Below are 230686 nucleotides of genomic sequence, written 5' to 3' on the forward strand. Positions count from 1 at the left end.
CCGGAACGCGAACGGCGGGTAGCGGTCGACCGTCAGCAGCAGGTAGGCGTTCACCCGGGTCTCGTACGGCACGTACGAGGAGAGGTAGTCGGAGGCGAAGACCGGCAGCCGGCCCAGCACCAGTGCGCCGAACCAGCCGACCACCGCGACCAGGAACGCCACCACGGACAGCACCCAGACCACGATGAACTGCGGGATCAGCAGCAGGATGCGGACCAGGACGGTGAGCCGGTTCTGCGGTCCCGGCGCCGGAATGTCCAGGGCCGGCAGCCATTCGCTCGGATAGGGGGCGGGGGCGGGGGGAGCCTGCCACATCCGGGCCTCCAGGGATCGACAAGCACGTCCACACGGCGAAGCCGTCGTGTGCTCCGAAGATCGCAGCCGACCGCCGTCCGCGCGCGCTGCGCTGCTCCGCTCGGGCGACGCGGGTGACCGGTCGTCGCCGCACGGGCCCGGCCCGGCGCAGGGGCCCGGCCCGGCGCGGGTCGGGTCGGGTCGAGTCGGGTCGAGTCGGGGGCTCGGGACGCGCGGGCGGGGCCGGGCGGGGGTCCTCCGTACCCGACGGCGCCGGGCGGCACGCTGTCCGGCGCCTCTCGTTCGTCGGTGCCGCCGTCCGTGCCGTCCCCGGGCCGGTCGGTTCAGCACACGATCGGGTCGAATGATGGTCGTGATCGGTGCTGATTGGTCGGTGGATCGATCGGATGCGGTTGGTTTCGATCAGACCGTTCGGGAGCGCAGCTCGACGAGGCAGCATCGCCATGACAGCGCCGGGCCGTTCGGCCCGGTCTGCTGTCATGTCCAGGACGCAGAGTCCTCGCCGTGGGGGTGCCGGTTTGCCAGCGATCGACGACCACGACCATGTCTCAGACCTCTCCGACTCATCGCACTCAGCGGGTTCGTCGGGTTCGTCGGGATCCGCGGACGACTCCCCGGGCCCACCGGAGGTATCGGGCCCACCGGGGCCGCCCGAGCCGCCCGACGGGACCGGCCTCGCCGACCTCACGGACTTCGCCGAATTCCTCCGCGTCTCCGCCGAGCTGACCGGCTTCGACGAGACGGAACTGCGCGCCACCGGGATGGCGCGCGAACACCACCGCACGCTCCTCGCCCACCGGGCTCGCGACGAACACGCCCTCCTCCGCCTCTGGTACGTGGGCGCCTGGCCGGACGAACCGCCCTCCTCGCCCCGCGCCTACGACCGGGGGCTGATGTGGCGGACCTTCCGGGGCGCACCGCCCGGCTCCACCGCCCCCGGCCACGGCAGCTGGTCCGAAGCCCCGGACGGCGGTGACGACCGGTGAACCGCCCACCCGCGGACCACGGCAGGGGCGACCGGCGCACGACCGAACGGACCCCCGCCGACCACCGGACGGCGGGACCGCACTGGGACGTCGTGGTGGTCGGCGCGGGCTTCGCCGGCTCACTGGTCGCCCACCGCCTCGGTGCCCGGGGACACCGGGTCCTGGTCCTGGAAGCCGGCCACCCCGTCCCGGACGCCGCGGCGACCACCACCGCGTACCGGGCCGCCGGCGGCGGCGCCCCCACCTCCCCGTACCCGCTCAGCGAGGACGCGCCGTCCCCCGACGTCACCGACCTCGTGGGACTGCCCGGCGGCGGGTTCGCCGCCACCGGGTACCTGGTCCAGCACGGCCCGCTGCCATACGCCAGCGGCTACCTGCGCGCCAACGGCGGCACCGGACTGCTCTGGACCGGACTCACCCCGCGCATGCACCCCGAGGACTTCCGCACCGCCGACCTCGGCCACGGCCGCAACTGGCCGATCGGCTACCACGACCTCGAACCGCACTACCGCGAAGCCGAACGGGAACTCGGCGTCGCCGCCGACGCCGAGGAGCAACGCCGCGCGGTCGGACTCCCCCTCCCGGCCGACTACGCCTTCCCGATGCGCGCCATCCCCGCCAGCCACCTCGACCGGACGGTCGCCCGCGCCGTCGACGGCCGGACCGTGCGCGACCCGGCGATGGCCGACGGCGCCCGCCTCGCCGTCACCACCACCCCGCACGCCCGCAACGGCCGGCCCACCCGCCCGGGCGGCACGGCGACCGACCCGGCGAACCGGCCGCACGGTCCGCTCTGCCAGGGCAGCGCCGGGTGCGTCCCGGTCTGCCCGACCGGCGCCAAGTACACACCACTGCGGACCCAGGCCGACTGGTCCTCCACCGTCCGGCTGCGCACCGACGCGGTGGTGAGCCGCGTCCTCGTCGACGCCACCGGCCGGGCCACCGGCGTCGAGTACCTCGCCGACGGAACGGCCCACACCGTGGCGGCCGACCTCGTCGTCCTCGCCGCCCACGCCATCGAGAACGCCCGGCTGCTCCTCCTCTCCGGCCTCGCCCGCCGGAGCGGCCAGGTCGGCCGCAACCTGATGGACCATCCGGCACTGCTCACCTGGGGACTCATGCCCGAGCCCGTGGGCCCCTACCGGGGACCGGGTTCGACCAGCGGACTGGAGTCCTTCCGCTTCGGCCCCGCCCGCACCCGCCGGGCGCCGTTCCGGGTCGAGATCGGCAACTGGGGCTGGTCCTGGGCCGCCGGTCCGCCGCAGGTCGAGGTGGACGGACTGCTCGGTGCCGGCCTGCGCGGCAAGGAGCTGCGCCACCGGCTCGGCGACCGGCTCGGCCGCCAGTTCTGCCTCCAGTTCGAACTGGAGCAACCCGCCGACCCGGCCAACCGGGTCACCCTGGACCCCGACCGCCGGGACCGCCTGGGACTGCCCCGCCCGGCCATCCACTACGACCTCTCCCCGTACGTCCGCGCCGGCATGGCCTCCGCCCGGGCGGTCTCCGACCAGCTCTTCGCACTGCTCGGTGCCGAGGACCACACCCGCTACGAGGCGGGTCCGGGCTGGCCCGGCCGGCTCGAACACGAGGGCGCGGCCTACGCCTACCGGGGCGCCGGCCACGCCGGCGGCACCCACGTCATGGGCGACTCGCCGGCCACCTCCGTGGTCGACCAGTGGCAGCGCTGCTGGGAGCACCCCAACCTCTACGCCGTCGGCTGCGGCTCCATGCCCTCGCTCGGCACCTCCAACCCCTCGCTGACCATGGCCGCGCTCGCGCTGCGCAGCGCCGACCGGATGCACCGGGACCTCCTGGCGCTGCGCGCCCCGGCCGCGCCCACCCTGCCGACCACGACCGCGACCGCGACGGCGACTGCTACCGCGACGGCGACTGCTACCGCGGTCGTCGGCACCGGCCCGGGCACCGCGCCGCCCGGTGCCGGTGCGCCGCCCGCCGCACCGACCGGTATCCCGGGACCGTCCGCCGTCCCTCCGCCCGCCACCGCCTCTCCGGCCCGCCCCGCGGCCGCACCCCTCCGGGAGTCCCTGTGACCGGTCTGACCCTGCCGCCCGTGCCGGAGCCCTACCACCTGCCGTTCCACTACGGAGCGCTGCACAACATCGGCGTGGACTACCTCGTCGACCCGGGGCCGGTCCAGGAGCTGCTCGCCGAGCGCCACCCCGCGCTGGCCGCCGCCGACTTCGACGGCCGGGCCTGTGTCTCGCTCAACTACCAGCTGTACTTCGCGCAGTACCCGAACGGCGGCGGCATCACCGAGGAGGTGGAGATCAACGTCATCGCCCACCCCCGGAACGCCGCCGACCGGCTCCCGGACGTCGGCTACGGCCAGTACGCCCGCGGCCACGACCGGACCGGACTGCTCGGCATCGCCCGCCTCCACGTGCTCTGCGACAACCCGCTCGCCATCGACGCCGGCTCCCGGCTCTACGCCGAACCCAAGTACCCCGGGTGGTTCGTGACACAGCTCCCTTCGCTCAACGCGGCCGCCGTCCGGGACCACTGGTCGTTCTCCTGCCGCCGGGCCGCCCTGGAGACGGTCGGCGCGGTCGGCGCGGAGCGGGCGGGCGCGGGCGACCCGCCGACCGGGCTGCGGCGGTACGAGGAGGAGCTCCTCGCCGTCGAGGCCGACCTGGCCGGACTCGACGGCGAGCCGGTGGTCAACACCCCGATCACCGGCTACGGCACCGAGAAGGAGGGCCGACTGCTGGCCGGACCGCTCATCGTCCACCAGCCGTACCGCTTCCACCCGCTCGACGACCGCACCGCCGGACGGGTCCGGCTCACGCTCGGCGACCGGACGGCGGAGGCCGTCGGCGACCTCGCCAGGCTGGTCGGCGACGCGCCCGCCGCCGGGGTCTGGACCTACCAGTCGGCCCCGGTCGCCGCCCACCACCGCCCGTACTACCTGCCCTGACGTCCGGACGCGGGGCTCCGGACCGGTTCGCCGGCGCGGCAGGCCCGGAGCCCCGCCTCAGGCGGCTTCGGGCGAGGCGCGGGCGGTGCCCGTCGCGCCCTCCCCGGCGGCCGGGGCCGTGGGGCCGCTCACCGCCCGCGCCCAGCGGCCGGCGAGCAGTGTGCCCGCCACCAACTGCACCTGGTGGTACATCATCAGCGGCAGGACGAGGAGACCGGCCTGCGGGCCGAACAGCACGGTCGCCATCGGCAGGCCGCTCGCGAGGCTCTTCTGCGAACCGCAGAGGACCGCGGCGATGCCGGAGGGCCGGTCCAGCCCGAGCAGGCGCGCGCCGAGCCGGGCGAGCGCGAGGGAGGCCCCGAGCAGCGCCAGCAGGACCGCCGCCAGCCCGAGCAGGGCGGCGGGCGTGACCGTCTGCCAGACGCCCTGCTCCACCGCGCCGCTGAACGCCGTGTAGACGACCAGCAGGATCGAGCCCCGGTCGACCGGGGTGAGCACACGCCGGTGGCGGCTCAGGAACCCGCCGATCCACGGCCGCAGCAGCTGCCCGGCCACGAACGGGGCGAGCAGCTGGGCGCAGATCCGCACCAGGCCGTCGGCCGACAGCGCGGTGCGGGTGCCGAGCAGCCAGGCGGCCAGCAAGGGGGTCAGCACCAGCCCGGCCAGGCTTGAGTACGTCCCGGCGCAGATCGCGGCGGGGACGTTCCCCCGGGCGGCGCCGGTGAGCGCCACCGAGGACTGCACCGTCGACGGGACCAGGCAGAGGAACAGCACCCCCGCCCGCACCTGCTCGGTGAGCGGGAAGGGGGTCAGCACCGCCGTGGCAACCCCGAACAGCGGGAACACCACGAAGGTGCAGACGAGCACCAGCCCGTGCAGCCGCAGGTGCCGGAGGCCCGCGAGGGTCTCACGGGCCGACAGCCGGGCACCGTAGAGGAAGAAGAGCAGCCCGACCGCGAGGTCGCAGGCCAGGTCGGCGCCGCGCGCGGCCCGTCCGCCGACGGGCAGCAGCGCGGCGAGCAGGACCGCGCCGGCCAGTGCCGCCACGTACGGGTCCAGGGCGCGCCACCACGGTCGCGGCGGGTCGGCGCCGCCGGGCGCCGGGCCACCCGGCTGGTCCGGCTGGCCCGGCGGCGGCCGGTGCCGCCGGACCGCGTTCACGTCTCCCCCTCCGTCTGCGGGCCCGCCGGGCCGTCGCCCAGCAGGCCGGTCACCAGCGCGGTCGCCCCGTCGTGGTCGCTGCCGGCCGTGCCGTGGCCGGTCTGGACGTTGGCCGTCCGGTCCACTTCGACGATCGAGTCGATCCGGGGGTTGTCGATCACCGTGATCAGGCTCCGCTCCGCCTCCGCCGGGACGGCGCAGCCCAGGACCGCCCAGGCGCCGGCCAGCCCGGCGGCGGCCACCTGGCGTCGAACCCGGCGCGGCCGGGCGACCGGGCCGGCTGCACGGTCCGTCACACGCCCACCTCCTCCAGGGCCTTCGGCCGGGCGATGTTCCGCTCCAGCAGCTCCGTCGACTCGCGCACGCCGATCTCGCGGGACTGCCCGACCGGGGCCGGGAGGCGTCCGTCCGCCACCTTGAGGCCGGCGAGCGCCTCGTCCATCGCCCGGTGGGCGGCGAACAGGCAGGGGGTGCTGTAGATCGCGACGTCGACGCCCAGGTCGCCGAGCTCGGAGAGCGACAGCCGGGGGGACTTCCCGCCGGCGATCTGGTTGAACAGCAGCGGCTTGTCGCCCACGACCCGCCGGATCCGCCGGATCCAGTCCTCGCTGCGCACGCCGTCGACCAGGACGACGTCCGCGTCGGTGGCGGCGAGTGCCGCGGCCCGCCGCAGGATGTCGTCCTCCTCGGTGGCGTCCGTGCGGGCCACCACGACGAGGTCGGTGCGGGTGGCGAGCACCTGGTCCAGCTTCTCCAGGTACTCGTCGAGCGGGAGGACCTGCTTGCCGTCGGCGTGTCCGCAGCGGCGCGGGCGCTTCTGGTCCTCCAGGATGACGCCCGACGCGCCGATCCGCTCCAGCCTGCGCACCACGTGGCAGGCCACCTCGGGATCGACGTAGCCGTCGTCGATGTCGACCAGCAGGTGGTGCCGGGGGAAGGCGCCGCGCAGCCGCTCGACGAAGGCGACCATGTCGGGCCAGGCGATGAAGCCGATGTCGGGCAGGCCGTAGTAGGACGCCGCGAATCCGAAACCGGAGACGAACATGCCGTCGTAGTGTTCGGCTGCGATCGACGCGGAGTACATGTCGTGGACGCCGATGAGCGGGGTCGTCCCCGGGGTGGCGATCCGCTCCCGCAGTCGCTGCCCGGGGCTCGCGGCCGCGATGCCGTTCTCGTGGAGGTTCTCGTGACGCAACGCCGTCTCCTCACTTGCCGGGGTCCGCACGCGACACGCGCGGGACTTTGCCATAAATTGGCCATCCCTAGGGCCAACTGAGGCGTCATCACTATGCGCTCTTTAATGTTCCGTGGGCAAATCTTTAGGGAGATTTCCCTCGTGAGAGTGATGCGCTGTCATATTGGTCCGAGGAATATGACAATTCCTGAGCGGGTGGGAGGTACAGCCCCGGGCGTCTCAGAGCGCCAGCCGTCCGCCGACCACGTACCAGTGCCCGCCCGCGCTCAGGTGGTCGATCAGTGCGCGCTGCACGGCGGTGTCGCGGGGGAGGGACTCCAGGGGGAGTGCGGGGTCGCCGAAGACGAAGCGGAGCGGATTGGCGTCCTCGGGCTCCGGCGGGGCGCCGGGGCGCCGGAGCGGGGCGAACCGGCGCTGGAACCTCATGATGTTCGAGCCCTCGGGGAGGTAGCGGCCGAGCTGCGGGTCCAGCAGCCAGGAGAACACGCACGCCGTCCGGTACGGCTCGGCGGGGAAGTGCGCGGGGAAGAACGCCCGGGCCCGGTCCAGCGAGCGGTCGCAGGCCCCGGGGGAGAGCGGGCCGGAGCTGTCCGGGATGTGCAGCTGGAGGACCCGCTCGCCGATCCCCGCCGCCCGGGCCGCCTCGGCGTCCCGGCCGGTCAGCCGCTTGCGCTGGAACTGGAGCCGGCCGAGCTGGAACAGCTCGCCCCGGAAGTGCAGCGTCAGCCAGGACGGGTTGCCCAGGCCCGCGGACCGGCCGCGCCACCGGCTCACCGCGAGCTGCCGCCCCAGGTCGGCCAGGGTCGTCCGGGTGACCTCCGGCGGCACGCCCAGCGCCCGGTGGTGCGCCCGGGTGTGCGGCGCCAGCGCGACGAACAGCAGCGTCGAGAGCGGTTCGGCGCCGTCGGTACCGGCCGGCCAGTCGCGGGTGAGCCCGGACGGCCCCCCGAGCGTCCCGACCGCTGCGGCCTGGGTGCGCAGCGCCTCCTCGAAGACCGTTCTCAGCCCGCGGTCGCGCGCCAGCCGGGACCGCGCGGCCAGGATCCCGTTCACGGCGTCGAACGGCACCGCCAGCTCCAGCAGCGCGTCGACGAGTTCCTCGTCCGCCGGAAGACACTGCTCCACGGTCCCTCCTCGGTGCGCTGCTCGTTCGGCCGCCCGACCCTACCGACCGGCGGCCCGCACGGGCACGGGGGAACCGGGGCGGCGGGGTCAGCGCAGCAGCGCGAACACCAGCGCGGAGACACCGCCGAGCGCCGTCCCGGCCAGCACCTGCGCCGGGGTGTGGGCCTTCAGCACCAGCCGCGACCACCCCACCGCCACGGGGACCGCCACCGCCACCGGGAGCAGCCCCGCCGGGAGCGCCGCCGGCAGGCCCGCGGCGGCCGGAGCCGGGCCGAACGCCAGCAGCAGGATCATCGCGGTGCCGCCGGCCACCGCGTTGTGCAGCGATATCTGCCACCAGACGGTCACGACCAGCGCCGACACCAGTCCGACCAGCATCGCCACCACCAGCGCGCCGACCGGCGCCGGTGCGTGCAGCAGGTGGAGCAGCGCCACCCCGGTGACCACCGAGAGCAGGCCGACCGCCATCGGCACCACCCGCTGGCGGCGGATCCGGATGTGCCGGTCGGTCAGCGCGCCGCGCCGTACGCCGAGCGCGACGACGCCGATCGGGACCGCCCCGCAGAACAGCGCCGCGAACAGGCCCCAGCCGACACCGGCCCAGCCCCCGTTCGAGTGCGCGCCGACGAGCAGCAGCAGGGCGGTCACCAGGTGGGCGGGCGCCAGCACCTCGGTGACGATCCGGGCGGTCCGCTCGCGCCGCGAGGCGGTGCTGAAGGCCGGGGGCTCGGGCGGGACGAAGGTGCTCGCCGGGAGAGCGGACCGGCGGCGCCGGGCGGGGCGGCTCCCCGGAGCGGTGGGGCCCGTTGCGGTGGGGGCCGGTGTGGTGGGGCCCGACGCCGTCCGGTCGGATCCGGTGCGGTCCCCCGCGGCTGTCGTTCGGGTCACGGCGGACAGCGTAACGGCCGGGCCGTTCGCGCCCGGACCGGGCCGGACGCGGGGCCGGTCCAGGGCGAACCGCGGCGGTCGGCCCGGCCCGGTCAGCGCCCCCGGCCGCCCGCGCGGCGGTCGCGCAGCAGCCGGAGGACCCGGAGCAGCCGCCGGACCGCCCGGGTGGCCGCCGGAGGCAGCACGTCCAGCAGCAGCGCGCGCGGGGCCGACCGCGTCGCCGCGCCCGGGTGCACGGCGTTGTTCAGCCGCAGGACCGGCATGCCGGCGATGGTGTCCTCGTCCACCGTGAAGCCCTCGGCCCGCCAGTCCCGGTCCAGCAGGACCCGCCGCACGGCCTCGGTGTCGCCCCAGGTCCCGTAGAACTTCATCGGGGTGAGCAGCACCGGCCGCAGCCCGGCCGTGAACACCGCCTGCCAGACGGCCGCCGAGACCCCGGGGGTGTGCTCGGAGCGGTAGTCGTCCAGCACCACCAGGCCGTCCTCGGCCAGCGCGGCCCGTGCCACCTCGATGTCCCCGGCCACGTGCTCGAACAGGTGGGAGGCGTCGACGTGGACGAAGCGGCAGCTGCCGGCCGGGATCCGGCCGTCGGCCAGCACCGAGGTCGGCGCCTGCACGATCACCGGCAGCCGCGGGTGGAAGGCCAGGTAGTTGGCCTCGAAGGCGCTCCTGGTGAGCGACGCCCGGTAGGACATCGTCATCTCGGCGGCATTGTCGTCGTCTCCCGCCTCGGAGTCGAACAGGTCGCAGACCGTCAGGTGCTCGCCCGGCCGCAGGTGGTCGCCGAGCAGGACGGCGCTGCGGCCGAGGTACGTCCCGAGTTCGAGGATGTCGCCGGTGCGGCCGGCCGCGGTCTGGGCGGAGAGCAGGTGGCGGAAGGCCTCCTGGTCGAGCCGGAAGAACCAGCCGGGGATGTCGTCCCGGTTCGGGGCCGGTCGGGAGGCGGCCGTCCCGGGGGCGGTCCCGGGGGCGGTCACGGGCGGGGCGGCGGCCGCCGGGGCGGCGGCGCCGGTGGAACCGGTGGCGGTGGCGGCGGTGTCGGCACTGGGCACGGCGGTCTCCCTGCGGACGGGGTGGAGCGTGCGCGGGTGGGGACCCGGCGGACGGATCACGCGCGGCGGTGCCGTGGTACGGGACGAACGGGTCGGCCGTGCTGTGGGGGGCGTTCATCATAACGACGGCGGGGTGCGGCGGGCAGCCGTCGGTGCCGAACGGAGGGCCGCCGTCCGTGTGACTGCCCGGGCCGTCAGTCACGGGAGGCCGTCCGGGGCCCCTGCCCGCCGGGCCGCGGGCGGTCCCGGTCACGCGTCCCGGTCATGTCGCCCGGTCACGCGTCCCGGCCAGGTCTCCCGGTCACGTCGCCCGGTCGCGCGTCGCGGCCGGTGTCCTCCAGCTCGGCGATCGTCTCCGCCAGCCAGGCCCGTTCGGCCGCCCCGGAGGCCCGGGCGACCAGCAGCATGCCGCGCCGGAACGGGTTGCGCTCCTGCTCGGCGGCGACCGGTCGGCCGTCGGCGTCGTAGAAGAAGCTGCTCGGCGCCTCCAGGAAGGCCAGCCGCCGCCGGAGCACCGCGGCCTGCAGCGCAGGGTCGGCGAGGCGGTCGAGGAACGCGGCGACGGTGAAGAAGCGGATCTGGTCGGAGATCTCGACCTCCTCCGGTTCGGCCAGCCGCCGCTCCAGCTCGGCGCGGCCGTCGGCGGTGAGCTCCAGGACCTGCCGCGGGACGGCCCCGGTGCCCGGCCGGCTCCGGCGCACCAGCATCCCGGCCTTCTCCAGGCGGGTGATCGCGGGGTAGAGCGCGCCGTCGCTGACCGGTCGGACGTGGCCGGTCAGGCCGGTGATGCGGGACTTCAGCTCGTACCCGTGGAGCGGCTCGCCGTGGAGGAAACCGAGGATCGCGAGGGTCAGCACCGTGGAACACCCTTCCGTCGTCGTGACGCTCCGCGGGGCGCACCGTCCGCTCGTCCGCGTTCCGTCGGGGCGTCATGCTACCTCTTGCCGATGTGCCTCGATAAGAGGTATCTCTTTTCGAGGCAAGGTGCTCGATGGGGGCGCGGCCGACGGACGGGGGAGCGACCATGCGGGGGCATCTGCCACGCCTGATCACACTGGCGGGACCGGTCTACGGAGAGCTGCTGTCGGGGGTGGCCGCCTCCGTCGTCGGCACCTTCTGGGTGGCGGGGCTCGGCGGGGCGGCCGTCGCCGCCGTCACACTGGCCGGCACCGTGGAGAACCTGCTGCTCGGCCTGGTCCTGGTGGTGAGCTCGGGGACGACCGTGCGGCTCTCGCACGCCCGCGGCGCGGGCGACCGGGCCGAGGCCGGCCGGGTCGCCCGCGCCGCCTGGCGGCTCTGCGCCCTCGGCAGCCTCGTGCTCGCCGTGCCCGGCTTCCTGCTCCGCGAGCCGGTCGCCGAAGCCTTCCTGGACGGCGAGGCCGCCGGACTGGCCGCCGACTACTTCGCCGTCGCCTTCCCCGCGTTCGCGCTGTTCTTCGGCCAGCGCGTCGCCGACGAGCTGTTCAAGGGCGCCGGCGACACCCGGACGCCGATGCGGACGGCCCTGCTCTCGAACGCCCTGCTGCTGGTGCTGGACCCGCTGCTGATCCTCGGCCCGGGCCCGCTGCCCGCGCTCGGTGTGACCGGCGCGGCCCTCGCGCTGACCGCCTCCCGGGCCGCCGCGTTCGCGCTCACCCTGCTGCTCAGGCGCCGCCGCCGGCTGCCCGCACCGCCGGACGGACTGCTGCGGACGGCGCGCGGGATCACCGCCGCCGGCGCGCCGTTCGGCCTCGACTTCACCGCCCGGATGGGAGCGGGGGCGGTCCAGCTCGGCCTGGTCGCCTCCTTCGGCGTGCCCGCCGTGGCCGGGTACGGGGTCGGCTACCGGGTGCTGCTGGTCGTCACGATGGCGTTCTACGCCGTCCGGCAGGCCGCCGCGATCGAGGCGGCGCGGCTCGTCGGGTCCGGGGCGGCCACCGCCGTGCGGGCCCTCGGCCGCGACACCGCCCGGCTGGCCGCCGTGCTCGGCACCGGTGCGGCCGTCCTCTGCGCGGCGTTCGCCGGGCCGGTGGCCGGGCTGTTCACCGACGACCCGGCGGTGGCCGCCGAGGCGGTCCGCTTCCTGCGGACGGCCGGGCTCCACCTGCCGGCGTACGCGCTGGTGGTCGCCCTCGGCGGGGTCCTCCAGGCGGTCGGCGCCGGCCGCCCGCTGGTGGTCTCCGTGCTGCTCGGCCTCGCGGCGCAACTCGGCTCCGGCGTCCTGCTGTCGGGCCCGTTCGGCGTGGCCGGGCTCTGGGCCGGGTCGGCGGTCGGCGCGTTCGTCCAGCTGGCACTGCTCGGCCTCCTGGTGATCCGCGGACCGGTCCGGCCCGCGGCCCCGCCCGCCGACGCCACCGGCCCGGCCGGACCGGCGAGGCCGCCGGCGACGGCCGCGCGCGAGTGAGCCGGCGTGCGGCCGGGCGAAGGACCGGGCGAGTGGCTCGACGGAGGGCGGGAACGCCCGGTCGCACGGCACCTGGAAGACCGGTTGCCCGGGTGGACCCCCCGCCTGCACCGCCGAAAGTCGATCCTTCCCAGGTCGGAGGCACCGTCACGGGGCCGAGCAGTCGTCACGCGGCCCTGACCGGTGCCGCCGCCGCGGGGGTCGGCGCCGCGGCGCTCGCGGGGGTCGGCGCCGCCGAGCGGCCCGCCACCGCTCCCGGCATCGTGGTCGAGGCCCGCCAGGGCATGCTCCTCCGGCCCTCCGGCGGCTGCGGCGACACCGGCGGCGCCGCCGACGGCCTGGCCGTCCAGGACCACAGGGCGATGTGACGGACCGCCTGGCCCCGCGGGGTGCCCGGGCGTACTCGGTCGCGCGGGAACCCCGCCGGCACTCCGCCGTACGGGGCGGGCCGTCAGGCGGTCCCGGGCGATCGACCGGTGCGGAGCTCCGTGAAGGACAGGACGAGTTCGGCGGTCCGTGCCGGCTCCTCCAGGATCGGCGTGTGCCCGGCACCGGGCAGCAGATCGACCTTCGCGCCCGGAACGACCAGGTAGTCGGCCGCCGACGAGGGCTGCCACCTGCGGTCCTGGTCACCGAAGACCACCTGCAACGGCTTGCCGAGGTCCGTCAGCCGGTCCGGGAGCGTGCGCCGGCTCAGGTAGCCGACGGACGCCTGCATCGCGGCGGTGACCGCGTGGTAGGACATGCCGCGCAGCTCGTCGACGAGTTCCTGCGGGACCTCGTACCCCGCGCGGAACGCGGTGCCCGCGAGCAGGCGGATCCGCTCGTCGGTCGGCGGCCACTGCTCGGGCTGGAACGCGGTGGGCCCCGGCGCGATGAAGGCGTCCATACCGGGGCCGGTGTTGATCAGCACGAGCCCGGTCACCAGGTCGGGCCGCCGCTCGGTGAGGGCGGTGGCGGCATAGCCGCCGCTGGAGTGGCCGACGGCCACGGCGCGCCCGACGCCGAGCCGGTCGAGCACCGTGCCGATCCTGCGTCCCAGCTCCGGGACCGCGTAGTCGCCGTCGGCCGGTTCGGCGGAGCGGCCGTGCCCCGGGAGGTCGATCCGGATGACGCGGTGGTGTGCGGTCAGGAACGGAACCATCGCGTCCCACGAGCGGCTCGACGCGGCGGACCCGTGGATGAGCAGGAGCACGGGGGCCCGGTGAGGGCCGTCCTGGCGGACGTACACGTCACCGTGCTCCAGGCGGAGGAGCGAATCCCCTGAGGCGGCGTCGCCGTTCGGAGGGGAATGCCTGTCGGGAGGAGTCATGGGCCCACTGTCGCCGCCGGTGGGCGCCGGCGGCTTGGACGAATGTTCCCTCCGCCGTTCCGACCGCCGGCCGCCCTCGCGTCCCCTCCCCGGCGCGCGTAGCATCCGCTGAGGGGGTCCACCGTGAAGCACCGTGACGATCCCGCTGCGTGGGACGTCGCGCGTCCGCAGCGGCCGAGCCGGGTGGCCGGCGTCGACATGGCCGGGTTCCGGGTCCCGGGCCGGCTCGTCGAGGGCCTGCGGGTGGTGCCGCACCCGGCGGTGATGCTGATTCTGGAGTTCGGGGCGGGCACGTCCACCATCGAGGACGGCGCCGGGCGGCCGCACGCGGGAAGCCTCGTCGCCGGGCCCGGGTTCGGCTCCGGAGGCGGTGTCCGGGCCCGGGGCGAGCACGTCGAGTGCGTGCAGGTGCGGCTGTCCCCGGTGGTCGCCGGAACGGTCCTCGGCGTTCCCCCGGCCGACCTGGCCGGTTCCCCGGTGACCCTCGACGAGATGTGGGGCAGGGAGGCGGCACGGATCCGCGAGCAGCTGGACGCGATCCCCTCCTGGGAGGAGCGCTTCGCGTTCACCGACGCGCTGCTCGCCCGCCGGTTCGAGGCGCGGCGGCCCCCGGACCGGGAGACCGCCTGGGCCTGGCACCGGATCGTCGCCGACCGGGGCCTCGTCCGGGTCGACGACCTGGCGGCCGAGCTCGGATGGAGCCGCAAGCGCCTGTGGTCGCGCTTCCACGCGCACCTCGGCCTCCCGCCGAAGAGCGCCGCCAAGCTGGTCCGCTTCGACCACGCGGTGCACCGACTGGTCGCGGGTGAAGGCCCGGCCCGGGTGGCGGCGGACGGCGGCTACTACGACCAGTCCCATCTGCACCGGGACGTCATGGAGTTCACCGGCTCCACCCCGGCGGCCGTGCTCGGCGAGCCGTTCCTGACGGTGGACGACCGCGCATGGCCGACCGCGTGACCCCCGGCCCACGCCACCCGGCCCACATGCCCGGCCCACGCCACGCACCCCACGTGACCGGGCTGCTGCCCGACACCGGCGACGGAGCCTGTCGGTGGCGGCGCCTACGATGCCCGAACAGCCGCCTGACCGCAGGGAGTCCGCCGATGCAGAGGTCAACGGGCCTCGTCTCCGTCGAACGTTCGCAGTTCGGCCTCTGGGAGGACGACCCCCTCGGTGAGTCGGACGTCCACTGGCTGCAACTGCCGATGAGTGCGGAGTCCCCGGGCGTCACGGTCGGGCACGGGGCCGTCGGCGTCCTGAGCTCCGCGCAGCACCACTACGCGAGGGTCACCCTCGAACGGTCCGGGGCGGCGGTCCCCCCGGAGGGGTACCGTCCGCTGGCGCGGGTGCCGTACCGGTCGCGAAGCGGCCGGGTCGAAGCGTGGACCCTCTTCTCCGGTCCCGCCGGCGTCACGCTCGACCTCGGGGCCGAGGACGAGGACTTCGTCCTCCACGTGTTCTGGGCCGCGGACCCTGCGCGCCTCGGCCCGGGTGCGGGCTTCGGCGTTCCCGAGGATGCGGAGAGGTTCCACTTCGTGTTCGTCCCGGACGCGGACTGATCCCCTTCCGCCACCGGGGCGCTGCGGGGTCCGGGCGCGATCCGGTCTCAGGCGGCCCGGCCGTGCGGGAGGCGTGCCGCGAGCAGCACGCCCGCGGCCGCGGTGGCCGCCAGGGCCCAGAGGGCCGGGCCGAGGGTGGTGGCCAACGGCTGACCGGCGGTCAGGGTGGCCGCGGCGGCGACGCCGACGGCCGGTCCGACGTTCATCGCGGTCTGCTGCAGACCGCCCGCCACCCCGGCGTCGGCCACCGAGGCGTCGCGGACGATCGCCGCCGTCGCGGTGACCATCACCGTGCCGAACCCGGCGCCCAGCAGCAGGAACGCGCAGCCGATGGCGAGGGCGCCGGTGTCCGGCCCGAACCCGGCGACCCCCAGGGCGCCGGCCACGATCGCCGACATCCCCGCCATGACGGTGCGGCGCGGTCCGTGACGGCGGGCCAGCACCGCGGAGGCGGGTGCGGCCACCACCATCGCCGCCGCCAGCGGCAGGGACCGCACCGCGCTGGCGAGCGGGTCGAGGGCGAGCACGTCCTGGAGGAAGTAGGTGCCGAGGAAGACCGTGCCGAAGAGCGCCGCCGAGGCGGTCAGCAGCACGCCGAGCGCCGCCGTCACCGTCGACGAGCCGAGGACGGCCGGTGGCAGCAGCGGACGAGGGGTGCGCCGCTCGTGCCGGAGGAGGACGAGGCCCAGCGCGGCGGCCGCCACGAGGCCGAGCCAGGTGCCGGCCGTCCAGCCCCGGTCGGGGACGCCGGTCAGGGCGAACACCAGGCAGGACAGCGCGGAGCCGAGCAGGGCGGCACCCGGCAGGTCCAGTCCGGCGGTGCGGTCGGCGGTCGGCTGCGGGAGCCGGACGAACAGCGCGGCGGCGCCGGCCGCGACGGCGGGTGCGACGGTGAGGAAGAAGACCGACCGCCAGCCGAAGTGGGTGGTCAGCGCGCCGCCGACGACCGGACCGGCGGCCGCGGCCAGGCCGATCGCGCTGGTGCGCAGGGCGATCGGCGGTCCGAGCCGGTCGGCGGGGTAGGCGGCCCGCAGCAGGCCGAGGGTGGCGGGCTGGAGGAGCGCGCCGCCGACGCCCTGGGCGACCCGCAGGGCGATCACCCAGCCGATCCCGGGTGCCAGCGCGATCGCGGCGGAACTGGCGGCGAAGCCGAGGACGCCGACGGCGAAGACCCGCTGGTGCCCGTAGCGGTCGCCGAGCCGCCCGGCGAAGACCAGCAGGCTGGCCACCGTGATGAGGTACGCGGTGCTGGTCCACTGCACGGCGGCGAGCGAGGCGTCCAGGTCGCGCTGGAGGCTGGGCTGGGCGACGGTGAGCACCGTCCCGTCGAGGGCGACGACGGCCGCGCCGGTGACGCTGCCGGCCAGGGTGAGGCGCTGCCGTGCCGTGGGGGTCACCGGGGCTCCGGGCCGAGGTGGGCGTCGAGGACGGCGCGCAGCAGCGGTTCGACGGTGCCGCCGCCGGTGACGAGCCCGAGGCTGCCCCAGGCGCGGAGCTGGGCGAGGCCGTGCAGGTTGGCCCAGAACGCGGCGGCGACGGTCGCGGGGTCGTGCGCGGCGGCCGGGCCCCGGCGTCGGCCGCGCCGGACGGGCGGACCTCGGCTGGGCGGGCCTCGGCCGGGCGGATCTCGGCGACGAGGCGGACGAGGGTCTCGAAGAGCGGCAGTGTGGTCTTCCGCAGGTCCGATCCGCTGCCTTCGAGGACGTCGTGGCGGAACATCAGCTCGAACATGCCGGGCTGGGCGGCCGCGAAGTCGAGGTAGCCGCGGGCGAGCCGGTCGAGCCGGACCCGCGCCGCTGCGGGGTCCGCGGCCGGGGCGGGGCCCGCGGCGGCGGCGGGATCCGGTCCGGCCAGGTCGAGGGAGGCAGCCAGGTTCTCGAAGCCGCGCCGGGCGATGGCCGCGAGCAACTCGACGTGGGTGCTGAAGTAGCGGCGCGGGGCGCCGTGCGAGACGCCGGCCTGGCGGGCGATCTCGCGCAGGGTGAGCGCGTGCACGCCCTCGTGGGTCACCAGCTGGACACCGGCCGCCACGAGGCGGGCGCGCAGGCCGGTACTGGGGTCCTGATCGGTCATAGACACTGTCTACCAAGATCGAGTAGACATTGTCTACTCGCGACTCCGCCGGGTCGGCCCGACTTGGCGGGACGCGTCAGGACCCGGCAGGGCCGGCAGGGCCGGTGGGGACCGGACGGCGGGAGGGCTCGGGCAGAATCGGGGGATGGACGAAGGCGGAGAAGCGGCCTGCTGGCTGGACCGGGTGTGCGAGGAGTGCGGGCGCCTGCGTGAGCGTCCCGGCGCGGGCCCGTGCGAGAACTGCGGTGCCGGGGCCGGCAGCGATCCCGCGGGCTGTGCGGGCGGTGCGGGCGGTGCGGGCACGGGCCCGGAGGGCTCCCCGGACGAGGCGACGCGCCCCTGAGCGGGGCGGAACGGGAGAGCCCTGGGGCGGGTCACCGACGGTGACCCGCCCCAGGGCCCGGAAGCGGAGAAGGGTGGGGCGTCAGCGCGCCAGCCCGTCGAGCGTGTGGCCGGACTCGGCCGCCGCAGGATCCGGTCCGGCCGGTGCGGCGGGTGCGGAGCCCGGTGCGCCCGGCGCGGATTCGGGAGCCTTCGCCCCGGCTTCCGCCGCAGGTGCCTCCGGCTGCCCGGGGAGCAGCGCCGGTTCCGTGCCGGCCGTGCGCGCGGGCACCCACCGCTGCCGACCCAGCACCTTGCCCAGGCGCTCGACGGCCGGCTGGGTGTACCGCGCGGCCAGCGGCCCGGTGACCACCAGGATGAGCACGTACGCGGTCGCCAGCGGACCGAGACCGGGCTCGATGCCGGCGGTCACGGCCAGGCCGGCGATGACGATCGAGAACTCCCCGCGGGACACCAGCGCCCCGCCGGCCCGCCACCGCCCGCGCGTGGCGATGCCCGCGCGCCGGGCCGCCCAGTAGCCGGTCGCGACCTTGGTCAGTGCGGTGACCAAGGCCAGCAGCAGGGCCGGCAGCAGGACCGGCGGGATGCTGGTCGGATCGGTGCTGAGGCCGAAGAAGACGAAGAACACCGCGGCGAAGAGGTCCCGCAGCGGGCTGAGCAGGGTGTGCGCGCCCTCGGCGGCCTCGCCGGACAGGGCGATGCCGACCAGGAACGCGCCGACCGCCGCCGACACCTGGAGCTGCTGGGCGATGCCCGCCACCAGCAGGGTCAGCCCGAGCACCACCAGCAGGAGCTTCTCCGGGTCGTCGTGCGAGACGAAGCGGGAGATCAGCCGCCCGTAGCGGAGCGCGACGAAGAGCACCGCGCCGGCCGTGGCCAGGGCGATGGCGAGGGTGATCGAGCCCGCGAGCAGACCGGCCCCGGCCAGCAGGGCGGTCAGGATCGGCAGGTAGACCGCCATCGCGAGGTCCTCCAGCACCAGGATGCTGAGGATCACCGGGGTCTCCCGGTTGCCGAGCCGCCCGAGGTCGCCGAGCACCTTGGCGATGACCCCCGAGGACGATATCCAGGTCACTCCGGCGAGCACCACCGCCGCCACCGGTCCCCAGCCGAGCAGGAGGGCGGCCGCCGCCCCGGGGGTCGCGTTGAACAGGAAGTCCACCGCGCCGGCCGGGTACTGGGCCTTGAGGTTGGTCACCAGGTCGGCGGCGGTGTACTCCAGGCCCAGCATCAGGAGCAGCAGGACCACGCCGATCTCGGCGCCGGTGGCCACGAACTCCTCGCTGGCGCTCAGCGGCAGCAGCCCGCCCGTGCCGAACGCCAGTCCGCCGAGCAGGTAGAGCGGGATGGGTGAGAACCCGTACCGCCCGGCGATCCGGCCCAGCAGGCCGAGCACCAGGATGACCGAGCCGAGCTCGATGAAGACGGTGGCGGTGTGCATCCGATCACTCCCGGTCCAGGATCGTGGCCGCCGCGTCGACGCCCTCGCGGGTGCCGATGACGATCAGGATGTCGCCGCCGGCCAGTCGGAAGTCGGGGGCGGGGGAGGGCACGGCGCCGGTGCGCCGCAGCACGGCGACGATCGAGGCGCCGGTCTCGGTGCGCATCCGGGTGTCGCCGAGCAGCCGCCCGTTCCAGTACGAGGTGCCCTCGACCGGGAGCCGCTCGGCGACCAGGCCGAGGTCGGTGGTGTGCAGCAGGCCCGGGCTGTGGTGAGCGGGGGTCAGGGCGTCGACCAGTGCGGCGGACTCCTCGGCGGTGAGCCGGAACGCCTGGGAGCAGGCGTCGGGGTCGTCCGAGCGGTACACGTTGAGGCTGCGGGCGCCGTCCCGGTGGGCGATCACGGACAGGTGCCGTTGTTCTCGGGTGGTGAGGTCGTACTGGACGCCGACACCGGGCAGCGGGGTGGTCCGGACACGGGGGATCGACACGGCGGCTGTCCTCTCGTCAAAGGTGCTCCACGGGCGCGCGTGGCACCGGCGCGCCGGAGCACGAGGGGGACGCCGGTGCCTGACCGCGTGTGACACGCGAACGCGCAACCGGATCAATAGTAATGAGTATGTAAAGTCCGAAAATGACACCCCGGTTCGAGGGGCCGAAAACGGCCCCTCGAACCGGGGGAGGACGACCGGCCGGGGACGGCCCGCCGGTGCGGAGGGGGGACTGCCGGGGCGGCGGCCTACTGGGGAGGCTGGTCGCGCAGCTGGTCCTTCAGCTTCTCCTGGGCCGTGTCGACGTGGTTGCTGTACTTGCCCTGCGTCCGGTCGTCGACCATGTCACCGCCCTTGTCGACGGCTTTCTCGGCCTGGCTCTCGTGGCCTTTCAGCATCTGCTTGAGCTTGTCCATCATGGACATGTGGTCACACTCCTGGATGAGACGGCCCCACTCACTCCAGCATCACCGTGCACCGGGGTGTCCGCATCCGGTCAGCTTGCGCGCCGGGGTTGGCAAGGCGTCTCCGAACATGTCAAATCGGGAGTCCCACGGACCGTCGGAAGGACTCGCCTTGAACGCTCGGACCGGTCGCCCGGCCGCTGCACCCCGCCCCGGGGCCGCCACCGCCCGCCGCACGGCGGGCGCCGCGCTGGCGGTCGCGGCGCTGGTGACCCCGCTGCTCCTGGTCGGGACCGGCAGCGCCGCCGCCGACTCGGACCCCGCCCGCAAGGGGGCCAAACTGGCCGCCCGGTTGGTGGACGACAGCAGCGCCGACGAGGCCTTCGAGACCCTGGAAGCGCTCCAGCGCATCGCCGACCGCAACGGCGGCAACCGGGTGGCGGGCTCCCGCGGCCACGACCAGTCGGCCTCCTACATCTACGAGCAGGCCCGCCGGGCCGGGCTGAAGGTGTCGAAGCAGGAGTTCGAGTACACGTTCTTCCAGGCGCTGTCCGAGCGGCTCGCCCAGGTCTCCCCGCAGGGCGCGGACGTACCGGTGAAGGCCATGACGTACTCGGTCGGCGGCCCGGCCGGCGGCCTGACCGCCCAGGTCGCGGTCGCCCCCGCCGACGCCACCCCCGGGTGCGAGGCGGCCGACTACGCGCCCGGCGCGTTCACCGGCAAGCTCGCCCTGATCCGGCGCGGCGGCTGCAGCTTCGCGGTCAAGCAGGCCGCGGCGGCCGACGCCGGCGCCGTCGGCGCGATCATCTACAACAACATCGACGGCGACCTCAACGGCACCCTCGTCGACCCGACGGCCGGCCGGATCCCGACCGGCGGCATCTCCAAGGCCGCCGGCGAGGCGCTCGCCGCCACGGCCGCGGCCGGCCCGCTGACCCTCACCCTCGACGTCCGCACCTTCATGGAGAAGCGCAAGACCTGGAACGTCTTCGCCGAGACCCGCGGCGGCGACGAGAACAACACCGTCGTCATCGGGTCCCACCTCGACTCCGTGGTGGCCGGCCCGGGCATCAACGACAACGGCTCCGGCTCGGCGGGCATCCTGGAGGTCGCCAAGAACCTCGGCACCCGGCCCGTCGGGAACAAGGTGAGGTTCGCCTGGTGGTCCGCCGAGGAGTTCGGCCTCAAGGGCTCCGAGGCCTACGTGAACTCGCTCTCCGACGCCGAGAAGCAGAAGATCAAGCTCTACCTGAACTTCGACATGATCGCCTCGCCCAACTCCGCCCAGTTCATCTACGACGGCGACGACTCCGACCACGTCGGCGCGGGACCGGGCCCGGACGGCTCCGCCCAGCTGGAGCGCCGCATCGCCGCCTTCCTCGACGACTGGGACGTCCCGCACGAGGGCACCGACTTCACCGGCCGCTCCGACTACGGGCCGTTCATCGAGGCCGGCATCCCGGCCGGCGGCACGGACACCGGCGCCGAGGTGGTCAAGACCGCCGCCCAGGCCGCCCGGTACGGCGGCACCGCGGGGGTCGCCTTCGACAAGTGCTACCACCAGGCCTGCGACGACATCGAGAACCTCGACCTCGCCGCCTTCGACGTCAACATCGCCGTCATCGCCGACTCCGTCGGCACCTACGCGTGGGACCTCTCGTCGCTCCACGCGCCCGTCCCGCCCCAGCACACCGACGGCCAGGCGGGCAGCGGCGGCGGCCTCCACGAGGGCCACACCCACGAGGTCGACGCCTGACCCGCCCCGCGCGGCCGCAGGCCCCGGACCGGCCCCCTCCGCGTGCGGACGGGGGCCGGACCCGCGAGGAGCGGCCCCGCGGGCGGTCCGGCCGCGGGCGTCCGGGAGGCCGGGGCCCGATGGGTGCGCCGCCCGGGCGCCTGACACCATGGCACCGAGATCACGTCACCGTGACACCCTCGGAGGAGTCAGCACCATGAGCAGCACGCACTACGACGTCGTCGTCCTCGGCGCGGGCCCCGGCGGCTACACCGCGGCCGTCCGTTCGGCCCAGCTCGGCCTGAAGACCGCCGTCATCGAGTCGAAGTACTGGGGCGGCGTCTGTCTGAACGTCGGCTGCGTCCCCTCCAAGGCACTGCTGCGCAACGCCGAGCTCGCGCACATCGTCACCAAGGAGGCCAAGACCTTCGGCATCCGGATCGAGGGCCAGGTCACCTTCGACTACAGCGAGGCCTTCAAGCGCAGCCGCACCGTCGCCGACGGCCGCGTCAAGGGCGTCCACTACCTGATGAAGAAGAACGGCATCACCGAGTACGACGGCCGCGGCACCTTCGTCGACGACCGCACCCTCCAGGTCGCGCTCAACGGCGGCGGCTTCGAGCTCGTCACCTTCGACCACTGCATCATCGCCGCCGGCGCCTCCACCCGGCTGCTCCCCGGCACCGCCCTCAGCGACCGCGTGGTCACCTACGAGGAGCAGATCCTCACCGAGGACCTGCCCGGCAGCATCGTCATCGCGGGTGCGGGCGCGATCGGCGTCGAGTTCGCCTACGTGCTCCACAACTACGGCGTGAAGGTCACCATCGTCGAGTTCCTGGACCGGATGGTGCCGCTGGAGGACGCCGAGGTCTCCGCCGAACTCGCCAAGCAGTACCGCAAGCTCGGCATCGAGGTGCTCACCTCCACCCGCGTCGACTCGATCGACGACAAGGACCCGGCCGCCAAGGTCCGCGTCACCGTCACCACCAAGGACGGGCGGCAGCAGGTCCTGGAGGCCGACAAGGTGCTCCAGGCGATCGGCTTCGCGCCGCGCGTCAACGGCTACGGCCTGGAGAACACCGGCGTCAAGCTCACCGAGCGCGGCGCGATCGCCGTCGACGGCCGCGGCCGGACCAACGTCGAGCACATCTTCGCCATCGGCGACGTCACCGCCAAGCTGATGCTGGCCCACGCCGCCGAGTCGATGGCCGTCATCGCGGCCGAGACCATCGCGGGCGCGGAGACCATGGAGCTGGACTTCGTGATGATCCCGCGCGCCACCTACTGCCAGCCGCAGATCGCCAGCTTCGGCTACACCGAGGCGCAGGCCCGCGAACTCGGCCACGACGTCAAGGTCGCCAAGTTCCCGTTCACCGCCAACGGCAAGGCGCACGGCCTCGGCCACCCGATCGGCTTCGTCAAGGTCATCAGCGACGGCAGGCACGGCGAACTGCTCGGCGCCCACCTGATCGGCCCCGAGGTCACCGAACTGCTGCCGGAGCTGACCCTGGCCCAGCAGTGGGACCTCACGGTGCACGAGGTGGCCCGCAACGTCCACGCCCACCCGACCCTCGGCGAGGCCGTCAAGGAGGCGATCCACGGGCTGGCCGGGCACATGATCAACATGTGATTCCCGGGTCCGGACCGGGGCCCGCCCGCCGCGTGCCGCCCACCCCCGCCGGGTGGGCCCCGCCGAACCTCGCCCCCCGCCCCCGCCGCCCCCGCCGCCGCTCCCGGTGGCCGCCGTGCTGCCGGACGGGGCACCGGGACTCGCCCGCGTGCCCCGCCCGTCCGGGTCGCCCGTGCGGGCCGCCCGTCCTCCGGCCTCAGTTCGGCCGGACGACCCCGGGGCGCTCGTCCGCGCCGCACGCGCCCACAGCACCGGCACCGACAGCGGCGTCGGCCGTGACCGTGGTGAGGCGCTTGGTGGCCCGGGTGAGCGCGACGTAGAGGTCCCGCTCCCCACCGGGGTGCGCCCCCGTGATCTCCGCCGGGTCGACGACCACGACGCCGTCGAACTCCAGCCCCCGCGCCTGCGAAGCGGGCACCAGCTGGACGCCGCCGGGCAGCAGCGCCGCCAGCTCCGCGACCCGCGCGTCCGCGCAGACCACGCCGACCAGGTCCCCCGGGTGCTCCCGCAGCTGCTCCTCCGCCTCCCCGACGACCGCGGCGGCGAGTCCCCCGGCCGCCGCGGTGACGGTGCGCGGCACCTCGCCGTGGCGGATCGAGCGGCTCGGCCGCTGGCCCGGGGCGATCCGGGCCAGCAGATCGCGGGTGGTGGCGAGGATCTCCTCGGTGGTGCGGTAGCTGACGGTCAGCGTGTCGAGGGCGAACCGCGGACCGAGCTGCGGGGTCAGCGCCTCCTCCCAGCCGCGCGCGGTCGTCGCCGGGCCCGCCTGCGCGAAGTCGCCGACCAGCGTCATCGACCTGGCCGGGCACCGCCGGGCCACCATCCGCCACTGCATCGCGGTGAACTCCTGCGCCTCGTCGACCACCACGTGCCCGTACGTGCGCTGCGGCGGCCCCTCCAGCAGACACGCCGCCTCGTCCAGCAGCGGCACGTCGGCCGCCGTCCACGGGGCACCCCGGTCCCGCAGCAGCAGGGCCCGCTCCCCGTCGGAGAGCTGCGGCAGGTACCGGGCCGCGAGACCGGCCGAGCCCAGCAGGTCCCGGACGAGGTCCTCGGCCCGCAGACGGGGCCAGAGCGCCTCCACCGCCCGCTCGACCCCGAGGTCGTCCATCAGGGCGGCCCGGACGGCGTCCGCGTCGAACGCGTCGGCCGTGTCGAACGACGGCCCGCCGTCGAGGCCGAGGTGACGCAGGTCCGCCGCCGCGGTCCGGTCCAGGTCGATGCCCGTGAGCTGCGCCACCTGGGCGTCGATGAGCTCCAGCACCGCCCCGGTGCCCCGCTCCAGCGCGTCCGTGGCGGCGTCGACCAGCTGTTCCTTGAAGAACTGCCGGGCCGGGTTGTGCCCCAGGCCGCTGCGCGCCGCCGAGTCCCTGGCCCAGCCGACCTCCTGCTCCGTCAGCTCCACCCACTCCTGGCCCGAGCGCACGGTGAAGCCGCCCTCCGGCGCCTGCCGGGAGCGCACCAGTTCCGCCAGCGCGTCGGCCAGCACCGCACCGCCCTTCAGCCGCGCCACGTCCGCCCCGTCCGCGGCCGCCGGCTCGACACCGGCCAGGTCGGCGCAGGTGGCCAGCACGACGTCGTTCTCCCCGAGCGAGGGCAGCACCTGCGAGATGTAGTCGAGGAACCGCGTGTTCGGCCCGAGCACCAGCACACCGCGCTCGGCGGCCTTCGGGAACGCGTAGAGCACGTAGGCGGCCCGGTGCAGCGCGACCACCGTCTTGCCGGTGCCGGGACCGCCCTGGACCACCGTCACCCCCCGGTGCGCCGAGCGGACGATCGCGTCCTGCTCCGCCTGGAGGGTGGCGACCGCAGCGCCCATCCGGCCCGTGCGCCGGGCCTGCAGCGTCTCGGTCAGCGGGCTGTCGCCGATCACGTCGTCCTCGGTGGGCGCGGAGCCGTCGAGCAGTTCGTCGCTGACCCCGACGACCGTGCGGTCGGCCGTCCGCAGGTGGCGGCGCCGGCGCAGCCCCATCGGATGGACCGCCGTCGCCTCGTAGAAGGGCCGCGCGGCGTCCGCCCGCCAGTCCACCAGGACCGGGAGGTCGGCGTCCTCGACGTGCAGGCCGATCCGTCCGATCCGCAGCACGAGGCCGTCCCCGGCGTCGATCCGGCCGAAGACGAGGCCTTCCCCCGCACCCTCCAGGCGGCGCACCTCGGTCGCCAACCGCCCAGCGGTGAGCTCCCGTTCGTGCATCTCACCCGCACCCCCGGGCACCGTCGCCAGCACCTGCGCCAACCGCACCCGCACATCGGCCAGGCGTTCGTCGAGCAGCCCGTACACGGCGGACACCTCGGCTCGCTCGGCTTCCACCACACGCACGGCACTGTCACTGACCTGCGACAAGACAGGTCCTCCTCTCGGTCCGGCGCACCACTATGCGGTGGATCGCCGCCGAACGTAACCCTTGACTTCCACGGGTTCCTGAGTCCTCGGCGACCAGGTCCCGGCCGGTCGGGGAACACCGGGGCCCTTGCCGCGCCGCCCGACTGACGGTCCGTCGACCACCACGCCCCGCGGGGCGGTGCGCCCGCCCCGGCCGCCGCGGTCCGACCGGCACCAGGCGGCGGCAGACCCAGTGGACCTCCCGGACGACCCGCCCACGACCACGCCGGCCGCCGACGACCAGGCCATGGTGCGGGCCGGCACCGCCGCCGTGCTCGACGCCGAGCCGGACCTCACCGTGGTCGGCGAGAGCGCCGATAGCATCCGCCCGGGGCGGCACCCGTCCGCCCGCACCGCACCGCACCGCGCCGGGCCCCGCCGCACCCACCCGGTGCACCGCCCCACCCGCGTGCACGGGAGAATGGCCGGGTGACCGACACCACGCTCAACCTCTGGCGGCAGCACCTCGGCACCGTCCCCGCGGAGGTCTGGGACCGCACCGATCTGACGGTCCTGATCCTGGCCGAGACCGGAATCGCCGAACTCCCGCCCGCCGTGCGCCGACTGAGCCGGCTGCGCACCTTCGACGTCGGCCACAACCGGCTCACGGCCGTGCCCGAGGAGATCGGCGACCTCGTGGGGCTCACGGACTTCCTCTACCTGCACGACAACGCGCTCACCGGCCTCCCGGCGGCGCTCGGCCGGCTCACCGCCCTGCGCTACCTCAACGTCGGCGAGAACCGGATCGTCCGCCTCCCGGACGAGATCGGCTCCCTCACCGGCCTGGTCGAGCTCCGCGCCCAGCACAACCGGCTCACCTCGCTGCCCGACTCGCTGGGCGCCCTCCGCTCGCTGCGCGAACTCTGGCTCCGCGGAAACGCGCTGACCGCCCTGCCGCAGTCCTTCGCCGGCCTCCGCGAACTGCGCGAACTCGACCTGCGGGAGAACGCCCTCGCCGCCGTGCCGGCGGCACTGGCCGGCCTCCCGCTGCTGCGCCGGCTCGACCTGCGCGCCAATCTGATCACCGAACTCCCCAACTGGCTCGCCGAGTTGCCCGCCCTGGAGAAGCTCGACCTGCGGTGGAACGACCTCAAGCCCGCGCCCCGGCTGCTTGCCGCCCTGGCCTCGCGCGGCTGCGTGGTCCTCCGGTGAGGGACGGTGCGGGCGGCGGGCGGTAATCCCTTCGCGGAGCTGCGGAGCCCCTGTTACCGTGGGTTTCATGAAGCGCGCTGCTGCCGTCCTGACGACGACGCCGGAGAGAGTCCCGGTGCGCTGACTGCTGAACTGGTCCGAAGCCCCGGGGCGAGTGCCCCGGGGCTTCGTCGTGCCGGTCCACTCGCCCGCTGATCCGAGCAGACCCGAGTGGAGACCGCCATGAACCGCCCCGCCGTGAACCGTCCCGCCGTGAAGCACCCTGCCGTGAAGCACCCTGCCGTGAGCCGCACCTCCGTGGACGCCCCCGCCGTGGACGATCCCGCCGTGAACGGTGACGCCGTGGACGACCGCCCCGCCGGGTGCGGCGACCCCGCGCACGCAGGCCGCCCGCACGCCGGCAGCCCGCACCCCGACCATCCGCACGCCGACCCGTCCGGCGGTCGACGCGCCGCCGACCACCGCCGGCTGGGCCGCGAGCTCGACCTCTTCGGCACCGATCCGCTGATCGGCGCCGGCCTGCCGTACTGGCTGCCCGACGGCGCCGAGATCCGGCACGCCCTGGAGGAGTTCATCCGCGACCGGGAGCGGCGCGCCGGCTACCGCCACGTGTACTCGCCGGTGCTCGGCAAACGCGAGCTCTACGAGATCTCCGGCCACTGGCAGCACTACCGCGACGACATGTTCGCGCCGATGGACCTCGGCGCCGAGCAGGTCGTGCTCCGGCCCAGCCTCTGCCCGCACCATGCGCTGATCTACCGTTCCCGGGCCCGAAGCTACCGAGAACTCCCCCTCAGGATCGCCGAGTTGGGCGGCATGTTCCGATCCGAGCCGTCCGGGGTGCTGGGCGGGCTGACCAGGGTCCGGGCGATCCAGCTGAACGACGCGCACGTCTTCTGCACCCCCGGGCAGGCGGGGGACGAGGCGCTCGCCGCGCTGGAGCTGATCGGCGAGGCGCACCGGGCGCTCGGGATCCGGCCGGTCCGCCACCGCCTCTCGCTGCCGGGCGCGGGCGGCAAGTACGTGGCCGACCCGGCGCTCTGGGAGCGGGCCACCGCGCTGCTGACCGAGGTGCTGCAGCGCTCGGGCGTGCCGTTCGAGGCGGTGGAGGGGGAGGCCGCGTTCTACGGTCCGAAGATCGACGTCCAGATCGCCGACGCCGCCGGGCGCGAGTCGACCCTCTCCACCGTGCAGATCGACTTCCACCAGCCGGAGCGGTTCGGGCTCCGGTACACCGGACCGGACGGGTCCGCGCACCGGCCGGTGATGGTCCACCGCAGCGTGATCGGCAGCGTCGAACGGGTCGTCGCCCACCTGATCGAGCTGTACGGCGGGGCCTTCCCGGCCTGGCTGGCCCCGACCCAGCTGGTCCTGCTGCCGCTCTCCGAGGCCGAGCGGGCGCAGGCCGGGCGACTCCGCGAGCGCTGCCTGGACCTGGGGCTGCGGGCCGAGGTCGCCGGGCCCGACCGGGGGAGCCTGGGCGCCCGGATCCGCGAGTCCCGGCTGGTCCCGTACCAGGCGGTCATCGGGCGCCGGGAGGCCGCGGACGGCCTGGTCGCGCTGCGGCTGCGGGACGGACGGCGGCTCGACCCGCTGCCCGCCGCCGAGGCACTGGCCCGGATCGTGGCACGGGTGGACGCGTGCGCCCCCGAACTCTGGGACGAGCCGTCCGCCGACCGGGCATCGGACGGCGGACGGCTGACGGCTGACGGCTGGCGGCGGGGCGGCGGACCGGCGGACCGGCGGACCGGGTGGCGGGGCCGTTGCGGAGGGGGTGGGCGGAGACGCGCCCCCGCCCCCGCCCCCGGCCCGCCGGTCCGGGCGTCAGCCGAGCGGCAGCGGGCGGCGGGCACCGGCGAACTCGCCGGCCCAGCGCGGCAGGTCGAGGACGTTCTCGACCCGGGCGACGAGCGTGCCGGTGCGTTCGGCGTGGATCATCGCGCCCTCTCCCACCCAGAGGCCCACGTGGTGCAGCGGCGCGTCCGGCCGGGAGAAGAACAGCAGGTCGCCGGGGAGCAGGTCGGCCCGCGCCACCGGGGCGGACCGGTGGTACTGCGCGACGGTGTAGTGCGCCAGCTCCACCCCGCCACCGCTCGCCCGGTACCAGCAGTACAGCGTCAGGCCGCTGCAGTCGAAGCCGACGGTGCTCTCGCCCAGGCACCGGCCGTCGAGGTAGCCGTTCTCCTCGTCGCAGAAGCCGAGGCCGGCGCCCAGCCGGTCGCCGCCGCCCCAGGCGTAGGGCACGCCGATCTGGGCGGCGGCCTCGGCGGCCACCCGGCGGCCCAGGGCCTGCTCCGGGGAGTCGGCCCGGGCGGGAGCGGACCGGGTGGTGGCTGCGGCGGCTGCGGTGCCCGCCGCCCCGGCGCCCAGGGCGGGGGCGACGCCGGCCCCCAGGGCCAGCTCCAGGATCCGGCGGCGGCCCATCTCCTGGGCGGGTGGCGGGAACGGCACGGGAACTCCTCGGTCGTCGGCGGGCCACCAGGATCCCGGCCGCGGTCCGCGAGCCGCCATCACCCGGAACGGTGAATTCGTGGGTGGCCGGGCCGCTGCCGCCCGGCCCGCCGCCGTAAAGCGTTTGACCCTCCGCCGACGGCGCGCCAACGATGGCGGCGGAACCGCCCGCCGCCACCTCGGAGGACCTCATGAGCAGTGCCGTCAAGCTGATCCGCAACCACCGGCTCACCCAGGCCGTGGACTACGCGTACGCGGCCGCCGTCGACGCGCCGGTCCGCTCACTCTGGCTCGCCGGCGCCTGCCCCCTCGACACCGAGGGCCGCACCGTGGCGGTCGGGGACTACGCGGGCCAGGCCCACCAGGTGATGCGGAACCTGATAACCGTGCTGGAGGACGAGGGCGCGGCGCTGACCGACCTGGTCCGCACCACGGTCTACGTCGCCTCGGCCCGGCAGAGCGATCTGGTGACCGCCTGGGAGGTCTACCGGGAGTACCTCGGTGACCACGACGTGCCGAGCACCCTGGTCGGGGTGAGCGTCCTCGGCTACCACGACCAGCTTGTCGAGGTCGAGGCGGTCGCGGTGCTGCGCTGACGGGCGCGGGCCGCCCCGGTCCCGATCCCGGTGCCGCTTCCGGCCCCGTCCCCGGTCGCACTGCGGCGGCCGGGGCGGTCCGGCTCGCGGGGAGTTCACCCCGTGGCCGACTGGAGGAGGTCTCCCTACTGGTACCAGACCGCATGGTCGGTATTCTCTGACGCTGAGTGCACAGTCACCGCCGCCCGCCGCCCTGTCGGCGGACCTGGGGGACGACCGGTGCCGCGTACGATACGGACTGTTTGGTTTTGTTTCGGTGGGGGGTGGTCGTGATGGCGCGACAGGAGCGGGCGCTGCGGACGCGGCGGCTGATTCTGGAGGCGGCGGCCTCGGTGTTCGACGAGTTCGGGTACGAGGGGGCGACCATCGGAGAGGTGGTGGCCCGCGCGGGAGTGACCCGGGGAGCCGTCTACTTCCACTTCGCCTCGAAGCGGGAGCTGGCCCAGGGCGTCATAGAGGCGCAGTACGCCAGTGAGGCCGTTCCCGAGCGGGCGTGCAAGCTCCAGGAGTTCGTGGACACCGGGATGGTCGTCACGCACCTGATCCCCACCGACCCGATGCTCAGCGCCGGTGTGCGGCTCTCGGTGGACCAGGGCGCGGACGGCAGCCTCGGCGTCGACGCCGCCCCGGGCTGGATCGCCCGGCTGGAACGGCTGCTGGTGGCCGCGGGGGAGCGGGGCGAGCTGTTGCCGCACGTCGTGCCGGCCGACACGGCCGCGCTGATGACGGCGTCCTGGGTGGGTGTGCAGCTCCAGTCGCAGCGGTTCACGGGCCGTGCGGACCTCGCCGTGCGGGTCGCCACGCTGTACCGGCACCTGATGCCGAGCGTCGCCGTCCCCGGCGTACTGGCCTGCCTCGACCTGGCGGCGGACCGCGGCGCACGGGTGGTCGCGGAGATGGCGGCCGCAGCCGGCGGCGATGGAACCGCGGAAAACGACAGCACGTCCGGTTTTCGGAGGGAGCCCTGACCGCAGCCCTGGTGGTTCCGCGCGACTCCGGAGCGTAGTCGGCCCTCGACCGGAGAGTACTATTTCGCTTGCCAACGGATCTGCGCGGTGATGGGGTGTGCCGCTATGGATCATGAAGAACTTCTCGCCCTGGTCGACGAACGCATGCGGCGCGGGGCACGCCCCGAGTCCCCGGCGGCACGCGTCGAGCACATCGGCGGCGTGGTGCGGCAGAGCGGCCCGGACAGCGTCTGGAACGGCGTGCTCTGGTCGGACCTCGGCACCGACACCGACACCGACACCGACACCGACACCGGCCCTGACACCGGCCCCGACACCCGTACCGACGGCGGCGCCCGGCCCGCCGACCGCGTCATCGCCGAACAGATCGCGTACTTCACCGCGCTCGGCCAGGACTTCGAGTGGACGCTGTACGGCCACGACCGCCCCGCCGACCTCGGCGACCGCCTGCTCGCCGCCGGCTTCACCCCGGACGAACCCGAGACGCTGATGGTCGCGGAGGTCGCCGCACTGCTGGCCGGTCCGGCCGGGACGGCCGCTCCGGGGGACGCCGGCATCACGCTGCGCGAGGTCACCGACGAGGCCGGGGTCGACGAGGTCGTGGACGTCCACGAGCAGGCCTTCGGCACGGACGGCTCGCGGCTGCGCCGCCGCATCCTGGCCCACCTCGCCGAATCCCCCGACACCCTGCGGGTCCACCTCGCCCTGGCCGAGGTGGACGGGCGCGAGGTGCCGGTGAGCGCGGCGCGGATGGAACTGCACCCGGGGACGGGCTTCGCGGGCCTGTGGGGCGGCGGCACGGTCGAGGCGTGGCGGGGCCGGGGCGTCTACCGCGCCCTCGTCGCGCACCGGGCCCGGCTGGCGGACGAACTGGGCTACGAGTACCTGCGGGTGGACGCCTCGCCGCAGAGCCGCCCGATCCTGGAGCGCCTGGGCTTCGCGGCCCTGACCACGGCGACGCCGTACCACTACGGCGGCTGAGGGCGCTGCCCACGGTCGCCGCGGGCCCGGCACGGGGCCCGGGCCGGTCCGGTGCACCGGCCCGGCGACCGCCGCCGTGGTGGCACGGCGGTTCAGCGGATGACCGGCAGTACCGCGGCGCGGGTCCGTCCCGTCGCGGCCTCGATGAACTCCACCGGATCGGCGACCTCGGCCAGCAGGGCGCGGGTGGCGTGCAGCGCGCTGTCCGGGGGCGGTGGACCGCCGACCGCCGCCGTGAGGTCGAGCAGGTGGACGGTCGCCTCCATCACCGCGACCTCGGCGAGCGCGCCCAGGGTGACCGTGCCGAGCAACGGGTGGGCGATCACGGTCGTCGGCGCCAGGTCCGCGATCGCGGCCAGCGCCTCCGGTCCCCCGGTGGCGAACCGGGACACCAGCGCCTCGGCGCCGACCGCCGCGGCGAGCGTGCGGGCGTCGTCGGCGACCAGGTCGGCGGCGGTGTGCGCCACGCCGTCGGGCCTGTTGTAGGCGCGCAGGACGGCGGAGCCGCGCGTCACCGCGGCCGGACGGTCGACCACGGCCTCCCGCATCCGGGTGAACAGCCCGGCGGTGGGCGCCACGTGGGCGTACAGGTCGCGCACCGACCAGCCGGGAAGCCGGGTGCTCCGGTCCCACTGCTCCGCGTCCAGCCCCGCCCCCCGGTCGGCCCAGCTCGCCCACAGCACGGCCAACAGCGCCCGGTCCCGGTCGTTCCGGTGGTCCGCCGGCTGCTCCGCCGGCTGCTCCGCCGGGTCTTGCGACCTGTGCTCCATCGCCCCGCTCCTCCCGCCTCGCCGTACGGATCCGGGCCCACCGTAGCCCGCGGCGTGGGCGGGAGCCGGCTGTCCGGCGGGTCTCAGCCCAGCGCGCGGAGGGCGTCCAGCACGTCCAGGCCCAGCTCCGGCGCGGCGTCCTCCGGCAGGCTGACCGAGATCCGGGTGGCCAGGCCCGCGTACCGCCGGTGGATCTCGCGCGCGACCTGCCCGACCTCGCCGGCGACGGCGAAGGTGTCGAAGACCCGGTCGTCGATCAGCGCCGCCATCTCCTGCCAGCGCCCGCGCAGCGACATCCGGTGCAGTTCCTCGTGCAGCTCCTCCCAGCCGTGCCGGGCGAGCACCGGGCGGTAGGCGGGCGTCGAGGCGTAGAACGCGAGCCGTTCGCGGACGCCGGCCACGTTGGCGCGCAGCTCCTCCTCGGTCCGGCCGGTCGCGGTGAGCACGTTGCCGACGACCTCGAACGGCCGGTCGGTCCATGCCGCGCCCTCGGCCTCGGCCCGGCCGCGCTCCTCCGCGAGGGCGGGCAGCACCTGCCCGGCGAGGTAGTCGACCGAGGTGAACGGATGGCTGAGGAAGCCGTCCGCGACCGCCCCGGCGGTGCGGACCATCAGCGGTCCGACGCCGGCCAGCAGGATCCGGGGCACCCCGGCCGGGACGGGGTCGGGGGAGAAGACCGGTGTCATCACGGTGTGCCGGTAGAAGTCGCCGCGGAAGCGCAGCCGTTCACCGGTCTGCCAGCTCCGCCAGATCGCCCGCACGGCGTGGACGTACTCGCCCATCCGTGCGGCGGGGCGGTCCCAGGGCATCCCGAAGCGCTTCTCGATGTGCGGCTTGACCTGGGAGCCGAGGCCGATGACGGCCCGTCCGCCGGAGGCCGCGTGCAGGCCCCAGGCCTGGTAGGCGAGGGTCATCGGGGTCCGGGCGAGTGCGACGGCGACGCCGGTGGCCAGTTCGATGGTGCTGGTGCGGTCGGCCGCGCGGGCCAGCTGGAGGAACGGGTCGTAGGCGGTCTCGGAGACCACCAGCCGGTCCACGCCCCGCCGTTCGGCCTGCTCGGCGGCGTCGAGGATGCCCGCCGGGTGCCCGGAGGCGGTGGCGTCGAGACGGAAGGCGGCGGCCTGCGGGCGGTCCATGGTGTCGGCTCCTGGTCGGACGGGGTGCTCTGCACCGGTAGCCTCCCACGCCGCGTGCATCCCGCATGCCCCGGCCGCCGTCCGCCACCCGCCGGGCGTCGCACGCCACTCGCCGGGCGTCGCACGCCGCACGCCACCCGCTTCCCGTGCCGCACGCCGTCCGCCGCCGGCCTCGTGGCGTCCCGGAGCGGGGCGGCCCCCTACGGCCTGGGCCAGGGGTGTCCGTCGAGCTGTTCGATGCCGGTGTTGAAGCGCCGCAGGTAGGCGGCGAAGGCGGCGACGTCCTCGGCGGGCCAGTCGGCCATCACGAGGTCGAGGGCGTTCGCGTGGGCCGCGCGGTCCTCGTCGAGCCGGCGGTCGCCCTCCTCGGTGACGCGGAACTTGCGGGCCATCCCGCCGTCGGGGTCGGGGATCCGTTCGACCAGTCCGGCGCGGGTCATGGCGGCGGTCTGCCGGTTGAGGGTGGAGGCGTCGAGTCCGAACGCGTCGCTCAGCTCGCCGATCGACATCGGGCCCTGCACGCGGATCCGGCTGAGCAGGATGTACGCGGAGCGGTCCAGCCGGCTCCCCTGCGGGCGGGCGCCGGAGGGGCTCAGGTAGTGGTGCCGGCTGAGCACCATGTACTCGAACGCGACCTCGTCCGTGGGGCCGCCCATGTCGTCGTCCTTCCCGTCCGTTCCCTCGCAGCTCTGACCTGCGGTGTCCGCCCAGTATCGCAGGGGTGATCCCGGGGCAAGGGATATGTATCATGCATACGATGTGCATCGTGCACATCTTCCGCACCGTGCACCCCGCGTTCCCGCCCCACCGGAACCGCACCGGAAACCGCACGGACGACAGAGGAGCAACCCCATGGACGGCCCACAGGCCACCGCCCGGACCGGCGGCGTGGTCGCCACGCTCGCCTTCACCGGCACCGTCGCCGCGATCATGCAGACGCTGGTCACCCCGCTGATCGGCGAGCTGCCCCGGCTGCTGGACACCTCCCCGTCCAACGCCTCCTGGGTGATCACCGCGACCCTGCTGTCCGCGGCCGTGTTCGTACCGGTCAGCGGGCGGCTCGGTGACCTGCTCGGCAAGCGGCGGATGCTGCTGGCCTGCTGCGTGCCGCTGTTCGTCGGATCGGTGATCTGCGCGCTCACCTCCTCCGTCCTGCCGATGATCGTCGGCCGCGGACTCCAGGGCATCGGCATGGGCGTGGTCCCGCTCGGCATCAGCCTGCTCCGCGAAGTCCTCCCGCCCGAACGCCTCGGCTCCGCGATAGCCCTGGTCAGTGCCTCCATGGGCATCGGCGGCGGCCTCGGCCTGCCGATCTCGGCGGCGGTCGCCGAGTACGCGAGCTGGCGCGTGCTGTTCTGGGGCGCGGCCGCCCTCACCGCGGTGATCACCGCGATGATCTGGTTCCTCGTCCCCGCCCCCGCCGTCCGCCCCGCCGGCGGCCGGTTCGACCCGGTCGGCGCCGTCGGACTCGGAGCCGGACTGGTCTGCCTGCTGCTCCCGGTGTCCAAGGGCGGCGACTGGGGCTGGACGGACGGACTCACGCTGGGCCTGTTCGGCGCGGCCGTCGTCCTGCTGCTCGCCTGGGGCGTCTGGGAACTGCGCATCGCCGAACCGCTGGTGGACCTCCGGGTGACGGCCCGCCCGCGCGTGCTGCTGACCAACGCGGCCTCGGTCCTGGTCGGATTCGGCATGTACGCGCAGGCGCTGATCGTCCCGCAGCTGCTCCAGCTGCCCGCGGCCACCGGGTACGGCCTGGGCCAGTCCATGCTGGCCATGGGCCTGTGGATGGCCCCCTCGGGCCTGATGATGATGGCGGTCTCACCGCTCGGCGGGCGGCTCTCCGCCGCGCGCGGCCCGAAGTTCACCCTGGTCGTCGGCGCCCTCGCGATCGCCACCGGCTACGGGCTCTCGATGGCGCTGATCGGCTCCACCTGGGGCGTCCTGGTGGTCACGCTGGTCTGCAACGCCGGCGTGGGCCTCGCCTACGGCGCGATGCCGGCACTCATCATGAGCGCCGTGCCGCTGTCGGAGACCGCCTCGGCGAACAGCTTCAACACCTTGATGCGCTCGCTCGGCACCTCGGTCTCCGCCGCGGTGGTGGGCGTGGTCCTGGCCCAGCTGAACATCACCCTGGGCGGGCACACCCTGCCGTCGGAGACCGGCTTCCGGGTGGGGCTGCTGATCGGCTGCGGCGTCGCGCTGGCCGCCGCCGCGGTGGCCGCCACCATCCCCGTGCCGCGCGCCGACACGGTCGGCACGGCGGTCGGCGGTGCGGCCGGCAAGGAGCTGACGGAGGCGCAGGAGGGCGCGGCGCGCGCCTGACCGGCGCACGGCACCCCTGGTGCGCCGCGGTTGCCCGTCCGCGCTGTTCCCCGGCCCTGGCCCACACCCTCCCCGCGTCCCCGAGTCCCCGCGGCCGCCCCGCCCGTCGTCCGCTGTCCGCACGCCCGCCGTCCGTTCCGGAGGGCGGGCGTGCGGACGGGTGACGGGATGGGGCGGTCTGCGTAGACTCGGTCGCCCTGTGCCCGGACGAGTCCAGGAGCCCCGCCATGACCTCACCGTCTCCCAGCACCAGCACCAGCACCAGCGCCGGCAGCACCTCCGTTCCGCTGCTGGAGCACACGATCGGGGTCGCCCTCGACCTCGCCGTGCGCGCCTTCCCGGAGCGGGAGGCCCTGGTCGACCTGCCCAGCGGGCGGCGGTGGACGTACCGGGAACTCGCGGCGGAGGTGGACCTGGTCGCGCTCGGGCTGCTGGAACTGGGGGTGGCGCCGGGCGACCGGGTCGGGATCTGGGCGCCGAACTGCCCGGAGTGGGTCCTGGTGCAGTACGCCACCGCGCGGATCGGGGCCGTCCTGGTGACCGTCAACCCCGGCTACCGGGCGCACGAGGTCGAGTACGTGCTGCGGCAGTCGGGGATCCGGACGGTCGTCGCGGCGCCGAGCTTCAAGACCTCCGACTACGCGGCGATGCTGGCCGAGGCCGGCCCGCGATGTCCGGAGCTGGCGGACGTGCTGCTGATCGGATCCGCGGGCTGGGAGGGACTGCTGGAGGCGGGCGCGCGCGGCGACCGGTCCCGGCTCGCGGAGGCCGGGGCGGCGCTCGGGCCGCACGACCCGATCAACATCCAGTACACCTCGGGCACGACGGGCTTCCCCAAGGGCGCCACGCTGTCGCACCACAACATCCTCAACAACGGCTACTTCGTCGGCGAGCTGTGCGGCTACTCGGAGGCCGACCGGATCTGCGTGCCCGTCCCCTTCTACCACTGCTTCGGCATGGTGATGGCCAATCTGGCGGCGCTCTCGCACGGCTCCTGCGTGGTGATCCCCGCCCCGGCCTTCGACGCCGCGGCCACCCTGCGCGCGGTGGCCGCCGAGCGGTGCACCTCGCTCTACGGCGTGCCGACGATGTTCATCGCCGAACTCAGCGACCCCGGCTTCGACGACCACGACCTGTCCAGCCTGCGCACCGGGATCATGGCGGGGTCGCCCTGCCCGATCGAGGTGATGAAGCAGGTCGTCGACCGGATGGGCATGCGCGACGTCTCCATCTGCTACGGCATGACCGAGACCTCGCCGGTCTCCACCCAGACCCGCGCCGACGACCCGCTGGAGCGGCGGGTCTCCACCGTCGGCCGGGTCGGCCCGCACCTGGAGGTCAAGGTGGTCGACCCGGACACCGGCACGACCGTCCCGCGCGGCACCCCGGGTGAACTCTGCACCCGCGGCTACTCGGTGATGCTCGGCTACTGGGAACAGCCGGACCGGACGGCGGAGGCGGTCGACGGCGACGGCTGGATGCACACCGGCGACCTCGCGGTGATGGACGAGGAGGGCTACCTCAACATCACCGGCCGGCTCAAGGACATGGTGATCCGCGGCGGCGAGAACGTCTACCCGCGCGAGATCGAGGAGTTCCTGCACACCCACCCCGACATCCTGGACGTCCAGGTCATCGGCGTGCCCGACGCCAAGTACGGGGAGGAGCTGATGGCCTGGGTCCGACCGCGCCCGGGGGCACCGGAACTGACGGCCGATGCCCTGCGGGAGTTCTGCGCGGGCCGCATCGCGCACTACAAGGTGCCGCGCTACGTGCACCTGGTGGACGAGTTCCCGATGACCGTCACCGGGAAGATCCGCAAGGTCGAGATGCGCGAACGGGCCGTCGGCCTGCTGGGCCTCGGGGACGCGGCCCGCGCCGACCACGCCTGAGCGCCCCCGCCCGGGAGGGCGGTGCACCGTCCGGGAGGGCGGCGCCCGACTGTGCCGCTCGTCCGGGCAGTCGGACCGCGCAGCCCGTCCATGCCGCGAGGGCCGCGCCGCCCGTCCGTGCCGCGAGGGCCGCGCCGCGAGGGCCGGGCCGCGGCCGCGCCGAACCGGACCCTCCGTAGTCGGAGGACCGTCTCCGGATGCGGGCTCCTGGGTTCCGTGCTGGTCTGGAAGAGCGCTATGGCGGCGGCGATCCCAAGCCCGCGAGCAGGCCCCGGCACCCACACCTCGGCCTCGGGCACCCGCCGTTCGTGCATCATCCACGGCACCGAAGGAAGCCCCCTGGGATCGGCGCTGCCAGGCGGCAGGATCGCGAGGTGGAACCCATGACCCTCTGGAAGAAGCTGTCCGCCGCGACAATCGCGGCGATCACGTCAGGAACGCTGATCCTCGGCTCCGCGGGTGTGGCCATGGCCGGTGACTCCGGCCGTGACTCGCGGGCGACGGTGGAGCACTCGGACTCGCACGCGGTCGACCCGGCGGCGGTCGAGGACGCCCTCCGGGCCCTGCTGGCGGCGAACCCGCAGCTGATCGGCAGCCCGCTGTGCCCGGAGGTGCACACCGGCGACGACGCCACGGCGTGCCTCGAACACCTGGAGGGCTTCGCACCCGCCATCGCGGCGATCCTCGGCCGGCTCGACGCCGCCGACCCCGGTCAGCTGCTCCAGGAACTCGTCGCGCCCGTCATCGCGTGCGTGGAGGCGGGGAACAGCCCCGAGCTGTGCGTGATCACAGCGCTGAAAGGCCTCGTGACCACCGGATAGGACGGCACCTGCACACGGGGCCCACGACGGCCGGGCCCGCCGAACCGAACCGGTTCGGCGGGCCCGGCCGTCGCGCGGGCGGCGTCACTGGAGTTCCCGCACCCCCGTGCCGTCGTGCACGAAGACGGTACGGGTGTCGGCAGCCCGGTACTTCTCCCGCAGGGTGAAGGCGGCGGGCGTGCCACCGTCCGGGCTGTCCGGAGCCTCGTAGTAGATGACGTAGGTCTTCGAGGTGTCCGTCTCGCTCTCCAACTGGAGCCAGCCCGTGAAGCCCGCGGCGGGGAACGTCCCGGTCGCCTTGACGGTCACGGCCGAGGACGTCCGGGCGAGGGTGAAGTCCGCCGTGCCGATCTGCAGGCGCTTGAACCCGCTCTCCTTCCAGCGGCGGAGCAGGGCGATCCACTCATCGGGCCAGGGCCCGCCGCTGTCGTCCGGCGGCATCCCGTCGTGGTCGACGCGGCCGATGACGGCGTCGATGTTGGCGACCACGGAGTCGTAGTCCCAGAGATCGAGGGAGAAGAGCATGTGGTCCCGGTCCGTGGCCCGGAACAGGGGCTTGATGTGGAGTTCGAACACAGGGGTGCGCATGTCAGCCGTATACCTCCATCATGACGTCCTTCAGGGCGACCTCGCGGACCAGGCCGGCCGGTTCCCCGTGCTCCCCGGTGACCGGGGGAGAGGGGCGGTACTGGAGCGTCAGGACGTACGTGTCCGACGCCTCGGGCGAGCGGGCCAGCACCGGCGTCACGTCGAACCGGACGGTGCAGTGGGCCGGGTGGTGGGGATGGGACTGCGCGCCGCCGTGACCGCCGTGACCGCCGTGACCGCCGTGCTCGTCACCCCCGGCGGGGCCCGCGTGCGCCCGCCAGATGGTGGCGTAGCCGACGCCGTAGCGCTCGGCGAAGTCCGGGTCGTCGGCACGGAACGGCACGTCGGCCGGGTGGAGGTAGGCGCGCAGCATGTAGCTGCCGGTCAGGGGGACCTTCAGCTCGTCGAGCCGGACGACCACCTTCCGTCCGTCCGGCGGCGGGGCCGCGAGGCCGAACTGGGCCCGGGAGGTCTCCCGCATCTGGGTCGCGAAGTCCGGCGCCGCGACCAGGCCGAGCGGCTCGACGGCCAGCAGGTGGCGTTCGACCGGTACGGGCGTCGGCACGGCGAAGGCGCTCCTCAGCTGTTCCGTGTACGCGTAGTCGTAGCCCAGCGCCACCGTGTCGGCGAAGTCCGCGACCTTGTGCCTCTCCTGCGGGAGGAAGCCGCGCAGGTCCTCGTCGGCCGAGGTGGGCGGGGGCGAGCCGTTGCGCCGCTGCCACTCGGCCCAGAGCAGGTCGATGAAGGCGTGGAAGCTGAAGTAGATCGGGTCCTCGGCGGCCGTGCCCGGGCTGCCCATCGCGCCGCCGATGTAGTCGCTGTGCATGGTGTTGTGGGGCCCGAGCTCCAGCCGACCGGAGTCGGCGTCCGGGTGGGCGGTCGGGAAACCGCCGAACTCGCCCTGGTCGGTCTCCAGCGTCACGATCGCCAGGGTGTCGGGCGGGAGGTCCGCCGGCGTGTCGTCCCGTTCGGCGGCGAGGCCCGGCCAGGTGAAGGCGGGTGGGAACTTCCCGACCGCCTGCGGGTGCAGCCAGTCCCAGTACGGCAGCGTGACGTCGGCGGTCCGCGGCGGGTCGGACTCCTGGAGCAGCTTCTCGAAGTGGTACAGGTGCGAGCGGTGCCACGGCAGGAAGAGGTCACTGCCGTGTTCGCACGGACCGACGAACGTGTCGTTGTGCAGCGCCGCCTGGAAGGCGTACCCGGTGGGGTCGTCCGGATCCGCGGCCGACCGCGCCCGCAGGATCCCCAGCGCGTGCACGTAGTCGTCCAGCTGGGTCTGGGTGAGGGAGTTTCTGGCGGGCGCACGCGGGCCCCGCCGGGGGTGACGAGCACGGCGGTCACGGCGGTCACGGCGGTCACGGCGGCGCGCAGTCCCATCCCCACCACCCGGCCCACTGCACCGTCCGGTTCGACGTGACGCCGGTGCTGGCCCGCTCGCCCGAGGCGTCGGACACGTACGTCCTGACGCTCCAGTACCGCCCCTCTCCCCCGGTCACCGGGGAGCACGGGGAACCGGCCGGCCTGGTCCGCGAGGTCGCCCTGAAGGACGTCATGATGGAGGTATACGGCTGACATGCGCACCCCTGTGTTCGAACTCCACATCAAGCCCCTGTTCCGGGCCACGGACCGGGACCACATGCTCTTCTCCCTCGATCTCTGGGACTACGACTCCGTGGTCGCCAACATCGACGCCGTCATCGGCCGCGTCGACCACGACGGGATGCCGCCGGACGACAGCGGCGGGCCCTGGCCCGATGAGTGGATCGCCCTGCTCCGCCGCTGGAAGGAGAGCGGGTTCAAGCGCCTGCAGATCGGCACGGCGGACTTCACCCTCGCCCGGACGTCCTCGGCCGTGACCGTCAAGGCGACCGGGACGTTCCCCGCCGCGGGCTTCACGGGCTGGCTCCAGTTGGAGAGCGAGACGGACACCTCGAAGACCTACGTCATCTACTACGAGGCTCCGGACAGCCCGGACGGTGGCACGCCCGCCGCCTTCACCCTGCGGGAGAAGTACCGGGCTGCCGACACCCGTACCGTCTTCGTGCACGACGGCACGGGGGTGCGGGAACTCCAGTGACGCCGCCCGCGCGACGGCCGGGCCCGCCGAACCGGTTCGGTTCGGCGGGCCCGGCCGTCGTGGGCCCCGTGTGCAGGTGCCGTCCTATCCGGTGGTCACGAGGCCTTTCAGCGCTGTGATCACGCACAGCTCGGGGCTGTTCCCCGCCTCCACGCACGCGATGACGGGCGCGACGAGTTCCTGGAGCAGCTGACCGGGGTCGGCGGCGTCGAGCCGGCCGAGGATCGCCGCGATGGCGGGTGCGAAGCCCTCCAGGTGTTCGAGGCACGCCGTGGCGTCGTCGCCGGTGTGCACCTCCGGGCACAGCGGGCTGCCGATCAGCTGCGGGTTCGCCGCCAGCAGGGCCCGGAGGGCGTCCTCGACCGCCGCCGGGTCGACCGCGTGCGAGTCCGAGTGCTCCACCGTCGCCCGCGAGTCACGGCCGGAGTCACCGGCCATGGCCACACCCGCGGAGCCGAGGATCAGCGTTCCTGACGTGATCGCCGCGATTGTCGCGGCGGACAGCTTCTTCCAGAGGGTCATGGGTTCCACCTCGCGATCCTGCCGCCTGGCAGCGCCGATCCCAGGGGGCTTCCTTCGGTGCCGTGGATGATGCACGAACGGCGGGTGCCCGAGGCCGAGGTGTGGGTGCCGGGGCCTGCTCGCGGGCTTGGGATCGCCGCCGCCATAGCGCTCTTCCAGACCAGCACGGAACCCAGGAGCCCGCATCCGGAGACGGTCCTCCGACTACGGAGGGTCCGGTTCGGCGCGGCCGCGGCCCGGCCCTCGCGGCGCGGCCCTCGCGGCACGGACGGGCGGCGCGGCCCTCGCGGCATGGACGGGCTGCGCGGTCCGACTGCCCGGACGAGCGGCACAGTCGGGCGCCGCCCTCCCGGACGGTGCACCGCCCTCCCGGGCGGGGGCGCTCAGGCGTGGTCGGCGCGGGCCGCGTCCCCGAGGCCCAGCAGGCCGACGGCCCGTTCGCGCATCTCGACCTTGCGGATCTTCCCGGTGACGGTCATCGGGAACTCGTCCACCAGGTGCACGTAGCGCGGCACCTTGTAGTGCGCGATGCGGCCCGCGCAGAACTCCCGCAGGGCATCGGCCGTCAGTTCCGGTGCCCCCGGGCGCGGTCGGACCCAGGCCATCAGCTCCTCCCCGTACTTGGCGTCGGGCACGCCGATGACCTGGACGTCCAGGATGTCGGGGTGGGTGTGCAGGAACTCCTCGATCTCGCGCGGGTAGACGTTCTCGCCGCCGCGGATCACCATGTCCTTGAGCCGGCCGGTGATGTTGAGGTAGCCCTCCTCGTCCATCACCGCGAGGTCGCCGGTGTGCATCCAGCCGTCGCCGTCGACCGCCTCCGCCGTCCGGTCCGGCTGTTCCCAGTAGCCGAGCATCACCGAGTAGCCGCGGGTGCAGAGTTCACCCGGGGTGCCGCGCGGGACGGTCGTGCCGGTGTCCGGGTCGACCACCTTGACCTCCAGGTGCGGGCCGACCCGGCCGACGGTGGAGACCCGCCGCTCCAGCGGGTCGTCGGCGCGGGTCTGGGTGGAGACCGGCGAGGTCTCGGTCATGCCGTAGCAGATGGAGACGTCGCGCATGCCCATCCGGTCGACGACCTGCTTCATCACCTCGATCGGGCAGGGCGACCCCGCCATGATCCCGGTGCGCAGGCTGGACAGGTCGTGGTCGTCGAAGCCGGGGTCGCTGAGTTCGGCGATGAACATCGTCGGCACGCCGTAGAGCGAGGTGCACCGCTCGGCGGCCACCGCGCGCAGGGTGGCCGCGGCGTCGAAGGCCGGGGCGGGGATCACCACGCAGGAGCCGTGCGAGAGCGCCGCCAGATTGGCCATCACCATGCCGAAGCAGTGGTAGAAGGGGACGGGCACGCAGATCCGGTCGGCCTCCGAGTAGCCGCACAGCTCGCCGACGAAGTAGCCGTTGTTGAGGATGTTGTGGTGCGACAGCGTGGCGCCCTTGGGGAAGCCCGTCGTGCCCGAGGTGTACTGGATGTTGATCGGGTCGTGCGGCCCGAGCGCCGCCCCGGCCTCCGCGAGCCGGGACCGGTCGCCGCGCGCGCCCGCCTCCAGCAGTCCCTCCCAGCCCGCGGATCCGATCAGCAGCACGTCCGCCAGCTCCGGACATCGCGGGCCGGCCTCGGCCAGCATCGCCGCGTAGTCGGAGGTCTTGAAGCTCGGCGCCGCGACGACCGTCCGGATCCCCGACTGCCGCAGCACGTACTCGACCTCGTGCGCCCGGTAGCCGGGGTTGACGGTCACCAGGACGGCCCCGATCCGCGCGGTGGCGTACTGCACCAGGACCCACTCCGGGCAGTTCGGCGCCCAGATCCCGACCCGGTCGCCCGGCGCCACCCCCAGTTCCAGCAGCCCGAGCGCGACCAGGTCCACCTCCGCCGCGAGTTCCCGGTACGTCCACCGCCGCCCGCTGGGCAGGTCGACCAGGGCCTCCCGCTCCGGGAAGGCGCGCACGGCGAGGTCGAGGGCGACCCCGATCGTGTGCTCCAGCAGCGGAACGGAGGTGCTGCCGGCGCTGGTGCTGGTGCTGGTGCTGGGAGACGGTGAGGTCATGGCGGGGCTCCTGGACTCGTCCGGGCACAGGGCGACCGAGTCTACGCAGACCGCCCCATCCCGTCACCCGTCCGCACGCCCGCCCTCCGGAACGGACGGCGGGCGTGCGGACAGCGGACGACGGGCGGGGCGGCCGCGGGGACTCGGGGACGCGGGGAGGGTGTGGGCCAGGGCCGGGGAACAGCGCGGACGGGCAACCGCGGCGCACCAGGGGTGCCGTGCGCCGGTCAGGCGCGCGCCGCGCCCTCCTGCGCCTCCGTCAGCTCCTTGCCGGCCGCACCGCCGACCGCCGTGCCGACCGTGTCGGCGCGCGGCACGGGGATGGTGGCGGCCACCGCGGCGGCGGCCAGCGCGACGCCGCAGCCGATCAGCAGCCCCACCCGGAAGCCGGTCTCCGACGGCAGGGTGTGCCCGCCCAGGGTGATGTTCAGCTGGGCCAGGACCACGCCCACCACCGCGGCGGAGACCGAGGTGCCGAGCGAGCGCATCAAGGTGTTGAAGCTGTTCGCCGAGGCGGTCTCCGACAGCGGCACGGCGCTCATGATGAGTGCCGGCATCGCGCCGTAGGCGAGGCCCACGCCGGCGTTGCAGACCAGCGTGACCACCAGGACGCCCCAGGTGGAGCCGATCAGCGCCATCGAGAGCCCGTAGCCGGTGGCGATCGCGAGGGCGCCGACGACCAGGGTGAACTTCGGGCCGCGCGCGGCGGAGAGCCGCCCGCCGAGCGGTGAGACCGCCATCATCATCAGGCCCGAGGGGGCCATCCACAGGCCCATGGCCAGCATGGACTGGCCCAGGCCGTACCCGGTGGCCGCGGGCAGCTGGAGCAGCTGCGGGACGATCAGCGCCTGCGCGTACATGCCGAATCCGACCAGGACCGAGGCCGCGTTGGTCAGCAGCACGCGCGGGCGGGCCGTCACCCGGAGGTCCACCAGCGGTTCGGCGATGCGCAGTTCCCAGACGCCCCAGGCGAGCAGCAGGACGACGGCCGCGCCGAACAGGCCCAGCGTGAGTCCGTCCGTCCAGCCCCAGTCGCCGCCCTTGGACACCGGGAGCAGCAGGCAGACCAGTCCGGCTCCGAGTCCGACGGCGCCGACCGGGTCGAACCGGCCGCCGGCGGGGCGGACGGCGGGGGCGGGGACGAGGAACCAGATCATCGCGGTGATCACCGCGGTGAGGGCGGCCGCGCCCCAGAACAGCACGCGCCAGCTCGCGTACTCGGCGACCGCCGCCGAGATCGGCAGGCCGAGGCCGCCGCCGATGCCCATGGAGGCACTGACCAGGGCTATCGCGGAGCCGAGGCGTTCGGGCGGGAGGACTTCGCGGAGCAGGCTGATGCCGAGCGGGACCACGCCCATGCCGATGCCCTGGAGTCCGCGGCCGACGATCATCGGCAGGACGGAGGAGGTGAGCGCGCAGATCACCGATCCGACGAACAGCGGCACGCAGCAGGCCAGCAGCATCCGCCGCTTGCCGAGCAGGTCACCGAGCCGCCCGCTGACCGGTACGAACACGGCCGCGGACAGCAGGGTCGCGGTGATCACCCAGGAGGCGTTGGACGGGGAGGTGTCCAGCAGCCGGGGCAGCTCGCCGATCAGCGGGGTGACCAGCGTCTGCATGATCGCGGCGACGGTGCCGGTGAAGGCGAGCGTGGCGACCACGCCGCCGGTCCGGGCGGTGGCCTGTGGGCCGTCCATGGGGTTGCTCCTCTGTCGTCCGTGCGGTTTCCGGTGCGGTTCCGGTGGGGCGGGAACGCGGGGTGCACGGTGCGGAAGATGTGCACGATGCACATCGTATGCATGATACATATCCCTTGCCCCGGGATCACCCCTGCGATACTGGGCGGACACCGCAGGTCAGAGCTGCGAGGGAACGGACGGGAAGGACGACGACATGGGCGGCCCCACGGACGAGGTCGCGTTCGAGTACATGGTGCTCAGCCGGCACCACTACCTGAGCCCCTCCGGCGCCCGCCCGCAGGGGAGCCGGCTGGACCGCTCCGCGTACATCCTGCTCAGCCGGATCCGCGTGCAGGGCCCGATGTCGATCGGCGAGCTGAGCGACGCGTTCGGACTCGACGCCTCCACCCTCAACCGGCAGACCGCCGCCATGACCCGCGCCGGACTGGTCGAACGGATCCCCGACCCCGACGGCGGGATGGCCCGCAAGTTCCGCGTCACCGAGGAGGGCGACCGCCGGCTCGACGAGGACCGCGCGGCCCACGCGAACGCCCTCGACCTCGTGATGGCCGACTGGCCCGCCGAGGACGTCGCCGCCTTCGCCGCCTACCTGCGGCGCTTCAACACCGGCATCGAACAGCTCGACGGACACCCCTGGCCCAGGCCGTAGGGGGCCGCCCCGCTCCGGGACGCCACGAGGCCGGCGGCGGACGGCGTGCGGCACGGGAAGCGGGTGGCGTGCGGCGTGCGACGCCCGGCGAGTGGCGTGCGACGCCCGGCGGGTGGCGGACGGCGGCCGGGGCATGCGGGATGCACGCGGCGTGGGAGGCTACCGGTGCAGAGCACCCCGTCCGACCAGGAGCCGACACCATGGACCGCCCGCAGGCCGCCGCCTTCCGTCTCGACGCCACCGCCTCCGGGCACCCGGCGGGCATCCTCGACGCCGCCGAGCAGGCCGAACGGCGGGGCGTGGACCGGCTGGTGGTCTCCGAGACCGCCTACGACCCGTTCCTCCAGCTGGCCCGCGCGGCCGACCGCACCAGCACCATCGAACTGGCCACCGGCGTCGCCGTCGCACTCGCCCGGACCCCGATGACCCTCGCCTACCAGGCCTGGGGCCTGCACGCGGCCTCCGGCGGACGGGCCGTCATCGGCCTCGGCTCCCAGGTCAAGCCGCACATCGAGAAGCGCTTCGGGATGCCCTGGGACCGCCCCGCCGCACGGATGGGCGAGTACGTCCACGCCGTGCGGGCGATCTGGCGGAGCTGGCAGACCGGTGAACGGCTGCGCTTCCGCGGCGACTTCTACCGGCACACCGTGATGACACCGGTCTTCTCCCCCGACCCCGTCCCGGCCGGGGTGCCCCGGATCCTGCTGGCCGGCGTCGGACCGCTGATGGTCCGCACCGCCGGGGCGGTCGCGGACGGCTTCCTCAGCCATCCGTTCACCTCGGTCGACTACCTCGCCGGGCAGGTGCTGCCCGCCCTCGCGGAGGAGCGCGGCCGGGCCGAGGCCGAGGGCGCGGCATGGACCGACCGGCCGTTCGAGGTCGTCGGCAACGTGCTCACCGCGACCGGCCGGACCGAGGAGGAGCTGCGCGCCAACGTGGCCGGCGTCCGCGAACGGCTCGCGTTCTACGCCTCGACGCCCGCCTACCGCCCGGTGCTCGCCCGGCACGGCTGGGAGGAGCTGCACGAGGAACTGCACCGGATGTCGCTGCGCGGGCGCTGGCAGGAGATGGCGGCGCTGATCGACGACCGGGTCTTCGACACCTTCGCCGTCGCCGGCGAGGTCGGGCAGGTCGCGCGCGAGATCCACCGGCGGTACGCGGGCCTGGCCACCCGGATCTCGGTCAGCCTGCCGGAGGACGCCGCGCCGGAGCTGGGCCTGGACGTGCTGGACGCCCTCCGCGCGCTGGGCTGAGACCCGCCGGACAGCCGGCTCCCGCCCACGCCGCGGGCTACGGTGGGCCCGGATCCGTACGGCGAGGCGGGAGGAGCGGGGCGATGGAGCACAGGTCGCAAGACCCGGCGGAGCAGCCGGCGGAGCAGCCGGCGGACCACCGGAACGACCGGGACCGGGCGCTGTTGGCCGTGCTGTGGGCGAGCTGGGCCGACCGGGGGGCGGGGCTGGACGCGGAGCAGTGGGACCGGAGCACCCGGCTTCCCGGCTGGTCGGTGCGCGACCTGTACGCCCACGTGGCGCCCACCGCCGGGCTGTTCACCCGGATGCGGGAGGCCGTGGTCGACCGTCCGGCCGCGGTGACGCGCGGCTCCGCCGTCCTGCGCGCCTACAACAGGCCCGACGGCGTGGCGCACACCGCCGCCGACCTGGTCGCCGACGACGCCCGCACGCTCGCCGCGGCGGTCGGCGCCGAGGCGCTGGTGTCCCGGTTCGCCACCGGGGGACCGGAGGCGCTGGCCGCGATCGCGGACCTGGCGCCGACGACCGTGATCGCCCACCCGTTGCTCGGCACGGTCACCCTGGGCGCGCTCGCCGAGGTCGCGGTGATGGAGGCGACCGTCCACCTGCTCGACCTCACGGCGGCGGTCGGCGGTCCACCGCCCCCGGACAGCGCGCTGCACGCCACCCGCGCCCTGCTGGCCGAGGTCGCCGATCCGGTGGAGTTCATCGAGGCCGCGACGGGACGGACCCGCGCCGCGGTACTGCCGGTCATCCGCTGAACCGCCGTGCCACCACGGCGGCGGTCGCCGGGCCGGTGCACCGGACCGGCCCGGGCCCCGTGCCGGGCCCGCGGCGACCGTGGGCAGCGCCCTCAGCCGCCGTAGTGGTACGGCGTCGCCGTGGTCAGGGCCGCGAAGCCCAGGCGCTCCAGGATCGGGCGGCTCTGCGGCGAGGCGTCCACCCGCAGGTACTCGTAGCCCAGTTCGTCCGCCAGCCGGGCCCGGTGCGCGACGAGGGCGCGGTAGACGCCCCGGCCCCGCCACGCCTCGACCGTGCCGCCGCCCCACAGGCCCGCGAAGCCCGTCCCCGGGTGCAGTTCCATCCGCGCCGCGCTCACCGGCACCTCGCGCCCGTCCACCTCGGCCAGGGCGAGGTGGACCCGCAGGGTGTCGGGGGATTCGGCGAGGTGGGCCAGGATGCGGCGGCGCAGCCGCGAGCCGTCCGTGCCGAAGGCCTGCTCGTGGACGTCCACGACCTCGTCGACCCCGGCCTCGTCGGTGACCTCGCGCAGCGTGATGCCGGCGTCCCCCGGAGCGGCCGTCCCGGCCGGACCGGCCAGCAGTGCGGCGACCTCCGCGACCATCAGCGTCTCGGGTTCGTCCGGGGTGAAGCCGGCGGCGAGCAGGCGGTCGCCGAGGTCGGCGGGGCGGTCGTGGCCGTACAGCGTCCACTCGAAGTCCTGGCCGAGCGCGGTGAAGTACGCGATCTGTTCGGCGATGACGCGGTCGGCGGGCCGGGCGCCGCCGTCGGTACGGGTGTCGGGGCCGGTGTCAGGGCCGGTGTCGGTGTCGGTGTCGGTGTCGGTGTCGGTGCCGAGGTCCGACCAGAGCACGCCGTTCCAGACGCTGTCCGGGCCGCTCTGCCGCACCACGCCGCCGATGTGCTCGACGCGTGCCGCCGGGGACTCGGGGCGTGCCCCGCGCCGCATGCGTTCGTCGACCAGGGCGAGAAGTTCTTCATGATCCATAGCGGCACACCCCATCACCGCGCAGATCCGTTGGCAAGCGAAATAGTACTCTCCGGTCGAGGGCCGACTACGCTCCGGAGTCGCGCGGAACCACCAGGGCTGCGGTCAGGGCTCCCTCCGAAAACCGGACGTGCTGTCGTTTTCCGCGGTTCCATCGCCGCCGGCTGCGGCCGCCATCTCCGCGACCACCCGTGCGCCGCGGTCCGCCGCCAGGTCGAGGCAGGCCAGTACGCCGGGGACGGCGACGCTCGGCATCAGGTGCCGGTACAGCGTGGCGACCCGCACGGCGAGGTCCGCACGGCCCGTGAACCGCTGCGACTGGAGCTGCACACCCACCCAGGACGCCGTCATCAGCGCGGCCGTGTCGGCCGGCACGACGTGCGGCAACAGCTCGCCCCGCTCCCCCGCGGCCACCAGCAGCCGTTCCAGCCGGGCGATCCAGCCCGGGGCGGCGTCGACGCCGAGGCTGCCGTCCGCGCCCTGGTCCACCGAGAGCCGCACACCGGCGCTGAGCATCGGGTCGGTGGGGATCAGGTGCGTGACGACCATCCCGGTGTCCACGAACTCCTGGAGCTTGCACGCCCGCTCGGGAACGGCCTCACTGGCGTACTGCGCCTCTATGACGCCCTGGGCCAGCTCCCGCTTCGAGGCGAAGTGGAAGTAGACGGCTCCCCGGGTCACTCCCGCGCGGGCCACCACCTCTCCGATGGTCGCCCCCTCGTACCCGAACTCGTCGAACACCGAGGCCGCCGCCTCCAGAATCAGCCGCCGCGTCCGCAGCGCCCGCTCCTGTCGCGCCATCACGACCACCCCCCACCGAAACAAAACCAAACAGTCCGTATCGTACGCGGCACCGGTCGTCCCCCAGGTCCGCCGACAGGGCGGCGGGCGGCGGTGACTGTGCACTCAGCGTCAGAGAATACCGACCATGCGGTCTGGTACCAGTAGGGAGACCTCCTCCAGTCGGCCACGGGGTGAACTCCCCGCGAGCCGGACCGCCCCGGCCGCCGCAGTGCGACCGGGGACGGGGCCGGAAGCGGCACCGGGATCGGGACCGGGGCGGCCCGCGCCCGTCAGCGCAGCACCGCGACCGCCTCGACCTCGACAAGCTGGTCGTGGTAGCCGAGGACGCTCACCCCGACCAGGGTGCTCGGCACGTCGTGGTCACCGAGGTACTCCCGGTAGACCTCCCAGGCGGTCACCAGATCGCTCTGCCGGGCCGAGGCGACGTAGACCGTGGTGCGGACCAGGTCGGTCAGCGCCGCGCCCTCGTCCTCCAGCACGGTTATCAGGTTCCGCATCACCTGGTGGGCCTGGCCCGCGTAGTCCCCGACCGCCACGGTGCGGCCCTCGGTGTCGAGGGGGCAGGCGCCGGCGAGCCAGAGTGAGCGGACCGGCGCGTCGACGGCGGCCGCGTACGCGTAGTCCACGGCCTGGGTGAGCCGGTGGTTGCGGATCAGCTTGACGGCACTGCTCATGAGGTCCTCCGAGGTGGCGGCGGGCGGTTCCGCCGCCATCGTTGGCGCGCCGTCGGCGGAGGGTCAAACGCTTTACGGCGGCGGGCCGGGCGGCAGCGGCCCGGCCACCCACGAATTCACCGTTCCGGGTGATGGCGGCTCGCGGACCGCGGCCGGGATCCTGGTGGCCCGCCGACGACCGAGGAGTTCCCGTGCCGTTCCCGCCACCCGCCCAGGAGATGGGCCGCCGCCGGATCCTGGAGCTGGCCCTGGGGGCCGGCGTCGCCCCCGCCCTGGGCGCCGGGGCGGCGGGCACCGCAGCCGCCGCAGCCACCACCCGGTCCGCTCCCGCCCGGGCCGACTCCCCGGAGCAGGCCCTGGGCCGCCGGGTGGCCGCCGAGGCCGCCGCCCAGATCGGCGTGCCCTACGCCTGGGGCGGCGGCGACCGGCTGGGCGCCGGCCTCGGCTTCTGCGACGAGGAGAACGGCTACCTCGACGGCCGGTGCCTGGGCGAGAGCACCGTCGGCTTCGACTGCAGCGGCCTGACGCTGTACTGCTGGTACCGGGCGAGCGGTGGCGGGGTGGAGCTGGCGCACTACACCGTCGCGCAGTACCACCGGTCCGCCCCGGTGGCGCGGGCCGACCTGCTCCCCGGCGACCTGCTGTTCTTCTCCCGGCCGGACGCGCCGCTGCACCACGTGGGCCTCTGGGTGGGAGAGGGCGCGATGATCCACGCCGAACGCACCGGCACGCTCGTCGCCCGGGTCGAGAACGTCCTCGACCTGCCGCGCTGGGCCGGCGAGTTCGCCGGTGCCCGCCGCCCGCTGCCGCTCGGCTGACGCCCGGACCGGCGGGCCGGGGGCGGGGGCGGGGGCGCGTCTCCGCCCACCCCCTCCGCAACGGCCCCGCCACCCGGTCCGCCGGTCCGCCGGTCCGCCGCCCCGCCGCCAGCCGTCAGCCGTCAGCCGTCCGCCGTCCGATGCCCGGTCGGCGGACGGCTCGTCCCAGAGTTCGGGGGCGCACGCGTCCACCCGTGCCACGATCCGGGCCAGTGCCTCGGCGGCGGGCAGCGGGTCGAGCCGCCGTCCGTCCCGCAGCCGCAGCGCGACCAGGCCGTCCGCGGCCTCCCGGCGCCCGATGACCGCCTGGTACGGGACCAGCCGGGACTCGCGGATCCGGGCGCCCAGGCTCCCCCGGTCGGGCCCGGCGACCTCGGCCCGCAGCCCCAGGTCCAGGCAGCGCTCGCGGAGTCGCCCGGCCTGCGCCCGCTCGGCCTCGGAGAGCGGCAGCAGGACCAGCTGGGTCGGGGCCAGCCAGGCCGGGAAGGCCCCGCCGTACAGCTCGATCAGGTGGGCGACGACCCGTTCGACGCTGCCGATCACGCTGCGGTGGACCATCACCGGCCGGTGCGCGGACCCGTCCGGTCCGGTGTACCGGAGCCCGAACCGCTCCGGCTGGTGGAAGTCGATCTGCACGGTGGAGAGGGTCGACTCGCGCCCGGCGGCGTCGGCGATCTGGACGTCGATCTTCGGACCGTAGAACGCGGCCTCCCCCTCCACCGCCTCGAACGGCACGCCCGAGCGCTGCAGCACCTCGGTCAGCAGCGCGGTGGCCCGCTCCCAGAGCGCCGGGTCGGCCACGTACTTGCCGCCCGCGCCCGGCAGCGAGAGGCGGTGGCGGACCGGCCGGATCCCGAGCGCCCGGTGCGCCTCGCCGATCAGCTCCAGCGCGGCGAGCGCCTCGTCCCCCGCCTGCCCGGGGGTGCAGAAGACGTGCGCGTCGTTCAGCTGGATCGCCCGGACCCTGGTCAGCCCGCCCAGCACCCCGGACGGCTCGGATCGGAACATGCCGCCCAACTCGGCGATCCTGAGGGGGAGTTCTCGGTAGCTTCGGGCCCGGGAACGGTAGATCAGCGCATGGTGCGGGCAGAGGCTGGGCCGGAGCACGACCTGCTCGGCGCCGAGGTCCATCGGCGCGAACATGTCGTCGCGGTAGTGCTGCCAGTGGCCGGAGATCTCGTAGAGCTCGCGTTTGCCGAGCACCGGCGAGTACACGTGGCGGTAGCCGGCGCGCCGCTCCCGGTCGCGGATGAACTCCTCCAGGGCGTGCCGGATCTCGGCGCCGTCGGGCAGCCAGTACGGCAGGCCGGCGCCGATCAGCGGATCGGTGCCGAAGAGGTCGAGCTCGCGGCCCAGCCGGCGGTGGTCGGCGGCGCGTCGACCGCCGGACGGGTCGGCGTGCGGATGGTCGGGGTGCGGGCTGCCGGCGTGCGGGCGGCCTGCGTGCGCGGGGTCGCCGCACCCGGCGGGGCGGTCGTCCACGGCGTCACCGTTCACGGCGGGATCGTCCACGGCGGGGGCGTCCACGGAGGTGCGGCTCACGGCAGGGTGCTTCACGGCAGGGTGCTTCACGGCGGGACGGTTCACGGCGGGGCGGTTCATGGCGGTCTCCACTCGGGTCTGCTCGGATCAGCGGGCGAGTGGACCGGCACGACGAAGCCCCGGGGCACTCGCCCCGGGGCTTCGGACCAGTTCAGCAGTCAGCGCACCGGGACTCTCTCCGGCGTCGTCGTCAGGACGGCAGCAGCGCGCTTCATGAAACCCACGGTAACAGGGGCTCCGCAGCTCCGCGAAGGGATTACCGCCCGCCGCCCGCACCGTCCCTCACCGGAGGACCACGCAGCCGCGCGAGGCCAGGGCGGCAAGCAGCCGGGGCGCGGGCTTGAGGTCGTTCCACCGCAGGTCGAGCTTCTCCAGGGCGGGCAACTCGGCGAGCCAGTTGGGGAGTTCGGTGATCAGATTGGCGCGCAGGTCGAGCCGGCGCAGCAGCGGGAGGCCGGCCAGTGCCGCCGGCACGGCGGCGAGGGCGTTCTCCCGCAGGTCGAGTTCGCGCAGTTCGCGGAGGCCGGCGAAGGACTGCGGCAGGGCGGTCAGCGCGTTTCCGCGGAGCCAGAGTTCGCGCAGCGAGCGGAGGGCGCCCAGCGAGTCGGGCAGCGAGGTGAGCCGGTTGTGCTGGGCGCGGAGCTCGACCAGGCCGGTGAGGGAGCCGATCTCGTCCGGGAGGCGGACGATCCGGTTCTCGCCGACGTTGAGGTAGCGCAGGGCGGTGAGCCGGCCGAGCGCCGCCGGGAGGCCGGTGAGCGCGTTGTCGTGCAGGTAGAGGAAGTCCGTGAGCCCCACGAGGTCGCCGATCTCCTCGGGCACGGCCGTGAGCCGGTTGTGGCCGACGTCGAAGGTGCGCAGCCGGCTCAGTCGGCGCACGGCGGGCGGGAGTTCGGCGATTCCGGTCTCGGCCAGGATCAGGACCGTCAGATCGGTGCGGTCCCAGACCTCCGCGGGGACGGTGCCGAGGTGCTGCCGCCAGAGGTTGAGCGTGGTGTCGGTCACCCGGCCATTCTCCCGTGCACGCGGGTGGGGCGGTGCACCGGGTGGGTGCGGCGGGGCCCGGCGCGGTGCGGTGCGGTGCGGGCGGACGGGTGCCGCCCCGGGCGGATGCTATCGGCGCTCTCGCCGACCACGGTGAGGTCCGGCTCGGCGTCGAGCACGGCGGCGGTGCCGGCCCGCACCATGGCCTGGTCGTCGGCGGCCGGCGTGGTCGTGGGCGGGTCGTCCGGGAGGTCCACTGGGTCTGCCGCCGCCTGGTGCCGGTCGGACCGCGGCGGCCGGGGCGGGCGCACCGCCCCGCGGGGCGTGGTGGTCGACGGACCGTCAGTCGGGCGGCGCGGCAAGGGCCCCGGTGTTCCCCGACCGGCCGGGACCTGGTCGCCGAGGACTCAGGAACCCGTGGAAGTCAAGGGTTACGTTCGGCGGCGATCCACCGCATAGTGGTGCGCCGGACCGAGAGGAGGACCTGTCTTGTCGCAGGTCAGTGACAGTGCCGTGCGTGTGGTGGAAGCCGAGCGAGCCGAGGTGTCCGCCGTGTACGGGCTGCTCGACGAACGCCTGGCCGATGTGCGGGTGCGGTTGGCGCAGGTGCTGGCGACGGTGCCCGGGGGTGCGGGTGAGATGCACGAACGGGAGCTCACCGCTGGGCGGTTGGCGACCGAGGTGCGCCGCCTGGAGGGTGCGGGGGAAGGCCTCGTCTTCGGCCGGATCGACGCCGGGGACGGCCTCGTGCTGCGGATCGGACGGATCGGCCTGCACGTCGAGGACGCCGACCTCCCGGTCCTGGTGGACTGGCGGGCGGACGCCGCGCGGCCCTTCTACGAGGCGACGGCGGTCCATCCGATGGGGCTGCGCCGGCGCCGCCACCTGCGGACGGCCGACCGCACGGTCGTCGGGGTCAGCGACGAACTGCTCGACGGCTCCGCGCCCACCGAGGACGACGTGATCGGCGACAGCCCGCTGACCGAGACGCTGCAGGCCCGGCGCACGGGCCGGATGGGCGCTGCGGTCGCCACCCTCCAGGCGGAGCAGGACGCGATCGTCCGCTCGGCGCACCGGGGGGTGACGGTGGTCCAGGGCGGTCCCGGCACCGGCAAGACGGTGGTCGCGCTGCACCGGGCCGCCTACGTGCTCTACGCGTTCCCGAAGGCCGCCGAGCGCGGTGTGCTGGTGCTCGGGCCGAACACGCGGTTCCTCGACTACATCTCGCAGGTGCTGCCCTCGCTCGGGGAGAACGACGTCGTGCTGGCCACCTGCGCCGACCTGGCCGGTGTCGAGCCGGCGGCCGCGGACGGGGCGGACGTGGCGCGGCTGAAGGGCGGTGCGGTGCTGGCCGACGCGCTGGCGGAACTGGTGCGCTCCCGGCAGGCGCCGGAGGGCGGCTTCACCGTGCGCTCGGGCCAGGAGTGGGTGGAGCTGACGGAGCAGGAGGTCGGCTGGGCCAGGGACTCGGCGGCGCGCAGCGGCCTGGGGCACAACCCGGCCCGGCAGTTCTTCAAGGAACAGCTGGTCGACGCCGCCACGGACGCGCTGGAGCGGGGCACCGGGGCGGTGCTGGAGCTCATCGACGCCCAGGTGGCGCAGCTCACGGGCATCGACCTGGACCGGACCGCGGCGGCGGACCTGCGTCACCTCGGCCTCGACGGCGGGCCGTCGTTCGACACGGCCGACGCGTTCGACGCGGACGCCGTCCGGGCCGCCCTGATGGACGACCTCGGGGTCGAGCGGGCGGTGGAGGCGCTCTGGCCCCGTCTGCGGGCCGAGGACCTCGTCCGGGACCTGCTGGGCTCGGCCGGTCTCGCGGCCCGGTACCTGCCGCAGCTCTCCGACGGGGAGCGGGCCCTGCTGCTGCGGGACCGGGGTGCCCCGTGGACGGCGGCCGACGTGCCGCTGCTGGACGAGGCGGCGTGTCTGCTGGAGGGGCCGCCGCAGCGCACGTACGGGCACGTGGTGGTCGACGAGGCGCAGGAGTTCACCGCGATGCAGTGGCGGATGGTGGCCCGGCGGTGCCCGGCCAGGTCGATGACGCTGGTCGGCGACTTCGCGCAGGCGGGCCCGGCGACGACCGCGCGCGGCTGGGAGGAGGCGCTGACCCCGCAGCTCGGTCCGCGGTTCGCCCTCGACACGCTGACCGTCAGCTACCGCACCACCGAGGAGATCCTCGCCACCACCCGCGATCTGCTGGCCCGGATCGCCCCGGGCCAGCGGCCGAGCCGCTCGATCCGCCACGGCGAGGTGCCGCGCACCGTCACCGCGGCGGCCGGGGGACTCGCCGCCGCGGTCGTCGGGGAGGCGGAGGAGCAGCTGCGGGAGCACCCGGGGGACCTGGTCGGCGTGGTCTGCGCGGACGCGCGGGTCGCGGAGCTGGCGGCGCTGCTGCCCGGCGGCGTCCAGCTGGTGCCCGCTTCGCAGGCGCGGGGGCTGGAGTTCGACGGCGTCGTGGTCGTCGACCCGGCGGAGATCACGGGGGCGCACCCCGGTGGGGAGCGGGACCTCTACGTCGCGCTCACCCGGGCCACCAAGCGCCTCACCACGGTCACGGCCGACGCCGCTGTCGGTGCCGGTGCTGTGGGCGCGTGCGGCGCGGACGAGCGCCCCGGGGTCGTCCGGCCGAACTGAGGCCGGAGGACGGGCGGCCCGCACGGGCGACCCGGACGGGCGGGGCACGCGGGCGAGTCCCGGTGCCCCGTCCGGCAGCACGGCGGCCACCGGGAGCGGCGGCGGGGGCGGCGGGGGCGGGGGGCGAGGTTCGGCGGGGCCCACCCGGCGGGGGTGGGCGGCACGCGGCGGGCGGGCCCCGGTCCGGACCCGGGAATCACATGTTGATCATGTGCCCGGCCAGCCCGTGGATCGCCTCCTTGACGGCCTCGCCGAGGGTCGGGTGGGCGTGGACGTTGCGGGCCACCTCGTGCACCGTGAGGTCCCACTGCTGGGCCAGGGTCAGCTCCGGCAGCAGTTCGGTGACCTCGGGGCCGATCAGGTGGGCGCCGAGCAGTTCGCCGTGCCTGCCGTCGCTGATGACCTTGACGAAGCCGATCGGGTGGCCGAGGCCGTGCGCCTTGCCGTTGGCGGTGAACGGGAACTTGGCGACCTTGACGTCGTGGCCGAGTTCGCGGGCCTGCGCCTCGGTGTAGCCGAAGCTGGCGATCTGCGGCTGGCAGTAGGTGGCGCGCGGGATCATCACGAAGTCCAGCTCCATGGTCTCCGCGCCCGCGATGGTCTCGGCCGCGATGACGGCCATCGACTCGGCGGCGTGGGCCAGCATCAGCTTGGCGGTGACGTCGCCGATGGCGAAGATGTGCTCGACGTTGGTCCGGCCGCGGCCGTCGACGGCGATCGCGCCGCGCTCGGTGAGCTTGACGCCGGTGTTCTCCAGGCCGTAGCCGTTGACGCGCGGCGCGAAGCCGATCGCCTGGAGCACCTTGTCGGCCTCCAGGACCTGCTGCCGCCCGTCCTTGGTGGTGACGGTGACGCGGACCTTGGCGGCCGGGTCCTTGTCGTCGATCGAGTCGACGCGGGTGGAGGTGAGCACCTCGATGCCGAGCTTGCGGTACTGCTTGGCGAGTTCGGCGGAGACCTCGGCGTCCTCCAGCGGCACCATCCGGTCCAGGAACTCGACGATGGTGACCTTCACGCCGTAGTTGTGGAGCACGTAGGCGAACTCGACGCCGATCGCGCCCGCACCCGCGATGACGATGCTGCCGGGCAGGTCCTCGGTGAGGATCTGCTCCTCGTAGGTGACCACGCGGTCGCTGAGGGCGGTGCCGGGGAGCAGCCGGGTGGAGGCGCCGGCGGCGATGATGCAGTGGTCGAAGGTGACGAGCTCGAAGCCGCCGCCGTTGAGCGCGACCTGGAGGGTGCGGTCGTCGACGAAGGTGCCGCGGCCGTCGTACTCGGTGATGCCGTTCTTCTTCATCAGGTAGTGGACGCCCTTGACGCGGCCGTCGGCGACGGTGCGGCTGCGCTTGAAGGCCTCGCTGTAGTCGAAGGTGACCTGGCCCTCGATCCGGATGCCGAAGGTCTTGGCCTCCTTGGTGACGATGTGCGCGAGCTCGGCGTTGCGCAGCAGTGCCTTGGAGGGGACGCAGCCGACGTTCAGACAGACGCCGCCCCAGTACTTCGACTCGATGACGGCGGTCTTCAGGCCGAGCTGGGCCGAACGGACGGCCGCGGTGTAGCCGCCGGGGCCCGCGCCGAGGACGACGACGTCGTAGTGCGTGCTGCTCATGGTGCTGACTCCTCCGAGGGTGTCACGGTGACGTGATCTCGGTGCCATGGTGTCAGGCGCCCGGGCGGCGCACCCATCGGGCCCCGGCCTCCCGGACGCCCGCGGCCGGACCGCCCGCGGGGCCGCTCCTCGCGGGTCCGGCCCCCGTCCGCACGCGGAGGGGGCCGGTCCGGGGCCTGCGGCCGCGCGGGGCGGGTCAGGCGTCGACCTCGTGGGTGTGGCCCTCGTGGAGGCCGCCGCCGCTGCCCGCCTGGCCGTCGGTGTGCTGGGGCGGGACGGGCGCGTGGAGCGACGAGAGGTCCCACGCGTAGGTGCCGACGGAGTCGGCGATGACGGCGATGTTGACGTCGAAGGCGGCGAGGTCGAGGTTCTCGATGTCGTCGCAGGCCTGGTGGTAGCACTTGTCGAAGGCGACCCCCGCGGTGCCGCCGTACCGGGCGGCCTGGGCGGCGGTCTTGACCACCTCGGCGCCGGTGTCCGTGCCGCCGGCCGGGATGCCGGCCTCGATGAACGGCCCGTAGTCGGAGCGGCCGGTGAAGTCGGTGCCCTCGTGCGGGACGTCCCAGTCGTCGAGGAAGGCGGCGATGCGGCGCTCCAGCTGGGCGGAGCCGTCCGGGCCCGGTCCCGCGCCGACGTGGTCGGAGTCGTCGCCGTCGTAGATGAACTGGGCGGAGTTGGGCGAGGCGATCATGTCGAAGTTCAGGTAGAGCTTGATCTTCTGCTTCTCGGCGTCGGAGAGCGAGTTCACGTAGGCCTCGGAGCCCTTGAGGCCGAACTCCTCGGCGGACCACCAGGCGAACCTCACCTTGTTCCCGACGGGCCGGGTGCCGAGGTTCTTGGCGACCTCCAGGATGCCCGCCGAGCCGGAGCCGTTGTCGTTGATGCCCGGGCCGGCCACCACGGAGTCGAGGTGGGACCCGATGACGACGGTGTTGTTCTCGTCGCCGCCGCGGGTCTCGGCGAAGACGTTCCAGGTCTTGCGCTTCTCCATGAAGGTGCGGACGTCGAGGGTGAGGGTCAGCGGGCCGGCCGCGGCCGTGGCGGCGAGCGCCTCGCCGGCGGCCTTGGAGATGCCGCCGGTCGGGATCCGGCCGGCCGTCGGGTCGACGAGGGTGCCGTTGAGGTCGCCGTCGATGTTGTTGTAGATGATCGCGCCGACGGCGCCGGCGTCGGCCGCCGCGGCCTGCTTGACCGCGAAGCTGCAGCCGCCGCGCCGGATCAGGGCGAGCTTGCCGGTGAACGCGCCGGGCGCGTAGTCGGCCGCCTCGCACCCGGGGGTGGCGTCGGCGGGGGCGACCGCGACCTGGGCGGTCAGGCCGCCGGCCGGGCCGCCGACCGAGTACGTCATGGCCTTCACCGGTACGTCCGCGCCCTGCGGGGAGACCTGGGCGAGCCGCTCGGACAGCGCCTGGAAGAACGTGTACTCGAACTCCTGCTTCGACACCTTCAGCCCGGCCCGGCGGGCCTGCTCGTAGATGTAGGAGGCCGACTGGTCGTGGCCGCGGGAGCCCGCCACCCGGTTGCCGCCGTTGCGGTCGGCGATGCGCTGGAGCGCTTCCAGGGTCTCGAAGGCCTCGTCGGCGCTGCTGTCGTCCACCAACCGGGCGGCCAGTTTGGCCCCCTTGCGGGCGGGGTCCGAGTCGGCGGCGGCGCTGCCGGTCCCGACCAGGAGCAGCGGGGTCACCAGCGCCGCGACCGCCAGCGCGGCGCCCGCCGTGCGGCGGGCGGTGGCGGCCCCGGGGCGGGGTGCAGCGGCCGGGCGACCGGTCCGAGCGTTCAAGGCGAGTCCTTCCGACGGTCCGTGGGACTCCCGATTTGACATGTTCGGAGACGCCTTGCCAACCCCGGCGCGCAAGCTGACCGGATGCGGACACCCCGGTGCACGGTGATGCTGGAGTGAGTGGGGCCGTCTCATCCAGGAGTGTGACCACATGTCCATGATGGACAAGCTCAAGCAGATGCTGAAAGGCCACGAGAGCCAGGCCGAGAAAGCCGTCGACAAGGGCGGTGACATGGTCGACGACCGGACGCAGGGCAAGTACAGCAACCACGTCGACACGGCCCAGGAGAAGCTGAAGGACCAGCTGCGCGACCAGCCTCCCCAGTAGGCCGCCGCCCCGGCAGTCCCCCCTCCGCACCGGCGGGCCGTCCCCGGCCGGTCGTCCTCCCCCGGTTCGAGGGGCCGTTTTCGGCCCCTCGAACCGGGGTGTCATTTTCGGACTTTACATACTCATTACTATTGATCCGGTTGCGCGTTCGCGTGTCACACGCGGTCAGGCACCGGCGTCCCCCTCGTGCTCCGGCGCGCCGGTGCCACGCGCGCCCGTGGAGCACCTTTGACGAGAGGACAGCCGCCGTGTCGATCCCCCGTGTCCGGACCACCCCGCTGCCCGGTGTCGGCGTCCAGTACGACCTCACCACCCGAGAACAACGGCACCTGTCCGTGATCGCCCACCGGGACGGCGCCCGCAGCCTCAACGTGTACCGCTCGGACGACCCCGACGCCTGCTCCCAGGCGTTCCGGCTCACCGCCGAGGAGTCCGCCGCACTGGTCGACGCCCTGACCCCCGCTCACCACAGCCCGGGCCTGCTGCACACCACCGACCTCGGCCTGGTCGCCGAGCGGCTCCCGGTCGAGGGCACCTCGTACTGGAACGGGCGGCTGCTCGGCGACACCCGGATGCGCACCGAGACCGGCGCCTCGATCGTCGCCGTGCTGCGGCGCACCGGCGCCGTGCCCTCCCCCGCCCCCGACTTCCGACTGGCCGGCGGCGACATCCTGATCGTCATCGGCACCCGCGAGGGCGTCGACGCGGCGGCCACGATCCTGGACCGGGAGTGATCGGATGCACACCGCCACCGTCTTCATCGAGCTCGGCTCGGTCATCCTGGTGCTCGGCCTGCTGGGCCGGATCGCCGGGCGGTACGGGTTCTCACCCATCCCGCTCTACCTGCTCGGCGGACTGGCGTTCGGCACGGGCGGGCTGCTGCCGCTGAGCGCCAGCGAGGAGTTCGTGGCCACCGGCGCCGAGATCGGCGTGGTCCTGCTGCTCCTGATGCTGGGCCTGGAGTACACCGCCGCCGACCTGGTGACCAACCTCAAGGCCCAGTACCCGGCCGGCGCGGTGGACTTCCTGTTCAACGCGACCCCCGGGGCGGCGGCCGCCCTCCTGCTCGGCTGGGGACCGGTGGCGGCGGTGGTGCTCGCCGGAGTGACCTGGATATCGTCCTCGGGGGTCATCGCCAAGGTGCTCGGCGACCTCGGGCGGCTCGGCAACCGGGAGACCCCGGTGATCCTCAGCATCCTGGTGCTGGAGGACCTCGCGATGGCGGTCTACCTGCCGATCCTGACCGCCCTGCTGGCCGGGGCCGGTCTGCTCGCGGGCTCGATCACCCTCGCCATCGCCCTGGCCACGGCCGGCGCGGTGCTCTTCGTCGCGCTCCGCTACGGGCGGCTGATCTCCCGCTTCGTCTCGCACGACGACCCGGAGAAGCTCCTGCTGGTGGTGCTCGGGCTGACCCTGCTGGTGGCGGGCATCGCCCAGCAGCTCCAGGTGTCGGCGGCGGTCGGCGCGTTCCTGGTCGGCATCGCCCTGTCCGGCGAGGCCGCCGAGGGCGCGCACACCCTGCTCAGCCCGCTGCGGGACCTCTTCGCCGCGGTGTTCTTCGTCTTCTTCGGCCTCAGCACCGATCCGACCAGCATCCCGCCGGTCCTGCTGCCGGCCCTGCTGCTGGCCTTGGTCACCGCACTGACCAAGGTCGCGACCGGCTACTGGGCGGCCCGGCGCGCGGGCATCGCCACGCGCGGGCGGTGGCGGGCCGGCGGGGCGCTGGTGTCCCGCGGGGAGTTCTCGATCGTCATCGCCGGCCTGGCCGTGACCGCCGGCATCGAGCCCGGTCTCGGTCCGCTGGCGACCGCGTACGTGCTCATCCTGGTGGTCACCGGGCCGCTGGCCGCGCGGTACACCCAGCCGGCCGTCGAGCGCCTGGGCAAGGTGCTGGGTCGGCAGCGGTGGGTGCCCGCGCGCACGGCCGGCACGGAACCGGCGCTGCTCCCCGGGCAGCCGGAGGCACCTGCGGCGGAAGCCGGGGCGAAGGCTCCCGAATCCGCGCCGGGCGCACCGGGCTCCGCACCCGCCGCACCGGCCGGACCGGATCCTGCGGCGGCCGAGTCCGGCCACACGCTCGACGGGCTGGCGCGCTGACGCCCCACCCTTCTCCGCTTCCGGGCCCTGGGGCGGGTCACCGTCGGTGACCCGCCCCAGGGCTCTCCCGTTCCGCCCCGCTCAGGGGCGCGTCGCCTCGTCCGGGGAGCCCTCCGGGCCCGTGCCCGCACCGCCCGCACCGCCCGCACAGCCCGCGGGATCGCTGCCGGCCCCGGCACCGCAGTTCTCGCACGGGCCCGCGCCGGGACGCTCACGCAGGCGCCCGCACTCCTCGCACACCCGGTCCAGCCAGCAGGCCGCTTCTCCGCCTTCGTCCATCCCCCGATTCTGCCCGAGCCCTCCCGCCGTCCGGTCCCCACCGGCCCTGCCGGCCCTGCCGGGTCCTGACGCGTCCCGCCAAGTCGGGCCGACCCGGCGGAGTCGCGAGTAGACAATGTCTACTCGATCTTGGTAGACAGTGTCTATGACCGATCAGGACCCCAGTACCGGCCTGCGCGCCCGCCTCGTGGCGGCCGGTGTCCAGCTGGTGACCCACGAGGGCGTGCACGCGCTCACCCTGCGCGAGATCGCCCGCCAGGCCGGCGTCTCGCACGGCGCCCCGCGCCGCTACTTCAGCACCCACGTCGAGTTGCTCGCGGCCATCGCCCGGCGCGGCTTCGAGAACCTGGCTGCCTCCCTCGACCTGGCCGGACCGGATCCCGCCGCCGCCGCGGGCCCCGCCCCGGCCGCGGACCCCGCAGCGGCGCGGGTCCGGCTCGACCGGCTCGCCCGCGGCTACCTCGACTTCGCGGCCGCCCAGCCCGGCATGTTCGAGCTGATGTTCCGCCACGACGTCCTCGAAGGCAGCGGATCGGACCTGCGGAAGACCACACTGCCGCTCTTCGAGACCCTCGTCCGCCTCGTCGCCGAGATCCGCCCGGCCGAGGCCCGCCCAGCCGAGGTCCGCCCGTCCGGCGCGGCCGACGCCGGGGCCCCGGCCGCCGCGCACGACCCCGCGACCGTCGCCGCCGCGTTCTGGGCCAACCTGCACGGCCTCGCCCAGCTCCGCGCCTGGGGCAGCCTCGGGCTCGTCACCGGCGGCGGCACCGTCGAACCGCTGCTGCGCGCCGTCCTCGACGCCCACCTCGGCCCGGAGCCCCGGTGACCCCCACGGCACGGCAGCGCCTCACCCTGGCCGGCAGCGTCACCGGCGCGGCCGTCGTCGCCCTCGACGGGACGGTGCTCACCGTCGCCCAGCCCAGCCTCCAGCGCGACCTGGACGCCTCGCTCGCCGCCGTGCAGTGGACCAGCACCGCGTACCTCATCACGGTGGCCAGCCTGCTGGTCTTCGCCGGGCGGCTCGGCGACCGCTACGGGCACCAGCGGGTCTTCGCCGTCGGCGTCCTCGGCTTCGCCGCCAGTTCCGCCGCGATCGCGCTGGCACCCGGGATCGGCTGGGTGATCGCCCTGCGGGTCGCCCAGGGCGTCGGCGGCGCGCTCCTCCAGCCCGCCACCCTCGGCCTGCTGCGGGCCGCCTACCCCGCCGACCGGCTCGGACCGCCGATCGCCCTGCGCACCAGCGCGATCGGCCTGGCCGCGGCCGCCGGTCCGGTCGTCGGCGGCGCGCTGACCACCCACTTCGGCTGGCGGTCGGTCTTCTTCCTCACCGTCGCACCCGCCGTCGCGGCCGGCGCCGCCGCGCTGTTCGTCCGGCTCCCGCAGCCGACCGCCGACCGCACCGCCGGACTGGACCTGCCGGGTGCCGCCCTGCTCGGCTCCGCGCTGTCCTGCCTGGTGTTCGCCCTGACCGGCGTCCCCGACCGGGGCTGGACGGCCGGCACCTGGCTCGGCCTCGTGGCGGCCGCCGCGCTGGGCCTCGTCCTCCTCCGGCACGAGCGGCGCACCCCTCGTCCGCTGCTGCCACCGGCCGTCCTCGGCTCGTCGACGGTGACGGCGGCGCTCGGCGTGCTGCTGACCGCCTCGGCGGCGCTCTTCGGCACGGTCTTCCTCGGCACCTACTTCCTCCAGGACGTGCTCGCCCTCGACCCGCTCGCCAGCGCGGTGCGGTCCCTGCCGCTGGCGGCGGCGATGGTGGTGGCCGCACCCGCCTCCGCGGTGCTGGCCCGCCGTCACGGACCGCGCCGCACCGTCATGGCGGGGATGTCGGCGATCGTGGCCGGCGCCCTGGGGGTCGCCGGGTTCGGGCCGGACACCGGCGCCCTCGCCATCGGCTGCGCGTTCCTGCTGCTGGGCGCCGGGTTCGGCACGGTGATGGTCACCGCGACGGCGGCGATCGTCCGCGACGCCTCGGTGGCCGACGCCGGGGTGGCGGGCGGTCTGCAGCAGACCGCGATGAACGTCGGACCGGCCGTCGGCGTCGCCGCCGCGGCCACCCTGACCGCCGGTCAGCCGTTGGCCACCACCCTCGGCCCGGCCCTCTGGGCCCTGGCGGCCACCGCGGCCGCGGGCGTGCTGCTCGCGGCACGCCTCCCGCACGGCCGGGCCGCCTGAGACCGGATCGCGCCCGGACCCCGCAGCGCCCCGGTGGCGGAAGGGGATCAGTCCGCGTCCGGGACGAACACGAAGTGGAACCTCTCCGCATCCTCGGGAACGCCGAAGCCCGCACCCGGGCCGAGGCGCGCAGGGTCCGCGGCCCAGAACACGTGGAGGACGAAGTCCTCGTCCTCGGCCCCGAGGTCGAGCGTGACGCCGGCGGGACCGGAGAAGAGGGTCCACGCTTCGACCCGGCCGCTTCGCGACCGGTACGGCACCCGCGCCAGCGGACGGTACCCCTCCGGGGGGACCGCCGCCCCGGACCGTTCGAGGGTGACCCTCGCGTAGTGGTGCTGCGCGGAGCTCAGGACGCCGACGGCCCCGTGCCCGACCGTGACGCCCGGGGACTCCGCACTCATCGGCAGTTGCAGCCAGTGGACGTCCGACTCACCGAGGGGGTCGTCCTCCCAGAGGCCGAACTGCGAACGTTCGACGGAGACGAGGCCCGTTGACCTCTGCATCGGCGGACTCCCTGCGGTCAGGCGGCTGTTCGGGCATCGTAGGCGCCGCCACCGACAGGCTCCGTCGCCGGTGTCGGGCAGCAGCCCGGTCACGTGGGGTGCGTGGCGTGGGCCGGGCATGTGGGCCGGGTGGCGTGGGCCGGGGGTCACGCGGTCGGCCATGCGCGGTCGTCCACCGTCAGGAACGGCTCGCCGAGCACGGCCGCCGGGGTGGAGCCGGTGAACTCCATGACGTCCCGGTGCAGATGGGACTGGTCGTAGTAGCCGCCGTCCGCCGCCACCCGGGCCGGGCCTTCACCCGCGACCAGTCGGTGCACCGCGTGGTCGAAGCGGACCAGCTTGGCGGCGCTCTTCGGCGGGAGGCCGAGGTGCGCGTGGAAGCGCGACCACAGGCGCTTGCGGCTCCATCCGAGCTCGGCCGCCAGGTCGTCGACCCGGACGAGGCCCCGGTCGGCGACGATCCGGTGCCAGGCCCAGGCGGTCTCCCGGTCCGGGGGCCGCCGCGCCTCGAACCGGCGGGCGAGCAGCGCGTCGGTGAACGCGAAGCGCTCCTCCCAGGAGGGGATCGCGTCCAGCTGCTCGCGGATCCGTGCCGCCTCCCTGCCCCACATCTCGTCGAGGGTCACCGGGGAACCGGCCAGGTCGGCCGGGGGAACGCCGAGGACCGTTCCGGCGACCACCGGGGACAGCCGCACCTGCACGCACTCGACGTGCTCGCCCCGGGCCCGGACACCGCCTCCGGAGCCGAACCCGGGCCCGGCGACGAGGCTTCCCGCGTGCGGCCGCCCGGCGCCGTCCTCGATGGTGGACGTGCCCGCCCCGAACTCCAGAATCAGCATCACCGCCGGGTGCGGCACCACCCGCAGGCCCTCGACGAGCCGGCCCGGGACCCGGAACCCGGCCATGTCGACGCCGGCCACCCGGCTCGGCCGCTGCGGACGCGCGACGTCCCACGCAGCGGGATCGTCACGGTGCTTCACGGTGGACCCCCTCAGCGGATGCTACGCGCGCCGGGGAGGGGACGCGAGGGCGGCCGGCGGTCGGAACGGCGGAGGGAACATTCGTCCAAGCCGCCGGCGCCCACCGGCGGCGACAGTGGGCCCATGACTCCTCCCGACAGGCATTCCCCTCCGAACGGCGACGCCGCCTCAGGGGATTCGCTCCTCCGCCTGGAGCACGGTGACGTGTACGTCCGCCAGGACGGCCCTCACCGGGCCCCCGTGCTCCTGCTCATCCACGGGTCCGCCGCGTCGAGCCGCTCGTGGGACGCGATGGTTCCGTTCCTGACCGCACACCACCGCGTCATCCGGATCGACCTCCCGGGGCACGGCCGCTCCGCCGAACCGGCCGACGGCGACTACGCGGTCCCGGAGCTGGGACGCAGGATCGGCACGGTGCTCGACCGGCTCGGCGTCGGGCGCGCCGTGGCCGTCGGCCACTCCAGCGGCGGCTATGCCGCCACCGCCCTCACCGAGCGGCGGCCCGACCTGGTGACCGGGCTCGTGCTGATCAACACCGGCCCCGGTATGGACGCCTTCATCGCGCCGGGGCCCACCGCGTTCCAGCCCGAGCAGTGGCCGCCGACCGACGAGCGGATCCGCCTGCTCGCGGGCACCGCGTTCCGCGCGGGGTACGAGGTCCCGCAGGAACTCGTCGACGAGCTGCGCGGCATGTCCTACCACGCGGTCACCGCCGCGATGCAGGCGTCCGTCGGCTACCTGAGCCGGCGCACGCTCCCGGACCGGCTGACGGACCTCGGCAAGCCGTTGCAGGTGGTCTTCGGTGACCAGGACCGCAGGTGGCAGCCCTCGTCGGCGGCCGACTACCTGGTCGTTCCGGGCGCGAAGGTCGATCTGCTGCCCGGTGCCGGGCACACGCCGATCCTGGAGGAGCCGGCACGGACCGCCGAACTCGTCCTGTCCTTCACGGAGCTCCGCACCGGTCGATCGCCCGGGACCGCCTGACGGCCCGCCCCGTACGGCGGAGTGCCGGCGGGGTTCCCGCGCGACCGAGTACGCCCGGGCACCCCGCGGGGCCAGGCGGTCCGTCACATCGCCCTGTGGTCCTGGACGGCCAGGCCGTCGGCGGCGCCGCCGGTGTCGCCGCAGCCGCCGGAGGGCCGGAGGAGCATGCCCTGGCGGGCCTCGACCACGATGCCGGGAGCGGTGGCGGGCCGCTCGGCGGCGCCGACCCCCGCGAGCGCCGCGGCGCCGACCCCCGCGGCGGCGGCACCGGTCAGGGCCGCGTGACGACTGCTCGGCCCCGTGACGGTGCCTCCGACCTGGGAAGGATCGACTTTCGGCGGTGCAGGCGGGGGGTCCACCCGGGCAACCGGTCTTCCAGGTGCCGTGCGACCGGGCGTTCCCGCCCTCCGTCGAGCCACTCGCCCGGTCCTTCGCCCGGCCGCACGCCGGCTCACTCGCGCGCGGCCGTCGCCGGCGGCCTCGCCGGTCCGGCCGGGCCGGTGGCGTCGGCGGGCGGGGCCGCGGGCCGGACCGGTCCGCGGATCACCAGGAGGCCGAGCAGTGCCAGCTGGACGAACGCGCCGACCGCCGACCCGGCCCAGAGCCCGGCCACGCCGAACGGGCCCGACAGCAGGACGCCGGAGCCGAGTTGCGCCGCGAGGCCGAGCAGCACGGAGACCACCAGCGGGCGGCCGGCGCCGACCGCCTGGAGGACCCCGCCGAGGGCGACCACCAGCGCGTACGCCGGCAGGTGGAGCCCGGCCGTCCGCAGGAAGCGGACCGCCTCGGCGGCCACCGCCGGGTCGTCGGTGAACAGCCCGGCCACCGGCCCGGCGAACGCCGCGCAGAGGACGGCCGCACCGGTGCCGAGCACGGCGGCCAGCCGGGCGGTGTCGCGGCCGAGGGCCCGCACGGCGGTGGCCGCCCCGGACCCGACGAGCCGCGCCGCCTCGATCGCGGCGGCCTGCCGGACGGCGTAGAACGCCATCGTGACGACCAGCAGCACCCGGTAGCCGACCCCGTACCCGGCCACGGCGGGCACGCCGAAGGAGGCGACCAGGCCGAGCTGGACCGCCCCCGCTCCCATCCGGGCGGTGAAGTCGAGGCCGAACGGCGCGCCGGCGGCGGTGATCCCGCGCGCCGTCCGCAGCAGTCCGTCCGGCGGTGCGGGCAGCCGGCGGCGGCGCCTGAGCAGCAGGGTGAGCGCGAACGCGGCGGCCCGGGAGGCGGTCAGCGCGAGGGCCGCGCCGGTCACACCGAGCGCGGGCAGCGGGCCCGGGCCGAGGATCAGCAGCGGGTCCAGCACCAGCAGCAGGGCGTTCGAGAGCAGGGCCGTCCGCATCGGCGTCCGGGTGTCGCCGGCGCCCTTGAACAGCTCGTCGGCGACGCGCTGGCCGAAGAACAGCGCGAACGCGGGGAAGGCGACGGCGAAGTAGTCGGCGGCCAGTCCGGCGGCCTCGCCGTCCAGGAAGGCTTCGGCGACCGGCTCGCGGAGCAGGAAGCCGGGCACGGCGAGCACGAGGCTGCCGAGGGCGCAGAGCCGCCAGGCGGCGCGGGCGACCCGGCCGGCCTCGGCCCGGTCGCCCGCGCCGCGGGCGTGCGAGAGCCGCACGGTCGTCCCCGAGCTCACCACCAGGACCAGGCCGAGCAGCAGGTTCTCCACGGTGCCGGCCAGTGTGACGGCGGCGACGGCCGCCCCGCCGAGCCCCGCCACCCAGAAGGTGCCGACGACGGAGGCGGCCACCCCCGACAGCAGCTCTCCGTAGACCGGTCCCGCCAGTGTGATCAGGCGTGGCAGATGCCCCCGCATGGTCGCTCCCCCGTCCGTCGGCCGCGCCCCCATCGAGCACCTTGCCTCGAAAAGAGATACCTCTTATCGAGGCACATCGGCAAGAGGTAGCATGACGCCCCGACGGAACGCGGACGAGCGGACGGTGCGCCCCGCGGAGCGTCACGACGACGGAAGGGTGTTCCACGGTGCTGACCCTCGCGATCCTCGGTTTCCTCCACGGCGAGCCGCTCCACGGGTACGAGCTGAAGTCCCGCATCACCGGCCTGACCGGCCACGTCCGACCGGTCAGCGACGGCGCGCTCTACCCCGCGATCACCCGCCTGGAGAAGGCCGGGATGCTGGTGCGCCGGAGCCGGCCGGGCACCGGGGCCGTCCCGCGGCAGGTCCTGGAGCTCACCGCCGACGGCCGCGCCGAGCTGGAGCGGCGGCTGGCCGAACCGGAGGAGGTCGAGATCTCCGACCAGATCCGCTTCTTCACCGTCGCCGCGTTCCTCGACCGCCTCGCCGACCCTGCGCTGCAGGCCGCGGTGCTCCGGCGGCGGCTGGCCTTCCTGGAGGCGCCGAGCAGCTTCTTCTACGACGCCGACGGCCGACCGGTCGCCGCCGAGCAGGAGCGCAACCCGTTCCGGCGCGGCATGCTGCTGGTCGCCCGGGCCTCCGGGGCGGCCGAACGGGCCTGGCTGGCGGAGACGATCGCCGAGCTGGAGGACACCGGCCGCGACGCGCGACCGGGCGACGTGACCGGGAGACCTGGCCGGGACGCGTGACCGGGCGACATGACCGGGACGCGTGACCGGGACCGCCCGCGGCCCGGCGGGCAGGGGCCCCGGACGGCCTCCCGTGACTGACGGCCCGGGCAGTCACACGGACGGCGGCCCTCCGTTCGGCACCGACGGCTGCCCGCCGCACCCCGCCGTCGTTATGATGAACGCCCCCCACAGCACGGCCGACCCGTTCGTCCCGTACCACGGCACCGCCGCGCGTGATCCGTCCGCCGGGTCCCCACCCGCGCACGCTCCACCCCGTCCGCAGGGAGACCGCCGTGCCCAGTGCCGACACCGCCGCCACCGCCACCGGTTCCACCGGCGCCGCCGCCCCGGCGGCCGCCGCCCCGCCCGTGACCGCCCCCGGGACCGCCCCCGGGACGGCCGCCTCCCGACCGGCCCCGAACCGGGACGACATCCCCGGCTGGTTCTTCCGGCTCGACCAGGAGGCCTTCCGCCACCTGCTCTCCGCCCAGACCGCGGCCGGCCGCACCGGCGACATCCTCGAACTCGGGACGTACCTCGGCCGCAGCGCCGTCCTGCTCGGCGACCACCTGCGGCCGGGCGAGCACCTGACGGTCTGCGACCTGTTCGACTCCGAGGCGGGAGACGACGACAATGCCGCCGAGATGACGATGTCCTACCGGGCGTCGCTCACCAGGAGCGCCTTCGAGGCCAACTACCTGGCCTTCCACCCGCGGCTGCCGGTGATCGTGCAGGCGCCGACCTCGGTGCTGGCCGACGGCCGGATCCCGGCCGGCAGCTGCCGCTTCGTCCACGTCGACGCCTCCCACCTGTTCGAGCACGTGGCCGGGGACATCGAGGTGGCACGGGCCGCGCTGGCCGAGGACGGCCTGGTGGTGCTGGACGACTACCGCTCCGAGCACACCCCCGGGGTCTCGGCGGCCGTCTGGCAGGCGGTGTTCACGGCCGGGCTGCGGCCGGTGCTGCTCACCCCGATGAAGTTCTACGGGACCTGGGGCGACACCGAGGCCGTGCGGCGGGTCCTGCTGGACCGGGACTGGCGGGCCGAGGGCTTCACGGTGGACGAGGACACCATCGCCGGCATGCCGGTCCTGCGGCTGAACAACGCCGTGCACCCGGGCGCGGCGACGCGGTCGGCCCCGCGCGCGCTGCTGCTGGACGTGCTGCCTCCGGCGGCCACCCGGGCGGTCCGGCGGCTGCTCCGGGTCCTCCGGCTGCTGCGCGACCGCCGCGCGGGCGGCCGGGGGCGCTGACCGGGCCGGGCCGACCGCCGCGGTTCGCCCTGGACCGGCCCCGCGTCCGGCCCGGTCCGGGCGCGAACGGCCCGGCCGTTACGCTGTCCGCCGTGACCCGAACGACAGCCGCGGGGGACCGCACCGGATCCGACCGGACGGCGTCGGGCCCCACCACACCGGCCCCCACCGCAACGGGCCCCACCGCTCCGGGGAGCCGCCCCGCCCGGCGCCGCCGGTCCGCTCTCCCGGCGAGCACCTTCGTCCCGCCCGAGCCCCCGGCCTTCAGCACCGCCTCGCGGCGCGAGCGGACCGCCCGGATCGTCACCGAGGTGCTGGCGCCCGCCCACCTGGTGACCGCCCTGCTGCTGCTCGTCGGCGCGCACTCGAACGGGGGCTGGGCCGGTGTCGGCTGGGGCCTGTTCGCGGCGCTGTTCTGCGGGGCGGTCCCGATCGGCGTCGTCGCGCTCGGCGTACGGCGCGGCGCGCTGACCGACCGGCACATCCGGATCCGCCGCCAGCGGGTGGTGCCGATGGCGGTCGGCCTGCTCTCGGTGGTCACCGGGGTGGCGCTGCTCCACCTGCTGCACGCACCGGCGCCGGTCGGCGCGCTGGTGGTGGCGATGCTGGTCGGACTGGTGTCGGCGCTGGTCGTGACCGTCTGGTGGCAGATATCGCTGCACAACGCGGTGGCCGGCGGCACCGCGATGATCCTGCTGCTGGCGTTCGGCCCGGCTCCGGCCGCCGCGGGCCTGCCGGCGGCGCTCCCGGCGGGGCTGCTCCCGGTGGCGGTGGCGGTCCCCGTGGCGGTGGGGTGGTCGCGGCTGGTGCTGAAGGCCCACACCCCGGCGCAGGTGCTGGCCGGGACGGCGCTCGGCGGTGTCTCCGCGCTGGTGTTCGCGCTGCTGCGCTGACCCCGCCGCCCCGGTTCCCCCGTGCCCGTGCGGGCCGCCGGTCGGTAGGGTCGGGCGGCCGAACGAGCAGCGCACCGAGGAGGGACCGTGGAGCAGTGTCTTCCGGCGGACGAGGAACTCGTCGACGCGCTGCTGGAGCTGGCGGTGCCGTTCGACGCCGTGAACGGGATCCTGGCCGCGCGGTCCCGGCTGGCGCGCGACCGCGGGCTGAGAACGGTCTTCGAGGAGGCGCTGCGCACCCAGGCCGCAGCGGTCGGGACGCTCGGGGGGCCGTCCGGGCTCACCCGCGACTGGCCGGCCGGTACCGACGGCGCCGAACCGCTCTCGACGCTGCTGTTCGTCGCGCTGGCGCCGCACACCCGGGCGCACCACCGGGCGCTGGGCGTGCCGCCGGAGGTCACCCGGACGACCCTGGCCGACCTGGGGCGGCAGCTCGCGGTGAGCCGGTGGCGCGGCCGGTCCGCGGGCCTGGGCAACCCGTCCTGGCTGACGCTGCACTTCCGGGGCGAGCTGTTCCAGCTCGGCCGGCTCCAGTTCCAGCGCAAGCGGCTGACCGGCCGGGACGCCGAGGCGGCCCGGGCGGCGGGGATCGGCGAGCGGGTCCTCCAGCTGCACATCCCGGACAGCTCCGGCCCGCTCTCCCCCGGGGCCTGCGACCGCTCGCTGGACCGGGCCCGGGCGTTCTTCCCCGCGCACTTCCCCGCCGAGCCGTACCGGACGGCGTGCGTGTTCTCCTGGCTGCTGGACCCGCAGCTCGGCCGCTACCTCCCCGAGGGCTCGAACATCATGAGGTTCCAGCGCCGGTTCGCCCCGCTCCGGCGCCCCGGCGCCCCGCCGGAGCCCGAGGACGCCAATCCGCTCCGCTTCGTCTTCGGCGACCCCGCACTCCCCCTGGAGTCCCTCCCCCGCGACACCGCCGTGCAGCGCGCACTGATCGACCACCTGAGCGCGGGCGGGCACTGGTACGTGGTCGGCGGACGGCTGGCGCTCTGAGACGCCCGGGGCTGTACCTCCCACCCGCTCAGGAATTGTCATATTCCTCGGACCAATATGACAGCGCATCACTCTCACGAGGGAAATCTCCCTAAAGATTTGCCCACGGAACATTAAAGAGCGCATAGTGATGACGCCTCAGTTGGCCCTAGGGATGGCCAATTTATGGCAAAGTCCCGCGCGTGTCGCGTGCGGACCCCGGCAAGTGAGGAGACGGCGTTGCGTCACGAGAACCTCCACGAGAACGGCATCGCGGCCGCGAGCCCCGGGCAGCGACTGCGGGAGCGGATCGCCACCCCGGGGACGACCCCGCTCATCGGCGTCCACGACATGTACTCCGCGTCGATCGCAGCCGAACACTACGACGGCATGTTCGTCTCCGGTTTCGGATTCGCGGCGTCCTACTACGGCCTGCCCGACATCGGCTTCATCGCCTGGCCCGACATGGTCGCCTTCGTCGAGCGGCTGCGCGGCGCCTTCCCCCGGCACCACCTGCTGGTCGACATCGACGACGGCTACGTCGATCCCGAGGTGGCCTGCCACGTGGTGCGCAGGCTGGAGCGGATCGGCGCGTCGGGCGTCATCCTGGAGGACCAGAAGCGCCCGCGCCGCTGCGGACACGCCGACGGCAAGCAGGTCCTCCCGCTCGACGAGTACCTGGAGAAGCTGGACCAGGTGCTCGCCACCCGCACCGACCTCGTCGTGGTGGCCCGCACGGACGCCACCGAGGAGGACGACATCCTGCGGCGGGCCGCGGCACTCGCCGCCACCGACGCGGACGTCGTCCTGGTCGACGGCGTGCGCAGCGAGGACTGGATCCGGCGGATCCGGCGGGTCGTGGGCGACAAGCCGCTGCTGTTCAACCAGATCGCCGGCGGGAAGTCCCCCCGGCTGTCGCTCTCCGAGCTCGGCGACCTGGGCGTCGACGTCGCGATCTACAGCACCCCCTGCCTGTTCGCCGCCCACCGGGCGATGGACGAGGCGCTCGCCGGCCTCAAGGTGGCGGACGGACGCCTCCCGGCCCCGGTCGGGCAGTCCCGCGAGATCGGCGTGCGCGAGTCGACGGAGCTGCTGGAGCGGAACATCGCCCGGCCGAAGGCCCTGGAGGAGGTGGGCGTGTGACGGACCGTGCAGCCGGCCCGGTCGCCCGGCCGCGCCGGGTTCGACGCCAGGTGGCCGCCGCCGGGCTGGCCGGCGCCTGGGCGGTCCTGGGCTGCGCCGTCCCGGCGGAGGCGGAGCGGAGCCTGATCACGGTGATCGACAACCCCCGGATCGACTCGATCGTCGAAGTGGACCGGACGGCCAACGTCCAGACCGGCCACGGCACGGCCGGCAGCGACCACGACGGGGCGACCGCGCTGGTGACCGGCCTGCTGGGCGACGGCCCGGCGGGCCCGCAGACGGAGGGGGAGACGTGAACGCGGTCCGGCGGCACCGGCCGCCGCCGGGCCAGCCGGACCAGCCGGGTGGCCCGGCGCCCGGCGGCGCCGACCCGCCGCGACCGTGGTGGCGCGCCCTGGACCCGTACGTGGCGGCACTGGCCGGCGCGGTCCTGCTCGCCGCGCTGCTGCCCGTCGGCGGACGGGCCGCGCGCGGCGCCGACCTGGCCTGCGACCTCGCGGTCGGGCTGCTCTTCTTCCTCTACGGTGCCCGGCTGTCGGCCCGTGAGACCCTCGCGGGCCTCCGGCACCTGCGGCTGCACGGGCTGGTGCTCGTCTGCACCTTCGTGGTGTTCCCGCTGTTCGGGGTTGCCACGGCGGTGCTGACCCCCTTCCCGCTCACCGAGCAGGTGCGGGCGGGGGTGCTGTTCCTCTGCCTGGTCCCGTCGACGGTGCAGTCCTCGGTGGCGCTCACCGGCGCCGCCCGGGGGAACGTCCCCGCCGCGATCTGCGCCGGGACGTACTCAAGCCTGGCCGGGCTGGTGCTGACCCCCTTGCTGGCCGCCTGGCTGCTCGGCACCCGCACCGCGCTGTCGGCCGACGGCCTGGTGCGGATCTGCGCCCAGCTGCTCGCCCCGTTCGTGGCCGGGCAGCTGCTGCGGCCGTGGATCGGCGGGTTCCTGAGCCGCCACCGGCGTGTGCTCACCCCGGTCGACCGGGGCTCGATCCTGCTGGTCGTCTACACGGCGTTCAGCGGCGCGGTGGAGCAGGGCGTCTGGCAGACGGTCACGCCCGCCGCCCTGCTCGGGCTGGCGGCGGTCCTGCTGGCGCTGCTCGGGGCCTCCCTCGCGCTCGCCCGGCTCGGCGCGCGCCTGCTCGGGCTGGACCGGCCCTCCGGCATCGCCGCGGTCCTCTGCGGTTCGCAGAAGAGCCTCGCGAGCGGCCTGCCGATGGCGACCGTGCTGTTCGGCCCGCAGGCCGGTCTCCTCGTCCTGCCGCTGATGATGTACCACCAGGTGCAGTTGGTGGCGGGCACACTGCTCGCCGGCCGCTGGGCGCGGGCGGTGAGCGGCCCCACGGCCCCGGCCGCCGGGGAGGGCGCGACGGGCACCGCCCGCGCCTCGCCCGAAGCCGCCTGAGGCGGGGCTCCGGGCCTGCCGCGCCGGCGAACCGGTCCGGAGCCCCGCGTCCGGACGTCAGGGCAGGTAGTACGGGCGGTGGTGGGCGGCGACCGGGGCCGACTGGTAGGTCCAGACCCCGGCGGCGGGCGCGTCGCCGACCAGCCTGGCGAGGTCGCCGACGGCCTCCGCCGTCCGGTCGCCGAGCGTGAGCCGGACCCGTCCGGCGGTGCGGTCGTCGAGCGGGTGGAAGCGGTACGGCTGGTGGACGATGAGCGGTCCGGCCAGCAGTCGGCCCTCCTTCTCGGTGCCGTAGCCGGTGATCGGGGTGTTGACCACCGGCTCGCCGTCGAGTCCGGCCAGGTCGGCCTCGACGGCGAGGAGCTCCTCCTCGTACCGCCGCAGCCCGGTCGGCGGGTCGCCCGCGCCCGCCCGCTCCGCGCCGACCGCGCCGACCGTCTCCAGGGCGGCCCGGCGGCAGGAGAACGACCAGTGGTCCCGGACGGCGGCCGCGTTGAGCGAAGGGAGCTGTGTCACGAACCACCCGGGGTACTTGGGTTCGGCGTAGAGCCGGGAGCCGGCGTCGATGGCGAGCGGGTTGTCGCAGAGCACGTGGAGGCGGGCGATGCCGAGCAGTCCGGTCCGGTCGTGGCCGCGGGCGTACTGGCCGTAGCCGACGTCCGGGAGCCGGTCGGCGGCGTTCCGGGGGTGGGCGATGACGTTGATCTCCACCTCCTCGGTGATGCCGCCGCCGTTCGGGTACTGCGCGAAGTACAGCTGGTAGTTGAGCGAGACACAGGCCCGGCCGTCGAAGTCGGCGGCGGCCAGCGCGGGGTGGCGCTCGGCGAGCAGCTCCTGGACCGGCCCCGGGTCGACGAGGTAGTCCACGCCGATGTTGTGCAGCGCTCCGTAGTGGAACGGCAGGTGGTAGGGCTCCGGCACGGGCGGCAGGGTCAGACCGGTCACAGGGACTCCCGGAGGGGTGCGGCCGCGGGGCGGGCCGGAGAGGCGGTGGCGGGCGGAGGGACGGCGGACGGTCCCGGGATACCGGTCGGTGCGGCGGGCGGCGCACCGGCACCGGGCGGCGCGGTGCCCGGGCCGGTGCCGACGACCGCGGTAGCAGTCGCCGTCGCGGTAGCAGTCGCCGTCGCGGTCGCGGTCGTGGTCGGCAGGGTGGGCGCGGCCGGGGCGCGCAGCGCCAGGAGGTCCCGGTGCATCCGGTCGGCGCTGCGCAGCGCGAGCGCGGCCATGGTCAGCGAGGGGTTGGAGGTGCCGAGCGAGGGCATGGAGCCGCAGCCGACGGCGTAGAGGTTGGGGTGCTCCCAGCAGCGCTGCCACTGGTCGACCACGGAGGTGGCCGGCGAGTCGCCCATGACGTGGGTGCCGCCGGCGTGGCCGGCGCCCCGGTAGGCGTAGGCCGCGCCCTCGTGTTCGAGCCGGCCGGGCCAGCCCGGACCCGCCTCGTAGCGGGTGTGGTCCTCGGCACCGAGCAGTGCGAAGAGCTGGTCGGAGACCGCCCGGGCGGAGGCCATGCCGGCGCGGACGTACGGGGAGAGGTCGTAGTGGATGGCCGGGCGGGGCAGTCCCAGGCGGTCCCGGCGGTCGGGGTCCAGGGTGACCCGGTTGGCCGGGTCGGCGGGTTGCTCCAGTTCGAACTGGAGGCAGAACTGGCGGCCGAGCCGGTCGCCGAGCCGGTGGCGCAGCTCCTTGCCGCGCAGGCCGGCACCGAGCAGTCCGTCCACCTCGACCTGCGGCGGACCGGCGGCCCAGGACCAGCCCCAGTTGCCGATCTCGACCCGGAACGGCGCCCGGCGGGTGCGGGCGGGGCCGAAGCGGAAGGACTCCAGTCCGCTGGTCGAACCCGGTCCCCGGTAGGGGCCCACGGGCTCGGGCATGAGTCCCCAGGTGAGCAGTGCCGGATGGTCCATCAGGTTGCGGCCGACCTGGCCGCTCCGGCGGGCGAGGCCGGAGAGGAGGAGCAGCCGGGCGTTCTCGATGGCGTGGGCGGCGAGGACGACGAGGTCGGCCGCCACGGTGTGGGCCGTTCCGTCGGCGAGGTACTCGACGCCGGTGGCCCGGCCGGTGGCGTCGACGAGGACGCGGCTCACCACCGCGTCGGTGCGCAGCCGGACGGTGGAGGACCAGTCGGCCTGGGTCCGCAGTGGTGTGTACTTGGCGCCGGTCGGGCAGACCGGGACGCACCCGGCGCTGCCCTGGCAGAGCGGACCGTGCGGCCGGTTCGCCGGGTCGGTCGCCGTGCCGCCCGGGCGGGTGGGCCGGCCGTTGCGGGCGTGCGGGGTGGTGGTGACGGCGAGGCGGGCGCCGTCGGCCATCGCCGGGTCGCGCACGGTCCGGCCGTCGACGGCGCGGGCGACCGTCCGGTCGAGGTGGCTGGCGGGGATGGCGCGCATCGGGAAGGCGTAGTCGGCCGGGAGGGGGAGTCCGACCGCGCGGCGTTGCTCCTCGGCGTCGGCGGCGACGCCGAGTTCCCGTTCGGCTTCGCGGTAGTGCGGTTCGAGGTCGTGGTAGCCGATCGGCCAGTTGCGGCCGTGGCCGAGGTCGGCGGTGCGGAAGTCCTCGGGGTGCATGCGCGGGGTGAGTCCGGTCCAGAGCAGTCCGGTGCCGCCGTTGGCGCGCAGGTAGCCGCTGGCGTATGGCAGCGGGCCGTGCTGGACCAGGTACCCGGTGGCGGCGAACCCGCCGCCGGGCAGTCCCACGAGGTCGGTGACGTCGGGGGACGGCGCGTCCTCGCTGAGCGGGTACGGGGAGGTGGGGGCGCCGCCGCCGGCGGCCCGGTACGCGGTGGTGGTCGCCGCGGCGTCCGGGACGGGGTGGCCGGCTTCCAGGACCAGGACCCGGTGTCCCCGGGCACCGAGGCGGTGGGCGACCAGTGAGCCGGCGAAGCCCGCGCCGACCACCACGACGTCCCAGTGCGGTCCCGCCGTCCGGTGGTCGGCGGGGGTCCGTTCGGTCGTGCGCCGGTCGCCCCTGCCGTGGTCCGCGGGTGGGCGGTTCACCGGTCGTCACCGCCGTCCGGGGCTTCGGACCAGCTGCCGTGGCCGGGGGCGGTGGAGCCGGGCGGTGCGCCCCGGAAGGTCCGCCACATCAGCCCCCGGTCGTAGGCGCGGGGCGAGGAGGGCGGTTCGTCCGGCCAGGCGCCCACGTACCAGAGGCGGAGGAGGGCGTGTTCGTCGCGAGCCCGGTGGGCGAGGAGCGTGCGGTGGTGTTCGCGCGCCATCCCGGTGGCGCGCAGTTCCGTCTCGTCGAAGCCGGTCAGCTCGGCGGAGACGCGGAGGAATTCGGCGAAGTCCGTGAGGTCGGCGAGGCCGGTCCCGTCGGGCGGCTCGGGCGGCCCCGGTGGGCCCGATACCTCCGGTGGGCCCGGGGAGTCGTCCGCGGATCCCGACGAACCCGACGAACCCGCTGAGTGCGATGAGTCGGAGAGGTCTGAGACATGGTCGTGGTCGTCGATCGCTGGCAAACCGGCACCCCCACGGCGAGGACTCTGCGTCCTGGACATGACAGCAGACCGGGCCGAACGGCCCGGCGCTGTCATGGCGATGCTGCCTCGTCGAGCTGCGCTCCCGAACGGTCTGATCGAAACCAACCGCATCCGATCGATCCACCGACCAATCAGCACCGATCACGACCATCATTCGACCCGATCGTGTGCTGAACCGACCGGCCCGGGGACGGCACGGACGGCGGCACCGACGAACGAGAGGCGCCGGACAGCGTGCCGCCCGGCGCCGTCGGGTACGGAGGACCCCCGCCCGGCCCCGCCCGCGCGTCCCGAGCCCCCGACTCGACCCGACTCGACCCGACCCGACCCGCGCCGGGCCGGGCCCCTGCGCCGGGCCGGGCCCGTGCGGCGACGACCGGTCACCCGCGTCGCCCGAGCGGAGCAGCGCAGCGCGCGCGGACGGCGGTCGGCTGCGATCTTCGGAGCACACGACGGCTTCGCCGTGTGGACGTGCTTGTCGATCCCTGGAGGCCCGGATGTGGCAGGCTCCCCCCGCCCCCGCCCCCTATCCGAGCGAATGGCTGCCGGCCCTGGACATTCCGGCGCCGGGACCGCAGAACCGGCTCACCGTCCTGGTCCGCATCCTGCTGCTGATCCCGCAGTTCATCGTGGTCTGGGTGCTGTCCGTGGTGGCGTTCCTGGTCGCGGTGGTCGGCTGGTTCGGCGCACTGGTGCTGGGCCGGCTGCCGGTCTTCGCCTCCGACTACCTCTCCTCGTACGTGCCGTACGAGACCCGGGTGAACGCCTACCTGCTGCTGACGGTCGACCGCTACCCGCCGTTCGCGTTCCGGGCCCCGGAGTACCCCGTCCAGGTGGAGCTGCGGCCCGGGGGTGACCTCAACCGGCTCGCGGTGTTCTTCCGCCTGATCCTGGTCATCCCGGCGGCGATCGTCCAGGGCCTGCTCTACGCCGGGTGGTGGCTGGTGGGGTGGATCAGCTGGCTGGTCGTGCTGGTCCTGGGCCGGATGCCGGAGCCGCTGTTCGAGGCGACGGCGGCCATCCTGCGCTACCGGATGCGCTACATGGCCTACCTGCTGATGCTCACCGCCGCCTACCCGAAGGGGCTGTTCGGCGACGAGCCCGGCGGACCGGTCGCGGTGCCCGGCGCCGCGACGGCCGCCGCCGGCGCAGCGGGTGCCCCGACGCCGGGCGCACCCCTGTCGGGGTCGGCACCGGGCGCCCGGGTCTCGGCGACCCGCCCGCTGGTGCTGAGCGGGGCGGGGCGCGCGCTGCTGGTGGTGTTCCTGCTGCTCGGCCTGGTCTCCGGGGTCACGGGTTCCGTCACCTCGACCTTCACCTCCGACGACGACAAGGACGGCTGGTACTCCGGTCCGACGGCGCCCGGTCCGGCGGGCCGCTGATCCCGGCCGTCCCGCGCTCCGCGTCGCTGTGCAGCCCCGCCACCGCGCCGCCGCCGGGCCCTACGGGTGCCCGTCCTCCCGGCGGTGCGCGGGGTCGGGGCTGCACAGCCAGCCGTTGACGGCGAAGCGGCTGTCCTCGTGCCGCCCGCTCGCACAGCCGACCGGTCGCACCTCGTGCCAGGCGGTGGGCCGGAAGAACACGATGCTGTCGTGCTCGGGCTCCCAGTCGCGCCAGGTGCGCTCCTGCCACCTCCCGGCCGTCTCGGTGTGCAGCGGGAGGGCGGTGTCGAACACCCGCAGCTCGCCCCCGCTGAAGGGCCGGGGCGCGCGGTGCAGGTAGTACACGAACGTGAGCAGGCGCCGGGGAGCGTACTCGGCGCTGGTGTCCTGGTGCGGACGGTAGAAGTCGCCGTCATTGTGGACGTTGAGGCTGTAGTCGGGTTCGGTGTACCGGCAGGAGATCCCCAGGGTCCGCTCGACCGCCTCCAGCACCTCGTCGATGGCCGCCGTCAGCTCGGGTGCGGCGAAGTCCTGACTCGACCGCGACCGACGGACGTCCGGGTCCAGCTCCCGGTCCCGGACCATGGAGGGCTTCAAGGCGCCGTCTGCGGAGGCGATGGCGCGCTCCAGCAGGGCGCCCGCCGTCCGCTCGCCCAGGAACTGGGTGATGCGGCAGACCGTCACGGGAAGCCGCCAGATCGCGTCCGTGCTCACCGGCGACCGCCGGTCCTCCGCCGCGGACCGCCCCGCCGCGGTGTCGCTCGGTGCCACGGTGTGCCGACTCGTCATGGTGCCCCTGTCCTCCGGATCGCCGCGGGTGCGGTGGGTGGTGCGGCCGGTGCCGTCACAGACCATGCGTCGGGCGTCGTCGTGCTGCCCGGAGCGGGTTCTCCTGCGGCCTCCCGCAGGCGCCCCAGCTCGACGGTGAGCTCGTCCACCCGGCGGTTCAGCGCCTGGATGCACACCAGGGCGACGCCGAGGCCGTCGACCACCGGGATCCGGGTGTCGTCGTGGTCGAAGCCGAAGGCGGCGTGCCAGTCCTGGGCCATCGGTCCGAGGTGGCGCACGTCAGCGGGCTCCCAGACGTAGCGCCAGGTGCTGACGGGCAGTGCGGCCACGGTCTCCAGGACCCGGTAGCCGTTGACCGCGCCGACCGGGGCCGCGCCGCCGCTCCCCCGCACCCCGGCCGACCGTCCCTCCGCGGCAGCGCGGCCGCCGGCCCGGGGCGGCCGGCGGAAGGTCCGCGCCACTACCGGCTCCAGTCGACCGGGACGACGTCCTGCTTGAGCCCGCGGTCGCTGCAGACGGCGCACGGGCTGTTCGGGACACCGGGGCCCTGGTCGATGCCGATGGTGATCGCCCCGTGGGCCCCGGCCGGGGCGTGGACGCCGTCGCCGACCATCGCGGCTTCGTAGCCGCCCAGGAGTTCCTGGAGGGTGCCGGGCCCGAGGTTCTCCGGGGCGGAGATCGAGGCCACTCCGTCGTAGTCGGTGTAGGCCGCGCCGAGGGTCCGTCCGCCGATGGTGGCGAACACGATCCGGGCGCCCCGGATGGGCTCGCCGGTCACCGCGTCGGCCGCCATCGCGTGGATGTTCTCCAGCTGCATCTGGGTGACGTTCAGGCTCGCCTGGCTGGCGGAGAGCCGGGTCGGCTTCAGGCTGGGGCACTCCGCCCCGCCGCACGAGGTGTCCGACGGGGCCGCCGCGGACGCGGTGGCGCCACCGCCCACGCCCAGCGACGCCAGCGCCGCGGCCATCACCGCGACGGTCTTGCGGCCTACAGAACTCATGTCCGCTCCTCCGGGAACCGTCCGAACGGGATCCGCGCGGCGCCGGACGGCCGGAGCGGCCGTGGCGCGTGCGGCACGCGACGGGTGCCGCCCCCATCGGACGACGGGCCGAGCGTATCCACACCCGTCCGGCCCAACCGGCCTGACAATCGCCAGTTAGCGCGATCTGATGAACGGTCGGCGGGACGGTGACGAACGCGATCGACGCACACAAACCGATGAGCGACCGCCGGGGCCCCGCCGCGGACCCGGACGGCCGGATTCCCGCCGCCGAACGGCCCGTGCCCCGCTGCCCGGGAGGGCGGCGGGGCACGGGGATCGGAGCGCGGTGGTCAGGTACTCAGCCCTCAGCCGGACGGACAGCGGGCGTGCGGCGCTCAGGGCACGAAGACGTCAGGTGCACAGAGGCCGGCCAGGCGTGCGGACCTCATGAGAACCGGACCTCGCGAGAACCGGACCTCAGGAGTACCGGACCTCAGGCACAGGGACCTCGGCCCAGGCGTACGAACGCCGGGGTGCGGACCTAGAAGGTGAGGTTCCAGGCGTCGATCGTGCCGACGTCACCCGAGGCGCCGTCCTTCACCCGCAGCTTCCACGTGCCGTTCGCGAGGCTGGCGGAGGCGTTCACGGTGTACGTCTTGGCGACGTTGTCGGCGCTGTCGTTGTTCGCGAAGTCCTCCAGCAGGTACACCGTGCCGTCGGGGGCGACCAGCGAGATGACGAGGTCGCCGCGGTAGGTGTGCTTGACGTCCACGCCGACCTTGAGGGTGGCGGGGGCGTTGCCGGCGACGCCGGTGACGGCGATCGGGCTGTCCGCGGTCGCGTTGTCGGCGATCGCGACGTCGGTGAGGTTCTCGAAGTACTTCCCGGTCGGCGGGGTGCCGCCGCCGACGGCCTTCAGCGCGTCGACCTGGCCCTCGCCGAAGAAGGCGTTGTTGGCGGTGGTCCCGGTGCAGCGGCTGTCGGAGGCCGGGCAGGCCACGTCGTTGGCCTGGGTCGCGAGGCGGGCCCGGATGTCGGCCGGGGTGAACGCCGGGTTGGCGCCCGCGATCAGCGCGGCCACGCCGGCCACGTGCGGGGAGGCCATCGAGGTGCCGTTCTTGCTGCCGTACTTGCCGCCCGGGAGCGTGGAGTAGACGCCGGTGGCGCCGTCCCCGCCCGGCGCGGCGACGTCGATGACGCCCCGGCCGAAGTTGGAGTAGGAGGCCTTGCCGGTGCCGCTGGCCATCGCGGCGACCGTCACCACGCCGGGCAGCTCGGTCGGGATGTCGATGCAGGCGTTGGTGATGGTCCGGGTGACCTTGGTCGAGTCGTTGGGGCTCTCGCTGTCGGTCGTCTTGTTGGCCAGGTCGTAGTTGGAGTTGCCCGCTGCCGCGACCTGCAGGGAGCCCTTGCCCTCGGCGTACTCCTGGGCGCGCCGGACGCCCTCGATGATGGCGGCCTGGTCCAGGTTGTCCGGGCAGTTGAACTGCCACGGGTCGGTGTAGTAGCTGTTGTTGGTGACCTTGAAGCCGTGGTCGCCGGCCCAGACGAAGCCGCAGACGGTGTTCTCGGCGAAGAACAGCGTGCTGGTCGGCTCGGCTATCCGGACCGAGGCGATCTTGACGCCCGGCGCCACGCCGATGACGCCCTTGCCGTTCTTCGCCGCGGCTATGGTGCCGGCGACGTGCGTGCCGTGGGTGTCGACGTCACGCCAGGCCCCGGTGCGGGTGTCGGCCTTGCCGTACGCGCAGGAGGCGGAGTCCGCGGCGTCGAAGTTGGGCGCGAGGTCCTGGTGCTGGTCGTCCACGCCGGTGTCCAGGACGCCGACCTTGACGGCGGACGAACCGGTGGAGACGGCCCAGGCCTGGTCGGCCTTGATCTGGGTCATGTCCCAGCGGTTGGTCTCGGTCAGGGTCGTGGCGCTCTGGCCGGGGTTGGCGGGGAGCGCCGGGCTGTAGGCGTCCGCGGGGACGTCGGAGGTACGGGTCGCGCCGACCTGCTGGATGCCGGCGGTCCCGCGCAGGGTCGCGGCGAAGGTGCCGGAGGTCGAGTGGGCGACGACGACGCCGATCGCGTCGTAGCTCGCGAAGACCGTGCCGCCGTTGGCGGTGACCGCGGTCTTGGCGGCGGCGATGTCGGCGGGAGCGCTGATGACCAGGTAGGCGCGGGTCCCGGCGGCCCAGCCCGCGGCGATCTGCGGTGCGGTCGCGGCGGCGGGAGCGGCGAGGGCGCCGCGGGCGGCCGTGGAGTCCGGGGTCCCGGCCGGACCGGTGGCCGTCTCGGCGGCGAACTTCGCGGAGCCGGCGGGCGTGGTGGGGACGCTGGGAGCGGTGGGCGCCGCGGCGGCCAGGGTGGCGGGGGTGGCCAGGATCGCGGCGGCGAGCAGGGCGAGCGCGGCGGCGGGGCGGCCGGCGCTCCGGGATATCAGGGGTGACACGTGCATCCTCCGATCGGCCCGTGCTTGAGGGGATCACACGGGGTTTGAACGCAACATGCCAGAACCGTGAGCATTTGGGGAAGGCTTTACGCATGACGTCTTGTCACAAACGTGTCAACTTTTGATGTCCCGCCGGTCGCCGGGGGCCGCCCGCCCGCCCGGAAGCGGCGGCCGGAGCCCCGGGGCGAGGTGGAACCGGCCGCCGTCACGGCGCGGCGATTTGACTGATATCTTCGAAAAGGCCCCAATTCTGCGATTGGCCGGAGGCGCCCACGCGTGCCGCCGGCACGACAGGAGCAGGAATGACCGGTGGACCAGAGCCCATCAGCGAGGTCGCCCGCGAGGCGCTCCGACAGGAGCTCGCCGACCTGCGGAGCGAACGCGGGAAGGTCGCCGCCACCCTGCGGGGCGGTGACGAGGTGGGCGACCCCGCGGACCAGGCCGACGAGTTGCAGCGCGCCACGGAGCTCGAACGGCTGGACCGCAGGATCGCCGAGATCGACGGACGGCTCGACGAGGCGGCCGTCGCAGGACGGCCCGGCACCGAGACGGTCGGCGTCGGCAGCACCGTGACGGTCCGGTTCGCGGACGGCACGGAGATGACCCTCCAGGTGGGCGAGGTCGCCGAGGCACTCGACCGGACGCTGGTCACCGTCGACAGCCCGCTCGGCCACGCCCTGCTCGGCCGCCGGGCCGGTGAGACCGTCGAGTACGAGAGCCCCAGGGGTTCGACGGCCGCGGTCGTCCTGTCGATCGGCGCCGGGGACGGCGAGGCGTAGCCGGCGACGCCGGGCCCGGGCCGGATGGCGCGCCCCGGGCACAGGCCGTAGCCTGCCCGAAAAGTACGTTTCCGTCCCCGTATGGACACATGCACACGTGCCTACGTGCCCGCACACCGGTAGGCCGGTAGGCAGGTACGCCCGCGTGTGGGCACGTACGCATGGCAGGAGGGTCGAGGGCCTTGAGCACCGACAACGGCTTGAACACCGGCGACGACGAGCAGGAGCCCCGGCAACCCCGCGTCGGGCCGGCGCCCGACGGGGAGCCGGAGTTCCGCCCCTACCACCACCCCGCCGCCGCCTGGGGCGCGGCCGCGAGCGTGAGCCGGTTCCTGGTCCGCGAGGGCGCACTGGTGGACGGCCCGCGGGCGATCCTGCGGATGAACCACGAGAACGGCGGGTTCGACTGCCCGGGGTGCGCGTGGCCGGACGACACCAAGGGCCTGCACCTGGACATCTGCGAGAACGGGATCAAGCACGTCACCTGGGAGATGACCCGCAAGCGGGTCGGCCGCGAGTTCTTCGCCGCGCACTCGGTGACCGAACTGTCCGGCTGGAGCGACTACGACCTGGAGAACCAGGGCCGCCTGACCGAGCCGATGGTCTACGACGCGGCCTCGGACCACTACGTCCCGATCCGCTGGAAGGACGCCTTCGAGCTGGTCGGCCGCACCCTGCGCGAACTGGACGACCCGAACCGGGCGTCGTTCTACACCTCCGGCCGGCTCGGCAACGAAGCCACGTTCCTCTACCAGCTGATGGCCCGCGAACTCGGCACCAACAACCTCCCGGACTGCTCGAACATGTGCCACGAGGCCAGTGGCCGCGCCCTCCAGGCCTCGCTGGGCACCGGAAAGGGAACCGTCGACCTCAAGGACTGGGAGAGCGCCGACGCCCTGTTCATCCTGGGGGTCAACGCGGCGTCGAACGCGCCGCGGATGCTGACCGCGCTGGCCGAGGCGTACCACCGCGGAGCACGGATCGTGCACGTCAACCCGCTGGTCGAGGCGGCGGCCACCCGCACCATCGTCCCCCACGACTTCCTCGACATGGGGCTCCACCGGACGACCCGGACCAGCACCCTCAACCTGCAGCCCCGCATCGGCGGCGACATGGCGCTGCTGCGCGGCATGGCCAAGGCGGTCCTGGAACAGTCCGTCACCGACCCGCGCGCGCTCGACCGCGAGTTCATCGACCGGCACACCGCCGGCTTCGAGGAGTACCGTGCGCTCTGCGAGGCCACCCCGTGGGAGGAGATCGAGCGGCAGTCCGGGCTGGGCCGCGCCGACGTCCTCGGGGCGGCGCGGGTGTACAGCGAGGCCGACCGCTCGATCGTCAGCTGGTGCCTGGGACTCACCCAGCACGAGCACGGCGTCGACACCGTCCGGGAGATCGTCAACCTGCTGCTGCTCCGCGGCAACCTGGGCCGCGAGGGCGCCGGGCCCTCCCCTGTCCGCGGGCACAGCAACGTCCAGGGCAACCGCACCTGCGGCATCGACCACCGGCCGACGGACGCGTTCCTGGACCGCCTCGCCGAGGCCTGCGACATCCGGCCGCCCCGCGCGCACGGCCTCGACACCGTCGCCACCATCAAGGCGATGCACCGCGGGGACGTCACGGTGTTCGTCGGCATGGGCGGCAACTTCGCGCTCGCCGCGCCCGACACCCCGTACACCTACGAGGCGCTGCGGGCCTGCGAGCTCACCGTCCAGGTGAGCACCAAGCTGAACCGCAGCCACCTCGTGCACGGGCGGCAGGCGCTGATCCTCCCGTGCCTGGGCCGGACCGAGAAGGACCACCAGCGCAGGGGCGTCCAGAGCACCTCCGTCGAGGACTCGATGAGCATGGTCCACCTGTCGGTCGGCATGAAGCGCCCCGCCTCGCCGCACCTGCTCTCCGAACCGGCCATCGTCGCCGGCATGGCCCGCGCGGCCCTGCCCGACAGCGCCACGCCCTGGGAGTGGTACATCGAGGACTACGACCGGATCCGCGACACCATGGCCCGCGCCCTCGACGGCTTCGAGGACTTCAACCGCCGGGTGCGGCTGCCCCTCGGCTTCCGCATCAAGCAGCCGGCCCGCGAACTGGTCTTCCTCACGCCGTCCGGCCGCGCCGAGTTCTCCGCCGCCGCGCTGCCCGACGTCGTCCCCGCGCCCGGCACCCTGGCACTGGGCACCATGCGCTCCCATGACCAGTGGAACACCACGATCTACTCCGACAACGACCGCTACCGGGGCATCAGGAACCTGCGCACACTGGTCTTCATGAACCGCGCCGACATGCGCGAACGCGGCATCGCCGACCTCGGCCCCGTCGACATCACGAGCACCGCGAAGGACGGCAGCCGGCGCTCCCTGCACGGCTACCTCGCGATCCCCTACGACATCCCGCGCGGGTGCGCGGCCGGGTACATGCCCGAGATGAACGTGCTGTGCGCGCTCGGCGACTACAGCACCCAGAGCGACCAGCCGATCATGAAGCACCTCAAGGTCACCATCGATCCCGCCGCCTGAGCCGCCCGCTCGCCCGCCGGGACGCCGGAGGTCGGGGATGCCGTGGGTCGGGGATGCCGGAGGTCGGGGACGCCATCGGTCGGGGATGCCCGGAGCCGGGGATCCGGGGCACCGGGACACCCGGGGGTCCGGGTGATCGCGCCGGTCCCGGGCGGACATGATGTCCGTGACCCACCGGCACCAGACGCGCAGCGAGGCACAGATGGCCGACTCCCCGGACTCCCCCGGCACCCCCGACGCACTCCCGGCTCCCGGCCCCGCGGAGTCGTTCCGGCTCCACCCCGGGGCGCCCGGCTCCCCCGTGATCCTCCACGTCCCGCACTCCTCGCGGACCATACCCGCCGACGTCCGCTCCGGGATCCTGCCGGACGACCGGGCGCTCGCGCTCGAACTCGACCACATCACCGACGCGCACACCGCCGAGATCGCCCGGCTGGCCGCACAGGCGGCGCGGACGACGCCCTGGCGCTTCGTCAACCGGCTCTCGCGGCTGGTCGTCGACCCCGAGCGGTTCCCCGACGAGCGCGAGGAGATGCTGGCGGCCGGCATGGGGGCGGTCTACACCCGGACCACACACCGCGAGGAGCTCCGCCCGGCCGGATTCGACGGCCGGCCGCTGCTCGAACGCTACTTCCACCCGTACGCGCAGGCCATGACGGCGGCGGTCGCGGACCGCCTCGAAGCGGTCGGCCGGGCAGTGATCGTCGACGTCCACTCGTACCCGGCGAAGGCCCTGCCCTACGAGCTCCACGGCGACGGCCCGCGCCCGCCGATCTGCCTCGGCACCGACCCGCGCCACACGCCCGCCCCGCTGCTCGACGCGGCGCGGCGGGCGTTCGCGGACTTCGGCGGAACCGGCCTCGACAGCCCGTTCGCGGGGACGTACGTGCCGCTGCGGTACTACGGCGGGACGGCGGAGGTCGGCGCGCTCATGGTGGAGATCCGGCGCGACCTCTACATGGCGGAGCCCGGCGGGCCCGCCGGCCCCGGTCTGGAGGCGCTCGCCGCCGCGCTGACCCGGCTCGTCGACGAGGTCTCCGTCTGACCGCCGGGGTCGCGCCGCACCACCCCCGCCCTCCTGGTCCCCTGGTCCCCGGACCCCGCGGTCAGCCCCGCAGGTGGGAGGTGAGGACCTCCACGACGGCGGGGCGCTGGTCGGCGAGGTAGAAGTGGCCGCCGGGGAACACGCTCAGGTCGAAGGCGCCGGTGGTGTGGGCGGCCCAGCCGCGGACCTGCTCGACCGACGCGCGCGGGTCGGCGTCACCGGTCAGGGCGGTGACCGGCAGGGAGACCAGGTCGTCGGGCGCGCAGCAGTACGTCTCGATGGCCGTGTAGTCGCCGCGCAGTGACGGCAGGATCAGGTCGCGCAGCTCCGGGTCGGCCAGGACGCGCTGGTCGGTGCCGCCGAGCCTGGCGACCTCCGCGAGCAGGCCGTCGTCGTCCAGCAGGTGGACCGTCGAGTCCCGGGGCACGGAGGGCGCGCGGCTGCCGGAGACGCAGAGCCGCACCGGGCCGTCCGCGCCGTCGCGTTCGAACCGGCGCGCCACCTCGAAGGCGACGGAGGCCCCCATGCTGTGCCCGAACAGCGTCAGCGGGCGGTCCGCCCAGCTCAGCAGCGCCTCGTAGGCCCGGTCGGCGAGCACGGTCAGCGAGTCGGCCGCCGGCTCCTCGAACCGGTTCTGCCGGCCCGGGTACTGGACGGCGAGCACGTCCGCGTACGGCGAGAGGGCGGCCGACCAGTCCAGGAAGTAGCCGGCCGCGCCGCCCGCGTGCGGGAAGATCACGACCCGGGCGGGTGCCGCGTCGTTGGGGTGGAAGCGGCGGAACCAGAGGCTCTCGGTGGCGGCGGTGTGGCCGGGCATGCGGGGGCTCCCTCTCGGCGTACTGGCGGCTGGTCGATCTCAAGTCCCAGTCTCCCCACCCGACCGCCCCGCCCACCAGGCCACCCGCCGGACCGGCACCGTGACGGCCGCCACTCCCGCAGCCCGCACGCGCCCCGGCGCGGGCTCACCGGACCCGCGTCCGCCCCGTGCCGGACCCGTGCCAGCCCCGTTCAGACCCCCGTCGGATCCGCTCAGGCCCCCGTCGGCGGGCCCGCCGGTGCCGCCCCGAACCGGGCCCGCACCGCGCGCGAGCGGGAGACGCCGTCCAGCAGGAGCACCGACGCGGCCTCCGGCGCGGGCGTCGCACCGGCACCGCGGGCGTGCCGGGTGAACGCGGCGAGCAGCCGGTCGAGGCCCCGGCGGTGCCGGGCGAAGGCACGGCGCGGCGCCCAGCGGCCGCGGGCCTGCTGCCCGGCCAGGGCGGTGGCGGCGCCGACGTCGAGCAGCACGAGGTGCAGTTCTCGCCCCTGCCGGGCGGCCGAGCGGGCGAGCCAGCGGCGCATCCACGCCCGGCTGCCGCAGTCGTGGACGAGGAGCGGTCCGCCCCGGCGGACCGAGCGGCGGAGCAGCCGGAAGTGTTCCAGCCGCGCCCACGGCCGGTAGACGGCGTACGGCAGGCGCGCGGGCATGACGGCGGCGCAGGCCTCGTGGACGGCCCGCGGGTCCACGGTCCCGGCCCGGGGCGCCGCGGCGGACCAGCGGCGCAGCAGGGTGCTCTTGCCGCTCCCGGGCAGACCGGAGACGACCACGACGGCGTCGCCCGGGTAGCCGGCGGTGAACGGTTCACCGGCGTCGCCGCGCAGGTCGACCAGGCCTCGCGGTTCCATCGCCGCTCCAGCCGGTCCCGCCGCTCCCGCCGGTCCCGCCGGTTCCGGCGGCGCAGCTCGGCTACCGGTCGCCGGCCGGATCGCCGTCGGCCCACCCGCAGTGGTCGACCTGTCCATGGTGCTCACTCATCCCGTCCGTGCCCGACCCGGCACGATAACAATCCACGCCGGGGGCCCGGCGGCCGGTTCCCCCGACGGGCGGCGCGCCGCGTCGCGGGGCCTGCGGGTCCGGACCGTACACGAGGTCGGCCGGACGGGCCGGCCGACCCGGCGGGGCGGGGCGATAGTGCGGAGGCGCGCCCGTCAGTCCTGGCCGTCGACCTGTCGACACGGCGGAGCGGCCGACGCCTCGGCCGCGCCGCGGTCGGACCGGCCCGGCCGGGGGCCGGCCGGTCAGCGGTGATGCGTCACCGCGCAAGGTCCCCGAAGGCCCGGTCAGGCGCCGTCCCGAGCTGCGACGGAGCCACGGGGTCCGAGGTGCCGGACGGGCCCAGCGGGTTTGCCGGTTCCCGCCCGGCGTCCACGGTCCGACCCCGACAGGCCCTCCTCGGCCCCGCCCGCACCTGCGGTTCAGCCCCGTCCGTACCCGCTCCCCCGAACGATCAGTAGGGTGGTGGCCGATGTGATGGACCGTCAGATCGTCGGATCCGTCGGAGCGGTGGGCGACGTGCCGGGCGGCACCGGGGGTGCGCGGCGGGTGGAGGGCTGGGACGTGGCGGGGACACTGCGGGCCGAACCGGTCGCGGCGGCCGACACCGGGGCGGCGACGCACACCGGTCTCGTGCTGGCCGGGCTGGCGCGCGATCCGGAACGGGTGGCGATCCGCCACGGGGCGGGGGAACGCACGGCGGCGGAGTGCCTGGCGGACGTGTACCGGCTGGCGCGGGCACTGCTGGCGACCGGGCTGCGGCGCGGGGACGGCGTCACCGTCCTGGCCGGGAACCGTCCGGAGACGGTGCTGGTGCGGCTGGCGGCCAATCTGATCGGCTGCCGGGTCGCGATGCTCTACACCGACCGGCCGGTGGCGGACCAGATCGCGATGGCCGGGTCGGCGCGGACGACGGCCTTCGTCTTCGACCCGGCGCGGTTCGGCGCGGAGGCCGCGCGGATCGCCGCCGCGCTGCCCTCGGCGGGCCTGCTGGCGCTCGGGCCGACCGTCCTGGGGGTGGACCTGCTGGAGCTGGCCGCACCGCTGCCCGCCGGGCCGGTGACACCCCGGTTCCGGCCCGAGGACGTGATGGCGGTCCGGTTCACCGGCGGCTCGACCGGGCGGCCGAAGGGGGTCCTGCGCCGGTTCGCCCGCCCGCCGCGGCCGGAACTGGTGGCGGCGTCGGTGTTCCTCCTCTGCACGGCGCTCTGCCACGGCGGCGGCACCACGGCCGACCTCGCGCTCGCGGCGGGCGGCACCGTCGTGCTGCAGGACGGGTTCGCGGCGGAGGAGGTGCTGGCGGCGGTGGAGCGGTACCGGGTGTCCCGGGTCTACCTGCCGCCGCACCTGCTGTACCGGGTGCTGGACCACCCCGCGCTGCCCCGGACCGACACCGGGAGCCTGCGCCGGGTCACCTACACCGGGTGTCCGGCGGCACCCGAGCGGCTGGCCGAGGCGACCCGGCGGCTGGGCCGGGTGCTGCACCAGACCTACAGCCTGACCGAGTGCGGGCCGGTGACCAGGCTGACCCCGGACGAGCACCTCGACCCGCGGCTGCTGACCACGGCGGGCCGGCCGTTCCCGGACACCGACGTGCGGATCCTGGACGAGGAGGGCAGGCCGCTGCCCCCGGGCGCCACCGGCCGGATCCAGGTGCGCACGCCGACCGCGATGGAGGGCTACTGGCGTGATCCGGAGCTGACCGCCCGGGTGCTCCGCGACGGCTGGCTGGACACCGGCGACCTGGGCGGCCTGGACGGGGCCGGTTACCTGACGGTGGCGGGGCGGCGCGACCCGATGGCGATCGTCGACGCGCACAACGTCTTCCCGCGCGACGTCGAGGGGCCGCTGCTGGCCCACCCCGCGGTGCGGGAGGCGGTCATGTTCGCCACCACCGGGCCGGACCGGCTGCAGCGGGCGCACGCCGCCGTGACCGTGCTGCCGGGCAGCGGGGTGACGGCGGCGCAGTTGCACCGGTGGGTGCGTGAGCGGAGCGGGCCGCTCTGCGACCCGGCGACGATCCTGGTCCTGCCGGGGATCCCGCTGGCCGGGACCGGCAAGCCGGATCTCGGGGCGCTGCGGGCCCTGACGGCCGGGCCGGGGGACGAGGGGTAGCCGGGAGGCCACGGGTAGCCGGGGACGAGGGGTAGCCGGGGGCGCGCGGGGCGGGACTGTGCGCTGCCCGCGCTTCGACCGCCCGCGCGCACCACCGCCCGCGCGGCGGTGGCGATGCGGAACCGCCCGTGGACACTCGACCCGGCGGGCCGGTCTGCCGATATCCCCGGCGGCACTCCTTCGCGCCGCCCCACAGGAGGCACCTTCCGTGACCTGGCTCCGCGTCCTGACCGCGCTCGGCATCCTCGCCGCGGCGGCCAGCGCCCTGCTCGTCTTCGCCCTCTGCACGGCCGCGGCCCGGGGCGACCGCTCCGACCGCGGCGCGCCCCGGGACCTCCGGGAAGAGGCCGAGCGGTCCGGGCTGATCCGCCGTACCAGCGGGGAGAGTTGACGGAGCGCCGACCCGTCCGGCGGGAGCCTTCGACCCCGGCCGCAGCCCCGAGTACGGCGGCCGACGGGCCGACGGGCCGCAGGCCGCAGGCCACGGGTGGCGGGTGTCGGACCTCGGCGGAGCCGCCGGGCGGGGCACCGGTATGCCGTCGACATCAGGACACAAGGTGTCCTAAGGTGAACGTCGTGTCCTTCGCCGGTCCCCCGGCACCGGACACCGACGCGCCGCGCGCTCCGCGGTGCACCGCGCCCCGGCGTCCCCGACGGACCCGGCGTCCCCGCACGAAGGAGAAGCACCGTCATGGCCGAGACCCTGACCGCCACCAAGGCGGACCTGGTCGACCTCGCCCAGCGCAGGATGCAGACCGCCATCCCCGACAACGGCTGGACCACCCGCCAGAAGCTGGCGCTCACCTGCCGGATCCTCTTCGACGCCGGCCACGACTCCGGTCTGGCCGGCCAGATCACCGCCCGCGCCGAACGGCCCGGCACCTACTACACCCAGCGGCTCGGGCTCGGCTTCGACGAGATCACCGAGGCCAACCTGCTCCTGGTGGACGAGGACCTCAACGTCCTCGAAGGAGACGGCATGGCCAACCCGGCCAACCGCTTCCACAGCTGGGTGTACCGGGCCCGCCCCGACGTCAACTGCATCATCCACACCCACCCGCTGCACATCTCCGCACTGTCGATGCTGGAGACCCCGCTGGTCGTCTCGCACATGGACCTCTGCCCGCTGTACGACGACTGCGCGTTCCTGGAGAAGTGGCCCGGGATCCCCGTCGGCAACGAGGAGGGCGAGATCATCTCGGCCGCGCTCGGCGACAAGCGGGCGCTGCTCCTGGCCCACCACGGACAGCTGGTCGCCACCGGCACCGTGGAGGAGTCCTGCACCCTCGCCGTGCTCTTCGAACGGGCCGCCCGCCTCCAACTGCTGGCCTCCGCCTCCGGCCGGATCCAGGAGATACCGGAGCTGCTCGCCCGCGAGGCCCACGACTGGACCTCCACCCCCAAGCGCGGCCAGGCCAACTTCGCCTACTACGCCCGCCGCGCGCTGCGGGCCGGGCACGGTGACGCGCTCACCGCGCCGGCCACCGGCTCCCCCGGCGGCGGCACCACCCCCGGCACGACCACGAGCAGCGACACGGACGACACGAACGGCGGTGCCTGAGATGGCCGGTCCCACCCTGGAAGGGATCATCGCGTACCCGGTGACCCCGTTCGCCCCCGGTGACGGCGGCGTGGACACCGACGCGCTCGCCGCCCTGGTCGACCGGCTGATCGCCTCCGGAGTCCACGCGGTGGCACCGCTCGGCTCGACCGGCGAGAGCGCCTACCTGGACGACCAGGAGTGGTACACCACCGCCGAGGCCGCGCTCGCGGCCGTCGCCGGACGGGTGCCCTCGGTGGTCGGCGTCGCGGACCTCACCACCCGCAACGCGATCCGGCGCGCCCGGTTCGCCGAACAGGCGGGCGCGGACGCGGTGATGGTGCTCCCGGTCTCGTACTGGAAGCTGGACGAGCGCGAGGTGACCCGCCACTTCACGGCGGTGGCCGAGGCGGTCTCCGTCCCGGTGATGATCTACAACAACCCCGCCACCAGCGGGATCGACCTCTCCCCCGAGCTGATGGTCTCCCTCGTCGAGCGGGTGGAGAACATCACCATGGTCAAGGAGAGCAGCGGAGACGTGCAGCGGATGCACCGGCTCTCCCAGCTCACCGACGGCGCGCTGCCCTTCTACAACGGGAGCAACCCGCTGGCGCTGGAGGCGTTCGCCGCCGGAGCGGCCGGCTGGTGCACCGCCGCGCCGTGCCTGATCCCCGGGCCGGTGCTGGAACTCCACCGGGCGGTCCGGGCGGGCGAGCTGGACACGGCCCGCGAGGTGTTCTACCGCCAGTTGCCGGTGCTGGAGTTCATCCTGCGCGGCGGCCTGCCCACCACGGTCAAGGCCGGGCTGGCCCTGAGCGGGCTCGACGTCGGGACGCCGAGGCCGCCGCTGCTGCCGCTGGACGAGGAGCGGACCGGCCGGCTGGCCGAGCTGCTCGCGGCGGTGGGCTGACACCCGCCGCCCGTCCCCCGCCCCCCGGCCCGGCGCAGCCGCGTCAGGGCAGGACCGGGACGCGGTCCGCCGGGCCGGCCGGGTCGTCGTGGATCACCACGAGGACCGCGGCCGGCCCGGCGCCCGTCGAGCGGCAGCGGTGCGGCAGCGCCGAGTTGAAGTAGACGCTGTCGCCGGGCTCCAGCTGCACCGTCCGCTCCGGGAACTCCAGCTCGACCGTCCCCGCGTGGACGAAGAGGAACTCCTCGCCCGCGTGGGACTTGAACGGCGAATCGCCCGGGTCGGTCGGCGGGTGCATCATGAACGGCACCATCTGCTTGCCGGTCAGCCCGGTCGCGATGCCCTCGTAGTGCGGCCCGCCCGCACCGGCCCCGCCGGCCATCGGCGTCCGCTCACCGGCCCGCACCACGGTCACCAGCTCGGGCTCCACCTCGTCCGAGAACAGCCGGCTGACGTCCACGTCCAGCGCGTGCGCGAGCTTGAGCGCGGTGGAGATCGACGGGTCGCTGAGCCCGCGCTCCACCTTGGACAGGTAGCTCTTGGTCACACCGACCTGCGCCGCCAGTGCCTCCAGGCTGAGCCGGTTCTGCTTCCTCAGCACCCTCACCCGGCTGCTCATCGCGCCACCTCTCGCCCCGGAACGTCCCGGTCCAGTATCCCATCCGCGCATGGGGCGCCCGCGCCCCGCCGTCCCTGCCCGTCCTCGGTACCCCGTCCCCGGCACCCCGCCCCCGGCGCCCGCCGTCAGTGCCCTTCGAGGTCGTCCGGGCGGACGGCGATGTGGTCGGGGGCGAGCTCCACGGCCACCCGGTGCTCCATCCCGAGCGACTCCAGGAACTTGGCCGGGAGCTGGACCCGGCCGGTGCGGTCCAGCATCACGTACTCGGTCTCGTTCACCGACTCCTCGCCGTGCTCGTCGGTGAGGGTGCGGCGGAGCACCTCGCTACTCGTCCGGCCGTCCCGGATGGCGACGGTCCGGCGCACCTCGCCGGCCACCATCGGGTCGTGGGTGACGATCACGACCGTGGCGCCGAGGTCCCGGTTGACGGTGCGGAAGGCCTCGAAGATGCTCGCCCCGGTCTCCGAGTCGAGCTCGCCGGTCGGCTCGTCGGCGAGCAGCACCGGCGGGTTGTTGGCCATGCCGACCGCGATCGCGACCCGCTGCTGCTGACCGCCGGACATCTCGGACGGCCGCCGGTGGGCGAGGTCGCCGATCTCCAGGGCCTCCAGCAGTTCGGCGACCCGGGCGGCCTGCCGGCGGGAGGCGGCCCGGGAGGACCGGCTGCCGCTCAGCTGCATCGGCAGCGCGATGTTCTCGGCGGCCGTGAGGAAGGGCAGCAGGTTGCGGGCGGTCTGCTGCCAGATGAAGCCGACCACCTCGCGGCGGTAGCGCAGGCGCTCGCGGGCCGACATCTCCAGCAGGTCGCACCCGGCGACGGTCGCGGTGCCCGCGGTCGGCACGTCCAGTCCGGCGAGGATGGTGAGCAGCGTGGACTTGCCGCTGCCGGAGGCTCCGACCAGGGCGACCAGGTCGCCCTTGCGGATGGTCAGTTCCAGGCCCTGCAGGGCCTGGACCTCGACGCCCTGGGCGCTGAAGATGCGGACCAGGCGGTCGCAGACGATGGCCGCGTCCGCCTCTCCGAAGGTCTTGGGCGCGGCGGCGGCGCGCGCCCGTTCCTGCAGTTCCTGGAAGGTGGGGACCGGGACGGCCGTCCGTTCCTGGGCGCTGCTGTTCACCGCTGCTCTCCTCTCGTCGACGCTGTGCTTCTGTCACGGCCGCACCGTCGTGCTTCCGTCGTGTGCCGGGCCGGGGCGCTCATCGCTGGTCCCCCGCCCGCAGTTCGGTGGTGATCTGGCGCCGGCCGGAGACCAGTGCCTCCGCGACCACGCCGGCCGAGATCAGGACGGCCAGGCCGCCGGTCTGGATCAGGACCGGTGGGACGGCGACCGGCAGGCCCTTCGCGATCGCGACGCCGACCAGGGTGGACAGGTCGAAGGCGGGGCCGAGCAGGACGACCGCGGTGATCGCGACCAGTCCGCCGCCGAGTGCCGCGACCAGGGTCTGGGGCAGTGTCTCGACGAGGATCAGGGTCAGGCCCTGCCGGGGGCGCAGGCCCATGGTCCGCAGCCGGGCGAGCAGGGCGGCGCGCTCGGGTGCGGCCCTGACGAGGGTCAGCAGGACGGCGAGCAGGGCGAGCACCCCGGCGCCGAGGACGGCGGCCCAGAACAGCCGTCCGGCGGAGCGCTGGAGCGGGTCGTCGGCGAGGTCGGCGGCCATCGCGGCGCTGGTGCGCAGCGTGTAGCCGGCGGGCAGCGCGTCCTTGCCGACCGCCGCACCGGCGGCCCCGGCCGCTGCCCCGGCCGCCCCACCGCTCGGCCTGGCCTGGCCTGCGTCATTGACGATCCGGTCGCGCACCAGGCGCCTCAGTGCGTCCTCGTCGACCGGGCCGGTGGCGAACCAGAGGTTGGAACGGCCGAGTTCGGGTGCGCGGGCGACGGCCGGCGCGGCGGGCAGGACGACGAACAGGCGGCCGTCGCCCTGGAGCGCCGGTGTGCCGTCGACGGTCCCGGCCGCGGTGACGAGCAGTTCGCCGCCGCCGGGCAGCCGCAGGCGGTGGTTTCCGGAGTCGCCGGCCAGCTTCTCGGCGAGGTCGGTGGAGACCAGCGCGGGCACCGGGCCGTCCGGGCCCGCGGAGCCGCCGGCCAGCACGGCCGGGTCGAAGGTGCCGCGGCCGAGCGAGCCGGCGAGGGCCGCGTAGGCGACCGGGTCGGCGACCACGGCGGAGACCCGGGTGGAGCCGTAGCCGGTGCCGAGGAGGAACACCTCGGTGTCGGACCAGACGGGGACGGCCTCCCGGACCCCGGGGAGTGCGGCAGCCTCGGTGGTGAAGGCCTGCGGGACGGTGACGCCGATCGGCAGCAGCACGGCGGCGTCGCCGCCGACGGCGAGCCGGGCGGCGCGGGTGCGGGCCGAGTCGACGGCGTCGAGGACGGTGGCCCCGAAGCCGGCGGTGGTGACGGCGAGCAGCAGGGCGAGCAAGGGCAGGACGGACGGCCGCGGCCGGTTCTCGGTGCCGCGGGCGGCGCGGGCCAGGCCGAGGAAGCCGACCACGCCGGATCCCCGGCCGGCGGCCCGGGCGAACGCGCCGACCAGCAGCGGCTGGATCCGGGCGAGCAGCAGGCCGCCGGTGAGGGCGAGCAGCAGCGGTGCGGCGACGAGCAGCGGGTCCAGGCCCTCGCCGACGGGGGCGACGCCGCGGCGTCTGACCTCGGCCACGGCGGCCACGGTCAGGGCCAGCACGGCGAGTTCGCCGACCAGGCGGCGGCGGGTGCCGGCGGCCCGGGGCCGCGACCAGAGCAGTGCGGCGCGGACCGGGAGGGCGAGCAGGGTGAACAGGGCGACGGCCAGTGCGGCGAGGAGTCCGCCGCCCCAGCGCGGGGTGGGCAGCAGCAGGAACGCGAGCGTCGTCGCCACGGCGGCGGCGGGCAGCACCGTGACCGCGCCCTCGCCGAGCAGTCGGCGCACGACGCCGCCGCGCGAGCCGCCGCGGGCCTGGAGGAGGCGGAGTTCGGCGGTGCGCCGGTCCGAGGTGAGCGCGGCGGCGAGGCAGAGCACCACCATGCCGACCCCGGCGAGTCCGGCCGGGCCGATCGCGGCCAGTGGCGCCACCGCCTCGTGGCGGGCGGTGGCCTCGCGGAACAGCTGCGGCAGCTGGGAGGTGATCCGCAGGTCCTCGCGGTGGGTGGCGGCCATCAGGGCGGTCGCGGTGGGGCCGGTGAGGTAGGCGGCGACGTCCTGCTGGATGCGGGAGAGCTGGTCGGCGCGCAGGTGCCCGACGTCGATCGGCACCCGCCAGAAGTCCTGTGCGCCGGGCGACCACGTGTCGAGCCGGTCGAGCGAGCCGCCGGCGATCAGGCCGGCGGTCTTCCAGTAGGCCTTGGGCAGGGAGTCGGTGGTGTGGGTCAGGCAGGCCTGGACCGGGCAGGGCAGGTCGGCCCAGTACGGGTCGTCGACGGAGCGGGCGGCGAACAGGCCGACCACCTCCACCTGCGGGGCCTCCCCGTCGACGGACGCCGCGGTGTTGAGCACGTCGCCGAGGCGGATGCCGACCGTGTCCGCGGTGCTCTTGCCGAGCGCGATCTGGACGGGTCGGCCGGCCCCGCCGGCCTCCGGCCAGCGGCCCTCGACGAGGGTGCCGTGGTCGCCGAGGCCCTGGAGGTAGAGCAGGTCCATCACCGGGGGGACGGCTTCGGGCGTGTCGAGCCCGGGGTCGATCAGGGAGCGGGACTTCCCGCTGCGGGCCCCGTAGACGGGGCCGCTCGGGTCGACGCCGTAGGTCGGGCCGGCGTGCGCGGTCAGCTGTGCGGCGACGTCGTCGAGGTCCCGGGCGCCGCCGCGCAGGCCCGCGGTGGCGAGCAGGCTGGTCATGGCGGGTCCCCGGTCGTTCAGGAACTCGCGCAGGCCCTGGTCCGCGCTCCGGTCCAGGACGCGGGGGAGGGCGGCGGCCAGGAAGACGGTGCCGAACGCCAGTGCGGCGGTGAGCAGCGCTGCGAGCGGTGCCGCACGCAGCCTGGTGCGCACCCAGGGTGCGGGGCGGTGGGCGGTGTCGGCGGGGGCTCCCCCGTCGGGCGTCCCGCCGGTGCCGGCCGGGCTGGTCACATCTCCTCCAGGTTTCGCAGCCGCTGGGCCACGTCCCGGCGCCGGCGGCCGCTGAGCAGGGCCGAGAGCAGCGGGACGGCGGCGATGGCGAGGGCCAGCAGGACGGCGGTGCCGACCGGCAGGTCGACCAGGACCTCCGGGACGGGGCGGCGGGCCGCCGGGGTGAGGACCACGAGCGGCACGATCAGATGGACGATCAGTGCGCCGAGGCCGAGTCCGACGATGCTGCCGAGGCCCACCAGGACGGCCTGTTCGGCGGCCGCGGTGCGGACCAGGCGGCGGCGCGGGGTGCCGAGGGCCAGGAGCAGCGCGAACTCGCGGGAGCGTTCGCCCGCGGCGGCGGCCGAGGCGGCGGCGAAGCCGATGGCGGCGAGCACCGTGGTGACGACCGCGATGGCGGCGAGCGCGTTCTGCGGGGCGGCGCTGAGCGGGTCGCCGGTCAGCGTGGCGGCGACCTCCTCGCGGAGCTTCAGGTCCGGGGCGCCGGGGGCGGCGCGCAGGGCGGCGGCGGCCTGTGCGGGTACCGGGTCGTCGGATCCGGTGGCGGGCAGCCACCACTCGGCGGGGACGGGGGTCTCCCGTCCCTCGGCGGCGAGGGCCCGGCTGACGGTGGCGAGGTCGAGGACGAGCGACTTGTCCCCGACGACGGGCAGCGACTCGACGGCCGCGGTGATCCGCACCCGCAGGGTGGTGACGCCGACCGGGACCCGGACGGTCTCGCCGACGGCCGCGCCGTTGGCGGCGAGGAAGCCGCGGGTGGCGACGCCCGGGACCTCGGCGGGGGCGGCGGCCGCGGTCGGGGTGAAGACGCCCCGCACGCTGCCGGGGGCGCCGACGACGGAGTGGTAGCGCACCTTGAACAGCTGTCGTGCGTCGGCGGGTTCGGTCTGCCGGTCGGCGGCGAGCGCGCCGTTGGCGTTGGTGCCGCCGGCGGCCCAGGTGAGGCCTGCCGGGACGTCGACGGGCACGGCGGCGGCGCCCGGTCCGTCGACGGTGGAGAGCCTGCGGATGGTCAGTTCCCCGCCGTCCCGCGTGTCGGCGGAGACGGTCACCCCCACGACCGTGAGCGGTGCGGAGGCGGTGCTGAGCGGGGCGTCGGTCAGTGCGCCGATGTCGGCGGTGGCCCGGCCGTCGCCGGAGGCGGGGAGGCCGGTGAGCGGGACCTGGAAGGTGAGGCCGAAGCGGTCGCGGACCAGCAGCCAGGCGTCCGGGCGCCCCTTGGACGGCAGGTAGCCGAAGAACGGGTCCACGGCCTGCGGTACGGAGGTGAACGTGACGTCGGCCTCGATCCGCTGGGGGTGGCCGGGCAGCGGTACTCCGGTGGCCGCCCCGGCGGGCGCGGGCTGGGCGAGGGAGCCGAACAGCCGCTGCGGGTCCTGGTCGTCCAGCAGGTCGGGGCGGACCGGGACGCGGTCGGCGAAGCCGGCGGTGTCCAGGACGATCACCTGGCCGTAGCTGTTGTCGGGCAGGGACTGCTCCTGCCGGACGACCGGGAGGATCCGGTCGCCGCCGGGCAGGGCGCCGTACCGGCTTCCCTGGCCCATCGGTGCCGTCTTGGAGTTGTGGATCCGCAGTCCGCCGGCGGTCGCGAAGCTCGCCTGGTCCTGCTGGGAGGTGTTCCAGGTGGCGTGCTGGCCGAGTGCCAGGACACCGGTGGAGACGCCCAGGACGAGGAGCAGGACCGGCCCGCTGGCCCGGCCGGGGCGGCGGGCCAGCTGCCAGCCGACCAGCGCGGGTGCCAGGCCGCGGCCGCGGGCGGCCAGCCGGGCGCCGAGGCGGGCGGCCAGCGGGAGCAGGCGCAGCACCAGGAGGGTGCCGGCGCCGAGCGCGAGGGTGGGGGTGGCGACGAGGACCGGGTCGAGGCCGAGCCGGCCGGAGGAGTCCGGGGACAACCCGCCGCTGTACTGGGAGAGTTGGTGGTAGGCGAGGACGGCCAGGGCGAGCAGGGCGAGGTCGGCTCCGGAGCGGGCGGCGCCCGAGGCCAGTGCCTGGCGGCGGCCGGCCCGGCGCAGCACGGCCGCTCCGGCGCCGCGCAGCAGGGCGGGCACCGCGGCGAGCAGGACGCAGCCGAGGGCGCAGAGGACGGAGACCGGCCAGAGCGTCCAGCTGAGGCCGGTGTCCAGGGGCACCCGGCGGAGCGGGCCGAAGCCGCCCAGTACGCGGAGCAGCGGCGGGCTGAGCAGGGGGGCGAGCAGCGCGGCGGGCAGCGCGAGCAGGGTCGCCTCGGTCGCGGTGAACGCGCCGAGCCGGGCGCCGGACGCGCCGCGGGCGGCCAGCAGGGCGTTCTCCGACTGCTGGCGGGTCGCGATCAGGTGGACGACCAGGAGCAGGGCGGCGGCGGCGAGCACGATCAGCTGCAGGGCGCCGATCAGCAGGGTGGAGCGGGCGACCAGTGCGCTGGATTCGAGTTCGCCGAGCAGGTCGGCGAGGTCGCTGTGGGCGAGCAGGCCGGAGTTCTTGGCGAGTTCGTCGCCCAGGCCGGGCACCCGGGAGCGCAGGGCGTCGACGTCGGAGGGGGCGACGCCCGTGAAGTCGGCGTCGACCAGCCAGCTGCGGCCGTTCTGCGGCAGGCCGGCGGCGGTGAAGGCGCTGTCGTCGACCAGCAGCGGGCCGTAGGTGGTGAAGCCTCCGACCTGGATCTCGTGTCCCAGCAGCGGGTCGAGGCGCCAGTAGAGGTCGTCGGCGTCGGTGGCGCGGTAGACGCCGGTGAGCCGGACGGTCAGCGGTGCGCCGCCGTAGCGGTCGGAGAGCTGCACGTTGGCGGGGAGCGCTTCGGCCTTGAGGCCCATCCGGGCCAGTGCGGCCTGCGGCACGGCCGCCTGGAGGGGGCCGCCCGCGCCGGGGGCCTTGGCGGTGTCGGGCCAGGCGCCGGAGATCAGGCTGACGCGCTGCCGGTCGAGGGCGGCGAGGAGGGTGAGGTCCGCCTCCTTGCCGCCCGGCCGGCTGCTCGGCTGCCCGGTGGGCTGGCTGCCGGGCTGGCCGCCGGTCTGCTCGGTGGGCTGGCCGCCCGCCTGGCCGCCCGCCTGGTCCGGCAGGCCGTAGGAGCGGCTGCGGGCCAGGCTCTGGACGCTGGTGGGCCGGTCGCCGAAGAGGGCGCGGGCGTAGTCCGCGACCGCGGCGTCGTCCTTGGCCCGTTTGTCCAGCCCGTGCTCGGAGTTGACCAGCACCGTGGTGCGGGGGTGGCCCGCGCCCTGGAGCGCCTGTCGCTGACCGACCTCTCCGACGGTGCGCTGGAACGCCACCAGCGCGGTGAGAACCGCCGTTGTGATCAGTACGGTGAGCAGCGCCGCACTGGCCAGGGGCAGTCGCCCGCGCAGACGGCGCACGACAAAGCCGAGCATCCTGATTCCTCCCCCGGTCCATCATGGCCCCGCGCCGCTGCCCTTACGGGCAGACTTCTCCCACTGCGCGGATGGGCGCCCTTGGCGCACCGATACGGTGATCACCGGCGCTTGATCACCGGATAGCGGACGATGCTGTCAGATCCGGTCAAAGAAAGGAAGGGACTTGCGCGAATCATGTAACCAATGAGCAAATGCTCCGGATCGCATCGCCGTTGCGGCTGACGTCAGGTCAGGCCGCCGCTTTGCGTGAACCAGTAGTAGCCGTCGAAGCGGCACCTAAGATTGACCATGAGCACCTCAACTCCTTGCCGTCGGCGGGGAGCCCCAGAGGAACACCCGAACACCCAGGGGGACGCCGTATGACGCAGCAACCGGTCGGCACCGTCACCGCTCCCATGGTGGCCGTCACCGATCTCCGGCGCAGCTTCGGAACCGGTGAACGCGCCGTCCACGCGCTGCGCGGAGTCAGCTTCTCCATCGGGAAGGGTGAACTCACCGCCCTCAAGGGCCGGTCCGGCTCCGGCAAGACCACCCTGCTCAACCTGGTCGGCGGCCTGGACAGCCCGAGCGGCGGCACCATCACCCTCGACGGCACCGACATGGGGAGCCTCGACGAGGAGGGCCGGCTCGCGCTCCGCCGGGACCGGATCGGCTTCGTCTTCCAGTCCTTCGGGCTGCTCCCGGTCCTCACCGCCGCCGAGAACGTCGGCGTGCCGATGCGGCTGCGGAAGGTGCCCGCCGCCCAGCGCGAGGAGCGCGCCCACACCCTCCTCGCCCTGGTCGGACTCGCCGACCACGCCAACCAGCGCCCCGGTGAGCTCTCCGGCGGCCAGCAGCAGCGCGTCGCCATCGCCCGCGCCCTGGCCAACGAGCCCGACCTCATCATCGCCGACGAGCCGACCGGCCAGCTGGACTCGGAGACCGGCCGCTCGATCATGCAGCTGCTGCGTGCGGTGGTGCACAGCGAAGGGGTCACCGTCCTGGTCGCGACCCACGACCCGACCCTGATGGAGCTGGCCGACCGGGTGGTCGAGCTCCGCGACGGCCGGATCGTCGAGGAGTCCGACGACTGATCCCGGGCGCGCCGCCGCTTTCCCCACGTCACGGAATGCGGCCGCCCGATCCCGCCGAGTGAATGCGCGCACGGTCCGAGGACCAGGCTCCGCACCGGGCGGGGCATGGCGGGGCAGGGCAGGGCAGGGCAAACGGACGGACAGTGAAATCCGGCTTCGCCGACCAGGAATCGGCGGAGCCGGATTTTTCGATCCCGCCGCACACGCACACATGACCCGCCGATTCCGCACGGGACGGAGCGGATCGGAAATACGCCCGCCCGCAATTCACGGCCCGCACCGCCGAACGGCGAAAAGGCCGGATCAACCGATTCCCGGCCTCGTCGCGGAACACCGGCCCGCCCCCCGCGAAACACATTCCGCCAGGACTCCGCCTCGGCGCGGGGCCAGGGCGCGGAACGCACTGCCCTCCGGATCGGCCCGAACCGTCCGCGGCGCGTAGCCCCGGCTCACGTCGACGGGCTCACGCCGGCGGGCTTCGCGCCGAGAACCCGCGAACGCGCCGCCACCTCTTGCCGATGGGCCGCGGAGGCGGTGACGGGATCGATGTGCACACGATTCTTCGCCGGCCCGCACTCCCGGACGCGAAGAACGCCGAGGCGGACGGCGGCGGGATCGGGATAGTCGGGGCCCCGGGGTTCGGCGCCGGTCACGCCCGCTTCCCCGGTGGCGGCGCCTCGACCCCGCGCCCGCGCCCCGGAACCGCACCGGGGCCCCCGCCACTTTCTTGCGGTGCAAGACAGAAGATGACTATCTTGTACCGCATGACAAAGGAGGAGCCCGCCCGCGACCAGCGACGAAGCCAGCTCCTGCGCGGAGTGCTCGACCTCTGCCTGCTCGCCCTGATCGAGGAACGGCCGCGCTACGGCTTCGAGTTCGCGCAGGGGCTGACCGAGAACGGGCTGGAACTGGTCAGCGACGGCAGCATCTACCCGCTGCTCGCCCGGATGGAGCGCGCGGGGCTGATCGCCGCCTTCCGCGCGCCGTCCCCGGCCGGCGGCGCTCCGCGGAAGTACTACCGCCTCACCGGGGCGGGCGAAGCCGAACTCGCCGCCGGACGGGCCGGCTGGCAGGCCTTCACCGGCCCGGTCGGTCGGATCCTCGACGACAACCGGCCCCCAGGGGGAAGCACATGACGAGCGAGAAGGTGCTCGCGGCCTGCCGCAGCAACTGGGAGTACCGCGGCATCGACGAAGCCTCCGTCCGGGAGATGCTCGACGAACTCACCGCGCACCTCCAGGACGCCGCGGCCGCCGGACGCACCGCCCAGGACGTCGTCGGCCAGGACGTCAGGGCCTTCGCCGCCGCCTGGGCGAGGGCCCGCACCCCGCTCCCCCGCCGGGTGCTGCGCACCGCGGGCACGGCGTCCTTCATGCTCGGGACCCTCCTGCTCCTCACCCACCTGATCCGGCGCACCACCCAACTGGACGTCACGGCCGACCAGATCGCCTTCTACGCCGTCATCGCCACGATCACGGTCGTCTGGGAACTCCGCCGGGGCAGCCTCGGCCTCCGCCGCGGCTGGGCCGTCGGCCTGGTGGCCGGACTGCCGGCCATCCTGCTCACCCGCTACCTCATCGGCCACCAGCCGCTGTTCAGCCTGCCGCTCTGGGTCGCTCCGGTCCTGCTCCTGCCCGGCCTGCCGTTCGTCCTCGCGGACTCCCGGGCCAGGAGGGCCGGTTCGGCCCCCGCCGAGTAGGACGGGCGGGCGTCTCGGCGCCGCAGGGCTCGGGGAGGGCCTCCCGTCCGGGCGCCCGCCGCCACGGGCCCCGTGGGATCCGGAGCGGACAGCGTGGCGCCAGGGCTTCCAGAGCCCGGCGGGCCCGACGGCCGGGTCGACGGCGGGCCCGGCGGCGGCGTAGGGCCCGGCGCCGTTCCCGGCGATCGGCCCGGAGCGGCCGACCGGGCGGCGGGCCGCGGCGGCGGCGAGCGCCACGGGGGCGAGAAATGTGCGACCCGGCCGTTCGGCAACCCCCTCCCGCCGGCGCCGTTCCGGACGAGCGGTCCGCTGTGGCATCCGGCACGGGCGGCAGTTACCCCACCTGACCGTTCAAGTCCCTTACCCCACAGTCCTGTTGGCTCTCCGATCGGCCGATCGACCGGACAGCCGTGCCGACCCGCGACCTCCGGTGCGAAGCGATGAACCGACTCGGCGACGGGGAAACCGTGGTGATGCACACTCAGCGTCCGCGCACCCTCGAAGGGTGACATTTCCCTGATCCCGGGACGGACCGCCCGGTGAGCCGTAGATTCGTTCCTACAACTGGTGATCGGCGACACAGTGGGGTGGTTGTGGGAATCGGGAGCATCTTCGGTGCGGACGACAATGTGAGCTCGACGATCGACCTGTTGGAGGCACGGCTTCCGGCCGTGCGGGAACGGCTGGCCCGGGCGGAGGCGGAACTCGCCGCCGTCACCGCCGAACAGGACGCCATCACCAAGGCGCTCGAAGGACTGCGGCTGCTGGTCGGCCCGCTCGCCACCGGCGGGGGTGAGCCGCCGCACGCCGCGGCGTCGCCCTCGGGCCCGGCCGATGACCTGGTCGAGGCCGATGCTGTGGCTGTGGCTGTGGCTCCGACAGAGAACCCGGCCCAGGCTGCTGCTGAGGCACCGGCCGAGGCTGTGACTGCGGCTCCGGCAGAGGTCGAGGCTCCGGCCGAGGCCGCGCAGGCGGCGGCCGGTGTAGCGGTCGAGCCGACCGGGACCGCCGAGAAGGCGACCGCAAAGAAGGCCACGGCCAAGAAGGCGACCGCCAAGAAGGCCCCCGCCAGGAAGGCCACGGCCAAGAAGGCGGTCGCGGCGAAGAAGGCCGCGCCCGCGCCGGACGCACAGGCTCCGACTCCGGCCCCGGATCCGGCTTCGGCCCCCGCCCCGGCGGCGAAGAAGGCCACCACGAAGGCGGAGACCCCGGAGTCCGGCTCCAAGGCCACCGGGACGAAGCCGAAGCGGGCGACCGCCGCCAAGGCGGCGGCCCGGACGGCCCCGGCGGAGAGCGAGCCCGCCGTGGAGGCGTCGGCGCCTGCTGCGGGCCGACGGCGGAAGATCACGGACGCCGACGGCGTTCTGGCGGCGCTGGCCGGCGCCACGGGTCCGCTGCGCGCCCGCGAGGTGACCGAGCTGCTGGGCCTGGACCCCCTGGAGGGGAACATCAACGCGATCCGCACCAGGCTGGAGCGCCTGGCCAAGGAAGGACGCGCACAGCGGCCCGACCGCGGCCTCTACACGGTGGCGACGGAACAGCCCGCGGCCGGAGCCTGACCGCACGGCACCGGCACGGCGCCGGGGCCGCTGAGCGCGGCGGACCGGGTGGAGCCCCTTCGGCTCCACCCGGTCCGCCGTGCGCGGCCGGCGGATCCTGCGCCCGGGCCCGGCCGAGTCCCGCCCGGGCCCGCACACCCCCTGCCCCACGGCCCCGTACGGAGCGGCGTCCGCGCCCGTGAACACCGCTCCGGACGACCGCACCGGCTCGACGGGCCGCGGCCCGACACCGCCAGGGTCGGTACCGCCGCGTGTCGCCCGTGACGGCGCCCGCCGCTTCGGGTATGACGGACCAACGGCCGCGGGCCGGCGCTACGCCCGACCGGCGAGGCGTCGCGGGCCGCACGCGGGCCGTTGTCGAACGAGGCGGGCAGTCATGGAACTCGGCGTGTACGGACTCAGTGCCAAGGCCACCCACGGTCCACGGGCCACGACGCAACTGGCCGCCCTGGCCGAGGAACTCGGCTACCGGTCCTGGTGGGTGGGTGACCACGTGGCGCTGCCCGACCCCCGCACCCCCGAGTCACCCATGGACGCGGCCGAGTCGATCCTCGACCCGCTGGTCCACCTCGCCTACGTCGCCGCCGTCACGGAACGGATCGAGCTGGGCACCGGGATCATCGTCCTGCCGCAACGCCATCCCGTGGTCCTCGCCAAACAGCTCGCCAGCCTCGACGTGCTCAGCGACGGCCGGCTGCGCGTCGGTGTCGGCCCCGGCTACCTGGAGCCGGAACTCGCCGCCGTGGGCGTGCCGATGTCCGAACGCGGCGCGCGCACCGACGAGTACCTCGACGCCATGACCGCCCTGTGGACCCAGCCCGCACCCTCCCACCACGGCACCCACGTCGCCTTCGACCACCTCGACGCCCGGCCCCGCCCCGTGCAGGCGGGCGGCCCGCGCATCCTCATCGGCGGGCACAGCCCCGCCGCCTACCGCAGGGCCGTCGCCCGCGGCCACGGCTGGTTCGGCGCCGGCGACAGTCCCGACCGGCTCGCCGCCGACCTCGCCGGACTGCGCAAGGCCGCCGACGAGGTCGAACGCCCCGCCCGGCTGGGACCGCTCGAACTCAACTACACCGCCATGACCCCCGTCGACGCCGAGGCGTTCCACCGCTACGCCGGACTCGGACTCGCCCGCCTCGTCGTCTACCCCTTGCCGCTCGACGACGTCCGGGACGTCGCCGCCTACCTCCGCCGACACGCCCGTCTCCCCCACTGACCCACCGGCGGCGGGCGGGCCCGGCGCGACCGGCCCCCGGCGCCAACCGACGCCGGGCCGCCACCACCACACCAGGGCGCGCCGGGCGGCGCCCCCGACCGTGCTCCGGCCGGGGTCGCCGCGCCGCCGTCCGGCACACCGGTGCCCGGTGTCGGCGGACCGGCCGCTCAGGCCGGGGGGCCCGCGAACCGTGTCGCCGGCAGGCCGCGGACGTCCGTCCGGACGCGGTAGGTCCTACCGGACTCCGGGTAGCGCCGCAGGGTCGGCCCGTCGAGGGCGACGCGGGCCGTGGTGACGATGAGGTCGGTCAGGTCGGGACCGGCGAAGCAGCAGCTGGTCAGCCGCGCGACCGGGAGTTCGACGACACCGACGAGCGCGCCGTCGGGTGCGATGCGCAGGACGGCGCCACCGTCCCACAGGGCGGTCCACACGTGCCCCTCGGCGTCGACGGTCAGACCGTCCGGGCCGCCGAACCGGGGGTCGACGGCGGTCAGTACCCGGGGGTCGGTGAGCCGGCCCTCCCGCACGTCGAAGTCGTAGGCGGTGATGGTGCCGCGTGCGGTGTCGGTGACGTACATGACCGTGCCGTCGGGGGACCAGCCGAGGCCGTTGGGAATGGTCAGCCCGGTCAGGACCGTCTCGACGCGGCCGTCGCCGTGGACCACGCACAGGGAGCCCGCGCGGTCGGCGGCGTCGCGGGCCATCACACCGACCCACAGGCGCCCGGCGGGATCACACTTGCCGTCGTTGGCGCGCATGGTGGCCGGATCCCCGGGGAGGCGTGCGAAGCCGGTGCCCCCGCCGTGCGGGGTGAGGGCGACGACGTCCGTGCCGACCGCCGCGAGCCAGCGGCCCGGTGCCCAGGGAACGGCGCAGCCGATGGCGTCCTCGGTGGGTGTGCGGGTGACGTCGTCCCCGGAGACCGTCAGGAACGCCCTGCCGACGATGTCCACCAGGCCGAGGGTCGCGGACCCGGCGTCCCACGCCGGTCCCTCGCCGAGCAGCAGCGGGGTGTGGTCGAGCGGTTCGGGCTCGTCGTGTCGGATCTTCACTCGGCGCTCCGGGTGGTCGGCGGCTGGTGTCCCTGGCTGTCACCCGGGCCGGTTCGGCGGTGGCGGCGTGGCGTCAACGTGGCGGCGGCACCGCGGCACGGCGGGCCGCGTCACCGCGTCACCGCGTCGACGCCGCCGAGGCCCCGGAACCCGTGTGGGGCGTGCGGAGCCGTCGGGACCGGCCGGGTGGGGTGGTACGAGTGCCCACCTTCCCACCGACGGCCCGTCTCCGGTGGCCGGACGCGGAATTGCGGCCGGGGCGTGATCCTCGTGTCCGGCGCCCGGCCGCCGCTTGGCGGCGGATCCCTGACAGGGCGTCCGCCGCCCACCGGGACGCGGTCACTGCTCCGGGATGCGTCCGCACATGACGTTCCCGGGCTCGGACGGGTCGGCGCTGATCCAGAACTGGGCCCACAGGAGCGCGAATTCGGGCCGGCTGAGGTAACCGTCGCCGTCCAGGTCGAGCAGCTCGAAGACGTCGTGGGTCTCCACGCTCCGGCCGTGCCAGACGTCGACGAGCCGGCGGTGCTCGGCGCGCGAGATACGGCCGTCCCCGTTCTCGTCCACGGCGTCGAACACGGTGTCGGCGGTCGCCGTGACGACCTCGTACAGGGCGGGGAGCCGGTCGACGAGGGCCAGGAACTCGGCCATGTCGACCTTGCCGTCGTGGTCGGTGTCGGCGACCGTGAGCAGGTGGTCCCACCAGCCCGTCATGAGCGCCTCGACCCTGGCGCCCAGCCCGGCGTCCCGCTGGACGGCGGGCAGCCGGCTCCAGCGCTCCGCCAGGGCCCCGAAGTCGCTCTGCCGCAGGCAGCCGTCCCCGTCCGTGTCGAACGCGGCGAAGACGCTGCGGAGCTTGCGCCGCTGGAACTCGCTGGCCATGAACGGGCCTCCCCTGTGCCGAACCGCTGCGCCACCACGTGTGGCGACAGGCTGGTGACTATAGGTGCGCGGCACGGGTGCCACCGGGCTTCGGGGAAGAACGGGGGATTCCCGGCGGCGCCGCCCGAACCGTGCTATCCGTCCTCCTCGTCATCCGGCCCGGCCACCGGAGCCGACCCGCCGCCGGGGAGCGCCCCGGCCCACCGGCCCACCGCTCAATTCCCGTTCGGCCGGGTGCAGTCGCAGGTCGGAGAGGGTTCGGCGCGCGGCACCGGACCCCCGGCCGCCGCCCGGAGGTCTAGGCGAAGCCCTCCTGGAGTCGATGCTCCGGCCCGTCCTGGCGGAGCGGCAGGACTGAACGCACCGCGCAGCGCTGCCGCCGTCGGCCGGGTGGCGTCCACCGCCGGTCACCACCTCGTGGCGTCCGGTCGCGCTCCCCTCGGGACCGGGGCCGCCCCGCCTCCGGTCGCGGTTTCAGCAGAGCCACGCGGCGGCCGTCGCCGCGCCGAGCGAGGCTCCGGCCACGGCCTGCGCGGTGGTGTGGTACGTCAACGCGACCCGCGACCAGCAGACGACGGCGACCAGCGGGTACGCGGCGATCCACCACGGCGAGTGCACCACCGCCAGCACGGTGACCACCGCACTGGCGACCGCGCTGTCGACACTGATCTTCCAGACCGTGTTGACCGCCAGCAGGCCCACGGTCATCGCCCACAGGGCGACCATGGCGACCAGGACGTCGCGCGGGGCATCGCCGAGGACCATCGCGAGGGAGCCGAGGCCGATCGAGCCGAGGATGACGAAGAAGATCGGCGCCCGCTTGGTCCGGTCGACCACGTGGCGGTCGCCCCAGGTCCCGCGCTTGCGCTCCCACTCGATGTAGCCGGCCGGCACCACACCGGCGCACAGCGCAGCCAGCAGGCCCCACCCGATGCCGGTCCAGTCGCCGGCCGCGGCGGCGCCCAGCCCGGTCAGCCCGGCCACCAGCACGTTGCGCGGCTGCAGGACGTCGGTGACGACACGGGCCACGGTGGTGTTCACGGGGTCGACTCCGCCGTCGCGACGGCGCGTTCCCCCGCGCTCCTCCCTGCGACGGCCCGACCGGTGCAGCGACTCCTCCCGGTGGAGAGTGCCGATCGGGACATGGGTGACTCCTTCGTGCCGTGGGCCGCCGAGCGGCCCGTCCGGCGCTCGGCCTCTCACCATGCCAGCCCGCTGCGCGGATCCCCCACTTCCGGACGCGGGAGCACCCGCGGCCAGGTCCCTCGGATCCGCAGCTCCCCGCACCCACGCGCCCTGCCCCGTGATCACCGTGTCCCCCTCCGAGCTGCTGGAGAAGCTGGAACCCACGGCCCGCCACGGGGCGCCCGTCCCCCTCGCCGCCGGCTGCCACCGCTGACGGAACCCCTCCGCCTCCGGCGGGTCGCGGGCTCAGGCGAGGCCGGAAACCGCGGTCCGGACCTTGGAGGTCAGCGCTTCCGGCAGGGGAACGTAGCCGATCGGGGCGATGGCCTGCTGCCCGGCGTCGCTGCTCGTGTAGGAGAGGAAGGACTTCAGGGCGGGCAGGGCCGAGGCCTTGTTCCCCTTGTCGCAGACCACCTCGTAGGTGACCAGGACCAGCGGGTAGGCGTTCTCGTCCTTGATCGCGTAGTCCAGGTTCAGGGCGAGGTCGCCGTCGGTGCCGGTGACCTGCGCCGTGGCCAGGGTGGCGGCGGCGTTCGCGGCGTTCGCCTCGACCGGCTGGGCGGCGCCGGTGCTGATGGCGGCGCTCTTCAGGTTGTTGGTCTGGGCGAAGGAGAGCTCGGCGTAGCCGATCGAGTTGTCGACCTGCTTGACCTGCGCCGCGACCCCGGCGGAGCCGTTCGCGGACTGCCCGCCCTTGCCCGCCCAGGCCTTTCCGGCCGGGTGGCCCCAGGCGCCGTTCGACGCCGCGGCGAGGTACGCGGTCAGGTTGGCGGTGGTGCCGGAGTCGTCCCCGCGGTGGAACGCCTGGATCGGCGCGTCGGGCAGGCTGGTGCCCGGGTTGAGCGCGACGATGGCCGGGTCGTTCCACGTGGTGATCTGCGAGTCGAAGATCTTGGCCGTGGTGGGGCCGTCGAGCACGAGCCGGTCGACGCCGGTGACGTTGAAGACGACGGAGATGAGGCCGCCGACCATCGGCAGGTCGATGCCCCGGCCGCCGGTGCAGACCTGCTTGGAGGCGTCGACCTCGGCGGGGCTGAGAGCCGCATCGGTGCCGGCGAAGGCGACCTTTCCCGAGTTGAACTGCTGGACGCCCGCGCCCGAACCGCCGCCGCCGTAGTTGACGGTGACGCTCGGACACGCCGACTCGAACTCGTTCCTCCAGAGGTCGATCGCGTTCCCCTGGGCGGTCGAACCCGCGCCCAGCAGCTGCCCCGACCCGTCGCAGGCGATCGATGCGGAGGCCCGCGCGGAAGAAGCCCCGGAGGTGGGCGCGGAGGTGGGCGCGGCCCCCGCCGCGGTGTCGGACTCCATGCCGCACCCCGAGGCGGCGACCGCCACGACGAGCGCCAGCGCCGAAGGCGTGAGCGAACGGATCACGACGGACCGACCAGTAGACACGGGGACTCCCTGCGAGCACGCGGCGCACCGACGAACGGACGAAACGGGTGAAACGGACGCCGTCATCGTCCGCAGCGGTCCCCTACGCCCACCCGTGACACACGGCGCACCCCCGGAACGTCACCGCGAATTCATCTTTCATCAGCACTTCAGCCACTGCCCCCGAGCGTCGTCCGGTGCGGTGGGACGGCGACCGGGGCTCCACCGCCCTCCGCCCCGCCTCCCGGTCGGGAGGCGGGGCGGAGGACCGGACCCGGTGTGCGGGTTGCGGCTACCCGAAGCCCCGGGCGTCCTGCTTCAGCGCGGTGTCCACGGTCAGCGCGGTCGCCACGACCAGGCTCAGCAGCGGGTCGGCGAGCGGGCGGTGGATCTGGAGCACGTAGTTGTCGGCCGTGGTGAACATCGTCTTCGCCAGGCCCTCCCAGGTCTTGGTGATCCGGGCGATCTCGGTGTCCGTCTCGTCGACGATGGAGAAGTTCCAGGCCCGCCAGTTCTCCGCCTTGACGGCGCCGACCTTCCGCCCGCCGACCTCCAGCGCGAAGTTGATCTTCCCGATGGCGTTCTGCTGAACGACCTGGCCGACCTCCTGGCCGTTCGGGAGCTCCACGATCACCCGGGACTTGATGAACTTCGCCGGGCGGGTCAGCACCAGCACCGGAGCGCCGTGCGCGTCACGGATCTCCAGCTTGTGGGTCAGGTACTGGTCGAGGGAGGTGAGCAGCCGTATCGCCTTGCGCAGACCGCTCTGGCTGACCTGGACCACCGAGCCCAGCGTGGCGCCCTGCTGGTCGAAGACCGTGTACTCGTTGGTCAGCTCGATCAGCTTGGCCTTCTGGTTCACCACCAGGACCGGCTCGGAGAAGAGGGTGCCGCCGCCACCGGAGACCGGTCCGACGCCCGCCTGCTGCTGCACCTGGCGCTGCACCTTGGCGGAGTCGCCGGCCGGAGCGGCCGGCTGCCCGGGGAAACCGGGGGTGTTCGTGTTCTGGGACATGGCGGGCAGGTTAGGCTCATTCCTCCACCGGTAGCCAGATCGATTTCAACGGCCCGAATCGGCTCAAGACTGCAAGTCACGGCTGCAACCTGCGAGTTCGGGTGCCGCGAGCGATATCCGGCCGGAGTCCGGCGGCGGTGATGTGGCCGATGTCACACCTCGGGGCCCGTTTCCCCGCTGCCTCCGGCTCCGGACGAGGCCGGACGGCCGGGGCCGGACCTGCCCCGGCGTACCGTCATGTACCGCGTCCTCCGGCGTTCGCCCGCCCGGGCGGCCACCCGCCGCGAGCTGTGGAACGGCAACCGGGAGCACGTCCGCGGCCGGCTCGATCCGCCCCCATCCGCTGGGCCTGGACCAGACGCGCCGCGCACCGCCGACGCACCCTGGACCGGCTCGCGGCCCACCCCGAACCGGCACTCGCCCACCTGACCTCGGCCCGGGCCGCGCGCTTCTGGCTCCGGACGGTCCGCCGGCCCGCCGGCCCGCCGAACCATGACCCGGGCTCCCAGCGGTCCGGACACCGGCAGAGCGCACGGACCATCGAGCGGCGCCGCGGCGTCGCGGGCCTGACGCTCACTCGCCTCCTGCCTCCTGCCGGCGCACCGGGCCACCCGCAGGCGGTCTCAGTCGAGGTACTGCATGGCGATCCGGCAGTGCCCCGCCCTCCCGCGCAGCGTCCGGCCGGCGTCCCCGGACGCGGACGGTGCGGGCTCCTCCCCGTGCTCCTCCCCTCGCTCGTCCGCACCGTCGCCGCGGTGCGGCCGGAGGGCGAGGACGGGCGCGCGGTCCGGGCGGCGCGGCAGGACGGCGGCGGCGGCCTGTCCGACGCCGTGCGGCGGCCTCGCGACGGCGACGACGGTCCGGGTCTCGCTCATGGTGGACGCTTCCTTCCGGGGTGGGTGCGGAGCGCCTGACCGGGCCCGCGGTTCCAGTGGAGACCCGGTACGCCCCGGTGCACCCGTCCTTGACGCGCGGCCTACGCCCGGGCGCCCGTTCTTGACGGCTTCCTGACGCCCGTCGACACGGACGGGTGAAACCCGCAGGAGGGCAGTGGTACGCACCGCCCCGCCGCCGCCCCGGCCGCCCCGCCGCAACCGCGTCAACACGGCGTCAAGGACGGGGGCGGCCGGATCATGAAAGCGTCAGGGGCGGGGACACCGGGGGCGCGGCCGGGCATACGGTCCTGGTACGAGCCCGGCCGGCGACGGCGCCGAGGACCGGGACACCGTCCACCCGTGCCACCCCTGCCTGGAGGCAGCCATGAACCGACGCTCACTCGCCGAGGACCCCGAGCCCTCCGAACCCGGCCCGGCCGGACTCCTCCTGGTCCCCGTCCGGCCGGGCCCGCTGGGGCACGCCGCCCGGCTCTTCCGCACCCCGCTCGGCGACCGCACCGCCGTCGCCTTCACGACCGAGCAGCAGCTCGTCACCGTCCTCGGCACCGCCCAGCCGTGGATCACCCTCGCCGAGCCCGCCCTGCGGGCCCTCACCGAACCGCTGGGCGTCACCGCGCTCACCGTCGACCCGCAGCTGGCCGCCGCACCGGCCGCCGCACCCCGCCGCACGGGCGCCCCGGACCGGCCGCTCGTCGTCGCACGCCCCTACACAGGCGCGCCGGGCCTACGCCGTACCGCGTTGGGCGCAGCTCGGTCGAGGTGATGCCGAGGTGCTGTCGAGGTGTCACCGAGGTGATCTCGCGGAGCCGCCGGGCCGCCCACGCACCACCGCGCACCCGGCGGCGACATCGGCCGCCCCCTCGCCGAACTCGCCCGGCGCCGGGCGGATCGGGCTGGGCGGCGCCACGGTGCCCGTTGCGCTCCTCCCGGCACACCTGGTGCTCCCGGTGCTCCCGGGCACGTGGCCGCCACAACCGCCGTGACCCCCGTGTGTGCCGGAACGCGGCGGTCGTCGTCGAGATCGGATTCGGGCGGCCCGGCTGCGCCCGGCCCCGTGACGTTCCTGCCGGTCCGTCCCGTCGGGACGCTCCCCCACCCGCGTCGACGAGTACCTCCGGCACCTCGCCGTGCCCGCCGGTCGCGGCCTACCGGCGCACCTCCCGGCCCACCGGCGCCGTTCCGGGGCGGTGGTGGTTCATCCGGTGGCGGTTCATTCGGTGGCGGGGGTGATGACGACCCTTCCGTCAGCTCCGGTGGCACCGGCGACGCCCTGGTCTCCGCCTCTGCCACCGGCCCCGGCGCTCCACTCGGCGGGCAGGTCGCCGCCGCCCGCGCCGCCGGGGCCGGGCCGGGCGCCGCCGATGCCCGCCACACCGCCGGGGTCGAGGTCTCCGCCGTTTGCGCCCGCTGTGGCGGCTTCCGGCTCCTGGTCCTCGGCCAGGCCGGGGCAGGTGCCGGCGGCTCCGCCCTTCTGGCCGTCCTTGAAGAAGTCGCGGCGCCAGTGGCCGCCGACGCCGCCGGGTTCGGCCGCGCTTCCCCCGTTGCCGTCGTCCACGGGGTTGCCGCTCATCGCGAGGCCCCCCAGGCCCCCCGAACCACCGGGGCCGACGGCGAGGTCCGCGTCGGCGGTGCCGAACAGCGAGGCACCCCCGCCGCCCGCACCGCCGCCGCGGACGTAGCTCTCGTGGGCGGTGAAGGCACTGCCGCCGCCGGCGCCGCTGCCGTCGCGCCGACCGGTGGTGTCGGCGCCGTTGTGCCCGGTGTCGGTCCCGCCGGCTCCGCCGTGCGGGCCGCTGCCCGGCAGGCCGCCGCCGGGCACCGCGCCGGCCGCGCTGCCTCCCCCTCCGCCCCCGCCTCCGACGACGACCCGGTAGCGGTGCCCCTGCTCCACCGGGAGGACGCACGCCACATAGCCGCCGCCACCGCCACCACCGCCACCGTCGTCCTGCCTGGCGCCATCACCGTCCGGCCAGTTGCCGGCGCCACCGCCGCCTCCGCCCGCGCCCACCAGCGCCACCTCGATCCTCTCCACCCCCGAGGGGACGACGTACTCGTAGACACCCGCCCTGTCGTAGGCCACCGGCGCCGAACCGTCCACGGCGTGAGCGCCCGGCACCTGCCCGACCAGCGGTAGAACCATGCCGCCCACCGCCATCACGACCGCCACCGACGGCCGGCGGCGCGTGCGGGACACCGCCCGGCACGACGTCGTTCCAGCGGCATGCCCACTACCTGCCTGCACCATCAGGACCCCTCTCAAGCCGGGCCCGGGCGGGCACCGGGGGAACCGGCACCCCACCCGGGCAAGATCAACCGATCTGGCCAACGACACGCCCCCGGCCACGACACGGCCACTGCCACTGCCACTGCCACCGTCGGCGGCCGTTCGGCGCCCCGACGCCGTGCCCCGGCACGCGCAGGAGCGGGCCACCGGCATCACGCCGGGCCCGCTCGGCGGCGACGCCGACGCCGTGGAACACCGCCTCGAAGCCCTCGTCATCGAAGCCGCGGACGACGGTGGTGGCGACAGGGCTCAGCCTGTTGCCGCGCCATGCCTCCGCACGGCCGTCGTCGTACCTCGAACCGGTCGTCTCGGTAGGGGGGTGATGGTGCCTGCCGCCGGCCGGCCGGGACTCCCGGCCGGAGCCCGGGCCCCGACCGGCCGCCACCGCCACCTGACGTCAGCCGCCGACGGCCGCCCCGGACAAGGCCCCGCCGGACGCCGCCGGGTCGGACAGCTCCGTCCACAGGTCGAGGAAGGCCCGCAACGGCGCACTCGGCCGGGTGCCCGGCCGCCACACGAACACCTTCCGCAGCCGGACGGCGGGCTCCAGCGGCACGACGGTGAAGCGCCGGTCGGCGGCGAGGACCGGACTCGCCCGGGAGGTCAGGGCGATACCGATCCGTTCCGCGACCAGCGCAAGCTGGAGGGCGACGTCGTTCGTCGCGTAGGCGATGTCCAACCGCAGCCCCTCCGCGGCGAAGGCCTCGCGGATGAACGCGTGCACTCCGCTGTCGGGACCGTAGCTGATGACCGGGCCCCGGACCGCCTCGTCGAGGGTCATCGGACGGTCCGCGGGCCGGCTTCCGGCGGGGAGGACCGCGACGATCCGGTCCTCCAGGAGCACCCGCGAGGCGACGGCGGCGGGTTCGCCGTCCGGCGGTCCCGCGACCACGGCCGCGTCGATCCCGCCGTCGCGGACCTTCGCCAGCAGTGACGGGCTCGACGCCCCGACGAGACTGACCGCGACCCGCGGGTACCGGCGGTGGTACTCCCCCAGCAGCCGGGGGACGGCGGTGCCTTCCAGACCGCCGACGGTCCCCAGCGCGAACGAGCCGCCGAGCAGGCCCGAGCGGTCGGCGAACTCCAGGACGGCCGAGGCGGCCGCCGCCAGACAGGCGCGGGCGTGCGGCAGCAGGGCGGCGCCCCCGGAGGTGAGGACCACCTGCCGGGGCAGCCGCTCGAACAGGGGCTCTCCCAGCTCCTTCTCCAGCGCCTGGATCTGCTGGCTGATCGCGGGCTGCACGACGTGGCAGCGGGCCGCCGCCTTCGTGAACGACCGCTCCTCCGCCACCGCGACGAAGTATTCAAGCGTACGGAGCTCCATGGCTGGCAAACTATCAACTGTGCAGCTGGGAGCACCGGTTGTGTGCGCCACGGCCGATCGGGCGCCGGAACGGGCGGCCGACGGTGCGATCAGCGGCCGTGACCGCTGCCATCACCGCTGTGTATTGGACGCGCGCAGCCGGGGCGGCGAGGCTGGTGACAGGGGGTCGGCCAGTGCGTGGCCCCGGCGAAGGGCGAGGACAGACAGATGAGAGTGACCGTCGTCGGCGGCGGCATCGCCGGGCTGACCTGTGCCCTGAGCCTGCACGCCGCCGGCTTCGCGCCACGGGTGTACGAGGCGGCGCGGAGGGTCGAGGCGGTCGGCGTCGGGATCAACCTGCTGCCGCACGCCGTCCGGGAGCTCGCCGAACTCGGCCTGGACGGCGAGCTGGCCCGCGTCGCGCTGCCCCCGCATCGGCTGAGCTACCGCGACCGGGCGGGCCGGACGGTCTGGGAGGAGCCGCTGGGGCGCGCCGCCGGGTACCGCTGGCCGCAGTACTCCGTGCACCGCGGCCGTCTGCAGATGCTGCTGCTGGCGGCGGTCCGCGAGCGGCTGGGGCCCGACGCGGTCCGTACCGGGCTGCTGTTCCAACGGTTCGAGCAGGGCGCGGGCGGCGTCCGCGCCCACTTCCTGGACCGGTCGAGCGGTCTGCCCGTGGTCGACGACGCCGACGTGCTGGTCGGCGCGGACGGCATCGACTCCGTGGTCCGCAGCCGGCTGTACCCCGGCGAGGGTCCGCCGAACGCGAACGGTGTCCACATGTGGCGCGGGGTCGCGCGGCTCCCGCACGTCCTCGACGGCCGTTCGATCGTGGTGGCCGGGGGCACCCCCGGTGCGAAGTTCGTCGCCTACCCGATCGAGGACCCCGAGGCCGCGACCGCCGACGCCCTGGTGAACTGGGTGCTGGAGGTGCGGCACGGCCCGTCCGCCCCGCCGCCGGGCGGCCCCGGCCGCCGTGTCGGCGCGGCGGAGGCCCGCGCCGGGCTGTCGTCGTGGAACCTGCCGTGGATCGACCTCGCGGCGCTCGCCGAACGCTCCCCGGCGGTCTTCGAGTACCCGATGACCGACCGCGATCCCCTGCCGCGCTGGAGCTTCGGACGGGTCACCCTCCTCGGCGACGCCGCGCACCCGATGTTCCCCATGGGCATGAACGGCGGGTCGCAGTCCGTCGTCGACAGCCGGGTACTGGCCTGGTGCCTGGCCCGGGACGACGACGCCGAGGCCGCGCTGCGCCGCTACGACGGGATGCGCCGGCCGGCCGTCAACGCGATCGTGCTGGCCAACCGGGACCTGGGGCCGGAGGAGACCATCGCGCGGGCCGAGGAGCACGGCGCGGCGCTGCCCGCCGGGGAGGCCGAGCGGATCTCGACCCGCTACAAGCGGCTGACCGGTGCCACCGTCACCCGGGTCAACACCCACCCGTCCTGGACGGTCGTCCCTGCTGTCCCCGCCGTCCCGGTCGTCCCCGCTGTCGCCGCCGTCCCCGCCGATCAGGAGCCGCTCCGCGGGTGAGCGGCCACCGAGGTCGGCACCGCCCGCGAACAGGCCCTCTCCGGACCGCCGTGGTCATCATGGAACTGTGGTCATCGTGGAACCACGGCCGACGGCAGGAGGAGGACACGATGGAACTGTTCCCACCGGTTCCGCTCGCCGAGTGGCGGGACACCAAGGAGACGCTGCACCGCTTCACCCAGGTGGTGGGGAAGGTCCGCCTCGCGGCGAGCGTGCGGCGCAACCACTGGTGGAACGTCCCCTTCCATCTCACCGGGCGCGGGATCACCACGCGGCCGATGGGACAGGTCGACGGCAACCCGGTCTTCACCGTCGACTTCGACTTCGTCGACCACCGGCTGGTCGTCGCGACGGCGGACGGCAGGACGGAGTCCTTCCCGCTCGTCGGCCAGTCCGTCGCCTCGTTCTACCGGCAGACCCTGGAGGCGCTGGCGGCGCTGGGCGTCCGGGTGGAGATCCGGGTCCCCCGGCCCTACCGGCTTCCCGACTCCGACCGGCCGTTCGACCAGGACTTCGAACACGCCGCCTACGACCCCGTCCAGGCGAACCGCTTCTGGCAGGTGCTGGGCCAGGTCGGGCTGGTGCTGGAGGAGTTCGCGGCGCGCTTCTCGGGCAAGGTCAGCCCCGTCCACCTGTTCTGGCACTCATTCGACATCGCCCACACCCGGTTCTCCGGGCACGCCCTCGACCAGCCGCCACAGGTGGACCCGGTGACCCGCGAGGCGTACTCCCGGGAGCTGATCAGCTTCGGGTTCTGGTTCGGGGACGCCGACCTCGGCGAACCGGCCTTCTACTCGTACACGGCGCCCGAGCCCGCGCACCTGGCCGAGGACCGGCTCTCACCCGCCTCCGCCGGGTGGGTCGCGCTGGAGAACAGCCACCTGGCGGTCCTGCGGTACGACGCGGCCCGCGCCGAGGCCGATCCGCGGGCGGCGGTGCTCGCCTTCTACGAGAGCGCGTACCAGGCCGGGGCCGCCCGCGCCGGCTGGGACGTCGGCGGCCTCGCCTGCCCGGGCGGGATCACGGACCCGCACCTGCCGGGCCCGCCTGCCTGAGCAGGCCCTGAGCAGGTCCTGAGCAGGTCCTGGCCAGGTCCTGGGCAGTCCTGGGCAGTCCTGAGCAGTCCTGAGCAGTCCTGAGCAGGACGGTGCGGGACGTTGCGGGACAGCCCAGGACGCTGCGGGTCAGTGCAGGTGCGACTGCCAGTCGGCGGGGACCTTGCCCAGCGGGCCGGGCACCGGCTGCGAGGCCGGGTGCGCGACGGGCGCCGCCAGTTCCGGCCCCTCGTAGTACTGCTCGGTCTCGACGTCCCAGAACCACGCCTCACCGGGCTCGAAGCTGGCCAGGAACGGGTGGTCCGCCTCCCGGGCGTGCCTCGTGCCGTGTTGTGAGGGTGAGGAGTCGCAACAGCCGATGTGCCCGCACTCGGCGCAGCGCCGCAGGTGGAACCACCACCCCGGCCCGTCGCCCGCCAGGCACTCCGCACACCCCTCGCCGCTCGGCTTCACGGAGGGGTCGATCCCCCGGATCGGGCTGTCAGCCATGGCACACGCCTCCCGTCGGGGCCGGCCGGGCGCCGGTCCGGCAGGTCGACGCCGAGCCGTCGGACCGCCGGTCCGCATCCCCGCCGGCCGGCTCGCGCGGAGGGACCGCGACGAGCAGCAGTCGGACCTCCTCAGCGTAGGCGCTCCGGCCGGGGCTGTGCATGACTGGAGGGAGCAACGGCGGCTGTGGACGGCGAGGTGCTGCGGATGGGATCCATCGGCACGGTGGGGCTGGTCCTCCACCCCGAGCGCACCTGCGCGCCCTCCGTCGACGCCGTCGTCCGGTGGGGCCGGGCCCGGGGGACGACGGTCCTGGGGCTCGCGGCGGAGGTGGCGCGGATCGGCTGCGAGGCGGTTCCGGTCGAGGCCGAGGAGATGACCGCGAGCGCCGACCTCCTGATCAGTCTCGGCGGGGACGGCACCATGCTCCGTGCCATGCGGCTCACGACCGGGGGGCACGCGCCGGTCCTCGGCGTCAACGTCGGACGCCTGGGCTTCCTCGCCGAGGTCGACATCCCCGAGCTCCCCGCCGCGCTGGACGCCATCGACGCCCGCCGTTTCACCGTGGAGGTCCGCTCCGGCGTCCACGCCCGGTTCGGGGCCGCCCGGGAGACGGCGCTGAACGACGTCGTGCTCCTGCGCAGCCCGGGCCACAAGTCCGCGGCGGTCGCCGTACGGGTCCAGGGCGAGCCGTTCGTCGCCTACACCGCCGACGCGGTGGTCGTCGCGACACCGACCGGCTCCACCGCGTACAGCTTCTCCGCCGGCGGCCCGATCGTCTCCCCCAACGCGGAGGGGCTGCTGATCACCCCGGTGGCCCCGCACGCCGCGTTCAACCGCTCCGTGTTCCTCTCCAGCGGTGAGCGGCTCGACCTCGTGGTCCTGCCGCACAGCGGCGACCTCGCCGTCGAGGCCGACGGCCTCCTGGTCGGCCACGTCTCACCGGGCGACGTCGTCGAGGTGACCATGCTGCCCGCCGCCGCACGGGTCGTACGACTCGGCCGCACCACGTTCTACCAGCGGGCCCAGCGCAAACTGCGGCTCACCGGCTCGGCGGAGCACGGCTGACTCCCCGGTCCCGTCCTGGTCCCGTCCCGTCGCGGCACCGCGCGGCGGCACGGCGCGGCGCGGCGCGGCCGCGTGAGGCTCGTGGCGCCCCGCGGGGCAGCCCGCCGCCTTCACGGCCGCGGCAGGCCGCGGGTGAGCTCCAGCGCGTGCCCGGTCCAGGTGCGGAAGGTCCGCGCGCCGAGGCGTTCGTAGAAGCCGCCGGTCGCCATGGCGTTGGTGGAGTCGACGTCCATGACGGCCCACCGGTAGCCGCGGTCCTTCGCGCGGGCCAGCGTGCGGGTGAACACGGTCCGGTACAGGCCGCGTCCGTGCAGGTCGGGTCGGGTGCCGGCGTTGGCGAGGTACAGCTCGCGTTCCCGCCCCGTGTCGGCGAGTTCGGTGGCCAGCAGGTAGCAGAGGACCTCCCGGCCGTCGGCGGAGAGCAGGAGGAGGGAGGACTCGGGGCGGAAGTAGGGGCTCCCGGTCACCGAATGGCGCCACGTCGCGGGCGTCATCGGGACGCTGCCCGGGTTGCGGGCGAAGATCTCGTTGCGGGCCGCCAGCAGCAGTGCGTCGTAGCGGTCCTCGAACGGCACCAGCGCGGTCCCGGTCGGCAGCCCCGGCGCGCCGTCCGCACCGGCGGCCGGCGCGTGCTCCGCCAGGTCGATCCGCATGCCCCGGTAGCCGCGCACCCGCCGGTAGCCCGCGGCGTCGAGCGCCTCGGCGAGCCAGCGCTGGTGGCCGTGCGTCCGGACGTGGAGCTCCAGCGGTGTGCCGCCGAACCTCTCCCGGTGCCGGCGGGCCGCGGTGCGGCGGCACCCGTGGAGCAGGTGGGCGATGACGCCGGGGGTCCGGTGCGCGGGGTGCACCACGAGGTCGAGGGTCATCTCGTGGACGGGGTCCGCGTGTTCGCGCGCCCGGGTGACGGCGTACGCCACCGGCTCCGGTCCGGCCCAGGCGGAGGTCGTGCCGGCGGCCAGGTCGATGCCGGAGGCCGCCCAGCCGTCGAGGACGTCCTGTGCACCGCGCCGGTCACCGGTGCGGTCCGCCCGTTCGCAGACCGCCAGCAGGCCCGCCACCCGGGGTGCGTCGCCGTGGGCGAGCGGCCGCCAGCGCACCGGCTCACCCACGGCGGGCCGCCGCGAGTCCGCGCTCGCCGGGTACCACGACCTGGCCGTCGGTGACCAGCATGAACCGCTCCAGGCCGGGGACCAGCACGTTGACCACCGCGAGGTCCGGTGTGACGTGGTGGTCGCGCCGGTAGACGCCGAAGCCGTGGTCCTTCAGGAGGCCGAGGAGCCGGTCGAGGTGTCCGCCCGGGGTGTCGGGTACCGCGGTCGCCTCGAAGGGCCGGACCTCGGCCGTGGCCAGGGCGGCGGTGAAGTCGGACAGGTAGCAGGCGTGCAGCGCCGGGTAGGGCCCGGTGTCGTCGCGCTGTTCGGGCAGCAGGTGCGCGTACCGGTCGCGCAGGCCCATGGTGCTGTGCAGCTGGACGAGTTCGCTCACCGCGCGGGAGACCGCGTACTCGCGGGACAGCGACGCGCCCCAGCCGCAGATCCGCGCCGGCTGTCCCGGGGGTGCGCTCTGGTAGGCCGCGTACGCGGGCACGTCCAGGTCGGTGGTCATGTCGATCAGGTGCACCGGACGGCCGGTGCGGGCGGTGGCGAAGCCGAGGAGCGCGGCGGGGCCCGGGGGCAGCGTCGCCGGGTCGACCACGGCCGGGCGGCGCGCGGGCGTGCGGAGGAAGCAGCCGATCAGCAGCATGGACAGCGCGTCCCGCTCGATCAGTTCGTTGATCGCGTGCACCGCGGCCTCGACCGGATCGACCCCGGCGGCCCAGCCGTTGTTGACCGAGTAGCGGCCCACCGAGCGGTAGTCGTAGGTGTCACCGGCCTGCCGGCGCAGGTCGTCCCCCGCCGGGCGCAGGTACTCGGGCATCGAGAGGAAGAGCGGGACGTCGACGTCCGGACCGCCGTCGGGCGAGCGGTACGGCAGGCACCCCAACGGCCCGTCGGGCGCCTGGGCGAGCAGCGCGGCGGCGATGTCCCGTCCCAGCGGACCGGCCGCGACGTCGTGGGCGGAGGCCAACCGGATCCGGGAGCCGTCGAGTCCGTCCACGCCGCTGAGCTGGTGCTCCAGCGCCTCGAACAGTGCTCCGGCCCGGGCCTCCTCCCGGCTGCCCTTGCCCAGCCCCAGCCCGGTGCGCAGCGGTACGCCGCCGCGCCGCAGGACGCAGCGCCACGTCCCGGGGCTGCCGTCGAGGACCGGTGCCAGATCGGCCTCCAGCCCCAGGTCGGCGATCGCTGCGGCGGCCCTCGCGAACGCCTGCCGCGGAGTGAGGCCGCGCTCCCCGGACTGGGGAGGAGCGGTGTGCGTGGTGGTGGTGGTGGTGGTCACGGCCGTCCCGTCTGCTGAGCGGGGGCGCGGTCCGCGACGGACGGCGTACGACCGTCGCGGACCGGCACCCTCGGACCTGTCGGCTTCGAACCCTGTCAGCCCTCGTCCGTGGACTCGGCCGGCTCGGTCCGGCCGCCGCCCTGGAGGAGCTCGGCGATGACGCTCTTCTCGGCCGCCGAGAGGACGACCTCGTCCGGGTGGAACTTGTCGCGGTCCTGGAATCCGCCCATGGGAACTACCTCCTGGAACTCGTCGGCCGACCGCCGGTCGGCGGCCGGGCCCGGGTCGCGCGGTACGGAGTACGCATACGTCCCACCACTCATGGTGACGATCCGGCGACGGCGTGTGAATGCTTGCCCGTCCGGGTGACTTGCGCGAGAGTCCGCACATGGATGCACCGCTGTCCGTGCCGGCCCCCGGCACTCCGGCCTGGGGGGACCCTCTCACCGAGGCCCTCGAACTCACCGGCGTCCGCTGCGTCCTGTCGCGCGGTCTCACCGCCGCGGGCGCCTGGGCGCTGGCCTTCCCCGCGCCGGGCCGACTCAAGGTCCAGGCCGTGCTGCAGGGCACCGTCTGGCTGCTGGTGGAGGGCGCCGAGCCACCCGTACGCCTCGAAGCGGGTGGGGCGGCCGTCCTCGCCGGCGACCGCCCCTACATCCTCGCGAGTGATCCGGCGGTGCCGGCGGTTGACGCACTGCCGCTGCTCAGGGCCTCCGCCGAGCCCTTCTTCCACACCGGGGACGACGGCCGGGACACCGTCACCATCGGCGCCCACCTGGAACTCGACACCACCGCCGAGGACCTGCTGCTCAGCCTGCTCCCGCCCGTGCTGCAGGTCGGCGCCGCGACGGCCGAAGCCCGCACCGCCTGCTGGCTCATGGAGCAGACGCTGCGGGAGCTGGCCTCCGACCGCCCCGGCGCCTCGTTCGCCGCCGGCCACCTCGCCCCGCTGCTCCTCGTCCAGGTCCTGCGCGCCTTCCTCACGGGTGCGGACGCGGGTCACTGCCCGACGGGCTGGCTGCGCGCGCTGGCGGACGAGCGCATCGCGCCCGCCCTGCGGCTGATGCACGGCGACCCGTCCCGGCCCTGGACGCTCGCCGAACTGGCCCGGGCGGCCGCGATGTCCCGCACCAGCTTCGCCAAGCGCTTCAAGGACGTGGCGGGCGTCCCGCCGCTGGCCTACCTCCGCCGCTGGCGGATGCACCGGGCCGAGCACACCCTCCGACGCGCGGACACGCCCCTGTCGGCCATCGCCTCCGCTCTCGGGTACGGCTCCGAGAGCGCCTTCAGCAACGCCTTCAAACGCGCCACCGGCCTGTCGCCCCGCCACTACCGGGAGACGGTCCGCTCCGCGTGACCCGGCGGCGGCGGGTAGTCGGCCGCCCCGGCGCGGGCCCGCGGGCATCCGGCGCACGGGCCCGCGGCCGGTGCGCCACCGCACGGCGGCCGCTCGCCGGCACCTGCCCCGGCGCCCGTCCGCGCCCTCGCCGGCGCCCTCGTCCGCGCTAGGCCAGGCGCGCCACGGCCAGGGACAGCGCGCGGTCGAGCGCCGCCGCGGCGTCGCACGGCACGTCGGGCTGGACGCCGGTGCCCTCCCAGTTGGTGCCCGAGACCGGGTTCACCGCGCGGGCGACCGGCACGCTGAGCTCCAGGTGCGGGTGCACCGTCCACCCCTCGCGCGGGTGCGCGCCGCCCCGGGTCGCCTCCCCGACGACCTCGGCGCGCCCGAGCTGCTGCAGGTCGTAGGCGAGCTCCTCGCCCCCGGAGAAGGTCTTCCCGCTCGTCAGCACGTAGAGCGGCTTGCTGCCGCCGAAGCGGGCACCCGGCACGAACGGCGGCGTCCAGGACTGCGCGGCCTCCTCGCCCTGCCGCGAGACCATGGTGTTGAGCAGGGTACGGCCCTCCAGCAGGTAGCCGCAGACGAAGGCGACCGTGTCCGGGTCGCCGCCGACGTTGCCGCGCAGGTCGAGGACGAGGGCGCGGGCGGGTGCCACCAGGGAGAGCGCTGCGGCCAGCGGCTGCGCCGCCCAGTCCAGCGGGAACAGCAGGGGCGCGATCTCCAGGACCGCGACGCCGCCGTCGAGGAGCTCCACGCGCGGAACACCGCCCAGCGAGGCGTCGAAGTCCCTCCGCATCGCGGCGAGGGCCGCCGCACCCCGCTCGGCCGGCACCGGCACGGCGTGGTGCTTGAGGCCGAGGTGCAGGTCGCCGTTGACGGACTGCAGGTCCGCGGTGACCGCTTCGGCCAACTCCTCGGCGGACTCGGCCCGGTAGGAGCCCTCGGCGCTCCGGCTCCGCAGCAGGTCCGCCAGCTGCCGGGCGACGTCGGGGAAGACGTAGTTCTCGCGGACCAGGTCGGCGATCGACTCGACGACGGCGACGGCGTCCAGCGCAGAGGGCGATGTGGTGGTGGTGGTCATGGAGGGAGTAGACCAGCGATCTTGCCAAAGCGTCAACAGTCGTTAACGCTTGATCCGGTGAGCCACCAACCAGACGAAGACGTCCAGCGGATCAGCACGCCTCGGCAGCACACCGCGCTCGCCCACCCCCTGCGCCAGCGCCTGCTGTTCGCCCTCAGCGGCCGGCCGTCGACGATCAGTCGGCTCGCCGCACAGCTGGGGGCGAACAAGGGCAGCGTCTCCCACCACCTCAGGGTGCTGTGCGAGGCGGGGCTGGTCCAGGAGGCGGGAACGCGGCAGGTGCGCGGCGGTACCGAGAAGTACTACCGGCGAACCGCCGAGCGGCTGCTCGTCGACGAACCGCAGCCCGGGGGAACGGCCGCGCTGCTCGGCGCCGTCGCCCAGGAGCTGGAACGCTCACCCGCCGAGCACCTCCTGACGCTGCGCCACCTCCGCCTCGGCCCGGCCAAGGCGGCACGGCTCGCCGAGGTGCTGGCCGCCCTGGTCGACGAGACGGAGGAGGACTCGGAGGCCGAGCCGCTGCACGGCCTCCTGGTGACGCTCTACCAGCAGGCCGGGACGTAGGGCGGGCACCTGGGCCGACGTCAGGGCCGACGCCGGGGTCGGCACCGGCGCCGGAACCCCGTGCGACGGCCGGCGGAGCGCTACCCGGCGTCCGGCCGCTGCGCCGGGCGCCGACCGGGTCAGACGTCCCTTCGGTCGACCAGTGCCGCCGCCACCGCGAGCAGGACGAAGGGAGTGATCAGTAGGACGGCCCAGGCTCCGGGGGTGGAGGGGCCGTGGCGCTCCACGTGGCTGACGGTGAGGTGGCGGATCGCACTGTCCATCAGGGACTGGTGGACGCGCAGCATCCAGCCGCGGTTGCTCTGCAGGAAGACCGGTGCCAGGAAGAGGAATCCGAAGCACGCGGTGACGGCTCCCGCGCCGTGCCGCAGCAGGACGGCCAGAGCCAGTCCGATCAGGGCGACCCCTGCGAGGTGCAGCGAGCTCGCGAGGATCGCGCGCACGGCGCCCGGTGCGGTGAGGGAGAGACCGAAGTGCTTCTGCGCGAACATGGCCTGGCTGACGGTGAACGTCGTCAGGGAGGCGGTGAGACCGACCCCCGCCGCGAGACCGCCGACCGTCGCGGCCTTCGCCGCGAGCACGGCGCGGCGGGCCGGCGCGGCGGTGAAGGTCGTCCTGATCGATCCACTGGAGTACTCCCGGCTCATGGCGAGCACGCCGACCGCCGTCAGGGCCAGTTGGAGAAGGGCGAAGCCACTGAAGGAAGCGGCCAGCGGATCGAAGCCGGCTCGCTCGTCCGGCTCCCAGCCGTCCCACTTGTGCACGGTGGAGTTGTTGGACAGCAGCGCGCTGCCGATGGAACCCAGCAGCCCCAGGCCGACGATCAGCCAGGTCGAGCGGGCTGCGCTCAGCTTGATCCATTCGGCGGCGAGCAGGTCTACGGCGCGCCTGGGGAGGCTGTCGCGGGTGGTGAGCGGGCCGGCGACCGGCTCGCGGACGGCCGGACTGTCGATGGTCATGGTCTCAGTCGTCCTGTTCTGTGCCGGCGGCCGAGCGAGCGGTGTGTTCGGCCTCGGCCGAGGCGAGGTCCATGAAGGCCTCCTCCAAACTGGCCGAGCGCGGGGTGAGTTCGTGGATCGCGATCCTGTGGGCGAGGGCCAGGTCCCCGATCCGGGGGGCGGGAAGTCCGAGCACCTCGATCGCGCCGTCCACGAGGACACGGGTGCGGGCACCGGCCGCGGTGAGGGCCTCCTCCAGGTCCTTGCCCTGCGGCGTCCGGACGGTGACGGAGCCTCCGGTGGAGCTCTGCCTGATGAAGTCCGCCACCCCCGTGTCGGCGATCAGGCGTCCCCGGCCGATGACGATCAGATGGTCGGCGGTGTTCTCCATCTCGCTCATCACGTGGCTGGAGACGAGAACGGTTCGCCCCTCGGCGGCGAGCCGGCGGAACAGCATCCTGATCCAGCGGATGCCCTCCGGATCGAGGCCGTTGACGGGTTCGTCGAAGATGAGCACGGGCGGATCGCCGAGCAGGGCGGCGGCGATGCCGAGGCGCTGCTTCATGCCCAGGGAGTAGCCGGTCGTCCGCCTACGGGCGGCCGACGACAGTCCGACCTCGTCGAGGACCGCGTGCACGCGCGAGCGGCCGATGCCGTTGCTGCGGGCGAGCGCGGCCAGGTGGTGATAGCCGCTCAGGGCCCCGGGGACAGCGCCGGCATCGAGCAGTGCGCCGACCTGGTGGAGTGGGCGGCGCAGCGTGCGGTAGGGACGACCGCCGATGAGCGCCGATCCGGCGGTGGGTGTGTCGAGGCCGAGGACCAGCCGCAGCGTGGTCGACTTTCCCGCTCCGTTGGGCCCCAGAAAGCCGGTCACCCGGCCGGGCTTCACCTCGACCGAAAGTCTGTCGAGTGCAAGCGAACCGCCATAACGTTTCGTCAGTTCCGTTGTCGTGATCATTCGTTTCCTCGGTTGTGCCGCCAAGTCCTGAATCCGGATCAGTCTGCCGGGCTCGGCTTCGGAGTCGGCCGCCGGGGGTGCATGCCCGGTTGGGACTCCGCCGCCGCCCCATCGGCCTGTTGACGGCGCATCATGGACGATCGGGGCCTATAGTCGGCAACCCAACCATCCTCCAACGATTCGGTGACGATCTGTTGGGTGTGAGAAACGGGAGGAACTCTTGTTCCGCCGATTGATCTCCGCAGCGGTGGTGATGGCCGGGCTGGCGGCGTCACTCGTCGTGCCGGCCGCCGCCACCGACTTCCCCGCGGACACCACGCCCTTGGTCACCTGGAACATGCAGGGGGCCGGCAACGAGGCACAGGACGGCAGCAAGTGGACCAACACGGTCCAGCGGCTGGCCTTGCAGGTGCCGATCCTGATGCTTCAGGAGGTCGGCCCGCACCCGCCTCGGAACAGCGTCGCACAGCCCGACCAGACCTTCACCACGGTCGACAGCCAGGGCGGCACGCACCAGTTCACCGTGCTGCACCGGACCTGGACCGTCGACAGCGGCTACCGCAGTGCCGTCCCGACCCGTGAGGTCTACTTCCTGCAGTCCGCGGACGACGCGACCAACCCGCGCCGGATCGGCGGCCGGGTCAACAACGCGCTCGTCCTGACCGAGGCGCCCGACGAGCTGATCGTCGTCGGCAACCCGGTCGACGCCGGCCGGAACGCGCTCGGTGCGCGGTTCGGCGACGAGTGGTACTTCACCGTGCACGGCCTGTCCGGCGGCGGCGGTGACTCCGGGACGATGCTGGACGCCATCGACGACCGGCTCGAAACCCTCGGGAACCAGCGTGGCGTCACCTACCACGCGACGATCGGTGGCGACTTCAACGTCGACCCGCAGGTCCTCGCCGACCGGACGAGCTTCCCGCCGACCATGCGGATCCACGGCTCGGGGCAGGCGACCCACCAGAACGGCGGTGAGCTGGACTACTTCGTCACCACCCACTTCGACCACGCGCTGACGGTCACGGTCCGGCCCGAGGGCAACTCCGACCACCGGCCGGTCCAGTCCGGCCTGCTCAACGCGGCCGGAACCAGCCCGTCGCCCGGTGCCAGCCCGTCGATCGACGAGCTGCGGGTGATGCCGACCGGCGACGGGATCACGGCCGGTGTGCACAGCACCGACGACGGTGGCTTCCGGGACTACCTGAACAGCATCCTGAAGGGCCTGACCACCGTTGCGGTGGTCGGTGGCACGGCGGCCGGCCTCATCTTCAAGCGCACGGACTTCGTCGGCGAGCTGAAGAACGGCAAGCGCGGCGACCCCGACCACATGGGGTTCGACGGCAAGGGCATCGACGACATCAAGGCCGAGTCGGTCCCCGCGCTGCAGACGCTGCGGCCGAACCTGATGACCCTGGTCGCGGGCACGGCCGACCTGGCCGGCGGCGCCGACGGCACGGCGACGGCCGGGAGGATGCAGAGCTTCCTGGACGCGATCCACCGGGCCTCGCCGACGACCACGGTCCTGCTCGGGACCCTGCCGCCGTCGACGAACCCGACGTACCAGGCCCGGATCGACGCCTACAACAGCGCGCTCCGCACGATGGCCTACGCCAGGATCGAGGGCGGCGCGCGACTGGTGCTGGTCGAGCTGGGCTCGGTCACCCCGCAGGACATCACCAACGAGGTCTACCCGACCGACGCCGGCTACCGGACGATCGCGGACGCCTTCGCCGAGGGCGTCCGGATCGCGGTCCTGCAGCGCATGATCAGCGGCCGCTCGTACGTCTGGGAGCCGATCGGCAAGATCCGGGACACCGCCGCGACCGGCTCGAAGATCGGGTTCCCCGACCTGAACGGCGACGGCAGGGCCGACTACGCGGTGGTCGGCACGGACGGCAAGGTCACCGGCTGGCGCAACGACGACCCGCGCAAGGCCGCGGTCCCGCTGGGCGACATCACCCCGGCCGACCGCGGGAACAACCCGGCACTGGTCTACTTCGCCGACCTGGACGGTGACGGCAGGGACGACTACATCCGGATCCTGCCGTCGGCCGACTCGCCGACCGGCATCCCCGCGATGCGGATGTCGCGGAACACCGGCAGTGGCGACGAGATCCGCTGGGACACCGCGACGATCGTCGCGAACAACCTCACCTACGAGCCGGAGCTGTACTTCACCGACCTCGACGGGGACGGCCGCGACGACCTGATCACGCTGGACCGGATGAGCTTCCCGACCGCCTGGCAGAACAAGGGCAGGGGAATGCCGACTCCGGGCGGCTGGGACAAGGTCGAGGGCTTCGCCACTCCGGGCGAGTCGCGCGGCGCGCAGGTCGCCTTCGCCGACATCACCGGTGACGGCAGGGCCGACACGGTCCGGGTCGAGTACACCACCGGTGAGGTCCGGGCCTGGCGGAACACCGGCGCCCCGTGGGGCGTCACCACCGGCTGGAAGTCGCTGGGCGTGATCCGCGCCGACGATCCGTTCCAGGGCACCTTCGGGACCTTCGCCGACCTGAACGGCGACGGGATCGAGGACTTCGCCATGACCCGCTCCGGTACGACGGCGAGGACCGCCGGCAAGGCGGCCGCGGCGAGCGGTGCCGGTGACGTCGAGGGCTGGCTGGTGCCGAGCTACGGCGACGGAAGCCGCAGCGAGGGCGGTGCCGGTGACCTCGGCGTCAACGGCGGTGCCGGAGACCCGATGGAGCCGCACCCCGGTGGCGACGACGGCGGTCCGCGGCCGGACGCGTCCGGCGACTGCCGGCCGGACGGTCTGGCGGCCACGCCGGGCGTGGCCACGCCGTACTGCAGGGTCTACCAGGGCGACGGCCGGGAATGGCTCGGTCAGGGCCGGGGCCGCCGGGTCGTGGGCTACTTCAACGGTGGCCGCACGGGCGCCGACGGCACGCCGCACTACCTGGTGAAGAACGTCCCCTGGTCGAAGGTGACCCACCTCAACTACGCGTTCGCCTCGGTGGAGGGGAACCGGATCCAGGTCGACGCGAACGCCACCCGGACGGAGTGGCCCGGCGAGGTCGGCGCCGAGATGGACCCCGCGCTGCCCTACAAGGGGCACTTCAACCTGCTGACGAAGTACAAGCGCCTGCACCCGCGGGTGAAGACGCTGATCTCGGTCGGCGGCTGGGCCGGTTCCGGCGGCTTCTACACGATGACCACCAACGCCGACGGCTCGGTCAACCAGGGCGGGATCGACACGTTCGCCGGCTCGGTCGTGGACTTCCTGCGGACCTACGGGTTCGACGGTGTCGACATCGACTTCGAGTACCCCACGGTCCTGGAGGACACCGGCAATCCGACCGACTGGGCGGTGTCGAACCCGCGTCGCAAGGGCCTGCCCACGACGTACGCCGCGTTGATGAAGACGCTGCGGGACTCGCTGAACCGGGCTTCGGCCGCGGACGACACGTACTACCTGCTCACCTCGGCGTCGTCGGCCTCCGGCTACCTGGCCCGCGGGATGGCGAACCAGACCGCGCTGGACCACCAGGACTTCACCAACCTGATGGCCTACGACTACCACGGCACCTGGAACGACGTCGTGGGTCCGAACGCGGCGCTGTTCGACGACGGCAAGGACCCGGAACTGGCCGATCAGTACGCCACTCCGGAGTACGGGGGGATCGGGTACTTCAACACCCATTGGGCGATGACGTACCTGCGCGGCGCGATGCAGGCCGGGCGCGTCAACATCGGTGTGCCGTACTACACGCGCGGCTGGCGGAACGTCACCGGCGGTACGAACGGCCTGTGGGGCGAGTCGCGGAAGCCTAGCGGCTGCGAGCCGGGTACGGGCGTCACGCGGCCGTGTGGTGACGGCGCCTTCGGCATCGACAACATCTGGCACGACGAGACCGGCAACGGCAGCGAGCTCGGCTCCGGGACGAACCCGCTGTGGCACACCAAGAACCTGGAGAAGAACGTCACGCCGGTCTACGCGCGCAGTGTCGGGCTGAGGCCGGAGACCGACATCACCGACCGGCGCACGGGCCGGTACACCCGGTACTGGGACGACACCACGAAGACGTCGTGGCTGTGGAACGCCGAGAAGAAGGTGTTCCTGTCGACCGAGGACGAGCAGGGCGTCGACGCGGTCATCGATCTGGTCAGGTCGACCGGTGCGGGCGGCGTGATGATGTGGGAGCTCGGCGGCGACTACTCCTGCCCGGCGGACATCCAGCCGGACACCCCGTGCGGGATGGGGTACACGCTGACCACCCGGCTGAACGAGAGGCTGGGCGAGATCGGTGCCTACGACAGCAGTCCGCGCACCGGCAGCAGTGCCGCCGCGCCTACGGTGACCGCCGACCTGAGCGTCGAGATGGTCGACTACCCGACCGCCACGGCGAACCTGTGGCCGTTGCAGCCGACCGTCCGGATCACCAACCACACCGGGCGCACGCTCGGCGGCGGCAAGGACACGAAGCTGTCGTTCGACATTCCGGCCTCGACGTCACCGCTGGTCAAGGACGCCGACTGGCAGACGGACGCCCAGGGCGGCCGGTGGAAGCTGGCGCCCGGCACGACGTTCCACCGGGTCAGCACGACGCTGGACTACTGCCAGATCATCCCGGCCGGGAAGTCGCTCGACCTGCCGATCATCTACTTCCTCCCGATCACCGGTCCGGTGAACACGAGCCTGTCGATCGGCGGTACGGCGTACGCGCCGGCGACCGACAACCTCAAGGGACTCGGTACCGCGACCCCGCCGGCCGGTGGCTGCAGTGCCGGGGACTGGGACGCGACCAAGGTCTACTCCCCGGCCGGCCAGCCGATCGAGCAGACCACGGTCAAGTACGACGGCAAGGTCTGGAAGGCCAAGTGGGAGACGAAGGGCAGTGCCCCGGGCACCGGGGCCGACGCCGACCACGAGCCCTGGAAGCTGATCGGCGACGCCGGCTGACCACCCGCGGCCGCGCCGGCCGGCCGAAGGGGGCGCCGCATCCGGGCGGGGACGGGGAGCCGGGCTCGAAGACGACCGTCAGCGGGCGGGCCCGGCGGCCTCACCTGTGGGAGGGGAGGCGGGAAGCCGGGTCCGGAAGGTCGTGCCCTCCGGGGAGTCCGGAACCGTGAGGCTCCCGCCGTGGATCGCGGCGATGTCGCGTGCGATGGAGAGGCCGAGGCCGGTACCGCCCTCGTCGCGGCTCCGGGCGTCATCGAGCCGGGTGAAGCGCTCGAAGATCCTCTCCCGGTCCGCGACGGCGATCGGCGGGCCGTCGTTGACGACGTCGAGGACCGCCTCACCGGTCGAGGCGTCCTGGCGCAGCCGAACCGTCACCTTGTGCCGGGCGTGCCGTTGGGCGTTGTCGAGGAGGTTGGTCAGGAGCCGGCCGAGCCACCGGGGATCGCCGTCGACGCTGATCCGCGAGGCGATGTCGAGCTCGACGGGGTGGACACGGGAGCTCCGCGCCTCAGCCGTCATGACGATCTCGGCGAGGTCCACCGGCTGGTTCGGCCGGTCGGTCCCCGCGTCGAGGCGGGCGAGCAGAAGGAGGTCGGCGGCGATGTCCTGCAGTCGCCCGGTGTCCTGGAGGGCTCCGGAGACGAGCTCGTGGCGGACCTCGACATCCGGGTGGGTGAGTGCGACCTCCAGCTGGGTCCGCAGTACGGCGAGGGGGCTGCGCAGCTCGTGGGAGGCGTCCGCGATGAAGCGGCGCTGGCGTGCTCCGGACGCCTCCAGCCGTTCGAGCATGGCGTTCATCGTGCGGGCCAGTTGCGCGATCTCGTCGTCGCTCCGGGGCACGGGGACACGGCGGGCGAGGTCACGGTCGCTGATCTCGGCGACCTCGGTGCGGATGGCTTCGACCGGTCGCAGGGCCCGTCCGGTGGCGCGCCAGGTGAGGACGCCGACGGTGAGCAGCAGGATTCCGCTCATGGCCGCGAGGGCGGCGGCGGTGAGGTCCTCGGCGGTGTCGGCGGTCCGGAGCGAGGCTCCGACACGGATGGTCGCAGGGCCGGTGGGTGTCGGGGCGGTGAGGGTGGCGACGCGCTGATGGTGTTCGTCACCGAGTGCGAGGACGTCGTAGGAGTCGTGCCCGTCCTCGGTGTCGGTAGGTGTGAGGGCGGGGCGTCCGGCGAGGTTCTGGCTGGAGGCCAGCACGATTCCGGAGGCGTCGGTCACCTGGATGAAGTCCGTGCCGTGGTCGAGCGGCAGGAGCGGGGGGAGGTGGCCCTCGCCGGCGAGGCGTGCGACGGCCTGGGCCTGCTCGCGTGCGCCGGTCTCCACGGTGCGCTCCAGGTTGACCCGCAGCAGGAGGAGCACGGTGGCCGAGGCGGCCAGCAGGACGAGTGTCACGCCGACGCACGCGGCGATCGTCGTGCGGGTGCGGACCGAATGCAGTGCGAGCCGCTCGCCCAGCGCTGCGACGCGGGGGTCGCGGGCGAGTCGACGCAGTACGGCTCCGGCACGGCGACGCACGGGGCCCGTCAGGTCCTCGTCAGCCACCGTCGGCCGCCAGTCGGTAGCCGGCCCCGCGGACGGTCTGAACGGCGGCACGTCCGAAGGGGGCGTCGATCTTCCGCCGTAGGGCGCTGATGTGGACTTCGACGGTGTTGGGATCGCCGTCGGGTCCGCAGTCCCAGACCTGGTCGAGGATCTCCCGCTTGGACACGGCTTCGCCGGCATGCCGGGCGAGGTGGTCCAGGACCGCGAATTCCCGGGGCGTGAGCGGGATCGCCGAACCGGCGCGGGTGCAGGTACGGGCGGCCGAGTCGACGACGAGGTCACCGAGCACGGTGCGGCGGGGAGCCCGGCTGCCGATCCGCCGGGCGAGGGCCTTGAGCCGGGCGACGAGGACGACGAACGAGAACGGCTTGGACAGGTAGTCGTCGGCGCCGGTGTCGAGCGCCTCCGCCTCGTCCCATTCGCCGTCCTTGGCGGTGAGCATGAGGATGCCGACGTCGCTGCCGCCGGCCCGCAGCCGTGAGCACACCCGGTAGCCGTTGAGTCCGGGCAGCATGATGTCCAGGACGACCACGTCGTAGGCGTGGTCGGTGGCCTTCGCCAGGCCGGACAGCCCGTCGTGAGCGACGTCGACGGTGAAGCCCTCGGCTTCCAACCCGTGCTTCAGGGCGAGAGCCAGCCGACGTTCGTCCTCCACCACCAGTACGCGCATGCCTCCAAGGGTGGCAGGTCCCGGCGCCGCGCAGCTGAAGGCGTCCTCAGGTCTTCAGCCGACCTTCAGGTAGGTACCGACAAGCTGGTCCCGTCATCCGGGTGCGGACGAAAGGCACAACCGTCATGATCACCTCCTCCGGCCTCCTGGCGGTGAACCCGCTGGACGCGGGTTCACTGCTGGGGGCCTTCGGCGCGCTGGGCATCGCCCTGGTGCTCTTCGCGGAGACCGGGCTGCTCGTCGGCTTCTTCCTGCCCGGGGACTCCCTGCTGTTCACAGCCGGACTCCTGTGCACGACGGGGACCCATGCCGGCCCCCGTCTCGAACTGCTCCAGGTGCTCGCAGCGTCCGCTGCGGGTGCCCTGGCCGGGGCGCAGACCGGCTACCTGCTGGGCCGCCGGGGCGGACGGGCCCTTCTCGCCCGCTCCCGCGACAGGAGGCTCCACGAGGGGGTGCGGCGGGCGGAGGCGATCCTGCACCGGTACGGCCACGGCAAGGCGGTGGTCATGGCGCGATTCGTGCCCGTCGTCCGCACGGTCCTCAACCCGATGGCCGGTGCGCTGGGGGTCCCCGCCCGTACCTTCACCCTCTGGCAGGTCGTCGGCGGTCTCGTGTGGACGACCGGCCTGGTGCTCGCCGGCTTCGCGCTCGGCTCGTCGGTGCCGAACGTGGACCGCTACCTGCTTCCGATCGTCGCCGCCGTGGTGGCCGTCTCCCTGCTCCCCCTCGCGCTGGAGCTGGTCCGCGCACGTCGGGGGAGGGTGCAGCCGTGACGTCGGGTGGTGTGTTGCCGGCGTTCGACGGGCGCGGGGTGGACGGAGGCCTGTACCTTCGTGCGGAGCAGTGGGCGCAGCATCTGCCGACCGTCGTGCGCAGCACGGTGGCTTCGTTCTCCGCCTACGGCCTGGGGTTGCTCGCCGCCCTGATGCTGGCCGCATGGTGGCGCTCCCGGCGGGGTGAGGCGGTGATGATGGCCAGGGCGCTCGCTGCGCCGCTCTGCGTGACCTCGGCGTTCGTCGGTTCCGCGGTCCTGAAGGACGTGGTGCGCGAACCGCGCCCGTGCCAGGTCCTGCCGGTCGGTACGACGCTGGAAGCCTGCCCTGCGCCCGGTGACTGGTCGCTGCCGAGCAACCACACGGTCATCGTCTTCGCAGGCGCGGCCGTCCTGTGGCTGGTGGACCGCCGTCTCGGCGGGATCGCGGTGCTGCTGGCCGTGGCCATGGCCGTCTCACGCGTGGTGGTGGGTGTGCACTACCCGCACGACGTGACCGCGGGTGCCGTGGTCGGCGCCGCTGCCGGCTACGGGCTCGGGCTGCTCTCCGGTCGTGGCGGGGCCGTGGTCGCCCGTCATCGCCACGGGCGCCTGCAGTGGTGGTTGTCGGCGTGAGCGGCCACCGTGTCGTCCGGACCGCTCTTGCCTCCGCGGCGTTCGCCCTGCTCGCAGGGCTCCTCGCGCTGCGGGGATGGGTGCCGTTCGGCTTCGAGGAGCGGGCCGTCTCGTGGGCGGCCGGGCACCGGCCTCCCGTGGCACGGGAGGCGGTGGTGGTGCTGACGTCCCTGGGGACGGGCGCCGCTCCCTACCTTCTGATGCTGGCGGCCGGCTTCGTGTGTGCGGGTGCCCTCGCCGCGCCGCGCGTGCGGTGGCGGTCCGCAGTGGTGCTTCTGGCACCTGTGCTGTGGCTGCTGGCGGGGCAGCTGGTGCGCCAGGGCCTGATGCACGGCTTCGGGCGGCCCCGCCCGCCGGTCGGCCTCCGGGCCGCCGCGGCGTCGGGGTTCGCGTTCCCGTCCGGGCACACCTTCACGTCGGCGGTCTGTGCGGGTCTGGTCACGCTGGCCGTGGCCCGGACCCGGCCGGACCTGCTCCGGCCGACGGTGACGGTCGCGGCACTGTTCGCGCTGGCCGTCGGCGCCAGCCGCGTCTATCTGGGTGTCCACTGGCCGCTCGATGTGCTCGGCGGCTGGCTTCTGGCTGCGGCATGGCTCGCCTTGGGCACGGTCGTCCTCGATCGGGTGGTCGGTTTCGCCTCACGAACGGCGTCCAATTCCGGGCAGTAGGCTGGTGCCGCCCGGCTGCCGTCAGGGCACACGTAAAATCGAACGGGACATACCCCGCGCATACGACCGGAGCGTCCCCGGTGTCACGCCACCAGGCCAAGGGTCCGACGATCCAACGTCACGACCGCGTGCTCATCGGTATGCCAGGACGGAGAGAAATGGTGCAGGACGGTCGGGACGCCAGGCGCCCGCACGGGGAACTGGTCGCGGACGTGCTGGCGGTGCTGTGGGTGGCGGGCGAGCCGCTGACGGCCCAGCAGGTCAGGGGGGCCCTGCAGCAGAAGCTGGCCAGAACGACGGTGGCGACGACTCTGGCGCGGATGCACGAGAACGGCACCCTGGAACGCAGCCGGCCGGGGCGCTCCTTCGCCTACGCACCCGTGGCGGACGCCGCGGGCCTCGCTGCCGGAAGAATGCGACGGGAATTGGAGAAGGGGCCGCAGCGGGACCTGGTCCTGAAGCGGTTCGTCTCCTCACTGTCCGACGATGACGAGGACGTCCTCCGCCGTCTCCTGCTCCAGGCCGACGCCGTCCCGGAGCCCGAGCGGCGGCCCGAGGGAGACGGCGGAAGGTGACCCTGTTCCTGGCGGTGGTCGCCCTGGCCCTGGTCGTCCCGTGGGGCGCGGCACCGGTGGCGCGCCACCTGGCGCGCCTGCTCTCGCCGAGGGCGGCGTCGCTGGCACTGCCCTCGGCAGCGCTTCTGCTCGCGGGTGGAGTGGTGTCGGCGCTGGTCGGCCTGTTCCACGTGCCGTTCCTGGCGCACTTCGAGCAGCTTCCGCTGTCCAGCGTGCTGTCCGAGTGGCCGGCGGTGGTTCCGGTCTCCTGTGTCGCCGGGGCGATTCTGGCATCGCAGGGTGCGCGGCTGGTGCGTCGGTGGCGCGAGCACCGCTCGCTGATCGCCCGCACCTGGGAGCTCACGGGCGGCGTTCCGGCCGTCGGCGACCTGCTCGTGGTTCCGGGCGCGGAGGCGGAGGCGTTCGCGCTGCCGGGCCACCGCGGACGGGCGGGCCGCGTGGTCGTGACCGAGGGCATGCTCCGTGCGCTGAACCCCGCCGAGCAAGGCGTGCTGCTCGCCCACGAGAGGGCCCACCTGTCCGGACGCCACCACCTGCTGTCGCTGGCCCTGGAGCTGGCCGGGGCCGTCCATCCGGCACTGCGCGGACTGCGGGACCCGTTGGACTTCCACCTGGAGCGGTGGGCGGACGAGCGTGCTGCGGCGTCCGTGGGAGACCGGAGGCTGGCGGCCTCCGCCATCGCCCGCGCGGCGCTGGCCGCAGCGGCGTCCGAGGGGGGAGGCGGCCGCCGCAAGCACCTGCTGTCGGTGAGCACCGGCCCCGTGCCCCGGCGCGTGCGGGCGCTCCTGGAACCGGGTCACGCCGGAGCACGCGGACGTGCGCCGCGGGCCGCAGCCGTCGGCCTGGGCGCCGTGGTGGCGCTGGCGGCGCTGTCGGGCCTCGCACTCGCCTACGGCCTGCACGAGTACGTGGAGTTCATGGCCGAGGGTGTCAGGGGCCGGTGACACCCGGTGTGACCACATCGACGTGGACCAATCATCGAGGCGCGGGCACGGTTAGCCGGGAGCACCTGTTGGCGACCTTGGCCAAGTCGCAGCGGGTCCAGCTCGACTCGCTGCTCCGAAAGGTCTGTTCAGCCGCCGTCCGGGACGCCGAGGAGAGCCCGGGTCGGCATCCGGGCAGTGTCCGGAGGCCGGCCGACGGGCCGGCCCGGGCCTGCGCAGACGGGCATGACGGGGGCGATGCGCGCGACGACCAGGGGTGATCTGCAACCGCCTCAGGTCGACCCGGCAACAGATCCCGTGCTCCCTGCCGAAGTTGGCGCCACCCGCCGGTCGATCCATCAGCCCGTACCCGCCACGGGTTCGCCGGCCGTGCGGGTGACCCGCATCGCGCCCGGAGCCGGGCCGGCCTCGGGCGGTCTCCGGTTCAGAGCCGCTTCGCGAGCGTCGCCCCGGCGGGACCACCGAGCGTGAGAACGCCGTCGGCGTGGTCCGCCACCAGCACGAGGTCGTGGCTGACGAGAACGACGGCGAGGCCTCGTCGGGTCCGCAGACCGGCCAACAGCTCCATGATGCCGGCCGCAGTGGCTCCGTCGAGTGCGGAGGTGACCTCGTCACAGAGCAGGACGTCGGGTTCGGCCGCCAAGGCGCGGGCCACCGAGACCCGTTGGCGTTGACCACCGGAGAGTTCGTGAGGGTAGCGGGTCGCGAACCCGGCCGGGAGGCCGACGGCGGTGAGCAGCTCTTCGACGCGCTCCCCACACCGGGCGGCGGGCAGTCCGAAGTGGAGCCTCAACGGCCGGGTCAGGGTGGAGCCCACGGTTTGAGCGGGGTTGAGGGCGCCCAGCGGGTTCTGCGGCACGAGCTGGATGCGGCGTCGCTGGTCACGTGTGCGCCGCCGGTAGGAGGAGGCCAGCGGCAGACCGCCGAGGACGGCCGTACCTGTGTCCCGCGGGTGGAGACCGGCAAGCGTGCGGACCAGGGTCGTCTTCCCGCAGCCGGACGGGCCGACGATTCCGGTCAGGGTGCCCGGGAGCAGATCCAGGTCCAGATCGGCCAGAACCACCCGGCGGGTACGCCCGCTTCCGGTGGAGGCGCCCAGTGCCGCCACCTCCAGGACCGGCCCGGTGCCGTCCGCGGACCGGGGCAGGCCGCCGTCGACGACGGTCAGGGCCGTGGTGGGCGCCGCCGCGGCGCCTGAGGCGGGCTTCAGGGCAAGGGTGTCGTCAGCGCACCGGGCGACGAAGTCGGGGTCGTGGCTGGTGAAGGCGACGGCGATGCCCTCGCGCACGGCGAGGTCACGCAACAGGTCTGCGATGTCGTCGCGCAGTGCCGGGTCGAGGCCGGCGGTGGGCTCGTCGAGAAGCAGGATGTCCGGGCGCCGCGCGAGCGCTCGGGCGAGCGCGACGCGCCGTTGCTGCCCGCCGGAGAGCCCGGCCGGGCGACGCCGCTCCAGTCGCTCATCGCCGGGCAGCCGGACCGCTCGCAGCAGGTCGGGGACGCCTGCGCGGCGCATGTCGGGTGCGGTCTCGGCGATGAGACGGCCGACGCGCATGCGCGGGTTGAGCCCGGATCCCGGATCCTGACCGACGAACGCCAGCCGGTGGCGGCGCAGTGCACGCAGCCGCTCGGCCGGCAGGGCGAGGACGTCGTGGCCGAGCACGTCGACGCTTCCGGCCGCGACGCGCGCACCCGGGGGCAGGGCTCCGACGAGGGCCCGCAGGAGCGTGGTCTTCCCGGCGCCCGAGGGCCCGGTGACGGCGTGGATCCGGCCGGGGACGAGCGTGAGCGTGGCGTCGACGAGAAGCGGCGTGTCGCCGAGGGCTATCGACAGACCGGCGACGTGGGCGGCGTGGGCGGTACTCACAGCGGGGTCTCCGGGGTGGGCCTGGCGGGGGCGAGGGCTTCGGCGGCGAGGTTGACGCTTACCGCGAGCAGGCCGATGGCCAGGCACGGCGCCGCCACCGCCCAGGGGTTGAGGGTGATTCCGGCGGCGTTCTCCCGGATCATCAGTGCCCAGTCGGCCTCGGGAGGCTGAGGTCCGAGTTGGAGGAAGGCGGCGACCGACACGACGTACACCCCCTCGACGAAGCGCAGCCCGAACAGGGCGAGCAGCGTGGACCGCAGATTGGGCAGAACCTCCCGCACCATCAGGTACCACAGGCGTTCGCCGCCCGCAGCAGCGACCTCGACGTAACCGGTGCCGGCGATCGGAGCGGCCGCAGCGGCGACGAGGCGCACCGCGTACGGCACGCCCAGGACGGTGGCGGCCGCGCCGACGGCGAGGCGCCCGCCACCGGGCCAGGCCAGGGCGACGAGCATGATGCCGAGAACCGCCGGCAGGAGGATCGCGAGGTCGGCGACGCGTTCGATCCACCGGCCGAGGGCGGGCCGGAGTGCGGCGAGGATCCCGAGGACCGTGGCGATCGCGGTGACCGCCAGGGCGATGGCCGAGGCGGTGGCGATCAGCGGCGCGCCGCCGGTCAGGACACGGCTGAGGACGTCGCGGCCGAGCTGGTCACCGCCCAGGACGGCGTCGCCGTCGGTGCCCGCGTACGGGAAGGTGACCGGTCGGTCGATCGCGTGCGGGGCGAGCAGCGGACCGGCGAGCGCCAGGAGGACGAGCAGGAGAGCGGGAACCGCACGGACCAGCACGCGCCCCCGGCGCCCGGCCCCGCCCGCCTTCGCCGGCGGAGGCTTCAGCCGGGGAATCCCGGCCCGGGTGGCGTCCGTCATCTGCGCTCTCCCAGGGTGATCGTGCGGATGAGGTCGGCGAGCAGCAGAAGCAGGCTGACGGCGGTGCCGGCGGCCATCACGACTCCTGCCACCAGAGGGGTGTCCCGGTCGGCGATGGCACCGGCCAGGACGGCCCCGACGCCCGGGTAGTTGAAGAGGGTCTCCACGACGACCGCACCACCCAGGAGCATCCCTGCGGAGGTGGCGATGCCGGTCGCGACGGCGGGCATCGCACCCGGGAGCATGTGGTGGACGAGGATGCGGCGCCGCGGCAGACCGTCGAGGACGGAGGCCTGGACGTGCGGCAGGCCCGCCTGGTCGGCGAGCGCGCCGCGCACGATCCTGGTGTTCCAACCGATCTGGGGGATCGCCAGCGCGAGTAGCGGCAGGACGAGCATGTCCCAGGACTCGGGTGCGCCGTCCGCCCCGGTCAGGGTGACGGCCGGAAGCCAGCCCGTCCACTGGGAGAGGAGCAGGAGGAGCGCTACGGACACGACGAACTCCGGTAGCGCGAAGGCGACGGTGGCAACGGCCTCGATGACCCGGTCGACCCGGCCTCCCGGACGGAGCACGGCCCAACCGCCCAGCGCGAGTGCACCGGTCGTACTCAGGGCGAGCGCGAGAACGCCGAGCAGCAGCGTGTTGGGAAAGGGCCCGGCGAGGACGTCGGTGACGTGCTGTCCCCGTGCCGTGGTGCCGAGGTCGCCGGCGGGAAGGCCCGTCATCCAGTCCCAGAACCGCTGCGCGAGCGGACGGTCGAGCCCGAGTGCGGCACGCCGGGCGGCGACGCCCGCAGCGCTCTCCCCGCGTTCTGCGGTGGCTCCGGCGGCGTCACCGGGCAACAGCTCGACTGCGGCGAAGACCGCGGCGAGCAGAGCGACGAGCAGGCCGAGGCGCCGAGCGGCGAGCCTGGCGGCCCGGCCCGCACCGGGGAGGATGCGGGCCGGGCCGCCAGGGGGTGCGCCCGCCCCGGCCGGGCGGGGTGTGGTCAACGGGCCAGCCAGGTCTTCTCAAGCTGGACCCGACCGTAGCCCGGCAGCTTGGGCAGGTCCCGCACGGCCGCGCCGGCGAGGTCGATGCCGTCGGCCATCCCCCACAGCAGGTAGCCGGACTTCGTGAACTCGATCTCCTGCAGCCGGTGCAGCAGCTTGGCCCGCTCGGCGGCGTCCGCGGTGCCCATGGCCGCGCGGTAGGCCTCGTCGAACGTCGGCTCCTTGAAGGCGGCCTCGTTCTGTCCGGAGTCGGAGAGCATCGTCTTCGACGCGAAGAAGACCACCGAGTCGTTGGTGCCCCAGTAGGTGGTGTACAGCGGGGCCTTGAGCCAACTCTCGTCCCAGAAGACCTTGGAGTCCTGCTTGACGACGTTGATCTTCACACCCGCCTCGCGGACCTGCGTGGCGAACAGGGTCGCGGACTCGGCGAGGCCGGCGATGTCCTCGGTGGTGAGCAGGTCGTAGGTCTTGGAGGTGTCGAAGCCGGCGTCGGCGAGCAGCTGCTTCGCCTTGGCCAGATCCCGCGTGCGCTGGGGGATGTCCTTGGCCAGTGCGGGGTCGCCGGTGCCCAGGATGTCGTTGCCGACCGTGCCGTAGCCGGACAGGACCTGCTTGACCATCGCGTCCCGGTCGACGGCCGACTTGAGCGCCTCACGCACCCGGGGGTCGGCGAACGGGCCGTCGGCGGTACGCATGACGATCGGCATCGCCATGTCGTTCGGCCTGCGCAGGATCTGCACGTCCTTGTGGGTCTCCGCGGTCCGGGCGGCGACCGCGCCGACGTTGGAGGCGACGTCGATCTGGCCGGCGAGCAGGGCGTTGGCCATGGCCTGCGGGCTCTCGAAGAGCCGCACCTCGACGGCGTCGAGCAGCACCTTGCCGCCGTACCAGTCGTCGTTGCGCACCAGGCGGGCGTTGCCGTCCCGGTACCAGTCGAGCTTGAACGGGCCCGTGCCGGGCGCACCGGCGAGCGCGTCGTCCGTGGTGCCCTTCTTGAGGACGAAGGTGGTCAGCCTCGTCAGCAGCGGAAGGTCGGCGTTCGGGTAGTCGGAGACCAGGACGACGGTCTTCGCGTCCTCGGCCGTGATGCCTTCGGGCTGGATTCCGGGCAGGCGGCTCTTGCCCGCGGGGGTGTTCCGCAGGCGCTGCAGGGACCAGACCACGTCATCGGCGGTGACCGGCGTGCCGTCGTGGAACTTCGCACCGTCGGCGAGCGTGAAGCGCCAGGTCTTCAGGTCGTCGGAGGGCTTCCACGAGGCGGCCAGCCGCGAGACGGTGTTGCTGGTGGCCCCGGGGACGGCCAGCGTGTCGTAGAGCAGGCTGATGATGAGGTAGTCGCTCTCATTGGCCTGGGTGCCGTGCGGATCGCGGGTGATCGCGGACGCCTTGCCGAGCGCGCCGACCTTCAGCGTCCCGCCGACACGGGGCTGCTGCGCAGCCGCACCGGAGGGCGCCGCGTCCTTGGAGTCGCCACTGCCGCTGCTGCAGGCAGCAAGAACACCGGCCGCACCGATACCGGTACCGGCCCACAGCAGCTGTCGTCTGGTGACGCCCACGTTCGTTCCTCGTTTCAGGTCGTGCTCGACTTGCTTAGGGTTACCTACCCTAAGTTTGCGGGGTTCCGCAAACCGCAAGCCCGCCGCCCCGACCCTCCGCGCAAGCCCTAAGCCATCATCAAGTCCACTGCTCACCAGGGGAGTTGGAATCGAGAGCCGTCCTCGGCCCCGGCCAAAACTTTGACTACGTAAATATAGACAATCAACCGGTAAGGTTCGCCTCGGCTTTCCGATCACCGTGACGTCCCTGATGCCCGGCCACCCAGGCCCCACCGCACGGTGCTCCATGTCGACGAGACCCCGCCAAGCTCCGCAGGAACTGACACCCGCCATGCAGCAGCTCACCACCCTGGCCCGCGACGGCCGCGCCCTCGCCGCGCTCGCCGTCCCCCTCGCCCTCACCCAACTCGCCCAGGTCGCCCTCACCACCACCGACACCGTGATGATGGGCGTCCTGGGCACCGAGGCCCTCGCCGCCGGCGGCCTCGCCCTGGTGATCTTCAACCAGTTCCGCACCATGGGCGTCGGCCTGGTCACCTCCGTCGGGAACCAGGTGGCGGCCGCCGCGGCCCGGGCCGAACGCGCCGCCGCCCACCCCGGCGCCGACGGCGGGGCCGACACCGGGGCCGACGCCGGGACCATCCGGGAACCGGTCACCGGCTCCGGCACCGACGGCGGCACAGGCACCGACCACGAAGTCCGCGACCTGATACGCGCCGCCATGGCCGTCGCCACCCTCGCCGGCCTGGCGGGCGCCGTCCTGATGGTCCTCACGGGCCAGGCCGCCACGCTCCTCGGCCAGGACGCCGCCGTCGCCGACCGCGCCCGGGGCGTGCTCGCCGCCCTCGCCCCCGGGCTGATCCCCTGCCTGTGGTTCCAGGCGATCCGCCAGTTCACCGTCGGCATGCGCCGCCCCCAGGCACTGCTGCGGATCACCATCGCCTCCGTCGCCGTCAACGCCACCCTCAACTGGCTCCTCGTCCACGGCACCTGGGGCCTGCCCGAGCTCGGCCTCACCGGCATCGGCGTCGCGACCAGCAGCGTCCACCTGCTGTCCTTCCTCGCCCTCTACGCCAGCGCCCGCCGCGACCCGCAGCTCGCCCCGCTGCTCGACCTCGCCTTCTGGAAGGCGGACGCCGCCACGGTCCGCCGACTACTCGGGCTCGGCACCCCGATCGCGGCCACCTACGGCTCCGAGGCCGGGTTCTTCTCCGTCACCGCCCTGCTCGCCGGCAGCTTCGGCCCGGCCGCGCTCGCCGCGCACACGGCCGTCAACCAGCTCGTCTACATCGTCTTCCAGGTCGCCGTCGGCCTGTCCCACGCCGCATCCATCAACGTCAGCCGCGAACTCGCCCTCGGCGACCACGCCGCCGCCCGCCGGATCAAGAACACCGCACTCGCCTGCGGCGCCGCCGTCTCCGCCCTCGTCGCCCTCGCCTACCTCGCCGCCCCCGGCCTCGTACTGCGGCCCTACTTCGACCCGGACGCGGCCTCCGACCAGCAGGGCCTCCACATCGCGACCGGCCTGCTCGTCGTGGTCGCCGTCCTGCAGTTCTTCGACTGCGCCCAGAACATCGGCGTGGGCCTGCTCCGCGGACTGGACGACACCGGAAGCGGCTTCCGCATCACCCTCATCGGCTACTGGGCCGTCGGCCTGCCCGCGGCCTGGCTCCTCGCCCACCCCCTCGGCGGCGGGACCCGCGGCCTGTGGTGCGGCCTCCTCCTCGGCCTCGCCACCACCGCCGCGCTCCTGCTCCGCCGCTACAGCCAGACCCTCACCGCCAGGGCCGCCACCACGCCCGGACCCGCCGCCGCCCGGGCCTGACCCACCCTGACCTGCCCTGACACCCGCCCTGGCCCCTCCTCGACCGAGCCGACCACGGCACGGCCGGTGATCACGGCCCGCCTCCGCCGAGAAGTCCCCCAAGCTCCTCCCCGTCCTGCAGACTCAGCCCCTCGACGGAGCCGTGGTTACCCGTCACACCGGGACAGCGAGAGCACCGGCCGCCTTCGATCTGACTACGCGAAAGTAGACATATTAGGCGACCCTCAGTAACGTGTGCCGGGCCTCGGCCCCTGGAGCCCCTGTCGCGCCGGGCACCTCCACCCGCCACACCACACCCGATCCCCGGAGATTCCATGTCCGCCCGTCGTTCCACCGCAGCCATGCTGCTCACCCTCGCTGTGGCGAGCGCCGCGTTGGCCGGCTGCTCGCAGAAGAAGGACGACAAGGCCTCCTCCGACGCTGTCAAGGTCAACGCCACCGACACCGCCTGCGAGGTCTCGAAGACCACGTTCCCGGCCGGTCACGTCGTCCTGGACATCGCCAACAAGGGTTCGAAGACCACCGAGGTCTACGTCTACGCCGAGGGCGACAAGATCGTCACCGAGCGGGAGAACATCGGCCCGGGGACGAAGGCGAGCATCACCGCCGAGATCAAGGCCGGTTCGTACGAGATCGCCTGCAAGCCGGGGATGGTCGGTGACGGCATCCGCCAGAAGGTCACCGTCACCGGCGGGGAGGGTTCCGCGGCGGCGGCCGACCCGCGTCTGACGGCCGCGGTCGGTGCCTACCGCACGTACGCGCAGGAGCAGGCGGACGCCACGATCCCGGCCGTCGAGGCGTTCGCCGCCGCGGTCAGGGGCGGGGACGTGGAGAAGGCCAAGTCGCTGTTCGCTCCCTCGCGGACCGGCTGGGAGCGCACCGAGCCGGTGGCGGAGGGCTTCGGCGACGTGGACCCGAAGACCGACACCCGCGAGGACGGCCTGGAGCCCGGCCAGGAGTGGACGGGCTGGCACCGCCTGGAGAAGTCGCTGTGGGCGGACGCGAAGATCGGCGACGAGGAGAAGAAGCTCGCCGACCAGCTCGTCGCGGACCTGAAGGACTGGCAGAAGAAGATCCCCGAGGCGGAGATCACCGCGACCGGCATGGCCAACGGCGCCAAGGAGCTCCTCGACGAGGTCGCCACCGGCAAGGTCACCGGCGAGGAGGACCGCTACAGCCACACCGACCTCGCGGACTTCGCCGCGAACGTCGAGGGCGCGAAGAAGGCGTACGAGCTGCTGAAGCCGGTCGCCGCGGAGAAGGACGCGGAGCTGGCGAAGACCCTGGACGCCGAGTTCACCGCGCTGGAGGGCCTGCTGGCCAAGTACAAGCAGGCCGACGCCTCGTACACCTCCTACGACAAGGTCACCGAAGCCGAGCGCAAGACCTTCTCCGACGCGGTCAACGCACTGGCCGAGCCGCTGTCCAAGCTCGCCGCCGCGGTCTCCCCGAAGTAGACCGACCCCGAAGCAGGCCGTCGCCTACACCGGCGTGGTCGGCGGGCCCCATCGGGCCGCCGACCACACCACCCCGTACCACCCGGTTCCAGTACAGAGAAGGGCCCGTCGCCGATGGACGCCGAGCAGGAACAGCAGGACACCGCCTCGGCCGCCGCCGGGAGCGGCACCGCTCAGGACGCCGCTCAGGCCGTGGCCTCGGATGTGGCCGGTGTTGGTGGGGGTGGGTTCAGTCGTCGTGCGGTGATCGGGTGGGCGGGTGCGGGTGTCGCGCTGGGTGCGGCGGGTGTCGGTTCGGTGGCCGCCGCGACCCGCCAGGACGACCCCGCCCCGGGTGCGCCCGCCGCGGTGGGCGGGGACGTCCCCTTCTACGGGGAGCACCAGTCGGGGATCGCGACCCCGGTCCAGGACCGTCTGCACTTCGCGGCGTTCGACGTCTCCGCGTCCGCGACGCGTGAGTCGCTGGCGCGGATGCTGAAGGAGTGGACGAGGGCCGCGGCCGCGATGACGGGCGGGCGTGAGGTGGGCAGCGGTGCGGCGAGCGGTCTGCCCGAGGCGCCGCCCGACGACACCGGTGAGGCTTTGGGCCTGCCCGCGTCCCGGCTGACGCTGACCATCGGTTTCGGACCGACCCTGTTCGACAAGGACGGCACGGACCGTTTCGGTCTGAAGGCGAAGCGTCCCGAGGCGCTGATCGACCTGCCCCGGTTCAAGGGCGACAACCTCGACCCGCAGCGCAGCGGTGGGGACCTGTGTGTGCAGGCGTGTGCGGACGATCCGCAGGTCGCGGTCCACGCGATCCGCAACCTGGCCCGGATCGGGATGGGGACGGTCAACATCCGCTGGTCGCAGCTGGGGTTCGGGAAGACGTCCTCGACGACGCCCGACGCCCAGACGCCGCGCAACATGATGGGTTTCAAGGACGGTACCCGCAACATCGCGGGTAGCGACACCGCCCGGCTGGCGCGGGACGTGTGGGTGGCGCCGGGTGAGGGTCCGGAGTGGATGACCGGCGGCTCCTATCTCGTCGCGCGTCGGATCCGGATGCACGTCGAGACGTGGGACCGGACGTCGCTGAAGGAGCAGGAGGACGTGTTCGGCCGTACCAAGGGCGAGGGCGCGGCCTACGGCAGGACCCGGGAGCACGACGACCCGGACCTCGCCGCGATGCCCGCGGACGCGCATGTGCGCCTGGCCCACCCGGACTCCAACGGCGGGCGGATGATCCTGCGCCGCGGGTTCTCCTTCACCGACGGCACCGACGGCCTGGGCCGCCTGGACGCGGGCCTGTTCTTCCTGGCCTACCAGCGCGACAGCCGCACCGGTTTCGTCCCGCTCCAGCAGCGTCTGGCCGCGTCCGACGCGCTCAACGAGTACATCCAGCACGTCGGTTCGGCGCACTTCGCCTGCCCGGCGGGTATCCGCAAGCCCGGCGAGTGGTGGGGCCAGGCCCTGTTCGGCTGACCTCCCGACCCCCTGCCGCGAACCCCCCTGAGGAGGTGCCGTGTTCGGCAACTACCTGATCGGCCTGCGCGAGGGCCTGGAAGCCAGCCTCGTCGTCTGCATCCTGATCGCCTACCTGGTCAAGACCGGCCGCCGGGACCGGCTCCCGCCCGTGTGGGCCGGCGTCGGCGCCGCCGTCGCGCTGTCGATGGCGTTCGGCGCGGTGCTGCAGTACGGCTCCACCCAGCTCACCTTCGAGGCCCAGGAGGCACTCGGCGGGACGCTGTCGGTCATCGCGGTGGGCCTGGTCACCTGGATGGTGTTCTGGATGCGCCGCACCGCCCGGCACCTGAAGACGGAACTCCACGGGAGGCTGGACGCCGCCGTCGCCATGGGCACGGTCGCGCTCGTGGTCACCTCCTTCCTCGCGGTCGGCCGCGAGGGCCTGGAGACCGCGCTGTTCATCTGGTCCGCGGTCCAGGCCACCGACGACGGCTACAACCCGATCATCGGCGCCGCCCTGGGCCTGGCCACCGCGATGGTGCTGGGCTGGCTGTTCTACCGCGGCGCCCTGAAGATCAACCTCGCCCGGTTCTTCACCTGGACCGGCGCCATGCTCGTCGTCGTCGCCGCGGGCGTCCTCGCCTACGGCGTCCACGACCTCCAGGAAGCCGGCTGGCTGCCCGGCCTGCACGACCGGGCCTTCGACATCAGCACCACCATCCCCAAGGACAGCTGGTACGGCACCCTCCTCAAGGGCGTCTTCAACTTCCAACCCGACCCCACCACACTCCAACTCACCGTCTGGGCCGCCTACCTCGCCCCGACCCTCGCCGCCTTCTACGGCCTCTTCGGCAACCACCCCGCCAAACCCGCCAAACCCGCCACCCCGACCCCCTGAGACCGCCGACCCCACCGCCGGAGACCGCAGACCCCACCGCCAGAGACGGCCGACCCGACCCGTCTGAAGCGGTCGACCCGACCGTCAGAGCGAAGAGTTCAGGCCTCACCGCACCACCTGGAGCCCCGACCGGCAGCACGCCGGACGGGGCTCCGCGCATGGCACGGGCGACCCGGACCGGCGGCGGGCTGACGCCCGCGGGCCGTACACCCTGCGCGGCTACTACCGCGCCCCCGAGGTCAACGCCAACTCCTTCACCTCCGACGGCTACTACGCCTCGGGCGACCTGGTCCGCCGGCTGCCCTCGGGGCACCTGGTGGTCGAGGGACGGGTCAAGGACACCATCGACCGGAACGGGGAGAGCGTCTCGGCCGAGGAGATCGAGAGCCACCTGCACGCCCACCCGGGGATCGCCCGCTGCGCCGCGCTCGGCCTGCCGGACGGCAGCGAAGGCCAACTGATCTGCGCCGCGGTCGTCCTGGCACCCGGAACGGCGGCGCTCACGCTGCCGGAGATCCGCACGTTCCTCATCGAGCGCGGCGTCGCCGCCTTCAAGCCGCCCGACCGCGCGGTGGCCGTCGACGACCTCCCGCCGACCGCCATCGGCAAGATCGACAAGAAGTCCCTGGTCGCCCGGTTCTCCGCCCGGCAGTAGGCCGCGCCGGGATCGGTGGGGCCGGGACTCTCCGGCCCCACCGATCCCGGCGATCCCAGCGATCCCGCCCTGACCGCCCTGACCGCCCTGACCGCCCTGACCGCCCAGTCGAAGACCGTGAGGGGGCGGGCGAAACCGGTTGCGGGTGCGGCCCGGCGCCTGAGACCGTACGAGCTCCCGCACCTGCGACGAGGCCTGGATGACGATCTACTTCTACGGCGCGGACGAAGTCCCTTACGGCTGCTTCTCCAACTTCTCCGCCCACGACCTGGAACTCGACGGGCACGTGTGGCCGACCTCGGAACACTACTTCCAGGCCCAGAAGTTCATCGGCACCCGCCATGCCGATCTCATCCGCCGGGCCCGCACCCCGCTGCGTGCCGCCGAATTGGGCCGTGACCCGTCCAGACCGTTGCGGCGGGACTGGGAGCGCGTCAAGGACGACGTGATGCGTCGTGCCGTCGCGGCGAAGTTCCGGGCGCATGCGGACATCCGCGTCGTCCTGCTGTCCACCGCCGACGAGGAGATCGTCGAGGACACCGGCACCGACCACTACTGGGGCCGCGGCAGGACCGGGACCGGCAGGAACATGCTGGGCCGGATCCTGATGCGCACCCGCAATCAGCTCCGCGCCGAGGCCTGAGAAGGTCACGGTCACTTCGGGTGGCGCAGCCGAACTGCTACGCCCTGACCCTGGCAAAGCGGCTGAAGGCCGTGGGCGCTGCCAAGCACCGGACGGACGGCGGCCCGCGAACCTCGGGCCCGGCTCCGGCCTCGCGCTGCACCCGGATGCGCTCGACGTCCCAAAGCGCTGGAAGAGTCCCCGGGTCGTGTTCGTGAACTCGATGAGCGACCTGTTCCACGCCCGAGTGCCGCCGCCCTTCGTCCGGGGCGTGTTCCAAGTGATCGGGAGCACGCCCCAGCACACCTACCAGGTACTGACGAAGCGCTCGGTGCGCCTGCGCCGGGTGGCCGGGCTTCCCGCCCGCGCTGACCAGCCCCTTCTCGCAGCAGGCGTCCAACAGACGGTCGAAGGCCAGGCGTTCCATGCCGTGCTCGACCAGCCTGACCCGGAACCTCGCCAGGACCGTGTAGTCGAAACCGGTGTCGGTCAGCTCCCGCCCGAGCGCGTATTCCCAGCCGATCGCACGCACCGCCGTCAACGCGGCCTGCCGGTCGGTCAGGTTCTCCGTGAACCGCGGCACCGTGACCAGTGCCAACACCCCCGCCAGCTCGTCCCTCGCCCGCATCGCGGGCGAACCGGACGGGAACGCCGCCCCGGCCTGGCGACGCGTGCGGATCAGCAGGTACCGAGGTCCTGCCAGACGCCCCACTGACCGGTGGTGCCGGGCTCCTCGCCCAGCGTCCACCACTTGGCGCTCCACCGGTGGCCCTTCCACGAGACGGTGCTGCCACCGGTGTAGACCTGTGTGCCGACCCAGGAGGCGGTGGAGCACGCCGGGGCGGTGCCGGTCACGGTGAGCGTGTAGGTCGCGGAGGACGTGGCCTCGGTGCCGGTCAGCGTGCCCTTGACCGTCAGCGTGTAGGTGCCGGGGACGACCGTGGACACGGTCGACACCGACAGGGCGGCGCTGGAGCTCCCGTTGACTGAGGACGGGCTGACCGAGGCGGTGACCCCCACAGGAACGCCGCTGACCGCCATCGCGATGGACGTGTTCGAGCCGTTGTTGATGATGGCCGTGCTCACGGCCGCGGTGGTCGACGAACCGGCGGTCACCGTGCCCGAGGACGGGCTGACCTGCACCTGGATGGCGGGCACCTGGACACTCGACGCGGAGGGCGACGGGGAGGAGGAGGAAGTGGCGGCTGGGAGGAAGGCCGCCGTCGGGTACTTGCCACCCGACTGCGAGGCGAGCTTGGACAGTCTGTCGTCGGCCTGGGCCTCGACGTACGGGGCGAAGACCTGGGCGGGCAGTGGGGTACCCGCCGCGTGGACGGTGCCGGTGCCGGTGAGCGCCACGCCGGCGATGGCGGCGGCGGTGACGGCCCCGGCGAGCAGGGCTCGGAGTGGTGCGCGAACGGGTCCGGCCATGGACCGCGCTCCCTTCGAAGGTGGGGGACTTCGGCGACCTGAAGCACTCTGGCCCGGACCAATACTGGTGGTCTGGACCACCCGACTGTCAAGAGTCCTTACCGAGCTCTCGGGCTCAGCGGTTCCGCCGCACGAGCCACAGCAGCTCCAGAGTTCCTGCGGGCCGCGTTCCGCGTCGACCGGAACACCCGCCAGGTCAGCTACCCCGAAGGCCGCACCAGCACCGCCGATGTCGTTGCACCTGGTGACGTGAACACGACCCGGTACGGGCGACGGCTGCTGCGCCTGCGGTCGCCGCACTGACCATGTTCTCGGTCGACAGCTGTGGATTTATCGGTCGTTCCGACCGAAAGGCCCTGCCGCATGGGCGCTGACACCCTACCGTGGAAGGGAGTCCGCCCCGGTCCGGGGCGGAACGGGGTGATCGAAGCGCACGGAGGAAGGAAAGCCATGCGGGTACGTGCACGGCTGCGCGGGGGCGCGGTCGCGGTGGGGGCCGCGGTGCTGGCGGTTGGGGCCCTGGGGGCCGGGGTGGCTCCGGGTCAGGCGGCGGCTGCCGGTCAGTGGCGGCCGCAGCCGGGGACCCTGTACATCTCCGACTTGCCGAAGACCGAGTCGTGGCGCGCCAACCCGACCGTCCGGGGGTGGGGCGACGATTTCGACTGTCCGGTGGGCTGGCCCGCCGAGCCGGCCGAAGTCAATGTATGGCACCGGGACTTCACCACCGCGGAGACCGCGCTCGCCCAGCAGAAGGTGGCGGTCTTCGACACGGAGGCCGAGGCCATCGCCTTCGCGGACAAGGCCCGGCAGGACTACACCGCCTGCGCGCACGCCCCGCAGCGGCCCGGCGTGACCGCAACCTACCTCGACCACGGGGTGATCAACGTCGAGGAGGGCGCCACCCTTCAGGGGATGCACACCTTCGACTCCAACGCCACCGAGCGCCCCGACTACAACTACCTGTGGGGCGTGGGCCGCGACGGCGACACGGTGACGCTGGTCCTGTGGCAGAGCTACTGGGGCGATCCGCCTGTGATCGCGTGGAAGAACACCCTGAACACCGCGGTGAAGAAGCTGTACTGAGCACACGCCGCCGACTCCTCGCCGCGGGTCCCGACCGGGGCGGCGGCGGGGGTACGGGCGACGTTCTCGGTGCGCACCCGCAGCGGTGGGCTGGAGGGCTGCGCGCGGACGGCGCCGGCGGTGGCGGAAGGCCCCCGCCGGAGCCGGATCAACCGCCGCCGACCCTGCGCCCGGTGATCTCGTCCGGCCGGATCCGGACCCAGAGCGGACGGTTCCCTCCGGCCCACGGGGTGGTCCCGGGCAGCTCCGACAGCCGCCGCACCTCGTCGGTGTCCGTCACGTGCCGTGCCTCTCCGAGGATCAGTACGCTCCAGCCCCGGCTGAGCCGGTCGTCGATCCGGTCGACCTGGAACGACACCGGCGAGCCGTCGTCGGGGGCCGCGCTGCTCCGGACGGCCGTGCGGAAGGCGACCGTCCCGGCCTCCACGGTGTAGTTGATCGGGAAGACCGCAGGCCCCGGCTCGACGGGCAGGGCGATCCGCCCCACGCCGTGCGAGCCGATCATCTCCCAGCACTCGGCGGTCGTGAGGTGGAGGAGGAGCGGCCGCGGAGCCGCGCCGGGCTGTCCCGGCGGTGCGTCGCCCCGGCCCTCCGACAGGTCCTGACAGGTGACTTGCAGGGCGGCGGCGATCCGCACGAAGCCGCCCGGGTCGAAGCCCGGTCCGGCCGCGAGCAGGTGCTGGAGGTAGCGCGGCGACATGGCCGCCCGGTTCGCCAGCACCTGCTCGGTCATGCCCAGTTGGGAGCACCGCTCGGCGATCCTGCGCGCGACGTCGGCAGGGTCGGCACGGCGGGCGGCTTCGAAGTCGGGGTCCTGGTTCACCGTGTACTCCTCGGTTTGCCGGTCTCCGGGTCACGTACGGAAGAGCGCGACCTTGAGGGCGTCGTTCCCGCCCGCGTCGGCGAAGACGTCGTAGGCCTCCTGCATCTCGTCCAGGCCGAAGCGGCGGTCCCCGGCCTGGACGGTCCTCGTGCCGGGGCCGGTCTCGGTGACGGTGCCGACGGCCTCGTGGCCGAGGACGCGTCCGTCGGCGACCCCCGGGACGTCTCCCTTGAGGATGTGCAGGTCGGTGCCGCAGATGGTGACCGCGTCCGCTCGGACGACGGCGTCCTCGGGGTCGCGGACGGCGGCGTCCGGGACCTCGCCCCAGGTTCGGCGGCCCGGTCCGTGGTAGGTCAGCGCCTTCATGTCCTGATCACTCCCGTCGGCCCTCGCCGGTACGGAACGGGGATGCCGTCCCGCCTTCTCCTCCAGCGTTCCCCCTGGGGCGGGTGGTCGCCATGGGGCGGGTGGGGTCGGCGGCAGGGCCGATCGGCCCCGGCGGGCGGCGGGCGAGGAAGGGCGGGCCCGAGTGGCCGCGTCTAGTCTGGCAGTGGCACCCGGCGAGTCTCGGATCCCGGAGGAACCGGTGGGCAGCACATCGGAGGATTCCACCCCTCTGCCCCGGCTTCGGCTGGACGATCTGCTGGACGAGCTCCAGGCACGGCTGGACGCGGCCCGCGGTACCCGTGACCGGGTGCACAGCCTGCTGGAAGCAGTCCTCGCGGTGGGCCGTGAACTCGACCTGGGCCAGGTTCTCCGGCACATCGTCGAGGCGGCGGTGACGCTGGTGAACGCCGAGTACGGCGCCCTCGGGGTGATCGGGGACGACCACCGGCTCTCCCGGTTCGTCCCGGTGGGCATGAGCGATGAACTGGTCGAGCGGATCGGACCGCTGCCCTCCGGCCACGGTGTTCTGGGGGAGCTGATCCGGCACCCGGTTCCGCTCCGCCTGGCCCGGATCTCGGACCACCCGTCCTCCTCCGGCTTCCCGGCCCACCACCCACCGATGAACACCTTCCTGGGTGTGCCGATCCGGATCCGGGGCCAGGTGTTCGGCAACCTCTACCTGACCGAGAAACGCGGGGGCGGTCGGTTCGACGCCGAGGACGAGTCCGTGCTCGCGACCCTGGCCGTGGCAGCCGGGGTGGCGATCGACAATGCCCGGCTCTACGCCCGCTCCAAGCTGCGCGAGCGCTGGCTGACGGCCAACGCGGAGATCACCGGCAGCCTGCTGGCCGGCGACTCCGAGCAGCGGGTGCTCGACCTGCTGGTCACCCGGGCGGCCGAGATCGCCGGCGCCGACCTCGCGGTGGTGGCCCTGCCGCTCGCGGGCTCGGAGGAGTTGGAGGTACGGATCGCCGTCGGGCTGGGCGAGGACCGGCACCGGGGCCTGGTCCTCCCGCTGGACGGCTCCTTCGTCGGCGCCGCCGCCCGGACCGGCGGGCTGGTGGTGAGCACCGACGTGCGGACGGATCCGCGGATCACCGCCGGTCCAGCGCGTTGGGAGGGGCTGGGGCCGGCCCTCGCGGTGCCGATCGGCACCGCGGGGCACGGAACGCGCGGGGTGCTGATGCTGGCCCGGGCGGCCGGTGCCCCTCAGTTCCGCGAGGAGGAGTCCGGTCCGCTCCTGGGATTCGCCGGCCAGGCGGCGGTGGCCATGGAGTTGGCGGAGCGCCGTCGCGATTCGGAGCAGGTCGCGCTGCTCCGGGAGCGTGACCGGATCGCCCGGGACCTGCACGATCTGGCGATCCAGCGACTGTTCGCCACCGGGATGACCTTGCAGGGCGCCACCCGCTTCATCGAGCATCCGGAGGCAACGGACCGGGTCCTCCGGGCGATCGACGACCTCGACGACACCGCCAGGACGATCAGGGCGACCATCTTCGGCCTGCGCGCCCGCGAAGCCGGGCCCTACGCCGACGGTCTGCGCGCCCGGGCGGTCGAGCTGGTCGAGCGGGCGGCGGGGACACTCGGCTTCACCCCGAGCCTGCGGATGACCGGCCTGCTCGACGCCACCGTTCCGGCGACGGTCGCGGACGCGGTGCTCGCCGTGCTCCAGGAGGCCCTCTCCAACGCCGCCCGGCACGCCGCTGCGAGCGCGGTCGCGGTGTCGCTCACGGCCGGCGCCGACCTGGTGCTCACCGTGACGGACAACGGCGTCGGGCTGCCTGAGGGCGGGCGGCGCAGCGGGCTGGCCAACCTGGCCGAGCGGGCCGCCGAGCTGGGCGGCACCTTCCGTGCCCGGGCACTGCCCGGCGGCGGCACCGAGCTGCTGTGGCGGGTGCCGCTGGCCCCTCCGGCCTAGGCTCCGGGGTCGAGGACGTCGGCTGCCGCCATTCGGGGGGTCGGGCTTCCTTCCGGGCCGTAGCCGAGGCGGATCAGCATCTGCACGTGCTCGGGCTTGAGGTGGGGCTCCCGGACCGTCCATCGCAGGTCCGGCCACTCCATGGCCTGGTGCAGGAGCGAGGCGCGCACCTCGTGGACGGTGGCGGCCAGCAGGACGTGTTGCAGGGCGAGTCCGGTGCGCAGCCAGTCCGCGGGGCGGTCGCGCTCGGTGGTGAGCACCGCGATGCGCGGCTCGTGCTCGAAGGTGGCGGGCGGTCGGTGCTCGGCGGGGCGGAGGGAGGAGAAGTCCCGCATCGGCAGGTGGCCCTCCCGGTCCTGCGGGCCCAGGGCGCGGGCCGGGATGCCGTAGGCCGGCACGTCGCCGCTGCGGATCCAGTCGCGGCTCTCGGCCCGCTTGCCGGGGTCGGTGGTGCTGCGGCGCTCGGCCTCGGCGGTGAGTCCGAGCAACCGGTCGGTCTCCTCCCGGCCGGGGAGGTGGAGGATCGTCTCCTCCTCCCGGGCCGCTGCCACCAACTGGTCCAGCACGTCGGCCGGCACGGGCCGGTCGGTGAACGGTGTGCGGATGGAGTGGCGGCGCCAGACGGCGTCGTACAGGCTCTCCGTGCCGGGGAGTCGAACCGGGGACGTCTCGTCCAGGCGGACCGCGGCGAACAGGTCCGGGTCGGCGGGATCCGGCAGCAGCCGCACCTCGGGCGCCCAGCCGAGGTGGCGGGCGGCGACCCGGAGGTTGAGCACCGCCGCGCCGACGGAGATGTGCATGGCCCGCCCCTCGGGGTCGGCGGCCGGGACGGCGCGCTCGCGCGCGGCGCGCACTTCCAGGATCGACGTCTCCGGATCGAGCCGGAAGTGCCAGGGCTGGCTGTTGTGGATCGAGGGTGCGGCCACGGCGGCGGAGACCAGTTTCTCCAGGGCGGCGGCGTCGAGTGCGAGGGTGGGCATGGCGGGCTCCCGGGGTGTGGCGTCAGCCGGCGGGCGGGTCGGCGCCGGATCGCAGTACCTCCAGGCGGTGGCGGTACTCGTCGGCGTCGATCTCCCCGCGGGCGAAGCGTTCGGCGAGCAGCTGCTCGGGCGGGATGCGTTCGGGTGGCGGGGAGGGGTTCGTGCCCTGCGGATTCCGCGGCGTCTGCACCAGGTGGCGGACGAGGAGGACGACCGCCACGACGACCAGTCCCCAGAACAGCAGCATCCCGACGGCCATCAGGCCGAAGCCCCAGCCGTTCATGCCGTGATCGTTCCAGTAGGTCATCGTGGGCTCCTCGGCCGGACGGGGTGGGGCTGCTGCCTCACCTCCACCGTGCATCCGGGGCCCTGGGCGGTGCATGGGCCGACCGGCCCTGTCCGCGGGGCCGGGCGGGCCCGGTGCGGCCGCGCCCGCTCAGTGGGGCCGGTCGGGCCGGTGCTCGGGGTCCGCGTGGGCCGCGAGCACGGCGGCCTGGAGCCGTCGCTCCACCCCCAGCTTGGCCAGCACGCGCGAGACGTGGTTCTTGACCGTCTTCTCGGCGAGGTAGAGCTCCCGGCCGATCTCCCGATTGGTCTTTCCTTCGCCGACCAGGACGAGGATCTCCCGCTCGCGCGGGGTCAGCCGGGCGAGCGCGGCCTCGGTCGGGCTCTCGTCGTGGTGGCGGAGGCTCTCCATCAGCTTGCGGGTGGTCGCCGGGTCGAGCATGGACTGCCCGGAGGCGACCGTCCGCACCGCACCGACCAGGTCGGCGCCCTTGACCTGCTTCAGCACGTACCCGGCCGCGCCCGCCATGATCGCGTCGAGCAGCGCCTCGTCGTCGTCGAACGAGGTCAGCATCAGGCAGGCGAGCTCCGGCTGGAGAGCGCGCAGGTCCCGGCAGACTGTGACGCCGTCACCGTCCGGCAGCCTGACGTCCAGGACCGCGACGTCCGGTCGTAGCGCCGGGACGCGCGCCAGGGCCTGCGCACAGGTTCCGGCCTCACCCACGACCTCCATGTCGGGCTCCGCCCCGAGCAGGTCGCTCACCCCTCGCCGGACCACCTCGTGGTCGTCCAGCAGGAACACCCGCACGGGCCGCGCGGACTCGGCGGGCGGGGCCGACTCGGTCGCAGCCGTCGCCGGTTCCGGCTCCGCTGGGCTTGGCGTCGTCACGCAACGATTCTGCGCGCCGGACGGCCGCGTCGCACCAGAGACCGGGACCGGCCATAGGGAACCCGGCGCACCACCGGCGGCAACGGTGCTGTCGGCGGCACGGTCAGGGCCGAACGGCCCACACCCGGAAAGGCGGTGGCGGAGGACGATGGAAGGAGAGAGGTGAGAGCGATGCACACAGTGATCGTGTACGAGAGCATGTACGGCAACACGCGCGAGATCGCCGAAGCGATCGCCGCGGGCATCCACGAAGCCGCCCCGGACGCGGCGGTCGACTGCATCCCGGTGGCAGAGGCCGACGCCGGCCTGGCGCGGACCGCCGATCTCCTGGTGGTCGGCGGCCCGACGCACATGCGCGGCATGTCCTCCGGTCTCAGCCGCAGGATGGCCGCCACGGCCGAGGCGAAGAAGGAGGGCCACGAGGACGCCGCGCGGGAAGCCGCTTCGACGGCGGAGGGGCCCGGTCTTCGCACGTGGTTCCACGACCTCCCGAAGGCCGGGGCCGGTACCCACGCGGCCGCCTTCGACACCCGCGCCGACATGCGGATGAGCGGCGGCGCGGCGGAAGGCATAGCGCAGCGCCTCTCCCGCCACTACTACGACGTGGTGGCGGAACCCGAGGGATTCGTCGTCGAGGAGGCCGACGGCCCCCTGCGGGCCGGCGAACTCGACCGCGCCCGCGCCTGGGGCGCCGGCCTGGTCTGACCGATCTCCGGGCCGCCGCCTGCTCGTGGCGGCTCGACGAGTCTGCGACGGAGGCCTTGCCGTCCTGCCCTGGCTGCGTCCTTCCCGGGCACCGATCACCGACAGAGCAGCGACCTCTCTCGGTGAGGCCGACACCCCGGGGGCCCGAGCACAAGCACAGTACTTGTGCACGGTGGAGTTCCAAGGGCCGAGGGCGTCGCGGTGACGGCGAGCACTCCCGTCCCCGCGGTGCTGGTCCGATCCGGACACGTGTCCGCAGAACGGCCGGCGACCGCCGCGGCCGCCCGCGCCGCGCGACAGCCGCCAGGACTGACCGGAGGCGACACCACGCCCCCCCGGCGCCGGCCACTGCCCTCGCGGAACTCGCCGAGTACGCCCCGCAGAAGCTCTCCTGCTCGTCCGGACGACCCGTGCTCCTCGCCTCAACCCCCTTGCCGCTCCCGGCACCCGGGCGAAGTAGGGCCGTCCGGCCCTATCGGAACCGCCCCCGGTCACGCCAGACTTCGCAGAGGCTCACACGCGACCTGCCGCCAGGGCGGGCCCACGGGGTTGGAGTGGTGATGACGGACAGTCCTGCGGCCGGGGCGCACGGCCCGGTGAAGGTGTTCCTGCTGGACGACCACGAGGTGGTCCGCCGCGGCGTCCACGACCTGCTGGACGCCGAGCCCGACCTCCGGGTGATCGGCGAGGCCGGCACCGTCGAGCAGGCGCTCGCCCGTGTCCCCGCGCTGCGCCCCGACGTCGCGGTACTCGACATGCGGCTGCCGGACGGCGACGGGGTGACGGTCTGCCGCGAACTGCGCTCCCGCATGCCCGACCTGGCCTGCCTGATCCTCACCTCGTTCGACGACGAGGAGGCGCTCCTGGACGCCATCATGGCCGGGGCCTCCGGCTACGTCCTCAAGCAGATCAGTGGTACCGACCTCGTCTCCGCCGTCCGCACCGTCGCCTCCGGCCAGTCGATGCTCGACTCCGGCGCCACCACCCGGCTGATGGCCCGCCTGCGCGGAGACACCGTCACCGCATCCAGCTCCGGACTCCCCCAGCTCACCGAGCGCGAGCGGGAGGTCCTGGCGCTGGTCGGCGAGGGGCTCACCAACCGGCAGATCGGCCAGCGGCTCTACCTCGCCGAGAAGACCGTCAAGAACCACATCTCCCGCCTGCTGGCCAAGCTGGGCGTGGAGCGGCGTGTCCAGGCCGCCCTGATCGCCAATCAGACCCTGGCCGACCGCACGCAGCCGACCGGTCGGCCCAACCGCTGAACCGGCCGCCCCGGGGACACCCGACCGGGCAGGTCCGGTCGGCAGCGTCAACGGGGACCAACGGCCTCTCCCCCGGCGCCCGGTGCGAAGGCACCATCGTTGTCATGACACCTCACTCCACAACGCTGGACGAGTGGGAATGCCGGCGACGCCTCGCCGGCCTCGCGGTCGGCCGGGTCGTCTACACCATCGGTGCACTGCCCGCCGTTCAGCCCGCCCGCTACAGCCTCGGCGCCGACGGCAGCGTGCTGCTGAACGCCGGCGCCGAGTCCGAACTGGTCCGTGCGGTATCCGGCGCGATCGTCGCCTTCGAGGCGGGAGAGCTCGACGCTGCCGAAGGCACCGGCTGGAGCGTGACCGTCCTCGGCCGCGCCGACGTCGCGCCGGATCACACGGCGAACGGTCCGACCGACACGGTCACCGTCCGGATCCTCCCCGAACTGGTGAGCGGCCGCCTGTTCCCGTCGACGCGCCCGGCCCGGCCCTGACCGGACCTCGGCACGCCGAACGTCGAACACCCCGCCCGAGGGCCGGGTCAGTGCACCAGCGGCACCGACCAGGCCAACCTGGTACCGCCGGCCTCGGGGCTCGTCAGCTCGAAGACTCCCCCCAGGCTCTCGGCCCGTTCCGCGAGGTTGCGCAGCCCGCTCCGCCGCCCCTGCTCCGCGATGCCCACCCCGTCGTCCTGCACCGTGAGCACCACACGCGACCCGGTCGCCTGCAGCACCACCTCGACCCGGCCTGCCCGTGCGTGCCGGGCAGCGTTGCTCAGCGCCTCGCCTAGGACCGCCACCACGTGATCGGCCAGCTCCGCCGACACATCCGTGTCGAGCAGGCCCTCCATGCTCAGCCGGGGCGGGAAGCCCAGCGCCGCCTGCGCCTCCTCGGCCACCCGCACCACCCGCGACCGCAGACCCTGAGTGCCCTCCACCTCGCGCGCCCGCAGGCCGAAGATCGTCGACCGGATGATCTTGATCGTCTCGTCCAGATCCCCCACCGCCCTCAGCACCCGGTCCGAGGCGCCGGTGTGGTCGATCAACCGGGCCGCGCTCTGCAGTGTCATCCCCGTCGCGAACAGCCGCTGGATCGCCAGGTCGTGCAGGTCGCGGGCGATCCGGTCCCGGTCCTCCAGCATCACCAACTGCTCGGCGTCCCGGCGGCGCTCGGCAAGCTCCAGCGCCAGCGCCGCCTGGTCCGCGAAGCCCAGCAGCGGGCCGATCTCCCGGTCCGTGAACGCCGACTCCGCCGTCCGCCGGGCCAGCAGCAACACGCCGTCCACCGGACCGCCCGCCCGGCCAAGCGGCACGGCCACCGCCGGGCCGAGACCGTCGTACCGCCACGGCCCCGCCGGGAAGCGCGGATCGCCGGCCAGGTCCACCGTGGCCGCCGGAGTGCCCTGCGCACACGCTTCACCCGCCAGCGTTCCCTCCAGCGGCACGTCCAGGCCCAGCCTCCGGGCCGCGTCCCCGCCCAGCGCCAGCTCCACCCGCATCGTCCCGGTCCCCGGCACGGGCACCGAGACGTCCGAGAGCTCGGCGCCGGTGATCTCCCGCGCCCGACGCGCGATCAGCTCGACCACCTCGGAACGGGACCCTCCCGACAGCAGACCGCGGGTGATCTCCGCACTCGTGCCGAGCCAGCGCTGCTGACGCTGCGCCTCCTCGTACAGCCGGGCGTTGTCGATCGCCACCCCGGCCGCCACCGCCAGCGTGGAGATCACCGACTCGTCGTCGGTGTCGAACTCCTCGCCGGAGCGCTTGTCGGTCAGGTACAGGTTGCCGAAGACCTCCTCGCGCACCCGCACCGGCACCCCGAGGAACGCCCGCATCACCGGGTGGTGCGCCGGGCAGCCGTACGACGACGGGTGCTCCGAGAGGTCCGCCAGACGGAGCGGCTCCGGTCGACGGATCAGCTCCCCCAGGAGGCCCCGGCCCGTCGGATAGGGGCCGATCCGCTCGATCTCCTCCTCGGACAGGCCCACGGTGAGGAACTGCGAGAGCGTCTCACCGTCGGGGCCGATCACCCCGAGTGCCGCGTATCGGGCGTCCACCAGGACGGCGGCCGCCTCCACGATGCGCCGTAGCACCTGTGTCAGGTCCAGCTCCCGGCCCACCGACAGTACGACCTCCAGCAGGCTGTGCACCCGGTCCCGGGTGCCCCGGGCCACGTCGATCCTCGCCTGCAACTCCTCCAGCAGCTCGTCAAGCCTCAGCTGCGGGATCCGCGACCGAACCTCGTCCCCACCCACGCGATCCTCCTCGTCCCCTGCCATCGGCCGGTCGATTCTGGCAGACGACCGCAACGGCGTGACAGCGCCCAAACCGCCGCTTCTCGGACGGCCGGTCCGGACACACCGACGGCCGGCTCCGGACGGCGACCGACGTCCGGCCGACGCTGCTGCGGGCGGGGGCTTCACCGGCCGCCCCGGCAACACGCAGGCCGGCCGCGACGGAAGTCGCGGCCGGCCCGGGGGCGGTGTGGTGTACGGAGGTCAGCGTAGCCAGGCGTTGTCGCGGACCACCGGAAGCTCGGCCCAGCGGCGGCCGAGGCCCCAGGTGGCGCCGGAGCCGGTCACGGCCAGGAGGACGAGGACCAGGGCGTAGAGGACGTGGTAGTCGAGCAGCGGGTTGGTGGATCCGCTCGCGGTGCCGTCGGCCAGGTGACGGGCGGGCGGCCACTCGGCGGCCCACATCAGGCCGAGCAGAGCCGTGCCCCCGACCGCGGCGATCCGCAGCCCGACACCACCGATCAGTGCGAGACCGAGGCCGAGGAGGCTCAGCATGAACATCCAGTCCACCCAGGCCTGGCCGGCCATGGCGTGGAAGGTCCCGCGGAACGGCCCCGCCGCGACGTGGCTCAGGAAGCCCTGGGCGGGTGAGGCTCCGTCGACCCAGGCACGGCCGTCGGCGGTGGCGTAGCCGAGACCGAAGGTCTTGTCGAGGAAGGCCCAGAGGAAGAGCGCCCCGAGCGCGATCCGGACGGTGGCGAGGGCGGCGGCCGCGGCCGATGCGGTGCGGGCGGCGGTCTGCCGGGCGACGGCGCGTCGGAGGGTGGCGCGGCGGGGCGTCAGGGGCGTGTGGACGTTCTGGGTGGCCATGATCGGCACTCCTCTGCTGAGGTGGTTCGGCGGTGGCGGTCCGTTCGAGCCGGTGCGCCGGAGTGCCCGGTACCGACTCGGGTCGAGCAGAAGTTCGGGGCGCTGTCCGGTCCGGGCGCCCGTGGCGGTGCCGCCCGTGGTGAGGGGCGGCACGGACGGTCGGTGCGCTCGCGGTCCCGGTGTCCACTCGAATCGTGCGCCCCGGGCACCTCGCCGGTCTGCGGGCCGTTGGTCCCGACTGCGGGAACGACGGTCCCGGTGCGGTCGTGCTCCCCGCGCGGTATGGCGCGCCGTCACACTCCGTCGGTCACCCGGCGCCGGGCGCCGGAGCGGACGGCCGCGGCCCGCTCCGTCGCGGCCGCCCGGTGGGACGACGGCGGAGCGACGACCGCCGTGGGACGGCGGCGGAGCGACAACGGCGGCGGCGAACTCGGCACCGGCTTGCCGGGTCTTCGATCGTGGGCGGTGCACAGTGTCCGGGCCACCGCCGTGCAGTCACCGGTGAGTGACGGGCCTGCCGACCTGGTCTGTTCTCAGGACCGGACAGCGATCAGTCAGTGCTGCGCGGCCCTCGTGAAACTGTGAGGGGCGCGGATCGTCGGCTGGCGGGCAGGGCTCTGAACGCCCGCCGGTACGCCTGGGGCGTCGTGCCGAGGTGACGGGCGAAGTGGTGGCGGAGGTTGTCGACGGTACCGAAGCCCGCGCGGTGGGCGATAGCGGTTACCGGGTCGTCCGTGGTCTCCAGGTGGTGCTGCGCGAGCAGGACTCTCTGCCCGGTCAGCCATTGCAGCGGCGTGGTCCCGGTCTCCTGCCGGAAGCGTCGGGCGAAGGTCCGTGGGGAGAGGTGGGCACGGTAGGCCATTGCGTCGACGGTCAGGTCCTGGTCGAGGTTGGCTTCCACCCAGGCCAGGACAGGGGCGAGGGACCCGGTCCCCTCCCGGGGGAGGGGGCGTTGGCGGTACTGGTGCTGGCCGCCGTCCCGGTGCGGGGGTGTGACCATGCGGCGGGCGATTGCGTTGGCGACGGCGCTGCCGTGCTCCTTGCGGATGAGGTGGAGGCAGGTGTCGACGCCGGCGGCGGTGCCGGCGCCGGTGATGACCGGGTCCTCGTCGACGTAGAGCACGTCCGACTCGACCCGGGCACGCGGGTGGCGGCGGGCGAGTTCGTCGGTGTAGCGCCAGTGCGTGGTACAGCGTCGCTCGTCGAGCAGCCCGGCCTCGCCCAGGAGGAAGGCCCCGGTGCAGATGCTCAGGACCCGGGCGCCACGCTTCACAGCAGCCCGCAGTTCCTCGGTCAGGTGGTCCGGCTGGCGCGAATTGAGGTCGTAGGCCGGGACGCAGATGAGGTCCGCCGAGGCCAGCCGCTCCAGGCCGTGCCGGACCCGCACCTCGAAGCCGTGGCGGGTCGGCACGCTGTCGCCGGTGGCCGAGACGAGAGCGAAGTCGTACGCGGGCAGCGCGTCGTCGCTGCGGTCGATCCCGAAGACCTCGCAGAACACACCCAGCTCGAACGCGTGGGCACCCTGGAGGGCCAGGACGGCGACGTCGTGAAGCACGGATTCCCGATCCCTTCTCACTGCGGTGGCAGGAATTTCAGCCTACCTGTCATTTCTGCCACTCTCAGGTGGGAGCGCCACTCTGGAAGGCTCGCAGGCGTTCATCCGTCCCGCGAACAGCTAGGCACAGCGCATGACCACGCAGACCCCCGCCCCCAACGCCGCCCTCTCGTCAGAGGCCGCCCAAGTCCTGCGTGGGCTCGCGCTCGACGAGGAGCTGAAGCGGCGCGTCCCAGGCGACCCGGTCCTGGGCCCTCTGGCCCGCAAGGTCGCGCGGCGGTACGTGGCCGGTGAAACCCTGCCCGACGCCCTGGCGCGGGCGCAGCAGGTCCTGGCCGCCGGCCACCGCGTGAACGTGGAGTACATGGGCGAGAGCTGCCGCGACCCGCGGCGAGCCACGGAGGAGACCGACACGTTCCTCTCCGCGGCCCGTCTGCTGCCACCCGGGTGCTCGATCTCCCTCGACCTGTCCCACATCGGCCTCGCCGTCGACGCGGAGCTTGCCCTTGCCAACGCCTCCCGCCTTGCCCAGGCCACCGCCGACACCGGGCGGGAGATGGTGATCTCGGCTGAAGGCTCCGACCGGACCGACGAGGTTCTCGCCCTGCATCGCAAGCTGTGCGAGCGGTTCGACCATGTGGGCATCACCGTCCAGGCACGCCTGTATCGCACCGCAGACGACCTGCCGGAGCTGCTCTCCCGTCCCGGCCGCATCCGCCTGGTCAAGGGCGCCTTCCTCGAACCTGAGGCCATCGCCCACCGGCGCGAGGCCCCGGCCCTGACCGCCGCGTATCTTGCGTATGCGCAACAGCTGGCCGACTCGGGCCATCTGTGCTCCTTCGCCACGCACGACTGGGATCTGATCAACCGCGTTGACCGGCACCTCGGAGGGAAGGGCACCGATTCCGATCCTTGGGAGTTCGAGACCCTCCTCGGCCTCGGGCCCGACCGCCTCCAAGCCATGGCCGAGCGCGGCCACCCCACCCGGGAGTACATCGTCTTCGGCACGGAATGGTGGCTCTACGTTTGCAACCGCATCGCCGAAGACCCCCAGCGCCTGCTCCAAGCCCTCGTCGACGCGGCCGCATGACCACCACCTGACCCGAGCCCACGTCATGACGCCTGAGCACACTGCCCTGCGAAGCGCCGGCGACCCGACGGCCGGAGCCGATCCGCCGCAACGACAGCCCCGGGCCGCTGCCGCCTCGCCATCGAGCGCGTGATCACTTCTTCTCCGGGGAGAGATCAGGCAGGAGCCACGGACTGCCCGACGAAGCGACGTCGCCGCTCGGCCTCGACGGAGTTCCGTCATACGGGTCGGACGGCTTGAGGACGGCACCCGCCGGGTGCATCCGGCCACGCCGGAGGAAGCGGCTCGTGCCGGCCCGGAGTGCGGCGCCTTCGCCTGCGGGCCGCGGACCCGGGACCTTCGGTGCCGAGGTGGGGCTGCTCGGCCCCTGTGGCCGGGCCGCCGGCCGGCGGGACGCTTGTCGCCGGACGGGACCGTGCGCACCGGCGCCACGGCCGGGCCGACGACCAGGGAGGTCGCAGTGCCTCGGAGCCCCTGACCCGGGAGAAGCTCTGCCCCGTGCTGGCCGTCCTGACCGCAGGTTCGCGCCGGGAGGGACTCGACGAGGGCCTCCTCGCGGATCTCCGCGTCGAGCACGACGGCCTGCTCGGAGGGCCCCGGAGCGCTACCAGGCGATCGCCCGGATGCTCGGCCTGCCGGCCGCGACCCCGGAGCAGGGGGTGGAGTCGCTCGCCGCGGCGGTCGAGGACCTGCGCGACCGTGCCGGCGTCCCGCGCTCGTTCAAGGCGGCCGGGGTCGACGAGGCGGCCTTCCTGGCAGCCCTGCCGCAGCAGGCGATGAACGCCTACGAGGACCAGTGCGCCCCCGCCAACCCCCGAATGCCGATGCTCGCCGACCTGCAGCGGCTGATGCGCCAGGCCTACTACGGCGACCAGGCCTGAGAAGGGACACCGAGATGACCACCTCGCAGCACACGCGCCCGGCCCCCGCCCCGGCCTGGGAGGGCTTCCGCGGCGAAGCCTGGCGGGACGCGATCGACGTCCGCGACTTCACCCAGCACCTCCGCACAGGGCCGGGCGGTCTCTGCCGCCGGGGCCGGTTCGACCCGGGACAACCGGCACCCGGCGTGCGCGGGACGGCCGCTTCCCCTCGCCCCACCGGGCCCGCCCCACCGTCTGCCCGTGCCGCTTCGCGTCGTCGGCCCCACCATGGAAGGAGGGATGACGCCCTCGCACCGGCCCAGCACGGTGGCGGACCCGGCCGGACCCGGCCGAAGTAGTTGCCGACCCGAACGAGGCCCGGGCCGGACCGGCCGCCGTCTCCCTCGTGACCACCCACGCCCCTACCCTGGAGGGTCTTGTGAGCGGACCGATCGTGGTGGGCTTCGACGGCTCGCCGGAGAGCGTGGCCGCGACCGGATGGGGCGCCCGCGAGGCGCTGCTACGAGGACTGCCGCTCGTCCTCGTCCAGGCCTGGCCGTGGCCGAACACCGACGTCCTCGGCACCGACGACGCGATCAGCTGGAGCCGGGAGCAATTGGCCGCCAAGGAGACGGAGCTCCGGGCCGTCCTCGCCGCCGGCGCCGAGATCACCTCGGCGCACGTCCGCGAGGATCCGGCCGAGGCTCTCGAAGCGGCCGGCCGGAACGCCACCATGCTGGTCCTCGGCTCGCGCGGGCTGAGCACCGTCCGCGGCTTCCTGGTCGGTTCGGTGAGCCAGGAGGTGCTGCGCCGGGCGACCTGCCCGGTCGTACTGGTACGGGCGGAGGAGGACGAGCAGGCGAGCGCGTCGCCGGACGCCGCCGACGACGGCGACGTCGTCCTCGGCCTCGACCTCCGGCGCCCCTGCGACGACGTCATCGCCTTCGCCTTCGAGGCCGCCGGGCTCCGCTCGGCGCAGCTCCGCATCGTCCACGTCTGGGCGCCGCCGATCAGCAGCGAGTACACGGCACTCGCCGCCGTCGGGAGCATGTACGGGGAGCTGTCCGCCCTCGAACAGCGGCAGCTCACGGACACACTCGCACCCTGGAGGTCGCGCTGCCCCCGGGTGACCGTGAACACGGCATTCGTCCGCGACAACGCGGCGGCCGGTGTCGTCGAGGCCGCAGCCGGCGCCGGCCTCCTCGTGGTCGGCCGCCGAATCCGGCGTTCGCCGATCGGCGCCCACATCGGGCCGGTCGCGCACGCCGCCATCCACCACGTGCAGTGTCCGGTCGCGGTCGTCTCCTACGGCTGAGACCGGACGCGGAGCCGCCGGTCGACGGCCATGCCGACTACCAGGGGGACCTCGCGGACGAACGGCGGCGCCGACAGGACCGGGAAAGTCTCGCACCTGCCTCGTCTGCGGGCTCCCACTCGTCTGGAGGGCGGACCTCCGATCCCGCAGCGGGGAACGTACCGCTCTGCGTGCGCGGTCAGGACGGCAGGGTGACGGACTGGGCGTGGTGGAAGACGTTCTTGTCGTCCCACAGCTTCTTGGCCTTCTGCAGGCGGGCGTAGTTCTGCTTGTTATCACGCGGTCGGCGTTTCTGCCCAGATCAGGGGCGTGATCAAGCATCCGGAGTCAGCAAAAGGTCAGCATGACTCCGGAGGTCGGCCCACCATGTCAACCACAGCTCTCATCCACGGAATGGGCAGCCTCTTCAAGGAGTGCGAGCACCCGAAGGCCCGCTGGAGCAGGTGCCCGCACGAATACAAGATCAGGTACCGCAACGCGTCTGGCCGCCAGACCGAGGAGTCACCTCTCGCGCGGCCGCCAGGAGTGCATGCCCGGCTGGGACTCCGTCGCCGCCCCGGTCCACTGGCACGACTCCATCATGGGAGCCGTCCTCATGCTCAAGCGCTCCACCGAGATGCCGGCCGACCTGCGCCCGCTGATCTTCCACACGCTCAAGGCCGCCGAGAGCATCAGCGACCTGACGACGAGCCCACTCACGGCTGCCGTATAGCCCGTAGTTGCGAGGCCGACTCGGCGCTGCCGCCTGTGAACGAGGACAGGGGCGGCGCCGAGGTCCTCAGGAACGAGGCTGGCCCCTCCAACCCAAGACCGAACACCCGAAGCCCGCGTATGGGCCGTCCTGTGGTGGTGGCACTTACCCACATGATTCGGCAGGATCCGTTCCATGAGGTCTCAGGACAGCGGGCTGTCACCCGCATGGGTTGCGCAGAAGGTCGTCACCTACGACGAACTCCAGGCAGCGGCAGGCTCGCTGTGGTGGCTGCAGTCCGATCCCGATCACGGCGGGGTCCGTCGGGTGATGTGTTCGGACCGCACCGGCACGGCCTTCCCGGTGACGTCTCCCGGCTTCTCGGTGGGCAGTGAGCTCCACGCCTACGGTGGGGGCGGCTTCGCCGTAGTGGGGGGCGGGGTGTGGTTCGTCGGCGACGACGGTTCCCTCTTCTGTCAACCGCTCGGCGGCGCACCGGAGAGGATCGTGCCCGTCCGCGGCTCCGAGCAGTACGGGGACCTCGTTGCGGGCCCGGACGGTGGTGTGCTCGCGGTGCGCGGCGACGGCATCGCGGACGAGCTCGTCGCGGTCTCGCCGGCCGGTGCCGTCCAGGTACTGGTTCGTTCGTCCGAGTTCGTCTCCTGCCCCCGGATCGCGGGAGACGCCCTGGCGTATCTGGAGTGGGGCCGGGACCGGATGCCCTGGGACAGCTGCCGGCTCCTGCTGGCGGACATCCGTTCCGACCGGCCCGCGTCGGGTCGCGCGGTGGCCGGCGGTGCCTCGGAGTCCGTGGTCCAGCCTTCCTGGGGACCGGACGGCTCGCTGTACTTCATGTCCGACCGGACGGGTTGGTGGAACCTGTACCGCCTCCGAGGAAGCACGGCGACGGCCGTCCTGCCGATCGACGCGGACTTCGCGCCGGCCCCGTGGGAAGGGGGCTACCAGTCGTACGGGTTCACCCCCGACGGCACCGTGGTGCTGACCGTCCTGGACGGGTTCTCCACCCAACTCGTGGCCGTCGATCCCGATGGCGGCTCGCGCAGGCTCGGCCCGAACCTCACCTCCGTGAAGCCCTACGTCGCCGTCGACGGCGACCGGCTCGCCGTCATCGGAGCTACCCCGACCTCCGCTCCGGACCTGTGGTCACTCGACCTCGCGGCCGGAGCGGACGCCCCGGCCCTCCCGCTGGGCGCAGCCCGCGAGTCGGCTATTCCCTGGACGCCCGCCCCACCGTCGGTCGACGCCACGCCGGGTTCCGGCGGACCGGTTCGTTTCCTGCTGCACCGGCCACCGACGGTGGCGGCTCCGGTGCCACTCGTCGTACGGGCGCACCCCGGTCCGACGGACGACGTCCCTCTGCGGCTGGACTGGACGACCCAGTTCTTCGTCAGCCACGGCTTCGCCGTCGCCGAGGTCCTCTACCGGGGCAGTACCGGCCGGGGCCGGACGTTCCGCCAGGAACTGCACGGCCACTGGGGCGAGTACGACGTCGACGACTGCGCGGTGGTGGCCGAGCACCTGCGGTCGACCGGCGTGGCCCGGCCCGACGCGATGTTCATCACCGGCGCGAGCGCCGGCGGGTACACCGCACTGCAGGCAGCGAGCCGCCCCGGACCGTTCGCCGGCGCGACGGCCGTCTCGGCGATCATCGATCCCGTGCAGTGGGAGCTGTCCGTACCGGAGTTCCAGCGCCCCCACGCAGCCGCGCTGCGAGGGACCGCCGGCGCCGTGGTGCCCGAAGGGATCCGATGCCCCGTGCTGGTGATCCACGGCACCGCAGACACGATCACATCCGCCGAAGAGGCCATGCGGTTCGCCCAGGAGCTGTCCGCCCTAGGCGGTGAGCACACCAGCCTGCTCCTGAAGGACGGCGACCACTACCTGTCGGCGCCTTCGGACCGGGAGCAGGCGCTCCACGCCGAACTCGACTTCTACCAAAGCATCATGAGCCGCCCGAAAGCCGGATAGCCACCCCATCGGCTTCCGGCAGCACGGCCCGGGCGAACTCGCGCAGCTCCCGGGCCGGGGCGTAGTCGACATGAGCACTCAGGTCCGCCAGAACCCCGGCCACCCTTTCGACGCACCGGCCTGACCCGGTCCTGGCGGTGTAGGCGATGGCGTCCCGGGCGGCCGCGCACGCCTGGTCGACTTCTCCGCTGCGCAGCCAGGTGGCGGCGAGCAGAGCGGCATCGATCGCGCGTCGGCGAACCCTGTCCTCGCCCACACCACTGAGGGCTTCGGCGAGTTGGCTCCTTGCGGCCGGGGCGCGACCGAGATCGTGGAGGCAGTGGGCCACCTCGTCCGCAAGGTAGGCCTGGTTGAAGTAGCGGATCCAGGCGGGTTCGTCCTGGTGGTCGACGGTTTCGAGTAGCCGTTCGGCCTGGATGATCAGCTTCGTCGCCTCGCCCTCCCTGCGCAGCCTGGCGTTGGCGCGGGCCACAACGACGGTGATGGCGGCCCGGGTCGCCGGGCTCGCGGCGCTCCCGGCAGCCGCCCGGGCCGACGCTGCCCACCGCAGGGCGGTCTCCGGCTCTCCGCAGTGCAGCGCAAGGTGCCCGAGGTTGACCGCCACGAGGTAGGCGCCGTACGCCTGGTCGTTGGTCACCGCCGTCAGGGTGAGTGCGCGCCGGTAGTAGGTCTGGGCCTCGTCGGGGTTGCCGGTGTCGACAGCCTGGTATCCGGCGAGCTCGCAGAACCCGGCAGTGAGTTTCGCCCGTCGGCGAGCGAGCGACTCGTCCGAGGCCGGACGACGGAGAAGGGCTTCGAGTTCGTTGTCGATGTAGGAGCTGACCTGCCGCCGGTACTGCCGAGCCCCGTGCGTGTGGTCGAGTTGACGGAACAGGTCGAGCATGCCCTCCACAGCACCGATATCGGCCTCGGTCACCGGAAGCGACGTTGCCGTGGTGCCGCGGTCCGAGTTGACGGACAGCCAGTCCGTGACCAGGCCGCCCAACTGTGCCAACGGAGACACTGCGGACGGCGGCACCAGCCCGCCCTGCCCAGGTTGGTGCACCACCTCCAGGAGGCGCTCGCCGTCCTTTGGTGATGCTGCCTGCACGTCGGCATTCGGACTGCCGGGGAGAAGGGCCGGCAGCTCGGCCACGGCAACCTTCAACAATCTGGCGAGCTTCGGCATCTGCCACGGTTGCGGCGTCGCTGTGCCCTTCTCCCAGCGATGCACTGTTGTGCGGTCGACGTTCATCAGCTCTGCCAGCTGTTCCTGGGTGAAGCCGGCGGCTCTGCGCTGCGTGGCAAGCCGTCCCCATCGCGTCATCGCGTTCTCCCCAGACCTTCTCGATCCGCCAACCGCGCAGGTCATCGGCAGAATTTCAACATCACTGCCGCGCGGTGCAACAAGTCTGCACTGTCACAAAGAGCTTGGCAGGTGTTCCGTATGAGCCACCGAGGAGTTCGCGCCTCGGATCGGGCCCACCGCGCAGACCGACTTCCCTCGGCGTCGCGCGTTCCGGATGTGCCCGGCGTTCAGCCCGCCATGCCCAGCAGCTGTCCAGACAAGGAAGCCGATGAGCACGATCCTCCTTCCCCCGGCAAATCCCGCACCTGCTTCCCCGCCCGGCTCGCCCCCGTGCCGCCCCCGTGCCGACCCCGGACTCTCACCGACCGCCGACCGGCGGGGGCGCCCAGAACCCTGAGGCCGGTGATTCGGTGGAGACGCTCATGTGGACGCTCTGGCTGATGGGCCACGTCCTCGTGATCACCCTCCTGGGTGTGCTCGTCCATCAGGAGCCGGACCACCAAGGCGTCGCACGCGGGCCGGACCCCGCCCGATCCGCGCCTGACGTCGGAGAAGCCTGGCCACGCCGCCACCGGACATGAGAACGACCATCCCTACTTCGGCAACGAGATGGCCGGTCCCGACGACGCTCGACGGCCTTCCCCGATTCTCGTACGTGCGGGCCCTGGTCTACATCGCCGGGGAACTCACGTGGTGGACCGGCTCCGACCCTCTCGACGACGTCGGCCCCGGGGCGCTGGCCGGCACCTGCAGCAAGATCCGCATCACCCTCGCCCCTTCGGCCGACATCGGAATCGCCGAAGAGGCTCTCGCTCGCTGCGAGGAGTCCCTGAGAGCCACCGACAGACTCCGCAGGGGCGCTCCAGCCGTCCGGCTGCTGCACGTGCGCCGTGCGTGCTTCGCGTCCGCAGTCGCTCGGCTCCTCTGCCCCACCCGTCCGACGGCGGCTCCGCCCCGAGTCATCCGGGGCGAGGTGCTCGCATCCACACCGGTACAAGTCCGTCCGTGTGTTGCCGGCCCGTTTGCCGGGCCAGCCACGGACGCATAGCGACCGGACTCACTCCGCCTCCGACTCGGAGGACTACGAGAAAGACGTATGGAGATGACTGACTTCACTCCCCCGCGGCACGCGGTGGTGATCGCTTCCGGTGGGCTGGACAGCACCACCGTCGCCTACTGGCTGGCCGCCAGCGGCAGCAGGCTCACGCTGCTCTCCTTCTACTACGGACAGCGTCACCGAAAGGAGCTGGAGTTCGCGCGGCGGAGCGCCGCCTGCCTCGGCGCGCGCCACGAGGTCGTGGACCTGAGCGGGCTCGGCCGACTGCTGTCGGGCTCGGCGCTCACGGACCCGGCGATCGCGGTGCCCGACGGCCACTACACCGCCGAGAGCATGCGCAGCACCGTGGTGCCGAACCGGAACGCGATCATGCTCTCGATCGCCGTGGCCGCAGCGGTCGCCGCCGAGGCGGACGCGGTGGCGTTCGGTGCCCACGCCGGCGACCACGCCGTCTACCCGGACTGCCGTACCGAGTTCTTCGACCTGTTCGCCGAGACGGCCCGGGTCGGCAACGAGGGGTTGATCCCCGAGGACTTCCGGCTGCTGGCGCCGTTCATCGACCAGACGAAGGCCGACATCGTCGCGGTCGGCCGGCAGGTCGGTGTGCCGTTCGCGGACACCTGGTCCTGCTACCGCGGCGGCGAGCTGCACTGCGGCACGTGCGGGACATGCACCGAGCGGATCGAGGCGTTCTTGCTCGCCGAGGTCGAGGACCCGACCGGGTACGCCGCCGCCACCGGGGCGGAGCGATGAACGGGACCAGCGTCTCCGGCCGGCACCGGATCGGGAAGTCGTTCCGGTTCGAGGCGGCCCACTTCCTGCCCGGCCTGCCTGCGGGCCACCAGTGCGCGCGGATGCACGGCCACTCCTACGCCGTGGAGTTCGTCCTCACCGCGGACCGACTGGTGCCGCCCGGGTTCGTCACGGACTTCGGGGATCTCGCCCCGGTGAAACAGATGATCGACAGCACCCTTGACCACCGGGTGCTGAACGAGGTCCTGCCGGTCACGCCGACGTCGGAGAACCTCGCCGCCTGGCTGGCCGGCTGGTTCGCGAAGCACGTGGAGTCGTCGTTGCCGGGTCGACTGGTGTCGGTGCGGGTGTCGGAGACGCAGAGCAGTTGGGCCGAGTTCGTCCTGGAGGAGCGGTGAGCCTGTTGGGAGGCGATGCCGGTGCCGGGAAGGGCCTGCTGGTGGCGGAGTGCTTCGGTCCGACGTTCCAGGGGGAAGGCCCGAGCACCGGGCAGCAGTCGTTGTTCGTCCGGCTGTCGCGGTGCAACCTGCACTGCCCTGGATGCGACACCCCCGAGACCTGGGACTGGTCCCGGTTCGACCCCCGCGAGGTGGCCACGCGGCACAGCGTCGAGGACCTGGCGGCGTGGGTGATGGCCCGTACGCCCAGGCTGGTGGTGGTCACCGGTGGTGAGCCGCTGCTCCAGCAGTCCCAGCTCGTCGACCTGGTCCAGCTCCTGTCCGGACGCCGCGTGGAGGTGGAGACGAACGGCACCGTCGTGCCGCAGCCGGAGCTGGTGGAGTCGGTCGCGGCGTTCAACGTGTCGCCGAAGCTGGAGGCCTTCGCCGCGCCCGGGGACCGTCCGATCGTCCCGGCAGCGCTGTCGGCGTTCGCCGCGTGCGGCAGGGCCCGGTTCAAGTTCGTCGTCCGCGAGGCCGCCCAGCTCGACGAGGTCGCCTCCCTGGTGGAGACGTTCTCGCTCCCCGAGGTCTGGATCATGCCGGAGGGCACGAGTAGCGAAGCGGTCCTCGGCGAGATGCGGGAAATGGCCGACGAGGTCCTGGAGCGGGGCTGGAACCTCACCCCGCGGCTGCACACGCTGCTCTGGGAGGACGAGCATGGCCGGTGAGGAGAGCAAGAAGCCTGGACGGCGCGGTCGTTCCGGCTCCCCGAGGCCGCGCGTGTTGGGTAGCGGCCAAGCAATCGGTGTGGAGGGGAGCGGGATCCTGCATGCCGTCCAGGCACGACCCACTATAGCCAACTCCCTCCCGCCGCGCGCCCATTCGCTGATGCCTTTCCTCGTCGAGCCCCGTCATCTCAAGGCCGCCGCACGGGCGTGCATGCGCCGGGCCGGCGCGCCGGGTGCCGATGGGATGAGCTGGGCGGAGTTCCGGCAGGGCATGGACGGCCGACTGGAGTCCCTGGCCGAGCAGTTGCGGACGGGCTCCTGGATGCCCGGTCCGCTGCGCGAGGTGGGGATCACCACCTACACCGGCAAGGAGCTCCGATCGGTGATCCCGACGGTGAGCGACCGCATCGTCCAGCGGGCGATGCGGAACGCGATCGAGCCGGTGCTGGAACAGCGGGCGTTCGCCGACTGGGTTTCGGGCTACCGGGCCGGGCGGAACCGGATCACCGCGCTGTGTGACTCCGAGCGGCACCTGCGCGAGGGGTACCGGTGGGTGGCGGACGTGGACGTGCGGAGGGTGTCGGAGGGGTCGAGCGCGACCGAGGTCACCGATTGGCTGGCCGAGCACGTGGCCGACGGCCCGTTCCTGCGCTTGTTCGAGCGGGTGCTGGAGGCCTTGCCGTATCCGCTGGTCCCGGGCACTGCCCTCGCGCCCCTGCTGATCAACCTGCGTCTGTCGCGTGCCGACGCTCGCCTCGCGGAGTACCGCACGGTGCGGTTCGCGGACAACTACTGTCTCTTCTGCGGCGGCGCCGAGCAGGCCGCCGAGGCGATCGAGGCCGTCACCAGGGCGTTGGCGCGCTGCGGTCTTCGGCCGAACCTCACGAAGTCGAAGATCTGGGCCGGCGTGAACGCCGAAGACCTTTTCCTGATCGCCGGATGAGCGGGGAAGCGATGACGACGAACCCGGCCGGGCACGCACTCGCATGGGTGCCGGTGCCGGGAGGTGTGTGCCTGTTCGGCGACCGGCAGCGGGCGTTGCGAGTGGTCCACCTGGAGTGGACGGCGACCCCGGTCACGCCCGCTCAGCTCGGTCTCGGCCCCGACCACCGGCCGCTGGTCGGGTTGGCCCAGGTGCAGGCGGCCCGGATCGCGGCCGACCTGGGCGGCCGGCTGCCGCTGTCGAAGGAGTGGGAGTGGGCGGCCTCCGGGCCCGAGCGCCGTCCGTACCCATGGGGCGACGAAGAACCGGACGAGAGCCGGGCGAATCTGCGCGACGTCTGCGGGCGGCTGACCCCTGTCGACTCCCACCCGGGCGGGCGGACGCCGACCGGGCTGTGGGACATGGCGGGCAACTGCTGGGAGTGGACCGCATCGAAGACGATCGGCGGCGGGTTCGTCATCCGCGGGGGCTCCTACAACTCCCTGCCGCTGTACGCCAGGTGCACGTTCCTGAACGCCGCGCCGGCGGAATTCTCCTCGTCGGGCATCGGGTTCCGGGTGGTGAGGCCGGCGTGATCGGAGACCTCGTGATCGCGGGCTGCTCGCGCCGCAAGACACCGGAGACAGGCCTCCTGCCCGCCCTGGAGCGGTACGCCGGGGGCATCGCCCCGCAGCTGAGGGCCCGCTTCGCCGACCACCCGTACGCCCGCAGCCGGATCCGCTTCCTGTCCGCGGCCTACGGCCTGGTCGGGGCGGACGACCTGCTCGCCTCGTACGACCAACGTCTCGACTCGAACCGCGTCGAAGGACTGCACCCGATCGTGAACACCCAGCTGCGGCGCGACTTCGCCGCCGCCGGCGTTCCGCGACGGGTGCTGCTGATCCTCGAACCCGACTACCTGGTCCTGCTCACCGACCTCCTGGCCCTGCCGGAACGGCCGGTTCTGCACTGGATCCCCGACCCTCGCGGCTGGCCCCAGGCCGCCGCCGTGCTCGACGAATGGAGGTGGCCGTGACGCACACCAGCCTCGCGGACACGCTCAAGACCCAGGCCAACGCCCACCGGTACTTCACGACGGGATTCACCGAGCGCACCGGCCTGGGCTGGCACCAGCCCACCCCCGCCGGCGCCAGTGCCGGCCAGGCTCTGTCGGTTGTGATCCCCGCCCGCGACACCGCCTTCGCTCTGCCGACGGTGCTGGATTCGATCACCGCCCAGCAGCACGCGGCCGACGTGGAGGTGATCCTGGTCGACGACGCCTCCACGGACGCGACGTTCGACATCGCCCGACGGCACCCGGCGGCTACCACGGTGGTGCGCCTGGCCGACCGACGCGGCTCAGCCGCAGCCCGCAACGTCGGTGCCCACCTCGCCCAGGCCCCGACCGTCCTGTTCGTCGACGCGGACATGGTGCTGCCCTCCCACGTGTTCGCCGACGTCGCCGCCCGCGCCGCGGCTGACACCGTGCTGACCGGGTTCCGGCACAACGTCCCCTACCAGGCATCGCCCTGCGGCGGGCCGCTGCTGCCCGACGGGCCGCCGCTCCTCACGGCCGACCACCGCGTCACCTGGACGCCCCCGGTGGGCAAGGTCCTGCCGTACTCGGGCATCACGCTCACCGACCATCTGGACGGACGCCCGCTCGACGCCACCGACGACTTCCAGAACCTCGGGTACGGGCGGTCCTACTACGACTGGGACCTGCCCAGGATGGCCGTCACCGCGCTGCTCACCGTCCCGCGCGAGCTGCTGCTGGACGTCGGCGGCTTCGACGAGGAGTTCGGGGCACTGGGCTGGGGAATGGAGGACACCCACCTCGGCGCGGCCCTGATCGCCGCCGGCTGCCTCGTCATCCCGCTTCGCCAGGCCGTCGGCTACCACCTGGATCCCCCGGACGCCGCCGCCCAGTGGCAGACCAAGCTCGCCGGCTGGCCCAGCACCCTCGCCCACTACCGCCGCCTTCTGGCCCTGCCCGCACCCAGCGGGCGCGGTCGCACCTTCACCGCCACCACTGACAAGCACCTGACCCACGCCGAGGTGATCACCCGATGATCCGTACGTTCGCCGCCGCCATGTTCGGCAGCACCACCGTCGTGCACGACCCGGCGGTCGGTACCAACCACCTTCCGCCCCAGTCCCTCCCCACCGGCTGTGTCGCCCTCGACGACCAACAGGTCGCCGCCTGGCCCCAGGCCGACCCCGCCGCCCTCGTCCTCGAATACCCGTTGAGCATGTGCTGGTCCCCGATCGTGCGCTGCAACCTGGACTGCCCCCAATGCCTCGACGACAAGAGCGTGCGCGAGTCCACCGCGGACGAGCGGCTCGCCCTGGCCGCGCACATCGCCGCCTCGGGTGTTCTGGGCGTCGACATCTCCGGTGGCGAGCCCCTTCTGCTGCGCGACCTGCCCGACCTCGCCCGGGCGATCCGCCGCCAGGGCACCAGCGTCGTCAGCTGCACCACCAACGGCTGGCACCTCGCCCGCCGCGCCGAGGAGGTCGCCGGCGCTTTCGACGCGATCCGCGTCTCCCTCGACGGCGCCACCGAAGCCACCCACGACACCTGGCGCGGCCAGGACAGCTACCGCCGGGCCGTCGAGGGCATCCACGCCGCCGCGGCCGAGGGCCTGTTCGTCCAGCTGCAGATGGTCCTCATGCAGTCCAACAAGCACGAGGCCCAGGAGCTGCTGGAACTCGCCGCCCACCTCGGCGCCGGCGGGGTGACCTTTCTCCAGATGCTCCCCATCGGCTCCGGCGCCGCACTCGCCGCCGAGCAGATGCTCACCGACGAACAGGCCCAGGACACCGTCACACCACTCACCGCCCCCGACGGCGTCCGGGTCCGGCTGCGCACCCGCACCAGCGCCGGCGGCTTCACCGTCCTGCGCGCCGACGGCTACGCCTGGCGCAACACCCGGGGCGCCACCGGCATCTCCGCGTTCATCCCCGTCACCGGCCCGGCGGACCTGCGCCTGCCCACCCCCGGGAGCGCCTCATGACCGACAGCCACTACGCCGCGAGGCGGGTCTTCGCCCAGCACGTCCCGTTCGCGCCCACGCGCTACCAGTGCTTCGACGCGGCCCGGCTCATCGCCGAGTCCGTCGTCGGGACCGCCCCGGACGTCTCCTGCGTGATCGGCATCGCCTCGGGCGGGATCGAACCGGCCCGTCTCATGGCCGACTACCTCAGGGTGCCCTTGCACTTCGTCACCGCCAAGCACAACAAGGGCGACACCCCGTGGCAGCAGGCCACCAGCAACGTCGAGGTGGTGGTAGACAGCAGCCTTCCCGAGTGCTTCGTCGGAACGGTGCTCCTCGTCGACGACATCGCCGGCACCGGGGCGACGTTCTCCGCCGTCTCCGAGGCGCTGAACGGGCGACTCGACGACGATGCCGCGATCATGTCTGCGGCGCTGTTCCGCAACCGGGGCTGCACGCAACCGCCGGACCGGTGGGCCTGGACCGTCAACGACTGGGTCGTCTTCCCCTGGGAGAGGCCGCACCATGGCTCGACCCAGCCGCTCCCGCCCTTGCGACAGGTGAGCGCCCGATGATCGCCCACGCCTCCTCCCGCGGCGTCCTGCTGGTCCTCGTCTCCTGGACCCCCGACGCCCCGGCCGGGATAGAGCGCGCGACGGCCGCCTTGGCCGTCGGCCTCGCGCGGAACGGCCACCGCCCGGTCATCGCGACCGCGGCGCCTCAGCCCGGTCACCCAGGCCTTCCCGGCGTCGCGATCGCACGTCTGCGGCTCGACGGTGTCCAATTCCCGTGCGACGACGCCGTGCTACGGCGCGCGGTCGTCCACCAGGACACCGCGTTGACCCGTCAGATCCGGGACCTGATCACCGAACACCGCATCGACACCGTCCTGTTCACCGACGCGCTGTGGGGGCTCGGCCGCCTGTGCGGCGACATCCCCGGCCACGTCCGCCGGGCGCTCGCCGCGCACGTCAAGCCGCACACCCTCGACGCCCGTCCGGCGCTCGCCCGCGCCACCCGCGTCCTCGTGCCCTCCGCGGTCGTCCGCGACGAGCTGGTGGACTGGGGTCCGCGAAACATCCGTGTCGTGCCCAACGCGCTCCTGGCCGATGCCTCGGTGGCTCTACCGCCGCCGTCCCGCCGTGAGCAGCTGCGCCGCAGCGGTCCGGTGCGTGTGCTCGCGCGGCTCGGGCCGGAGAAGGGTGTGCTCGACCTGCTGGAGGCTGCCGCCGACTGGGACCGGCCTGTCGAGGTGGCCCTCGCCGAAGCCGGGTTTGAGACCGGCGAGGGCTCGCAGTCCGAGCTCCTCGACCGCTGCCGCGAGGCGGCGGCCCGCACGCCGGGCGTCCACCTGCGCGGAGCACTGGCCTGGGACGAGGTGCTGCCCTGGCTCGCCGGAGCAGCCGTCGTGATCGTCCCCAGCCGCAAGGAGACCTTCGGCCTGGTCGCGTTGGAGGCGATGAGCGTCGGCACTCCGGTCATCGCCTACCGTGTCGGCAACCTACCGGCCCTGATCGGCCCGACGGGCCACGGCGACCACCTGCTCGTCGACCACGGCGAGGGGCCCACCGCCCTCCACAAGGCGGCGCAAACCCTTTTGGAAGATGACATACTGTACGCCGCGACTACACAGACCGTGTATCGGCGAGCGGCCGCGTTCGAGCCCCGCCGAATCGCTGACTTCTTCCTGGAAGCGGTGTCGTGATGCCCGAAGCCACAACAGCCCCTGCTCCGTTGCTGCTCGTCGACGGATTCAACCTTCTGTGGGCCGGCACCTTCGGCTTCCCCGCGCCGATCTTCTCCCGCGACAAGACCCGCGAGTTGACCGGGCTGTTCGCGTTCTTCGCCCTGCTGCGCGCGGCGATCCGTGACGACGTCGACGTCGCGGAGCCCGAGGTCCTGGTCGTCTTCGACGGCGAGCACGGCTCCGCCGAGCGCGCGGCCACCGACCAGGAGTACAAGGCGAACCGGGAGGCGACGCCCGAGGCGCTCAAGCCGCTGCAGTTCCTCGCCCCGGTCAAGGAGGGGCTGGACGCGCACGGGATCCGGTGGATCGAGGTGGACGATGCCGAAGCCGACGACGTCATCGCCACCCTCGCCACCCGGGCCGCTGCCTCGCGTCCCGTACTGATCATGTCGCGGGACATGGACTACTACCAGCTCCTCGACAGGCACGTGCGCGTCCTCAACCGATCCCGGAAGTCCTCCCAGCGGATCATCACCGCCACCGAGGTCGTCGCCCGGTTCGGCGTCACTCCCGCCCAGTGGCCGGCCTTTCGCGCCTTGACCGGCGACAAGTCCGACAACATCCCCGGCGTGCGGGGCATCGGACCGAAGGTCGCCGCCACCCTGCTGCGCGACGGCATGCAGCTGCGCGACCTGCCCGGGTCCGGGCGACTGACCGGCGCCAAGGGCGCGGCGATCACCACCGCCTGGGCCGACGTGCTCCGTTGGGAGGCGATGATCACGGTGCGCCGCGATATGGCCGTGCCCGTCGCCCTCAGCGGCCTGGCGAGCCCCCAGCTGCCGAAGCCCGCCGATGTCGTCGAGAAGTTGGGGCTGTGGTGACGGGTTCGGTGCCGGGCTCGGTCCTGGCCGTCTTCGCACACCCCGACGACGCCGAACTGTGGGCCGGCGCCACCCTCGCGCTCCACGCCAGGTACTCCCCCGTCACCATCGCCGTCCCACACCGCGACGACACCCGCGACGCCGAGGCCCGCAGGGGCGCCGCAGTCCTCGGCGCTGCCCTGTATCAGCTCCCCCAGCTCGATCACGTCCTGCTGCAGCAACTGCTGCTGGAGACACGCCCCGAGATCGTCATCACCCACCCGCTCAACGACGTCCACCCCGAACACCGGGCCATCGCCACCACCGTGCTCGCGGCCGTCCCCGAGCCCCGGATCACCACCGGCCGACCGAACCGCCTCTACAGCTGTGACACCTACAACTCGCTCACCCTCGACGGACCGGTGCGCGCCGACGTGATCGTGGATGCCACGGCGACCTTCGACACCAAGATGGCCGCCCTGCGCGAGCACGCGAGCCAGCCGATCGAGCAGCACTTCGGTCCCATGGCCGAGACCCTCGGCCGGCTCTGGGGCGCCCGGATCGGTGCCCGGTACGCGGAGGCGTTCACCGCCGTCCCGATCCTCGGCTGCCTACCCGGCGCCGCCCACCTCTGAATCGCCGCACCTCGCGGCCCACCCACCGTCAACTCACCCCCAAGGGATGACCATGACGTCCATACCCATGCACGCCCAGCGCCGCCGGCCCGTCGACCGCCCCCGCGTCGAAGAGCTGACCCACCAACTGCTGCTCGCCCTCGGCGAAGACCCCCACCGCGACGGCCTCAAGGACACGCCCCGCCGGTTCGCCGACTGGTGGGGCGAGTTCCTCGACCACGATCCCGGCAGGCTCACCACCACCTTCGCCCAGGAAGGCCAGTACGGCGACTTCGTCCTGCTGAGCGGCATCGAGGCGTGGAGCGTCTGCGAGCACCACCTGCTCCCCTTCCGCCTCGACGTGTCCATCGCCTACGTACCGGACACCGTCGTGCTCGGCCTGTCCAAGCTGGTCCGACACCTGGAGGCCCGCACCCACGCCCTCCAACTCCAGGAACGCATCACCCGCGACGTCGCCCACGGCCTCGCCAAAGCGGTCGGATCCGACGACATCGCCGTCTTCACCGTCGGTGAGCACCTGTGCATGAGCATGCGCGGCGTCAAGGCCACCGCGGTCCGCACCACCACCATGTGTCGGCTCGGCCGCACCGAGAGCGATCCCGACCTGGCCGCCCGGATCGAACGCCTCGCGCTGCCCGTTCGCGCATAGCCGCCTCGGTCGGATCAGGCGAGGTCTTACGCGGCCAGCCCTCGCCTGGCGCGGACTCCGTTCCCGGGTGGCCCCGGACGTTCACCTGGCTCGCGGTCGGCATCGGCATGGCCAGCCCCAACGCCGAAGCGGCCGCCAACAGTGCCCAGCTGCTGATCCTCCTCCCACTCATCTCCAGCGCCTTCATCCCAGCCGACACGATGCCGGGCTGGTTCCAGCCGATCGCCGAGTACCAGCCGTTCACCCCGGCGATCGAAACCCTGCGCGGACTGCAGCTCGGCACCGGGACCGGCAACAGCGGATGGATCGCGATCGCCTGGTGCGTCACCCTCACCACGCTCGGATACCACTGGTCGACGGCACAGTTCGACCACGACCCGAAATGAGCGCCGGGGCTGCCGCCCCGCAGCCCCGCATCGCTCCAAGGCGGCGCACCCCGACACCGCATCGGCGTGCGCCGCCCTCGGCGTGCTCGACCTGCCGGCCCTGCCGACTACCCGGACCACACTGTCGCCGCGCTACGGCAAGACGCCATGAGGTCCAGACCAATTGACTGATCGGCTGCCAGGAAGTCAGCAAGAGGTCAGCATCGATCCGACCAAGCCCTGTTAAACCCAGCCAGGGGCACAACCCGAACGGCTCGGTCCTCGCCCATCCCCACACCCGCCGTCACCTCGCCCCCGGCCGAGCCGAGGACCTCAAACGGGCTCTCGCCACCTGTGCACTGGACTCCGCCACCCTGCCCGCAGCCGTTCGCGACCGACTGGAGGACGCGCTCGCCGTCGCTGCAACGGTGCTCAAAGAGTCCCGCCCGCCCTGGGCCCGCAAGGAGCCGAACCGCTGAACGCCTCTCCGGTTCGGCGAATACTGACGTTGAGGAGCGACTCGGTCGGCGGCCGAGTTTCCTTCACCAGCCGCCGAGAGCCGGGTCCGGGCATCGACACTCAGCAGCTCCGCGGGCCAACCCTCGAATATCGCCGCTCTGGACACCTGCACCCACCGACCGACGACTGGAGCCGAGGTCCGCCCGCCAGAATCTCGCGCGGGCCAGCGGAGGCGGCAGAGGGGTCAACCGCCGCCCTCAAGGGTGCGTGAGCGGCTGTCGCTTCATGCCGATCACACCTGACTTCTCGTCAGCTCAGGTCAGCAAAAGGTCAGCATCTATCCGAGTACACCCTCGCGAATACGCGGATACCTGAGCTCACCCCGGCCCCGGAGGAGCCGCGGCCGCCCGGCGGGCAAGTTCGACCGCCCTGCTGCGCCCAGGGCAGCACAGCAAAACGACCTCTTCACTTTCCCCCCATTCGTCCCGGTATCATCCCTTTACCGGATGCTTGACGTGCCCCTGCGTGCGCGGTCAGGACGGCAGGGTGATGGACTGGGCGTGGTGGAAGACGTTCTTGTCGTCCCAGAGCTTCTTGGCCTTCTGCAGGCGGCTGTAGTTCTGCTTGTAGTAGAGGCGCTGGTAGGCGGGCCGGTCGTCGCCGGCCACTCCCAGGTCGACGTCGGGGTAGTTGACGTAGGCGCCGTCGGTGTCGGTGCCCACCTCGGGGATGCCTCCGGTCGCCTGGTAGGTCTCCTGGTACAGGCCGCGGAGGTACTCCAGGTGACCGGCGTCCTGGGCCGGGTCGGTCCAGTAGGTCTGGTACTGGAGCTTCATGACCGAGTCGCGCTGGGGCACGGCGGTCTCGGTGGGCCCGCGGTCGTTCACCTCGCAGCCGTAGGAGTCGATCTGCACCAGGGTCTGCGTGAGGTCGATCCCGTGGACGTCCTTGGTCAGCCACTTCCAGTAGGTCTCGATCTGGGCCGGGCGGAAGGGCCGCCGGTGATAGGCGGACTTGTACTTTCCCCGCTGGTTGGCCCCGGAGCCGTTGACCGTCATGGTCGCCTGGAGCCAGGGCATCTGGCGCCGCTTGTCGGGGTAGGGCAGGTAGAGCCCTCCGGCACTCCAGGTCTGGACGGTCGACCTGGTCCTCATCCCGGCCTCGACCCGGGCGAGGAATGCGTCCAACGGCGCCGGATCGTCCTCGTCCCACTGGCTGAACAGGACGATGTTCCCGTTCGTGTGGTGGGTGAGGTGGAGGATGGTGAACAGTCCTCGGTAGACCGACTCCTGCCGGCCGCTGTGCTCGGCGAGGAAGGCGCCGAAGTTCTCCAGCAGGATCCGGAAGTCCTCGGGGCGCTTGAGCAGTTCGGCCCACGGCCAGGCGACGCTGCTCAGCCAGACCCGCGGCGGCGGCTTCGGCAGGGCGTGGGCGAAGTGGTAGCGCAGGACGACGCCGAAGTTCCCGCCGCCGCCCCCGGTGTGCGCCCAGAACAGCTCGCGTTCCGGCGAGCCCTCCCGGTCCGCCCGGTGGGCCCTCGTCACCTCGACGCGGCCGCCCCGCACGGTGACCACGTCGACCTGGACCAGGTGGTCGACCGTCAGCCCGTGGCGCCGGGAGAGCAGCCCGTACCCGCCGCCGCAGATGTGGCCGCCGGCTCCCACCGAGTAGCAGGAGCCCGCCGGGATCGTGACGTCGTGCGCGCGGAACAGGGTGGTGTAGACGTCCCAGTTGGTGGCGCCCCCTTCGACGCAGTAGGTGGCCGCCCCGAACTTGTCGGTGCCCTCGCCGACGCCGCGCAGGGTGCTGAGGTCGAGGATCACGCCCTTGTCGTTGTCGACGAACCCCTCGTAGCAGTGGCCGCCGCCGCGGACCGTCGGCCGCAGCCCGCCGTCCAGCGCCCTGCTCAGTCCGGCCACCGCGTCGGCTTCGTCGCCGACCAGTCGGATGTAGGCCGGCTTGCTCCGCCAGCGCTGGTTGAAGCCCTGACTGAGCGTCTCGTAGCGTGGGTCGCGGGGAAAGACGCTCCGCCCCTCGGCCGGCCCGGCCGGCTCCGCCGCGGCCCCTCCGGCGGTACCGGCGGCCAGACCCAGCGAGGCGGCGGAGACGCCCGCGGCGGCCATTCCGGTACCGCCGAGAAAACCCCGTCGGGAGAATCCGCTGCTCATTTCCGGCCTCATTTCCCCGGCTGCGACGATCTGGCATCGGCAAGCTAGCACAGGGGTTTGACGATGTGAATCCTGTACGAATTAGTGTGACTTTAGACGGCGCATCGACCCCCTCAGGACGTGCGGATCCGCCACCGCTCCTCGGTGAATCGTCCGCGCCGTCGCATGCTCTCCCGACACACGCCTCCGGATCCCGAAGGCCGCGAACCGGATGGATGGAGGAGGGGAGAGGGGGGAGAGGAGGGGAGAGAGGGGAAGGAGAAGAGGAAAGGGCGCCTGCGGAGGGCGGGAGGCCCGACGACGGGCCCCGTCCGGCACGACAGGACCGCTCGGCACCGGCGGACGACCCGGTGCGACAGCCAACGCGCCGGCCAACGGGATGACCGGCATGATCAACCGACCCGGCCGACCGACTTGACCCACCCCCTAGTTAGGCGCCATATTACTTTCATGGTCCAACGCTCCCAGGCCGACAGCAGCGCACCCACGCTCGACCAGGCCCGCCGACAGCTCTCCCGGTACGGCCTGACGGCCGACCCGCAGGCCGTCATGGTCGCCGCCCGCCTGATGGCCGCCGGAGCCCGACTCGGGCAGGCCGGCGAGGCGCACTTCGCGCGGTTCGGCCTCTCCACCGGGAGGTACCGACTGCTGGCCGACCTGGAGGACCACGGCGGCGAGAAGTCACCCTCGCAGCTGGCGGCCTCGCTCGGGGTCTCCCGGGCGACCGTCACCGGCCTCGTCGACGGCCTCGAACGGGGCGGCCTGGTCGCCCGCCGACCGTCCACCGAGGACGGCCGGGGGAACGTCGTCGTCCTGACCACCCGCGGGGCGGAACGCCTGCGCGACATGGCGCCGGAGCACTACGCACGCATGCAGGCCATGGTCGACGGCCTCTCGGTCGAGGAGCGCACGGTCTTCCTCGACCTGCTCGCCAGGCTGGTCGAAGGCATGGACGCCCTGACCGCCGACTGACCACGGGCCGACCGCCGCGACCCCCGCCGGACCACCGGCGGCCACCCCGGCACCGCCGCACCGACCACCGACGCACGCCGACCTCCGGACACCCGGACACCCAGGCACCCGGACATCCGCCGACCGATCACACCCGCCGCGCGCCGCCGAGGCCCCGCACGAGGGTGCACCGACCACGTCACACCCATGTAGTTAGTTTCCTAATCACTAATACTTAGCCAGCTAATCAGATGCACAGGGAGTTCCCATGCCCAGCAGGCAGAACACGGCACCCGACCCCGACGGCACCCATCAGCCGTTCGTCCTCTGGCGCGAGGTCCTGGTCGCCTACGCGATGCCGGCCGTCATGGCCGGCGCCGGCGGCCTGGCCACCGGGCAGCGCCAGCTGCTGATCGCCGCCGCGACCACGATCGCCGGCACCTCGGCCGTCGTGGCCGCCCTGGTCGGCGCCCGCCTGCGCAAGCGACCGGCCGGATCGTGGATGGCCCATGCGCCACGCGTCCTCATCGCGCTGGGCTTCGGCCTCTGCGCCGCCGCGGTCGGCTTCGCCCTCGGCTGGTCGGGTGCCCACTGGCTCCCCCGGATACCGGCCCTGGCCGACAGCCCGTGGCCGGCCCGGCTCCAGCTCGACCTGCCGGTCTCCGCCGCCATCGCCGCGACCATGATCACCTGGCGCTGGCGCAGCACCCGCCCGCGCCGCCACCGGGCACGGTGAGCGCCGCCCTCCCGCTCCCGCGGGCACCCCCGCCCCGCCAGGCCGGGCCGCCGCACACCCTCCGCACACACCCGCGGACCAGCACACCCCGCCTATCCCGCGCACCCCGCATCCCCCGCGCACCCCGCGCACCCCGCGCACCCCGCCCGCGAACACGTCCACAGAACGAAGGAAGCCAGAGATGATCGTCATCATGGGAGCGACCGGCGCCACCGGTGGAGCCACCCTCCGCAGCCTGACCGGCCTGGGCGTCCCCGTCCGCGCCCTCAGCCGCGACCCGGCCCGCCTGCTGGCCGGGCTCGACGACCGCACCCGCCCGCTGGTCGAGGCGGTGGCCGCCGACGCCGGTGACCCGCGGTCGCTGCACGTCGCGTTCGAGGGCGCCAGCCAGCTGTTCCTCACCATGGAGAACGGGCCGCGGCAGGTCGAGTACGAGCTGCGCGCCGCCGACCTCGCCCTGTGGAGCGGCGTGGAGCACGTCGTGAAGGTCTCCGCCCCGGCCGCCGAGCCGAACTCGCCCGTCGCCATATCCCGCGGCCACCACCGGATCGAGGAGCACCTGCGGAAGTCCGCCGCCACGGTCACCGTGCTGCGCCCGTACGCCTTCATGCAGAAGCTGCTGCTGCTCTCCCCCGGCATCGCGGCCGCCGGGCTGATCCACGGGGCGATGGGTTCCGCCCGCTGCAACTACGTCGACTGCCGGGACATCGGTGACGTGGCGGCCACCGTCCTCACCAACCCGGACGCCGCCGGCGGCGTCTACCCCCTGACCGGCGGGCGGGCGTACAGCTACCCGGAGCTCGCCGATCTGCTGGGCTCGCTGCTCGGTCGCCCGGTGCGCTACCTCGACCTGGCCCCGGCCGAGCTGCAGGCCCACCTGGTCGGCCGGGCCGGGATGCCGGACTGGCTCGCGTCCCACGTGGTCGAGATCCAGCAGCTCGCGGTGGAGCGGCCGGAAGCACCGGACGACGCCGCCACCCGACTGACCGGGCGCGCTCCGCGTACCCTGGAGTCGTTCCTCCGGGAGTACCTCCACTGCTTCCGCTGAGCCCTTCGGGAAGCCCCGGTGGCCCCGCCGACGCCGTTTCGGCGGGGCCACCGCCCCGGAATCGATCAATCCGATGTGGCGTGAGTCACTGTCGGAATTCTCATCTGACGGACCGTCAAAACGACTGACAGTCCGTCACATCGATCCCACGAGAGGATAGTTATTGACTGACGGATAGTCAGATTTGGCCATTTGAACGCCAGTTGGGCGGAGTGTCGGTCGGTTCACCGTTCATCACACGGGGCTAGCATCGGTCGGGTTGTCCGCTCCGGCCCCGGAGTGGGGTCACCCGGTCAGGCGAGTGCTCCCACCGCCCCCAAGGGCCGGGCATCGGTCGGGACGGGGCAAGGACAAGGAGCGCACGGCTTCCATGACAGCTGAACCGAACCAGACGGAAGCGGACCGGGCCGAGACGGATCTCGCAGCCACCGGCCCCACGGCCACCGAGCACGCGGCCGTCGATCACACGGGCACCACCCGAACGGCACCGGCACCGGTGCCGACGCCGGTACCGGCAAGCGCGGCAACCGCGGCAGTCGCGCCGGACACCTCCGGCGCCCCGGACGCCACCGACCCCGCCGAGACCGCCGACGCCGCCAACCCCGCCGACGCCACCGAGGCCGCCTCCAAGCAGGCCCGCTACCCGGGCCGCCCGGCGACCGCCCCGCGCACCCTGGTCGACATCCTCGACGCCAGCGTCCGCACCCACCCGGCCGAGCCCGCCCTCGACGACGGCCGCACCGTGCTCAGCTACCGGGCGCTCGCCGCCGAGGTCGAGCAGCTCCGCCGCCGCCTGTCCGCGGCCGGTATCGGCCCGGGCGCCCGGGTCGGCATCCGGGTGCCCTCCGGCACCAACGACCTCTACGTCTCGATCCTCGCCGTCCTCGCCGCCGGCGCCGCCTACGTCCCGGTGGACGCCGAGGACCCGGACGAGCGCGCCCAGCTGGTCTTCGAGGAGGCCGCCGTCGCCGCCGTGCTCGGCGCCGACCGTGCACTCGCCCTGACCGCCGGCTCGACGACCGCCGGCGCCACGACCACCGGCTCCGCAGCGACCGGCTCCGCGACCACCGGCCCCGCGGCCACCGACTCCGCCACCGAGAGCCGCCCCTCCCCGGCCGACGACGCCTGGATCATCTTCACCTCCGGCTCCACCGGCCGTCCCAAGGGCGTCGCCGTCACCCACCGCAACGCCGCCGCCTTCGTGGACGCCGAGGCCGCGCTCTTCCTCCAGGACGAGCCGATCGGCCCCGGTGACCGCGTGATGGCCGGCCTCTCGGTCGCCTTCGACGCCTCCTGCGAGGAGATGTGGCTCGCCTGGCGCTACGGCGCCTGCCTGGTGCCCGTCCCCCGCTCCCAGGTGCGCAGCGGCGCCGACCTCGGCCCCTGGCTCGCCGAGCAGGAGATCACCGTGGTCTCGACCGTGCCGACGCTGGCCGCGCTCTGGCCCGCCGAGGCGCTGAACGAGGTCCGGCTGCTGATCTTCGGCGGCGAGGCCTGCCCGCCCGAGCTGGTGCAGCGCGTGGTGACCGAGGGCCGCGAGGTCTGGAACACCTACGGCCCGACCGAGGCGACCGTGGTCGCCTGCGCGGCGCTGCTCACCGGCGAGGGGCCGGTCCGGATCGGCCTGCCGCTGGACGGCTGGGACCTGGTCGTGGTCGACGAGGCCGGCGAGCCGGTCGCGCCGGGCGGCACCGGCCAGCTGGTGATCGGCGGCGTCGGGCTGGCCCGCTACCTCGACCCGGAGAAGGACGCCGAGAAGTACGCGCCGCTGCCGTCGCTCGGCTGGGAGCGCGCCTACCGCAGCGGTGACCTGGTCCAGGCCGATCCCGAGGGCCTGCTCTTCCTCGGCCGTGCCGACGAGCAGATCAAGCTCGGCGGCCGCCGGATCGAGCTGGGCGAGGTCGACGCCGCGCTGCAGGCCCTGCCGGGCGTGGCGGGCGCGGCGGCCGCGGTCCGCACCGCGCGCGGCGGCAACCAGCTGCTGGTCGGCTACCTGGTGACCGGGGAGGGCTGGGACCGCGAGCTCGCCGTGGAGCGGCTCCGTGCCGAGCTGCCGGCGGCGCTGGTCCCGCTGCTCGCGCCGGTCGACACGCTGCCCACCCGGACCTCCGGCAAGGTCGACCGGAACGCCCTGCCGTGGCCGCTGCCCGAACTGGAGTCCACCGGTCCGACCGAGCAGCTGTACGGCACCGAGGCCTGGCTGGCCGAGCAGTGGACCGAGATCCTCGGGGTGCCGGTGAGCGGCCCCCGGGAGGACTTCTTCGCGATCGGCGGGGGCAGTCTGGCCGCCGCCCGGCTCACCACCCTGCTGCGGGCCCGCTACCCGAGCGCCGCGGTGCTGGACATCTACCAGCACCCGACGCTGCGCAAGCTCGCCCGGCACCTGGAGCGCTCGGCGGCGGAGAGCAACGAGGTCCGGACGGTCGAGCCGGTCCCGACCCGTGCGAAGCTGCTGCAGCTGCTCCTGCTGGTCCCGCTGTTCACGGTGGTGGGGCTGCGCTGGACGGTCGCCCTGCTGGCGCTCGGCAACCTGCTGTCGCACCTGGACGGCTACGCCTGGGCGCCGACCGCCTCCTGGTGGGCGGTCGGGGCGGGCGCGCTGGCGCTGTTCAGCCCGCCCGGCCGGCTCGCGGTCGCGGCCGGCGGCGCCCGGCTGCTGCTGCGCGGCCTGCGGCCGGGCAGCTACCCGCGCGGCGGCTCCGTGCACCTGCGGGTCTGGGCGGCCGAGCGGCTCGCCGAGGTGAGCGGCGCGGCGTCGCTCTCCGGGGCGTGGCTGGTGCGGTACGCGCGGGCGCTCGGCGCCAAGGTGGGTCCGGAGGTGGACCTGCACTCGCTGCCGCCGGTGACCGGCATGCTCAAGCTGGGCCGGGGGTGCGCGGTGGAGGCCGAGGTCGACCTGTGCGGCTACTGGCTGGACGGCGACCGGCTCGTGGTCGGGCAGGTCAAGGTCGGCCCGGGCGCCGTGGTCGGCACCCGTTCGACCCTGCTGCCCGGCGCCCGGATCGGCAAGCAGGCCCAGGTGGTGCCCGGGTCGAGCGTCACCGGCCAGATCCCGACCGGCCAGCGCTGGGGCGGCGCGCCCGCCGTCAAGCTGGGCCGGGCCGAGCGGTCCTGGCCGAAGGAGCGTCCGGTGCGCCGGGCCCGCTGGTCCGCGCTGTACGGGGCGAGCGGCACGGCCCTCGGTCTGCTGCCGCTGCTGCCGGCGCTCGCGGGCGTGGCGGTGCTGTCCCGGTTCGTGGACCCCGCGGACGGTCTGGGCGGGGCGCTCGGCGGCGCCCTGCTGGGCCTGCTGCCCGCCACCCTGGCGTACGGCGTGGTGTACGCGGCCCAGCTGGTCGCGGCGGTGCGGCTGCTCTCGATCGGCCTGGTGCCCGGGGTGCACCCGCTGCACGGCCGGGTCGGCTGGCAGGCGTGGTCGGTGACGCAGCTGATGGACCAGGCGCGCGAGATCCTCTTCCCGCTGTACGCGGGCCTGGTGACGCCGCTCTGGCTGCGGGCGCTCGGCATGCGGGTCGGGCGCGGCGCGGAGGTGTCGACGGTGCTGGCGCTGCCGAGCCTGACCACGGTCGGCGACGGCGCGTTCCTGGCCGACGACACCCTGATCGCGCCGTACGAGCTGGGCGGCGGCTGGGTGCGGCTCGGCGAGGCGAAGGTGGGCGACCGGGCGTTCCTGGGCAACTCGGGGATGACCGCGCCGGGCCGTTCGGTGCCGAAGCGGGGTCTGGTGGGCGTGCTGTCGGCGACGCCGGAGAAGGCGAAGAAGGGCAGCTCGTACCTGGGCATGCCGCCGATGCGGCTGCCCCGGGCGGCGGACAAGGCCGACCAGAGCCTCACCTACGAGCCGCCGGTGCGGCTGCTCTGGGCGCGCGGGCTGGTCGAGGTGGGCCGGCTGCTGCCGGTGCTGGCCTCGGGGGCGCTCGGCGCGCTGATGCTGGCCGCGCTCTCCTGGCTCGCGGTCGACCGGTCGCCGTGGGCGGCGGCGCTGCTGTCCGGCCTGCTGCTGCTCGCCGCGGGCGGGGTGGCCTGCCTGGTCGCGGTGGCGGCGAAGTGGCTGCTGGTGGGGCGGTTCCGGGCGGTGGAGCACCCGCTGTGGAGCGGCTTCGTGTGGCGCAACGAGCTGGCGGACACCTTCGTCGAGGTGCTGGCGGTGCCGTGGCTGATCGGCGCGGTGCCGGGCACCCCCGTGCTGAACGTCTGGCTGCGGGCGCTGGGTGCGGACGTCGGGCGCGGGGTCTGGTGCGAGAGCTACTGGCTGCCGGAGGCCGACCTGGTCACGCTGGGCGACGGGGTGTCGGTCAACCGGGGCTGCGTCGTGCAGACCCACCTCTTCCACGACCGGATCATGCGGATGGATACTGTCGTACTCGGCGAGGGCTCCACCCTGGGGCCCGGCGGCATCGTGCTGCCCGGCAGCTCGGTGGGCGCGCGCAGCACGCTGGGCCCGGCCTCGCTGGTGATGCGCGCCGAGTCGGTCCCCGCGGACACGCGGTGGCTCGGCAACCCCATCGAGGTGTGGCAGGCCACGTCCTGACCACCGCCTCACCCGCCGTCCCCCTCCCCCTGTCGCAGGAGCGTACGACCCGGTGAAATCCCGTCCGGCGCAGTCCCAGCAGTCCCAGCCGTCCCAGCAGTCCCCGACCCCGGCCCCGGCCGCGTCCCCGACCGGTGCCGGTGCCCCGGTCGGGGACCGGCCCCCGGCGGCGGCCCCGGTCGCCGCACCGGACCCGTACTTCCCGAACAGCGGGGACCACCGGTACCGCGTCCACCGCTACGAGCTGGCGCTCGACTACCGGCCCGGCCCGAACCGGCTCGGCGGCACGGCCCGGCTGAGCGCGGTCGCCGTGACCGCGCTGCCCGAGTTCGCGCTGGACCTGGCGGAGTTCCGGATCGGCCGGGTGCTGGTGGACGGCAGGGCCGCCCGGTACACCCACCGGGCGGGCAAGCTGCGGGTCCGCCCGGCGAAGGCGCTGGCGGCGGGTGCGGCGTTCACCGTCGAGGTGCACTACACCGGCAACCCGCGGCCGGTGCGCAGCCCGTGGGGCGGCCTGGGCTGGGAGGAGCTGACCGACGGCGCGCTGGTGGCCAGCCAGCCGGTCGGGGCGCCGTCCTGGTACCCGTGCAACGACCGGCCGGCCGACAAGGCGACGTACCAGATAGCGGTCACCACGCCGTCGCCCTACACGGTGGTGGTGGGCGGCCGGCTGCTGACCCGGACCACCCGGGCGTCCAGCACCACCTGGGTGTACGAGCAGTCCGCGCCGACCTCGACCTACCTGGTGACGGTCTCGATCGGCCAGTACCGGCCGGTGGTGCTGGCCGAGCGTCCGGACGTGCCGCAGACCGGTTTCGTGCCGGAGCGGCTGACCGGCGCCTTCGCCGCCGACTTCGGGCGGCAGCCGGCGATGATGGCGTACTTCGAGGAGGTGTTCGGCCCCTACCCGTTCGGCGAGTACGCGGTGGTGGTGGCCGACGAGGAGCTGGACGTCCCGGTCGAGGCGCAGGGTGTGGCCACCTTCGGCACCAACCACCTCGGGGGCGGCTGGGACCGGGAGCGGCTGATCGCCCACGAGCTGGCCCACCAGTGGTTCGGGAACAGCCTGTCGGTGGGCGACTGGAGCCACATCTGGCTGAACGAGGGGCTGGCCAAGTACGCGGAGTGGCTCTGGTCGGAGCGCGCGGGCGGGCCGACCGCCGCCGCCCGGGCCGCCGCCGCCCACCGCCTGCTGACCGGGCTGCCGCAGGACCTCCGGCTCGGCGACCCGGGCCGGAAGCTGATGTTCGACGATCGGCTGTACCAGCGCGGCGGGCTGACCGTGCACGCCCTGCGGCAGGCGCTCGGGGACGCCGCGTTCTTCCGGATGCTGCGCGACTGGGCGGCCTTCAACCGGCACGGGGTGGTCACCACCGCCGACTTCCTGACGCACGCCGCCCGGTACACGCAGGCGCCGCTGGACGGGTTGTTCGAGGCCTGGCTGCGGCGGACGGAGCTGCCCCCGCTGCCGCCGGGCTCGCCCGGTGCGCCCGTCCCCGCCTGGTCCCCGCCGGCCTGACCGGCGGCCCCGGCCGGTCCGCCGGGGCCGCCGGGGCCGACCGCCACCCTGTACGCCGCACCGTGCCCGGGCTCAGGCGAGCCCGGGCTCAGGCGAGCTCGGGCACGGTGCGGTGCAGGCCCTTGCGGTCGTAGTAGCGGGTCATCGCGAAGCCGAAGAGCAGCGCCGCGACCGTGCCGATCCCGATCCAGACCCACGCCCTGGTCAGGCCGGCGTCCGCCTGCGCGTCGAAGAACAGGATGGCGCGCACCCCGTCGGTGAGCTGGCGCATCGGCTCGAACAGGGCGAGGAACCGGTAGAACGACGGCAGCGCGTCGAGCGGGATGGTGGCTCCGGAGGACGGCAGGCCCAGCACGATGAACACGAACATGCTGATGAGCAGGCCGATCCCGCCGAAGGCCGCGTTGATGGCCTGCACCCCGAGCCCGACGGCCGCGGTCGCGCAGACCGAGAACACCCAGAGCAGCGGCAGGTGGGAGGCGTCCATGTCGAGGACCACCACGCTCGCGAACATGATCAGCGAGGAGGTCAGCAGCGACAGTCCCACCGACATCGCGGACTTGACCGCCAGCGTGCCGGTGCGGCTGATCGGGACGACCGGGTGGCGGGCGCGCCAGGGGCCGATCTCGTTGTCGGCGTAGCCGAGGGCGACGTCGACGCCGTTGCCGATGATGTTGGCGCCCATGAAGCCCGCCAGGACGAGCAGCAGCGTGTAGTAGAACGCGGTGAGGCCGAGCCCGCTGCGGCTGCCGATCGGGTGGCCGACGGCGGTCGTGACGGTGACCGGGTCGGCGATCAGCAGCCGGGCCGCGTTGTCCAGGCCCCGGGCCTGCGGCAGCGCGCCGAGCATGCCGCCGAGCCGCAGTGACGCCTGGTGGGCGGCCTGCTGGCCGATCTGCGCCGCGAGCGAGGAGCCGAGGCTCCCGACGCCCGGGTTGGTGTACTGGACGATGGTGGGGCGCGCGGGTTCGGCGCCGCCGCTGCCGCCGAGCGCCGCGACGGACGCGGTGAAGTCGGGCGGCACCTGGAGGACGCCGTAGAGCTTGCCGGAGGCCAGCTGGTCCTTGGCCGCGGCCTCGTCGAGCCGGCGCCAGGAGACCGCGTCCCCCTGGTCGGGGGCGGTGGCGATGCCGGTGACGATCTGTTCGCCGAGGTTCTGCGGCTGTCCGGCGACGGTGGCGCCGCGGTCGGTGTCGACCAGCCCGATCGGGATGTGGTGGAGGTCGGCGCGCGGGTCGAGGATGCCGCCGAGGTAGAGCAGTGACATCAGCAGGCTGAGCAGGCCGACCAGGACGGCGGGGATCACCCAGAGCCGGGGGTTGCGCAGCACCTGCCGGGCGCGGACGCCCGTCGTGGGGGCCGGTGCGCGTCCCGTCGCCGGATCCGGTGTCGGCGGCTCGGGGAGGTTCGGCTCGGGGGCGTCGGACATGGGTCTCCGTACGGGGTCGGCGGCCCGGCCGACACTAGGAGCGGGGCTGTGCGGACGCACGCCGCCACGCCGCCGGGGTCACCCGCCCGCCGGGCCTCCGCACGCACGGGCCGGAGCCGCCCACGGGCGCGGGCCGGGCGGCGGGCCGGGCGCGGGCCGGGCCTCCGCACGCACGGGCCGGAGCCGCCGGTGCGTGCGGGCCGGGCGGCGGACCGGCGACCCCGGACCGAGGGCGGACGCGGGCCGGCCCGGCCCCGTGGTGCGGGGGCCGGGCCGGTTCCGTCGGGGTGGCGTCAGCCGGTGAAGCCGGCCGTGATGGAGGTGAACTGCCAGTCGTTCTGGGCGATGCCGGAGCAGGTCTCCTGCAGGCCGCCGCCGGGGCAGCCGCGGTCCCGGTTGACGGACCAGAAGGCGAGCCGGGCGATGTGGTGGCCGTTGGCCCAGTCGCGGATCGCGGTCCAGTTCTGGACGGTGGTGACCTCGTTGTTGTCGCTGAGGCCGTTCATGCCGGAGAGGCCGAGGTGCGCGTAGGCGGTGGCGTCGTCCCAGCCGAAGGTGGACTTCAGCTTGGCCTTGAGGCCCTCGGCGGCGCTGACGGTGGCGGCGTACATGTCGGTCGAGGCGTTGCCGAAGTCGAACGGCATGATCGTGAAGACGTCGATGTCGGCGTTGAGCGCCTTGGCCTGCTCGATCAGCCGGTTGCCCCAGGAGGTCGGTCCGGTGGTGGCGGTGCCGAAGGTCAGGATGGTGCGCAGACCGGGGTTGTTCTGCTTGACGATCTTGAGCGCGCCGAGGATGCGGTCCTGCACGGCGGCGTTCTCGAACTCGTCGGTGTTCTCGATGTCGACGTCGATCGCCTTGAGCTTGTAGGCGTCGATCACCTTCTGGTAGGCGGCGGCGAGGTCGGCGGTGGTGGCGCAGTTGGGGCCGAGCTTGTTGCCGCTCCAGCCGCCGATCGACGGGACGACGTCGCCCCCGGCGGCGCGGACCGCGTTGATGGTCGACTGGTCGACGCCGTTCAGCAGCGGGCGCTGGCTGTCCCAGGTGGGGTTGCAGCCGTTCTGGGCCAGGATGAACGCCATCGTGAACCACTTGATGCCGGTGGCGTTCATGACCGTGGTGGCGGCCGGCGGGTTGCCCCAGCCGTTGTAGAGGTAGGGCGCGGCCTGCTTGAAGCCGGTCGGGGTGCCGCCGCCGGGGTCGGTGGTGACGGCGAGGGCCGCGGAGGCCCCCGAGGTGTTGCCCGCCGCGTCGCGCGCCCTGACGGTGAAGGTGTAGGCGGTGGCGGCGGTGAGGCCGGTGACGGTGGCGGAGGTCCCGGTGGCGGTCGCGACCTTGGCGGCGCCCTGGTACACGTCGTAGCCGGTGACACCGGTGTTGTCGGTGGCGGCGTCCCAGGCGAGGACGACGCTGGTGGCGGACTTGCCGGTGCTGCGCAGGTTGCCGGGGACGGTCGGGGCCTGGGTGTCGGTGGGGGTGCCGCCGCCGGGCCCGTCGAGGCTGAGGTCGTCGGCGTAGTAGGTGCCCTGGCCGTACCAGCCGTTGACGTAGACCTCGGCGCTGGTCTGGGCGGCGCCGGTGGTGAAGGAGACGCTCAGCCGGGTGTAGTCGGCGGCCGAGGTCCAGGCGGAGCCGCCGCCGGTGACGCCGAGGTAGACGTAGCTGCCGCGGACCCAGCCGGAGAGCGTGTACGTGGTGCTGGGCTGGACCGCGACGGTCTGGACGCACTTGGCGTTGTCGCCCGCGGTGGCGGCGCCGGCGAGCGCCTTGGCACCGCCGTGGACGGGGGTGGCGACGACCGAGCCGAGACCGCCGGAACAGTTCCAGCCGGACAGCGTGCCGGTCTCGAAGCCCGGGTTGGTGAGCTGGTTCGCCGCGTGGGCGGCGGTGGGTGCGGTGAACGCGGCGGCGGCCGCGAGCAGGACGGCCGCGCCGGCGGCGGGGAGTCGGGTGCGCTTGTGCACCGGTGACCTCCAGTGGGGGTGTGGGGGTGGAGGTGCGGGGAGGAGCCCAAAATGGACTGGACCAATTCACCGTGTCAAGGACCGTCCGCCGAACGGACGGTGAAAGTGCGTCGGACGCCGCGCCGCCCCGGGCCCGGATCGCCCCGTCCGACGGGCCGGTCCGGCGCCCGGCCCGGACCGGCTCCGACCGGCCCCGATCGGCCCCGACCAGCCCTGATCCGCCCCTGCCGGGGGCCCGTTCGAGCCCGGCCGGCGACATTCCAGGACGTCCGGGAAAAACCGGTGGAAGACGGTAGGGCTCCGAACTAGCGTGGGGGCGTCGTGCCATCAGTCGCACGCCGACCGCATCACCGATACCGATCAGAGGATCAGATGACCGACCTGTCCGACGAACTGCTTCCCGCCACCCGTCGTGCGCTGCTGCACCGGATCGCGGTCGCCCAGGCCGAGGGCCGCACCCCCTCCATGGTCGCCGCCGTGGTCCGCGACGGGCGGCTGGTGTGGAGCGGCTCCCGCAGCATGGTCGACGGCCACGCCCCCACCGCCGACGTGCAGTACCGGATCGGTTCGATCACCAAGACCTTCGTCGCCGTCCTGGTCCTGCGGCTGCGCGACGAGGGCCTGCTGGACCTCGCCGACCCGGTCGAGCGCCACCTGCCCGGCACACCCGCCGACGGCGCCACCGTCGCCCAACTGCTCTCCCACTCGGCCGGCCTGGCCTCCGAGACCCCGGAGCCCTGGTGGGAGCGGACGGACGGCGCGCTCCGCCCCCGCCTCGCCGACATCCTGGAGCAGGAGCGGCCGCGACGGCACCCGGTCGGCCGCCGCCACCACTACTCCAACCCCACCTACGCGCTCCTCGGCGCCCTCGTCGAGAAGCTGCGCGGCGAGCCCTGGGGCGAGGTGCTGCGCCGCGAGGTCCTCGAACCCCTCGGCATGGACCGCACCACCCTCCTGCCCGAGCACCCGCACGCCGGGGGCTTCGCCGTCCACCCCTGGGCGGACGTCATGCTGCCCGAGCCGCTCACCGACACCGGCCTGATGGCGCCGGCCGGCCAGCTCTGGTCCACCGTGGCCGACCTCGCCCGCTGGGCCGCCTTCCTCTCCGGCGGGCACGAGAAGGTCCTCTCCGCCGACACGCTCGCCGAGATGCGCGAGCCCGCCGTCGGCCCCGAGCCCGGCGAGTGGGCCGAGAGCTACGGCTTCGGACTCCAGCTGATCCAGCACGAGGGCCGCTCCCTGTACGGGCACTCCGGCTCGATGCCCGGCTTCACCGCCGGGCTGTGGATCAGCGAGACCGACGGCCTGGCGGGGATCGCCTTCTCCAACGCCACCAACGGCCCCCGCACACCGCTGGTCGCCGCCGAGCTGATCGCCCTCACCGCGCAGCACGAACCGCGGATCCCCGAGCCCTGGCGCCCGCTGCCCGAGGCCGACGAGGAGCTCCTCGCCCTCACCGGGCCCTGGTACTGGGGCGCCGCGCCGCACACCGTACGGCTCGGGGCGGACCGCGCGCTGGTGCTCTCGACGCTCGGCCGCCCCGGCCGTGGCTCCCGCTTCCGGGCCGAGGCGGACGGCACCTGGACCGGGCTCGACGGCTACTACACGGGCGAGACCCTGCGCGTGGTCCGCACCGCCGACGGCTCGGTCAGCCACCTGGACGTCGGCACCTTCGTGTTCACCCGCGAGCCCTACGGACCGGCCGAGGCCATCCCCGGCGGCCTCGACCCCCAGGGGTGGCAGGCCTACTGAGGCCCGGCGGCGCTCCGGCTCCGGCCCTCCCGCTCCGGCCCTCCCGCTGGGACTCCCGCTCCGGCCCGCCGGCCGGGCCTCCCCCTCCCCGCGCCACCACCGCCGCCTCCCCCGCCGTCCCGGGGGAGGCGGCGGTCCGCTGTCCGCACCCGCCACCCCGGGCCCGCCCCGCCCCCGCCCCCGCCGCCCGGTGGCCGCCCCGCCCCCGTTTTCCACCCCGCGGAGCGGAGCAACGGGCGGCGTCCTGGTGCCCGGCAGGTGTCCCGCACGCGACGGGTGACCTCATTCAGCAGGTGCACATCTGCGCTCCCCCGAACCGCAACGTGGACGCCAGCCGACTTGGAGAGACATACGGGTGCCGGTCCGCACGCCCGCCGCCGACGCGGGCCGGGCCGGTGCCACGGTCCCCCGTGGCTGCCGTCGTCCCGTGCTGCCCTGGAGGGTCCGCCATGACCACCGTCCCCACGTACGCTCCGCCCGCAGTCACCCCCGGCCACCCCACCGCGGTGCCCGCCCCGCGCCCGGCCGCGCCGTCGCCCGCCGTCTACACCGTCGCACTCGCCCGGGACGAGGACGACGTCCGCGCCGCCCAGCGGCTGCGCCACCGCGTCTTCGCCGCCGAACTCGGCGCCACCCTGCACAGCCCGGTCGCGGGGCTGGACGTCGACCCGTTCGACGAGTTCTGCGACCACCTGCTGGTCCGCGAGGGCGAGGACGGCACCGTGGTCGGCACCTACCGGCTGCTCCGCCCCGAAGCCGCCCGCCGGGCCGGCCGGCTCTACTCGGACGGTGAGTTCGACCTCCGCAACCTGACGCCGCTGCGCGACGGGCTGGTCGAGCTCGGCCGCTCCTGCATCGCCCCCGAGCACCGGGGCAACGGCGCCGTCATCAACCTGATGTGGGGCGGCATCGCCCGCTACCTCGCCGACACCGGCAACACCTGGGTCGGCGGCTGCTGCTCGATCCCCCTGGAGGACGGCGGCGCGACCGCGGCGCGGGTCTGGGACACCGTCAGCGCCAAGCACCTCGCCCCGGAGGAGTACCGGGTCGCGCCGCACCGGCTCTGGGACTCGACCGGCGTGCCGCGGGCCGAGCGGGCGCCGATCCCGGCCCTGCTCCGCGGTTACCTGCGGCTGGGCGCCTGGGTCTGCGGCGAGCCCGCCCACGACCCGGACTTCGACACCGCCGACCTGTACGTGCTGCTCTCGCTGGAGCGGACCGACCCCCGCTACCTGCGGCACTTCCTCTCCGGCGTGGGCGGGGTGACCGGGGCCCCCGCGGGCGCCGTCCCGGCGGGGTCCGCCGCACCCGGCACCGCCGAACCCGCGGGACCGGTCTCATGAGCGTCTGGCTGCCCACCGCGTCCTGCACTCCCGAGACCTGCCTGACCGACCCGGCACCGACGGTCGCGCTCCCCCTGCGGGTGCTGCGGCTGGCCGCCTGCCTGCTGGTCCTGGCCACCGGCCTGACCCTCACCCGGCCGGTGAGCGTGCTGCCCGGGCGGGTGCGCGACCGGCTGGCCCGGTTCTGGGCCCGCACGCTGCTCGGATCGCTCGGCGTGACGGTGCGGGTCGTCCCCGCCCCCGGCGACCGGCAGGTCCCGCGGCACTCCGGCGTGCTCCTGGTCGCCAACCACGTCTCCTGGCTGGACATCCCGCTCATCGCGGCCGTCCGGCCCGGCCGTTCGCTGGCCAAGACCGAGGTGCGCCACTGGCCGGTGCTCGGCCGGATGGTCACCTGGGGCGGCACGGTCTTCCTGGACCGCGACCGGCTGCGCGCCCTGCCCGGCACGGTCGCCGAGGTGGCCGCCGTGCTGCGGGACGGCCACCCGATGGTCGTCTTCCCCGAGGGCTCCACCTGGTGCGGGCGGGAGAGCGGCCGGTTCCGCCCGGCCTTCTTCGAGGCCGCCGTCCGGGCGGGCGCCCCCGTCCAGCCGATGACGATCCGCTACCGGCTGACCGACGGGCGGGCGACCAGCGCACCCGCCTTCGTCGGGGAGGACGGACTGGTCACCTCCCTCGCCCGGGTGGTCGCGGTCCGGGGACTGGTGGCGGAACTGACCTTCCGTCCGCCGATCCCGGCCCCCGCCCCGCACGCCGCCCGGTGGGGTGCGCGCCGGGAACTGGCCCGCGCCGCCCAGGCGGCGGTGGAGGGCGTCCGCTGAGGCCGGCGCGGCGGCCGGACGGCGCACCCGACCGGCCGCCCCTCCGGCCGTCCCCCTGACCCGCTTCGACCCGGCCCGTCTCCGCTCGGCCCGGCCCGTGACCCGACCGGAACAGGCTCCCCGCCCCCACCCGACCGACCCGCCCACCGGTTCCCCGGCGACTGCCGGGCAACCGGCAGACGAACACTTCCCTTCGGCCACAGCCCTCGTTCCAGCGCCTGACAGCATGTCAGACATGCTTCCAGGCAGACATGTTGAAGAGCCGGCCATGCGGATCGAGGGCCCCCGTCCGTTCTTCCTGCGCCGCCCGGGGTTCGTCCGGACGGCCGGGGTGGCACTCGCGGTGTTCCTGATCTCCTCGGTGCCACTGGCGTTCAACGGGAACCTCCTGCTGCCGATCGAGCCCGTGGTCACCCTGAGGGGCCGGATGGGCTCCAAGGCGGACTTCTTCGAGGACGCGGAGGTCAAACGGATCCTCATGGGCCACCGCATCCGGGTCGACGTGTCCGACGCGGGCTCGCGGCTGGTGGCGGAGGGCGACCTCTCGCAGTTCGACTTCGTCTTCCCCTCCGGACAGCCGGCCGCCACCGAGATCTTCCGGCGGCGCACCCGCGACAAGGCGTACCTCAAGAGCTACCGGCCGTTCTCCAGCCCGTTGATCCTGGCCACCTACCGCGAGTACGCGGAGACCCTGGTGTCCGCCATGGTGGCCAAACCCCAGCCGAACCGCGACAGCCCCGAGCGGCTGTACTACACCATCAACCTGGCGGCCTTCCTCCGGGACGTCCGCGCCGGGAAGACCTGGAACGACCTCGGCATCCGCGAGCACGGCGCCACCAACGGCAACGTCGTGACGGCCCAGACCTCGAACGTCTGCGAGTCGAACTCGGCCGGCACCTACCTGGCCCAGGTCGCCTTCACCGAGAACGGGAACTCCGTCCCGCAGACCAGCGACGACACCGCCGCGCTCGCGGAGCGGATCAAACCCCTGCTGGAAGTCCAGGGCATGCCCGGCTCCGACGTGTTCGACCCCTACACCTACCAGGACGGCCGGGAGATCGCCCCCGTCGTGGTGGCGTACGAGCACCAGTACCTCGCCTACCAGGCCAGGTACCGCAAGGCCAACGGCACGGCCGACAGCCGGCGGGTGCTGCTCTACCCCGAGAACCAGTCCCTCACCCAGTCCGAGTTCATCGCGCTCGACCCCCGCGCCGACAAGCTCGGCGAACTGATCCTCAACGACGGCGAACTGCGGACCCGCGCCACCGAGCTCGGCTTCCACATCCCACCCCGCCCGACGGACAAGGACCCGCTCGGGGACTTCCTGCGCAAACGCGGAATACCCGTCCCCGACTCCGGCACCGACGACACCCGCACCTCGATGCCGACCCTCGACCGGCTGGAGCAGATGATCGTGCGCGTCGGCGACTGCAAGGCGGTCCAGCCTCCGGCCGCGGCGGCCGCGCCGTGACCGCCCGACCGGCCCGCCCGCACCGTCCGCCCGGCCGCGCCGCCCGGGCACTGACCCGTGCCCTGCTGGCGCTGGCCCTGCTCACCCCCGCCGCCCTCACGACGTCCTGCGCCCCGGCCTCCGGCGGGTCCACCACCCTGACCGTCCTGGCCAGCTCGGAACTCGTCGACATGGAACCGCTGCTGACGGACCTGAAGCGCGAGACCGGCATCACCATGGCCCTGGAGTTCCGGGGCACCGTCGACGCCAGTACCGAGATCGGCGCCCGACCCGGCCGGTACGACCTCGCCTGGCTCGCCTCCGACCGCTGGCTCCGCCTCGACCGCAAGGACTCCGGCACCGGCACCCCGCTGCCGCCCGCCACCCGCACCATGCTGTCCCCGCTCGCCATCGGCCTGAAGCCGGCCGCCGCCGAACGGCTGCGGCACACCGGAGCGGACACGGCGGCCTCCTGGGCGGACATCGCCGCCGACGCCGCCGCGGGCTCGCTCCGCTACGCCCTCGCCGACCCCGGCGCGACCAACAGCGGCCTGGCGGCACTCGTCGCCGTGGCGTCCGCCGTCACCGGCACCGGCCGGGTGCTGCGCCCCGAGGACGTCGAGACCGACCTCCTGCGCGGCTTCCTGGTCGGACGGACGGTCACCGCGCCGACCACCAGCCGGCTGATCGACGCCTACGTCCAACAGCAGGACCGCACCGACGCCCTGATCGCGTACGAGTCGGACCTGCTCGTCCTCAACGCCGGAGACCGGCTCCGCGAACCGCTGGAGATCGTCTACCCGCGGGACGGCATGGTGCTCTCCGACTACCCGCTCCTGCTGCTCGACCCGGCCAAGCGCGCCTCCTACGACCGGGTGGTCGACTGGCTGCTGAAGCCGTCGACCCAGGAGAGGATCATGCGGCAGACGCTCCGGCGCCCGGTGGACCCGACCCTCCGCCGCGACCCGCGCCTCGCGCACTCGATCGGCAACGCCCTGTACTTCCCGGACCAGCCCCAGGTGGTGCGGCGGCTGCTGGACCACTACACGGCGGACACCGCGGGCTCCCCGGCCTCCGCCCCGCGCCCCACCCCGGACCAGCCAGCGCACCCCGTCCCGAACCCCGTCCCGAACCCCTCGTCGAACCCGTGAAGGAGAGCAGCGACCGTGTTCACGAAGCTCTGGTGGAGTGAGTGGTGGCACTGGCTGGTGCTCTGGTCGGTCGCCGCGGGCAGCCTGCTCTTCCTCGCCGGCCACGTCGGCCGGGAGGCGCTCCGCAGCAGACGGCTCACCGGCCCCGCCGTCACCGACGGCATCTGCCTCTACCTCGACGAACGGGGCATCACCGACCAGTACCAGACGGGCCGGCACTCCGCGGCGCTCACCCAGGAGGTCGAGCGGCGGACCAGCAAGACCACGGGCGCCGCGGTCCAGGTACCGGGCAGCGGGGTCGAGGCCCACGGGGCGACCGCCGAGGAGCTCGTCACCCGGTACGTCGAGACCCATCAGCCGATCGAGGTGATCGGCGTCCTGGTCAAGGTGCTGGAGAAGGACAACGGGATCGTCCACGCCAACCTGAAGACCGGCACCGTCCGGAACAACGCCGCGCTCGCCCGGCTGCTCGGCGGCACCGGCCAGTACGACCCGCACACGGCGGTCGTCCTGCTGAGCGACGCCGAGGACTACGTGCTCCTCAAGGGCAGGTTCCGGACGGCCCACCGGACCTCGACCGCGCCCGGCGGCACCACCGTGTTCCTCGCCTCCTACGGCCCCGCGACCGCCGCCACCACCGCCGCCGCACCGGCCGCCCACGTCAGGGTCGTCTGCGACAACGCCGGGCTGCGCACCCACGATCCCAGCACCGAGTTCTCCGGGAGCTGCCTCGGCAAGGTGAAGAGCTGGAACGGCGAGGACGGCGTGCTGGAGGTCCGCGCCGTCGCGATCTTCCACTGAGCGCCCACCGGGGCGGCCCGCCGGGCCCGCCCACCCGGACCGCTCCGCCGGGGGGCCGGACACACCCGCACCCGGACCCCCCTCAGCTGCGCCCGTCCCCCACTCACCCGCGCGCGGCCCCGGCCCGGGCCTTCGGCGGTGCACCGGCCCCGACCGGCGGCGGCCCCGGCCGCGCGGCGGGGCGGAGCAGGACGGCCACCACGACCGCGGCGACCGCCAGCACCACCGAGCCGCAGCGCACCGCGAGCTGGATGCCGGCCGCGAAGGCGCCGTCCATCGCGGCCCGGACGGCGGCGGGCGGTTCGCCCCCCGGGACGGCGCCGCCGGCCCCGGTGGCCGCGCCCGCCAGCGCGTCGACCGTCCGGCCGACCGTCTCCGGCGGGACACCGAGCCGGCCGAGCGAGTCGGTGAGGGCGGCGGTCAGCCGGTGGGTCAGCACCGCGCCGAGGACCGCGATGCCGAGCACGCCGCCGAGCTCGCGCAGGGTGTTCACGGTCGCCGAGGCGGTGCCGATGCGGTCCGGCGGGACCCGCCGGAGGACGGTGATCGACACCGGGGTGAAGGTCATCCCCATGCCCAGTCCGAGCACGAGCAGCGTCCACACGTACTCCGGGTACCGGGCGTGCTCGCCGTACAGCGAGAGGCCCGCCAGTCCGAACGCGCAGAGCGCCAGGCCGAGCACCAGCGGCAGCCGGGGCCCGTGCCGGCCGGCCAGCCGGGCCGCGAGGGGGCCGGCCACGACGATCATCGCGGTCATCGGCAGCCCCGCGACCCCCGCGGCGGTCGGCGACCAGTCCAGGACGCCCTGCATCAGCAGCGGGAGGAAGAACAGCGCGCCGAACATGCCGAAGCTCACCGTGAACCCGCCGAGCAGCGCACCGACGAGCACGCCGTCGCGGAACAGCCGCAGGTCCAGCATCGGCTCGGCGATCCGCAGTTCGAGCAGCAGGAAGGCGGCCAGCAGCAGGACCGCGGCCAGGGCCGAGCCCAGCACCCGCCCGTCGGTCCAGCCCCGGGCCGGACCCTCCACCAGGGCGTGCACACCGGCCCCCAGGCCGGCCGCGGAGAGGACGAGTCCTCCCAGGTCGATCCGGCGGGCGCGCGGCGGGACGGCGGGGAGCACGCGGCCCGCCAGCACCAGCGCGGCGACGCCGATCGGGACGTTGATCCAGAACACGCTCGCCCAGCCGAGGTTCTCGACCATGGGCCCGCCGACCACCGGGCCGACCGCGAGGCCGAGCGCGGAGACGCCGGACCAGCGGCCGATCGCCCGGGTCCGCTCCCGTTCGTCGGTGAAGACGTGCCGAATGATCGCCAGGCTCCCGGGGGTGAGCAGCGCGGCGCCGACCCCTTGGAGCATCCGGGCGGCGACCAGCTGCCCGACCGAGCCGGCGAGCCCCGCGGCGGCCGAGCCTGCGGTGAACAGCCCGAGGCCCACCCGGAAGACCGTGGTGCGGCCGTAGCGGTCACCGAGGGCGCCACCGGTGAGCAGCAGCGCGGCGAAGACGAGGCTGTAGCCCTCGGCCACCCATTGGAGGCCGGAGATCCCGGCGTCGAGCTCCTGCCCGATGCGGGGCAGGGCGTTGCCGACGATGACGTTGTCCAGCATGGACATGAACATGGTGATGCAGAGCGTCGCCAGCGCGAGCCCCGGTCGGGCGCCGCGCGCCCCGGTCTCCCCCATCAGCGGGTCCTCCTCCTTTCGGGCCCCTAACACCGTTAGGGGCGATCGACACGGGACAGCGTGCACCTAACAGTGTTAGATTGCAAGCGGGATTTCCGGACCGCACGGGGACCGGGCCCGGCCGCCGCACCGCACGGACCAGGCGGCCCGATCGACGGAGGCGAGGAGCCCATGCCGGCGGACGACGGCGCAGCACCGGCACTCACCCGGGACGCCCTGACCCGGGCCGCCCTGCGGGTACTGGAGCGGGACGGCCTCGCGGGCCTGTCGATGCGGAAGGTGGCCGCCGAGGTCGGCGTCAAGGCCGCCTCGCTGTACTGGCACGTCCGGAACAAGGAGGAGCTGCTGGACCTCCTGAACGACGCCCTGATGGCCGAGGTCGAGGCGCCGCCGCGCGAGGGCGACTGGCGCACCCAGCTCCGCGCGTACTGCGAGCGCTACCGCGACCACCTGCTGGGCAAGCGGGACGCGGCCAAGGTCGTCGCCGGCCGGCTGGCCCCCGGCCCGAACCTCTTCCGCCTGATGGAGGAGCAGCTGGACCGCCTGCGCGAGGCGGGCTTCTCCGCCGCGGACGCCGCCATGGTGTCCTACCTGCTCGGCGCCTACGTCCAGGGCTTCGTGCTCCAGGAGCAGTCGCCCGTGGTGTCCGCCGATGCCACCGGCGCCGGCTGGCGGGAGATCACCGAGGCCACCGCCGAACGGTTCCGCTCGCTGCCGCCGGGAGAGTTCCCCAACCTGGTCGCGATGGCCGGCGACCTCACCGGGCCCGGTCTGGACGCCCGGTTCGCCTTCGGCCTCGACCGGATCCTCGACGGGCTGGCCGGGCTGCTGCCGCCCGGACCGCGCTGACGCCGCTCCCGCCCGCCGCTCCCGCCCCCACCCCCGTGGTAGTCCGGCGGACCGCGGCAGGCCGGGGAGCGGGCCGAACGACGCCGCGTCAGAAACCGTTCGACCGCGGCCCGTTCGGGGGGTAGCCTCGCGAGCACCCCGACCCACGCCCCGAGGAGGCCGCACCATGCCCGAGCTCCACCCGATCGGCGAGCCGTACGCGGAGGGACTGCTGGACGTGGGCGACGGCAACCGGATCCACTGGGAGGCCTCCGGCAACCCGGCGGGCAAGCCGGCCCTGGTGGTGCACGGCGGACCGGGCTCCGGGCTCAACACCGGCAACCGGAGGTACTTCGACCCCGAGCGCTACCACCTGGTCCTCTTCAGCCAGCGCGGCTGCGGCCGCAGCGAGCCGCACGCGGCCGACCCCGCCACCAGCCTGGAGCACAACACCACCGCGCACCTGATCGCCGACATGGAGCGGCTGCGCGAGCACCTGGGCATCGAGAAGTGGCTGCTGTACGGCGGCTCCTGGGGGTCCACGCTGATCCTCGCCTACGCCCAGGCCCACCCCGAACGGGTGTCGGAGATCGTGATCTGCGCCGTCACGATGACCCGGCCGGAGGAGGTCGACTGGCTCTACCGGGGCGTCGGCCGGCTGCTGCCCGGCCCGTGGGAGGCGTTCCGCGACGCCCTGCCGCCCGAGGACCGGGAGGGCGACCTGGTGTCCGCGTACAGCCGACTCCTGAACAGCCCGGACGCGGCGGTCCGGAGCAAGGCCGCGCACGACTGGGCGACCTGGGAGGACGCGGTGATCGCCCACGAGTCGCAGGGCTCCCCGAACGCCTACACCGGTCGGCCGACCGAGGCGCTGATGGCCTTCACCCGGATCACCGCCCACTACTTCTCCCGCGACGCCTTCCTGGAGGACGGCCAACTCCTCCGCGACGCGCACCGGTTGGCCGGGATCCCCGGCGTGCTCATCCACGGGAGGCTGGACCTGAGCTGCCCGCTGGAGACCCCGTGGTCACTCGCCAGGGCCTGGCCCGACGCCGAGCTGACGGTCGTCGACGACGCCGGGCACACCGGCTCCCCGGTGATGCGCCGGACCATCCTCGACGCGCTGGAGCGGTTCGCCGGGCCGGCCCGGGACAGCAGCGGGTGACGGCACCCCGACGCTCCGCACCCGCCCGGCCCGCCCGCGGCCCCGATCCGGCACGGATGGTGACGGGGCATCAACGGTCCGCGTCCGGGGGGTGACAGGTCGGCCCCGGACTCCGACACTGGAGGGGAGAAGCTCCCCCACCAACGGGTCGACCGGTACCGGTCGGTGCCGGCCGCGGAGAGGGCAGGCCGGCCATGAGCACGCCGTCCGCCAGACTCCCGATCATCTACGTCCGGGGCTACGCCGGAGGCACCCCCGGGATCGAGAAAGCCGTGACGGATCCGTTCTACGGATTCAACGAAGGCTCGACGCACATCCGCGTCGGGCGCCAGGACGCCCCCGTCTTCTACCAGTTCGAGAGTCCGTTACTGCGCCTGCACCTCGACGAGGGCTACCACATCCTCGTCGAGGGCAGCCAGGACAAGTACCTGGAGAACCACGACACGATTCCCCCCGACAGCATCTGGATCCACCGCTTCTACGACCGCTCCGCCGGCAACTGGGGTGCCGGGCCGGAGCGGTTCGACCTGGAGACGGCCGCCGCCGACCTCCTGGTCCTGATCGAGAAGCTGCAGGCCAGGACCGGCGCGCCCCGGGTCCACCTGGTCGCCCACTCGATGGGCGGGCTGATCTGCCGCTGCCTGCTGCAGAAGGTCATCCCGGAGCAGCGCCCGGGCCGGCGCGCCACCGACTACGTGGCGAAGCTGTTCACCTACGGAACGCCGCACGGCGGCATCACCTTCGCCGTCGGGTTCGGCGTCCCGGAGGCGCTGCGGGACATGATCGGCCCCAACGGTGCCGACGTCTTCGGCCCGGAGCGGATGTACCGGTACCTCACCCCGGTCGCCCGGCAGGCCCGGAGCGGGCCGCCGGTGGGCTGGCGGGCCGTCGACATGCCGGACGACGACGGCACCGGCTCCGCCGAGGACGCGGCGGGAGGCTTCCCGCTGAACCGGGTGTTCTGCCTCGTCGGCACCGACTCCGCCGACTACGAGGTGGCGCACGGCCTCTCCTCGGCGGCGGTCGGCCCGCGCAGCGACGGGCTGGTGCAGATCGAGAACGCGCAGGTCACCGGAGCCCACCGGGCCTTCGCCCACCGCAGCCACAGCGGGCGGTACGGGCTGGTCAACTCCGAGGAGGGGTACCAGAACCTGCGCCGCTTCCTGTTCGGCGACCTCCAGGTCCGCGCCGACCTGGTCGGCATGGCCCTGCCGCAGGACGACCCCGACGTCACCTGGCAGGGCGAGGTCGAACTCAAGGTGCGCGGGCTGCCGGTGCTGATGCACGAGCGGGTCGCGCCGCACTGGTGCCCGATCCAGCTCTCCGACCCCCCGCCGAACGGCCGGCGGGACCGGACCGCCCCCGACGGGCGCGACGCGGACCGCGGCGGCCCGGGCACGGACGGCGCCGTCCGGCTGGCGACCGCGTTCCTCTCCACCTCGCTGCCCCGGCCGGGGGCCGTGCCGCTGCGCTACGCGCTCGACCTGCGGGTGCTGTCGCTGCGCGAGCACAAGGGGTTCTTCGGCTTCGGCGACCACCTGGAGCGGACGGCGGACTTCGCGGACACCCTGATCGTCGACGTGGAGGCCACCGGGCCCCGCCCGGCCGCCTGGGCGCACTGGAACTCCGAGATCAGCGGCACGATCAAGGACCTCCGCCCGGCGGACGAGCCGCCGCTGCCGGACGAGGACCCCGCGGCGGCCTCCTGGGTCTCCCGGGTGCGGCTGCCGTCGACCACCGTTCCGTTCCTCGGTGAAGCGGCCAGGGTGCGGCTCACGGTCGGCCCCTGGCACTGACGCCCCGCCGCCGCCGCGCGCCGCAGGGCGCGGCGGCGGCCAGGCTCGGCGGGGGCCAGGCTCGGCGGTGGCCAGGCGCAGCGGTGGCCAGGCGCAGCGGGGGCCAGGCCCGGCCGGCGGATCGGGCGGGCCTCAGTGGGCCCGGTCCTCGCCGCCCCCCGGCCCCCCGTGGCGCTCCGGACCCCCCGGGCTCCCCGACCGCTCCGGCGAGGGCGCCTCGGCGGCCAGCAGGACGCGCCGCAGCAGGTCGGAGAGCTGGCGCCGTTCGTCCGGGGCGAGGACCCCGAGCAGGCGCCGCTCCTCCCGGCCGACCACGTCCAGCGCCTCGCGCCAGGCCGCCCGGCCGGTTTCGGTGAGCCGGACGTCGACCCGCCGCCGGTCCTCGGTGGACGGGGTACGGACGACGAAGCCGCGCCGTTCGAGCGCCTCCAGGCGCCCGGTCACCGAGGCCGGCGCCAGGTTGAGGTCGTTGCGGAGCTCGGAGGGGGCGGCGTGGCCGCCGCGCCCGGCCAGCTCGTGCAGGGTGTCGAACTCGTGCTTCTGCAGGCCGTAGTCGGCCACGCCCTGTTCGCGCACCCGGCCGAGGTGCCGGGAGAGCTTGGTCATGCGGGTGACGGCGCCCTCGATGTCCGGGTCGAGGTGGGGCAGGACCGGCCGCCAGCGCTCGACGTGGCCGTCGGTCCAGTCGCGGGGCTCGTCCGGACGCGGTTCGCCCGAGGGCTGCCGGTCCGCTGGTCGGTCGGGGCGGGGGGCGCGCGTCATGGCACGAGTCTAGGCGGCGGTGCGTCCACGCTCGGCCGTCAAGTATTTCGTTGCCGAAATTTCGGTACCGAAATATAGTCCTCCCGTGACCCACCCTCTGAGACTCCGTGACTTCCGCCTGCTCTTCCTCGGCCGGGCGGTCTCCACCCTCGGCGACGCCGTCGTCCCGGCCGCGCTCGCCATCGCGATCACCCGGGCGACCGGCTCCTCCTCCGCGCTCGCCCTCGTCCTGGGCTGCGCCATGGTGCCGCGGCTGCTCCTCCTCCCCCTCGGCGGCGTCGTCGGGGACCGCTTCAACCCGCGCCTCGTCGCGCTCACCACCGACCTGGTACGGGCCGCCGTGCAGATCCTCGTCGGGCTCGAACTGCTCGGCGGCCAGCCCCGGCTGGCGCACATCGCCGTCGCCGAGGCGGTCGGCGGCATCGCCTCCGCCTTCGCCATGCCGACCGCCTCACCACTCGTCGCGGGCACCGTCGAAGGACCGCTGAGGATGCGGGCCAACGCCCTGCTCGCCTCCACCACCAACGTCGCCCGGCTCGGTGGACCGGCCCTCGCCGGACTGCTGGTCTACACCGTGGGAGCCGGCTGGGCGTTCGTCCTGGACGGCGCCTCCTTCCTCGCCAGCGCCGCCCTGCTGACCCGGCTGGCGGTCCGCCACACCCCGGCCGGCCGGCGCCCGCTCCGCTCCGACCTGGCCGAGGGCTGGAACGAGCTGCGCTCGCGCGACTGGTACTGGACCAGCCTCATCGGCCACGGCGTCTGGAACGGCGCCAGCGCCGTCCTCCTCACCCTCGGCCCGCTGATCGCCACCCAGCGGCTCGGCGGCGACGGCGTCTGGATCGCCATGACCCAGGCCGCCGCCTGCGGCCTCCTCGCCGGTTCGCTGCTCGCCGGGCGGCTCCGGCCGAAACGCCCCGTCCTGGTCGCCAACCTGGGCCTGGCCCTGTACGCGCTGCCGCTGACCGCGCTCGCCGTGACCGCACCCGCACCGGTCACCGTCGCCGCCTACGCGCTGGCCATGACCGGGCTCGGCTTCCTCAACCCGGTCTGGCAGACCGTGGTGCAGCAGGAGTTCCCCACCCAGGTCCTGGCCCGGGTGACCTCGTACGACTGGCTGCTCTCACTCGCCGCCGCACCGCTCGGGTACACGCTGGCGCCGCTCGCCGCCGACGCCTGGGGGAGCACCGGCCCGCTGCTCGTCACCGCCGCGCTGGTCGCACTCGCCTGCGCGGGCACCGCGGCCCTCCCCGGCGTGCGCCGGGTCGGGCGCACCGGGCCCGCAGCCGGGGACTCCCCCGCACCCGCCGACCCCCCGGACTCCGCGAAGTCGCCGGAACCCGGAGGGGCCGCCGAGGGCACGGACTCCGCCGCGGAGCGGGACCGGCCGGCGCGGCCCGCAGCGGCCGGCCCCCGGTCCGCCCGGCACTGACCGGCCGGCGGCGCGCCGACGGGGCGGCATCAGCCCGTCGGGTCCGTCGGGCCCATCCGGTCCGTCGGGCCGATCCGGAGACTCCGGGTCGGCCCGCACGGCCGGGCCCCTACGATACGAACATGATCGCCTATGCCCCAGCGGCCTTCTTCTTCGCCCTCTGCGGGATCGGAGTCCTGCGCGACCGCCGCCAGTTCAGCAACGCCGTCCTGCTCGGCCTCGCCATGTCCTTCCTCGCACTGGCGCTGCTCGCCGAGCTGCGCAAGGCGCCGACGCTGGTGGCGGGACTCGTGGCGGTCGCGATCATCCTGATCCCCGCGACCGGCACCCTGGCCCTGATCGGCTTCCTGATATCCAACGGCCTCACCATGGTCCGCAAGGAGGGCTGGCGGCCGGCCAACCTGCTCTCGCTGCTCGCCGGGCTCGGCATCCTCTCGGTGATCGGCCTGCTCGTGGCCGCGCTGGCCACCCACTCGGTGCGGCTCGGCATCGTCGCGGGAACGGCCGTCCTGGTGGTCGGCTACATCTCGTTCCTGTTCGTCTGCTTCGTCGGCTACGCGTTCCTCTACGGGCGCCACCGCCCGCGCCGCGACGTCGACTTCGTGGTGGTGCTCGGCTCCGGGCTGATCGGCGGCGAGCGGGTGCCGCCGCTGCTCGCGAGCCGGCTCGACCGGGGCCGCGAGGTCTACGAGCAGCAGGCCGCCCGCGGCAACCCGCCGGTCCTGATCACCTCCGGCGGGCAGGGGCCGGACGAGAAGCTGCCGGAGTCCCACGCGATGGCCGACTACCTGGTCGAACGCGGCTTCCCCGCCGAGCACCTGGTCCGCGAGGACCGCTCGCGGACCACCGAGGAGAACCTGCTCCTCAGCAAGGTGATCATGGAGCAGGCCGGTCCCGACTACCGCTGCGTCATCGTCACCAACAACTTCCACGCCTTCCGCGCCGCCCTGACGGCCCGCAAGACCGGCGTCAACGGGCAGGTCTTCGGCTCCCGGACCGCCGCGTACTACTGGCCGAGCGCGACCATCCGCGAGTTCGCCGCGGTGTTCCTCGCCCACAAGCTGGTCAACTTCGGGATCTGCGGCTTCCTGGCGGTCTGCGGGCTGCTCGCCGCCGTGCTCTGATCCCCACCGGCCCGGCCCCCACCGGCCCGGCCCTCGCCGACCGGACCGCACGGACCGGACCGCACGGACCTGCGGACCGCACCCCACGGGCCCGGCCGTCGCCCCCGCCCCGGCGGCGACGGCCGGGCCCGCCGCGTCAGGCCGTCGGGCGCGGGGCCAGCACCGCGCAGGTGGTGGTGGCGTGCGCGTACAGCCTGCCGTCGGCCGCCCCCGTCACCCGGGCCTCCGCGGTCGCCATCGTCCGGCCGACGTGCAGGGCGACGCCCTCGCAGCGCAGCAGGCCCGAGTCGGCGAACAGCGGCCGCAGCATGTGCACGTTCAGCTGGGTCGTGGTGTAGCCGAGTCCCGCCGGGAGCCTGCTCATCACGGCGCAGCCGAGCGCCGAGTCGAGCAGGGTCGCCAGGTAGCCGCCGTGGACGGTGTTCATCGGGTTGAACAGGTGATCGCCGACCTCGCCCTCGAACACCGCCGTCCCGGGCCCGGCCCCGACCAGCCGGAAGCCGAGGGTGCTCCCGATGGGCGGCTGCGGGATCCGGCCCTCGACCATCTCGCGGAGGATCTCCTCCCCGGTGAGGTGCGGGAAGGCGGAGACCGGCGGGGCGGGCCGCCACCGGTGGGTTCGGGTGCGGAGCGCCTCGTCGGGAGCGGTCCCGGTGGAGTGGACGTCGAAGGTGGTCATGGAACCAACCTGCCCGCTCACCCGCCGCCGCTCAAGTGTGATCTCGCTCGCCCCTTCGGGGAACGCCCCGCGCCGCAGGCTCCGGCCCGGTGCGCCGGAGCCTTTGACGAAAGGTTGACCTGCTCACGGCAGAACGTTGGGGCCCTCGAATCCTATGGTCGGCGCATGCCCCCACTGCCCAACGGGAGGACCGCCCTACCGGTCCTCCCGTACCGCAAACCCACGCCCGGACGCGACTACTGGGTGATCGACGACGTCCTGCCCGACCCCGACGCCGTCCGGCGGCGCTGCCTCGACCGCGGCGACTGGACCGAGGGGTACCCGTACCGGCCGGAGACATGGCCCGGGCTGCGGACCATGCCCGGGCTCGAACCCGGCGAACTCGCCCGGGTCGAGGCGCTGGTCCGCAGGGCCACCGGCGCCGGACGGCTCTGGGTGCAGAGCACCCCGGGCGGCGGCACCCTCAACCACAACTGCGTCCAGGTCGTCGGTGCCGGCGAGTCCGAGCCGCGCCCCCACACCGACTCCCGGGCGCTCTGCCGCTACGCGGCCGTGCTCTACCTGAGCCCGGACGCGCCCAAGGACTCCGGCACCGGGTTCTACCGCCAGCAGTTCCCGGGCGGGCGGCTCGGCGGCAACCTCGTCACCGCACCGCACAACAACCTCGTCGAGGCCCTCGGCACCCGGCGCGTCCCGTCCGACGCATTCACCGAGGACGTCCGCGTGCCCAACCGCTACAACCGGCTGCTCCTCTACCACGCCAACCTCATCCACAGCGCCACCGGCTACTACGGCCTCACCCCGGAGGACCGGCGTATGACGGCGGTCTTCTTCTGGATGGCCTGACCGCGGACGGCGCCGCCCGCCCACCGACGCCCCCCTCCCCCGGACCCGCCCCCGCACCGCCCCCGCACCGGACGGCCCCGCCGCCGGGGTTGGCGGCGGCCGGACGCGGGGAGGGTCGGGCGTATGGAGAGCGAGCACCCGCCCGACCCGTCCCCGCCGTCCCACCCCTCCGGCCCGCCCCGCCCGGCCGACCCGCCGCCGTACCCGGGGACCGAGGCGGTACGGCCGGAGTGGGACGGGATCGACGGGCTCGCGACGATCGACCTGCTGCGGCTGATGAACGCCGAGGACCGGACGGTCGCCGCGGCCGTGGCCCGCGAACTGCCGCGGATCGCCGCCGTGGTGGACGCGGTCGCCGCCCGGATGGCCCGGGGCGGGCGGCTGGTCTACGCGGGCGCCGGTACGGCCGGGCGGCTCGGGGTCCTCGACGCGAGCGAGTGCCCGCCGACATTCGGCACCGCGCCGGGGCAGGTGGTCGGGCTGATCGCGGGCGGGCCGCCGGCCGTGCTGGGCGCCGTGGAGGGCGCGGAGGACCGCCCGGAGTGGGCCGTCGCCGACCTCGACGCGCTGGAGCCGGTCCCCGACGACACCGTGGTCGGCGTCTCGGCCTCGGGCCGGACTCCGTACACCGTGGCGGCCGTCCGGCACGCGCGCGCGGCCGGGGCGCTGACCGTGGGGCTCGCCTGCGCGGCGGGCTCGCCCCTGGTCGCCGCGGCCGAGCTGGGCATCGAGGTGCCGGTCGGGCCCGAGGTCCTGGCCGGCTCCAGCCGGCTCAAGGCGGGGACGGCGCAGAAGCTGGTGCTGAACCTGCTCTCCACCGCGGTGATGATCCGGCTCGGCCGGACGTACGGGAACCTGATGGTCGACGTCCGGGGCGGCAACGCCAAACTGCGTGACCGGGCCCTCCGGATCGTCACCGGGATCACCGGCGCGGACGGGCCGACCGCCCGGCGGGCGCTGGCCGCGACGGACGGCCGGGCCAAGGACGCCGTCCTGGTCGTCCTCGCCGGGGTGGACGCACCGACCGCCGCGAGGCTGCTCGCCGCCTCGGGCGGGCGGTTGCGCGAGGCGCTGGAACCGGTGCTCCGACCGGCCGGCCCGGACCGGGAGTAGGTCCTCTCCCCCGGACCCCGCCGGGCGGTACGGGCCGGGCGCCGGTGGGCGGGCGGCCGCGCGGCCGGTCCTGCGGCGAGACCGGGTCGGCCACGCGGCCAGGTCGGAATCGGGCCCGGTCAGCCGAGGCGGACCGCCGCCCGCGCGACCACCTCGCCGAAGCGGGGCAGGTTCAGGCCGACCGCCGCCCGGTGCTCCTCCTCGGTCAGCGCGGCGAGCGCCTCCTCGACGAACACCAGCTCGTAGCCGTGGTCCGAGGCGGCGCGCGCGGTGGACTCGACACCGAGGTTGGTGGCGATCCCCCCGAACACCAGGGTCTCCACCCCGCGCGCCCGGAGCAGTTCGTGCAGTCCGGTGCCGTGGAAACCGCCGACGGTGCGCTTGACCACGACCTCGTCGGCGGCCTCCGCCACCGCGGGCACGAGTTCACTCCCGGGCGGCTGCTCGGCCACTCCCGGCCGGTCGACCCGCACCGCGACCACCGTGGCCCCGGCCGCCCGGAACTCCTGCGCGAGGTCCAGCGAGGCGGCCACCACCTCGGCGCCCGTGCGCGGAGCCAGCGGCAGGGCGGCGATCCGGGGCATCAGATCGACCAGGACGAGGGCGGTGCGGGCGGGTTCGAGGGTTCGCATGACCGGTCACGCTAGCGGATCGGCGCCGCCCTGCGCCTCGCGGGCCACCTCCGCCCGGAAGCCCTCGATCAGGACGCGCAGCCCGTACTCGAAGTCGGCGTCGTGGTCGGTCATCCGCAGGGTGTCCGCGGCCTCCCGCAGCAGCGGAAGGTCCCGCAACGCCTCGTCGGGGAAGGGCGGTTGCTCGCGCTGCTCGGCGTCCTGCCGCCAGGCCTGCTCCTCGGTGACCCAGCCCATGAGGTAGCGGTCGATGGTCAGCAGCAGCCGCAGCGCGGTGCGCGGGCGCAGCCCCGCCCGGCAGAGCGCGTCCAACTGGGCTTCGACTGCGGGGAGTTCTCCGACCGTGGGCAGGGTTCCGGCGTGCACCCGGGCGCCGTCGCGGTAGGCGAGCAGGGCCGCGCGCTTGGCCCGGGCGTCGGCGGCGAGCCAGTCGGGCCAGTGCTCCGGCTCGGGCCGGCGGTCCGGGGGCAGCGCCTCGGCCAGCATGGCCTCCGCCATCAGGTCCAGCAGCTCCCGCTTGCTCTTGAAGTGCCAGTACAGGGCCGGGGACTGCACACCGAGCTCGCGGGCGAGCCGACGGGTGGTGAGCCCGTCGATGCCGACCTCGTCGAGCAGCCGCAGCGCGGTGCGCACCACGTCGTCCCGTTGCAGCGCCATGTCCCACCGACCTTTCCGCCGGCCGCTCCGCGCACCGACGGCTCCACGCGGACCGCGCCGCGGGACGACCGCCGGACGACCGCCCGCAGGCCGTCGCTCCGGACGCCGGCCGCTCCGTTTATTCGCTTGGCGCCCCACCTTATCGCTGCTAAATTCCCGCTCGGAATTTATCACCGATAAGGAAGCGGCTCGGCCCCGCTCCGAGCGGCCCGTCGCGCTCCCGAGCGGCCCGCCGCCCTCCCCCACCGAAGGGAACGATGGCCCCATGACCACCGGATCGGGCCGCCGCCCGCGGTCCCGTCTGCTGCCCGACACCGCACCGTGGCGGTCCTCCCGGGACTTCCGGCTGGTCTGGACGTCCGGCGCCGTCACCATGCTGGGCTCGGTCTTCACGCTCACCGCGATCCCGTTGCAGATCGCCGACGCCACCGGCTCACCGCTCGCGGTGGGCGCGGTCGGCGCGGTCGAGCTGGTGCCGACGGTCCTGCTCGGCCTCTACGGCGGGGTGCTCGCCGACCGCGCCGACCGGCGCACGGTGGTGCTGGCCACGGAGGTCGCGCTCGCCGCGCTCAGCGTCCTGCTGCTGCTCAACGCGGTCCGGGGCGGTCCGGCGCTCTGGCCGCTCTACGCCGCGGCCGGCTGCGCGGCCGCGCTCCAGGGGCTGCAGCAGCCGTCGCTGGAGGCGATGGTGCCCCGGCTCGTGCCGCACGACCAGCTGGTCGCCGCGGGTGCGCTGCTCTCCCTGCGGTGGAGCGTGGTCGGCCTGGCCGCGCCGGCCGCGGCGGGGGTGGTCATCGCCACCGCCGGGGTCGGTACCGCGTACCTGATCGACCTGGCCACCTTCCTGGTCTCGATCGCCCTGCTCACCCGGATCCGCCCCGTCCGCCCGGCCCGGGAGGCCCGGTCCCCACTGCCGGGCGACCTCGCCGAGGGCGCCCGCTACGTCGCACGCCGGCCCGACCTGGTCGGGACCTACCTGGTCGACCTCGCGGCGACCGCCTTCGCACTGCCGACCGCGCTCTTCCCGTTCCTCGCCGACGAGCTGGACGCGCGCTGGGCGCTCGGCCTGCTGTACTCCGCCTCGGCGGCCGGCACCCTCGTCGCGGCCGCCACCAGCGGCTGGACCGGGCGGGTGCACCGGCACGGCCGGCTCGTCCTGCTCTCCGGGGCACTGGTCGGGACGGCCACCGCGGCGGCCGCACTCACCTCCGGGATCTGGGCGGTACTGCTCTGCCTGGCGCTCGCGGGCGCCGCGCACTGGGTGGGCGACGCCTTCCGCACCGCGATCTGGAACCGCTCCATCCCGGACGAGCTGCGCGGCCGCGCCGCGGGGCTGGAACTGCTGGTCGGTTCGGCCGGACCGGCGCTGGGCGACCTCCGGGCCGGCGGCCTGGCCGCCCGGTACGGCATCCGGGCCGCGCTGCGCACGGGCGGCCTGGCCTGTCTCGCCACCAGCGGGGTGCTCGCCGCCGCACTGCCCGCCCTCTGGCGGTACGACGACCGGACCGACCCGCAGGTGGCGGCGGTCCGGGCGGCGCGGCGGACGGACGGACCCGCGGAGGGGCCGCCGACGGGTGCGGCGGCCTGACCGCGCGACGCCCGCCCGGTACGGGATCGGGTCCCATACCGGGCAGGCGGCGGGCCGCAGGGCCCCAGGGCCGCACGGCCGCACGGCCGCACGCCCGCAGGGGAATCCGGCGCAGTCCCCCGCCGGGCGCACGCGCCGAGCCCTCGGACACCGGAGGGCAGGCCCACGACGGGCGACGGCCCGCCCCGGTGTCAGGCCTCCTGGTTGTCGAGCCAGTGCACCAGCACGGCACGCTCGGTGTCGGTGCCGACCGGATGCGCCGGATCGAGCGCCCAGGCGCGGATCCGCCGGACGGTCTCCGGGTCCAGGTCCAGGTAGAGACGCCAGTGGGCCCGGGGGTGGCAGTCCGCTTCGCGGGGCTGGCCGCACTCGTGGCAGTGGGTGAAGAAGGCGTCGACCATACGGTGCACGATCGTCTCGGCGGACATGTACGGCGGTACTTCCTCACGTGCTCGGCTCGCGCCGCCGGACTCCACGGACCGGCGGGCCCGCACTCCAGGGTGCGGGCCCGGGCGGGCGGACGGGAGGGACCAACGTCCCGGGCACGCCCGAGGCCCGGTCCCCGTGGGGGTGGGGACCGGGCCGTTCGGGAGGGTCGCTCGGGGCTGGTGGGGGCCGACCGGGAGACCCCCGCCCCGGAGGGGCTCGGCGGGAGCTCCCCCCGGGGAGGGCCGTGCGGCGGAGCCGTCGGAACGGGCCCCGGTCGGGGCGGGCCCCGTCTCAGCCCCGGCCGGCGGACTTCTGGGTGCGCCGGGAGACCGAGTCGAGCACCACGGCGGCGAGCAGCACCGCACCGGTGATCATGTACTGGATGGCCTGGGCGGCGTGCACCATGTCCAGGCCGGTGGTGATCGACTGGATCACCAGCATGCCGAGCAGGGCCGACCAGGTGGTGCCGCGCCCGCCGAAGAGGCTGGTCCCGCCGATGACGGCGGCGGCGATCGCGCTCATCAGCACGTTGCCCCCGCCGAGCAGCTTGTCGGCGGAACCCTGCTGGGAGGCGATGAAGAGGCCGCCGAGGCCGGCCAGCGCGGCGGAGATCATGAACACCGAGATCCGGATCCAGGCCACGTTGATGCCGGCCCGGCGGGCGGCCTCGATGCCGCCGCCGACCGCGAAGATCTGCCGGCCGTAGGAGGTGCGGCGGAGCACGAAGTCGGTGAGGACGACCACGCCGACCAGCACGACCAGCGGCAGCGGCAGGCCGCTGTCCTGGTTGAGCGTGTAGGCGCCGACCAGCGCGACCACGGCCAGGCCGCCGGTGCGCAGCGCGATGTCGCCCAGCGGGCGGGCCGGCAGTCCGGCCGCGGTGCGGCGGCGGGCGGTGAGCAGCTGGGCGGCGAGGAAGCCGCCGATGGCGAGGACGGCGAGCAGCCAGGCGAACGAGATGTCGCCGTCGCCGAGGAAGTAGTTGTCGAGGTGGGCGACGACGCCGTCGTTGATGTTGTTGACGGTGCCGAGCTTGCCGAGCACGAAGTCCTGGAGTCCGCTCCAGGCGAGCATGCCGGCCAGGGTGACGACGAAGGCGGGTACGCCGATCTTGGCGAAGAAGAACCCGTGCAGGGCGCCCATGGCGGCGGCCGTGAGCAGGGCGATCAGGATCGCCAGCCACTCGTTGACGCCCTGGCGCACGGCGAGGACGGAGGTGACGGCGGCGCAGACGCCGGCGACCGAGCCGAGCGAGAGGTCGATCTCGCCGAGCAGCAGGACGAAGACGACGCCGACCGAGATCAGGCCGTAGCCGGCGATCCACTTGGTGATGTTGGTGAGGTTGTCGGCCTGGAGGAAGTGGCCGGTGACGCTCTGGAAGATGACGGCGATCAGGATCAGACCGATGACGACCGGCAGTGAGCCGAGGTCGCCGCTGCGGATCTTGCGCCGGAACTCCTCGGCGTACCCGGCGAGGCCGCCCTGGCGGACCAGCAGGCGCGGGTCGCCCGCGGTCGCGCCGCCGTCGGCGGGCCCGGCGGTGGGGGTGGTCTGGCTGGTGGTCACTTCGCTTCCTCCGCGATGCGTGCCTGGCGCCGGGTGACGGCGTTGTCGGTGGCGCCGGTGATGGCGGAGATGATCTCCTCGGGCGTGGTGCCGGCGACCGGGAAGGCGCCGTTGTTGCGGCCGAGCCGCAGGACGGCGACGGTGTCGGCCACCGCGCGGACGTCCGCCATGTTGTGGCTGATCAGGATGACGCCGAGGCCGCGCTGGCGGAGCCGCTCGACCAGGTCGAGGACCTGCGCGGTCTGTTCGACGCCCAGGGCCGCGGTGGGCTCGTCGAGGATGACGATCCGCGGGTCGCCCACCAGGGCGCGGGCGATGGCGACGACCTGGCGCTGACCGCCGGAGAGCGCGGCGATCGGGATCCGCACGCTGGGGATGCGGATCGACAGGGTGTCCAGCAGTTCCTTGGCGCGGCGCTCCATGGCGACCTCGTCCAGCGTGCCGCGGCGGCGCAGTTCGCGGCCGAGGAACAGGTTGGCGACGACGTCGAGGTTGTCGCAGAGCGCGAGGTCCTGGTAGACGGTGGCGATGCCGAGGGCCTGGGCGTCCTGCGGCCGGGTGATCCGGACCGGGCGGCCGTCCCAGGTGATGGTGCCCTCGTCGATGGGGTGGACGCCGGCGATCGTCTTGACCAGGGTGGACTTGCCGGCGCCGTTGTCGCCGACCAGGGCGACGACCTCGCCGGCGTGGACGTCGAGGTCGACGTCGGTGAGGGCCTGGACGGCGCCGAAGCGCTTGGAGACCGCGCGCAGCGCCAGTACGGGTGCGCCTGTCACGTGAACCATCTCCTGCGTGGGTGTGCGTGGCGGGGGTGGGTGGGTGTTCGCGGGGGTGTGGTCCCCGCGGAGGGGTGGTGCTGTTCGGGCGGGTGCGGCGTCCGGACGGGCGGGGCCCGCGAAGGGGTGCTCGTCGCGGCGGGGGTGCTCGCCGGGGCGGCTCCCCGGGGTGGTCCGGGTGCCCGCCGGGGAGGGCCGGCGGCCGGCCGGGCCGGGCGCTCCCCGGTCGGGCGGGGAGCGCGTGGCGGTGTGCCCGGCCGCGGCCGACGGCCCTGCGGCTCCGGCTACTTGATGCCGATGGCGGTGCAGCCGGCGGCGTAGTCGGCGGTGCAGATGTCGGCGGCCTTGTAGAGGCCGTCGGCGATCACGGTGTCCTTGATGTTGGCCTTGGTGACGACCTTGGGCTCCAGCAGCTTGGCCGGGATGCCCTTGTCGGTGTCGCTGTCCACGGTGGCCGGGGCGACGGCCTTGACGTCCTTGCCCTGCAGCAGGCTGACGGCCAGTTCGGCGGCGCTGTTGGCGAGCGGCTTGTAGGCCTTGTAGATGGTGTAGGCCTGGTCGCCGGAGACGATCCGCTGGACGGCGTCGAGTCCGGCGTCCTGGCCGCCGACCGGGACGGTGACGCCGGCCGCCTTGAGCTGGGTGATGATGGCGCCGGCCATGCCGTCGTTGGCGGAGTAGACGGCCTGGAAGCCGTCCTTGCCCAGCTGGGTGATGGCGGCACCGGTCTTCTGGCCGGCGACGGTGGGCTTCCACTCGCCGGACTGCTCGTAGACCACCTTCTTGATCTTGCCGTCCAGCACCTTGTGGGCCCCGGACTTGAAGAGGGCGGCGTTCGGGTCGGCCTCGTCCCCGTTGATCATCACGATGTTGGCGTCCGCGGCCTTGGAGCCGAGGGCGTCCAGCAGGGCCTGGCCCTGGAGCTCGCCGACCTTCTCGTTGTCGAAGGAGACGTAGGCGGAGACCGGACCGGTCGCGAGCCGGTCGTAGGCCACGACCTTGACGCCCTTGTCGGCCGCCTCCTTGACCCAGGACTGGGTGGACTTGGCGTCGAAGGCGTCGAGGACGATCACCTTGACGCCCTCGGCGATCAGGGTGTCGAACTGCTGCTTCTGCTTGGCGGCGCTGCCCTCGGCGTTGCTGTAGCGGACCTTGCAGTCCGGGCAGAGGGCGGTGACCCTGGCCTCGATGAACGGGCGGTCGAAGGACTCGTAGCGGGTGGAGGATGCGTTCTCCGGCAGCAGCAGGCCGATGGACTTGGTGTCCCCGGAGCTCGCGGTGTCCTTCTTGTCGCCACCGGCCTTTCCGCAGGCGGCCATGGACAGGGCCATCGAGACCGCGGCGGTGCCGATGAGGACACGACGCATCGTTGCGTTCATAGGGGGATGCCTCCGTGACAGGTGCCGCAGCGCTGCGGCGAGGTGGGAGGAGTTAACCCGGCCGTGTCATCTGGCGTCAATAAGTAAATTCAAGCTCTCCGCAATCCCGACTCTTTCGTTATCTTCATGAACGCTCGCCGGAGCTTGAAACCTGGAGTTTCCTCCGAGTCGAGCTATGACAGGACATGACAGAACGGACGAATCCCCTCGCCAAAGGGCCTCTACCTGGTACGGACCTGGGAGGCCGAGGGGTGGGACGTCAGCGGTTCACCGCTCCGCACGGCGACGGAGGCTTACTTGACAGGAGCAAGACAGGTCAACTCATGCGTTCAAGAGTTTGATCATCCGTCAGCAAAAGCCGCCGCCATCCGGTCCCGGTAGCGGCCGGGCGTCGTACCGAAGAGCCGACTGAACGCGTGCGAGAGCGCGTACGGGGTCGCGTAGCCGACCCGGCCGGCGATCACGTCCAGCGGGTCGGCGGTCTGCTGGAGCAGCGCGGCCGCGCGCGTCATCCGCCACCAGGTGAGGTACGCCATCGGCGGACGGCCGACCAGTCCGGTGAACCGCCGGGTCAGGGTGGCCCGGGAGACCCCGGCATGGGCGGCGAGGTCCTCGGTGGTCCAGCTCCGCGCCGGGTCCTCGTGCAGGGCCCGCAGCGCGGCCGCCACCACCGGGTCGCCCAGCGCGGCGGGCCAGCGGCCGCCCCGCCGCTCCGCACCGCCGGACGGTCCGCCGGACGACGGCCCGCCCACCGGCCCCGGAGGCCCGCTCACACCCGTCACACCAGGCGCGCCCGTCACACCCGGCGCGCCCGTGAGACCCGTCAGGCCCGGCCCGCCGGAGAGCGCCTCGCCCCCCGGCGGCCCGGCCAGCCAGGCGCGCACCATGTAGACCAGCAGCAGGTCGATCAGGCTCGGCACGGCCAGCGCCGCACCCGCCTCGTCGGAGGCCAGCTCGCCGCCCAACAGGTCGACGGCCGAGCGGAGTTGCGGGTGGCCGCCGACCCGGTTCGGCAGGTGGACCACGTCCGGCAGCTCCAGCATCAGCGGATGCGTCCGACTGTGCTCCAGGCGGTACTTGCCGCAGAGCAGTTCGGCGACCGGCCCCGCGCCGGACCCGAGGACGGGCACCCGGGAGGCGCCCGGGCCGAGCGGCGGCACCGCCCCGCCCGGGCCGAGCAGCCGGTCGATCGGGCGGGCCCGCGCGGCCTCGTCCGGCGCCAGCGGCTCGCTCGCCAGCACATGGCCCGTCCCGTGCGGCAGCAGCACCGCGTCACCCGCGCCCAGCGACACCGGCTCGCCGCCCTCGGGCAGCAGCCAGCAGCCGCCCTCCAGCATCACGTGGAAGCCGGCCCCGTCGTACGCGGGGATCCGGGTGGACCACGGTCCGTCCACCCGGAGCCTGACCGAGGAGGGCCGGCCGATGCGCACGGCCGCGATCGCGTCGCTCACCACGTCCATCCCGCCACCCTACGCCGCCCGGAGCTGGGGTGAGCCGATCGCGTATCCAGGTGATCCAATGAAGCATTGAGGCGCTCACTCCCTCCCCCTAGGCTCAAGATCAGCGGCGCACGGAGGTGTGCGGCGACACCACGACAGGGGAGGAACCATGGAGCGGATCGTGCTCGGGGACGCGGAGGTCATCAGGGTGGTCGAGTGGGAGGGCGCCTTCACCCCCGCGAGGACGATCGTGCCCGGCCTGCCGGCCGAGGAGTGGGAACGGAACGCCGACTGGCTGGCACCGGACCACTGGGACCCGGTGGCCGACACCTACCTGGGCGCCCTGCAGACCTGGGTGATCCGGCACGGCGGGCGGACCGTCCTGGTCGACACCGCGGTCGGGGAGGGCAGGCAGCGCCCGCACAGCCCCGCCTTCCACGACCGGCGCAGCGACTTCCTGGAGCGGCTCGCGGCCGCGGGCGTCCGCCCGGAGGACGTCGACGTCGTGGTCAACACCCACCTGCACGGGGACCACGTCGGTTGGAACACCCGTGCCCTGGACGGCGAGTGGGTCCCCTCCTTCCCCAACGCCGTCTACTACCTGCCCGCCGCCGACCACGCCGCGATCGACCCGGACGGCCCGGAGTCGGGGCCCGCCCCGGCGGGCGCCGACGCGCGGATCTGGCGGGAGGAACGGCGCCTGATGTTCGCCGACAGCATCGCGCCGGTCATCCGCTCCGGACAGGCCGTGCTCTGGTCCGACGGCCACCGCCTCGACGAGGCGCTCACCCTCGAACCCGCCCCCGGCCACACCCCCGGCTCGTCGGTCCTGCGGCTCGACTCACGCGGGGACCGGGCGGTGTTCGTCGGCGATCTGCTGCACAGCCCGGTGCAGTTGGTCCACCCGGGCTGCAACAGCTGCTTCTGCGAGGACCCGGCCGGCGCCGCCGCCAGCCGGCTGCGGGTGCTCCGACGGGCCGCCGACGAACGGGAGCTGGTCATCCCTGCGCACTTCGCGGGCGCCGGCGCCGTCGAGGTCCGCCGGCAGGGCGCCGGCTTCGCGGTCTCCCGCTGGGCCTCCTGACCGGAGGGGCCGGCCGGCCTTCCCGGCGGACGGGACCGCGCCGCACCCGGCGAGCGCGGGAGCCTCCTCCGGCACCCGCCCCCGAACGGCTACGGCCGCTCGAAGTACTGCACCACTCCGCCCGCCGAGAAGCAGAGCGCGCCCGCGAAGGTCCCCCAGTTCGCGATGTCGGTGTTCACCTGGCTCCCGGTCTCCGGACGGGTGAACGCGGCCAGCGCCGAGACCAGGAACAGCACGGACCCGATCTGGTTGACCACCACGATCCACCAGCCGATGCCGCGTGCGTGCCGGCAGAAGTGGCCGTGGCAGACCTCGACGAGCGCGAGGTGCCCCGAGACCAGGAACAGCACGCACCCCACCATGTCCGGGGCCCAGACCAGCCGGTCCGCCTGCTGCACCGAGAGGCCCTGGAGGAAGGAGTCCAGCAGGTTGACGCCGAACACCAGGGTCCCGACGAACAGGACGAAGGTCCCGAGCCAGTCGATCCGCTGGGGCTCGTAACTCCACCACCGCCAGCGCCAGGTGACCGGCGCGTCCGTTCCGCCGGACCGGCGCGGGGCGTTGACCGCCTGGAGCAGCGAGGCGTAGCCGCCGGTGTTGAAGAACAGGCCTCCGGCGAAGTAGACCGAGGCGATCGCGGTCGGGCCGACGGCGGTGGTCGCGGCGAGGAGGGCGCCGAGGGCGAAGAGCCCTCCGCCGAGGACGAACGCGACGGCGGCGACCGTGTTGAGCGTGCGCAGGCGGCGCAGCGCCCGGCCGTCCGCGGTGCGCGGCACCCCCTCCGCGCCCGACTCGGCCAGGGTCCTGAACACGCCCCGCTTGCGGGCCAGCCGGGACTCCCAGACCGCCAGGCCGCCCTCCGCCCTGCGCCAGGTGACCCGGGTCGTGAACGGTCCCGCGCCCTCGGCGCGCTCGTCGAGACGAACCATGGCACGAGAGTAGGGCCCGTCAGGCCGTTCCCGTCGGATCAGCGCGCGGCACGGACCCGCGGCAGCTCAGGCCACCGCTCAGGCGGCCCGGACGGCGTCCACCCAGCGGGCGAGGTCCTGCTCGGCGAGTTCGGGGTGGGCGAGCAGCCGGTCGCGCACGGCGGTGAGCACGGGCCCGCCGCCCGCCAGCGCGAGGTCCTTGGCGGCCAGCCGCACCGGGAAGTCCGCGTCGGTGGCCCGGGCCCGGCCGACCGCGCCGCCCAGCGGGCCGCCCGCCAGCGCCCCCAGGGCCAGCTCCTCGGGGAGGCCGAGCGAGTCGGCCAGCGCGAGTGCCTCGGCGACCACCGCGACGCCCCCGATCACGGCGCCGATCACCACCAGCTTCAGTGCCGCGCCCGACCCGGGACCGCCGCAGCGCACCACCGAGCCGAGTGTCTCCAGCACCGGCATGACGCGGTCGAGGTCGGCCGGTTCGCCGCCCGCCAGCACGGTCAGCCCGCCCGAGGCGGCCGGGCCGACGCTCCCGAGCACCGGTGCGTCCACCAGCCCGACCCCGAGCGGCAGCCGCCGGCGCAGGTCGGCCACCGCCGCCGGCCCGACGGAGGACATGTCGCTCCAGATCGTGTCGGGCAGCAGCTCCCCGGTGAACCGTTCGGCCACCGCCGTCAGCGCCGCCGGGTCGGACAGCATCGTGATGACGACGCCCGCCCCGCGCACCGCCTCGGCCGGGTCGGCGGCCTCCGGCAGCCCCTCCGCCCTGCCGGGCGTGCGGTTCCACACCGTCAACGGGTGTCCTGCGGCGGCGAGTCGGCGGGCCATCGGCTGACCCATTCGGCCGAGGCCGAGGAATGCGATCTTCTCCATGCCTCCAGGCTAGGAACGGTCGAGCCAGGCGA

202 protein-coding genes and 10 pseudogenes are annotated in these 230686 nt (G+C 74.1%); 114 read left to right on the forward strand and 98 right to left on the reverse strand.

Annotated elements, in window-relative coordinates:
* A partial coding sequence (locus OG550_RS00005; RefSeq protein ID WP_327673163.1) for a DUF4389 domain-containing protein occupies window positions 1–315 on the reverse strand: 315 nt, incomplete at its 3' end.
* 518 nt (window positions 316–833) lie between these two features.
* Here OG550_RS00005 and OG550_RS00010 point away from each other — a divergent pair.
* From OG550_RS00010 to OG550_RS00020, 3 genes are read left to right on the forward strand one after another with little or no spacing between them, the layout of a single operon-like run.
* Complete coding sequence (locus tag OG550_RS00010) at window positions 834–1301, forward strand: hypothetical protein (protein WP_327673166.1); 468 nt, start codon at window positions 834–836, stop codon at window positions 1299–1301.
* Window positions 1298–3352 (forward strand): GMC family oxidoreductase, encoded by a 2055-nt coding sequence (locus tag OG550_RS00015; protein ID WP_327673168.1) that lies wholly within the window; start codon window positions 1298–1300, stop codon window positions 3350–3352. Before OG550_RS00010 ends, OG550_RS00015 begins: the two co-directional genes overlap by 4 nt.
* Complete coding sequence (locus OG550_RS00020; RefSeq protein ID WP_327673171.1) at window positions 3349–4236, forward strand: hypothetical protein; 888 nt, start codon at window positions 3349–3351, stop codon at window positions 4234–4236. Before OG550_RS00015 ends, OG550_RS00020 begins: the two co-directional genes overlap by 4 nt.
* A 57-nt stretch (window positions 4237–4293) precedes the next feature.
* On the opposite strand, the gene OG550_RS00025 is transcribed toward OG550_RS00020, so the two are convergent.
* From OG550_RS00025 to OG550_RS00055, 7 genes are all read right to left on the reverse strand, one after another.
* Window positions 4294–5397: a bile acid:sodium symporter family protein gene (locus tag OG550_RS00025; RefSeq protein WP_442905902.1), complete on the reverse strand. Its 1104-nt coding sequence runs from the start codon at window positions 5395–5397 to the stop codon at window positions 4294–4296.
* A complete protein-coding gene (locus tag OG550_RS00030) occupies window positions 5394–5693 on the reverse strand; it encodes a hypothetical protein (RefSeq protein WP_327673173.1) in 300 nt (99 codons plus the stop codon). The genes OG550_RS00025 and OG550_RS00030 overlap by 4 nt, the downstream gene beginning before the upstream one ends.
* Window positions 5690–6592, reverse strand: coding sequence for an isocitrate lyase/PEP mutase family protein (locus OG550_RS00035; protein WP_327673175.1), 903 nt, complete (start codon window positions 6590–6592; stop codon window positions 5690–5692). Before OG550_RS00035 ends, OG550_RS00030 begins: the two co-directional genes overlap by 4 nt.
* Window positions 6593–6811: 219 nt before the next feature.
* Window positions 6812–7717: an acyltransferase domain-containing protein gene (locus OG550_RS00040; protein WP_327673177.1), complete on the reverse strand. Its 906-nt coding sequence runs from the start codon at window positions 7715–7717 to the stop codon at window positions 6812–6814.
* A gap of 87 nt (window positions 7718–7804) precedes the next feature.
* Window positions 7805–8605: a phosphatase PAP2 family protein gene (locus OG550_RS00045; protein ID WP_327673179.1), complete on the reverse strand. Its 801-nt coding sequence runs from the start codon at window positions 8603–8605 to the stop codon at window positions 7805–7807.
* Between the two features lie 92 nt (window positions 8606–8697).
* A complete protein-coding gene (locus OG550_RS00050) occupies window positions 8698–9657 on the reverse strand; it encodes a class I SAM-dependent methyltransferase (protein ID WP_327673181.1) in 960 nt (319 codons plus the stop codon).
* 275 nt (window positions 9658–9932) lie between these two features.
* On the reverse strand, window positions 9933–10514 hold the full coding sequence (locus OG550_RS00055) for a PadR family transcriptional regulator (protein WP_327673183.1): 582 nt from the start codon (window positions 10512–10514) through the stop codon (window positions 9933–9935).
* Window positions 10515–10681: 167 nt separating this feature from the next.
* Between OG550_RS00055 and OG550_RS00060 the strand changes: the two genes are divergently transcribed.
* Both OG550_RS00060 and OG550_RS00065 read left to right on the forward strand, forming a co-directional pair.
* Window positions 10682–12040: an MATE family efflux transporter gene (locus OG550_RS00060; protein WP_327673185.1), complete on the forward strand. Its 1359-nt coding sequence runs from the start codon at window positions 10682–10684 to the stop codon at window positions 12038–12040.
* A gap of 92 nt (window positions 12041–12132) precedes the next feature.
* On the forward strand, window positions 12133–12408 hold the full coding sequence (locus tag OG550_RS00065; RefSeq protein WP_327673187.1) for a hypothetical protein: 276 nt from the start codon (window positions 12133–12135) through the stop codon (window positions 12406–12408).
* 83 nt (window positions 12409–12491) lie between these two features.
* Here OG550_RS00065 and OG550_RS00070 read toward each other — a convergent pair whose 3' ends face one another.
* Window positions 12492–13352, reverse strand: coding sequence for an alpha/beta fold hydrolase (locus OG550_RS00070; RefSeq protein WP_327673189.1), 861 nt, complete (start codon window positions 13350–13352; stop codon window positions 12492–12494).
* 198 nt (window positions 13353–13550) lie between these two features.
* Here OG550_RS00070 and OG550_RS00075 point away from each other — a divergent pair, with 198 nt between their 5' ends.
* Together OG550_RS00075 and OG550_RS00080 are read left to right on the forward strand one after the other, a co-directional pair.
* Window positions 13551–14309, forward strand: coding sequence for a helix-turn-helix domain-containing protein (locus OG550_RS00075; RefSeq protein WP_327683611.1), 759 nt, complete (start codon window positions 13551–13553; stop codon window positions 14307–14309).
* 146 nt (window positions 14310–14455) lie between these two features.
* Window positions 14456–14911: a hypothetical protein gene (locus tag OG550_RS00080; RefSeq protein WP_327673191.1), complete on the forward strand. Its 456-nt coding sequence runs from the start codon at window positions 14456–14458 to the stop codon at window positions 14909–14911.
* A gap of 47 nt (window positions 14912–14958) precedes the next feature.
* Here the strand turns inward: OG550_RS00080 and OG550_RS00085 are convergent, their stop codons facing one another.
* The 5 genes and pseudogenes from OG550_RS00085 to OG550_RS00105 form a co-directional block, all read right to left on the reverse strand.
* Entirely contained in the window at window positions 14959–16308 is a 1350-nt protein-coding gene (locus OG550_RS00085; protein WP_327673193.1) for an MFS transporter, read from the reverse strand.
* A 556-nt stretch (window positions 16309–16864) separates the two neighbouring features.
* Window positions 16865–16984, reverse strand: a pseudogene (locus tag OG550_RS32685) (TetR/AcrR family transcriptional regulator); the annotation flags it as partial.
* A 424-nt stretch (window positions 16985–17408) separates the two neighbouring features.
* Window positions 17409–18767: a cation:proton antiporter gene (locus OG550_RS00095; protein ID WP_327673195.1), complete on the reverse strand. Its 1359-nt coding sequence runs from the start codon at window positions 18765–18767 to the stop codon at window positions 17409–17411.
* Between the two features lie 4 nt (window positions 18768–18771).
* Window positions 18772–19257 carry a cation:proton antiporter regulatory subunit gene (locus OG550_RS00100; protein WP_327673197.1) on the reverse strand — a complete coding sequence of 162 codons (486 nt, stop codon included), beginning with the start codon at window positions 19255–19257 and terminating at the stop codon, window positions 18772–18774.
* Window positions 19258–19505: 248 nt separating this feature from the next.
* Window positions 19506–19682, reverse strand: coding sequence for an antitoxin (locus OG550_RS00105; protein ID WP_327673199.1), 177 nt, complete (start codon window positions 19680–19682; stop codon window positions 19506–19508).
* A gap of 229 nt (window positions 19683–19911) precedes the next feature.
* Between OG550_RS00105 and OG550_RS00110 the strand changes: the two genes are divergently transcribed.
* Both OG550_RS00110 and lpdA (OG550_RS00115) read left to right on the forward strand, forming a co-directional pair.
* Window positions 19912–21417, forward strand: coding sequence for a M28 family metallopeptidase (locus OG550_RS00110; protein WP_442906117.1), 1506 nt, complete (start codon window positions 19912–19914; stop codon window positions 21415–21417).
* A gap of 196 nt (window positions 21418–21613) precedes the next feature.
* Entirely contained in the window at window positions 21614–23026 is a 1413-nt protein-coding gene (gene lpdA, locus OG550_RS00115; protein WP_327673201.1) for a dihydrolipoyl dehydrogenase, read from the forward strand.
* Window positions 23027–23222: 196 nt separating this feature from the next.
* On the opposite strand, the gene OG550_RS00120 is transcribed toward lpdA (OG550_RS00115), so the two are convergent.
* On the reverse strand, window positions 23223–25370 hold the full coding sequence (locus tag OG550_RS00120; RefSeq protein WP_327673203.1) for a HelD family protein: 2148 nt from the start codon (window positions 25368–25370) through the stop codon (window positions 23223–23225).
* A gap of 232 nt (window positions 25371–25602) precedes the next feature.
* On the opposite strand from OG550_RS00120, the gene OG550_RS00125 reads away from it, so the two are divergent.
* The 3 genes and pseudogenes from OG550_RS00125 to thrS (OG550_RS00135) form a co-directional block, all read left to right on the forward strand.
* Window positions 25603–25842, forward strand: a complete 240-nt coding sequence (locus OG550_RS00125; protein WP_327673205.1) for a hypothetical protein — start codon at window positions 25603–25605, stop codon at window positions 25840–25842.
* Window positions 25839–26561: a leucine-rich repeat domain-containing protein gene (locus OG550_RS00130; RefSeq protein WP_327673207.1), complete on the forward strand. Its 723-nt coding sequence runs from the start codon at window positions 25839–25841 to the stop codon at window positions 26559–26561. The genes OG550_RS00125 and OG550_RS00130 overlap by 4 nt, the downstream gene beginning before the upstream one ends.
* Window positions 26562–26903: 342 nt before the next feature.
* Window positions 26904–28223: pseudogene (gene thrS / locus OG550_RS00135) on the forward strand (threonine--tRNA ligase); the annotation flags it as partial.
* A gap of 162 nt (window positions 28224–28385) precedes the next feature.
* Here the strand turns inward: thrS (OG550_RS00135) and OG550_RS32690 are convergent.
* On the reverse strand, window positions 28386–29072 hold the full coding sequence (locus OG550_RS32690; RefSeq protein ID WP_442906118.1) for a C40 family peptidase: 687 nt from the start codon (window positions 29070–29072) through the stop codon (window positions 28386–28388).
* 131 nt (window positions 29073–29203) lie between these two features.
* Between OG550_RS32690 and OG550_RS00140 the strand changes: the two genes are divergently transcribed.
* The 3 genes from OG550_RS00140 to OG550_RS00150 all read left to right on the forward strand — a co-directional run bounded on the left by OG550_RS00140 (window position 29204) and on the right by OG550_RS00150 (window position 31557).
* The gene (locus OG550_RS00140; protein ID WP_327673209.1) at window positions 29204–29608 is read left to right on the forward strand and encodes a RidA family protein; all 405 of its coding nucleotides are present in this window, start codon (window positions 29204–29206) and stop codon (window positions 29606–29608) included.
* Between the two features lie 272 nt (window positions 29609–29880).
* Entirely contained in the window at window positions 29881–30576 is a 696-nt protein-coding gene (locus OG550_RS00145) for a ScbR family autoregulator-binding transcription factor (protein ID WP_327673211.1), read from the forward strand.
* A gap of 105 nt (window positions 30577–30681) precedes the next feature.
* Window positions 30682–31557: a GNAT family N-acetyltransferase gene (locus tag OG550_RS00150; RefSeq protein ID WP_327673213.1), complete on the forward strand. Its 876-nt coding sequence runs from the start codon at window positions 30682–30684 to the stop codon at window positions 31555–31557.
* 92 nt (window positions 31558–31649) lie between these two features.
* On the opposite strand, the gene OG550_RS00155 is transcribed toward OG550_RS00150, so the two are convergent.
* From OG550_RS00155 to OG550_RS00165, 3 genes are all read right to left on the reverse strand, one after another.
* Complete coding sequence (locus OG550_RS00155; protein ID WP_327673215.1) at window positions 31650–32327, reverse strand: maleylpyruvate isomerase N-terminal domain-containing protein; 678 nt, start codon at window positions 32325–32327, stop codon at window positions 31650–31652.
* Window positions 32328–32410: 83 nt separating this feature from the next.
* Window positions 32411–33463 (reverse strand): TIGR03617 family F420-dependent LLM class oxidoreductase, encoded by a 1053-nt coding sequence (locus OG550_RS00160; protein ID WP_327673217.1) that lies wholly within the window; start codon window positions 33461–33463, stop codon window positions 32411–32413.
* 200 nt (window positions 33464–33663) lie between these two features.
* Window positions 33664–34119 carry a MarR family winged helix-turn-helix transcriptional regulator gene (locus OG550_RS00165; protein WP_327673220.1) on the reverse strand — a complete coding sequence of 152 codons (456 nt, stop codon included), beginning with the start codon at window positions 34117–34119 and terminating at the stop codon, window positions 33664–33666.
* Window positions 34120–34315: 196 nt separating this feature from the next.
* On the opposite strand from OG550_RS00165, the gene OG550_RS00170 reads away from it, so the two are divergent.
* The 3 genes from OG550_RS00170 (at window position 34316) to OG550_RS00180 (ending at window position 38498) form a co-directional block, all read left to right on the forward strand.
* A complete protein-coding gene (locus tag OG550_RS00170; protein ID WP_327673222.1) occupies window positions 34316–35785 on the forward strand; it encodes an MFS transporter in 1470 nt (489 codons plus the stop codon).
* Window positions 35786–36012: 227 nt separating this feature from the next.
* Window positions 36013–37677, forward strand: coding sequence for an AMP-binding protein (locus tag OG550_RS00175; protein ID WP_327673224.1), 1665 nt, complete (start codon window positions 36013–36015; stop codon window positions 37675–37677).
* Window positions 37678–38051: 374 nt separating this feature from the next.
* On the forward strand, window positions 38052–38498 hold the full coding sequence (locus tag OG550_RS00180) for a hypothetical protein (RefSeq protein ID WP_327673226.1): 447 nt from the start codon (window positions 38052–38054) through the stop codon (window positions 38496–38498).
* Window positions 38499–38582: 84 nt separating this feature from the next.
* On the opposite strand, the gene OG550_RS00185 is transcribed toward OG550_RS00180, so the two are convergent.
* The gene (locus OG550_RS00185; RefSeq protein ID WP_327673229.1) at window positions 38583–39086 is read right to left on the reverse strand and encodes a hypothetical protein; all 504 of its coding nucleotides are present in this window, start codon (window positions 39084–39086) and stop codon (window positions 38583–38585) included.
* A 1-nt stretch (window position 39087) separates the two neighbouring features.
* Window positions 39088–40344 carry a tyrosinase family protein gene (locus OG550_RS00190; protein WP_442905904.1) on the reverse strand — a complete coding sequence of 419 codons (1257 nt, stop codon included), beginning with the start codon at window positions 40342–40344 and terminating at the stop codon, window positions 39088–39090.
* Window positions 40345–40499: 155 nt separating this feature from the next.
* On the opposite strand from OG550_RS00190, the gene OG550_RS00200 reads away from it, so the two are divergent.
* Entirely contained in the window at window positions 40500–40658 is a 159-nt protein-coding gene (locus OG550_RS00200; RefSeq protein ID WP_327673231.1) for a hypothetical protein, read from the forward strand.
* Window position 40659: 1 nt separating this feature from the next.
* A complete protein-coding gene (locus OG550_RS00205; protein ID WP_327673229.1) occupies window positions 40660–41163 on the forward strand; it encodes a hypothetical protein in 504 nt (167 codons plus the stop codon).
* Window positions 41164–41247: 84 nt separating this feature from the next.
* On the opposite strand, the gene OG550_RS00210 is transcribed toward OG550_RS00205, so the two are convergent.
* The 3 genes from OG550_RS00210 to OG550_RS00220 all read right to left on the reverse strand — a co-directional run bounded on the left by OG550_RS00210 (window position 41248) and on the right by OG550_RS00220 (window position 45430).
* Window positions 41248–41694 (reverse strand): hypothetical protein, encoded by a 447-nt coding sequence (locus OG550_RS00210; protein ID WP_327673226.1) that lies wholly within the window; start codon window positions 41692–41694, stop codon window positions 41248–41250.
* Window positions 41695–42068: 374 nt separating this feature from the next.
* Complete coding sequence (locus OG550_RS00215; protein ID WP_327673224.1) at window positions 42069–43733, reverse strand: AMP-binding protein; 1665 nt, start codon at window positions 43731–43733, stop codon at window positions 42069–42071.
* A gap of 227 nt (window positions 43734–43960) precedes the next feature.
* Window positions 43961–45430, reverse strand: a complete 1470-nt coding sequence (locus OG550_RS00220; RefSeq protein ID WP_327673222.1) for an MFS transporter — start codon at window positions 45428–45430, stop codon at window positions 43961–43963.
* A gap of 196 nt (window positions 45431–45626) precedes the next feature.
* On the opposite strand from OG550_RS00220, the gene OG550_RS00225 reads away from it, so the two are divergent.
* The 3 genes from OG550_RS00225 to OG550_RS00235 all read left to right on the forward strand — a co-directional run bounded on the left by OG550_RS00225 (window position 45627) and on the right by OG550_RS00235 (window position 48096).
* Window positions 45627–46082 (forward strand): MarR family winged helix-turn-helix transcriptional regulator, encoded by a 456-nt coding sequence (locus OG550_RS00225; RefSeq protein ID WP_327673220.1) that lies wholly within the window; start codon window positions 45627–45629, stop codon window positions 46080–46082.
* 200 nt (window positions 46083–46282) lie between these two features.
* A complete protein-coding gene (locus OG550_RS00230; RefSeq protein WP_327673217.1) occupies window positions 46283–47335 on the forward strand; it encodes a TIGR03617 family F420-dependent LLM class oxidoreductase in 1053 nt (350 codons plus the stop codon).
* A gap of 83 nt (window positions 47336–47418) precedes the next feature.
* A complete protein-coding gene (locus tag OG550_RS00235; RefSeq protein ID WP_327673215.1) occupies window positions 47419–48096 on the forward strand; it encodes a maleylpyruvate isomerase N-terminal domain-containing protein in 678 nt (225 codons plus the stop codon).
* 92 nt (window positions 48097–48188) lie between these two features.
* On the opposite strand, the gene OG550_RS00240 is transcribed toward OG550_RS00235, so the two are convergent.
* The 3 genes from OG550_RS00240 to OG550_RS00250 form a co-directional block, all read right to left on the reverse strand.
* A complete protein-coding gene (locus OG550_RS00240) occupies window positions 48189–49064 on the reverse strand; it encodes a GNAT family N-acetyltransferase (RefSeq protein ID WP_327673213.1) in 876 nt (291 codons plus the stop codon).
* A gap of 105 nt (window positions 49065–49169) precedes the next feature.
* Window positions 49170–49865, reverse strand: coding sequence for a ScbR family autoregulator-binding transcription factor (locus tag OG550_RS00245; protein ID WP_327673211.1), 696 nt, complete (start codon window positions 49863–49865; stop codon window positions 49170–49172).
* A 272-nt stretch (window positions 49866–50137) separates the two neighbouring features.
* Window positions 50138–50542: a RidA family protein gene (locus OG550_RS00250; RefSeq protein WP_327673209.1), complete on the reverse strand. Its 405-nt coding sequence runs from the start codon at window positions 50540–50542 to the stop codon at window positions 50138–50140.
* A gap of 218 nt (window positions 50543–50760) precedes the next feature.
* Here OG550_RS00250 and OG550_RS32695 point away from each other — a divergent pair, with 218 nt between their 5' ends.
* Window positions 50761–51360 carry a C40 family peptidase gene (locus OG550_RS32695; protein WP_442906119.1) on the forward strand — a complete coding sequence of 200 codons (600 nt, stop codon included), beginning with the start codon at window positions 50761–50763 and terminating at the stop codon, window positions 51358–51360.
* Between the two features lie 162 nt (window positions 51361–51522).
* Here the strand turns inward: OG550_RS32695 and thrS (OG550_RS00255) are convergent.
* The 3 genes and pseudogenes from thrS (OG550_RS00255) to OG550_RS00265 all read right to left on the reverse strand — a co-directional run.
* Window positions 51523–52842 (reverse strand): annotated as a pseudogene (thrS, locus tag OG550_RS00255) (threonine--tRNA ligase); the annotation flags it as partial.
* Window positions 52843–53184: 342 nt separating this feature from the next.
* Window positions 53185–53907: a leucine-rich repeat domain-containing protein gene (locus OG550_RS00260; RefSeq protein WP_327673207.1), complete on the reverse strand. Its 723-nt coding sequence runs from the start codon at window positions 53905–53907 to the stop codon at window positions 53185–53187.
* On the reverse strand, window positions 53904–54143 hold the full coding sequence (locus OG550_RS00265) for a hypothetical protein (protein ID WP_327673205.1): 240 nt from the start codon (window positions 54141–54143) through the stop codon (window positions 53904–53906). Before OG550_RS00265 ends, OG550_RS00260 begins: the two co-directional genes overlap by 4 nt.
* Window positions 54144–54375: 232 nt before the next feature.
* Here OG550_RS00265 and OG550_RS00270 point away from each other — a divergent pair, with 232 nt between their 5' ends.
* Window positions 54376–56523 carry a HelD family protein gene (locus tag OG550_RS00270; protein WP_327673203.1) on the forward strand — a complete coding sequence of 716 codons (2148 nt, stop codon included), beginning with the start codon at window positions 54376–54378 and terminating at the stop codon, window positions 56521–56523.
* Window positions 56524–56719: 196 nt separating this feature from the next.
* Here OG550_RS00270 and lpdA (OG550_RS00275) read toward each other — a convergent pair whose 3' ends face one another.
* Both lpdA (OG550_RS00275) and OG550_RS00280 read right to left on the reverse strand, forming a co-directional pair.
* The gene (gene lpdA, locus OG550_RS00275; RefSeq protein WP_327673201.1) at window positions 56720–58132 is read right to left on the reverse strand and encodes a dihydrolipoyl dehydrogenase; all 1413 of its coding nucleotides are present in this window, start codon (window positions 58130–58132) and stop codon (window positions 56720–56722) included.
* 196 nt (window positions 58133–58328) lie between these two features.
* A complete protein-coding gene (locus tag OG550_RS00280) occupies window positions 58329–59834 on the reverse strand; it encodes a M28 family metallopeptidase (RefSeq protein ID WP_442906117.1) in 1506 nt (501 codons plus the stop codon).
* 229 nt (window positions 59835–60063) lie between these two features.
* On the opposite strand from OG550_RS00280, the gene OG550_RS00285 reads away from it, so the two are divergent.
* The 5 genes from OG550_RS00285 (at window position 60064) to OG550_RS00305 (ending at window position 64788) form a co-directional block, all read left to right on the forward strand.
* Window positions 60064–60240 carry an antitoxin gene (locus OG550_RS00285; protein ID WP_327673199.1) on the forward strand — a complete coding sequence of 59 codons (177 nt, stop codon included), beginning with the start codon at window positions 60064–60066 and terminating at the stop codon, window positions 60238–60240.
* 248 nt (window positions 60241–60488) lie between these two features.
* Window positions 60489–60974, forward strand: coding sequence for a cation:proton antiporter regulatory subunit (locus OG550_RS00290; RefSeq protein WP_327673197.1), 486 nt, complete (start codon window positions 60489–60491; stop codon window positions 60972–60974).
* 4 nt (window positions 60975–60978) lie between these two features.
* The gene (locus OG550_RS00295; protein WP_327673195.1) at window positions 60979–62337 is read left to right on the forward strand and encodes a cation:proton antiporter; all 1359 of its coding nucleotides are present in this window, start codon (window positions 60979–60981) and stop codon (window positions 62335–62337) included.
* Between the two features lie 424 nt (window positions 62338–62761).
* Window positions 62762–63442 (forward strand): TetR/AcrR family transcriptional regulator, encoded by a 681-nt coding sequence (locus tag OG550_RS00300; RefSeq protein WP_327673233.1) that lies wholly within the window; start codon window positions 62762–62764, stop codon window positions 63440–63442.
* Window positions 63439–64788, forward strand: a complete 1350-nt coding sequence (locus OG550_RS00305; protein WP_327673193.1) for an MFS transporter — start codon at window positions 63439–63441, stop codon at window positions 64786–64788. The genes OG550_RS00300 and OG550_RS00305 overlap by 4 nt, the downstream gene beginning before the upstream one ends.
* Before the next feature lie 47 nt (window positions 64789–64835).
* On the opposite strand, the gene OG550_RS00310 is transcribed toward OG550_RS00305, so the two are convergent.
* Together OG550_RS00310 and OG550_RS00315 are read right to left on the reverse strand one after the other, a co-directional pair.
* Window positions 64836–65291: a hypothetical protein gene (locus OG550_RS00310; protein WP_327673191.1), complete on the reverse strand. Its 456-nt coding sequence runs from the start codon at window positions 65289–65291 to the stop codon at window positions 64836–64838.
* A 146-nt stretch (window positions 65292–65437) separates the two neighbouring features.
* Window positions 65438–66196 (reverse strand): helix-turn-helix domain-containing protein, encoded by a 759-nt coding sequence (locus OG550_RS00315; RefSeq protein ID WP_327683611.1) that lies wholly within the window; start codon window positions 66194–66196, stop codon window positions 65438–65440.
* 198 nt (window positions 66197–66394) lie between these two features.
* Between OG550_RS00315 and OG550_RS00320 the strand changes: the two genes are divergently transcribed.
* A complete protein-coding gene (locus OG550_RS00320) occupies window positions 66395–67255 on the forward strand; it encodes an alpha/beta fold hydrolase (protein WP_327673189.1) in 861 nt (286 codons plus the stop codon).
* 83 nt (window positions 67256–67338) lie between these two features.
* Here the strand turns inward: OG550_RS00320 and OG550_RS00325 are convergent, their stop codons facing one another.
* On the reverse strand, window positions 67339–67614 hold the full coding sequence (locus tag OG550_RS00325) for a hypothetical protein (protein ID WP_327673187.1): 276 nt from the start codon (window positions 67612–67614) through the stop codon (window positions 67339–67341).
* 92 nt (window positions 67615–67706) lie between these two features.
* Window positions 67707–69065 (reverse strand): MATE family efflux transporter, encoded by a 1359-nt coding sequence (locus OG550_RS00330; protein ID WP_327673185.1) that lies wholly within the window; start codon window positions 69063–69065, stop codon window positions 67707–67709.
* A gap of 167 nt (window positions 69066–69232) precedes the next feature.
* Between OG550_RS00330 and OG550_RS00335 the strand changes: the two genes are divergently transcribed.
* The 7 genes from OG550_RS00335 to OG550_RS00365 all read left to right on the forward strand — a co-directional run bounded on the left by OG550_RS00335 (window position 69233) and on the right by OG550_RS00365 (window position 75453).
* On the forward strand, window positions 69233–69814 hold the full coding sequence (locus tag OG550_RS00335) for a PadR family transcriptional regulator (RefSeq protein WP_327673183.1): 582 nt from the start codon (window positions 69233–69235) through the stop codon (window positions 69812–69814).
* 275 nt (window positions 69815–70089) lie between these two features.
* The gene (locus OG550_RS00340) at window positions 70090–71049 is read left to right on the forward strand and encodes a class I SAM-dependent methyltransferase (protein ID WP_327673181.1); all 960 of its coding nucleotides are present in this window, start codon (window positions 70090–70092) and stop codon (window positions 71047–71049) included.
* A gap of 92 nt (window positions 71050–71141) precedes the next feature.
* A complete protein-coding gene (locus OG550_RS00345) occupies window positions 71142–71942 on the forward strand; it encodes a phosphatase PAP2 family protein (RefSeq protein WP_327673179.1) in 801 nt (266 codons plus the stop codon).
* 87 nt (window positions 71943–72029) lie between these two features.
* On the forward strand, window positions 72030–72935 hold the full coding sequence (locus OG550_RS00350; RefSeq protein ID WP_327673177.1) for an acyltransferase domain-containing protein: 906 nt from the start codon (window positions 72030–72032) through the stop codon (window positions 72933–72935).
* 219 nt (window positions 72936–73154) lie between these two features.
* The gene (locus tag OG550_RS00355; protein WP_327673175.1) at window positions 73155–74057 is read left to right on the forward strand and encodes an isocitrate lyase/PEP mutase family protein; all 903 of its coding nucleotides are present in this window, start codon (window positions 73155–73157) and stop codon (window positions 74055–74057) included.
* Complete coding sequence (locus OG550_RS00360) at window positions 74054–74353, forward strand: hypothetical protein (RefSeq protein WP_327673173.1); 300 nt, start codon at window positions 74054–74056, stop codon at window positions 74351–74353. The genes OG550_RS00355 and OG550_RS00360 overlap by 4 nt, the downstream gene beginning before the upstream one ends.
* Complete coding sequence (locus OG550_RS00365; RefSeq protein WP_442905902.1) at window positions 74350–75453, forward strand: bile acid:sodium symporter family protein; 1104 nt, start codon at window positions 74350–74352, stop codon at window positions 75451–75453. The genes OG550_RS00360 and OG550_RS00365 overlap by 4 nt, the downstream gene beginning before the upstream one ends.
* A gap of 57 nt (window positions 75454–75510) precedes the next feature.
* Here the strand turns inward: OG550_RS00365 and OG550_RS00370 are convergent, their stop codons facing one another.
* The 3 genes from OG550_RS00370 to OG550_RS00380 are packed head-to-tail and all read right to left on the reverse strand — an operon-like array spanning window position 75511 to window position 78913.
* Entirely contained in the window at window positions 75511–76398 is an 888-nt protein-coding gene (locus OG550_RS00370; protein WP_327673171.1) for a hypothetical protein, read from the reverse strand.
* Entirely contained in the window at window positions 76395–78449 is a 2055-nt protein-coding gene (locus tag OG550_RS00375; RefSeq protein WP_327673168.1) for a GMC family oxidoreductase, read from the reverse strand. The genes OG550_RS00370 and OG550_RS00375 overlap by 4 nt, the downstream gene beginning before the upstream one ends.
* Window positions 78446–78913, reverse strand: a complete 468-nt coding sequence (locus OG550_RS00380; protein ID WP_327673166.1) for a hypothetical protein — start codon at window positions 78911–78913, stop codon at window positions 78446–78448. The genes OG550_RS00375 and OG550_RS00380 overlap by 4 nt, the downstream gene beginning before the upstream one ends.
* A 518-nt stretch (window positions 78914–79431) precedes the next feature.
* Between OG550_RS00380 and OG550_RS00385 the strand changes: the two genes are divergently transcribed.
* Window positions 79432–80316 (forward strand): DUF4389 domain-containing protein, encoded by an 885-nt coding sequence (locus tag OG550_RS00385; RefSeq protein ID WP_327673235.1) that lies wholly within the window; start codon window positions 79432–79434, stop codon window positions 80314–80316.
* Between the two features lie 60 nt (window positions 80317–80376).
* Here the strand turns inward: OG550_RS00385 and OG550_RS00390 are convergent, their stop codons facing one another.
* The 4 genes from OG550_RS00390 to OG550_RS00405 all read right to left on the reverse strand — a co-directional run bounded on the left by OG550_RS00390 (window position 80377) and on the right by OG550_RS00405 (window position 84530).
* On the reverse strand, window positions 80377–81105 hold the full coding sequence (locus OG550_RS00390) for a 2OG-Fe(II) oxygenase (protein WP_327673237.1): 729 nt from the start codon (window positions 81103–81105) through the stop codon (window positions 80377–80379).
* Window positions 81102–81497 (reverse strand): tail fiber domain-containing protein, encoded by a 396-nt coding sequence (locus OG550_RS00395; RefSeq protein WP_327673239.1) that lies wholly within the window; start codon window positions 81495–81497, stop codon window positions 81102–81104. The genes OG550_RS00390 and OG550_RS00395 overlap by 4 nt, the downstream gene beginning before the upstream one ends.
* A gap of 68 nt (window positions 81498–81565) precedes the next feature.
* A complete protein-coding gene (locus tag OG550_RS00400; RefSeq protein ID WP_327673242.1) occupies window positions 81566–82105 on the reverse strand; it encodes a hypothetical protein in 540 nt (179 codons plus the stop codon).
* Between the two features lie 523 nt (window positions 82106–82628).
* Window positions 82629–84530 (reverse strand): S8 family peptidase, encoded by a 1902-nt coding sequence (locus OG550_RS00405; RefSeq protein WP_327673244.1) that lies wholly within the window; start codon window positions 84528–84530, stop codon window positions 82629–82631.
* A 296-nt stretch (window positions 84531–84826) separates the two neighbouring features.
* Here OG550_RS00405 and OG550_RS00410 point away from each other — a divergent pair, with 296 nt between their 5' ends.
* The 3 genes from OG550_RS00410 to OG550_RS00420 all read left to right on the forward strand — a co-directional run bounded on the left by OG550_RS00410 (window position 84827) and on the right by OG550_RS00420 (window position 88861).
* Entirely contained in the window at window positions 84827–85303 is a 477-nt protein-coding gene (locus tag OG550_RS00410) for a GreA/GreB family elongation factor (RefSeq protein WP_327673246.1), read from the forward strand.
* Between the two features lie 200 nt (window positions 85304–85503).
* Entirely contained in the window at window positions 85504–87816 is a 2313-nt protein-coding gene (locus OG550_RS00415) for an FdhF/YdeP family oxidoreductase (RefSeq protein WP_442906120.1), read from the forward strand.
* Between the two features lie 202 nt (window positions 87817–88018).
* A complete protein-coding gene (locus tag OG550_RS00420; protein WP_327673250.1) occupies window positions 88019–88861 on the forward strand; it encodes an N-formylglutamate amidohydrolase in 843 nt (280 codons plus the stop codon).
* A 61-nt stretch (window positions 88862–88922) separates the two neighbouring features.
* Here OG550_RS00420 and OG550_RS00425 read toward each other — a convergent pair whose 3' ends face one another.
* Both OG550_RS00425 and OG550_RS00430 read right to left on the reverse strand, forming a co-directional pair.
* Window positions 88923–89678, reverse strand: a complete 756-nt coding sequence (locus tag OG550_RS00425) for a thioesterase II family protein (protein ID WP_327673252.1) — start codon at window positions 89676–89678, stop codon at window positions 88923–88925.
* A gap of 212 nt (window positions 89679–89890) precedes the next feature.
* Window positions 89891–90526 (reverse strand): AAA family ATPase, encoded by a 636-nt coding sequence (locus tag OG550_RS00430; RefSeq protein WP_327673254.1) that lies wholly within the window; start codon window positions 90524–90526, stop codon window positions 89891–89893.
* 625 nt (window positions 90527–91151) lie between these two features.
* Between OG550_RS00430 and OG550_RS00435 the strand changes: the two genes are divergently transcribed.
* From OG550_RS00435 to OG550_RS00450, 4 genes are all read left to right on the forward strand, one after another.
* Window positions 91152–92789 (forward strand): AMP-binding protein, encoded by a 1638-nt coding sequence (locus OG550_RS00435; protein WP_327673256.1) that lies wholly within the window; start codon window positions 91152–91154, stop codon window positions 92787–92789.
* Between the two features lie 208 nt (window positions 92790–92997).
* Entirely contained in the window at window positions 92998–93180 is a 183-nt protein-coding gene (locus OG550_RS00440) for a hypothetical protein (RefSeq protein ID WP_327673258.1), read from the forward strand.
* A gap of 300 nt (window positions 93181–93480) precedes the next feature.
* The gene (locus tag OG550_RS00445; protein WP_327673259.1) at window positions 93481–94350 is read left to right on the forward strand and encodes an aldolase; all 870 of its coding nucleotides are present in this window, start codon (window positions 93481–93483) and stop codon (window positions 94348–94350) included.
* Window position 94351: 1 nt separating this feature from the next.
* Window positions 94352–95239 carry a dihydrodipicolinate synthase family protein gene (locus OG550_RS00450; RefSeq protein ID WP_327673261.1) on the forward strand — a complete coding sequence of 296 codons (888 nt, stop codon included), beginning with the start codon at window positions 94352–94354 and terminating at the stop codon, window positions 95237–95239.
* 43 nt (window positions 95240–95282) lie between these two features.
* On the opposite strand, the gene OG550_RS00455 is transcribed toward OG550_RS00450, so the two are convergent.
* The 4 genes from OG550_RS00455 to OG550_RS00470 all read right to left on the reverse strand — a co-directional run bounded on the left by OG550_RS00455 (window position 95283) and on the right by OG550_RS00470 (window position 103240).
* A complete protein-coding gene (locus OG550_RS00455) occupies window positions 95283–95858 on the reverse strand; it encodes a helix-turn-helix domain-containing protein (protein WP_327673264.1) in 576 nt (191 codons plus the stop codon).
* Window positions 95859–95983: 125 nt separating this feature from the next.
* Window positions 95984–96976: an ABC transporter ATP-binding protein gene (locus OG550_RS00460; RefSeq protein WP_442905906.1), complete on the reverse strand. Its 993-nt coding sequence runs from the start codon at window positions 96974–96976 to the stop codon at window positions 95984–95986.
* 79 nt (window positions 96977–97055) lie between these two features.
* Complete coding sequence (locus tag OG550_RS00465) at window positions 97056–99899, reverse strand: hypothetical protein (RefSeq protein ID WP_327673266.1); 2844 nt, start codon at window positions 99897–99899, stop codon at window positions 97056–97058.
* Window positions 99896–103240, reverse strand: a complete 3345-nt coding sequence (locus tag OG550_RS00470; RefSeq protein WP_327673268.1) for an FtsX-like permease family protein — start codon at window positions 103238–103240, stop codon at window positions 99896–99898. The genes OG550_RS00465 and OG550_RS00470 overlap by 4 nt, the downstream gene beginning before the upstream one ends.
* A 362-nt stretch (window positions 103241–103602) precedes the next feature.
* On the opposite strand from OG550_RS00470, the gene OG550_RS00475 reads away from it, so the two are divergent.
* The 5 genes from OG550_RS00475 to OG550_RS00495 all read left to right on the forward strand — a co-directional run bounded on the left by OG550_RS00475 (window position 103603) and on the right by OG550_RS00495 (window position 108793).
* The gene (locus tag OG550_RS00475; protein WP_327673270.1) at window positions 103603–104316 is read left to right on the forward strand and encodes an ABC transporter ATP-binding protein; all 714 of its coding nucleotides are present in this window, start codon (window positions 103603–103605) and stop codon (window positions 104314–104316) included.
* A gap of 764 nt (window positions 104317–105080) precedes the next feature.
* Window positions 105081–105452, forward strand: a complete 372-nt coding sequence (locus OG550_RS00480) for a PadR family transcriptional regulator (RefSeq protein WP_327673272.1) — start codon at window positions 105081–105083, stop codon at window positions 105450–105452.
* Entirely contained in the window at window positions 105449–106015 is a 567-nt protein-coding gene (locus OG550_RS00485) for a hypothetical protein (RefSeq protein ID WP_327673274.1), read from the forward strand. The genes OG550_RS00480 and OG550_RS00485 overlap by 4 nt, the downstream gene beginning before the upstream one ends.
* A 629-nt stretch (window positions 106016–106644) precedes the next feature.
* Entirely contained in the window at window positions 106645–107574 is a 930-nt protein-coding gene (locus OG550_RS00490; RefSeq protein WP_327673276.1) for a hypothetical protein, read from the forward strand.
* A gap of 376 nt (window positions 107575–107950) precedes the next feature.
* Window positions 107951–108793, forward strand: a complete 843-nt coding sequence (locus OG550_RS00495) for an LLM class F420-dependent oxidoreductase (RefSeq protein ID WP_327673278.1) — start codon at window positions 107951–107953, stop codon at window positions 108791–108793.
* Window positions 108794–108960: 167 nt separating this feature from the next.
* Here the strand turns inward: OG550_RS00495 and OG550_RS00500 are convergent, their stop codons facing one another.
* The 6 genes from OG550_RS00500 to OG550_RS00525 form a co-directional block, all read right to left on the reverse strand.
* A complete protein-coding gene (locus tag OG550_RS00500; RefSeq protein WP_327673280.1) occupies window positions 108961–109845 on the reverse strand; it encodes an SMP-30/gluconolactonase/LRE family protein in 885 nt (294 codons plus the stop codon).
* 339 nt (window positions 109846–110184) lie between these two features.
* Complete coding sequence (locus OG550_RS00505) at window positions 110185–110727, reverse strand: EF-hand domain-containing protein (RefSeq protein ID WP_327673282.1); 543 nt, start codon at window positions 110725–110727, stop codon at window positions 110185–110187.
* A 474-nt stretch (window positions 110728–111201) separates the two neighbouring features.
* Window positions 111202–111768: a hypothetical protein gene (locus OG550_RS00510; RefSeq protein ID WP_327673284.1), complete on the reverse strand. Its 567-nt coding sequence runs from the start codon at window positions 111766–111768 to the stop codon at window positions 111202–111204.
* Between the two features lie 390 nt (window positions 111769–112158).
* On the reverse strand, window positions 112159–113310 hold the full coding sequence (pstS, locus tag OG550_RS00515) for a phosphate ABC transporter substrate-binding protein PstS (protein WP_327673285.1): 1152 nt from the start codon (window positions 113308–113310) through the stop codon (window positions 112159–112161).
* A gap of 271 nt (window positions 113311–113581) precedes the next feature.
* Window positions 113582–114304, reverse strand: coding sequence for an LURP-one-related/scramblase family protein (locus OG550_RS00520; protein ID WP_327673286.1), 723 nt, complete (start codon window positions 114302–114304; stop codon window positions 113582–113584).
* Window positions 114305–114927: 623 nt separating this feature from the next.
* Entirely contained in the window at window positions 114928–115179 is a 252-nt protein-coding gene (locus OG550_RS00525; protein ID WP_327673287.1) for a hypothetical protein, read from the reverse strand.
* 385 nt (window positions 115180–115564) lie between these two features.
* Here OG550_RS00525 and OG550_RS00530 point away from each other — a divergent pair, with 385 nt between their 5' ends.
* Window positions 115565–115963, forward strand: a complete 399-nt coding sequence (locus tag OG550_RS00530; protein ID WP_327673289.1) for an SAV_915 family protein — start codon at window positions 115565–115567, stop codon at window positions 115961–115963.
* A 447-nt stretch (window positions 115964–116410) separates the two neighbouring features.
* Here the strand turns inward: OG550_RS00530 and OG550_RS00535 are convergent, their stop codons facing one another.
* On the reverse strand, window positions 116411–117340 hold the full coding sequence (locus OG550_RS00535) for a hypothetical protein (RefSeq protein WP_327673291.1): 930 nt from the start codon (window positions 117338–117340) through the stop codon (window positions 116411–116413).
* A 541-nt stretch (window positions 117341–117881) separates the two neighbouring features.
* Window positions 117882–118808: a LysR family transcriptional regulator gene (locus OG550_RS00540; RefSeq protein ID WP_327673293.1), complete on the reverse strand. Its 927-nt coding sequence runs from the start codon at window positions 118806–118808 to the stop codon at window positions 117882–117884.
* A gap of 207 nt (window positions 118809–119015) precedes the next feature.
* Here OG550_RS00540 and OG550_RS00545 point away from each other — a divergent pair, with 207 nt between their 5' ends.
* Window positions 119016–120320, forward strand: a complete 1305-nt coding sequence (locus OG550_RS00545; protein ID WP_327673295.1) for an FAD-dependent monooxygenase — start codon at window positions 119016–119018, stop codon at window positions 120318–120320.
* 110 nt (window positions 120321–120430) lie between these two features.
* Window positions 120431–121375, forward strand: coding sequence for a DUF5996 family protein (locus tag OG550_RS00550; protein ID WP_327673297.1), 945 nt, complete (start codon window positions 120431–120433; stop codon window positions 121373–121375).
* 129 nt (window positions 121376–121504) lie between these two features.
* Here the strand turns inward: OG550_RS00550 and OG550_RS00555 are convergent, their stop codons facing one another.
* Window positions 121505–121864, reverse strand: coding sequence for a UBP-type zinc finger domain-containing protein (locus OG550_RS00555; protein ID WP_327673299.1), 360 nt, complete (start codon window positions 121862–121864; stop codon window positions 121505–121507).
* A gap of 207 nt (window positions 121865–122071) precedes the next feature.
* Here OG550_RS00555 and OG550_RS00560 point away from each other — a divergent pair, with 207 nt between their 5' ends.
* Window positions 122072–122932, forward strand: a complete 861-nt coding sequence (locus OG550_RS00560) for an NAD(+)/NADH kinase (protein WP_327673301.1) — start codon at window positions 122072–122074, stop codon at window positions 122930–122932.
* A 110-nt stretch (window positions 122933–123042) separates the two neighbouring features.
* Here the strand turns inward: OG550_RS00560 and OG550_RS00565 are convergent, their stop codons facing one another.
* The 3 genes from OG550_RS00565 to OG550_RS00575 form a co-directional block, all read right to left on the reverse strand.
* Window positions 123043–124041: a hypothetical protein gene (locus OG550_RS00565; protein WP_327673303.1), complete on the reverse strand. Its 999-nt coding sequence runs from the start codon at window positions 124039–124041 to the stop codon at window positions 123043–123045.
* On the reverse strand, window positions 124034–125308 hold the full coding sequence (locus OG550_RS00570; RefSeq protein WP_327673305.1) for a YcaO-like family protein: 1275 nt from the start codon (window positions 125306–125308) through the stop codon (window positions 124034–124036). Before OG550_RS00570 ends, OG550_RS00565 begins: the two co-directional genes overlap by 8 nt.
* Window positions 125309–125403: 95 nt before the next feature.
* On the reverse strand, window positions 125404–125538 hold the full coding sequence (locus tag OG550_RS00575) for a hypothetical protein (protein ID WP_327673307.1): 135 nt from the start codon (window positions 125536–125538) through the stop codon (window positions 125404–125406).
* 158 nt (window positions 125539–125696) lie between these two features.
* Here OG550_RS00575 and OG550_RS00580 point away from each other — a divergent pair, with 158 nt between their 5' ends.
* The gene (locus OG550_RS00580; protein ID WP_327673309.1) at window positions 125697–126665 is read left to right on the forward strand and encodes a helix-turn-helix transcriptional regulator; all 969 of its coding nucleotides are present in this window, start codon (window positions 125697–125699) and stop codon (window positions 126663–126665) included.
* A gap of 148 nt (window positions 126666–126813) precedes the next feature.
* On the opposite strand, the gene OG550_RS00585 is transcribed toward OG550_RS00580, so the two are convergent.
* Window positions 126814–127728, reverse strand: a complete 915-nt coding sequence (locus OG550_RS00585; protein WP_327673311.1) for a S41 family peptidase — start codon at window positions 127726–127728, stop codon at window positions 126814–126816.
* 57 nt (window positions 127729–127785) lie between these two features.
* On the opposite strand from OG550_RS00585, the gene OG550_RS00590 reads away from it, so the two are divergent.
* Window positions 127786–128292, forward strand: a complete 507-nt coding sequence (locus OG550_RS00590; protein WP_327673313.1) for an ArsR/SmtB family transcription factor — start codon at window positions 127786–127788, stop codon at window positions 128290–128292.
* A 119-nt stretch (window positions 128293–128411) separates the two neighbouring features.
* On the opposite strand, the gene OG550_RS00595 is transcribed toward OG550_RS00590, so the two are convergent.
* Both OG550_RS00595 and OG550_RS00600 read right to left on the reverse strand, forming a co-directional pair.
* Complete coding sequence (locus OG550_RS00595; RefSeq protein WP_327673315.1) at window positions 128412–129251, reverse strand: ABC transporter permease; 840 nt, start codon at window positions 129249–129251, stop codon at window positions 128412–128414.
* A gap of 4 nt (window positions 129252–129255) precedes the next feature.
* Window positions 129256–130188: an ATP-binding cassette domain-containing protein gene (locus OG550_RS00600; protein ID WP_327673317.1), complete on the reverse strand. Its 933-nt coding sequence runs from the start codon at window positions 130186–130188 to the stop codon at window positions 129256–129258.
* Between the two features lie 220 nt (window positions 130189–130408).
* On the opposite strand from OG550_RS00600, the gene OG550_RS00605 reads away from it, so the two are divergent.
* Window positions 130409–135112, forward strand: coding sequence for a glycosyl hydrolase family 18 protein (locus tag OG550_RS00605; protein ID WP_327673319.1), 4704 nt, complete (start codon window positions 130409–130411; stop codon window positions 135110–135112).
* Window positions 135113–135190: 78 nt separating this feature from the next.
* On the opposite strand, the gene OG550_RS00610 is transcribed toward OG550_RS00605, so the two are convergent.
* Together OG550_RS00610 and OG550_RS00615 are read right to left on the reverse strand one after the other, a co-directional pair.
* Complete coding sequence (locus OG550_RS00610) at window positions 135191–136627, reverse strand: sensor histidine kinase (RefSeq protein WP_327673321.1); 1437 nt, start codon at window positions 136625–136627, stop codon at window positions 135191–135193.
* A 19-nt stretch (window positions 136628–136646) separates the two neighbouring features.
* On the reverse strand, window positions 136647–137324 hold the full coding sequence (locus OG550_RS00615; RefSeq protein ID WP_327673323.1) for a response regulator transcription factor: 678 nt from the start codon (window positions 137322–137324) through the stop codon (window positions 136647–136649).
* A gap of 125 nt (window positions 137325–137449) precedes the next feature.
* Between OG550_RS00615 and OG550_RS00620 the strand changes: the two genes are divergently transcribed.
* The 5 genes from OG550_RS00620 to OG550_RS00640 all read left to right on the forward strand — a co-directional run bounded on the left by OG550_RS00620 (window position 137450) and on the right by OG550_RS00640 (window position 140898).
* The gene (locus OG550_RS00620; protein ID WP_327673325.1) at window positions 137450–138097 is read left to right on the forward strand and encodes a DedA family protein; all 648 of its coding nucleotides are present in this window, start codon (window positions 137450–137452) and stop codon (window positions 138095–138097) included.
* 107 nt (window positions 138098–138204) lie between these two features.
* Window positions 138205–138711 carry a phosphatase PAP2 family protein gene (locus OG550_RS00625; RefSeq protein WP_327673327.1) on the forward strand — a complete coding sequence of 169 codons (507 nt, stop codon included), beginning with the start codon at window positions 138205–138207 and terminating at the stop codon, window positions 138709–138711.
* A complete protein-coding gene (locus OG550_RS00630; RefSeq protein WP_327673329.1) occupies window positions 138708–139379 on the forward strand; it encodes a phosphatase PAP2 family protein in 672 nt (223 codons plus the stop codon). Before OG550_RS00625 ends, OG550_RS00630 begins: the two co-directional genes overlap by 4 nt.
* 158 nt (window positions 139380–139537) lie before the next feature.
* Complete coding sequence (locus OG550_RS00635) at window positions 139538–139954, forward strand: BlaI/MecI/CopY family transcriptional regulator (RefSeq protein ID WP_327673331.1); 417 nt, start codon at window positions 139538–139540, stop codon at window positions 139952–139954.
* Complete coding sequence (locus OG550_RS00640) at window positions 139951–140898, forward strand: M56 family metallopeptidase (RefSeq protein ID WP_327673332.1); 948 nt, start codon at window positions 139951–139953, stop codon at window positions 140896–140898. The genes OG550_RS00635 and OG550_RS00640 overlap by 4 nt, the downstream gene beginning before the upstream one ends.
* 424 nt (window positions 140899–141322) lie before the next feature.
* On the opposite strand, the gene OG550_RS00645 is transcribed toward OG550_RS00640, so the two are convergent.
* Genes OG550_RS00645 through OG550_RS00660 form a run of 4 tightly spaced genes read right to left on the reverse strand, consistent with a single transcriptional unit; the run spans window position 141323 to window position 146179 of the window.
* Window positions 141323–142762, reverse strand: coding sequence for an ABC transporter ATP-binding protein (locus OG550_RS00645; RefSeq protein WP_327673334.1), 1440 nt, complete (start codon window positions 142760–142762; stop codon window positions 141323–141325).
* Window positions 142759–143631: an ABC transporter permease gene (locus OG550_RS00650; protein ID WP_327673336.1), complete on the reverse strand. Its 873-nt coding sequence runs from the start codon at window positions 143629–143631 to the stop codon at window positions 142759–142761. Before OG550_RS00650 ends, OG550_RS00645 begins: the two co-directional genes overlap by 4 nt.
* A complete protein-coding gene (locus tag OG550_RS00655; RefSeq protein ID WP_327673338.1) occupies window positions 143628–144623 on the reverse strand; it encodes an ABC transporter permease in 996 nt (331 codons plus the stop codon). The genes OG550_RS00650 and OG550_RS00655 overlap by 4 nt, the downstream gene beginning before the upstream one ends.
* Entirely contained in the window at window positions 144620–146179 is a 1560-nt protein-coding gene (locus tag OG550_RS00660; RefSeq protein WP_327673340.1) for an ABC transporter substrate-binding protein, read from the reverse strand. Before OG550_RS00660 ends, OG550_RS00655 begins: the two co-directional genes overlap by 4 nt.
* A gap of 331 nt (window positions 146180–146510) precedes the next feature.
* On the opposite strand from OG550_RS00660, the gene OG550_RS00665 reads away from it, so the two are divergent.
* From OG550_RS00665 to OG550_RS00695, 7 genes and pseudogenes are all read left to right on the forward strand, one after another.
* On the forward strand, window positions 146511–148004 hold the full coding sequence (locus tag OG550_RS00665) for an MATE family efflux transporter (RefSeq protein WP_327673342.1): 1494 nt from the start codon (window positions 146511–146513) through the stop codon (window positions 148002–148004).
* A 314-nt stretch (window positions 148005–148318) separates the two neighbouring features.
* Window positions 148319–149461: an iron uptake system protein EfeO gene (gene efeO, locus OG550_RS00670; RefSeq protein WP_327673344.1), complete on the forward strand. Its 1143-nt coding sequence runs from the start codon at window positions 148319–148321 to the stop codon at window positions 149459–149461.
* 114 nt (window positions 149462–149575) lie between these two features.
* On the forward strand, window positions 149576–150925 hold the full coding sequence (efeB, locus tag OG550_RS00675; protein WP_327673346.1) for an iron uptake transporter deferrochelatase/peroxidase subunit: 1350 nt from the start codon (window positions 149576–149578) through the stop codon (window positions 150923–150925).
* Window positions 150926–150965: 40 nt separating this feature from the next.
* The gene (efeU, locus tag OG550_RS00680; protein WP_327673347.1) at window positions 150966–151805 is read left to right on the forward strand and encodes an iron uptake transporter permease EfeU; all 840 of its coding nucleotides are present in this window, start codon (window positions 150966–150968) and stop codon (window positions 151803–151805) included.
* 316 nt (window positions 151806–152121) lie between these two features.
* The gene (locus tag OG550_RS00685; RefSeq protein WP_327673349.1) at window positions 152122–152460 is read left to right on the forward strand and encodes an AMP-binding enzyme; all 339 of its coding nucleotides are present in this window, start codon (window positions 152122–152124) and stop codon (window positions 152458–152460) included.
* A 199-nt stretch (window positions 152461–152659) separates the two neighbouring features.
* Window positions 152660–153103, forward strand: a complete 444-nt coding sequence (locus OG550_RS00690) for an NADAR family protein (protein WP_327673351.1) — start codon at window positions 152660–152662, stop codon at window positions 153101–153103.
* Window positions 153104–153290: 187 nt separating this feature from the next.
* Window positions 153291–153377: pseudogene (locus tag OG550_RS00695) on the forward strand (hypothetical protein); the annotation flags it as partial.
* Between the two features lie 132 nt (window positions 153378–153509).
* On the opposite strand, the pseudogene OG550_RS00700 reads toward OG550_RS00695, so the two are convergent.
* Window positions 153510–153710 (reverse strand): annotated as a pseudogene (locus OG550_RS00700) (transposase); the annotation flags it as partial.
* 50 nt (window positions 153711–153760) lie between these two features.
* Window positions 153761–154513, reverse strand: a complete 753-nt coding sequence (locus OG550_RS00705) for a hypothetical protein (RefSeq protein WP_327673353.1) — start codon at window positions 154511–154513, stop codon at window positions 153761–153763.
* Window positions 154514–155113: 600 nt separating this feature from the next.
* On the opposite strand from OG550_RS00705, the gene OG550_RS00710 reads away from it, so the two are divergent.
* Window positions 155114–155596 (forward strand): hypothetical protein, encoded by a 483-nt coding sequence (locus OG550_RS00710; protein ID WP_327673355.1) that lies wholly within the window; start codon window positions 155114–155116, stop codon window positions 155594–155596.
* Window positions 155597–155744: 148 nt separating this feature from the next.
* Here OG550_RS00710 and OG550_RS00715 read toward each other — a convergent pair whose 3' ends face one another.
* Window positions 155745–156419: a pyridoxamine 5'-phosphate oxidase family protein gene (locus tag OG550_RS00715; protein ID WP_327673357.1), complete on the reverse strand. Its 675-nt coding sequence runs from the start codon at window positions 156417–156419 to the stop codon at window positions 155745–155747.
* A gap of 123 nt (window positions 156420–156542) precedes the next feature.
* Window positions 156543–156785, reverse strand: a pseudogene (locus OG550_RS00720) (alcohol dehydrogenase catalytic domain-containing protein); the annotation flags it as partial.
* A gap of 220 nt (window positions 156786–157005) precedes the next feature.
* Between OG550_RS00720 and OG550_RS00725 the strand changes: the two are divergent.
* Entirely contained in the window at window positions 157006–158724 is a 1719-nt protein-coding gene (locus OG550_RS00725) for a GAF domain-containing sensor histidine kinase (protein WP_327673359.1), read from the forward strand.
* On the opposite strand, the gene OG550_RS00730 is transcribed toward OG550_RS00725, so the two are convergent.
* The 3 genes from OG550_RS00730 to OG550_RS00740 all read right to left on the reverse strand — a co-directional run bounded on the left by OG550_RS00730 (window position 158721) and on the right by OG550_RS00740 (window position 160797).
* Window positions 158721–159704, reverse strand: a complete 984-nt coding sequence (locus tag OG550_RS00730; RefSeq protein WP_327673360.1) for an Acg family FMN-binding oxidoreductase — start codon at window positions 159702–159704, stop codon at window positions 158721–158723. The genes OG550_RS00725 and OG550_RS00730 overlap by 4 nt on opposite strands.
* A 22-nt stretch (window positions 159705–159726) precedes the next feature.
* Window positions 159727–160011 carry an SHOCT domain-containing protein gene (locus OG550_RS00735; RefSeq protein ID WP_327673362.1) on the reverse strand — a complete coding sequence of 95 codons (285 nt, stop codon included), beginning with the start codon at window positions 160009–160011 and terminating at the stop codon, window positions 159727–159729.
* Window positions 160012–160140: 129 nt separating this feature from the next.
* Entirely contained in the window at window positions 160141–160797 is a 657-nt protein-coding gene (locus tag OG550_RS00740) for a response regulator transcription factor (protein ID WP_327683618.1), read from the reverse strand.
* Between the two features lie 252 nt (window positions 160798–161049).
* On the opposite strand from OG550_RS00740, the gene OG550_RS00745 reads away from it, so the two are divergent.
* From OG550_RS00745 to OG550_RS00755, 3 genes are all read left to right on the forward strand, one after another.
* Entirely contained in the window at window positions 161050–161583 is a 534-nt protein-coding gene (locus tag OG550_RS00745; protein WP_327673364.1) for a flavodoxin family protein, read from the forward strand.
* A 560-nt stretch (window positions 161584–162143) separates the two neighbouring features.
* Window positions 162144–162845, forward strand: a complete 702-nt coding sequence (locus tag OG550_RS00750) for a response regulator transcription factor (RefSeq protein WP_327673366.1) — start codon at window positions 162144–162146, stop codon at window positions 162843–162845.
* A 104-nt stretch (window positions 162846–162949) separates the two neighbouring features.
* Window positions 162950–163333, forward strand: a complete 384-nt coding sequence (locus tag OG550_RS00755) for a pyridoxamine 5'-phosphate oxidase family protein (RefSeq protein WP_327673368.1) — start codon at window positions 162950–162952, stop codon at window positions 163331–163333.
* A gap of 47 nt (window positions 163334–163380) precedes the next feature.
* Here the strand turns inward: OG550_RS00755 and OG550_RS00760 are convergent, their stop codons facing one another.
* The 3 genes from OG550_RS00760 to OG550_RS00770 all read right to left on the reverse strand — a co-directional run bounded on the left by OG550_RS00760 (window position 163381) and on the right by OG550_RS00770 (window position 167497).
* Window positions 163381–165117, reverse strand: a complete 1737-nt coding sequence (locus tag OG550_RS00760) for a sensor histidine kinase (protein WP_442905908.1) — start codon at window positions 165115–165117, stop codon at window positions 163381–163383.
* 219 nt (window positions 165118–165336) lie between these two features.
* A complete protein-coding gene (locus OG550_RS00765) occupies window positions 165337–165942 on the reverse strand; it encodes a hypothetical protein (RefSeq protein ID WP_327673372.1) in 606 nt (201 codons plus the stop codon).
* A gap of 550 nt (window positions 165943–166492) precedes the next feature.
* On the reverse strand, window positions 166493–167497 hold the full coding sequence (locus tag OG550_RS00770; RefSeq protein WP_327673374.1) for a GlxA family transcriptional regulator: 1005 nt from the start codon (window positions 167495–167497) through the stop codon (window positions 166493–166495).
* Window positions 167498–167630: 133 nt separating this feature from the next.
* Between OG550_RS00770 and OG550_RS00775 the strand changes: the two genes are divergently transcribed.
* From OG550_RS00775 to OG550_RS00785, 3 genes and pseudogenes are all read left to right on the forward strand, one after another.
* A complete protein-coding gene (locus tag OG550_RS00775) occupies window positions 167631–168587 on the forward strand; it encodes a proline dehydrogenase family protein (RefSeq protein WP_327673376.1) in 957 nt (318 codons plus the stop codon).
* Window positions 168588–169177: 590 nt separating this feature from the next.
* Window positions 169178–169468 (forward strand): annotated as a pseudogene (locus OG550_RS00780) (bifunctional acetaldehyde-CoA/alcohol dehydrogenase); the annotation flags it as partial.
* 418 nt (window positions 169469–169886) lie between these two features.
* Window positions 169887–170762, forward strand: a complete 876-nt coding sequence (locus OG550_RS00785; protein ID WP_327673378.1) for a universal stress protein — start codon at window positions 169887–169889, stop codon at window positions 170760–170762.
* Between the two features lie 178 nt (window positions 170763–170940).
* On the opposite strand, the pseudogene OG550_RS32700 reads toward OG550_RS00785, so the two are convergent.
* Window positions 170941–171021, reverse strand: a pseudogene (locus OG550_RS32700) (BBE domain-containing protein); the annotation flags it as partial.
* 270 nt (window positions 171022–171291) lie between these two features.
* Between OG550_RS32700 and OG550_RS00790 the strand changes: the two are divergent.
* Window positions 171292–171474: a hypothetical protein gene (locus tag OG550_RS00790; protein WP_327673380.1), complete on the forward strand. Its 183-nt coding sequence runs from the start codon at window positions 171292–171294 to the stop codon at window positions 171472–171474.
* 174 nt (window positions 171475–171648) lie between these two features.
* Window positions 171649–173442, forward strand: coding sequence for a S9 family peptidase (locus tag OG550_RS00795; protein ID WP_327673382.1), 1794 nt, complete (start codon window positions 171649–171651; stop codon window positions 173440–173442).
* On the opposite strand, the gene OG550_RS00800 is transcribed toward OG550_RS00795, so the two are convergent.
* Window positions 173417–174748, reverse strand: coding sequence for a helix-turn-helix transcriptional regulator (locus OG550_RS00800; RefSeq protein WP_327673384.1), 1332 nt, complete (start codon window positions 174746–174748; stop codon window positions 173417–173419). The two genes, OG550_RS00795 and OG550_RS00800, sit on opposite strands and share 26 nt — an antisense overlap.
* Before the next feature lie 1084 nt (window positions 174749–175832).
* Between OG550_RS00800 and queC the strand changes: the two genes are divergently transcribed.
* The 14 genes and pseudogenes from queC to OG550_RS00870 all read left to right on the forward strand — a co-directional run.
* Entirely contained in the window at window positions 175833–176540 is a 708-nt protein-coding gene (gene queC / locus OG550_RS00805; RefSeq protein WP_327673386.1) for a 7-cyano-7-deazaguanine synthase QueC, read from the forward strand.
* Complete coding sequence (locus tag OG550_RS00810; protein ID WP_327673388.1) at window positions 176537–176938, forward strand: 6-pyruvoyl trahydropterin synthase family protein; 402 nt, start codon at window positions 176537–176539, stop codon at window positions 176936–176938. Before queC ends, OG550_RS00810 begins: the two co-directional genes overlap by 4 nt.
* Complete coding sequence (locus tag OG550_RS00815; protein WP_327673390.1) at window positions 176935–177648, forward strand: 7-carboxy-7-deazaguanine synthase QueE; 714 nt, start codon at window positions 176935–176937, stop codon at window positions 177646–177648. The genes OG550_RS00810 and OG550_RS00815 overlap by 4 nt, the downstream gene beginning before the upstream one ends.
* Window positions 177638–178591, forward strand: a complete 954-nt coding sequence (locus OG550_RS00820; RefSeq protein WP_327673392.1) for an RNA-directed DNA polymerase — start codon at window positions 177638–177640, stop codon at window positions 178589–178591. Before OG550_RS00815 ends, OG550_RS00820 begins: the two co-directional genes overlap by 11 nt.
* A gap of 11 nt (window positions 178592–178602) precedes the next feature.
* Window positions 178603–179166 (forward strand): formylglycine-generating enzyme family protein, encoded by a 564-nt coding sequence (locus tag OG550_RS00825; protein WP_327673394.1) that lies wholly within the window; start codon window positions 178603–178605, stop codon window positions 179164–179166.
* Window positions 179163–179606 carry a hypothetical protein gene (locus OG550_RS00830; RefSeq protein WP_327673396.1) on the forward strand — a complete coding sequence of 148 codons (444 nt, stop codon included), beginning with the start codon at window positions 179163–179165 and terminating at the stop codon, window positions 179604–179606. Before OG550_RS00825 ends, OG550_RS00830 begins: the two co-directional genes overlap by 4 nt.
* Entirely contained in the window at window positions 179603–180643 is a 1041-nt protein-coding gene (locus OG550_RS00835; RefSeq protein ID WP_327673398.1) for a glycosyltransferase, read from the forward strand. Before OG550_RS00830 ends, OG550_RS00835 begins: the two co-directional genes overlap by 4 nt.
* Window positions 180640–181587, forward strand: a complete 948-nt coding sequence (locus OG550_RS00840) for a radical SAM protein (RefSeq protein ID WP_327673400.1) — start codon at window positions 180640–180642, stop codon at window positions 181585–181587. Before OG550_RS00835 ends, OG550_RS00840 begins: the two co-directional genes overlap by 4 nt.
* Window positions 181584–182141 carry a phosphoribosyltransferase gene (locus OG550_RS00845; protein WP_327673401.1) on the forward strand — a complete coding sequence of 186 codons (558 nt, stop codon included), beginning with the start codon at window positions 181584–181586 and terminating at the stop codon, window positions 182139–182141. The genes OG550_RS00840 and OG550_RS00845 overlap by 4 nt, the downstream gene beginning before the upstream one ends.
* Entirely contained in the window at window positions 182138–183271 is a 1134-nt protein-coding gene (locus OG550_RS00850) for a glycosyltransferase family 4 protein (protein ID WP_327673403.1), read from the forward strand. Before OG550_RS00845 ends, OG550_RS00850 begins: the two co-directional genes overlap by 4 nt.
* Complete coding sequence (locus OG550_RS00855; RefSeq protein ID WP_327673405.1) at window positions 183271–184134, forward strand: 5'-3' exonuclease; 864 nt, start codon at window positions 183271–183273, stop codon at window positions 184132–184134. The genes OG550_RS00850 and OG550_RS00855 overlap by 1 nt, the downstream gene beginning before the upstream one ends.
* A complete protein-coding gene (locus OG550_RS00860; RefSeq protein ID WP_327673407.1) occupies window positions 184128–184748 on the forward strand; it encodes a PIG-L deacetylase family protein in 621 nt (206 codons plus the stop codon). The genes OG550_RS00855 and OG550_RS00860 overlap by 7 nt, the downstream gene beginning before the upstream one ends.
* 52 nt (window positions 184749–184800) lie before the next feature.
* The gene (gene folE, locus OG550_RS00865) at window positions 184801–185397 is read left to right on the forward strand and encodes a GTP cyclohydrolase I (RefSeq protein WP_327673409.1); all 597 of its coding nucleotides are present in this window, start codon (window positions 184801–184803) and stop codon (window positions 185395–185397) included.
* Window positions 185398–185480: 83 nt separating this feature from the next.
* A pseudogene (locus tag OG550_RS00870) lies at window positions 185481–185783 on the forward strand (ABC transporter permease); the annotation flags it as partial.
* Between the two features lie 971 nt (window positions 185784–186754).
* On the opposite strand, the gene OG550_RS00875 reads toward OG550_RS00870, so the two are convergent.
* A complete protein-coding gene (locus tag OG550_RS00875; protein ID WP_327673411.1) occupies window positions 186755–188389 on the reverse strand; it encodes an FAD-binding oxidoreductase in 1635 nt (544 codons plus the stop codon).
* A gap of 450 nt (window positions 188390–188839) precedes the next feature.
* On the opposite strand from OG550_RS00875, the gene OG550_RS00880 reads away from it, so the two are divergent.
* The 5 genes from OG550_RS00880 (at window position 188840) to OG550_RS00900 (ending at window position 197174) form a co-directional block, all read left to right on the forward strand.
* On the forward strand, window positions 188840–189361 hold the full coding sequence (locus OG550_RS00880; RefSeq protein ID WP_327673413.1) for a MarR family winged helix-turn-helix transcriptional regulator: 522 nt from the start codon (window positions 188840–188842) through the stop codon (window positions 189359–189361).
* 247 nt (window positions 189362–189608) lie between these two features.
* Window positions 189609–190076 carry a hypothetical protein gene (locus OG550_RS00885; RefSeq protein ID WP_327673415.1) on the forward strand — a complete coding sequence of 156 codons (468 nt, stop codon included), beginning with the start codon at window positions 189609–189611 and terminating at the stop codon, window positions 190074–190076.
* A gap of 181 nt (window positions 190077–190257) precedes the next feature.
* Window positions 190258–191124, forward strand: coding sequence for an NmrA family NAD(P)-binding protein (locus tag OG550_RS00890; RefSeq protein WP_327673417.1), 867 nt, complete (start codon window positions 190258–190260; stop codon window positions 191122–191124).
* Between the two features lie 370 nt (window positions 191125–191494).
* Window positions 191495–195655, forward strand: a complete 4161-nt coding sequence (locus tag OG550_RS00895; protein WP_327673419.1) for a Pls/PosA family non-ribosomal peptide synthetase — start codon at window positions 191495–191497, stop codon at window positions 195653–195655.
* Window positions 195656–195707: 52 nt separating this feature from the next.
* Window positions 195708–197174, forward strand: a complete 1467-nt coding sequence (locus OG550_RS00900) for a M1 family metallopeptidase (RefSeq protein ID WP_327673421.1) — start codon at window positions 195708–195710, stop codon at window positions 197172–197174.
* An 88-nt stretch (window positions 197175–197262) separates the two neighbouring features.
* Here the strand turns inward: OG550_RS00900 and OG550_RS00905 are convergent, their stop codons facing one another.
* Window positions 197263–198603, reverse strand: coding sequence for a YhgE/Pip domain-containing protein (locus tag OG550_RS00905; RefSeq protein ID WP_327673423.1), 1341 nt, complete (start codon window positions 198601–198603; stop codon window positions 197263–197265).
* A 293-nt stretch (window positions 198604–198896) separates the two neighbouring features.
* Complete coding sequence (locus OG550_RS00910; protein ID WP_442905910.1) at window positions 198897–200567, reverse strand: carbohydrate binding domain-containing protein; 1671 nt, start codon at window positions 200565–200567, stop codon at window positions 198897–198899.
* 372 nt (window positions 200568–200939) lie between these two features.
* On the opposite strand from OG550_RS00910, the gene OG550_RS00915 reads away from it, so the two are divergent.
* From OG550_RS00915 to OG550_RS00940, 6 genes are all read left to right on the forward strand, one after another.
* Complete coding sequence (locus OG550_RS00915) at window positions 200940–202319, forward strand: serine hydrolase domain-containing protein (RefSeq protein ID WP_327673425.1); 1380 nt, start codon at window positions 200940–200942, stop codon at window positions 202317–202319.
* A gap of 449 nt (window positions 202320–202768) precedes the next feature.
* Complete coding sequence (locus tag OG550_RS00920) at window positions 202769–203662, forward strand: GNAT family N-acetyltransferase (RefSeq protein WP_327673427.1); 894 nt, start codon at window positions 202769–202771, stop codon at window positions 203660–203662.
* Entirely contained in the window at window positions 203659–204483 is an 825-nt protein-coding gene (locus tag OG550_RS00925) for a lysophospholipid acyltransferase family protein (RefSeq protein WP_327673429.1), read from the forward strand. The genes OG550_RS00920 and OG550_RS00925 overlap by 4 nt, the downstream gene beginning before the upstream one ends.
* Before the next feature lie 268 nt (window positions 204484–204751).
* Window positions 204752–205954 (forward strand): hypothetical protein, encoded by a 1203-nt coding sequence (locus OG550_RS00930; RefSeq protein WP_327673430.1) that lies wholly within the window; start codon window positions 204752–204754, stop codon window positions 205952–205954.
* A complete protein-coding gene (locus OG550_RS00935; protein WP_327673432.1) occupies window positions 205951–207084 on the forward strand; it encodes a substrate-binding domain-containing protein in 1134 nt (377 codons plus the stop codon). The genes OG550_RS00930 and OG550_RS00935 overlap by 4 nt, the downstream gene beginning before the upstream one ends.
* Window positions 207085–207099: 15 nt before the next feature.
* Window positions 207100–207885 (forward strand): hypothetical protein, encoded by a 786-nt coding sequence (locus OG550_RS00940; protein WP_327673434.1) that lies wholly within the window; start codon window positions 207100–207102, stop codon window positions 207883–207885.
* 103 nt (window positions 207886–207988) lie between these two features.
* Here the strand turns inward: OG550_RS00940 and OG550_RS00945 are convergent, their stop codons facing one another.
* Window positions 207989–209569: an MFS transporter gene (locus tag OG550_RS00945; RefSeq protein ID WP_327673436.1), complete on the reverse strand. Its 1581-nt coding sequence runs from the start codon at window positions 209567–209569 to the stop codon at window positions 207989–207991.
* Between the two features lie 171 nt (window positions 209570–209740).
* Between OG550_RS00945 and OG550_RS00950 the strand changes: the two genes are divergently transcribed.
* The 3 genes from OG550_RS00950 (at window position 209741) to OG550_RS00960 (ending at window position 213358) form a co-directional block, all read left to right on the forward strand.
* Window positions 209741–210418 carry a TetR/AcrR family transcriptional regulator gene (locus OG550_RS00950; protein ID WP_327673438.1) on the forward strand — a complete coding sequence of 226 codons (678 nt, stop codon included), beginning with the start codon at window positions 209741–209743 and terminating at the stop codon, window positions 210416–210418.
* A 166-nt stretch (window positions 210419–210584) separates the two neighbouring features.
* Entirely contained in the window at window positions 210585–211562 is a 978-nt protein-coding gene (gene pip / locus OG550_RS00955; RefSeq protein WP_327673440.1) for a prolyl aminopeptidase, read from the forward strand.
* A 194-nt stretch (window positions 211563–211756) separates the two neighbouring features.
* Entirely contained in the window at window positions 211757–213358 is a 1602-nt protein-coding gene (locus tag OG550_RS00960) for an alpha/beta fold hydrolase (RefSeq protein ID WP_327673442.1), read from the forward strand.
* Between the two features lie 132 nt (window positions 213359–213490).
* Here the strand turns inward: OG550_RS00960 and OG550_RS00965 are convergent, their stop codons facing one another.
* Window positions 213491–214120, reverse strand: coding sequence for a MarR family winged helix-turn-helix transcriptional regulator (locus tag OG550_RS00965; protein ID WP_327673444.1), 630 nt, complete (start codon window positions 214118–214120; stop codon window positions 213491–213493).
* Between the two features lie 85 nt (window positions 214121–214205).
* Here OG550_RS00965 and OG550_RS00970 point away from each other — a divergent pair, with 85 nt between their 5' ends.
* Entirely contained in the window at window positions 214206–215549 is a 1344-nt protein-coding gene (locus OG550_RS00970) for an MFS transporter (protein ID WP_327673446.1), read from the forward strand.
* Between the two features lie 122 nt (window positions 215550–215671).
* Window positions 215672–216673 (forward strand): YdcF family protein, encoded by a 1002-nt coding sequence (locus tag OG550_RS00975; protein WP_327673448.1) that lies wholly within the window; start codon window positions 215672–215674, stop codon window positions 216671–216673.
* A 136-nt stretch (window positions 216674–216809) separates the two neighbouring features.
* On the opposite strand, the gene OG550_RS00980 is transcribed toward OG550_RS00975, so the two are convergent.
* The gene (locus tag OG550_RS00980) at window positions 216810–217352 is read right to left on the reverse strand and encodes a PaaI family thioesterase (RefSeq protein ID WP_327673450.1); all 543 of its coding nucleotides are present in this window, start codon (window positions 217350–217352) and stop codon (window positions 216810–216812) included.
* A 165-nt stretch (window positions 217353–217517) separates the two neighbouring features.
* On the opposite strand from OG550_RS00980, the gene OG550_RS00985 reads away from it, so the two are divergent.
* Window positions 217518–218198: a DUF6445 family protein gene (locus tag OG550_RS00985; RefSeq protein WP_327673452.1), complete on the forward strand. Its 681-nt coding sequence runs from the start codon at window positions 217518–217520 to the stop codon at window positions 218196–218198.
* Window positions 218199–218321: 123 nt separating this feature from the next.
* Window positions 218322–219311, forward strand: coding sequence for an N-acetylmuramic acid 6-phosphate etherase (gene murQ / locus OG550_RS00990; RefSeq protein WP_327673454.1), 990 nt, complete (start codon window positions 218322–218324; stop codon window positions 219309–219311).
* A gap of 119 nt (window positions 219312–219430) precedes the next feature.
* On the opposite strand, the gene OG550_RS00995 is transcribed toward murQ, so the two are convergent.
* On the reverse strand, window positions 219431–219943 hold the full coding sequence (locus OG550_RS00995; RefSeq protein ID WP_327673456.1) for an isochorismatase family protein: 513 nt from the start codon (window positions 219941–219943) through the stop codon (window positions 219431–219433).
* 6 nt (window positions 219944–219949) lie between these two features.
* Complete coding sequence (locus OG550_RS01000) at window positions 219950–220600, reverse strand: TetR/AcrR family transcriptional regulator C-terminal domain-containing protein (RefSeq protein ID WP_327673457.1); 651 nt, start codon at window positions 220598–220600, stop codon at window positions 219950–219952.
* Between the two features lie 265 nt (window positions 220601–220865).
* Between OG550_RS01000 and OG550_RS01005 the strand changes: the two genes are divergently transcribed.
* Window positions 220866–222188 carry an MFS transporter gene (locus tag OG550_RS01005; protein ID WP_327673459.1) on the forward strand — a complete coding sequence of 441 codons (1323 nt, stop codon included), beginning with the start codon at window positions 220866–220868 and terminating at the stop codon, window positions 222186–222188.
* 191 nt (window positions 222189–222379) lie between these two features.
* Here the strand turns inward: OG550_RS01005 and OG550_RS01010 are convergent, their stop codons facing one another.
* The 6 genes and pseudogenes from OG550_RS01010 to OG550_RS32710 form a co-directional block, all read right to left on the reverse strand.
* Window positions 222380–222616, reverse strand: a complete 237-nt coding sequence (locus OG550_RS01010; RefSeq protein ID WP_327673461.1) for a hypothetical protein — start codon at window positions 222614–222616, stop codon at window positions 222380–222382.
* Window positions 222617–222908: 292 nt separating this feature from the next.
* Window positions 222909–224183 (reverse strand): sugar ABC transporter permease, encoded by a 1275-nt coding sequence (locus tag OG550_RS01015; RefSeq protein ID WP_327673463.1) that lies wholly within the window; start codon window positions 224181–224183, stop codon window positions 222909–222911.
* Window positions 224180–224968: an ATP-binding cassette domain-containing protein gene (locus OG550_RS01020; RefSeq protein WP_327673465.1), complete on the reverse strand. Its 789-nt coding sequence runs from the start codon at window positions 224966–224968 to the stop codon at window positions 224180–224182. The genes OG550_RS01015 and OG550_RS01020 overlap by 4 nt, the downstream gene beginning before the upstream one ends.
* Before the next feature lie 275 nt (window positions 224969–225243).
* Complete coding sequence (locus OG550_RS01025; RefSeq protein WP_327673467.1) at window positions 225244–226338, reverse strand: sugar ABC transporter substrate-binding protein; 1095 nt, start codon at window positions 226336–226338, stop codon at window positions 225244–225246.
* Between the two features lie 341 nt (window positions 226339–226679).
* Entirely contained in the window at window positions 226680–227225 is a 546-nt protein-coding gene (locus OG550_RS32705; protein WP_442906121.1) for a helix-turn-helix domain-containing protein, read from the reverse strand.
* Window positions 227202–227798, reverse strand: a pseudogene (locus OG550_RS32710) (cupin domain-containing protein); the annotation flags it as partial. The gene OG550_RS32705 and the pseudogene OG550_RS32710, both read right to left, overlap by 24 nt.
* Window positions 227799–227946: 148 nt before the next feature.
* Between OG550_RS32710 and OG550_RS01035 the strand changes: the two are divergent.
* Window positions 227947–228861 (forward strand): MBL fold metallo-hydrolase, encoded by a 915-nt coding sequence (locus tag OG550_RS01035; protein WP_327673471.1) that lies wholly within the window; start codon window positions 227947–227949, stop codon window positions 228859–228861.
* Window positions 228862–228950: 89 nt separating this feature from the next.
* On the opposite strand, the gene OG550_RS01040 is transcribed toward OG550_RS01035, so the two are convergent.
* Window positions 228951–229790 (reverse strand): hypothetical protein, encoded by an 840-nt coding sequence (locus OG550_RS01040; protein WP_327673473.1) that lies wholly within the window; start codon window positions 229788–229790, stop codon window positions 228951–228953.
* 78 nt (window positions 229791–229868) lie between these two features.
* Entirely contained in the window at window positions 229869–230654 is a 786-nt protein-coding gene (locus OG550_RS01045) for an NAD(P)-dependent oxidoreductase (RefSeq protein WP_327673475.1), read from the reverse strand.
* Window positions 230655–230686 lie beyond the last annotated feature (32 nt).

The organism is Kitasatospora sp. NBC_00458, assembly GCF_036013975.1.
GTDB lineage: Bacteria > Actinomycetota > Actinomycetes > Streptomycetales > Streptomycetaceae > Kitasatospora.

Bases quoted from the DNA above. Each gene is read 5' to 3' on its own strand.
- OG550_RS00060 (WP_327673185.1), top strand. From the start codon at position 10,682: ATGCGGGGGCATCTGCCACGCCTGATCACACTGGCGGGACCGGTCTAC.
- OG550_RS00070 (WP_327673189.1), bottom strand. From the start codon at position 13,352: ATGACTCCTCCCGACAGGCATTCCCCTCCGAACGGCGACGCCGCCTCA.
- OG550_RS00075 (WP_327683611.1), top strand. From the start codon at position 13,551: ATGGCCGGGTTCCGGGTCCCGGGCCGGCTCGTCGAGGGCCTGCGGGTG.
- OG550_RS00080 (WP_327673191.1), top strand. From the start codon at position 14,456: ATGCAGAGGTCAACGGGCCTCGTCTCCGTCGAACGTTCGCAGTTCGGC.
- OG550_RS00095 (WP_327673195.1), bottom strand. From the start codon at position 18,767: ATGCACACCGCCACCGTCTTCATCGAGCTCGGCTCGGTCATCCTGGTG.
- OG550_RS00105 (WP_327673199.1), bottom strand. From the start codon at position 19,682: ATGTCCATGATGGACAAGCTCAAGCAGATGCTGAAAGGCCACGAGAGC.
- lpdA (WP_327673201.1), top strand. From the start codon at position 21,614: ATGAGCAGCACGCACTACGACGTCGTCGTCCTCGGCGCGGGCCCCGGC.
- OG550_RS32690 (WP_442906118.1), bottom strand. From the start codon at position 29,072: ATGGCGGCTCGCGGACCGCGGCCGGGATCCTGGTGGCCCGCCGACGAC.
- OG550_RS00140 (WP_327673209.1), top strand. From the start codon at position 29,204: ATGAGCAGTGCCGTCAAGCTGATCCGCAACCACCGGCTCACCCAGGCC.
- OG550_RS00145 (WP_327673211.1), top strand. From the start codon at position 29,881: ATGGCGCGACAGGAGCGGGCGCTGCGGACGCGGCGGCTGATTCTGGAG.
- OG550_RS00150 (WP_327673213.1), top strand. From the start codon at position 30,682: ATGGATCATGAAGAACTTCTCGCCCTGGTCGACGAACGCATGCGGCGC.
- OG550_RS00155 (WP_327673215.1), bottom strand. From the start codon at position 32,327: ATGGAGCACAGGTCGCAAGACCCGGCGGAGCAGCCGGCGGAGCAGCCG.
- OG550_RS00160 (WP_327673217.1), bottom strand. From the start codon at position 33,463: ATGGACCGCCCGCAGGCCGCCGCCTTCCGTCTCGACGCCACCGCCTCC.
- OG550_RS00165 (WP_327673220.1), bottom strand. From the start codon at position 34,119: ATGGGCGGCCCCACGGACGAGGTCGCGTTCGAGTACATGGTGCTCAGC.
- OG550_RS00170 (WP_327673222.1), top strand. From the start codon at position 34,316: ATGGACGGCCCACAGGCCACCGCCCGGACCGGCGGCGTGGTCGCCACG.
- OG550_RS00175 (WP_327673224.1), top strand. From the start codon at position 36,013: ATGACCTCACCGTCTCCCAGCACCAGCACCAGCACCAGCGCCGGCAGC.
- OG550_RS00185 (WP_327673229.1), bottom strand. From the start codon at position 39,086: ATGCGCACCCCTGTGTTCGAACTCCACATCAAGCCCCTGTTCCGGGCC.
- OG550_RS00205 (WP_327673229.1), top strand. From the start codon at position 40,660: ATGCGCACCCCTGTGTTCGAACTCCACATCAAGCCCCTGTTCCGGGCC.
- OG550_RS00215 (WP_327673224.1), bottom strand. From the start codon at position 43,733: ATGACCTCACCGTCTCCCAGCACCAGCACCAGCACCAGCGCCGGCAGC.
- OG550_RS00220 (WP_327673222.1), bottom strand. From the start codon at position 45,430: ATGGACGGCCCACAGGCCACCGCCCGGACCGGCGGCGTGGTCGCCACG.
- OG550_RS00225 (WP_327673220.1), top strand. From the start codon at position 45,627: ATGGGCGGCCCCACGGACGAGGTCGCGTTCGAGTACATGGTGCTCAGC.
- OG550_RS00230 (WP_327673217.1), top strand. From the start codon at position 46,283: ATGGACCGCCCGCAGGCCGCCGCCTTCCGTCTCGACGCCACCGCCTCC.
- OG550_RS00235 (WP_327673215.1), top strand. From the start codon at position 47,419: ATGGAGCACAGGTCGCAAGACCCGGCGGAGCAGCCGGCGGAGCAGCCG.
- OG550_RS00240 (WP_327673213.1), bottom strand. From the start codon at position 49,064: ATGGATCATGAAGAACTTCTCGCCCTGGTCGACGAACGCATGCGGCGC.
- OG550_RS00245 (WP_327673211.1), bottom strand. From the start codon at position 49,865: ATGGCGCGACAGGAGCGGGCGCTGCGGACGCGGCGGCTGATTCTGGAG.
- OG550_RS00250 (WP_327673209.1), bottom strand. From the start codon at position 50,542: ATGAGCAGTGCCGTCAAGCTGATCCGCAACCACCGGCTCACCCAGGCC.
- OG550_RS32695 (WP_442906119.1), top strand. From the start codon at position 50,761: ATGGGCCGCCGCCGGATCCTGGAGCTGGCCCTGGGGGCCGGCGTCGCC.
- lpdA (WP_327673201.1), bottom strand. From the start codon at position 58,132: ATGAGCAGCACGCACTACGACGTCGTCGTCCTCGGCGCGGGCCCCGGC.
- OG550_RS00285 (WP_327673199.1), top strand. From the start codon at position 60,064: ATGTCCATGATGGACAAGCTCAAGCAGATGCTGAAAGGCCACGAGAGC.
- OG550_RS00295 (WP_327673195.1), top strand. From the start codon at position 60,979: ATGCACACCGCCACCGTCTTCATCGAGCTCGGCTCGGTCATCCTGGTG.
- OG550_RS00300 (WP_327673233.1), top strand. From the start codon at position 62,762: ATGACCGATCAGGACCCCAGTACCGGCCTGCGCGCCCGCCTCGTGGCG.
- OG550_RS00310 (WP_327673191.1), bottom strand. From the start codon at position 65,291: ATGCAGAGGTCAACGGGCCTCGTCTCCGTCGAACGTTCGCAGTTCGGC.
- OG550_RS00315 (WP_327683611.1), bottom strand. From the start codon at position 66,196: ATGGCCGGGTTCCGGGTCCCGGGCCGGCTCGTCGAGGGCCTGCGGGTG.
- OG550_RS00320 (WP_327673189.1), top strand. From the start codon at position 66,395: ATGACTCCTCCCGACAGGCATTCCCCTCCGAACGGCGACGCCGCCTCA.
- OG550_RS00330 (WP_327673185.1), bottom strand. From the start codon at position 69,065: ATGCGGGGGCATCTGCCACGCCTGATCACACTGGCGGGACCGGTCTAC.
- OG550_RS00385 (WP_327673235.1), top strand. From the start codon at position 79,432: ATGTGGCAGGCTCCCCCCGCCCCCGCCCCCTATCCGAGCGAATGGCTG.
- OG550_RS00390 (WP_327673237.1), bottom strand. From the start codon at position 81,105: ATGACGAGTCGGCACACCGTGGCACCGAGCGACACCGCGGCGGGGCGG.
- OG550_RS00400 (WP_327673242.1), bottom strand. From the start codon at position 82,105: ATGAGTTCTGTAGGCCGCAAGACCGTCGCGGTGATGGCCGCGGCGCTG.
- OG550_RS00405 (WP_327673244.1), bottom strand. From the start codon at position 84,530: ATGCACGTGTCACCCCTGATATCCCGGAGCGCCGGCCGCCCCGCCGCC.
- OG550_RS00410 (WP_327673246.1), top strand. From the start codon at position 84,827: ATGACCGGTGGACCAGAGCCCATCAGCGAGGTCGCCCGCGAGGCGCTC.
- OG550_RS00420 (WP_327673250.1), top strand. From the start codon at position 88,019: ATGGCCGACTCCCCGGACTCCCCCGGCACCCCCGACGCACTCCCGGCT.
- OG550_RS00425 (WP_327673252.1), bottom strand. From the start codon at position 89,678: ATGCCCGGCCACACCGCCGCCACCGAGAGCCTCTGGTTCCGCCGCTTC.
- OG550_RS00430 (WP_327673254.1), bottom strand. From the start codon at position 90,526: ATGGAACCGCGAGGCCTGGTCGACCTGCGCGGCGACGCCGGTGAACCG.
- OG550_RS00435 (WP_327673256.1), top strand. From the start codon at position 91,152: ATGGACCGTCAGATCGTCGGATCCGTCGGAGCGGTGGGCGACGTGCCG.
- OG550_RS00445 (WP_327673259.1), top strand. From the start codon at position 93,481: ATGGCCGAGACCCTGACCGCCACCAAGGCGGACCTGGTCGACCTCGCC.
- OG550_RS00450 (WP_327673261.1), top strand. From the start codon at position 94,352: ATGGCCGGTCCCACCCTGGAAGGGATCATCGCGTACCCGGTGACCCCG.
- OG550_RS00455 (WP_327673264.1), bottom strand. From the start codon at position 95,858: ATGAGCAGCCGGGTGAGGGTGCTGAGGAAGCAGAACCGGCTCAGCCTG.
- OG550_RS00470 (WP_327673268.1), bottom strand. From the start codon at position 103,240: ATGCTCGGCTTTGTCGTGCGCCGTCTGCGCGGGCGACTGCCCCTGGCC.
- OG550_RS00475 (WP_327673270.1), top strand. From the start codon at position 103,603: ATGACGCAGCAACCGGTCGGCACCGTCACCGCTCCCATGGTGGCCGTC.
- OG550_RS00480 (WP_327673272.1), top strand. From the start codon at position 105,081: ATGACAAAGGAGGAGCCCGCCCGCGACCAGCGACGAAGCCAGCTCCTG.
- OG550_RS00485 (WP_327673274.1), top strand. From the start codon at position 105,449: ATGACGAGCGAGAAGGTGCTCGCGGCCTGCCGCAGCAACTGGGAGTAC.
- OG550_RS00495 (WP_327673278.1), top strand. From the start codon at position 107,951: ATGGAACTCGGCGTGTACGGACTCAGTGCCAAGGCCACCCACGGTCCA.
- OG550_RS00505 (WP_327673282.1), bottom strand. From the start codon at position 110,727: ATGGCCAGCGAGTTCCAGCGGCGCAAGCTCCGCAGCGTCTTCGCCGCG.
- OG550_RS00520 (WP_327673286.1), bottom strand. From the start codon at position 114,304: ATGTCCCAGAACACGAACACCCCCGGTTTCCCCGGGCAGCCGGCCGCT.
- OG550_RS00525 (WP_327673287.1), bottom strand. From the start codon at position 115,179: ATGAGCGAGACCCGGACCGTCGTCGCCGTCGCGAGGCCGCCGCACGGC.
- OG550_RS00530 (WP_327673289.1), top strand. From the start codon at position 115,565: ATGAACCGACGCTCACTCGCCGAGGACCCCGAGCCCTCCGAACCCGGC.
- OG550_RS00535 (WP_327673291.1), bottom strand. From the start codon at position 117,340: ATGGTTCTACCGCTGGTCGGGCAGGTGCCGGGCGCTCACGCCGTGGAC.
- OG550_RS00540 (WP_327673293.1), bottom strand. From the start codon at position 118,808: ATGGAGCTCCGTACGCTTGAATACTTCGTCGCGGTGGCGGAGGAGCGG.
- OG550_RS00545 (WP_327673295.1), top strand. From the start codon at position 119,016: ATGAGAGTGACCGTCGTCGGCGGCGGCATCGCCGGGCTGACCTGTGCC.
- OG550_RS00550 (WP_327673297.1), top strand. From the start codon at position 120,431: ATGGAACTGTTCCCACCGGTTCCGCTCGCCGAGTGGCGGGACACCAAG.
- OG550_RS00555 (WP_327673299.1), bottom strand. From the start codon at position 121,864: ATGGCTGACAGCCCGATCCGGGGGATCGACCCCTCCGTGAAGCCGAGC.
- OG550_RS00560 (WP_327673301.1), top strand. From the start codon at position 122,072: ATGGGATCCATCGGCACGGTGGGGCTGGTCCTCCACCCCGAGCGCACC.
- OG550_RS00575 (WP_327673307.1), bottom strand. From the start codon at position 125,538: ATGGGCGGATTCCAGGACCGCGACAAGTTCCACCCGGACGAGGTCGTC.
- OG550_RS00580 (WP_327673309.1), top strand. From the start codon at position 125,697: ATGGATGCACCGCTGTCCGTGCCGGCCCCCGGCACTCCGGCCTGGGGG.
- OG550_RS00585 (WP_327673311.1), bottom strand. From the start codon at position 127,728: ATGACCACCACCACCACATCGCCCTCTGCGCTGGACGCCGTCGCCGTC.
- OG550_RS00595 (WP_327673315.1), bottom strand. From the start codon at position 129,251: ATGACCATCGACAGTCCGGCCGTCCGCGAGCCGGTCGCCGGCCCGCTC.
- OG550_RS00600 (WP_327673317.1), bottom strand. From the start codon at position 130,188: ATGATCACGACAACGGAACTGACGAAACGTTATGGCGGTTCGCTTGCA.
- OG550_RS00615 (WP_327673323.1), bottom strand. From the start codon at position 137,324: ATGCGCGTACTGGTGGTGGAGGACGAACGTCGGCTGGCTCTCGCCCTG.
- OG550_RS00620 (WP_327673325.1), top strand. From the start codon at position 137,450: ATGATCACCTCCTCCGGCCTCCTGGCGGTGAACCCGCTGGACGCGGGT.
- OG550_RS00635 (WP_327673331.1), top strand. From the start codon at position 139,538: ATGGTGCAGGACGGTCGGGACGCCAGGCGCCCGCACGGGGAACTGGTC.
- OG550_RS00650 (WP_327673336.1), bottom strand. From the start codon at position 143,631: ATGACGGACGCCACCCGGGCCGGGATTCCCCGGCTGAAGCCTCCGCCG.
- OG550_RS00665 (WP_327673342.1), top strand. From the start codon at position 146,511: ATGCAGCAGCTCACCACCCTGGCCCGCGACGGCCGCGCCCTCGCCGCG.
- efeO (WP_327673344.1), top strand. From the start codon at position 148,319: ATGTCCGCCCGTCGTTCCACCGCAGCCATGCTGCTCACCCTCGCTGTG.
- efeB (WP_327673346.1), top strand. From the start codon at position 149,576: ATGGACGCCGAGCAGGAACAGCAGGACACCGCCTCGGCCGCCGCCGGG.
- OG550_RS00690 (WP_327673351.1), top strand. From the start codon at position 152,660: ATGACGATCTACTTCTACGGCGCGGACGAAGTCCCTTACGGCTGCTTC.
- OG550_RS00705 (WP_327673353.1), bottom strand. From the start codon at position 154,513: ATGGCCGGACCCGTTCGCGCACCACTCCGAGCCCTGCTCGCCGGGGCC.
- OG550_RS00730 (WP_327673360.1), bottom strand. From the start codon at position 159,704: ATGCCCACCCTCGCACTCGACGCCGCCGCCCTGGAGAAACTGGTCTCC.
- OG550_RS00735 (WP_327673362.1), bottom strand. From the start codon at position 160,011: ATGACCTACTGGAACGATCACGGCATGAACGGCTGGGGCTTCGGCCTG.
- OG550_RS00745 (WP_327673364.1), top strand. From the start codon at position 161,050: ATGCACACAGTGATCGTGTACGAGAGCATGTACGGCAACACGCGCGAG.
- OG550_RS00750 (WP_327673366.1), top strand. From the start codon at position 162,144: ATGACGGACAGTCCTGCGGCCGGGGCGCACGGCCCGGTGAAGGTGTTC.
- OG550_RS00755 (WP_327673368.1), top strand. From the start codon at position 162,950: ATGACACCTCACTCCACAACGCTGGACGAGTGGGAATGCCGGCGACGC.
- OG550_RS00760 (WP_442905908.1), bottom strand. From the start codon at position 165,117: ATGGCAGGGGACGAGGAGGATCGCGTGGGTGGGGACGAGGTTCGGTCG.
- OG550_RS00765 (WP_327673372.1), bottom strand. From the start codon at position 165,942: ATGGCCACCCAGAACGTCCACACGCCCCTGACGCCCCGCCGCGCCACC.
- OG550_RS00775 (WP_327673376.1), top strand. From the start codon at position 167,631: ATGACCACGCAGACCCCCGCCCCCAACGCCGCCCTCTCGTCAGAGGCC.
- OG550_RS00790 (WP_327673380.1), top strand. From the start codon at position 171,292: ATGCCCGGCTGGGACTCCGTCGCCGCCCCGGTCCACTGGCACGACTCC.
- OG550_RS00795 (WP_327673382.1), top strand. From the start codon at position 171,649: ATGAGGTCTCAGGACAGCGGGCTGTCACCCGCATGGGTTGCGCAGAAG.
- OG550_RS00800 (WP_327673384.1), bottom strand. From the start codon at position 174,748: ATGACGCGATGGGGACGGCTTGCCACGCAGCGCAGAGCCGCCGGCTTC.
- queC (WP_327673386.1), top strand. From the start codon at position 175,833: ATGACTGACTTCACTCCCCCGCGGCACGCGGTGGTGATCGCTTCCGGT.
- OG550_RS00810 (WP_327673388.1), top strand. From the start codon at position 176,537: ATGAACGGGACCAGCGTCTCCGGCCGGCACCGGATCGGGAAGTCGTTC.
- OG550_RS00820 (WP_327673392.1), top strand. From the start codon at position 177,638: ATGGCCGGTGAGGAGAGCAAGAAGCCTGGACGGCGCGGTCGTTCCGGC.
- OG550_RS00825 (WP_327673394.1), top strand. From the start codon at position 178,603: ATGACGACGAACCCGGCCGGGCACGCACTCGCATGGGTGCCGGTGCCG.
- OG550_RS00840 (WP_327673400.1), top strand. From the start codon at position 180,640: ATGATCCGTACGTTCGCCGCCGCCATGTTCGGCAGCACCACCGTCGTG.
- OG550_RS00845 (WP_327673401.1), top strand. From the start codon at position 181,584: ATGACCGACAGCCACTACGCCGCGAGGCGGGTCTTCGCCCAGCACGTC.
- OG550_RS00850 (WP_327673403.1), top strand. From the start codon at position 182,138: ATGATCGCCCACGCCTCCTCCCGCGGCGTCCTGCTGGTCCTCGTCTCC.
- OG550_RS00855 (WP_327673405.1), top strand. From the start codon at position 183,271: ATGCCCGAAGCCACAACAGCCCCTGCTCCGTTGCTGCTCGTCGACGGA.
- folE (WP_327673409.1), top strand. From the start codon at position 184,801: ATGACGTCCATACCCATGCACGCCCAGCGCCGCCGGCCCGTCGACCGC.
- OG550_RS00875 (WP_327673411.1), bottom strand. From the start codon at position 188,389: ATGAGCAGCGGATTCTCCCGACGGGGTTTTCTCGGCGGTACCGGAATG.
- OG550_RS00880 (WP_327673413.1), top strand. From the start codon at position 188,840: ATGGTCCAACGCTCCCAGGCCGACAGCAGCGCACCCACGCTCGACCAG.
- OG550_RS00885 (WP_327673415.1), top strand. From the start codon at position 189,609: ATGCCCAGCAGGCAGAACACGGCACCCGACCCCGACGGCACCCATCAG.
- OG550_RS00890 (WP_327673417.1), top strand. From the start codon at position 190,258: ATGATCGTCATCATGGGAGCGACCGGCGCCACCGGTGGAGCCACCCTC.
- OG550_RS00895 (WP_327673419.1), top strand. From the start codon at position 191,495: ATGACAGCTGAACCGAACCAGACGGAAGCGGACCGGGCCGAGACGGAT.
- OG550_RS00905 (WP_327673423.1), bottom strand. From the start codon at position 198,603: ATGTCCGACGCCCCCGAGCCGAACCTCCCCGAGCCGCCGACACCGGAT.
- OG550_RS00915 (WP_327673425.1), top strand. From the start codon at position 200,940: ATGACCGACCTGTCCGACGAACTGCTTCCCGCCACCCGTCGTGCGCTG.
- OG550_RS00920 (WP_327673427.1), top strand. From the start codon at position 202,769: ATGACCACCGTCCCCACGTACGCTCCGCCCGCAGTCACCCCCGGCCAC.
- OG550_RS00925 (WP_327673429.1), top strand. From the start codon at position 203,659: ATGAGCGTCTGGCTGCCCACCGCGTCCTGCACTCCCGAGACCTGCCTG.
- OG550_RS00930 (WP_327673430.1), top strand. From the start codon at position 204,752: ATGCGGATCGAGGGCCCCCGTCCGTTCTTCCTGCGCCGCCCGGGGTTC.
- OG550_RS00945 (WP_327673436.1), bottom strand. From the start codon at position 209,569: ATGGGGGAGACCGGGGCGCGCGGCGCCCGACCGGGGCTCGCGCTGGCG.
- OG550_RS00950 (WP_327673438.1), top strand. From the start codon at position 209,741: ATGCCGGCGGACGACGGCGCAGCACCGGCACTCACCCGGGACGCCCTG.
- pip (WP_327673440.1), top strand. From the start codon at position 210,585: ATGCCCGAGCTCCACCCGATCGGCGAGCCGTACGCGGAGGGACTGCTG.
- OG550_RS00960 (WP_327673442.1), top strand. From the start codon at position 211,757: ATGAGCACGCCGTCCGCCAGACTCCCGATCATCTACGTCCGGGGCTAC.
- OG550_RS00965 (WP_327673444.1), bottom strand. From the start codon at position 214,120: ATGACGCGCGCCCCCCGCCCCGACCGACCAGCGGACCGGCAGCCCTCG.
- OG550_RS00975 (WP_327673448.1), top strand. From the start codon at position 215,672: ATGATCGCCTATGCCCCAGCGGCCTTCTTCTTCGCCCTCTGCGGGATC.
- OG550_RS00980 (WP_327673450.1), bottom strand. From the start codon at position 217,352: ATGACCACCTTCGACGTCCACTCCACCGGGACCGCTCCCGACGAGGCG.
- OG550_RS00985 (WP_327673452.1), top strand. From the start codon at position 217,518: ATGCCCCCACTGCCCAACGGGAGGACCGCCCTACCGGTCCTCCCGTAC.
- murQ (WP_327673454.1), top strand. From the start codon at position 218,322: ATGGAGAGCGAGCACCCGCCCGACCCGTCCCCGCCGTCCCACCCCTCC.
- OG550_RS00995 (WP_327673456.1), bottom strand. From the start codon at position 219,943: ATGCGAACCCTCGAACCCGCCCGCACCGCCCTCGTCCTGGTCGATCTG.
- OG550_RS01000 (WP_327673457.1), bottom strand. From the start codon at position 220,600: ATGGCGCTGCAACGGGACGACGTGGTGCGCACCGCGCTGCGGCTGCTC.
- OG550_RS01005 (WP_327673459.1), top strand. From the start codon at position 220,866: ATGACCACCGGATCGGGCCGCCGCCCGCGGTCCCGTCTGCTGCCCGAC.
- OG550_RS01010 (WP_327673461.1), bottom strand. From the start codon at position 222,616: ATGTCCGCCGAGACGATCGTGCACCGTATGGTCGACGCCTTCTTCACC.
- OG550_RS01020 (WP_327673465.1), bottom strand. From the start codon at position 224,968: ATGGTTCACGTGACAGGCGCACCCGTACTGGCGCTGCGCGCGGTCTCC.
- OG550_RS01025 (WP_327673467.1), bottom strand. From the start codon at position 226,338: ATGAACGCAACGATGCGTCGTGTCCTCATCGGCACCGCCGCGGTCTCG.
- OG550_RS32705 (WP_442906121.1), bottom strand. From the start codon at position 227,225: ATGGTGCGCGCCTGGCTGGCCGGGCCGCCGGGGGGCGAGGCGCTCTCC.
- OG550_RS01035 (WP_327673471.1), top strand. From the start codon at position 227,947: ATGGAGCGGATCGTGCTCGGGGACGCGGAGGTCATCAGGGTGGTCGAG.
- OG550_RS01040 (WP_327673473.1), bottom strand. From the start codon at position 229,790: ATGGTTCGTCTCGACGAGCGCGCCGAGGGCGCGGGACCGTTCACGACC.
- OG550_RS01045 (WP_327673475.1), bottom strand. From the start codon at position 230,654: ATGGAGAAGATCGCATTCCTCGGCCTCGGCCGAATGGGTCAGCCGATG.